Raw genomic sequence first — 167730 nt, 5'->3', positions numbered from 1 at the left:
CCGGGGGTGGGGGGCGCCCCCCCCGGGGGGGGGCCCCCCCCCCCGCGGGGGGGGGGGGGGGGGGTGGGGGGGGCCGGGGCCGCGAGGCGAGAACGGTCACAGCGAGACGCCCTATTCGACGATCGCCTCGAGGTTCGACTGCGCCGAATCGAGGATCGACTGCGGGTCCGCGGTCTTGAGCGTCTCGAGCTGCGCGTTGAAGTCGCTGATGACGTCCGCGGCACCGGCCATCGTGGGCGGGAACTGCGCGTACTCGGCGCCGCTCAGGAAGGCAGTGAGGTCGGGGTTCGCGCTCGTCCATGCATCCGCCGCCGATTCGATCGACGGCATCGGTCCGAACGCTTCCGAGAACGCGAGCTGCTGATCCGTGCCCGTGAGGTACTCGACGAGCGCGAGCGCGGACTCCTGGTTGCCGCTGTCTGCCGCCATGCCCCAGCAGTTCGTGAACTGCAGGGTGCCCTTGCCGCCCGGACCCGCCGGGAGCTCGGCGACCGTGTAGGCGACATCCGGGTAGTCGTTGGTCATGGCTCCGGTGATCCAGTTGCCCTCGATCACCATCGCGGCCTTGCCGGTTCCGAACGCCTCGCCGCCCCAGCCCGCCCCCACGTCGGCGGCGAAGGCGAAGCTGCCGTCGTTCAGGTGCGTCTTCACGTAGTCGAGCGCCTCGAGGTTCTCCGACCCGTTCGCAATGACCGCGCCGTCTCCGTCGACGAGTCCTCCCCCGGCCTGGGCCATGAAGGCGCCCACCCGCTGGTACTCGGCGCCGAACGCGAGCCCGACGTGGTCGGCCGTCGTCAGCGTCGCGGCGACGTCGGCAAGCTGATCCCAGTCGGTCGGGATGTCGGCATCCGTCAGTCCGGCGGCCGCCCAGAGATCCGTGTTGATGATGAGGCCCAGCGTCGAGAAGTCCTTGGGCGCGCAGAAGAAGTCGCCGTCGAGGCTGAAGTTGTCGACGAGCGACGGATAGAAGTCGTCCTTGTTCGCGAGCTGGTCGCCGTAGGACGCCAGGGACCCGTTGCCCGCGTACCCGGCCAGCGCCTCCGGGGCGAGGTAGAACAGGTCCGGCGGCGAACCGGCCGCGAACCCCTGGGAGAGCTGCTGCGGAAGGTCGTTCGCCACCTGGACGGTCGCGTCGACGCCGGACTCGGCCGACCAGGCGTCGACGGCGGCTTCCACGGCCGCGGTCTCGGCGTCGCCGGACGAGCCGATCAGGAGCGTCAGTGCTCCGCTGCCACCGGACGCGGTCTCGCCGGCGTCGTCGAACCCGGAGCCGCCGCAGCCCGTGAGGACGAGCGCTCCGATCGTGAATAGCGTGCCCGCTCCGAGCAGCGCGCGCGTGTTCCGTTCCATTTCTCTCTCCTTTGATGAGTGCGATCGTGCGGGCAACGGTGCCGTCGTCGATCATTCGAACAGAATTTGATCGTTCAAGTCTTGTCGGCGATGCTAAGCAGACGTCGTTCCGGTGTCAAGGTTCCCGCGCGGCTTAGGATGGCGATTTGATCCGATGACGGCCGAAGGAGGCATTGCGTGTCGAAGTCACCGACGGTGGAAGACGTGGCTCTGGCGGCGGGCGTATCTCGCCAAACGGTGTCGAACGTGCTCAACTCACCGCACATCGTGCGACCCAAAACGCGCGAACGCGTCGAAGACGCCATCCGCTCCCTGAACTACCGTCCGCACGCGGCCGCGCGGCAACTGCGCACCCGACGGAGCTCGACGATCGGCATCCACCTCGACCCGTATGCCGGCGGTGTCTCGGGCGTGGTGCTCGACCGCTTCGTGCACGCGCTCACCGAACATGCCGGCGAGCGCGGGATGCGAGTGATGCTGTACGCCGCACGGGACGCGGACGACGAGATCGAACGGATGGGCGAGCTGGTCGACCGGGGCGAGGTCGACGCGATCGTCATCACCGGTACGTTCCGCGGAGACCCGCGCACCGGATGGCTTGCCGCGCACGACGTGCCGTTCGTGTCGTTCGGCCGCCCATGGGGCGCGGATGATGTCGCCGATCCGGCGCATCTCTGGGTCGACGTGGATGGCGCGGCCGGAACCCGCGCGGCGACAACCCATGCGCTCGGCATCGGCGACGGGCCGGTGGCCTTCTTGGGTTGGCCGTCCGGGTCGGGCACCGGCGATGATCGCGAGCGGGGCTGGCGCGAGGCCCTGTCGGGCGTCGGCGAGGGCCCGCGCTGGGTCGCTGAGGAGTCCGTCGACGAAGCGCGCCGCGTCGTCGGCGAGGCGGTGGCGGCAGGAGAGGTGCCGCGGGCCGTCGTCTGCGCCAGCGACTCGCTCGCGATCGGTGCGCAACTGGCGTTCGTCGCCGCCGGCCGGGACGTACCGGTGATCGGGTTCGACAACACGCCTGCCGCCGAAGCGCTCGGCATCTCCAGCATCGAGCAACGCCCGGAGGACGTCGCCTCCGGCGCCCTGCAGCTCCTGATGGGATCGAGCGGCACGATCGTCGCTCCCCGCGTCGCGGCCGCCGGCACCGCGCACGTGCTGGTCGAACCACGTCTCGTGCTGCGCTGAGCGCCGTGAGACGCGCGGTCCGCGCGACTTCTCCGGGCCGGGTGGTTACCGCGAGACGACGGTGAGGGTCGTCGTCGATCGGTAGGTACCCGCGGGGACGTCACCGGGGACCTCGAGTCGAAGGAGCGCACTGAGAACGGCCCGACCGACTCCGGTTCCTTCCGCCGCCGATGCGAACGTCATCGCCCCGGTGCCCGCGGCGAAAGGCTCCGCCAGAACGACCCCTCGCGCCGTCGAGTCCGTCGGAACCCTCACGGGCGAGAACGTCAACGCGTTCGCTGGCATTCGGGCGCTGTCGGCGATGAAGTCCGTGGTGGTGACCTGGACCGTGTATCCCGGCCGCGAGAGAACGCGAGCATCCTCGACAGCGAACGCGGGCAGTACCCCGGTGGACACCCGGATCCCGTCGTGCCGGGTCTCGGGCATCAGGGTCACGCGGGCGCCGACGGGAACGGCGAGCGAGAGCGCGCCATCGTGACCGTCCACGACCGGCGCCTCGATGCCGATCTCGCCCGCCGTCGGATCGACCGCGGGTGCACTGCATCCGGATCCGGCTTTCGCCGCGCCCGGGATCCGCGCCACCTGCGCGATGCCGACCGCGACCAGAGCGGCCGGGAGCGGCGCGTATCCGAGCGACGCAACGCGCTGCTGCCCGGCGCAAAGGGCGTAGCGAGCGAACGCGGCGAGCGTCTCGCCCTTCGCCACCGTGAAGCGAGTGCTGGTCTCGGTGGGCACCATGAGCGCGGCGTAACCCGAGATGGGGTATGCGATCGGGTCGGCGCTGCGGTACACGCCGTCGAGGTTCGGCGTCTCGGCGGCGGACGACGAGTCGGGGTCGATGTCGACCCCCGCGAGTGCCGCGGTGACGTTGACGGCGCCCGGACCGACGAAGTCGCCGTGCGCATTCCGCACCGCTGCCACCGTCAGCCCCATGCTCTCCGCGTACGACGCCTCGACGTACGCGATGGCCCCCCTGCCGTAGCTCTGCGAAACGTATCCGGCGACCCCCAACGAGCCGCTCTGTGCACGGAACGCGGATGTCGGCGGCACAAAGAGCGACATTTCCCCCTGCGTCCAGATGTTTGGATGCTCAGATGCCATCCACGCGGTGAACTGCGAGGAGGAACCGGAGGCGTCGGCCCGGACGACCGGAACGACGGCGAGGTCGGGAAGGGCGATGCCCGGGTTGTCGGCGAGCAACTGCGGGTCGTTCCACCGCGTGATCGCTCCGCTGAAAATCCCCGCTATGGCCGCGCCCGACAATCGGAGATCGGCGAATCGTGCGCCGTCGATGGTGAGGTTGTAGGCCAGGGCAGTGCCACCTCCGAGGAGAGGCACAGAGGCGTAGGCGCGAGCGGGCAGCGCAGCACCGGAATTCCCCTCCGGGGACCGAGGGAAGGGCACCTCGCCGACCGCGAAGTCGACGTTCTCCCTCATGAAGTCCTCGCGCCCCGCAACGGAGCCGGTTCCGGCGTAGGAGACAGTCATCCCCTCGTCCGCCTCAGCATCCCTGGCCCACGCACTCATTGCGCTCTGCGCCCACACGGACCCGGAGCCGGAAACGGATGCACCGCTCGCCCCCTGCGCAGGAACGGCACCCAGCACGAGAACCGCGCTGACGACAACGAACACCGCCAGGCGAGCCGTCCGTCGCGCCGTCCGTTCTCGCGCTCCGGACACCGTGAACATTCTTCTCCCCCGCACGACTGAACGGTATCGAGGGGAGGACCCTCGACGCGCCGACCGCGCCCAGTGTGCGCATGCCGTTCACCCGTAGGTCACGGGCCGACGAATCCGCGATGCGCCCTTCGGCACTTGAGCGTGGCGACCCGACGATGCGAAGGATTCCCTCGAATCCGCCTTCGCGGTCGTCATCTGCCTCCGCCTGACGATGCTCGGCGGGTGCGGGCCGTCCGACGCGCGCAACTCCTCCAACTCCGCGCTTTCGGGCAGGAAAGTAGCGACGGCGATCGATTCTGGAGGAGTTAGCCGAGCGAACGCCGCCCCAAAGGAGCGAGCGACGGGGTCAGCTCTGTTCCGAAGGCGCGAGCGGTGAGTTCAACCCTGTTCGGGGTACGCAAAAACCCCCGGAAAACCGGGGGTTTTACATTGCTGGGGTACCTGGACTCGAACCAAGAACAAAGGTACCAGAAACCTCCGTGTTGCCAATTACACCATACCCCAAGGGCTACTACGAGAAGCAGCACCGAGTGTCTAGCTTAGACCACCCCGGGCGATGGTTCAAACCGGCCCGACGTGGAGCGAACTCATCGGCGCCGCATCCGAGACGCAACGACGCGCTTCGTAGTGTGCAGCGGTGACAACCGTGGACACCCCCCTCTCTCCGCCCGTATCCATCCGGAATCCGAAGCGACTCGCGTGGCCGATCGGGTTGCTCTCCCTGTCGGGCATCGCCGTCGTGCTGACGGCGTGGAACGTATCCGGCTCGATGAGCGAGTACTACGGCGCGATCGCGCTGTCGATGAGCCAGAGCTGGTCGAACTTCTTCTTCGGCGCCTTCGATCCGGCGGGCACGGTCACTCTCGACAAGATCCCCGGGTCGTTCTGGATCCCGGCCCTTTTCGTTCGCGCCTTCGGCTTCTCCCCCGCCATCGTGATCATCCCGAACGCGTTGGCGGCCAGCGCGGCGGCCGTCGTCACCGCGATCACCGCGCGGCGCCTGGCCGGCACGGGCGCGGGACTCTTCGCCGGCGCGATCGTCGCGACCACGCCGATCCTCGTCGCCGTCGCCCGTTCCAACCAGCCGCAGTCGTTCTTCGTTCTCGCCCTCGCGCTCGTCGCGTGGGCGTCGGTCCGGGCGATCCAGCGGGCGAGTCTTCGCTGGTATCTCGTCGCGGGGCTGTTGATCGCCGTCGCGTTCCAGACCTACATGCTGGAAGCGTGGGCGGTGTGGGCGGCCCTGGCCGCGGCGTATCTGTGCACCCGTCAATCGTGGTGGCGGCGCATCTGGCACACCGCGGTCGCCGGTTCGCTCAGCCTCGTCGCCTCGCTGACCTGGGTCGCGATCGTGTGGCTGATTCCCGCATCCGCGCGCCCCTACGTGGGCGGTACCAACTCAAACAACCCGTGGGAGATGGTGTTCGGATACAACGGGCTCGGACGATTCACCGCATCCGCCGACAGCACCGACTACCGATCGTTCACACCGCCCTTCTCGGGTGACCCCGGCGCCCTCCGGCTCGTCAACGAACAGCTCGCCGGACAGATCGCCTGGCTGCTGCCGGCGGCGTTGCTCGCGATCGTCGTGCTGGCCGTCTTGCGCTTCCGGTCGGCTCTCGTGGTCTTCCTCGGCGTGTGGTTCGTCACCTTCGCCGCCATGTTCTCGGTCGTCGCGGGAATGCACCAGTTCTACACGTCGGCGCTCGCGCTTCCGGTCGCTCTCCTCGTGGGGACGGCCTTCTTCGTCGCCCGCGCGCGGCGGGTGCTGTGGGCGCAGCTCGCGCTGCTCGCGACCGCCGCGGTGACCGCCGTCGCTGTCGCCGCGATGTACACCGACCCCACCCCGATCCTCGCCGGCGTGCAGGCGGCCATCGCGGTCGTCGCCCTGGTCGCGCTCCTCATCGAGCACCGGCGCCGAGTCGCGCGCACCGCGACGGTCGTGCTCGTGCTGATCGGGATGCTGTTCGCTCCGGCCGCGTGGTCGGCGCTGACCATCGCCGCGCCGAGTTCGATCAACCCGACGGCGGCCGGGGTGGCGGTCATGTCCGTGGGCGGCGGGGCCGGCAGCGGCGGATTCGGCGGCGGGGCCGGCAGCGGCGCGCCCGGTGCGGGCGGCAGCGGCCCCGGCGCCGCGCCCGGGGCAGGCTCCGGCGCCGGAGCCCCCGGCGGGTCGGCCCCCGGCGGATCTGCGCCGAACGGCGGCATGCGGGGCGGCTCGTCGGCCCGTGACGGCGGCTCGTCGACGACCGGCCGCACTCCCTTCTCCTCCGTCGAAGCGGGGTCCGATGGCGAACTCATCGACTACCTCGTCGCACATCAGGACGGGGCGAGCTACCTCGTCGCGACGTTCGGCGCACAGGCGGCCGCATCCCTCATCATCGATTCGGGAGGTCAGTCCGTCCTCCCGATCGGCGGATTCGGCGGTAGTGATTCCGTGCCGACGCTCGAGGAGTTCCAGCAGATGGTCGCGGCCGGCGAGGTCGTCTATGTACTCGGTTCGGCGACGGGAGGATTCGGCGGCGGGTCGTCGTCATCGACGACCGAGGCGATCAGCGCGTGGGTGCAGGAGAACTGCGCCGTCGTGAGCGACGCCCCGGGCACGGCGACCCTCTCATCGTGTGCCGCCGTGGATGCGGATCGACCCGCCTCATGACGCGTGCCTGCACCGGAGCGTGCGCGGTGGCAGGACGGGTCGGTAGGGTCGCGGAATGACCGAGCGCACCGTGCCGAACCTGCCCTCCCGCGACTTCGCCGCAACGGTCGCGTTCTACGGGGCCTTCGGCTTCACCGTCACACACCGGAGCGATGAGTGGCTGGTGCTGCGCCGAGGAACCCTCGAGCTGGAGTTCTTCCGATTCCCCGATCTCGCACCGGAGGACAGCTCCTTCATGTGCAGCATCCGCGTCGACGACGTCGACGAGCTGTATCGAGCGATCGCGGCGGCCGGGGTCGTCGAGGCATCGACGGGTCGCCCGCGCCTACTTCCGGTGCGCCCGCAGCCGTGGGGGCAGCGCGCCGGGTTCCTCGTCGACCCCGATGGATCGCAGTTGCACCTGATCCAGAACGGGCCGACGCCCGAGTCGGCTCCCGCGTGACCTCGGACCCCTGACCCGTCGCCCGGGTCAGCCGACGCGCTGCACGAGAGCCCCGAGACGACGGATGCTCTCGGACTTGCCGAGCAGCTCGAGGGACTCGAAGAGCGGGGGTGAGATGCGCCGTCCGCTCGCGGCCACGCGGAGCGGCCCGTACGCGACGCGCGGCTTCAGGCCGAGACCCGCGATGAGCGTTTCCTGCAGGTCCGCCTGGATGCGCTCGGTGACGAACTCCGCCTCGGGAATGAGCTCGAGGGCGCCCACCGATGCGACGAGAACCTCGCCGGCGTTAGCGGGCAGTCCCTTCAGCGCATCCTCGTCATAGACGACCTCGTCACGGAACAAGAACCCGAGCAGCCCCGGCACCTCGCCGAGCAACTGCACGCGCTCCTGCACGAGCGGGGCGGATGCGGTGATCAGCGCCTGCTGCTCCCCCGTCGGAGTGTCGCCGATGAGACCGGCCTCCCGCAGGTACGGCAGGATCCGCGTCTCGAAGTCTTCGGGCGACAGCATCCGGATGTGGTCACCGTTGATCGACTCCGCCTTCTTCTGATCGAAGCGAGCGGGGTTCGGGTTCACGTCCGCGATATCGAACGCCGCGACCATCTCGTCGAGTGAGAACACGTCGCGGTCGGGCGCCAGCGACCAGCCGAGAAGCGAGAGGTAGTTGAGCAGGCCCTCGTGGATGAAGCCCTTCTCGCGCTGCAGGAAGAGGTCGGCCTTCGGGTCGCGCTTGGAGAGCTTCTTGTTGCCCTCCTCGCCGAGCACGAGCGGCATGTGCCCGAAGCGCGGCACGAAGTCGGTGACTCCCGCCTCGACGAGCGCACGGTAGAGCGAGAGCTGACGCGCGGTCGAGGGCATCAGGTCTTCACCGCGGATGACGTGGGTGATGCCCATGAGCGCATCGTCGACCGGGTTCACGAACGTGTACAGGGGCACTCCCCCGGCGCGCACGATCACGAAGTCGGGGAAGGACCCGGCGGGGAAAGTGACCTCGCCCCGGATGAGGTCGACGTAGGTGAGATCTTCGTCCGGCACACGCAGGCGCCAGGCGGGTTCGCGCCCCTCGGCCCGGAAGGCGGCCTTCTGCTCGTCGGTGAGATCGCGGTCGTAGTTGTCGTAGCCGAGCTGCTTCGCGCGACCGTTCGCGACGTTGCGGGCGTCGATCTCTTCGGCGGTCGAGTAGCTCTCGTAGACGACGCCCGCCGCGACGAGCTTCTCGAGCACGCCACGGTAGAGGTCGTGCCGCTCCGACTGGCGGTAGGGCGCGTGCGGGCCGCCGACCTCGACGCCCTCGTCCCAGTCGATCTCGAGCCAGCGCAGGGCATCCAGCAGCTGCTGGTAGCTCTCTTCGCTGTCGCGGGCCGCATCCGTGTCTTCGATGCGGAAGATCAGCTTGCCGCCGTTGTGCCGGGCGTACGCCCAGTTGAACAGTGCCGTGCGGATCAGGCCGACGTGCGGCGTGCCGGTGGGCGAGGGGCAGAACCGCACGCGCACTTCGGCGCCGGTTGCGGTGGTGGTGCGGGGATCTGGTGCGGAAGCCATAGGCATCCAGCCTACCCGCGCGGGGTCGGCGCTCCCGGCGGGATCGGCGCCGGCCGGATGCGGCGTCAGCTGCGGTACGCGCGGTCGTCGCCGATCGCCGCGATCGCTCGGGTGAGGGCCGCGAGGCCCGCGCGGAGCGCCGGTACCCGCTCCGCGTCGTGCGCGGTGACGACGTGCAGCGTGCGTTCCTCACCGGGAAGCGCGATCGCTCGAACGCCCGGCAGGACGGGGAACGATTCGACGGCCAACCGCGGCAGGGTCGCGACGCCGGTACGGCGAGCGACCATGCTCTCGACCGCGACGATGTTGTCGGTCTCGAACGCGATCCGGGGCTCGAAACCGGCACGCGCGCAGGACTCGAGCAGATGCCCCCGGCAGCGCGGGCATCCGGCGATCCAGTCCTCCTTGGCGAGCTCCGCCAGATCCACGGTCGAGCGCGCGGCGAGGCGGTGGTCGGCGGGCACGACCACCAGCAGGTCGTCGGAGCCCACGGTGCGAACCGCCAGCCCGTGGGCGCTCGCCCCGTGCGGATCGTCGCGGTCGCCCGGGTAGCTGAACGTGAGCGCGATGTCGGCTCTCCCCTCGCGGACGGCGGCGACCGCCTCCGGGGGCTCCGCCTCGACGTAGGTCACGGTGAGCCCGGGCGAGCGTTCCGCGAGATCGGCGAGGATGCGCGGCACGATGGTCGGCGATGCCGAGGGGAATGCGACGAAACGCACCCGCCCCGACTGCAGCCCGCGCAGCTCCGAGAGCTCCCCCGACGCCGCCGTCAGGGCGCGGTCGACTTCCGCAGCGTGGCGCGCGAGGACGCGCCCGGCGTCGGTCAGTCGCACCGATCGCCCGACCCGCTCGACGACCGCGAGCCCGAGCCGCGACTCCGCTCGACGCACCTGCTGGCTGACGGCAGGCTGGCTGTAGCCGAGCGCCGCGGCCGCCGCGGTGATCGACCCGGCCTCGGCGATGGCCCGGATGACTCGGAGGTCGGCGAGTTCGAGGTCGGTGTCATCCGTCACGTCGAAACCATAACATCAGCGCATGTTTTCGATCACACACATGTTGTAGACGAATGCGAGACAGCCCGGGATGCTGGACGCATGATCCTCCCCGCCGTCCTCGCCCCGCTTCGCGGCGCGTTCACGGGCGGCGCCGGCTACCTCTCGGCCTGCACCTCGGGGCTCTGGATGCGGCCGACGCACGCTGCGATCGTGGCCGATCTGGAACGGGGTGCTCGCACGGGTGCCGACCCGGCGCGGTACGACGCCGCCGTCGTCGAGAGTCGTGCGGCCTTCGCCCGCCTGGTCGGTGTGGCCCCCGGCGCGGTCGCGATCGGATCGCAGACGTCGGTGCTCGCGGCGCTGATCGCCGCCAACCTTCCCGACGGCGCGCAGGTGCTGTGCGCCGAGGGCGACTTCTCCTCCGTTGTGCTCCCGTTCGTGCACGCGGGTCGAGGGATCCGCATCCGCACCGTGCCGCTCGCGCACCTCGCTGAGGCGATCGATGCCGAGACGACGCTCGTCGCCTTCTCGATCGTGCAGTCGGCGACCGGAGAGGTGGCGGATGCGGCCGAGATCATCGCCGCGGCGCGGCGTCACCGTGCGCTCACGTTCGCCGACGCGACGCAGGCGATCGGATGGCTGCCCGTCGACGCCACCCTGTTCGACGCGCTCGTCTGCCATTCGTACAAGTGGCTGTGCGCGCCGCGCGGGGTCGCCTTCCTCGCCCTGAGCGACGCGTTAGTCCGCACGCTCCGCCCCGTGCAGGCCGGATGGTTCGCGGGCGAAGACCCCTGGTCATCCTGTTACGGCGCCGACGTCGATCTCGCCGGCGACGCACGCCGGTTCGATGTCTCCCCCGCCTGGCAGGCCTTCGTCGGCGCGGCCCCCGCGCTGACACTGTTCGCGGATGCGGACCGCCACGCCCTGCACCGCTACACGACCGGGATGGCCGATGAGTTCCGTCGCCGCCTCGACCTGCCTCTCCCCGAACGCCCCAGCGCCATCGTCGCCTGGCACGACCCGAACGGGCAGTCGCTCGCGGATCTTCGCGCCGCCGGCATCGTCGCATCCGGTCGCGCCGGGCGGGCGCGCGTCGCCTTCCACATCTTCAACGACGAGGAAGACGTCACCCGCGCCGCACAGGCACTCGGCCGCTGACGCGCCCGAGCGGAGAACACACCGTCACCATCCCGACCAGCACGAGCGCCGTGAGGGCAAGACCGTCGTAGCCGATGTTCGTCAGCACCCATCCGGCGAGCACCGAACCGGCCGCCGCACTCAGGGTCATCGCGGTGTCGCTGAGTCCCTGCCGGCGCGGGCGCCGGAGAGTGGGCGTCGACTCCGTCAGAAGCGCCGCGCCCGCGACCGTCGCCGCGCTCCAGCCGAGCCCGAGCAGGAGAAGCGCGACGGCGACACCGACCTGCGAGTGCGGGAAGACCGCCGCGACCACGAGCGATGCGGCCAGCACCGCCTGACCGACCAGGATCACGGCGAGCCGGCCGATCCGGTCGGCCAGCCATCCGAACACGGGCGACAGTCCGTACATGCCGAAGACGTGCAGCGCGATCGTCACCCCCACGACGACCGTGACGTCGCCGCCGTGCACCATGTGCGACAGGTGCACCGGCGTCATCGCCATCACCGACGCCATCACGACGTGGCTTCCGGCGACCGCGAAGATCGCGTAGCGCGCCGCGCGCGGGCGATCGACATCGTTGACGCGTCCTGCTCTCGCCGCTCCCGAGGCCGCGATGCGCTGCGCCCAGAGCAGCGGGTCGGGGCGCAGCGCCACCAGATACAGCGCGAGCGCGAGCACCTGTGCGACGAAGGAGAAGAGATACGAGCCGGTCAGGTGCGGCATGCCGAGCGCTTGCCCGACGACCTCGCCGGGACCGACCAGCAGCGGTCCCGCGACCCCGCCGACGGTCGTCGCCCACACCACGACCGACAGATCGCGTGCGCGACGTCGGTCGGTCGCGAGATCGGTCGCGGCGAAGCGCGACTGAAGGTTGCCGGCGTTTCCCATGCCGATCAAGACGACCCCGACCAGCAGCAGGGGGAACGATCGGACCGCGGCGGCCGTAACGACGATCGCGATCCCGACGAGCGCGAGGCCGTTGCCGAGGGTCAGCGCGACGCGGCGACCGCGGCGCCCCGCGAGTCGGGCGAGCGGGATGGCGGCCAGGGCGGCGCCGAGGGTGACGGATGCGGTCGCGAACCCCGACAGTCCGTCCTGACCCGAGAGGTCCGCCGCGAGCAGGGCGCCGAGCGACACGGTCGCGCCGAAGGCGACCCCGCCGAGCACCTGCCCCGCCGCAAGGACTCGGACCGTGCGCCGCTGGGCGCCTTCGATCTCAGAACCGGATGGCGCCGCATCCGGCATCGCGCTCACGCGTCGCGGACGGTGTTGCGCAGAATGCCGAGCCTGGTGATCTCCACCTCGACGACATCGCCCGCGACGATCTCGCCGACGCCCGCGGGCGTCCCGGTCAGGATGACGTCGCCCGGAAGCAGCGTGAAGGCGGCCGAGGCGTAGGCGATCACGTCGGCGACGGAGTGCACCATGTCGGTGAGCGGGGCGTCCTGGCGGACGTCGCCGTTGACCCGGGTCACGACGCGCGCGTCGCCGGACGGATCGAACTCGGTTTCAATGGCCGGACCGATCGGGCAGAACGTGTCGAAACCCTTCGCGCGCGCCCACTGACCGTCGGAGCGTTGCAGGTCTCGGGCGGTGACATCGTTCGCGATGGTGTAGCCGAAGACGTACTCGTGCGCGCGTTCGGCAGGCACGTTCTTCGCGATGCGGCCGATGACGACCGCGAGCTCGCCCTCGAACTCGACCCGCGCGGACTGCTTCGGGCGCACGATCGAATCGTTCGGGCCGATGACCGAGGTGTTGGGTTTGAAGAACAGCATCGGCTCGGCCGGCACGTCGTTACCGAACTCGGCCGCGTGCGCGCGGTAGTTGCGTCCGACCGCGACCACCTTCGAACGAGGAATGACCGGCGCCAGCAGGGCGATGTCGGAGATGGGGACGCGAACGTCGGTGGTCTCGTACCCGACGAACATCGGGTCGCCGGCCAGAACGACCAGTTCTTTCCCGTCGACGATGCCGTAGGTGATGGCGTCCTGGTGACTGAAGCGCGCGATTCTCACCCGCTCAGCCTACCCAGGACGCCGATCTCCGGGACTCCCGCTCATGGTGCCGCCATACCCACCGCGCTCGGTGCGCCACATCCGGTGTGTCCCACATCCTGTGCCCCGTCGCCTTCTGTGTCCCACATCCGGTGCCCCCTCGCCTTCTGTGTCCCACTTTTTGCCGCTATGGGCGGGTCAGAGCGACAAATAGTGGGACATGGACTGCAAATAGTGGGACATGGATGCGGAGACGCCACCGCCCGAGGGCACCACCGCTCGAGGGCACCCTGCTCGAGGCCACCACCGCCCGAGGGCATCACTGCTCGAGGGCACCCTGCTCGAGGGCACCACCGTGCGAGGGGTCAGGCGTCGAGGCGCAGCAGCCAGCCGTGCGTGTCTTCGCGGCGGCCGTACTGGATGTCGGTGAGTTCCTCGCGGAGCGACAGGGCGAGCGAGCCGGTGGGCTGCTCGTCGAAGAAGCCTTTGCCCTTCAGCACGCCGATCGGAGTCACGACCGCGGCCGTACCGCACGCGAACACCTCGACGATGTCACCGGAGGCCACACCCTCGCGCCACTCGGCCAGCGACACGTCACGACCCTCGACCTTGTGGCCGCGGTCGCGGGCGAGCTGGAGGATCGAGTCACGGGTGATGCCCTCGAGGATCGACTCGGACTGCGGGGTGACCAGCGTGCCGTCCTTCTTCACGAAGACGATGTTCATTCCGCCGAGCTCTTCGACGTTGCCCTCCTGGTCGAGGAAGACGACCTGGTCGCACTCGTTCTCGTAGGCCTCGGACTGCGGCAGGAGGCTCGCGGCGTAGTTGCCGCCGGTCTTGGCCGCGCCCGTGCCACCCTTGCCTGCGCGCGCGTAGTCCTCGCTCAGCCAGATCGACACGGGCTGCACGCCGCCCGTGAAGTAGGCCCCGGCGGGGCTCGCGATCACGTAGTAGTTCACCTTGTTCGCCGGGCGCACCCCGAGGAACGCCTCCTTGGCGAACATGAACGGTCGCAGGTAGAGGCTCTGGTCGGCGCCGCTCGGCACCCAGGCGCCGTCGACCGCGACGAGCTCGCGGATCGACTGCACGAAGTACGACACGGGCAGTTCGGGCAGCGCGAGGCGGCGGGCCGAACGCTGCAGACGTCGTCCGTTCTGGTCGGGTCGGAACGTGTGCACCGAACCGTCCGCGTGCCGGTAGGCCTTGATGCCCTCGAAGATCTCCTGGCCGTAGTGCAGCACCGCGGCGGCGGGGTCGAGCGAGATCGGACCGTACGGCTGCACGCGCGGGCGGTGCCATCCGCCGCCGACCGACCAGCAGACGTCGACCATGTGGTCGGTGAAGTGCGTGCCGAAGCCCGGGTTCTGCAGGATCTGCTCGCGCTCGGCCGCGCTCTTCGCGTTCAGGTTCTTGCGGACCAGGAACGAAAGAGGGGCAAGGCCGGCGTCCGGATCGGTATCGAGAAGAGTCATGAGTGTCTCGCTTCATCTGCGCACGACGTGCGCGGTGGTCGGGGGCGGCGACGGATGCTGCGATCCAGGCTACGCCTGGACGCGCTGAGCGATCGCGTCGCCGATCTCTGCGGTGGGGCGCGCGTGGGCGCCGCGGGTCGCGATGTCCTCTTCCACGGCGCGGGTGACGCGAGCGGACTGGCTCTGCAGCCCGAGGTGATCGAGCAGCAGCGCAACGGACAGGATCGCGGCGGTGGGATCGGCCTTTTGCTGGCCGGCGATGTCGGGCGCCGAACCGTGCACGGGCTCGAACATCGACGGGAACGCGCCGTCCGGGTTGATGTTGCCGGATGCGGCGAGGCCGATGCCACCGGTGACGGCGCCAGCCAGGTCGGTCAGGATGTCACCGAAGAGGTTGTCGGTGACGATCACGTCGAAGCGGCCCGGGTTCGTGACCAGGAAGATCGTTGCCGCGTCGACGTGCAGGTAGTCTACGGCGACCTCCGGGTGCTCGGCGGCCACCTCGTCGACGATGCGCTTCCAGATCCCACCGGCGTGCACGAGCACGTTGGTCTTGTGCACGAGGGTCAGCTTCTTGCGCCGACGCTCGGCCTGCGCGAACGCGAAACGCACGACGCGCTCGACGCCGAAGGCGGTGTTCACCGAGGTCTCGTTCGCGATCTCGTGCGGGGTGCCGACGCGGATCGCGCCGCCGTTGCCGACGTAGGGGCCCTCGGTGCCCTCGCGGACGACCACGAAGTCGATCTCGCCGGGCGCGGCGAGCGGCCCGGGTGCACCCGCGTAGAGCTTCGACGGGCGCAGGTTCACGTAGTGATCAAGCGAGAACCGCAGCTTCAGCAGGAGTCCGCGTTCGATGTTCGCGTTCTTCAGTCGGGGATCGCCGGGCACGCCGCCGACCGCTCCGAGCAGGATCGCATCGTGGCCCGCGATCGCGGTGAGATCCTCGTCCGTCAGGGTGTCGCCGGTCTCGAGGTATCGCCCGACACCGAGCGAGAAGCGCGTCTTCTCGAACGAGACCTCGGATGCGGCGGTCACCGCGTCGAGAACCTTCTCGGCTTCGGCGACGACCTCCGGACCGATGCCGTCACCGGGGATGACGGCGAGCTTCACGACGCGCGACATGGCACTCCTTGATCACGATGCCGCCGGCGCGCAGACGCACCGCGCGGAGTTCAGCGGGTTCGTCCCAGCGTAGTGGCCGCGATGACGGCCGCCACGATCACGAGACCCGAGCCGATGAGCGACGTCGCGCCCACTCCCGTGTCGAAGGCGTGCGCCGCGGCGCTGCGCAGTGCCTCGCCCGTCGCCGGCTCGAGCCGATCGGCCGCGGCCATCGCGCCCGCGAGGGTCTCGCGGGCGGCGGTCGCCGCATCCGCCGGCATGCCCGCCGGCAGCTGCAGGTTCGACCGGTAGAGCGCGGTCAGGAGTCCGCCGAGCACGGATGTGCCGAGCACCGCACCGACCTCGTACGCCGTCTCCGACACTGCACTGGCCGCGCCGGCCTTCGCGGGCGGGGCGCTCGAGAGGATCAGCTCGTTCGACACGGTCTCGGCCATGCCGATACCGATGCCGAGAGAGACGAATGCGGCGGCGAGGACGCCCACGGCGTTCGGATCGGTCGAGAGGGCGATGATGATGTACCCCGCGAACGAGAACACCAGCGCCCCCGGGATGACCACCCGCGGCGAGAGGCGCTTCGAGATCGGAACCACCACGAGTCCCGCGACGATCATCGCCGCGAGTCCCGGCACGAGCGCGAGGCCCGCCTGGAGGGGCGACAGACCGATGATCAGCTGCAGATGCTGCGCGACGAAGTAAAGGAACCCGACGAGCGCCATGATGCTCAGGAGGTTGACCGCGAGCGCGCCGCTGAACGATCCGCGCTGGAACAGACGCATGTCGAGCATCGGGTTCGCGACGCGCAGCTGCCGGCGCACGAAGACCACACCGAACGCGACGCCCGCGGCGAACAGCACGCCGATGATCGGCGTCGGGCCGTGAACGGCGAGTTCCTTGATCGCGTAGACGATCGGCACCATCGTGGCCATCGAGAGCACGATGCTGATCGGGTCGATCCGGCCGGGCTTCGGATCGCGGCTCTCGGGCACGAGAAGCGGCGCGAAGATCAGCAGTGGCACGAGCACCGGCACCGCGAGAAGGAAGACGGATCCCCACGCGAAGTGCTCGAGCAGCAGTCCACCGACGATCGGACCGAGCGCGGAGCCCGCGGAGAACATGGACGCCCAGACGGCGATCGCCAGTCGGCGCTGATCACGGTCGGTGAAGATGCTCCGCAGCAGCGACAGGGTCGACGGCATGAGCATGGCGCCGAAGACACCCATGAGGGCGCGGCCCGCGATCAGCAGTTCTGCCGACGGAGCGAAGGCGGCGAGGGCCGAGACCGTGGCGAAGCCGGTCGCGCCGATGAGCAGCATCCGGCGCCGACCGAAGCGGTCGCCGAGCGTCCCCATGGTCACGAGGAGCCCCGCGAGCACGAGCGGATACGCGTCGATGATCCAGAGCTGCTGTGCGCTCGTCGGCTGCAGTTGCAACGCGATCTCGGGCAGGGCGAAGCTCAGCACCGTGTTGTCGACCGATACGAGCAGCACGGGCAGCATCAGCACCGCGAGCGCGGTCCAGCCGCGCCAGCCGACCCGTCGTCCGTGGGCCTGTGCGAGGTCGAGTTCTTCAGTGAGTGTCATCATTTGTATACCGTCCAGCTGGTATAGTAACAGACATCCGCCCTCCCCCGTCGTTACGATCGGATCCATGAGCAGACCACCCCGCGCCCGCGAACTGGTGCTCGACGCGTTCGAAGCGCTGCTTATCGACGAGGGCGAACGTGCCGCCACGATGGAGGCCACCGCACGCGCGGCGGGCGTCTCCAAAGGCGGCCTGCTCTACCACTTCGGCTCGAAGGACGCGCTCGAGGCAGGGCTCATCGAACGCCTCGACGCGCTCGCGCAAGACGACATCGAGCGGATGTCGGTGGCCCCGGACGGGCCGGTGGCATACTTCGTACGCACCTCGGTCATGTCGGACGACCCGCTCGACCGCGCACTCATCGCCGCATCGCGGCTCGCGCAGGGCGGCCACGCCGCCGCGGGAGCCGCGCTCCGCGCCATCCGGGGGCGCTGGGCGGACGCCCTGCGTCCGCACACGGCCGACGACACCGCGCTCGACCTGGTGATGCTCGTGAGCGACGGGCTGTACTACAACAACGCGCTCGAGACCGGCGGCCTCACCGGCCCCATCCCGACGGGCCCCGCGATGGACGCCCTGATCGCCTTGGTCGAGCGCTCGACCAAGGACTGACCGGCGCCCGCCGCCCGCAGCGCGCCGCTCCCAGAGCTCCGCTCTCAGAGCGCCGTGGTCAGGACTCCGTGATGGCGATCTGCCGGAACAGGTCGGCGCCCACGGCCGCCCCGATCTCGTCGAGCAGCGCGTCGGGCACGGGCGAGTCGACCGTCAGCACCGAGAGCGCGCGGCCCGTGGCATCCGGGTGAGCCACCTGCAGACCCGCGATGTTGATGTTCGCGTCACCGAGCAGACGCCCGTAGATCGCCACGATCCCGGGGCGATCCGCGTAGCGCATCACGACGTGGTGACGTTCGATCGGCACCTCGATCTCGTACCCGTTCACGTCGACGATCTTCGGCACCATCCGGGTGCCGGCGAGAGTGCCCGACACGGTGAGCACCGTGCCGTCGGAGAGCGTTCCGCGCAGGATCGTGATGTTGCGGTACAGCGGGCTGTCGGCCTCGACGATCAGGCGGGTCTCGATGCCGCGCTGCTCGGCGAACAGCGGGGCGTTCACGTACGAGACGCTCTCGCTGACGATGTTGGCGAGGATCCCCTTGAGCGCGGCGAGGCGGTAGACGCTGACGTCGTACCCAGCCAGCTCGCCGCGCACCTCGATGTCGAGGTTCGTGAGCGCACCCTGGGCGAGCCCGGAGAAGAACTGCCCGAGCATCTCGACGAGCGCGATGCCGGGCCGGACGAACGGGTCGATGAGACCACCGGCGACGTTGACCGCATCCGGAACCAGATCGCCCTCGAGAGCGAGCTTGACCGACTTCGCGACCGAGACACCGGCCTTCTCCTGCGCCTCTTCGGTCGACGCGCCGAGGTGCGGGGTGACGACGACGTTCGGGAGGTCGAGCAGCCTGGCCGCCGGGCCGCCCTGAGCGGGGGGCTCGCTCGTGAAGACGTCGAGGCCGGCGCCGGCGATCTCACCGGTGGTCAGCGCGGTGTACAGCGCCTCTTCGTCGATCAGTCCGCCGCGGGCGACGTTCACGATGACCGCGGTCGGCTTCATCCGCTGTAACTGCTCGGTGCTGATCATGCCGGTCGTCTCGGGCGTCTTCGGCATGTGGATGCTGATGAAGTCGCTTTGGGCGAGAAGTTCGTCGAGCGTCAGCAGCTCGACGCCGAGCTGCTGCGCGCGGGCGCTCGTGACGTAAGGGTCGTAGGCGACGACGCGCATGTCGAACGCCTGAAGACGCGCGGCGATGAGCGCGCCGATGCGGCCGAGCCCGATGATGCCGACCGTCTTCTCGAACAGCTCGGTTCCGGTGAACGAGCTGCGCTTCCACGCACCGGCGGCGAGCGAGGCGTGCGCGGCCGGGATACGGCGCGCGAGGCTCAGGATGTGCCCGATCGTGAGCTCGGCCGCCGACACGATGTTCGACGTCGGCGCGTTCACGACCATGACACCGGCCGTGGTCGCCGACTTGATATCGACGTTGTCGAGGCCGACACCCGCACGGGCGATGACCTTCAACGCGGGCGCCGCCGCGATGGCTTCGGCGTCCATCTTGGTCGCCGAGCGGATCAGCACCGCGCTGGCGTCAGCAAGAGCCGGCAGGAGCACTGAGCGATCTGCTCCGTCCACCTGACGGATCTCGAAGTCCGGACCGAGCGCGTCGATCGTGGCGGGAGAGAGCTCTTCGGCGATGAGGACGACGGGCTTGGTCACGGCGGTGTCCTTAGGCGTGCGGGACGTCGCGGCAGGCGCGACGAAGGGTGTGGATCGGGCCGCCGCACGCCACAGGGAGGCACGGCGGAAAGGCCAGCTTAACGGCCCGCACCCGAGGGTTCGGACCGTGTGACGCCCGTTAGCCGCCGTACAACGAGGTGTTGACGGATGCGTACGCCAGCACGTCGAGCCAGAAGACGGCGACGAGCGCGAGGCCCGTCAGCATCACCAGCACGAACGGGAGAACCCGCCGTCGCCACCCGAGCGCGAAGGCGCCCGCGAACGCGAGGATCGGGAACAGCACCGGCAGCACGAGAACGAACCACCCGTAGCCGGTGAGCCCTTCGACACCCGACGCCTGCTGGGCGAGGAACGACACCGCCGTCCACACCGCCCAGGCGTAGAACAGGCCGAAGCCGCCGGCGATGGTCGCGACGAGCCACACCGGCAAGGCGGAGCGGCGGGTCGGAGCGTCGGACGTCGTGTGCGCCATCAGGCACCCACTCCCACGAGAAGGAACGGCCAGGGCAGCAACACGATCGCGCCCACGATGAGAAGCAGCATCCGGACCCATGTGCGCCCGCCCCGGGTGAGGAAGAAGACCGTGCCGAACCAGATCACCGGCGCGAGCACAGCGAGACCCCAGGTCACGACGTACCCCGTGGAGTCCAGGAAGAGCTGCGCGACGAACTGAAGACGCGAGCCGCCGATGAACCAGCCGACCGCCAGCAGCAGGTAGATCCCGCCGAGCACACCGAGCGAGACGAGCGTCGCGTTGCCGGCCGGCGCTCCGGCGGCGGGCGAGGCGGCAGCGGCTGACACGGCAGGTGATCCTGCAGCGGTCGCGCCTGCCGAGGCCGCGCGTGCGGAGGCAGCGGCGGTTCCGGGCGTCGCGTCCGCATCCGGAGTCGCACCCGCGGGGGTCGAGACGGTGGCCTCACTCCCCCGTCCGACCGCCGTGTAGCCCTTCGGGAGTCCGGTGGGCGGCGGTGTCGCGGGCACACCGACGTCGAGCGTCGGGTCGTCGTCGCCGCCCCAGCTCAGGGCGTCATCGTCAAGTCGGGCCATGCCCCCCAGCGTACGCGGAGCAACCCCGCCCCGACCCACCCCTCATTGCGCGAGCCACCCCCTTCCGACCGCCCCGGAAAGGGGTCGGTCGCGCGGAAGGGGGTGGCTCGGCGGAAGAGCGGTCGGGATCAGCGCGCGGCGGAACCCTCGGTGTAGTCCTCGTCCTGCTGCTTCCACGCGAAGAGCGAACGCAGCTCCTTGCCGGTGGCCTCGATCGGGTGCCCGGCAGCCTTCTCGCGGAGGGCGAGGAACTCGGGGGCTCCCGCATCCTGGTCGTCGATGAAGCGCTTCGCGAACGCGCCCGACTGGATGTCGCCGAGCACGGCCTGCATGTTCTCCTTGACGCGCGGGTCGATGACGCGCGGGCCCGAGACGTAGTCGCCGTACTCTGCCGTGTCGGAGATCGACCAGCGCTGCTTGGCGATGCCGCCCTCCCACATGAGGTCGACGATGAGCTTCAGCTCGTGCAGCACCTCGAAGTAGGCGATCTGCGGCTGGTAGCCGGCCTCGGTCAGGGTCTCGAAGCCGTACTGGACGAGCTGCGAAACGCCACCGCACAGGACGGCCTGCTCGCCGAACAGGTCGGTCTCGGTCTCTTCGGTGAAGGTCGTCTTGATGACGCCGGCACGGGTTCCGCCGATCGCCTTCGCGTACGACTTCGCGAGGTCCCAGGCCTGGCCCGACGCATCGCGCTCGACGGCGATGATGTCGGGGATGCCGCGGCCGGCGACGAACTCGCGACGCACGGTGTGGCCCGGTGCCTTCGGGGCGATGAGGATGACGTCGACACCCTCGGGAGCGTCGATGTAACCGAAGCGGATGTTGAAGCCGTGCGCGAACGCGAGGGCCTTGCCCGGGGTCAGCTTGTCCTTGATCGAGTCAGTGAAGATCGAACGCTGGTACTGGTCGGGCGCGAGGATCATGATGACGTCGGCCCACTCGGTGGCGTCGGCGACCGACAGCACCTGGAACCCGTCGTCCTGCGCCTTCGCGGCGGACTTCGAGCCGTCCTTCAGCGCGATGGCGACCTCGACACCCGAATCGCGAAGGTTCTGCGCGTGCGCGTGACCCTGCGAGCCGTAGCCGACGATCGCGACCTTCTTGCTCTGGATGATCGACAGGTCGGCGTCGTGGTCGTAGAAGATCTCAGCCATGTTCGTCTTTCTCTTTCCTTCGTTTCCGAGTGTGTTTGTCCGGTGCGGATCAGCGGTGCGACCCGCATCCGGTGGACGGGAATGAATCAGCCGCGCAGCACGCGTTCGGTGATGCTCTTGCCGCCGCGGCCCATCGCGAGCAGGCCCGACTGCACGAGCTCCTTGATGCCGAAGGGCTCGAGGGCACGCAGGAGTGCGTCCACCTTGCCCTTGTCGCCCGTGACTTCGATGACGACCGCATCCGGGGCGTAGTCGACGACCGAGGCGCGGAAGAGGTTCACGACCTCGAGCACGTTCGATCGGGTCGAGTTGTCGGCCTTCACCTTCACCAGCACGTGTTCGCGCTGGACGGATGCGGAGAAGTCGAGCTCCACGATCTTGATGACGTTGATCAGCTTGTTGAGCTGCTTGGTCACCTGTTCGAGCGGAAGTTCGTCGACGTCGACGACGACCGTGATGCGAGACAGACCCGGCACCTCGGTGACGCCCACGGCGAGCGACTCGATGTTGAAGCCGCGCCGGGCGAAGAGCCCCGCGACACGGGTCAGGAGACCGGGCTTGTCCTCGACCAGGAGGCTCAGCACGTGACTGGTCATCTCAGGCCTCCTGATCGAACGTCGGCGCGTGCTCGCGGGCGTACTGGACGTAACTGTTGCTGACGCCCTGTGGCACCATCGGCCAGACCATCGAGTCCGCCGAGACGACGAAGTCGATGATGACCGGACGATCGTTGGTCGCCAGCGCGAGCTCGATCGCCGCGTCGATCTCGTCTTCGCGTTCGACCCGGATGGCGAGGCAGCCGTACGCCTCGGCGAGCTTCACGAAGTCCGGGATGCGGGCGGTGCCGTGGCCGGTGTTCAGGTCGGTGTTCGAGTGGCGGCCGTCGTAGAAGAGCGTCTGCCACTGGCGCACCATGCCGAGCGAGGAGTTGTTGATGATCGCGACCTTGATCGGGATCTCGTTGATGACGCAGGTCGCGAGCTCCTGGTTCGTCATCTGGAAGCAGCCGTCACCGTCGATCGCCCAGACCACGCGGTCGGGTTCGGCGACCTTCGCGCCCATCGCGGCCGGAACGGCATACCCCATGGTGCCGGCGCCGCCGGAGTTCAGCCACGAGTTCGGGCGCTCGTACTTGATGAACTGCGCCGCCCACATCTGATGCTGGCCGACGCCCGAGGCGTAGATCGCCTCCGGTCCGGTCAGTTCGCCGATGCGCTGGATGACGTGCTGCGGAGCGAGGAGCCCATCGGTCGTCGGAGCGTAGCCGAGGGGGAACTCCTCGCGGAGACCGTCGAGGTAGGACCACCACTCCGAGATGTCGGGCTGGGCGCCGTCGATGGCACCGCGGAAGGCGGCTTCGAGGTCGACGAGCACGTCGCGCACGTCTCCGACGATCGGCACGTCCGCGAACCGGATCTTCGAGATCTCGGCCGGGTCGATGTCGACGTGCACCACCTTGGCATTCGGGGCGAACAGCGCCGCCTTGCCGGTCACGCGGTCATCGAAGCGGGCGCCGAGCGCGATCAGCAGATCGGACTCCTGCAGTGCGAGGACGGCGGGGACGGTGCCGTGCATACCCGGCATGCCGAGGTGCTGCGCGTGCGAGTCGGGGAAGGCACCGCGCGCCATGAGGGTCGTGACGACGGGCGCGCCGGTCGCCTCGGCGAGCACCTTCAGCTCGTCGGACGCGTGCGCGCGGATCACTCCGCCGCCCACGTACAGAACGGGCTTCTTCGCCTCGGCAAGCAGCTGGGCTGCCGCCTGGATCTGCTTGCCGTGCGCCTTCGTGACCGGACGGTATCCGGGCAGGTCGATCTTCGGCGGCCAGACGAACGGCGACGACGCCTGCTGGGCGTCCTTCGTGATGTCCACAAGGACGGGACCGGGGCGCCCCGTGCCGGCGATCTCGAACGCCGCGGCGATCGCGCCCGGGATGTCTTCGGGACGCTTGACCAGGAAGGAGTGCTTCGTGATCGGCATCGTGATGCCGACGATGTCGGCCTCCTGGAACGCATCCGTTCCCATGAGGGTCGAGAAGACCTGGCCGGTGATGCAGACGAGCGGCACCGAGTCCATGTAGGCGTCGGCGATCGCCGTCACCAGGTTCGTGGCACCGGGACCGGACGTTGCGATCGCGACACCGATGCGACCGGATGCGGCGGCGTAGCCCTCGGCGGCATGACCGGCGCCCTGTTCGTGGCGCACGAGGATGTGGCGCACCGCGTCGTCATCCATGAGCGGGTCGTACACGGGCATGATCGCGCCGCCCGGCAGACCGAAGACGTCGGTGACGCCGAGCAGGTCGAGCGAACGGACGACGGCTTCGGCACCCGTCATGATGGGCGCCGAAGAGGAGCGGACAGGCGGCCGTGGAACGGCCGCGGTGGTGTCGGATGACATGGTGATCGACCTCATTGCAGGGAGGATGGGGGCTGAGGGCCCGGTCTATCCAGTGACCGCGCCCTCCGCGGCGGAGTGCACGAGCTTGGAGTACTTGGCCAGGACGCCACGGGTATAGCGCGGGGGAAGCGGCTCCCAGCCAGAGCGGCGGGAGACAAGCTCAGCCTCGTCGACGAGTAGGTCGAGAGTGCGAGCCGCGATATCGACCCGTATCAGATCACCATCGCGCACGAAGGCGATCGGACCAGCGTCGACCGCTTCGGGTGCTATGTGGCCGATGCACAGGCCGGTTGTGCCGCCTGAGAATCGTCCGTCCGTCAAGAGTAATACATCTTTTCCGAGGCCCGCGCCCTTGATGGCGGCGGTGATGGCGAGCATCTCGCGCATTCCCGGGCCGCCCTTGGGGCCCTCGTAACGGATGACGATGACATCTCCCGCGGAGATCTCGCCGTTGGTGAGCGCGTCCATGGCGCCGCGCTCGCGCTCGAACACCTTCGCCGGTCCTTCGAAGACGGATGCGTCGAACCCTGCGGTCTTCACGACGGCGCCTTCGGGGGCGAACGTGCCCTTCAGGATGGTGATTCCGCCGGTCGCGTGGATCGGGTTGTCGAGCGTCCGGATCACGGTGCCGTCGATCGGGTCGGGGTTCAGCGCTTCGAGGTTCTCGGCGACGGTCTTGCCGGTCACGGTGAGGGCGTCGCCGTGCAGGAGACCGGCGTCGAGGAGGGCCTTCATGAGAACGGGGATGCCGCCGTGGCGGTCGACGTCGGCCATCACGAATCGTCCGAAGGGCTTCATGTCGGCCAGGTGCGGCACGTTGTCGCCGATGCGGTTGAAGTCGTCGAGGGTGAGCTCGACCTCGGCCTCGTGAGCGATCGCCAGCAGGTGCAGCACGACGTTCGTCGAACCCCCCAGCGCCATCGCGACCGTGATCGCGTTCTCGAACGCCTTCTTGGTCATGATGTCCCGCGCGGTGATGCCCAGGCGCAGCATGTTCACGACGGCTTCGCCGGAGCGGTGTGCGAAGTAGTCGCGACGGCGGTCCGCCGAGGGCGGCGACGCGGAGCCGGGCAGGCTCATGCCGAGCGCCTCAGCGACGGAGGCCATCGTGTTGGCGGTGTACATGCCGCCACAGGCCCCCTCGCCGGGTGCGATGGCGCATTCGATCCGCTTCAGGTCTTCTTCGCTCATCGTGCCGGCCTTGCACGCGCCGACGGCCTCGAAGGAGTCGATGATCGTGACTTCCTTCTCCGTTCCGTCGGAGAGCTTGACCCAGCCGGGTGCGATCGAGCCGGCGTAGAGGAACACGCTCGACAGGTCGAGGCGGGCGGCCGCCATCAGCATGCCGGGGAGCGACTTGTCGCAGCCCGCCAGCAGCACACTGCCGTCGAGGCGCTCCGCCATCATGACGGTCTCGACCGAGTCGGCGATGACCTCGCGCGAGACGAGTGAGAAGTGCATGCCCTCGTGGCCCATCGAGATGCCGTCGGAGACGGAGATCGTGCCGAACTGCAGCGGGTAGCCGCCGCCCGAGTGCACGCCCTCTTTCGCCCCCTGCGCGAGCCGGTCGAGGCTCAGGTTGCAGGGCGTGATCTCGTTCCAGCTCGAGGCGATACCGATCTGAGGCTTATCCCAGTCCTCGTCGCCCATGCCGACCGCGCGGAGCATTCCGCGAGACGTGGTCGCTTCGATGCCGTCGGTGACGGCACGACTGCGGGGCTTGATATCGATGGCTTCGTCGCGGTGGCTCACCGTTGCAGTCTATTCCCGCGACCACACCGGGATCGCCGTCGTGACGGCACACAGAGGTGCACGTGGCGACGACTCAGTGCGTGCGCACGGCCGCGCGCCGCTCGGCCAGGTCGGCGAGCAGGACCGCGAGGGCTGCCGCATCCGGCACCTGCACCGACGCGGCGGTCGGACCCTCCCCGACGTGCACGCCCAGATCGCCGGGCGCGAGGCTCCGCAGGGCGTCTTCGTCGGTCACGTCATCGCCCGCGAACAGCACGGCCGTCGCGCCGACCCGCTCGCGCATCGTCGCGACGGCGCCGTCCTTGCCCTCGTGCCGGAAGGCGTACTCGAGGATGTCGTGCCCGTCGCGGCGTCGCCAGTCCGGGGCGCGGTCGGCGACGATCGCACCCACGGCCTCCGCCGCGGCGTCGGCGTCGGCGCGGGTCGCGAGTCGCGTGTGCAGCCCGAGTCCGAACGCCTTGGGCTCGATCCAGGCGCCGTCGATGCCGTCGACCGCAGCCCCCGTGGCCGCGATCAGGTCGTCGCGCAGGCGGGTCGCGTCGGCATCCGCTCCGACCGCGGGCTCATCATCGCCGAACTCGGCACCGTGCGACCCGGCGAGCAGGAACACGGATGCGGGCGTCTCCTCCGTCACGATCCGGAGATCGTGGAGCGTCCGCCCCGAGACGAACGCCACCGTCGTCTCGGGCAGCGCCGCGAGGGCGTTCAGCGCCGCGCGGGATTCGGGCAGCATCCGCGCCGCCATCGGCTCGTCCGCGAGCGGGGCGAGCGTGCCGTCGAAGTCGAGCGCGACCAGCAAGTGCCCGGTGCGGGCGAGGCGGTCCAGCTGCTCGGCGGTCGTCATGCGTTCATGCCCTGGTTGGTGCGCGTCGCCGCGAGCGCGGTCAGGAACTCCTGCGACCAGTCCTCCACGTCGTGCTCGCGCACGCGGCGGCGGAGGGCCCGCATCCGCCGCCCCTGCTCGGCCGGGGGCATGTCGATCGCGCGGCTGATCGAATCCTTCAGCCCCTGGATGTCGTGCGGGTTGATCAGCAGCGCACTACCGAGTTCATCGGCCGCCCCCGCGAACTCGCTCAGCACGAGCACGCCGCGATTGTCGACGCGGCTCGCGACGTACTCCTTGGCGACGAGGTTCATGCCGTCGCGAAGCGCCGTGACGAGCATGACGTCGGCGGCGAGGTACAGCGCGACCATCTCTTCGCGGGGAAAGGCCTGATGAAGGTACCGGATGGCGGTGTGGCCCATGGTGTCGTAGTCGCCGTTGATGCGCCCGACGGCGAGTTCGATCTCGTCACGCAACTGCACGTAGGCCTCGACGCGCTCGCGGCTGGGGCTCGCGACCTGCACGAGAGTGACGTCTTCGACACTGACCCGCTCGTCTTGCAGCAGCTCACCGAACGCCTTGATGCGGTGACGGATGCCCTTGGTGTAATCGAGGCGGTCGACGCCGAGCAGCACGCGCTTCGGATTGCCGAGCTCGGCGCGGATCTCCTTCGCGCGGGCCTGGATCTCGGGGCGCTGCGCGAGCTCGACGTACGACTCCGCGTCGATCGAGATCGGGAACGCACGGGCGAGGGCGACGCGCGTCGAGCCGTCTTCCTCGGGAACACGGATGCCGGACGCCTTCGTCTCGTACCGCAGCTGGCGGCGGACCGCGCGGGCGAAGTTGCCCGCGTCGGCGACCCGCTGGAAGCCGATCACGTCGGCGCCCAGCAGCCCCTCGAGTACCTGCCGGCGCCACGGCAGTTGCGAGAAGAGCCCATATGCCGGGAACGGGATGTGGTGGAAGTACCCGATCGTGAGGTCCGGTCGCGATTCGCGGAGGAACTTCGGCACCAGCTGCAGTTGGTAGTCCTGCACCCAGACGGTAGCGCCCTCAGCCGCCGCCGCAGCAGCCGCTTCGGCGAATCGCTTGTTGACCGCCACGTACGCGTTCCACCACTCGCGGCGATAGCGCGGAGCGGCGATCACGTCGTGATAAAGCGGCCAGATCGTGTCGTTCGAGAAGCCCTCGTAGTACAGCTCGACGTCTTCTGCCGACAGCGAGACGGGCACGAGGTGGGTTCCGCCGAAGTCGAACGGCTCGAGTTCCAGGTCAGCCTGACCGGGCCACCCGACCCAGGCGCCCTCGCTCTTTCGCATCACGGGGTCCAGCGCGGTGACCAGACCGCCCGGAGAGGTGCGCCATCCGCCATCCGCGTCTCGATCGACGGGAAGGCGGTTGGCGACGACGACGAAATCGGCCTGAGACACGCAGAAGCTCCTCGGTTCGCGGGGGTTCGTTCAGGCTAACAGCGGGCCGTGCCACGACTGGGTCGGTGGCGTCAAGCGCGGTCCGCAGCTACCCTCGCGCGGTAGCGTGGGCGCATGCGCAAGTACCTCTTCGGCTCGGGCCTCCTCAGTTCTGTGATGAGCGGAATGACCCTCCTCCGCAGCCTCCGAAGCGACGAGGGCTTCACCTGGCGGCAGGCGCTCGCCTGGCTCAGCTGGGGCATCACCCTCGCGCTCGCGATCGGTTCGATCGTCGACACCTTCCGCGCCGGCCGCGGTCACGTCATCCCCGATGACTCCCCGCTGACGCGGTCGGAAGAGAAGAAGCTGCTGAAGAAGCACCTGCGCGGCTGACCCTGGAGTCGCGTCGGCGCGCTGACGGGCGGGGCGTCTGCACGACGGTCCGCTACGGTTCCGAGAATGAGCATCGAAGAAGCCGCATCCCTGCGCGTAGACGAAGACGGGTTCTTCGTTCTCGTCGTCCCCGACGCATACAAGGGGTTCGTGGATGAGGACTGGCGGCTCGATGAACTCCTCGGACACTTCGCCGGCCAGATGAACGAAGGGGCGTTGTTCATCGCCTATCCCGGACCGGACGATGCCGACTCCGCGGTGGCGGTCACCGACCGACCGATCACGGCACCGGTGCTGCGCGAGGCCGTCGGCATCGTGAGAGTCACAGCCAGCGGGCTGTGGCTGACCGACTACACGCAGCTGACCATGGCGGCACAGTTCCACGATGAGTCACCGACCGGCCCCGCAGCCGTTCGTCTGACGACACCCGTGGGATGGCACCGCGTCCTTCTTCGGCAGATCGACGGCGATCCGCGGCTCAACCTGACGATCACCCCGATCGCAGCCGCGATCGAGAGGAAACGGCTCAGTTCCGTGCCCTGGTTCGAGTAGATCGCAGACTCGTCCGGCCCGCCCCTCCACGCCGCAGGATCAGCACACGAGGGTCAGCGGATGAGGATGAGCGCGTCGCCCTGCCCGCCGCCACCGCAGAGCGCGACGGCCGCGGTTCCGGTTCCCCGGCGCAGCAGTTCGTGCACCGCATGCACGACGAGGCGGTTGCCGGACGCCCCGATCGGGTGCCCGAGCGCGATGCCGCCGCCGTGGATGTTGACGATGTCATCGCCCACGCCGAGCTCACGCTGCGACCTGGCCACGACCGCGCCGAACGCTTCGTTGATCTCGATGAAGTCGAGATCCGACACGGCGAGACCTTGCCGATCGAGCGCTTTCTCGATCGCGCGCGCCGGCTGAGCGTGCAGCGAGTTGTCGGGGCCGGCGACCTGACCGCTGGATCCGAGCGCGGCCAGCACCGGCCATCCTTCGGCATCAGCGTGCGACCGCGTCGTGAGAATGACCGCCGACGCGCCGTCAGAGATGGGCGACGAGTTTCCCGCCGTGATCGTGCCGCCCTCTGCGAACGCGGGGCGCAGCCGTGCGAGAACGTCGACCGTCGTGTCGGGGCGGATGCCCTCGTCGGCCGAGACGACGAGAGGGTCGCCCTTGCGCTGCGGCACCTCGACCGACACGATCTCGGCGGCGAAGAGGCCGGCCCGGGCCGCGGCAGCAGCGCGCTGGTGCGAACGCGCCGCGACCTCATCCTGCTGCTCCCGCGTCACCTCGAACGCCGCGTTCAGCCGCTCGGTGGACGCACCCATGCTCACCTGGTCGAAGGCGTCGGTGAGGCCGTCGAATGCCATGTGGTCGAGCGCTTCGATCGAGCCGTACGACCACCCGTCGCGGGACCCCATCAGCAGGTGCGGCGCGCGGGTCATCGACTCCATGCCCGCCGCCACGACGACGCGCGCGTCGCCGGCACGCAGCATCCGCGCCGCATCGATCACGGCCGTGAGACCGGAGAGGCAGACCTTGTTGACGGATGCGGCGTGCACGTCCCATCCGAGTCCTGCGGCGATCGCCGCCTGGCGCGCCGGGTTCTGCCCGGAACCCGCCGAGAGCACCTGCCCGACGAGGACGGCATCGACGGCCTCGGCCGGGATGTCGCCCTGGGCGAGCGCACCACGGATGGCGAGTCCGCCCAACTGCGGGGCGGTGAAAGAGGAGAGCTGGCCCTTGAGCCGGCCTTGCGGGGTCCGTGCCGCAGCAACGATGACCACGTCGTCAGTGTTCATGCATCCACCTTACGTACGTCGGAAATGCGCAGCGGAGGCTGCGTCGCGGCGACGACCTCGTCGACCGTCACTCCGGGCGCGGTCTCGACCAGAACGAGGCCGTTCGGGGTGACGTCGATGACGGCGAGGTCGGTGATGATCCGGTCGACGACCGCGCGGCCGGTGAGAGGAAGGGTGCACGCGTCGACGATCTTCGGGGCACCGTCCTTCGCGACGTGCTCCATCAGCACGATCACCCGGCCCGCGCCGTGGACGAGATCCATCGCTCCACCCGGGCCTTTGACCATCTTCCCGGGGATCATCCAGTTGGCGAGGTCGCCGCTCGCCGACACCTGCATCGCACCGAGGATCGCCGCGTCGATCTTGCCCCCACGGATCATCCCGAAGCTCGTCGCCGAGTCGAAGTACGCCGCCCCCGGCAGGATCGTCACCGTCTCCTTGCCGGCATTGATGAGGTCGGGATCGACGTCTTGCTCGGCCGGGTACGGGCCGACCCCGAGGATCCCGTTCTCCGACTGCAGAACGACCGTCACGTCCGCGGGCACGTGGTTCGGAACGAGCGTCGGCAGCCCGATGCCGAGGTTTACATACGAACCGTCGGCGAGTTCGCGCGCGGCGCGCGCCGCCATCTGATCGCGGGTCAGCGCCATGGTCAGTTCCCTTCCGGAGCGGAGCGCACGGTGCGCCGTTCGATGCGTTTGTCGATGTCGGGCCCGACCTCGAGCACACGGTGCACGTAGACACCGGGGAGGTGCACCGCATCCGCCTCCAGGTCACCGGGTTCGACGAGGTGTTCGACCTGAGCGATGCAGACCCGACCGGCCATGGCCGCGAGCGGATTGAAGTTGCGGGCGGCCTTGCGGAACACGAGGTTGCCGTGCCGGTCGCCCTTCCAGGCATGGACGAGCGCGAAGTCGGTGACGATGGCCTCCTCGAGCACGTACTCCCCCGGGATGCCGCCGGGTGCGAACGAACGCACCTCCTTTTCGGGCGACGCGACTGCCACGCCGCCGGCGCCGTCGTAGCGGCGGGGCAACCCGCCCTCGGCGACCTGGGTGCCCACACCCGTCTGCGTGAAGAACGCCGCGATGCCCGACCCGCCGGCGCGCAGCTTCTCGGCCAGCGTTCCCTGCGGTGTGAGCTCGAGCTCGAGCTCGCCGGAAAGGAACTGCCGTTCGAACTCCTTGTTCTCGCCGACGTACGACGACGTCATCTTCCGGATGCGGTGCGCACCGAGCAGAATGCCGAGCCCCCAGTCGTCGACGCCGCAGTTGTTCGAGACGATCGACAGGTCACGGGTGCCCTGCGCATGCAGGGCTTCGATCAGCTGCATGGGGTTTCCGGAGAGCCCGAACCCGCCGACCGCGAGGCTCGCGCCATCCGGAATGTCGCGGATCGCATCCTCGGCCGTCTGCACTTCTTTGTCGATCACCGTGTCTCCTCCGCACCCCTCGTCGGGCTCATCTCAGCCTGCGCGACGGCCGCGTGTGCGTCTGCGCTCGTGCTTGCCATGTGGATATCGTCGCCCCTAGTGTCCATATCGTGGACAACGATGTCATCCCCGGAACACAGAGCGTCGCCCGCGCGGCCCGGTTGCTCCGGCTCGTCAGCTCCTCCGGAACCGATGGTCTGACGGTCCCGGATGCGGCCGAGCGCGCGGGTCTCACCCGCCCCACGGCGCACCGACTGCTGTCGGCGCTTCGACACGAGGGACTCGTCGACCTCGACGACCGGACGAGCCGATGGGTTGCCGGCCCCGAGCTCTACCTGATGGGCACGGTCGCCGCGGCTCGATACGACGTGACGGGCATCGGTCGTGACATCGTGCGCTCGCTCGCCGTCCGCACGGAGGAGAGTGCGTTCCTCTCGGTTCGCCGCGGCGACGAGACGGTGTGCATCCTTCGCGAGGAGGGCAGCTTCCCGATCCGCTCGTTCGTGCTGTCGGAGGGCGTCCGATTCCCGCTCGGCGTCGCGTCCGCCGGGCTCGCGATCCTGGCGTTCCTCCCTCCCCACGATGTGGACGCCTATCTGGAACGTCATCCGGACCTCGCCGACCGTTTCGGTAGCGCGCATGCCCCCGCCCGCCTCCGCACGCGCTTGCGGGAGACCGCCGAGCGCGGTTACGCGCTGAATCCCGGGCTGATCGTCGGGGGTAGCTGGGGTCTCGGCGCCGCCGTGTTCGACCGCGACGGGCACCCGCAGTGGGCGCTCAGCCTCACCGGCGTGGAGTTCCGTTTCGCCGGTGAGCGCCGCGCCGAACTGGGCCGCATCCTGCTCGCCCACGCGCACCAACTGTCGACGCGGATCGCCGCGGGCGCCCGCTGAGCGGCATCAGTCGGCCGACAGCCGGCATCAGTCGGCCGATAGCTCGGCGCGGACCGCCTCCGCGACGAGGCGGGCGCCCTGCGGCGACATGACCACCGTGTAGTGGTTGGGTTCGTCGATCCGGTCATGCCGGATCGACGAATGCTGCACGAGCACGCCCTCGAGATAGTCGCGCGCGTACAGTCCCGGCGGCTCGTTCTGGAGTCCGCGCCCGACCGTGATCAGCCGCGTCGGATGCTGCAGGGCGGCGAGCGCAGACGGCAGCGCCGTGCCGGCGATCATGTCGGCGGTGTCGGCCGCGGCGGTCTCGTACCGGGTCGCGGGCCGCAGCATCCCGGCACCGTCGTCGACGAGGTCCGCCACGAAGTACTGCGCGAGTCCGGCGGGCCACGGCGGCGGGAACGCCGGATGCTGCCGCCAGAAGCCGAGGTAGTCCTCGACGCTCGCGAAGCGCATCGACAGACGAGCCGCCGTCGGCCCGAGGACGCCCGCCATCACGGCATCCGGATCTCCCCCGAGGGGCACGTCGAGCGGGAGGCCGCCGTCGACGAGCAGCAGGCGCGCGACGCGGGCCGGGTGGCGGTGGGCGAGGACGACAGCCACGAACGCCCCCATCGAGTGCCCCACGACGAGCGCCCGTTCGACGCCGAGGGCATCGAGGACGGCCACGAGGTCGTCGGCGTGCGCGGAGAACCCCGCACCTTCCCCGACGTTCCGACTCTGCCCGCGCCCCCGAAGATCCGGCGCGACGAGCCGCATGTCGGCGAGCTCGGGCAACACGAAGTCCCACGCCCGGTGCGACGCGGTGATTCCGTGGACGAGGAGCACGGTGCCCGTCGGCGGCCCCTCGGGATCGTGGACGGCGACGGCGAGTTCGCCGCCGGGTACCGGCACGCGCACCATCCGCTCGCTCATCGCGCCGACCATCCGCCGTCCATCGTGTACGACGCGCCGGTCACCATGCCCGCGTGTTCGGACGCGAGCCACCCGACGAGCGACGCCACCTCAGCGGGCTCGACGAGGCGCTTGATCGCCGACTCGGTGAGCATGACCTTCTGCACCACCTCGCTCTCGGGAATGCCATGCACCCGGGCCTGGTCGGCGATCTGCTTCTCGACGAGCGGCGTCCGGACGTAGCCGGGGTCGACGCAGTTGCTCGTCACGCCGTGCGGACCGCCCTCGAGCGCTGCGGTCTTCGACAGTCCCTCGAGCGCGTGCTTGGCCGACACGTACGCCGACTTGAACGGGCTGGCCCGCAGCCCGTGGACGCTGGAGATGTTGATGATCCGCCCCCATCCGCGCGCGTACATGCCGGGCAGAACCGCGCGGACGAGAAGGAAGGGCGCCTCGACCATGAGGCGGTGGATGAGCCGGAAGTCGTCGGGCACGAAATCCTCGATGGGGGCGACGCGTTGGATGCCGGCGTTGTTGATCAGGATGTCGGCGTCCCGGGTCAGGTCATCGAGCGCACGGGTGTCGGAGAGGTCGACGACCCATGCCTCGCCGTCGACGGTTGCGGCCGCGCGTGCCGCCGCATCCGCATCCCGGTCGGCGATGACGACGTGTGCGCCGCGCGCCGCAAGCTCGTGCGCGCACGCGAGCCCGATGCCGCTGGCCCCGCCGGTGATGAGGGCTGTCCGTTCGGCGAGGTCTCTGGTGTGCACGTCGGCCAGCGTACGAGCAGTGGCCGCCCGCGACAACGCTCACATACATACCAAAGATATATACTTCGGGTATGACACGAGCAGAGGATATCGAGAGGATCGTCATCGCCGCGCACGCGCTCACCCGCGTGGCCGCCATCACGAACCACAATGAGGCGCCGGCCGCGCAGTGGCGCGCGCTGAGCATCCTCCAGAAGGAGGGCCCGCAGCGCATCGGTGAACTGGCTCGCGCGAGTCGCACCACGCAGCCGGGCGTCACCCGCCTCGTCGGCATCCTCGACGAGGCCGGGCTCGTGCGGCGCGAACGCGACAGCGAGGACTCCCGCGTGACGATCGTGGCGATCACGGATGCGGGCGCCGCCGCCATGGACGAGTGGCGCACTCAGCTCGGCCAAGCGCTCGCGCCGCTGTTCGATGACCTCGACGACGAGGAATGGCAGGCGCTCGAGCGCGCCTCGCACATCCTGATGTCCCGCACGGCGATCTCGGCAGGAGCAGCACGATGAGCGGCCACTCCGGTTCTTCGACGATCTGGCGGCAGCCCGCGCAGGTATGGGCGGTGGCGTTCGCCTCGGTGGTCGCGTTCATGGGAATCGGACTCGTCGACCCGATCCTCCCCGCGATCGCGGACTCACTGCAGGCGACCCCGGTCGAAACCGAGATGCTCTTCACGAGTTACCTACTCGTCACGGGCCTTGCGATGCTCGTCACGAGCTGGATCTCGAGTCGCATCGGCGCGAAGGCGACGCTGCTGATCGGTCTCGCACTGATCGTGGTGTTCGCACTGATGTGCGCGCTGAGCGGCAGCGTCGACGCCATCATCGGGTTCCGCGCCGGATGGGGACTCGGCAACGCGCTCTTCATCTCCACCGCGCTCGCGACCATCGTCGGTGCCGCGAGCGGCGGCAGCAGCGCCGCGATCGTGCTGTACGAGGCCGCCCTCGGTATCGGGATCGCGATCGGACCGCTCCTCGGCGGCCTGCTCGGCGAGGTCAGCTGGCGCGGCCCGTTCTTCGGTGTCGTCGCGCTCATGGCGATCGCCTTCGTCGCGGTGCTGGTGCTGCTGCGCGGCCCGCGCGAGGAACGCCGTCCGGTCGCGCTCTCCGCGCCGTTCCGAGCGCTTCGCCAGCCCGCGCTCGCGATCCTCGCGGTCACCGCGCTGTTCTACAACATCGGCTTCTTCACGCTGCTGGCGTTCTCCCCGTTCCCGCTCGGCTTCGGGGCGATGGGCATCGGGTTCACGTTCTTCGGATGGGGCGTGGCCCTCGCGATCACGAGCGTGTGGGTCGCCCCTCTGCTGCTGCGCTTCTTCCGTCGCACGACCGTGATGCTCGTCATCCTGCCGCTGCTCGCGGTCGACCTCGTGGTGGGCGGGCTCCTCGTGGCGACCCCCGCGGCCCTGGTCGCGTCGATCGTCGTCGGCGGATTGCTTCTCGGCGTCATGAACACCGTGCTCACCGAGGCGGTCATGGAGGCGACCGACCTGCCCCGCTCGGTCGCATCGTCGGCCTACTCGGCGGTGCGCTTCCTCGGCGGCGCCGTTGCTCCCCCGCTCGCGGCGCTCCTGTGGCACGCGTTCAACGCCACGGTGCCGTACTTCGTGGCGGCGGCCGCCGTGCTGATCGCGACCGCCACGATCGCCCTCGGTCGCGGTTCCCTCGGCCGCATCGACGTCCGGGAGGCGGATGCCGCCGAGGAGGCGGCCGCAGTCCTCGTCGGCGACGCGACCTGACACCCCGCTCCCGCCCCTCCCCGCCACCTCGCTCATGACCGCGAGACTGCATCCGGGCATCGAGACAGCGGCTTACGACAGCTGTCTGAACCCCCGGATGCGGTCTCGCGGTCTTCGGGCGGGTCGGCGGGCGACGTTCTAGAGTGAACGCGAAGGGCACCCGGACGAGAGGACGCCATGGCTGAGTTCACCCGCGGTTTCGGAGCACGCCGCCGCACGCCCGATCCGTCCCTTCCGCCCGGCCAGTACCTCACCGACGACTTCCCGGTCCTGTCTGCGGGCCCGACCCCGCGCGTGCCGCTCGACCAGTGGTCGTTCCGCATCCGCACCGAGAAAGGCCTCGACACCACCTGGTCGTGGTCGCAGCTGATGGATCTGCCCATCGAAGACGTGCACACCGACATCCACTGCGTCACGCGGTGGTCGAAGCTCGGCACCTCGTGGCGCGGGGTCTCTCTCGACACCCTCCTGGCCGCGGTCGACACCGACCTCGGATATGCCATGGTGCACTCGTACGGCGGGTACACAACGAACCTCTCGCTCGACGACCTGCGCGGCGGCAAAGCCTGGGTCGCGTTCGAGTTCGACGGTCAGCCCCTCGACCCGGAGCACGGCGGCCCCGCACGACTGCTCGTGCCGCACCTTTACTTCTGGAAGAGCGCGAAGTGGGTCACCGGACTCACGATGCAGAAGCACGACGACCCCGGATTCTGGGAGCAGAACGGCTATCACACGCACGGCGACCCGTGGCTCGAGGAGCGCTACTGGTGATCGTCGGCGGTTGGCTGCCCGGCCTGGTCGAAGCGGTCGTGCAGAGCACGTCGCACGCCCGCATCCTGCAGGTTCGCGTGCCGGATTGGCCGGGAAATCTGCCCGGCCAGCACCTCGACATCCGTTTGACGGCGGAGGACGGCTACCAGGCGGAGCGTTCGTACTCGATCGCCAGCTCCGGAGCGGGCACTCTCGTCGAGTTGGCCGTCGACCGTGTTCCCGACGGCGAGGTGTCACCGTATCTCGTCGATGATGTTCTGCCCGGCGATGCCCTGGAAGTGAAGGGGCCCCTCGGCAACTACTTCGTGTGGGACCCGACCGACCCCTCCCCCGTCCAGCTCGTCGCGGGCGGCTCGGGCATCGTGCCGCTCCTCGCGATGGCCCGTGCGCGCTCACGGCGACCGGAGGCGGCACCGTTCCGGCTGCTCTACTCGGTGCGATCCGCGGACGACGCGATGTATCGCGACGAGCTCGAGCAACTCCGGGCCGACGGGCTCGATCTCACCTGGGCCTACACGCGCAGGGCGCCGGATGCGTGGGCCGGAACGCCCGGGCGGTTGTCGGCATCCGTCCTCGCTGACGCCGTCTGGCCGGTCGATCGTCGAGCGCTCGCGTTCGTCTGCGGGCCGACCGGCTTCGTCGAAGCCGCGGCCGATCTTCTCGTGCAGCACGGATACGACCCCGCGCGGGTGCGCACCGAACGATTCGGAGGGCTGTCATGACGACCATCCATCCCGTACCGGAAGGCGCGGATGCCGGCGTCAGTCAGCTCGACGGCAACGCGGTCGTGGGGGTCTTCGCGGACGTGTTCTCGGTGGACCCCTCGGTCCTCGTGTTGACGTGCGGGCATTGCGGTGTCGCGGGTCCGCTCGGCGGCACCGTCGTCGAAGACGATGGCCGCTGCGCGATCGTGCGCTGCCGCGCGCGCACTCGTACCCTCCTGACGCTCGTTCGCGCCCCCGACGGCGTTTCGGTGCGTATCGCCGCACTCGCCCAGCTCGACACGCCACATCCATCCGTCCTTTCGCCGGAGGTCTCTCGATGACGACGTCACTTGCTCTCGATCTGACCGGTCGCACCGCCCTCGTCACGGGGTCGACGCAGGGCATCGGAAACGCCATCGCCCGCCGCCTCGCCGAGTCGGGTGCGGATGTGGTCGTCAACGGGCGTGGCGAGAGCCGCGTCGCCGCCGCGGTCGACCAGATCGACGCAGATCTCGGACTCCGCGTGCGCGGGATCGCGGCCGACGTCACCACCGAGCAGGGCGCGGCGCAGCTCATGAACGAAGCGGGCCGAGTCGACGTCCTGGTGAACAACCTCGGCATTTTCGAAGCGATCCCCGCACTCGAGATCGACGACGACACCTGGCGCCGCGCTTTCGAGGTGAATGTGCTGTCGGCGGCGCGACTCACGCGCCTCGCTCTGCCCGCCATGACCGCGCAGAGCTGGGGTCGGGTGATCACGATCGCGAGCGACTCGGCGATCGTGACGCCGAAGGAGATGATCCATTACGGCGTCACCAAAACGGCGCTCCTCGCCCTCACTCGCGGCTACGCGAAGGAGGCGGCCGGCACCGGGGTCACCGTCAACACCGTGATCGCGGGCCCCACGCACACGCCCGGAGTGGAGGACTTCGTGTACTCCCTCGTTGACCCCGATCTTCCGTGGGACGACGCACAGCGCGAGTTCATGCGCACGCAACGCCCCCAGTCGCTCATCGGGCGTCTGCTCGAGCCGATCGAGATCGCGAACATGGTGGCCTACCTCGCGTCGCCGTTGTCATCCGGCACCACGGGCGGTGCCCTGCGCGCCGACGGCGGCTACGTCGACGCCATCCTGCCCTGACCACCAAGACGACGGAGGGCGGATGCGGGCGCTCGCGCCGCATCCGCCCTCCGTCGCTTCAGAGGCCCTAGCGGGCAGCGACCACCGCGTCGTCCGCAGGGGTCGTATCCGCGTGCGCCGGGTGGGCGCGTTCGAGCGCGGCACCCTCGACGTCGACGTTGGGAAGGATGCGGTCGAGCCAGCGCGGCAGCCACCACGCGGAGCGGCCGAGCAGGTGCATGAGCGCGGGAACGAGCACCATCCGCACGATGAAGGCGTCGAAGAGCACGCCGATCGCGAGGCCGAACCCGAGCGGACGCACCATGCCGAGGTGGCTGAAGACGAATCCGCCGAACACCGAGATCATGATGATCGCCGCCGCGGTGACGACCGCGCGACCGTTGCGCACTCCGGCGACGACCGCCTCACGGGCCGGCAATCCGTGCACGTACGCCTCGCGCATGCCCGAGACGAGGAAGAGCTGGTAGTCCATCGCGAGACCGAAGAGCACGCCCATGATGATGATCGGCCCGAAGCTCAGCACCGGTCCGGGGTCGTGCACGCCGAAGATCCCGGACAGCCAGCCCCACTGGTAGATCGCCGTCACGGCGCCGAGCGCGGCGAAGAGCGAGAGAACGTACCCCGCCGTCGCGATCAGCGGCACGAGGATCGAGCGGAACACGACGAGCATGATGATCAGCGACAGCCCGACGACGACGAGTAGGTAGAACGGCAGGGCGTTCGCGAGCTTCTCGGAGACGTCGATGTTGCCGGATGCCTGGCCGGCGACGCCGAGAGCGATGTCGCCGGAGAGCGCGTCGCTGCCGACGGCCGATCCGTCGAGGGGCGACAGACCGCGGAGGTCGCGCACCAGGGTCTCCGTCGTCTCGCTCGTGGGGCCATCGGCGGGCACGACCTGGAAGGCGAAGAACGTGCCGTCATCCGATACCGCGGCCGGGGCGACAGCCACGACGCCGTCCTGGTTCATCAGCTCGGTGACGATGTCGGCCTGCACCGCGACCTGATCGTCTTCCGCGACCGCAGAAGGCGTCGTCGCGACGACCAGCAGCGGTCCGTTCTGGCCGGCCCCGAACTCCTCGGTGACGGCCGTGAACGCGCGGTACTGCGTCGTGTCGGTCGCCTCCGATGAGCCGTCGGGAAGACCCAGACGCATCGACAGCGCGGGGATGGCGATGACGAGCAGGGCGACGATCGCGAGCGCGGCCGCACCCAGCGCGCGGGGCGTGCGCATGGCACGCGGCGGGCGCGGCGCGTGATCGGCGTGGCCGATCTGCGAGCGCACGCCGCGGCGCAGCACCCGGTTCTTCATGAGTCCGAGAAGAGCCGGCGTCACGGTGATCGACACGAGCACGGCGACGGCCACGCACGCGGCGCCGACGACACCCATCACGCCGAGGAACGGGATGCCGGTCACGAGCAGCGCGACGAGCGCGACGATGACGGTCGTGCCGGCGAAGACGACCGCGTTACCCGCGGTGCCGTTCGCGAGCCCGATGGACTCCTGCACATCGAGGCCGGTCAGCAGCTGCTTCCGGTGCCGGTTCAGAATGAACAACGAGTAGTCGATGCCGACGGCGAGGCCGAGCATGATGCCGAGGATCGGTGTGACGGAGGCCATGTCGACGACGCCCGAGAAGGCGAGCGAGCCGGCGACACCGACGCCCACGCCGATGATGGAGCTGATCAGCGGTGTGACGGCCGGCAGGAGCGCGCGCATCATGATGAGCAGCACCAGCGCGGCGATGACGACGCCGATGATCTCGCCCGGACCGATCAGTCCGTCGGTCGAGGAGGCGATGGTCGAGGAGTAGTCGACGCTGACGCCGGGAATGTTCGCGGCGTCGAGTGCGGCGGCAACCTCGCTCTTCGTCTCCTGGGAGAGCGTGAACATGTCTTCGTCGAACGAGACCGTCGCGATCGCGGTCGATCCGTCTTCGGAGACGGTGCGGATGGCGGATGCAGCGTCGAGCAACGTCTGCCCGTCCTCCAGCTGCGGCGCCTGCGCGGCGAGCGTGGCCGCGCTCTCCTCGAGCTGCGCGCGTCCGGCGTCGAGCTGGGCCTGCTGCGCGGCGAACTGGGGTGCAGCGCTCTCGGCGAGCCCCGCGGCCTGCGCCTGGGCGATCGCGGCATCGAGCTGCTGCTGACCGGCGTCGAGCTGGGCACGTGCGGCGTCGAGCTGCGCCCGCCCGTCCTGCAGCTGCTGCTCGCCGGCCGCGAGCGTGTCGGCCTGCTCGGTGCGCTGCGCCTCGGTCGCGAACGGGTCGAGCGTCGCGGAGACGTCGTCGATCGTCGCGACGTCCTCGAGGAGCGCGGCGATGTCGGACTTCTGCGCATCCGTGAACGCGCCATCCTCTGCCTGGAAGACGACCGATGCGCTGGCGCCGGTCAGATCCGGCAGCTCGTCGCGCATGCTGTCGGTCACCCGCTCCGTTTCGGTGCCCGGGATGCTGAAGCTGGAGGCGAGCGAACCGCCGAAGGCGACGAATGCGCCGCCGGCGAGGCCGAGGACGAGCACCCACCCGACGAGAACGAACCACGCCCGGCGCGCAGAGAAGCGCCCTAGGCGGTAGAGAAGCTGTGCCACGACATGCCTTTCACGAGAATGAGCGGGCACGTCGTCGGGCCGGGCTCAGGATATCCGACAGATGTCGCTGATCCGACAGATGTCGGAGAACTCTCAGTGAACGCGCCACCCTGCGCGGTGGGTCACAGGCCGGGCTGAGCGACCAGTCGTCCGCTCCCGACGGCCGCCTCGAAGGCGGCGAAGTCGGCGTCGTTCTGGTCGGCGTAGTCCTTCGCGAAGGCGGCGATCGCACGATCGAACGTGTCGGATCTCCCGAGATAGGCGGCGATGGCTACGCGGTCTCCCGAGCGGGAGTGCGCGCGGGCCAGGGCTTCGCCGCACAGCTGCGCATAGAGGCGCGCGCCGGGTACTGCCATCCGGTCCACGTTCACCGATCCCTTCCAGTCGTGCAGCTGCCGCACGTAGAAGTCGCGGTTCTGCCCGTCGAGCCCCGTGACGCGCTGCCATCCGAGGAAGATGTCGCCGGCAGCCTGCATGAGCCGCTGACCGCGAACGACGCGCTCGCCGTGACTGTCGTACACGCTGTCACCGAGGAACCGTTCGAGCACGGATGCCTGGGCCTCTTTCGCCTGCAGCAGCAGGGGATCGTTCTGATCTCGCCCCTGGAGCAACACGATCCACGCGCGGGTTCCGACGCTGCCGACACCCACAACCTTCCGGGCCATGTGCAGGTACGTGAACTCGTCGAGCGGGTGGCGCGGGCTCGTCAGGGTGGCCTGGTAGGAACGCAGCAGGTCGCGCATGATCGATTCCTGCCGGTCGACCGTCGTGCGGTCGGCGAGGTCTTCGATCGGCACGAGGAGGGGAGGATCGGCACGGAACTTCAGCTCCGAGCCGTCGAACTCGACCAGCTTCGTGAAACCGCGCATGCTGTCGCGGGTACGCGCTTTGGCGATGAGGTTCTCGACCTGCGTCACCTCTTTCGACCGCGCACGCTTGGCTCGCTTCTCGCCGCGCAGCCAGCGCAGCATCTCTTCGACGTCGAGCTGGTCGTACCAGGCGTCGAGCACGGTGCCCGAAGCGGCGACCCGGATGTGCTCGCGGTACGCGCGCGCCGCCGTGAGAGCGATCGCGTGGCGGTCGGCATCCGAGAATCCGCGGTGTCGGCCGGCGACCTCGAAGCTCGCCACGAGCCGCTTGAGGTCCCACTCGAACGGACCCGGATGCGTTTCGTCGAAGTCGTTGATGTCGAACACCATGTTGCGTTCCGCGGTGCCGAAGACCCCGAAGTTCGTCAGGTGCGCGTCGCCGCAGAGCTGCACGGTCAGCCCGGAGTGCGGCTGGGAGGCGAGGTCCGACGCCATGATCAGCGCGGCGCCGCGGTAGAACGTGAACGGGGAGACCTGCATCCGTCCGTACCGGATCGGCACGAGCTCGGGCACGCGGGTCGACGCCTGTTCCTCCAGCAGCGCGATCGGGTCCGTCGCCCCCGGCGGCCGGCGCCAGGAGCCGTGCCCCGACCGCGGCAGGCGGCGGCGTGCGGCCGCGCCTCGTGCGCGACGTTCGTCGAATGACGTCATCGTTCTCCCCCGTCTCCGGCCCGCTCGCCCCAGCGGAATCTCACGGTGCGTCACGGATGCAGCGGCGCGAGGATGCCGGCACCTGCGAGCATCCTCCCACCTCGGCGGAACGCGCGCTGTGCGTGGTCAGCATCGCCTGTCGCCCCGATGAGGGCAGAATCATCACCATGGACCCTCGAGCATCCCGCACCCGCGCGAGTCTGGAGAGTGCGCTCCTGACCCTGGCTCGGGAACGAGCGCTCGACGATATCTCGGTCGCCGACATCGTCGAGCGTGCAGGCGTGAACCGCAGCAGTTTCTATCAGCACTACGCCGACAAAGAGATCCTGCTCGCCGACGCCCTCGAGTCAGAAGTCGACCACCTCTCCGAGACGCTGCGCGTGCGCCCGCCGACGGACGGCGCGACGATTCCGCACGAACTCTTCCTCTATCTCGCGCACATCGCGGAGAACGCGGCGGTCTACCGGTTGGTGCTCGGCGAACACGGCTCACCGCTCGTGGCCGCACGTCTGCGCGGGCAGATCGAGCAGATCGTGCTCGATACGGTGCCGCTCGCGAAGCCCGATGCGTTCCCCGGTCTTCCCCTCGACATCGTCGCGTCCGGCATCGCCGGCAGCGCGTTCGGCGTGCTGATCGCCTGGCTGGCACGTGATCCGCTGCCCGGCACCGATACCGCGGCGGAGTGGCTGTGGCGCGTGCTGATCGGACCCGGCGAAGGATGGGGCGCAACGGGTACCACCGCAGAGCAGAAATGAAAAAGCCCCGACGACTGGCGAGAGTCGACGAGGCTGATCCGTGCACCCCCTCGGACTTGAACCGAGAACCCACTGATTAAGAGTCAGTTGCTCTGCCGATTGAGCTAGAGGTGCGTGATTTCGGAGCGGATAATGAACTTCCGAACCGAGGGTCAACGTTAGCATCCCCGACGCCGCCTGCGCCAATCGAGGTCGCCGTCGCCCGCTATTCTTTCCTCATGAGCCTCGACTCCCCCGCCGATTCCGCTGTGAACGCGCGGGGAGCATTCGCCGCAGATCTCGACCTCGCGTTGCGGATGGCGGATGCGGCCGACCGCACGTCGATGGCACGCTTCGACGCCGCGGATCTCGACATCCGCACCAAGGCCGACTCGACCCACGTGACCGAAGCCGACCTCGCGACCGAACGCGCGATCCGCGACATCCTCGCCACCGAGCGCCCGGACGACGCGATCTTCGGTGAGGAGTTCGGACTGCAAGGAGAGAGCACCCGGCAGTGGATCATCGACCCGATCGACGGCACCGCGAACTACCTGAAGGGCGTCCCCATCTGGGCGACGCTCATCGCGCTCGTCGTCGACGGGGTTCCGCGGGTGGGCGTCGTCAGCCAGCCCTCCATCGCGCGGCGATGGTGGGCCGCCGAGGGCGACGGCGCGTGGACCGTGGTCGACGGCACGCCGAGACGCCTGCAGACCTCGAGCGTCGACACGATCGTCGCCTCCAGCGTCAGCTTCCAGAGCATCGCGCAGTGGGATGAAGTCGGCCGCGTCGACGACGTCGTCCGCCTGTCACGCGCCGTGTGGCGCGACCGCGGGTACGGCGACGCGTGGCCGTACATGCTGCTCGCCGAAGGACGCCTGGAGATGGTCGCCGAGTTCGGTGTCAAGGAGTACGACATCGCGGCGCTGCATCCGATCATCACCGAAGCCGGCGGCCGAATGACGGCGTTCAGCGGTTCGGACTCGCTGTCCGAGCTCTCCGTGCTCGCCACCAACCGCATCCTGCACGACCCCTTCCTCGACTTCTTCGAGCAGAGCCCCGCAACGGAGCCCACCCCATGACCCGTCGTCTTCCCCTCGCGCCGCTCGCCGCCCTCGTCGCGGCATCCGGTCTTCTGCTGGCCGGCTGCGCGGGCGGCGATACCGCGGCTCCTGCCGTCACCACGGCGGCACCCGTGCAGACCACGGCCCCGAGCCCGGTCGCGAGCGCCACCACCACACCGACCGCGGCAGCGACCGCGGTCACCTGTGAGAACCTCATCCCGACGTCGATCCAAGACGAGTTCGCCTCGCACAACTGGACGTACAAGCAGGACGTGTTCCGCGTGGGCGAGCGCACGATCAGCGACGGCATCTCGTGCGTGTGGGGCGACTACTCCGTCGCGTCCGACCACGTACAGATCTTCGCGTGGGCGCCCATTTCGGGATCGGATGCCGACGCAGCCCAGACCGAACTGCTCGCGGCAGGCTGGCTGCGGGTCGACGACCCGAACGGCACCTACCTGACCGAAGATCCGCAGACGGCGGTCTCGACGGATGAAGACGGGTACGGCCTGACCTACGAGTTCGGCGACGGGTGGGTGACGATGGCCGACACCAAGCAGAGCCTCGTCCTCATCGATCCCCCGGCCTGAGCCGGGAGGGCGCGGACCCTGCGGTACTGGGGTCAGTCCCGAGGATCGCTCGGGCGCACCGCGGCGTCTTCCGCGATGTCGATGCGCTTCACGCCGTCGTGCTCGCTGACGACGATCCGCGGCTTGGCGTCTTCTTCGGTGGCATTCGGTGCGGCGGTCAACTGGTCGTGGCGCTTCTCGTCATCCGTCATGTCGTTCGTGGTGTCCATTCCCCCACGCTACGGCGGGGAGGCGACCCGCGGTCGGGCCTTGACGACGGAGTGCGACCCGTCCGCGTCGCGCGGCTCGTCCCGACACCGTCATGACTCATCGATCCGAGAGAACGACCGTTTCCGTCGGCCATTCGCCACAGCGGATCACATGCTCCGCCGCGTCGATCGCAGAATCGATCGGCAGCGTGTCCGCATCCGGATAGCTATCCTCCTGACCGTTCTGCAGCCGGAATCCGCTGCTGACCGCGGGGCTCGCCGTCGGACTGACCGCATGTTCCCCGGGATCATCTGCGTCGGCCAAGAGCATCACGAGTGCCCGCGAGGTGTTCGTGAGAAACCCGAGCACGAGGCCGTCGTCTCGCTCGAACCAGAACTCGCAGCGGCCGGCGGGAATCGCTTTCGCGAAGAACGCGCCGACCTGATCGGCGCTGATGCTCGCGCGGTCGGGTTCGACGAACCAAGAGTGGGGCGACACGCTGCCGACTCTAGCTGCACGATCCCCGGAGGCCGGCGCTGCACGGATGGACCACGCAGCGCACCTGGAAGGTCAGCGAGTCCGCGCAGCACCTCATTCACTGCCCGTTCACGCCGCGCTGGTGTGCTGGAAGGATGCGGGAATCGACGCGAGAGGTGTGGGCCGCCTTCGGAAAGCTGGGGCTCACGTCTTTCGGCGGCCCCATCGCCCACCTCGGATTCTTCCGGACCGAGTTCGTCGAGCGACGTCGGTGGCTGAGCGACAACGACTACAGCGAGCTCGTGGCGCTCTGCCAGTTCCTGCCTGGCCCGGCATCGAGCCAGGTGGGATTCGCGCTCGGCTACTCGCGCGCGGGACTGCGGGGGGCGCTCGCGGCGTTCATCGCGTTCACGCTGCCCTCGGCGGTGTTGATGGTCGCCGTCGCCTCGGGTTCGTCGCTGATCGGTGGCCCGGTCGGCGACGGCGCCATCGCGGGACTGAAGGTGGCCGCGATCGCGATCGTCGCACAGGCCGTGTGGAGCATGACCCGCACCCTGACGCCAGACAAGGCACGAGCGGGAATCGCCGTGGGGGCGGCGTTTCTCGTCCTTCTCCTCGGCAGCACGATCGGCCAGATTCCCGCGATCATCCTGGGCGCGGCGGCCGGCGTCGTGCTCTGCCGACGAACCACCCAGGAGGTGCCCGCGACCGGCGCACGCCTCGGGATCTCGCGGCGCGCGGGCGCCGTGTGTCTGGGCGCATTCGTCGGTCTGTTGATCGCGCTCCCGCTGCTCGCGTCATGGACGGGCTCCGGCGCGATCGGACTGCTCGACGGATTCTTCCGCGCGGGCTCGCTCGTCTTCGGCGGAGGCCACGTCTTCCTGCCCCTCCTCGAATCCGAGGTCGTGCAGACCGGCTGGGTCAGCGTGGATCAGTTCCTCGCCGGGTACGGCGTCGCGCAGATCGTTCCCGGCCCGCTGTTCACCTTCTCCGCGTACCTCGGCGTTCTCGCCGACGTCGGCCCGGGCGGCATCGCGGGAGCGCTTCTCGCTCTCACCGGGGCATTCCTTCCCGGCTTCCTCGTGCTGCTCGGCGTGCTGCCGTTCTGGAGCCGACTGCGCACGCGGTCATGGGCTCCCCCGCTTCTCCGCGGCGCCAACGCGGCCGTGGTCGGAATCCTCGCGGCCGCCCTCTACGACCCGCTCTTCGTCACTTCGATCACCGGAGCCGCGCCCCTCGCGCTCGCTCTCGTCGGGTTCGTGCTGCTCACGCGGTGGAGTGCCGCACCGTGGATCGTCGTGCTGCTCAGCGCGATCGCCGGGATGCTCGGCGCGGTCGTCAGCGGCTGACCAAGGGTTGCTGACCGCGGGTCATCGACCGAGGGGTCATCGGCCGGGCGTCACTGGCCGTCGTTCTTTCCCGATTTGTCTTTGTCGGGCTTGTCGTTGCCGGGTGAAGTGCCCCCGTTGCCCGGGGCGTTGCCGCTGTTGCCGGGCGCATCATCGGAGTCGTCGGACTCTTCGCTGGGAGTGACCACGGGCGCCGGCGTGTCGACTGCGTCGTCGGGATCCGTCGTCTCTTCGGGCTCGGTCGTCTGCACGGGGGTAACGTCCGGGTCGGTGGTTCCGGCATCGTCCGACGTCAGGGCGGCCAGGTCGGCGCGGAGTACCGCGATCGCGGCACGGATGCGGTCGGCCTCCGCAGCGTCGATCTCGCCGGCCGCGAGGGCGCGGCTCACCTCGGCGTCCAGGGCGTCGAGCGTCGAGGCCGCCGCGGCCCTGTCGCCCGCCGCGATCTGGTCCGCGGTGTCGACGACGAACGTCTGCATGGGCGTCGTCGACGCGGCGGGCTGGCAGCCGGTCGAGACGGCCGTCCCGGCCGCGATCAGAAGGAGCGCGGTGTAACGCCGGTGAGCCCTCACGGCGACACCTCGTTCCAGAGTTCGTCGATGTGCGTGTTGATCGGGTCGGGCAGGGTCGGGAATGACGGCGCCGGAGCGGGAGCCGGGTTGGCCGAGGCGACCCAGGCGATTGCGATCCCCGCGGCGAGCAGCGCAGCGACGATCGTGAGGAGAACCGCGGTCCGGCGTGCGCGCCGAGGCTCACCCGCGCTCGAGACGTCGCCGGAGCTTCGGCGCGACAGGCTGTCGCGTCCGGCGGGTTGCGGCGCCGGGGTGACTGCGGTCGGGAGGTCGGGGCGCGTCGGCAGCTCCGGCGCCACACGCCCCGGTGTCGCGGAGAGCAGAGCGGTCGATGCGGTTCCGGGCGCGGCCGGCAAGACGCGCGTCGCCTGCGATTCGCTTGCGTCGTCGGGCCGGGCGGCGATCCGGCGCGCTTCGGCCGCGACCTCGTCCGCGGACGGGCGGCTGTCGGGAGCGATCGTCGTCATCGCGGTCAGCAACTGGCGCCACGCCGGCCCGATGCCGTCGGGGATGGGCGGAGGCTGGGTGAGTCGCGCCACGAGGGATTCGACCGGCGCACTCCCCGGGTAGGGCGCGCGACCGCTCAGCGTCTCGATCAGCACGAGTCCGAGCGAGTAGATGTCGGCGGATGTGGCGGGTGCCGCTCCCCGCACCTGTTCCGGGCTGAGGTAGGCCGCGGTTCCCACGACCGTCCCGGTCGCCGTCACGCGCGTGGCGTCGACGAGCGACGCGATACCGAAGTCGGCCAGGGTCGCGGTCGGGGTCTGGCCGTCCACGTGCGACGGGCGCATGAGCACGTTCGACGGCTTGAGGTCGCGGTGCACGATGTCGCGCGCGTGCACGACGCTGAGCGCGCCGGCGAGGTCGCTGGCGACGCGCGCCGCATCCGTCGACGAGAGTGCTCCGTGCGTCTCTAGGTGGGTGCGCAACGTCGGGCCGTCGATGTACTCCATAACGAGGTACGGCGGGTCGGCGTCGAGTTCGGCGTCGAAGAGCGTCACGAGCGACGAGTGCGTGAGCGAGGCCAGCAGCAGCGTCTCGGTACGCATCCGTCCGCGGTCGCGCGGTTCGATGCTCGTCGAGAACTGCTTGATCGCGACCGTCCGTCCGAGGATCAGGTCGTGCGCGCGGAACACGCGCGCGAAACCCCCTTGGCCGACCACCTCGCCGAGGCGATAGCGGCCCGCAAGGGCGCCGTCACGCGGATCCAGGGGCGCTGTTGCGGTGTCCTCCCCCACATCGATCCTCTCCTGCTCATCGAGCGTCCTGACCGGCACCCGGTCGCGTCGTCGTCGACGCGCGCGTGTGCGGCGTCCCTTCGAGACTTTCTCACATCGGCCGCGGGGTGCGGCGCGCCCTTGACACGCACGACCGCCGTGCCGCGCGGTTCGGCCGCCGCACGGCGCCGCGTAGGCTCGAGGGTTATGGCTGCCGGCGCAACGATCCACACGTTTACGGTCAACCTCGCCGATGTCGACCGCGGCGTCTACGAAGAACTCTCGCTGCGGGTCGCCCGGCATCCATCCGAGACCGCCGCATTCATGCTGACCCGCGTGCTCGCGTACTGCCTCGAGTTCGAGGAGGGCATCGCGTTCAGCGAGGGCATCTCCACGACCGAGGAACCCGCCGTCCTGGTGCGCGATCTGACCGGCACGATTCTCGCCTGGATCGAGATCGGAGCGCCGGATGCGGCACGCCTGCACTTCGGCAGCGCGCAGGCCGAGCGCACCGCTGTCTACACGCACCGCGATCCCGCGAAGGTGTCGGCGCCGTGGGCGGGCAAACGCATCCACCGCGCCGACGAGATCACGCTCTACAGCTTCGATCCCGGCTTTGTGGAGGATGCGGCGCGTGTGCTCGAGCGCCGCAACACCATGACGGTGTCGATCACCGAGCGCCACCTCTACCTCGATCTGAACGGCACCAGCGTCGAGTCCGACGTGCACGCGCAGCCCGTGGCCTGAGCGGGAGCTCGCGGGGGTTGCGGCGGTGAGGGGATTAGCCGCGACGGGCTCGGCGGTACCCCTTCCCGCTCGTAGACTTGCGGAGATGTCCCTCACCGCGGATCACCGACCTCGCCAGCGGGGCTACGGGGTGCGGATGACGATGAAACTCGTGACGGCTGCGCTTCTGCTCCTGGCGCTGAGCGCCGCCGCTCCCCTCGGGCACCACGATGTCGACCGCGCACCGACCGCTGCGACTGTCGCCGTGGCGGGTCAGCACGTCATCGCCGCGAGTGAGCACGTCGCCGCCGCGGGTGAGCACGTGATCGTCTCATCGAGTGACTCATCGGCGCTGTGGAGCGCGGGCTGCCTCGTCATCGCCGCGTGCTGCAGCATCCTGCTCCTCGCTCTGACGTTCGCGGGGCGAAGGGCCGCCCACCGCGCGCTCGTCTCGACGTCGCCGCGCGATGCGCCGCGTCGGTATCGACCGTCGTTCCCCGTCCTTCCCGCGCTGACTCTGACCCAGCTGTCGATCAGCCGTACCTGAGTGCCGGACCCCGCTCGCGGGGCGGTTCGGTGTCCTCGGTGCGAGGACGTTCAGGTGCGGTAGTGATCGAAAGTCGAGGAATGTTGTGCGGAATTATGTGAAGCCGTTATGGGTCACGGGTGCGGTCGTGGTGGTGCTGGTTCTGGTCGCGGTGATCTGGATGGCGGTGAACCGCTCGGCGCCGGCGGATAGCGGGGCGGGCCCGGCGAGTGTCGTGCGCGAGGACTCCCGCGTGCTCGATCGCGGCGGCGAAGAAGCGGTGACGGTTGTCGAGTTCCTCGACTTCGAGTGCGAGGCCTGCGGCGCCGCGTACCCGTACGTCGAGCAATTGCGCGCGGACTACGCCGGACGTATCACCTACGTCGTCAGGTACTTTCCGCTGCCCGGTCATGTGAACTCGACGAACGCGGCACTCGCGGCGGAGGCGGCGGGTCAGCAGGGCGCGTTCGAGGAGATGTACCACGCGCTGTTCCAGTCCCAGGCGGACTGGGGCGAGGCAGGAGAGTCGCGGGCGGACGTGTTCCGCACGTTCGCCGAAGACCTCGGGTTGGACATGACCGAGTACGACCGCGCCGTGGCCGATCCCGACACGCTCGCTCGCGTCCAGGCGGACTTCGCCGACGGTCGCGCCCTGGGAGTGTCGGGCACGCCCACCTTCTTCGTCAACGACAAGCAACTGACCGAGTTGACGCAATGGTCGGACGTGACCGACGCGATCGACGCGGAGCTCGCTCCGTGAGGGGCCACGCCCGCTCGTGAGCGCCTCGGCGCGTTCATCTCTGACGCGACGAAAAGGGCCTCGGATTCGCGTGATCGCGAGTCCGAGGCCCTTTCCTGTGACAGTGGCGTGGTGGAGATGGGGGGAATCGAACCCCCGTCCATCGCTGCAATACGGCGTTTTCTCCGGGCGCAGTCTGTGCAGACGTTCTGCTCGGCTCCGACCTTTGTCACAGACACCTAAGTCGACGAGCCCAGCCTGGGAAAAGTCCCGAACGACGTCCAGACGCCATCGTTCAGCAAGATCCCTAAATGACGCCAGGGTCCGTGGCGGGATCACACACGGTCTGACGGACTATCGGGCTCGCTTACGCAGCGAGGGCGAAGTCAGTGCGCTTGGTTTCGGCACTTATGGTTTTGCAGGGAGCGTTTACGAGATAACCCTGCATCCTCGGCCCGCTTCTCGCAGATTCACAAGCAATGTCGAAACCGATCATCCCCGTGATCCTTCTTCCGAAGGGGCCACTGTCACGCTGTGGAATTGTCATCTCGGCCACCGAAGAACCCGAGCGTTCTACCGTACAACGGATGCGGGTCCCCCGCCATTCCCGCCGTCGCGGTCTGATGGGCGCGCGTCGGCCTCGACGTTTCACCGTCCGCCCGCGGCGAGGTGATCTGCCCGAGCGAGGACGGATGCGGCTGATTCGGTCCTCGCTTCGGCAGATCTCCTCGCTCCGGGCCGGTCGGAACCGCCGGGTCCACCGTCCCCGCATCCGCCCCGGCAGCCGTCCGGGCCCTCGTCTCGAGAGCCGGGGCCAACCCCGTCCGCCCGCGGCGAGGTGATCTGCCCGAGCGAGGACGGATGCGGCCGATTCGGTCCTCGCTCCGGCAGATCTCCTCGCTCCGGGCCGGGCCCCACCGCATCCGCGATCAACCGGCCACCCCGCATCCGCCCGGCGATACGATCGATGCGATGATCCCCTCGCGCCGCACCCCGTCCGCACAGACCACCCTCGACGTTCTCGAGACGGCGTGGCTCACACCGGGACTCGTCCGGGTGACGCTCGGCGGCGAGCAGTTCTCCGCCTTCCCGGACCGGCCGGAGACCGACAAGTACGCGAAGCTCTACTTCCCGCCCGAGGGCAGCACGCTGAAACCGCCCTACGACCTCGCCGCTCTCCGCGAGCAGGTGCCGTTCGACCAGCTCCCCACCGTTCGCACATACACGATCCGCCAGGTCGACCACGACCGACGGACGATCGACATCGACTTCGTCGTGCACGGCGACACGGGGGTCGCGGGGCCCTGGGCCGCATCCGCCCAGCCCGGCGACCGGTTGACGATGTCGTCGCCCGGCGGCGGATACTCCCCCGACCTCGACGCCGATGAGCGCGTGCTGATCGGCGACGAATCCGCCATCCCCGCGATCGCCTCGGCGCTCGAGTCGCTGCCGTCCGGTGTCAGCGCGATCGCGCTCATCGAGACGCGCTCGACAGCTCATCGAGTCACGCTCGCCGGCAACGTGACCTGGGTCGACGAGCAGCACGATGCACCGGGCGCGAATCTCGTCACCGCGGTCGAGGCCCTCCCCTGGCCCGCCGGACGCGTGCAGGTCTTCGCGCACGGCGAACGCGGCGCCATGAAGGCCCTCCGCCCCCTCTTCACCGCTCGCGGCGTCGCGCGCACCGAGCTCTCGTTGTCCGCGTACTGGGCCGCCGGACGCACCGAAGACGCCTTCCAGGCCGAGAAGCGGCTGCCCGTGGGTCAGATCTTCCCGGCCTGAGGTCACGGTTCGATCCGCAGCGCGATCGACAGCGCGATTGGCAGCGCGATCGGCAGCGCCGCGTAGAGTCGCGGCATGAGCGACGTCACCATCACGGTCCGCGGCGAACACGAGGAACGACTCGCGGCGGAGGTCGGCATCGTCCGCGCCACGATCCGCGCGGAGGGTTCCGACCGGCCCCGAGTCATCGAGGAGCTCGCCGAGATCACCCGCCCCGTCCGTGCCGACCTTGACGCACGCCGCGAGAGCGGCGCACTCCTGCGATGGACCAGTTCTCGCGCGAACGTCTGGACGGAACGGCCCTGGGCGCCCGACGGCGCGAAGCTCGACCCGGTGCATCACGCGTCGGTCGAGATCACCGCGAACTTCGCTGACCCGGCGGCTCTTTCCGCCTGGGTCGACGAGGTATCCATCCTCGACGGCACGCAGATCGACGCCGTCACATGGGAGCTGAGCGAACTGACCGCGGGCGCGGCTCGCGACCGGGTGGCCGCATCCGCCGTGCTCGACGCGGTGAATCGCGCGGCCGCGTACGCGTCCGCCCTCGGGCTCAGCTCCGTGACGCCCGTCGCGATCGCCGACGTGGGCCTGCTCGGCGGAGACGGCACGACGCCGTCCCCGAAGCTGATGCGCGCCATGGCAGCGGATGCGGGCGGCATCGACCTGCGACCCGATGACGTGGTCGTGAGTGCTGCCGTCGACGCTCGCTTCATCGCGCACTGAGCGATTGACTCCTCCTCCACAGGCTTCGATCAGCGCCGACTTATCCACAACTTTTCATGCTTTGACCGGGAGATAACCCGTCGAGTGAATGTCTGACCCCCTCGTCATAATGGAGGAATGACGCTCCCCCTCCCGCTCACCGCGGTGAGCGGGTTGCTGAGCGAGTCGGTGGAGCCCCTCATCGATCCGCGGGCACTCGCCTCGATGAGCGACGATGCCCTCTTGTCGCTCGTGCAGGATGCGGAATGTCTGGGGCGAGCGGTCGACGGCCTCCGCGTCCTCGCCGCGGGAGAAGTCGTCGAGCGCTCGCGGGCCACGCTCGGACCTGAGCGGCTTTCCGCGAAACGCGGCTGCCGTACCCCGGCCGAGGTGCTGGAGCGCGCGGCGCTCGTCTCGGGCCAGACCGCTCGCGCCCGCATCCAGCTCGCGACCCGCGTCCAGTCAACCTTCACCCTGACCGGCGAGCTCCTCCCGGGCGCCTTTCCTTCCGTGCGCGAGTCGCTTGCATCCGGAGCGTTGTCGACGGATGCGGCCGCCGCAATCGTCAGTTACCTGGCACCGGTGCTCGAGCGCGGGCACGCGGTCGACGCGACGGCAGGCACCGACCCGGTTCGGACGGCCGAGTGCGAGCTCGTCGCGGCGGCGCTCGCGGGTGAGACCGCCGACGACGTGCGTCTGATGGCGCAGACCTGGGCACTGTTCCTCGATCAGGACGGTGCCCTGCCCGACGAGCGAGGCAACCGCGAGCGCCCTCTGTCGCTCGGTCGCGAGCGCAACGGCACGGTGCCGGTGCGCGGCGCTCTGCTCCCCGAGGTTGCGGCGCAGTTGCAGCGTCTGCTCGACGCGTTCCTCAATCCGAAGGTCGGCGACGGGCCGCGGTTCGTCGCCGGTGAGACGGATGCGTGCGGTGGCACGCGGGCGGGTGACGCCGACGCCTCTCCGCACGAGTCCGGTATCTTCCGCGACGATCCCGAGCCACGCACTCCCGCGCAGAAGCGGCACGACGCACTGGCCGGCATTCTGACGGTGTCGGCGGTCCACGACAGCATGCCGCGTCTCGGCGGAGCCGCGCCCACGCTCATCGTCGCGGCCACTCCCGATCAGCTGGCCGCCCCGCGCGGCCTCGCCTTCTTGCAGGGCGGCGCACAGACTGGCGCGCCGGTGTCTGCATCCGTCGCCCGACACATCGGTTGCCTGGGGGCCGTGCAGCGGCTCGTGCTGTCACCCGACGGCCGGATCATCGAGCTGGGCAACGCCCTCCGGGTCTTCTCCGCAGCGCAACGCCGGGCGATCACGGTACGCGACGGCGAGTGCGTCATTCCCGGATGCCACGTTCCCGGCGCATGGTGCGAGATCCATCACGTGCACGAGCACTCACGGGGCGGACCCACTCACACCGACAACGGCGTGCTGCTGTGCTGGCACCATCACCGCACGATCGAGACCGGCGGGTGGGAGATCGAGATGCGTCGAGGCGTGCCGTGGGTGCGACCACCCGGATGGATAGACGCCCACCGGGCATGGCGACCCGGAGGGCGGTCGGCGATCCGGGAGTGGGCCAGACTCAGAGCCAGCGGCGGTGCGCCACCGTGATCGGCGTTACCACTCAGAGCCAGCGGCGGTGCGCCACCGTGATCGGCGTTGCCGCTCGCCCCGTTCCTCTACTCGCCGAGTCGGTTCTTCGTGCGCATGGCACGTTCGGCCTCGCGCTTGTCCTGCCGCTCACGCAGGGTCTGACGCTTATCGAACTCGCGCTTGCCCTTCGCCACCGCGATCTCGACCTTCGCGCGGCCGTCGAGGAAGTACAGCTTCAGCGGAACGAGGGTGTAGCCGCCGGCCGACACGGCGTGGGAGATCTTGATGATCTCCTCCTTGTGCAGCAGCAGCTTGCGGGTGCGCTTGGCGGAGTGATTCGTCCAGTGCCCCTGCGAGTACTCAGGGATGTTGACCGCGTCGAGGAACGCCTGCCCGCCGTCGATGTAGGCGTAGCCGTCGCTTAGGTTCGCACGGCCCTGACGCAACGACTTCACTTCGGTGCCGGTCAGCACCAGCCCCGCCTCGTACGTCTTGTCGATCTCGTACTCGTGGCGTGCGCGGCGGTTGGTCGCGATGACCTTCTCTCCGCGTTCCCTGGGCATGACCGTCTCCTCATTCGCGCCGGGCAGTGCGCACGGCAGCCCATCAGTCTAGCAACCGGCGGATGCCGCGGCGCACGCACGTCCCACGCGTACCGCGAGACGGGTACTCGCTACGCGCGCAACCAACGCCTGATCGCGAAACCTGCCGAGAGCGCCGCGAGCACCACACCGATCACGATGAGCACCGGGATCACCACGGCGAGATCACCGTAGTCCACCCATGTCGTCACGAAGGTGATGCGCTCACGCAGATATCCGTTGACGCCGAACTCGACCGTCGCCCACACGCCGACGCTTGCGAGCGCCGATCCGATGAGGGCGGCGAACACGCCCTCGAGGATGAACGGTGTCTGGATGAATCTGTTCGACGCGCCGACCAATCGCATGATGCCGAGCTCCTTTCGACGCGCGAACGCCGACAGTCGGATGGTGGTCGCGATGAGCAGCACGGCGGCGATCAGCATCAGGCCGGCGATCCCGACCGCGATGTAGGTGGCCACGGTCAGCGCCGAGAACAGCGGTTCGAGGTACTGCAACTGGTCCTTCACCTCCTCGACACCGCTCGTCCCGCCGAAGGCTTCGGCGATCACATCGGACTTCGACTGGTCGTTGAGGTTGATGGAGAACGTCGCGTTGATCTGGTCGGGCGTGATGATGCTCTCGTACTCGGCGCCGAGCTGATCGATCGCCTTCTCGTACGCCTGTTCGCTCGTCTCGAACGTGTACTCACGGATGAGCGGCGACAACGTCGGGCCGGTGAGCTGAGCGGTCACGGCGTCGATCTGATCCTGCGTGGCGACGCCGCCGTCGCACGTGGGCGCGGTCGACACGCTCGCGCACATGTAGACGGCCACCTGGGCGCGGTCCGCCCAGAAGTCCTTCATCTTGCCGATCTGCATCTGCATGAGGATCGCGGCACCGACGAACGTCAGCGACACGAACGTCACCAGCACGACCGAGATGACCATCGAAGCGTTGCGGCGGAGCCCGCTGAGGGCCTCCCCCGTGATCAGTCCGAACCTCATCGGGTGGGCCCCACTTCGTCTTCCGATCCGCCGAGGCCGAGTCGGTCCGCGAGCCCGAGCTCGTTCACCTCGACCTCCGGAATGTCGGCCACGGGCACGGGGCGCGTGATGGGCTTCTGAGCGTCGGGCAGCTTCTCGGCGAGGGATGCCGCGGCATCCGCATCCGCCTGATGCTGAGCCTGCGCGACGGGCTCGACGATCGCCGCCTGCTCGGTCGCCGCGACCGCGGCATCGAGCGTGATCGGCTCGACCTGGCCGGTCTCGGCGATCTCGCGGTGCACCTCGAGCACGGCGGTGAGGGCGGCGACCGCCGCCGCACCCCGCTCGACCTGCGGCGCGAGGCGCGGGATACCGGACGTATCGCCATAGCCGCCGTGGCGCTCGTCGCGCACCATCTCGCCGTTCTTCAGCTCGATCACGCGTCGCTGCATCTGGTCGACGAATCCGGCCTCGTGGGTCGCCATCAGCACGGTCGTGCCGCCCGCGTTGATGCGGGCGAGCAACTGCATGATGTCGACGGATGTCGCGGGGTCGAGGTTTCCGGTCGGCTCGTCGGCGAGCAGCACCTGGGGGCGGTTCACCAGTGCGCGCGCGATCGCGACGCGCTGCTGTTCTCCGCCGGAGAGTTCGTGCGGCAGCCGCTTCTCTTTGCCGTCGAGGCCGACGAGCGCGAGCGCCTCGGGGACGGCCTGCTGGATGAACCCGCGCGAGGAGCCGATGACCTGCAGCGTGAACGCGACGTTCTGGAAGACGTTCTTCGTCGGCAGCAACCGGAAGTCCTGGAACACCGAACCGACGTGGCGACGGAAGTAGGGAACCTTTCGGTTCGGGACGCTGCGGAGGTCCCGTCCGAGCACGACGACACGCCCCTCGCTCGGGACGTCCTCGCGCAGGATGAGTCGCAGGCACGAGGATTTCCCCGACCCGGACGCCCCGACGAGGAAGACGAACTCTCCGCGTTGCACCTCGAAGTCGACGCTCTGCAGAGCAGGTCGAGAGGTGCCGCGATACCGCTTGGTGACGTTTTCGAACCGGATCATGGCTGTGTCAGCCTAAGCGCGGCTCTTCCGGATGCCGTCCGCGACACCCGGGGCCTCCGCATCCGAAAACCGTATGAATCAGTCTTCTTTGCGCTTGCGCCAGCGGATGCCGGCGGCGATGAAGCCGTCGAGGTCGCCGTCGAGAACGACCGCGGGGTTGCCGACTTCGTGTCCGGTGCGCAGGTCTTTCACGAGCTGCTGGCCGTAGAGGAAGTAGGAGCGCATCTGGTCGCCCCAGCTCGCGGTGATGGTGCCCGCCAGCTCCTTCTTCTTCGCCGCTTCCTCTTCGCGCTGCAGCAGCATGAGGCGCGTCTGGAGGACGCGCATCGCGGCCGCTCGGTTCTGGATCTGCGACTTCTCGTTCTGCATCGACACGACGATCCCGGTCGGAAGGTGCGTGATGCGCACCGCCGAGTCGGTCGTGTTGACGGACTGGCCGCCGGGACCCGAGGAACGGAAGACGTCGACGCGGATGTCGCCCTCGGGGACCTCCACCTCCTGTGCTTCTTCCATGACCGGGATGACCTCGACCGCGGCGAAGCTCGTCTGGCGCTTGTCAGCGCCGCCGAAGGGGCTGATGCGGGCGAGTCGGTGCGTACCGGCCTCGACGGACAGCGTGCCGTAGGCGTACGGGGCATCGATCTCGAACGTCGCCGACTTGATGCCGGCGCCTTCGGCGAACGACGTGTCCATCACCTTGACGGGGTACTTGTGGCGCTCGGCCCACCGCAGGTACATGCGCATGAGCATCTCGGCGAAGTCCGTGGCGTCATCGCCGCCGGCTCCGGAGCGGATCGTCACGACGGCCGAACGCGCGTCGTACTCTCCGTCGAGCAGGGTCTGCACTTCGAGCTGACCGATCACGTTCTGCAGATCGGCGACCTCTTTACGGGCCTCTTCCGCAGAATCCTCGTCTTCCATCTCGACCGCGAGCTCGATCAACACGTCGAGATCGTCGAGTCGGCGCTCGATCTCGACGATGCGCTTGAGCTCCGTCTGACGGTGGCTGAGCGCGCTCGTGACCTTCTGCGCCTTATCGACGTCGTCCCAGAGGTCGGGGGCGCCGGCCTCCTCGGAGAGACGAGCGATCTCGTTCTGCAACGCCTCGACATCGACCACGGCCTGGATATCGGCGAAGGTCGAACGCAGGGCTTGGATTTCGGGGGCGAGATCGAGTTCGAGCATGACACTCCAGACTAACCTGGATGGACATGTCCGATCACGTCGCTTCCGTCCTGTGGCGGTTCGCGCCGATGATCTACGGCCCCACCGTGCTCTTCTCGCTCGGCGAAGGCGCCGTCATCCCGCTGATCCCGGTGCTCGCCGCCGAACGCGGCGCCGACATCGCGCAAGCGGCGCTCATCACCTCGTTCCTCGTGATCGGACAACTGTTCGGCAACATCCCGGCGGGGTGGGCGGTCGCCCGGTTCGGGGAGCGCGCGACGATGGCCGCCGGCGGGGTGCTCGCGATCGTCGGCGCCCTGGCCATGCTGTACGGACCGTCGACCGCCGTGCTCGCGCTCTCCGTCTTCGTGATCGGATTCTGCGCGGCGATCTTCGGCCTGGCCCGCCACTCGTTCATGACGACACGGGTGCCGGTGGCATTCCGCGCGCGGTCGCTGTCACTTCTCGGCGGATCGTTCCGCCTCGGTACCTTCATCGGACCGTTCGTGGCCGCGGGGCTCCTGGTGACCATCGGCGACGAACTTTCCGCCGTCTGGTTCTTCCTCGGCTGCCTCGTCGCGACGATCCTGCTGGTGCTGCTCGGACCGGATCCCGAGCGCGCCGCCCCCGCGGGCGCGGCGTCGAACGCTCCCGCGGCCCGGTACGACGACACCGGAGAAGCGGTCTCGGGTTCGATCCCGACATCCGAGCGCGTCGGCGTCTTCCGCACCATGTGGCAGCACCGCGGCGTGTTGTCGCGGCTGGGACTCGCCGGCGCATCACTGTCGGCCATCCGCTCGGCCCGGCAAATGGTCCTGCCGCTGTGGGGTCTTTCGCTCGGTCTCGACGCGCAGACGATCGCGCTCGTCGTGGGCATCTCCGGCGCGGTCGACTTCGCCCTCTTCTATGCGAGCGGACAGGTGATGGACCGGTTCGGGCGCCTGTGGGCGGCGCTCCCGGCGACGCTCCTGATGGGGACGGGTTTCCTGGTGCTCTCGGTGACGCACGAGTTCGACAGCGCCGTCATCTGGTACGCCGTCCTCGGTGGAGTGCTGGGGCTCGGCAACGGCTTGTCGAGCGGGATACTGCTGACGCTCGGAGCGGATGCGGCGCCCCGCAGCGACCCGGCACCGTTCCTCGGGTCGTGGCGTACGCTGACCGACGCGGGCGGCGCTGTCGCCCCGCTGATCGTGTCGGCGCTGACCGCGGCGGTTTCACTGTCGGTTGCGACCGGCGCGATGGGGCTCCTGGGATTCGTCGGCGCTGCCGCGTTCATCCGCTGGGTGCCGCGGTTCGTTCCCCGACGCGGAGGAGAAGAAACGCCGTGACCGAGTTCAACTGGGCGGGAAACCTGGCCTACTCCGTCGACGCTGTCGCCGAGCCGTCGACGCGCGACGAGCTCCGCACGCTCGTCGCTTCCGCATCCGCCGTTCGGGCACTGGGTTCGCGTCACTCCTTCAACCGCATCGCCGACACCGCCGGGTTGCTCGTGTCGACCGCGGGCCTGCCCGCGCGCGTATCCATCGACGCCGCGCGTCGGATCGCCCGGGTCGCCGGAGGCATGCGGTACGGCGAGGTCGCCCGCGCTCTGCAGGCGAACGGCTGGGCTCTCGGCAACCTCGCCTCCCTCCCCCACATCTCGGTCGCGGGCGCCATCGCCACGGGCACCCACGGCTCAGGCGACCGCAACGGTTCACTGGCGACGGCCGTTGCGGGTGTCGAGATCCTCACCGCCGACGGCGACATCCGGATGCTGCGCCGCGGCGAGCCCGGATTCAACGGCGCCGTGGTCTCTCTGGGCGCGCTCGGGATCGTGCTCGACGTCGAGCTCGACATCGAGCCGGCCTACGAGATCGCCCAGACCGTGTATGAGCGGGTCGCGTGGGAGGACGCCCTCGTCGACCTCTCCGCCGTCACCTCGCTCGGGTACAGCGTCAGCATGTTCACGACCTGGCGCGACGCCGACACGGTCGACCAGGTGTGGGTGAAGGCGCGAACGGATGCGGGGCCCGCACCCGCGTCCGTGCTGGGCGCGTCGCCCGCGTCGGCTCAGCGCCATCCGCTGCCCGGGGAGGCCGCCGACAGCACGACCCCGCAGCGCGGCGTCGCGGGTGCGTGGCTCGACCGGCTTCCGCACTTCCGCCTCGAGTTCACTCCGTCGCGCGGCGCCGAACTGCAGACGGAGTACTTCGTCTCTCGCAGAGATGCGCCCGACGCGATCCGCGCGCTCAAGGTCTTCGCGCCGCGCCTCGGGGACCTGCTGCTCGTGAACGAGGTGCGCACGATCGCTGCCGACGAGCTGTGGCTGAGCGGCGCGTACGGCCGCGACACCGTCGGGCTGCACTTCACCTGGCGGCCGGATCAGCCCGCCGTCGAGGCGCTTCTCACCGAGATCGAGGCCGCACTCGCTCCGTTCGACCCGCGCCCGCACTGGGGCAAGGTGTTCACGATGCCGACCGACGTCATCCGCTCGCGCTACCCGCGGATCGACGACTTCGCCGCACTCCGAGCGGAGTTCGACCCGCGGGGTGTCTTCCGGAACGACTACGTCGCCGCACTCGGGCTCTGAGAAGTATGCATCCCCCGCGGGCCGCCGCTGCGGCGAACGCCGCGCCCGCCGTCACCCGCGCCGGGGATCAGCTCACTCGAAAGTGATGATCCCGGCGCGCGCGGCGCGGATGAGCACCTGAACGCGGTCTCGCACATCCCACTTCGCCATGATGTTGCTGAGGTGCGATTTCACGGTCGCTTCCGAGACGCTCTGCTGTCTGGCGATCTCCGCATTCGAGAGACCGCGCGCGAGAAGTGAGACGACGGCGCGCTCCCGCGGTGTGAGCCGTTCCGCATCGGACAGACGTACGAGCTGCCCAACGCCCACCGACGCGGACACCGACGCGACGAGCATGCTCGCGACGGCCGGCGAGAGGACCCGCAGCCCGCGTGCGATATCGCGGAGCGCGGCGACGATATCCTCCGGCTCGGAATCCTTCAGCAGATAACCGCCCGCCCCCGCTTGCAGCATCGGCAGGATCGCGTCGAGTGAACCGAACGTCGTCAGCGCGAGCACCTTGGTGGCGGGATGATCGCGGGTGATGATCCGCGTCGCTTCCGCCCCACCCATGACGGGCATCTGAGCGTCCATCAGCACGACGTCCGGGGCGAGCGACGCGACCGCTGCGAGCGCGTCGGCCCCGTTCGCAGCCTCTCCGACCACCTCGATGTCGTCGGCCTCGCTGACGAACACCGTGAGGGCGCGACGGATCAGCGATTCGTCGTCGACCACGAGCACCCGAAGTTCTTGCACGCCCCCCACGATAGGACCCCGCCCGCACCCCCGACGAAAGGGGGAGAGAGCGCTCGCCTTCCGACGGAAGCGGTGCCGCCTGACCTCCCGCGATGCTGACCAGATCACATCGAACAGGAGGTGAGCATGTACTCGACCAATGGACTTTGGACCGCACTGTGCCGACTCTTCGGTGTCTGCAACTGACGCTCGCGGAGTGCTGCACGCTCACATCGCGTGAGCGCACCTTTGCATAATGGAGCGATGACCGTTCCGCCGCACGACTCGCGCAGACGACAGGTGTCGTTGCGCGCGTTGTGGGCGTCGTTGCGCACCGATGCGGCGTTCACGCGCGTCGAGCGGTGGGCACTGTGGAGCCTCATCGGCGCGGGCTTTGTGGCCGGCCTGGTGCTGACCGCCTCGGCGGGGCTTCCGGGTGAGGATGCCGTCTTCCAGACGCTTCTCACCCTCGCCTTCGCACTGGTTCTCTGGCGACCGAAGGCGTTCGGGGCGGCACTGCTCATCCTGCTCGCGGTCTCCCCCGCCGTCGACGCTCAGCAGGAGGCGATCCTGGCGTTGGCGTTGGGCAGCGGGCTGATCGCACGCACGTGCACGATCGCCATCCAGGCCGCGTACGTCGTCGCCTTCTTCGGCGCGGCGATCCTGATCCACGCCTTCTTCCCGGCCTCCGAGCCCCTGTCCAGCTTCATCGCCGCCATCATCGTGGCGACCGGATCGAGCGGTGTCGGGTTGACCCTGCGTGCGGTCACGGAGCGTGAGATGCAAGCGCACCGCAAGCTTCTGGTGTCGGAGCAGGCGCGGGCGGAGGTCGCCGCCGGGGAGCGTCGGCGGATCGCCGATGATCTGCACGACGTGGTCGCCCACGATCTGACCATCATCGCGATGCACGCCCGCCTTCTCGAACGGGATCCCGACCCGGACGATCGCAGGACGTCCCAGCGCGCGATCCTCGATTCCGCGCGGCAGGCGCTCTCGGACGTGCGGCGCGTGGTGCTGCTGGCGAGCGAGGATGCGGATCCGGCGACCGGTGCCGACAACCAGCGCGGCGTCGGCGTCGCGGCGCGGGAACTCGCCCGGGAACTGACGGCAGCCGGGTACCGGGTCCAGCTGGACGACGAGGTGCCCGACGGCGCCGACGTCGACCGCCTCGTGAGCGCGACTCTCGCGCGCATCGTCCGCGAAGCCGGAACCAACATCCTGAAACACGCCGTCGGAGCGCAGCGCGTGCGCATCCACTTGCGGCAGTCGGACGGCGAACTCCGACTCTCCGTGTGGAACTCGCTTCCGCGCGACCCGAGCGCGTCCGACGCGGTCAGCGGGGGGTACGGAATCGTCCGGATGAACGAACGCACCGCGATTCTCGGCGGCTCGTTCGAGTCGGGGCCGGAATCCGGCGGCTGGCAGATGCGGGCGTCTTTCCCCGCTCGCTGACCGCGCGACGACCGGCCTACCCGCGGATCTGCCGGACCTCCTCCGAAAGTCGGAGTCCGGGCAGCACTTTCGGATGGATTGACGCGGGATCGCTTGTTCACCGCTCCTGCATCGGCAACCCTGAGGGCGTCCAGGTGGGCCGATGAAAGGGGAACAAGTGAACATGACGATGGAGTCCAGAGACGTCGCACTCGCACGGCGAGTGGACGCAGCCGTGCATGCGATTTACGACGGGACGGCGAGGGGATCCGTGTCCGCACCGGTCCTCGGCACACCGGCCACGGTGGCCGCGGCGCCGGCGGCGGTCGCGACATGGAAGCTCGCGGCAGCCGCGGTCGGCGGGGCGGCCAGCGTGGTCGGCGCCTATGTCGCGGGTCGAGCGGTCGGATCGTGGTGATTGACGGCGCGCTCGAGACGCGAGTGGGTAACGCCCTCGCGGAGCTCGGGGACGCCGGCGGCGTCTCGATCATCCGCATCGGGCGAGAGGCTCAGGGCCCCGTGCTGGCGACCCCGCTCATCGCTGCGGCGTTTGCGGGAGGCGCCGTGTACGGCGGAGGCCTCGTCGCGGCGTTCGAGGCCGGCCGAGCGGTTCGCGGAGGCTGAGTCGCGATGAGGAAGGTGTCGAAGAACGGAGGGCGCACGGCCGTGCGCGTGTACGGCCGTGTGGAGTCCGGGCTTCGGCGCGCGTCGGGGTCGCGGGAGAGGGCGCTGCGAGCGAGCGAATCGTTCGCCGCCATCACCGCGACCCTGGCGAGCATGGAAGCGGTCGCGACGCGCCGAGACACCGCCGAAGGCGAACTCAACGACTGGCGCGTGCTGCGTGGCGGCCTGGCCGCCGACGCTCCCTTCGTCTCCCGACTTCTCGACAAGCTGGATGGCCCGCGCGCAGACCGCGCCTTCCACCTGACCCGGTGCGCCCTCGGGATCGCCCTCCTCATCCCGGGTCGTGGCACGGCGCTCGACCGCCTGCGGCTCTCCGCGAACGCCGGTCTCAGCATCCTCGGCATGATCAATCAGACGCGTTCCCGCTACGGCGGAGACGGCTCCGACCAGGCGGCGCTCCAGGTGCACACCGCGGCGACGATCTCCCGTCTCGGCGGCGACGCCCGCTCCATCGACGCAGGCCTCTGGTACCTCTCGCTGCAGGGAGTCCTCTCCTACGCCGTGTCCGGATGGGTCAAACTGTTCGGTCGGCCGTGGCGCGAGGGAACGGCCGTATCCGGCGTCATGCGCACGCACACCTACGGGCACGAGGGAGTGTGGCGCTTCTTCCAAAAGCACCCGGCCCTGGAGAAGACGGCGACGCGGGCGATGCTCGTCTTCGAGTCCTCGTACCCCCTCGTCTACATCGGCGGACCTGTCGTCAACGCCGCCTACTCCGCGGTCGCCATGGGCTTCCATGTCGCGAACGGTGTCGTCATGGGGCTCGGTCGATTCGTGTGGGGTTTCGCCGCGTTCCATCCGGCGATCGCCTACACGACCGACGCCACCGCACGGAGGCGCGGGCGCAGCGACGCGCTTCCCGCCGTCGCGGGCGCCGCCATCGTGGCCGCGCTCGGGGCGACGGCACTCACCGCCACTCGGCGCCGGCTTCGCGTGCTCGACGGCCCGTCCTACCTCCAGCGCCTCGAGACATCGCGCGGCAGCACCCTCGCGTATGGCGGCAAGCAGCACGGGCACCCCGTCCTGCTGTTCCTGGTCAACGCCCTGTTCTCCACGCAGGACCACTTCGGGTGGGTGACCGGGCACCTCGATCGTGACGGCTCCGTCGACTTCATCACCTACGACCGCGCGGGGTACGGCGCATCCCGCGAAGCAGCCGATGACGCGTTCCGGATCGACGATGCCGTCTCCGACTTGATCGATCTGATCGAGAACGTCGCCGACGCGGACCAGCGCATCGTGCTCGCCGGACACTCCTACGGCGGCGAGCTGATCCGACGCGTGGCCGAACGTCTCGGTGACGATCGCGTAAAGGGTCTGGTGTTCATCGACGCCACGCATCCCGAGCAGTTCGCGCAGTCGGCCTCGCAGCGGGAGGGTCTGCGTCTCGTCCGTGACGCGCAGTCGCAGATGGGCCTCCTGGTGCGCGCCGGATTCGGCTCATTCCTCGATCGCCCGTCCTGGGTGACACGCCTTCCTCCCCCCTTCCGCGCCAATGCCGAGCTGCAGTACCGGGACGGCCGGATGTGGCGCGCCGGTCACCGCGAGCTGCGGGCGGTGGAACGCGAGCTCGACATCCCGCGCCCGCCGCGACTCGATGCCGGCTCCGGTATCGCCGGACTGGTGATCTCGGCATCCCGCACGATGTCGGACGCGGATGCCGCTCGGTTCCAGCGAGAGCTCGCCTCGACGTTCGTCGCGTCCGGAGAACCGATCGTGCTCGAAGCCACGCACGACACGCTTCTCACGGATCCGCTCGTCGCCGGCGAGGTCGCCGCGCGCATTCTCGCCTTCGCGCGACAGATGGGGGCACCGTCGTGATCTCGCCGCGAACGCTCCTGCGCGCCGGAACGCTGCCCCTGTTCGGCGCGGCACTCGCTGTGACGGCCGTCTCGCAGTTGCCGGGGCATTCCTTCGACCGTCTGCGGCGACGCGACCTCTTCGGTCTCATTCCGAACTGGAAGTTCTTCGCGCCGATCCCCGCCACCGATGACCACGAGGTCTTCCACCGCACGCGGACGGAGGACGGCGGATGGGATCAGTGGCAGCGGACCTCGCCGCCCGCACCGCGCAAGCTCGCCCACCTGGTCTGGTTCCCCGGACGCCGCGCCGACAAAGGCGTCTTCGATCATGCGACCGAGCTCGCCCAGCTGGCGGTGCTCGCGGATCCGGCCGAACTCGCACTCTCGTCGTCGTACCTCGTCGTCGCCGCGACCGTGCGCCGGACGGTCGCGGCCGCCGGCGGCCCCACTCCGCATCAGTTCGCCATCATCAAGCACGCCGGGTCCGACGATTCGGTCGCTCCCGAGGTCATCCTCCTGTCGCCCGTCATCGACCCTCCGAGTCCCGCACCTGTTCCGCCCATCGACGCTGTAGCCGTCGAGGCGACACCCCTCGTCTCCTCCCCCCCGCCCCCTGTAAGGAGTTCCGCACATGACCTCGATGATCATCCTCTTCCTCGTCGGCACCGGCTGCCTGGCCACGGCAGCCTGGGCTGTCTGGCGCGATCCCGCGAGTCGCGACAGTCTGCGTCGCGCCTTCGGGTCCCGCGGTCAAAGATGACGACGGTTGCCGCCGGGACGGCCAAATCCGTCTCCGAGCAGTACGGATCCGCCATCGCCGGCGTCTACGACGACATCTACGGCGAGCTCGACATCGAGTCGCCGGAAGCCGCGGCGCTCCGCGGACTGGCGCTCATGACGGAGGAGCCGCGCGTGATCGTCGAGCTCGGCGTCGGCACGGGGCGCGTCCTCGGCGCGCTCGGACGCGCTGTCGCCGGAACCGGTGCGGCACGCCTCATCGGCATCGACGGATCCGCTGACCTGCTGAGCCGCGCCGCGGAGCGATACTCGGACCTGGACCTGGAACTGGTGGAAGCCGACTTCAGCGACCCCGGGCTGACCGAGATCGTCGCACCGGGCACCGCGAGCCTGGTGCTGTGCGTGTGCGCGTCGTTCTCGATGCTCCCGGACCGTTCCGCACAAGCCGCGACGCTTCAGAACATCGCCGCCATGCTCGGCCGCTCCGGTGTCGCCGTGATCGAAACCCACTCCCCGGCATTCGTGCACGAGGTGATCGGAGCGGCACCGACGTCCATGTTCGTGCCCTACGCCCGTCACGAGAGCGGATTAGTGTGTTTCTCCTCCGTCGAGTCCGGGATCTGGACGATGCGTCAGGTGTGGATCGACGGCGCCGAGAGCACCACGGTGCTCGAGCAGAGCCTGCTCACGCCGCCTGAGGCGCTCACCGAACTTGCCGCCGCCGCGGGTCTGCGCGTCGTCGCTCTGACGGCCAGCTTCGCCGGTGGTGAATACCTCGGCTCCGCGTCGCCGCTGTTTGCGATGACGCTCGTCCCCGAGCTTTCGGACGTCGACGCGTGACATCCCTCGCTCTGGTCGGGGTCGTCAAACGTTACGGACCGACCACTGCTCTCTCCGACTACTCCATCACGGTCCCGTCCGGTCGCATCACGGCATTCGTCGGTGCGAACGGAGCGGGCAAGTCCACGGCGATGCGCCTCCTCGGGGGCCTTCGGGCGCCGGATGCCGGCCGAGCGACGATTGCGGGACGGCCGCTCGTGACGGCGGACCGAGCCCTCATCGGGCACTCCCCGGAGGACCGCGGTCTCTACGCGGACGAGTCGGTGCGCGCTCAGCTGCGCCACTTCGCGGAACTGATCGGGCTGCCGCGACGGAGCATCCGCACCCATGTCGATGTCGTCCTGGAGCGGACGGGAATCCTCCCGCTCGCGGAACGCCGCTTCGGGCTGCTCAGCCTCGGCAATCGCCAGCGAGCACAACTCGCCCTCGCCCTCCTCGGTTCGCCGAGCTATCTTCTGCTCGACGAGCCCTTCTCCGGACTCGACGTCGACGGGCTCGCGCAGGTCTCGGGCCTGGTGCGGTCCTTGGCGGCAGACGGGGTCGGCGTTCTCGTCTCGAGCCACCAGCTCGAGGTCGTCGCCGCGGTGTCCGATCGCGTCGCCGTCATCGCCGACGGCAGATCGGTGCTCGAGGGTGACATCTCGGATGTCCTCGGCGCTGCTGAACGCGCCCTTCGTCTCACGTTCCGCGCCGCCGAAGACACGGACCAAGAGCCCAACCTCCGCGGGTTCGCCGAGCGGGTAGCCGGACGTATCGAGCGGCGTGCGGGTTCTGTCGTCGTCGAGATCCCGATCGACCCCGGAGGCAGCATTGACCCCACGCTCGTCTCGGCGGCCGCGGCCGTCGGCACGCTCACCGCCGTGGATGTCACCCAGCCCTCCCTGCGCGAACTTCTCACGGCGGCGCCGCGATGACAGTCTCGTCTGCCTTGTCTTCGTTCCGAACAGTCCTCCTCCGAGACATCCGGCGGCAGCTCGCTGCCCCCGCGCAGCTCGTTCTGTTCGTATTGATGGCGGTGATCGCAGTCCTCGTGATCGTCGCGCCCGGCATCGTCGGTGCCGCTTCCGCATCCGCCCCGCGGGTATACGCCGTCGCGCCGTCCGACGTCGTCCGCATCGTCGCCTCCGAGCAGCCCGGATGGGAGGTGATCGGCGTCGACGCCGTGCCCGGAGACCTCGGCGGCGATGTGGCGGTCGTCGTCGCAGAGTCCGGTGTCGAGGTGCATGTCGAGAAGGCATCGCAGGTGGCGGAAGCAGCCGCCGTCGGCGACGTCTTCGCCGGCGCCGCCCTGTCCGCGGCATCCGGGATCGCGACGCCGCCGGTCGCCTTCCGGGCGGCGGTGGATGACGGCTCGGCCGTCGTGACACGTCTCATCACGCTCGTGTCGGCTCTGCTGGTGTTCTCGGTGATCACCGGGCGCGCGTCGTGGGCCTACGGCGCCCTGTCGCGGGACCTGTCCCTGGGCCTGTTCGACGCGGTGCTGGCCCGCGCATCCGCGGCCGGCCTCCTCGGCGGTCGGATCGTCGCCGCGGCCGTTTCGGGCATTGTGCAGTTGATCGCACTCGGCGCTATCGCCGCGGGCACGCTGACGGTCATCGGTGAATCCGAGGTTGCCGGACGGGTGGTGGAACTCGCCCTCCCGCTCTCCGTGTGGGCCGGCGCGGGCGTCGCCCTATTCACCTCGCTCGCCGTCGTGTTCGTGCTTCTCTTCCGTGGGAACGCGGCGTCGCTCGGAATTCTGATCCAGCTGGTCGGATTCGCCTCATTCGGCATCCTCATGGTCGCGCTGCTCGACCCGGGGGCCGGCTGGATCTCCGTCGCAAGCCTCATCCCGCCCGTGTCCGTGCTGCTGCTTCCGGTGCGGATGGCGGAGGGGCTCGCCGCCGCGACGGATGCGGCGGTCGCCGGCGGTGTGATGGCCGTCGCCATCATCGCGCTGTTCTGGCTCGCGCTGCGGGTGTGGCGTGCGGCGACGATGACGGACGGTCTCGGCCCGATGTGGCGCGCCGTCCTCGCACGTCGGTCGTCCGCGACGCGTCACGACCGACCCGACGCGCATGCGCTCACCGCCGCCGACGACCCGTCGGATCTGCGTCCGCGGACTCGGGTATGACGACCCCGGACGCGTTCGTCATAGGCGCCGGCCCGAACGGGTTGGCGGGCGCGGTGACCTTGGCGCGAGCGGGACTCGCGGTCACCGTGCTCGAGGCCGAGCCCACGGTCGGCGGGGGCCTGCAGTCCCACCGGCGAGGCGATGCCCTGTTCGATCGATACTCGGCCGTGCACCCTCTCGCCCTCGCGTCGCCCTTCTTCCGCGCGTGGGGACTGGAACAACGGGTGCCCTACATCGTTCCCGACATCGCCTACGCCCATCCGTTGGGAACCCGCGCGGCCATCGCCTACCGCGATCTCGACCGGACGGCGGACGAACTCGGGCGGGACGGTCGGGAATGGTCCCGACTGTTCGCTCCGCTCGTGCGGAACGCGGATGCGGTGACGGCGACCGCGTTCAGTTCCCTCCTCCAGGTGCCCCGGCATCCGGTCGCCGCGCTGGCGCTCGGCCGCACCGCGGTGCGGGGATCCTGGGCGCGAACGCGCTCTCTGCGCACTCCCGAGGCGCGCGCACTGTTGGCGGGTGTCTGGGCGCATGCCGGTGAGCCCCTCGGCTCGCTCGCGGCTGCCGCGGCCGGCTCGCTTCTGGCCACACATGCGCACGTGCGTGGCTGGGGCATCCCCGAGGGCGGCGCGCAGCGTGTCGCCGACGCTTTGGCCGCCGATCTCCTGGCGCACGGCGGTCGGATTGAGACCTCGACCGCCGTGGACGACATCACGGACCTGATGCACGCGCCGATCGTCCTGGCCGACGTCTCCCCCGCGGCTCTGCGTGCCATGCTCCCCGCGGCCCGGCGCGACGCCGCACCGCGTCCGCTTCGGCCCGGCAGCGGGGTCGCCCGCGTCGATCTGCGACTGCGCGGTTCGATCCCGTGGACCGACCCGCGTGTGGGGGGCGCATCGACCGTCCACCTCGGCGGCACCTGGCCGGAGATCGCTCACGCCGAGAACGCGGCGCGCTCGGGACGCCATCCCGAGCGTCCGTACATCCTCCTGTCGCAACCCACGGCGCACGATCCTCGCCGCTCGGCTCCCGGCTCTGAGATCGTGTGGGCCTATGTGCACGTGCCCTATGGATCGTCTCGCGACCCGCGCGACGCGGTGCTCGCCGAGCTCGAACGACACGCTCCGGGCACCCGGGACCTCGTCGCCGAGTCCTGGCGAACCCCGGCGTCGGCTCTGGCGGCGCACAACCGCAATCTGAGCGGAGGCGACATCACCGGGGGCGCGGCATCGCTCGCACGCCTGATCGCACGGCCCCGCCTGTCGCCGAATCCGTGGCGGACAGGGCTCCCCTCGGTGTATCTCTGCTCATCGTCGACGACGCCCGGACCGGGAGTGCACGGCATGTGCGGATGGTGGGCCGCGCGCACGGCGCTGCGCGATCGCTTCGCGATCGACGCACGCCTGTCAGACCTGTCGCCGACAACGATCCCGAGGGAAATTCCATGACGTCCTCCCCACCCATCGCACCGACGACCCCGGAGCTGCCGTTCCGGCACGGGCTCCGCCTCCTCGCCTCGTACGCCCGCCCATACCTCTCAATGCTCTCGGTGGGAGTGCTGCTCGGGCTGTTCGCCACGGGGGTGACCCTCGCGACGCCGATGGTCACCAAGTGGGTTCTGGACTCGCTCGGCGCGGACCTCGACCTGAGCACCCCGGTGATCGTCCTGATCCTCCTCCTCATCGTCGGGACGGTCGCCGGGCTCGTGCAGACCGTGCTGCTCGGCCGTCTCGCCGAGCACATCGTGCTCGACGCCCGGCGGTCGCTCATCCAGCGGTTCTTCCGCGCACGCCTCGAACAGGTGCAGCGGTTCAAGACCGGCGAGCTCGTGACGCGCATCACGAGCGATACGGTGCTGCTCCGCGCGGCGACGACCTCGAGCATCGTGCAACTCGTCAACGGCACGGTGTCTCTCGTCGGAACGATCGTCCTCATGGCGATCCTGGACGGGACGCTGCTCCTCACGACGCTCGCGGCGCTCGTCGTCATCGGCGGCCTGTTCGGTGTTCTGCTGCCGCAGATCGGCAAGACGTCGAAGCGGGCACAAGATGCGATCGGCGACCTCGGCGCGCAGCTCGAAGGCGGAATCCGCGCACTCCGCACGGTCAAGTCGAGCCGGGCGGAGACGCGCGAGATCGCGCGCGTCACTCACAGCGCGGAGGAGTCTGCGCGTCACTCGGTCCGGGCCGTCTGGTACTCCGCACTCATCTGGACCGTGGCCGGCGGCGGGATGCAGCTGTCGATCATCGTCATCCTCGGACTGGGCGCGTGGCGCGTGAGCCTGGGCGAGCTCGCCGTGTCGACGCTGGTCGCGTTCCTCCTCTACGCGTTCAACATCGTCGACCCGATCACCTCGCTCGCCGGCGCGTTCGCATCGGTGCAGGCGGGGCTGGCCGCGGCCGCCCGCATCCGCGAGACCGAGCACCTCGACCTCGAGGACACCACGCGCGGCAGCGGTGCACCGGCTACTCCGCCGGCGGATGATCGCGTTCCCGCCCTGGCTCTACGTTCCGTCTCGGCCGGCTACCTCGGCGAGGACGGCTCGGCTGTGGAGGATGTGACGATCGAGATCCCGCGCCGTGGCCACACCGCGTTCGTCGGGCCGTCCGGCGCTGGGAAGACCACCGTCTTCTCGCTCCTGTTGCGCTTCATCGACCCGAGGTCCGGACGACTCGAACTCGACGGCATCCCGTACGAGGATCTGAGCATCGATCATGTGCGTTCCCGGATCGCCTACGTCGAGCAGGAGACGCCCGTCATCCCCGGGACGGTCCGAGACAACGTGCTCTTCCGCGCGGACGATGCCGACGATGCCGAGGCCTGGGACGCGCTCGCGGCCGTCCGGCTCGATGAGAAAGTACGCTCGCTACCCTCCGGTCTCGATACGACCGTCGCGGAGACGAACCTCTCCGGGGGCGAACGCCAGCGCCTGGCCGTGGCGCGAGCCCTCATCCGGCGGCCCGGAGTCCTCCTGCTCGATGAAGCAACGGCGCAGCTGGACGGGGTGACGGAAGCCGCCATCCAACGGGTCATCACGGACGCGTCGAAGACCGGCGCCGTCGTCACGATCGCGCACCGACTGTCCACCATCCTCGACGCCGATCGGATCGTCGTGCTCGACGGTGGCCGCATCCGTGACACGGGCACACATCACGAACTCCTCGGCCGCGACGCGCTCTATCGCGAATTCATCGAGGCGTTGCGGATCGACACGTCCGTGGTGCCGGCGCTCGGGGTGTAGCGGGCCGGACGCCGCGCCCACCCGCGGCGGCTTTGTCACGGCGCGATCCTCGACGGGCCGACCCCGCCAGCGCGGAGGATGGTGCGCGGCGGTGGCGTGAGTGGCGCGTCGCGGCCGGAGAGGGCCGGGATGCGCGGCATCGAACGCACGCTGGAGCGGCAGGCGGACGCCGCGCGACACAAGGTCGACGGGATGCACCGCCCGGGGGCGTTCGTCGTCTCCGGCACGCTCGCGGGCGCCTACGTCGGGATCGCCGTCGTGCTGATGCTGAGCGCGGCCGGGCCGTTCGTCGCGGCGGGCGAGGCTCCCGCGAAACTCGTGAGCGGGCTCGTCTTCGGGGTCGCGCTCACGCTCGTGGTGTTCGCCGGCGCCGAGCTCGTGACGTCGTCGATGATGACGCTCACCCAGGGCGTGCTCATGCGCGCGGTCCGCGTCGGACCCGCCGCGCTGACCCTGGGCGTCACGTTCGTCGCGAATCTTCTCGGCGCTGTGGTCTTCGGCACGCTGGTGAGCCTGTCAGGCGTGATCCATGCGAATCTCGCGGCCCACACGATGCTGCGGGCGATGCTCGCGGCGAAGGCCGAGGAATCCGTCGGCGAGCTGTTCGTCCGCGGCATCCTCTGCAACGTGCTCGTGTGTCTCGCGATCTGGATGTGCGCGCGGCTGCGCGGTGACGTCGCGAAGCTCGCGGTCATCTTCTGGGCGCTGCTCGCGTTCATCACGTCGGGGTTCGAGCACGTCGTGGCGAACATGACGACCTTCACGCTCGGGATGCTCGCGGAGGCTCCCGGGGCGACCTGGCCGATCGCAGGCGCGAACATGCTGTGGGTCGGCCTCGGCAATCTGGTCGGCGGCGCCCTGATCGTCGGGCTCGCCTACTGGCACATCGGCGGCCGCCCGAGAGCGACGGATTCGGCTGCGGGCCGGGTCGTCAGCGCCTCCGTGGACAGCTCGCGCCCGTAGTCACCCTGGTGCTCGACGAATCCTTCGATCAGGATGGGACGAGCGCACAGCATCTGGCCCCGCCGCCCGCATCGAAGGAGCAGACCACCATGACCTCCGTGATCATCCTCGTTCTCGTCGGGAGCGGCTGCCTCGCGACCGCCGCCTGGGCCACCTGGCGAGATCCCGCCAGCCGGGAGACCCTGCGTCAGTGGTTCGGCGCGAGCGAGGAGCACTGAGCGGCCCCATCCGGTTGTGCGGCCGAACGGGTTCTCGCCGTCACCGCAGCGCGGTCCGGCTCGTCGCGGTCGCTTGTAGGTCCACCCCCTGCGGCACGAACACCGAGACGAGCGGCGGATGCCAGACGCTCGACACCGTGACCCGAGCAGACACCCCGTCCGGAGTATCCGCGGCAACCAGCGCGGCATCCACGGAGGCGGATGCGAGAAGCGCCGCTGCCTGCTCCCGCACCCCCTCCGAGGTGAGCTCGGCGCGGGGCTGGCCGTCCTGCACCTCGAGCGTGAACCCGTCGGCGGCGGCGAGCGCGGCCGCATCCGCCGTTCCGTCGAGCCGCTTCTGCGCGAGATAGAGGTCGGTCGCGCACACGCAGACGAACACCGCCGCCAACGCGAGCACGACGTAGCCGATCACGAGCGGCATGATCGTGCCGTCCTCGTCGGTCGTGAGCTCGCGCAGCCGAGTCACGGCGCCGTCCCCCAGAACCTCGACACCTTCTGCACGGCCGATGCCTCCACCGGCACCGCGGCGATCTGATCGAGCCCGAAGATCGGCGGCATGAACGGCAGCTCGGCCCGCGTGCGCACCGTGACGACCAGCGTCGCGCCCGCCGCCGGGCACTCCCCGGCGCTGTCCGTGCACTCCCACGAGACATCGAGCTCGCCGGGATCGACGCCGTACTCCGCCGCGATCGACGCGAGCACGAGTTCGGCGCGCTGGGCGGCATCCCCCGCATCCGTCGCCGTGGAAATCGCACGCGCCGTGTGACGCGCCGCGGCCTCGACGCCGAGAGTCTGACCCTGGATGGTGCCCAGCGCGAGCATGAGATAGATGATCGGCACGAGCAGCAGCACGCCGCCGACGATGAACTCGAGCGACGCCGAGCCCACGTCGTCGGCGAGCGCCGAACGCCATTCCTCGCGGGGCGAGTCAGTCGAAGGTCTCGATCGGGGCATGCGCCTGCACCTCCAACGCTCCGGGAAGACCGAACAGACCCGCGAGCGGCAGCGTCGCCGTCACTGTGACCCGAACGGCCGGGTAGCCCGCGGTGGCGTCCTCCGCCATCCGCACATCCGCCGCGTAACCTGCCCCGATCGCGCGCTCGATCACTTCACGCGTGCGATCCGCCCCCTCCGCTGCGCTCGTGTCGGCGAGGGCCGCGTGATAGGCACCCTCGACCGCCGCATCGTGCACGACGTTGCGCACATAGATGGCGAAGCCGAACTGCAAGATGGCGAGCGTCAGGACCGTGAGAAGCGCGCCGACCAACACGAACTCGACCGGGGCGGAACCCCGCTCGTCCGCGCCGAGACCGCGCTTCTCCTCGGGCATGAGTCGGTCAGAGTCCGGAGACCCGCGAGATGGCCTGCTCGAACAGGCCCGCAAGTGCCGGACCGGCGACGGCCCAGATGACGACGACGAGCCCCGCCGTCATGAGCGTGACTAGGTCGAAGTCTCCCCCGGGGGCATCAAGCACCATTCGTGAACGTGAGTGGTGCCTAATACCTACCTAGCTCGCACGCGTGCGCTGCTCCCGCTCGGCACGGCGCTCGTCGCGGATCCGCCGGAGTCGGTGAACGAGCATCGGGTCAAGTTCGAGCGCCTCTCTGGTGTCGATCGCCCGGCCGAGCAGCTGGTAGTACCGTGCCGGCGCGACGCGGAACCGGGCACGGATCGCCTCTTCCTTCCACCCGGTGTGCTTGCCCCACTGCGCCTCGAACGCGAGCAACTCACGCACGGGGATCTCGGCGGGAGTCACCAATCGGACTTACGCGCGGCCGCGCGCACGTGACGCTTGAACCCAGACATCGCGGCCGCCTGGGTCGCTCCCGAGCCGCGGCTGCCGCACTCGCACACCCAGGCCACGCGCGGACGGCCGTCACGGTCCTCTGTCAGATCCAGGTCGGAGATCGCATGCATGGCGACAGTGTCTCCCCGACCTCCGACATTCCCGTTACCCTGCGGGCATGACCGACCCGTTCGAGGACGCAGCGCAGCCACACTGCCCCGAGTGTGGCACCGTGCTGCGCGACGATCCCCGTGGTCTCGAGTGCGGCGGATGCGGCGTACTGATCCTCCGAGACGGAACCCGCGTCACGAGGTGAGGGCGTCGGACGCTCGGCATACGATCGACGCATGCTCATCGGACTCATCCGCCCTGTCGAAGTCCAGACCCGGGAAGTAACCGGCGAAGGCATCGCCGCGATCCACGAGCAGCTCACTGCCCCGCCCGGGTGGGAACTGACGCAGGCGCACATGGAGCCGCAGAAGGGGTCGACCGAGTTCCGGTCCGTCGGAATCTTCGCTCGCCGTGACGCCCTCACGGAGATCGAGGCCGACGACACCGCGGCGCTGCGCGCGAAGGTGCCCGACGGCTACGAGTTGCTCAGCATCATCCGCCGATGACCGTCCTGCACCCCGACGTGATGCTGAGCATCAGCATCACCGCCGCCATGAGCCGTGATCAGTACACCGGCCATCCCCAACCTGTCATCGACGAGCTCCGGCAGCTCGGCGGCGCGCGCACCGACATCCTGCTACCCGACGTGGGCCGTTGGATCGGCTACCACGGCATCGAAGAGAACAAGATCCTGACGTCGGCGCTGCTCGCCGCTTTCCCCGGCGCCGTGTCGTTCATTGCTGAGGGGCAAGAGCGTCGCGGGAAGCCGCCACACGGGACATACGAAAAACGCGCGTGACGTGTCCAGTGGCGGCGAGTCGGCGCACACCGCTACCCTGATCGCCACAACTGATTGGGAGGGATCGACCATGGCGAACAACGACGAGGACCGGTACGTCGTACCGAACCAGGAACGCGGTGGGTGGGACGTGAAGAAGGAGAACGCGGAGCGCGCGTCCGCCCATTTCGACACCCAGAAGGAAGCGATCGCCCGCGCCCGCGAGATCGTCGACAACAGTGGAGGCGGTCAGGGGGACGTCCGCATCCAGGGCCGAAACGGCAAGTTCCGAGACTCCGACTCCGGACGCAACAACGAGTCTCCGGCGAAGGACACCCGCTAGCGCGGTCCCCACAACGACGAAGAGCCCCCGGCTACCTCATCGCGAGGTAACCGGGGGCTCTTGCATGTGGAACGCGACGTGCACACTCTGAGGGAAATAGGGCCCGTTCGAAGACTCATGCGGCACCGGAGAGCGTGACCCTCTAGAGTCGGCGCATGACGATGACGGTGTACCTCGACGGGGGCAGCGGAAACCTGGCCGAGTACGAAGCCGACGAAGCGACTGAGTACCTCAGTGCTCGAGGCGTGTGGTGGAAGCGCAGCGCGACACCCGAGCCGAGCGGGCGCCTGATTTACGAGCCCTCTGCCGCGCCCCACGTGCAGCCATCGAAGCACGAGTGGACCGCGCAGCTCGCGGACGACGATTCGTGGAGCATGGGCCCGGGCGCGCGCCGCGAACTGCACGGCGACTGAAGCACGAGAGAACTTTGAGGCGAGACTGCTTCAGGTGCGGCTGACTGCACCGGCCGCTATGCTCACGAACCATGAGCCTCTTCGACGCTGGCTACGGCCCCATTGTCATTTTCGGTCTCGCCGTGTTCCTCGCGGGGAGTGTCTTCTTCATCAACCGCCGCGCGCGTCGCGCCGCAGACGAGCACTTCGATGACACGGCCACTCCGTCCGGCATCTCGGAAGCTGAGTGGTCGGACTCCATCAAGTAGCTCGTCTGGTGGGCCGGGATCAGCGCATGGCCGCCAAGGCATCTGCGAGAGACAGAACCGGCATGCCCAGCCCGGCGATGTAGTCGACCAGTGCTTCCAGATCGGCGGCCGTCCAGGTGTACTGATAGGCCGCCGCGACGGTGACGATCTCGTGGAACGTCAGGATCAGGACGCTCCCGCTCGCGTAGGCGGAATCAACCTTTCCCTTGATCGTGGCAAGAGTGTTGGCGTTGGTCACTGCGAGAGAACGGAGGGTGGTGAGTCGCGCCGGGGGGACGGTTTCGAACTGACCCGTGGTCGTTCTCCCCGCCTTGAAGTAACGCGAGACCGTCTGGTACGAATCGGTGTCGAAGTGTCCGCCGCCGTACGCGAAGCTTTCCGACCTGAACCCATTCTGGACCCCCCACAATCGCAGGGCACGGAGTTCGTCCGCCTTCTGCTGCGGGGTCATCCCCGGCAACGTCTGGTTGTGCGTTTCCATGCTGGTGGCGTGAGCACCGATCTCCCACCCGTCGCGATCGAGTGCACGGAGATGATCCATCGTGAGATACGTCGGCGTGTCGATGCGATTCGTGACCGGGAACACCGTTCCCAGATAGCGGTATTTGTTGAAGATCGGGCGCGCGAGATCCCACAGGCTTCGTGAGCTGTCATCGAAAGTGAACACGACGCACCCGTTGGGGAACGTACCCGGCTTCTGGTAGAGGCTCGTTCCTCCGAACTTGACCGTGATCGGGCCCGTGGCATCATCCGTTACGCGCCACCGGAATCGCGTCGCAGCGGTTCCCGCGCCCGTACCCACGACGGCGACGAGGCTGAATGTGACGAGCGCCCAGTCGTCGCTGGTGAACGGGAATCGGCCAGTCGTGATCGACGCGACTGAGTACGAGTTCGAGTTCGTGAACGTCGTCGTCGTTCCGATGTGCAGCAGCAGGGAAGAAAGCTTGGACGGGTCGCTCACCTTCATCAGAGCCACGATCGTCTTACCTGTGGGATCGATCGGCGTCGCAAGCGCGGGACTGAGGAAGAACGCCTGCCCTCCCGCCCCGTCCGTCACACCCGAGACGACCTGGTTCGCCCACCCGATGTCGCCAGTGTCGTTCAGGTTCACGGACGACCAGGCGCCGCTACTCGTCCACCCGTGTCCGCTGGCAAAAGTCGTAACGACCTTCTCCTGGGGGCGAGTCGGTCGCCCGGTGCTGGGAGCGTAAGCCTCGTCGGCAACCGCGCTGACGAGACCCCCGGCAACATCCACAATCTTGGGGAGAAGGGCCGCTTCGGCAGGCGAGCCCGGACGGGCGATCTCGGATCCGATGAAGTCCGCTGCGGGGATGGTGTTCGGGCCAGCGGGGCCGGGATCGCCCTTGACACTGTCACCCTTGTCCCCCTTGTCGCCCTTCGGCCCTTTCAGGTTCCCCAGGAGAATCTTGCTCATCGTTCGTACCTCCAGTAGTTGCCGGTTTCCGTGTCGTACCCGAAGTCGCCGTCGACGGCCGCGGGCGGGAAGTCGAGCCCGCCGGTGAGATCCCACCAGTAGGGGTTGGCGCCGCCCTCGCCGCCGCCGCGATTGAAGAGCAGCTCGCTGTACGACATCGACTGCACGTCCGGCACCGCGACCGAGAACTGGAGGCTCTGTTCGCCGTCGAGATCCTGCTCGAGCGTGAGTGTCACGCCGTCCGGCGTCGGGGGCAACGCCCAGGCGCCGCTGGTCAGGTACGGGATGCCGTCGCGGACGGTCGCCCACCCGACGGCCTGCGTGACGTGTCCGGCGCCGATGTCGAACGGCCGCGACGCGCGCACGCGCAGCAGGCCGTTCGCCGGGCGACCGGCGGAGTCGAGGATCGGACCTGTGATCGTAGGCATAGGCGCCTACCCCCTGTTCGTTTCGTCTATGCGGCTCTGGAGGTCGCGGAGCTGAACGGAAAGCCATCGGCGGTCGCTCGCGGGCACGGGGTATCCGCCGGCCACGCGTTCGGGTGCGCAATTGAGGGTGACGTCGCCTTCGGCGTCGAACGAGATGCGGACGATGCGGACGCGATACGTTCCGGCGGGAACTCGGGCGGTCTTGGCGACTTTGATCTTCGCCCAGTCCCCCGGCCAGTACGTGCCGAGCTTCGGATCCTGGTCGCGCTTCACCTTGATCGTGAAGGTCTCGGTGAATGCGGAGTACCGGACGACGGCCTCGTCAACGTAGGCCTGCAGCGTGTCGGCGCGGAGCACGCTGTTCCGGTTCTCGACGGTCTCCATCATCGGGAACCCGGTGTCGAGCAGCGCGCTTGAGGATGCCTTCACTTCGAGGCGGGTCTGCGTCTCGTCGTCGGTGGCGCCGACGCCGTACGCGTGCGTGGCGAGGTCGCGGCCGTCTCGATCGAGGTCGGTGATCGAGGCGAACGGTCCGGGCGCAGACACGTCCCAGTAGTGATCGGCGCCCGCCTGCGTGAGGTCGGGGTCGCCGGTGAGCAGATCCCAGCGGATATGGCGATCGCCGTCGAGCTTCGGACGGAACGTGATGTCGGGCCCGTTCTCGACTTCGGTGAGATTGGTCAGCGCCTCGGCGACACGCATCATGTCGACGCCGGGGTACTCCCGTTCGTTCGTGCCGGGGAAGTCCGGCTCGAAGTCGATCGGCAGGCCCGCCGCCGGCCACGAGCATGCCTGCTGCACGAGGCGCTTGGCGATGGTCCGCAGCGACAGGTTCGTCCACTTCGAGGTGACGGCCGACGGCAGCTGCGCGCCGCCGAGTACGGGTAGCACGAACCGCTTCGCGAAGTACTCCCATGCGCCGACGGCGTTCAGCGTCGAAGAGTATGGGAACCCGAACGGGTCGCCCTGGATCTGCCCGGCGGCGAGCAGCACGCCGTTCTCGACCCAACCGATCGCGTCGCGCTGCGGCAGCAGCCGGTTGGGGATGTCGAGGTCGGTGTCGGTGGCTGGATCGACCTGCGGCAGCGCGAGCTGCGCGCGGATCGTCTCGGGGGCGTTCAGCGTCAGCTCCACCCCGCACGATACGGGCGTGAGCTTGCGGATCACGAGCTCTCCGGAGAGGAAACGTGCGCCGACGAGGTATCCAGCCACCGACGCCTCCTCAGATGTTGTGCGCGCCCGGGTGGGTGAAGTTGCCCGGGTTGTGTGGGTCGACCACAGCTGCGATCTCCTCGGCCGTCGCGAGGGTGGTGATGTTCACGACGGTGCCTGGGGCGGCCTCTCCGGCGTCGATGGGGACGCGCGTGGGGTCGCCGGGCAACGTGGCGAGGATGAGGCGCACGAGCGACGTCAGCGCGGCGAGGAACGCCGCCTGCAGGACGAATGCCCAGTCGACGTCGGTGATGAGCGTCGCGCCGATGAAACCGGCCGCGAGGGACTGCGCGAACGTCTTCACGACGCGCTCGACGGCGGCCAGCCACCACGGCAGCTCGACGCCTTCGACCTCGGGCAGACCGGCGACGCTCGTGACGAGCGAGGCCAGGAAGCCGAGCGAGGCCGTGAGCGCGATCGTGAGCCACGGAACGTCGGCGACGAGGGCCGCGCCGAGGTAGGGCAGCGCGATCGCGAGTGCTGTGTAGAGGCCCCGCAGCGCGGCGTCCTTCCACCAGGCGGCGTTGGTGAGATTGGTGAGCATGATGACCTCCTCAGGTCGTTGGCACGCAGAGAGCTGCGGGCTGATTGATGGGGATACCCGTCGCCGGGTCGATGACGATGACGGTGAGAAGTTGCAGCGAGTAGCCGTCAGGGCAGCTCGGCCCGGACGGTCCGACGGGGCCGGGAGGCCCGGTCTCGCCCTGTGGCCCCTGCGCCCCTTGCGGACCCGGCTCGCCCTGCGGTCCAGCAGGCCCGGATGATCCCGACGCGCCGCTGTCCCCGTTGGCGCCGCTGCTGCCCGTTTCGCCGGTCGGACCGATCGGGCCCTGGGGTCCGGGAGCGCCGGGTTCTCCGGCGGGGCCGCGGGCACCGGTCTGACCCGCGGGTCCGGTGACGATGTCGTCTGGGTTGTCCCCCTCCGGCGCCTCGCCGAGCTCGAGTAGTTGGTCGTAGAGTCGCTGCGCGTTCTCCTGCGACGCGTGTAGGTCGGCGAGCAGACCGTCGATCTGCTGCGCCTGGGCGGCGTTGCGGTCATTCGCGGCCGTCACCCGCTGAGCGAGGTTGATGATCGTGAATGTCGCGAGTGCCGCCAGGGCGAGGGAGAGCAGCGCGCTGAGGATGACGAAGACGACGCGGGAGCGGTTGGCGCGTGTCATGGCATCACCCCCCGAACAACGGTCGGAATGCGATCGCGATCACGCCGAGGAAGGCCGCGACCGCGGACAGGATGATCGAGATCCCGACGTTGTACTTCCGGGCTTCCATGCGGTCCTCGACCACCTGGAGACGGCCGGCGACGGCCTTCCGTTCGGTTGCTTCCTTCTCGTCAGCGGCGATGCGTTCTGCCTTCTCGGCGTCGACGGCCGCGACGCGCTCGGCGCGCTCCCGTTCGAGCGCACCGGTGAGGTCTCGGATCCGCTCGTCGACGCGCGCCTGGTCACTGCGCGTGGCCATGTTGAGCTTGATCTCAGTGACGTCGTCGGCCGTGCCCTTCGTCCGCTCGTCGAGGCGCGCGAGCTTGATCTCGATGGATTCGGGTTCGCCCACCGTCACCCTCCGTTCAGCAGCGACAGCGCCCACGACAACTCCCAGACGAGCAGCGCGGAGAACGCGGCGAGCAGGATGCTCGGAGGCCAGGGGCCGCGCCACCACGAGGCGTGAGGACGCGGCCCCGCGTGGCGCGGACCCTGGCGGCGCATCAGAAGTTCCCGGCGTTCAGGCGCTGCTGGAGCGCGCGAACAGTGGCGGGACCGACGGCGCCGTCCTGAGCAACGCCGAGGTGGCGCTGCAGGGCACGCTTGGAGTTCGGGCCCCACACGCCGTCGGCGGTCGTGCCGATACGGGCCTGGAGGGCGCGGTACGTCTGCGGGCCGAGGACACCGTCCTGCGCTACGCCGAGCGCCCGCTGGAGCGCCTTCGTGGTCGCCGCGCCCCACGAGCCATCAACCGCGATCTGCGCGGCGCGCTGCGCCGCGTAGCGCTCGTGGGTGGCCTGGGTGATCGCCCCCCACTTGCCGTCCTGGCCGATGCCGAGGAACGCCTGGTAGCGGCGGTACGCGTCGCGCGTCGCCGGTCCCTCGATGCCGTCGACAGCGAGCCGCTCGCCGCGGGCCACATTGAGCCAGTTCTGGCGGTCCTTCGTCACCTGGTTCGCGGCCGGAGCGGATCCACCGCGCCCGACGGCCGCGAGCACCCGCTGGATGAACGGCCACGGGTCGATGAACGTGCCGGTACGGCGCCGGAAGACCTCGACGTGCACGCAGGATCCGGACGTCGCGCCCGAGTTGCCCTCGTGCAGAAGAATCGTGCCCTGCGCGATGCCGCCGCTGTTCTGCGATGCCCACGGACCGTGGGAGTAGGAGATGTCGTACTCCTCACCCTCGAAGCTGGCGCGCTCGGTGACGCCGTACCCGAAGCCGTGCGAGGGGCTCGGGGAGGTCTTCGAGACGATCGTGCCGCCGAGCAGCGCCGGGACGCCGACGGCGCCGGGCGTGCGGGAGTGCGAGAAGTCCTGGCCGCGGTGCTTGCGGCCGTTGCCACGGGCGGCGCCGAAGTGGCCGCCGCTTGAGCGTGCGCCCTGCGTGTAGAACCCTGCGATGGTGCTCACGGCTGAACCTCCTGGTCGTTGCGGTGCGGGTCGTCGGCATCGCCGACGCTGTCGTCGCCCTCCAGCTCCCACGCGGTGTCGGTCGGGTCGACCTCTTCCGGGATCTCGGGGGTGGTGTTCGGGTCGCTCATGGCGGGTGTCCTTCCTGGTTGCATGGCGAAGCCCCCGGCGGGTGCCGAGGGCTGAGGTGGTGCTAGTGGGTCAGCGGACGGTGCGGAACGATCCGCTCTGCTTGAGCGACGGGCGAGCGCGGCGCCAGACGCCGTTGACCTTGATCCAGGGGCTCGCGTTGCGCCACTGGCCGCCGACTTTGATGCGGCCGCCGGCGTCCGTGGTGAGGGCGATCGAGGCGCTCGGGCTGTTCCCGACGTTGCTGCGGGCGTAGATGTACACGTGGTACGTCGTGCCCGGCTTCAGTAGGTCGGTGAGACCGGCGCCCGCGGGGTTGGTGTACCCGTTCGAGTTCACGTCCGACCAGATGCGCGGGTTGTTTGAGCCGTTGATCTCGTACCAGTCGGCCGTGTAGCCCAACGGGGTCGAGCCTCGCCAGTCGGCGGGGCCGGAGTAGTTCACTCCGGCGCTGATAGGCGTGACGTCCGCGACGCGCAGATCACGAGGCGCGGTCGGGGGCTTCGGGATGCGGCCAGGCGCGCCGATGCTGCCGTAGTGCGACTCGTTGAAGTTGCCGTACGTGAGGCGCATGCCGAAGTCGACGCCGCCGAGGAATCCGTTTCCGTCGTGGTAGAACCGGTGCTCCCAGTAGTCGTGCCATCTGGTCGCGCCGTTCCCGAGCCCGCCGGGGAGGAAGGGCTGCCCGGCATGGCGGCCGAGCTCGCCGCCGCCCCACCATGTGACCTGCTCGCCGTAGTTGTTGAAGAACGACGAGGTGTTGCCCGTGTTGCGTGCGCGGAGCCAGACGCCGAGGACCGAGAAGTTCTGGCCCCAGTCCTGACGGACCCAGTCGGCCTCCATGAAGAACTCTGTCGATGGGCCCGACTTACCGACCCCGATGCGTACGGTACCCACGGGAACCCCCTACTTAGATCGGCTGGAAGTACACGTCGCCGTCTCGGCCGAGCGTGTTCGCGGGCGCGCCTGAGCCGCTGTAGATGGTCGGCATCCCGAGCGCTGCGCGGGCGTCCGCGGGGTTGGTGGATCCCGTGCCGCCCTGCGCGACGGTGATGACGCCGACATTGAGACCCGACAGCCCGAGGATGTTCGTGAACGCCTTCCCCGACTGCGTGTTTGTCGCGCCCGCGCCGATCTCCTTGCGCGCGAGCTCGATGCCGCCTGCGGGCAGGTCCGGGGGTAGCGGCGATGCTGCCGCCGCTCCGGAGACGACGTCGATGATGAACTCGGTGTTCACCGCGGATCCATCCAAGGGCGGATCCGGTTGCTTGGCGTAGATCCGGTCGATGCGAGGGTTCACGCCGTCGGCGGGGTCCGTCTCGCACGTCACGCTCGAGGGCATGCCGATCAGGTACGCTCCGCCGGATGCGGTGCGCACGATGACGAGGCCTCCCCCGCTGACGGTGTACTCCATCGCCGCGGGCGCGCCGCTGACGACGAAGTGGTCGGCGCCCATGCGTCCGGGCGTCGCGACGCCGGGCGAGGACTGCCGGAGCAGGATGGCGAGGGCGCGGCGGAAGCCGACGCTCGTCGTCCCTTCGTCATCGTCGTTCAGGTCGATCGCGAGTCCAGCGGTTACGGTCACCATTTAGAGCCACGCCCCTTCGGAGTAGTCGACCGCGAGCTGCGAGCCGGGTTGCGGGTCTTCGGGGCTGAACAGGTATCCACGGGTCTCTGCTGGCCCGATCGGCACCCAGTCAGCACGAATGAGGTTCTGGGAGACGTCTGCCCCGTCGAGGTTCGCGCGGCCTCCCGCGAACGGGGTGATGGTCAGCTCCTGGCCGCGGCCGACGGGTGCGTCGTACTCGATGACGCTCGTCTCGGAGCTGATCGCGAAGCGCGGCACGGGCCCGCGCACGGTGAACTTCTCGGGGAAGAGGTCAGCCGTGCCGGGGTTGTGGATGATGAACACGCCGGGGAAAAGCACGCCGCCCGATGTGCCGAACGACACTGCGCCGTCGACCATCGGGAAGCGGAGACCGCCCGACGGCTCGATCGCCGCGTCCATCTCGATTCGCCGCCTGGGGCCGTACTTCCGAGAGTCGTGAGTCCAGATGGGGATCTCGAACTCGGTGAAGGTCTCGTCGATGTCGCGGACCTTGACCTGGCCGCGGATCTTCGCGCGTCGGAGCGACAGCCACTGGCCGCCGACGAATGCTCGGAAGTTGAGGTCGCGCTTCTTGGCCAGTGACGCGAGCCACGGCCGCGCAACGCGATCAGCCCACCCGGGAGTGGCCGACTCGCAGGTTCCGCGGACCACGATGCGGCGCGGTCCGACGAGCACCTCATCGGGGTCGAAGGCGCCGTCCTCCCCGGGGACGAGGTTCTCATCGAACCGCGTCTCCGGGGAGTCGTAGAGCCCCTCGATCTCTTCCAGCCACCACATACCCGCACCGGGTTCGGTGTAGATGCGGCGGCCGTCGATCTCGATCATCAGCGCGTCCATCGGAACTCCCTCGCGACCAGCTCGGCCTGTTCCTGCGGACTCATGCCCGGGAGCGCCTGCACGGTGATGTGGGTGTCACCGCCGCCGCGTCCGGCGACGTAAGCCGCGGACTGATCGGGGGTGAGCACGGCCTCGGGGCGGCCGGACAGGTTCACTGCCATGCCGCCGTGGGGGATCCATCCGCCCTGGTCGTAGAGCTTCGGGATCACACCGCCGTTAGCCATCGCCCAGTGGACGTGGTTGAAGTGCTGCGACCGCACCGGCTCGGGCCAGTACGTCTCGCGCCCGTTCCGCAGCTGCCGGCCACCCGCCGGGGAGTAGATCAGCTCGCTGCTGTCGGGGAACGCGCCCTTCAACCAGTTGAAGACGTCCATCCGCGGCGTGAGGTCGACCGCTCGCCCCTTGCCGTGGTAGCCGGGGCTACCGGGCCGGTAGGCGGAGTTGAGGCGCACGTCCGGGAACCGGGCGTGCACGGCGTTCCACATCGCCTCCCAGCCCATGCCCTTCCCGCCGGACACGGCGGGCGCAGCGCTGGCGAACAGTCCCGCCATGCTCTTGACGGTGTTCGTCGCGAGCGCGCCGACGGTCTGTCCGAAGATGTTCTGGTCGCCCATGAGGGGCCGGATGATGCCGTCGATGACGTGCTTCTGGATCGCTCCGCCCGGGTTGGACAGGAACTCCCACGCCACACCAGCAGCGCCCTGGACGTTCTTCCACACGTCGCCCGCGAAGTCGAGTACTCCGCCGTTGGCGAAGGCGCGACCCTCTCGGGCGGCCTTGTTCAGCGCCGCGACGCCAGCGGGACCGCCGACGGCACGCGTGAACTCGGGACGCATGATGGCCTCGCCGCCGGAGAGCGCGAGCCCTCCTGCGGTCGGCGACCAGAACTGGTGCACGTCGCGGCCCGGCGTGTAGCCGGGCAGCACGCCGCCGGATGCGAACTTCACGAGGTCTGCCTTCGGCAGTTTCATGTCGTTCAGTCCGAGGGTGCCGACGAGGTCGTTCCAGAACGAGCGGAGACCGTTGTTCCAGACCGTGTCGAGCACGAAGTTGATCGGAGCGGCCGCGGCCTGCTTGATCCCCTCCCAGGCCGTCGCGATGCCCTTGGCGACGCCCTCGAACGCCTGCCCGATCAGGCTGATGCCGACCTTGAACGGGGTGAAGACGTTCTGGTCGATCCAGTTCCAGACGGTCGCGATGGTGCTCGAGATCCCGTCCCAGACCGGCTTGATGACGTTCGCGTAGAGCCACTGGAAGACGATCCCGAGGCCCTGCAACGCGAGCCCGATGAACCCGACGATCGGCTCGATGATCGTCGTCCAAATCCACGAGAACACCTGCCCGATCGCCGCGAAGACGGGCGACAGCACGTTCTCCCAGAGCCATACGGCGATCGCGCCCCAGAACCGGAAGTAGTTCACGATCAGCGTCCCGATGGGGCTGATGATGTTCTCCCAGATCCAGGTGAAGACGGCCCCGATGCCTGCGAACACGGGCTGCAGGATCGTCTCCCACAGCCACGTCGCCGCGGCGCCGATCGCGCCCATCACGGTCGACCAGATCTGCTGGCCGAGCTCGGTCTGCGTGAAGAACCAGACCAGCCCGGCGACGAGCGCCGCGATCGCAGCGATGACGAGACCGATCGGGTTCGCCGACAGGGCTGCGTTGAGCACCCACTGCGCCGCGGCCGCGACCCGAGTGGCCGCGCTCGTGGCGAGGGTCGCCGTCTTCTGCGCGATGGTCGCCAGCACCCCGCGAGAGCGGGCGGCGGTCTGCGTGTTCTCCGCCGACGTCGACGCCACCGTGCTGGCCATGCTCATCCGGTTCGACGCGGCGAGCGACCGGTTCGCCCCGGCGAGCGCGAAGGTCGAGGTGATCTGCAGGCCCATGCCGATCACGGATTCGCGGCCGATGACGTTGTTGAGCGCCTGAGCGCCCTTCCAGGCCAGGATCAGCCCGATGACGGCGGGCATCGCCGCGGCCAGCAGGTCGACGTTGTCGGCGAGGAACCCGAAGGCGCCCTCGGCGACGTGCACGACGTCGGTGAGGCCGGGCAGCTGGCTCGTGGCGTCGGTGACGACGGGCAGGATGGTGCCGAGCGAGTCGCCGATCGACGCGAATGCGCCGCCGAGATCGCCGGACGTGAGGTCGGTCCAGAGGGACTTGACGCCGTCGCGCAGGTCGAGGATGAAGCCGACCATCGGCGAGTCTTCCTGCCAGCCGAACGCGTTGCGCAGCTTGCCGGAAAAGTCGCCGCCGACGATGAGATCCCAGAGGCCCTGAACGCCGTCGCGGACGTCGAGGATGAAGTCGACGGGCGCCGAGTCTTCGGCCCAGCCGAATGCGTCGGTGAGCTTGCCGGTGAAGTCGCCCTGGACGATGAGGGCGTAGAGGCCCTGCGCTCCGGTCCACAGGTTGCCGAAGAACGCGGCGATGCCGGGCGCTGCGTCGACGAGCCATTGCACGCCGCCGCGGACGTAGGGCAGCGCGTCGCCGACGAGGGTGATCGCTCCGGCCAGGCCGTCCTTCAGCATCGGGATGAGCGGCTGGATCGCCTCGGCCATGCCGACCGAGAACGTGTCCTGCAGCGTCGCCCACAGGCCCGAGAGGGACTGCGACTGCTGCTCCATCATGCCGTTGAAGCGTTCGAGGCCCTTGCCGGTTTCGAGCGCGGCCATGAGCTGCTCGAGCTCCTGGCGGCCGAGCTTGCCGGCGCCCGCCATCGCGGCGATTTCTTCCTTCGTCTTGCCCGTCGCGGCGGTGAGCAGGTCGAACACGGGGATACCTGCGTCGCGGAGCTGGTTGAGATCCTCGGCGCCGATGCGCCCGGCGGCGTTCATCTGCTGGATCGCGACCGTGGCGCGCTGGATGCCCTCAGCTCCGGTGCCCATGCCCGAGGTGACGTTGCCGAGCGTGGTCATGATCGGGATGACCTTGTTCGCGTCGATGCCGATCGAGATGAGGGACTGCGCAGAGCGTTGCAGCCCCGGCAGGTCGAACGGGGTCTTCGCGGCGAACGAGGACAGCTCGGAGAGGAAGGCCTGTGCCTTCTCCCCCGATTGCAGCATGGTGGTGAAGGCGATCTCGGCCGTCTCCATGCCTGCGGCAGTGCGGATGCCGACGCCCGCCGAGGCGAGGCCGATTCCGGCGATCGCCGCGATCCCGGCCTTGGCGACGTTGGTGAAGAACGATCCCATCCGGGATCCGGAGCGCTCGACGCCGTCGGCGTACGCGTTGCCCGCGTCGCGCCCGGCGGCCGCGACCTCCGGCTCGGCCTTGCGCAGCTCGTTGGCGACGTCCTTCTTGACGCCAGGCATCCGGACGCCCAGGGCGACGTACGCGTTCGCGATCTCCACGCCAGTCGCCATGAGCACCCCCGTCTACCTCGTCGCGTCGCGCCTCGCCTGGCGTTCTGCGTGCTTGCGCGCCTTCGCGTCGTTCTTCGCGGTCTCGGCGCGTACCTCGTGGGCAGGCCGAGGCAGCTCGATGCGCTTCGGGGCGGTGCCCTTGGATCCGGCGTTGTGCCAGTCGATGACTTCGAGCCGGTAGATCGCCTCGCGCAGCAGGTGCGCCTCGTCGGTGAGCGCGATCGGCCCGCCGGTGGCGATCCAGAGCGCGGACCCGTGGGGCAGGTGCGCCACGTAGTCGCCGAGCTCGCGCAGACTGCGCTCAGGGTCGGTGCGGCCGCCGGGCAGCAGTCGCAGACCGTATTCGGCTTGGAGCGATGCCCGCAGGGCGCCCTCGTGGTTGTCGAGGGCGCCCGCGAGCGTCAGGAGTTTGGGTTGAGCGCCTTGAACACGTCGAAGACGAACTCGGCGCCGTCGGACGCCGAGACGCGGCCGTTCGGACCGCGCAGCGCGTCGAGAATCGACCGGTAGGCGTCGTCGCCGACGAGGCGGCGCAGCAGGGACGGGAAGCGCGACATGTCGTGCTCGTCCTGCGTGGCGCGGATGTCGTCGAGCAGCTCAAAGTCGTCGAGCGCTTCCTTAGGGACGGTGACCTCGATCTCGCGCACGACGACGCGGCTCGCGGGCACCTTCCGGAACTTGGGGTCGCCGTCGTCGTCGAAGCCGTCGGGGAGGTCGATCTCGACACTCTCGACCTTCGGCTTCTCGGTCTTCGGCTGGCGGTCCTGCGGCGCGCGTGCGCCGGCGGGCTTGGTGGGCATGGGCAGTCTCCTCCGACTTATATCTCCGACTTATAAGCAAGGTGGCGGTGGGCGGAGCCGTCGGAGGAAACTCCGCCCACCGGTCTGTGGCGCCTACTCGGGCGGCAGCGCGGGCAGCTTCGCTGCCTGGTGCGCGCCGATCTTCGTGAGGCGGTCGGTCTTGTTCTTCGATCCGGCGAGCTCGATCCCCTCGCGCTCGGCGTAGGCGTCCAGCTGCGCGTTCGTCCAGACGTCCGTGGGCGAACCCTCGGGAATCGACACGGCGCCGGATGCGGTCGGCACGACGAGCGGGTGGCGGTAGCCGAACCGATCCTGGGTGTACGGCTCGCCGGGCTGCGGCTCGACCGTGGGGCGCTTGCCAGCCATCACGCGCCCGCCTCTTCGAGGTCGGTGGCGAGGTGGATGTAGTCGCCGATGATCTCGCCGAGGAAGGGGTACGCGGCGATGTCGGACCCGACGAACGTGCGATCGCCGTTCGGGGCGATCTCGAAGCGCGGGATCAGGAACCGCTCCTTGACGTCCTCGTCGTCCGCGTCGAACAGCTCGATGACGGCGGTGCGCACCTGGATGCGCTGGCCGGGGCCCCGGGTGGCCTTGCGGACGCCGGAGACCGAGGTGTCGACCGACTTCTCGTGGTAGCGCAGGGAGTTGGTCTGCGACTTGGATTCGAGGCCGACGAACGCGATCTGCGTGCCGGGCTCGTTCATCCGGGTGCGGACGACGCCGCGGCCCTGGTGTCCGCGCTTGCGCTCGACGGATCCGGTGAGGGTCTCGGTGAAGCCGTCTTCGGACAGCCAGCCGACGTCCTCGAACGCGGGATCGAGTGCCGTTTCGAGGCCCGCCGGCAGGGTGGTGCCGAACGGGGCGAGGTGGATCGCGTCGAAGTCCGACCCGTAGATACGGGCCAGATCAGCGTTCACGGTCATGTGTGTCTCTCTTTCGTGTGGAGCCGGGCATGACCGGCGATTAGCCTCCCGCGGGCGCGGGAGTGGTCTGGCGGCGGGTGGCGCGGACGCGGGCCCGCACGGTGAAGCGGTAGACGGGGGTCTCGGTCTCGGGATCGGGCGCGAAGTACGGCGAGGTCGCCTCGACGCGTCGCCACAGCGGCAGCTCGCCTCGGCGGTCGAGGAACGCCATCCGGGCGTCGTCGGCCATTCGGCGGGCGACCTCGTCGTCCTCGGCCCATGCGTCGACGGTGAGCTGCGGGGCGTCGAGCGCCCGGTTCATGGTGTCGCCGCCGGTGCCGTAAAGGCGGTAGAACTCCGGCGGCCGCGGCGATGGGACGCGCAGCGACGCGGGGAGCTCGAACCGGGCGACGAGGAACCCGATCGCGTCACCCTCGACGTCGGAGAACCTCACTTCCGCACCGCCCCGAGGGCGCGCTCGAGCACTGCGTCGCGTGCCTGCCGACGTCGTGCGCGGGCGCTTATGGTCTGGACGTAGCCACGGGCCATCCACCGGTGCGGCCGGGCGACGTACTCGAAGCCGTCTCCGGCGTTCGCGGCCATCTGCCGGCCGACGGAGTCGACGATCGCCTGCGCCTGGGCGGAGGTCATGAGCTGATTGATCGTGCCGAGGTTGAGCTTGACGTCGTTCGGGTTCACGTCGCCTCCCTATCCGTCGGTGCGGCCCGCTTCGCTCGGTCGGTTCCAGCGCGTCGGCGCCTGGATGTACTCGTGCGGGTCGCCGATGATGGTCACCGGTTCGCCGCCGCGGATGCGCACACGGCATCCGGCGAGGCTCTTCGTGTAGGTCTTCGGCCAGTAGAGGGACCACTCGACGCGCACGCCCGTCGGGCGGGCGGCGTCGGGGACGTCGGCGAGCGGTCCGGGGAACACGAGCACGTTCTCGACGGTCTCGGGTGTCCACTCGTAGCGAGGCTCGTTCCGCGAGTTGCGTGCGACCTCCGTCGAGCGCTCGACGACGACGGTCTCGCCGCGGATCATCCGCGCTTCTCCGGCCACAGGCGACCGATCCACCCGGGCTCGGGGAAGGAGCCCTGCGGGAGGCCGGGTGCAGATGACAGGTCGCAGAGGGAGCGCAGAGAACTCTCGTCCTCTTTCGAGAAACACGACGCGACGTCGCGGTAGGTCTCGCGGATCGGCCCGACGCCGGTCGACACGAGGTTGCGCGGCGGGAGGGTCGCGGCCTCTGCGGCGACGCCGCGGAGGATCGCGATCGCGTCCTCGCGCAGGTCGTCCGAGAGGGATTGCAGGCAGGGGGCGATGAGCCGGGCACGCACGAGGATCCGGCGAGCCAGGTCGGGGTCTCCCCCGAGGTTCTCAGGCGTGATCGACATCATCGCCCCCTTTCTGGTCAGGCCTACTTGGCGGCCGGCGCCTTCGGAGCGGGCGTGCTCTTCTTGGCTTCGGCCTGGGCGGTCTCGAACGCGGCGCGCGCGGTCTCGAGGTCGGTCTTCGCCTGCGCGACGGCGCGGGCTTCCTCCTCGACGACCCGCCGGCCCTCGGCGAGCTCGTCGTCCTTGGCGTCTTCCGCGGCCTTCACCGCGGCGGCGACGTCGTCGGCCGAGAACGCGACCGGCTCGGGGTCGGGCTCGGGCTCGTCGAGCTCGGCGATGAAGCCCTGCTTGACGAGCCGGGTCAGCTGCGCCTTGTCGACGCCCTCGGGCACGATCTCGCCGCGCCGGACGAAGCTGGCCACGCTGTTGCCGGACGGGGAGCCGATCGACACCTTGACGACGGCGGCGGTTGCGACGTGCAGCTTGCTCATCACGGGGCCTCCGTTCCGGTGAGGTAGAACGCGGCGAGCGGATCGGTCACGATCGGCACGTGCACGTTGCGGGCCTGCAGGCGGGTCTTGTCCGCCTTCGGCTCGCGGATGCTCGCGATCTCGACGCCCGTGTCCCCGCCGATGGCGCGGTACTCGGGCGAGGCGATCTGCTCACGGGCGATGCCGCCGAAGCGGCGCCGGTCCAGGAACAGGGGGTCGGGCAGGTCGTCGCCGTCGTCGGACACCCAGAGGATGCCGCCGATGTTCGGGAAGCCGTCGGTGAGGGCCTGACCGCTGTCCTTCGGCAGGATGTCGAGCAGCTCCGGGATGACCTCGGCGTACTGCTCGCCCGGGAGGACGACGGTGTTGATGTCGTAGCCGAGCTTCTGCTTCCGGACCCGCGCCTTGATGCGGAGGGCGTCCTTGTAGATCTGCTTGCCGTTCGTCCACGTCCCGCCGGCGGCGAGGGTGTTCGTGACGGACGACATGACTGCGCCGAGCGCGGCGTCGTTGGCCGAGAACACCAGCTCCGTCTGGAGGAAGGTGAACGCGTCGTCGACCGGGGCCTGGAGCAGACGGGTGATCTGCTCGTCGGTGATCTCGGTCGCGAGGCCCTCCTTCATGGCCTGGTAGAACTCGTATTCCTCGGCCGACATGGGCGTGAGCTTGTACTCGGCGCCGGGGGCGACGATCTCGGCACCGCGCTGCGCGCGGATGACCTCGTTCTTGGGGACGCCGATCGCGCCTCCCGTGATCGTGAAGCGCTTCTGCAGCAGGAACAGTCCGAGGAACTGCTGTGCCGAGAGGATCTCCGCGAGTCGACGGGCGACGAGGGTGGGCGACTTCAGGAACGCGACGAGGTCAGCGGCCGAGACGTTGGCGAACTGGCTCGGGGTGAGCGGGTAATTCTGCATGTCCGTCTCTCCTTTCTCAGAGCTGGATGGCGCGGACGGCGGCGCCGTCGACGGCGGACGTGAGGGCGACGTAGAACGCGGTGCCCGCAGCGAGGGTGCGGACCTTGCCCGCGCCCGCGGCTTCGAGGCGCTGGCCGCGGGTGATGGCACCCGAGGCGGTCAGCTCGTGGATGACCTTGCCGACCTCGACGGTCACCTTGTCGCCGACGGCCGCGTCGTGCCCGGCGACGCCGACCACCTTCGCGGATGCGGCGGCGGCGGGTGCGACCGTCATGTCGGCGGTGCCGACCTCGACGGGGCTTCCGGCCGTCACGGCGGTCGTCACGCCGAACGTGACGGTGTCGCCGGGGCGGAACAGCGGCAGGTAGGACTTCGCAGCCATGATCAGGCCTCGACCTTCTGCGTGGGGTACACGCGGTTGTAGAGCGAGGACTCGGCGTCGGTGACGTCGTCGGAGTGCCCCAGCTCGGCCACCGGCAGCGCGGTGTTCTTCGGGAACTTGTTGAGCAGGGCGGTGATGCCCTCCTCGTCCTTGTCGAGCTGCTCGCGCCACGAGTCGCGGGACTCGGCGGTGATGCGGCCCTCGCCGAGCGCCTTCGCGACGATGCCGTCGCGTCGGTCGCTGATCTGCTCGTTGCGTGCCTGGACGCCGAGCGCTGCCTGCGCGCGTAGCTCCTCCAGAGCGGTGCCGTCCATGACGACCGCGCCCTTCGGGATCGGCGGTGCGGCGTCGGTCGCCGCGGGTGCGGGCTGCTCGTCGAGCTTCCCGTCGAGCGCGCTCAGGAGCACGTCGTCGGAGGCAGCAGCATCGGTCACGCCGAGCCGCTTCGCGAGTCCAGCCTTGAGGTCGTCATAAGCCATGACGTGTTCCTTTCGGTGGGGTTCACCCGGCTCGGTCGAGACCGGGAGCTGTGAGGCCGAGGCGCGTGCCTCGGCTGCGATGACGACGAGGCGAGCTGCGGAGTCTTCCGGCTCGTCCTCGTCGGGGATGAGGAGTGCCTCGTCGTCGTCGCCGACTGTCGTCGGCTCGCCTGCGTCGGGGACGACGCCCATGCGGTCGGCGAGGCCCTCCTCGACCGCTTCGGCGGCGGTGAGCCAGGTCTCGTCGGCGAGCAGCGTCGCCCAGTCCTTCTCACCGGCCTTGGCGGTGTAGATCTCGACGATCGACTTCTCGATGCCGTCGAGGATCGTGGCCTGCTTGCGGAGGTGCGTGGCGTTACCCCAGGCGATGACGGATGGCGAGTGGATCATCATCTGCGTGCCGGGCGACATCACGACCTCGTCGCATCCGGCGGCGATGACCGACGCGGCGGATGCGGCACGGCCGTCGACGACGGCGGTGACCGTCGCCTTGTGGGCGCGCAGCATGTTGAGGATCGAGACGCCCTCGAACACCTCGCCGCCCGGCGAGTTGATGCGCAGCACGATCTGGTTGACGGACGACGGCAGCGCGTCGAGCACGGCGCTCACATCCTTGGCGGAGACGCCCCAGTAGCCGCCCCACGAGTCGATCGGGCCGTAGAGGCGGATGGTCGCGACCGTGCCGTCTCCGGCCGGCGCCGGGGTGGTCACGGCGTTGAAGAACTCCGCCTTCGACTCGGGGACCGGGAGCTTGCCCCAGTACCGGCTGTCGCGCTTGGTCATGCTGCCTCCTCGGCTTGCGGTGCGGTTCGCCTGGGCGGCGGGGTGAGGTCGGTCTCGTCCATGACGGGGAGGCCGTAGAGCTCGCGCAGGTGCGCCTCGAGCGCGGGGTTCCAGCGGATCGCGCCGGAGTCGAGCAGCGCCTTGATGGCCTCGGCGGTAGCTGCGTGCTCGGCGCCGATCTTCGGCGGGACGAGCCGCGGCGCAGGTTCGCTCGGTCCCCAGTTCGCGTCGACGAGATCCTCGATGACGTGCTGCTGCACGGTCGTCGCGATGTGCCGCGTGAGCGCGTTGAGCGATCGCACGAAGAAGTTCGCGAACGTGTCGCCCAGCGCGTACGACCCGGTGGAGTTGTCGCCGCCGAGGTTCAGGAAGTTGGCGAGGACGGCCCGCGCGATCTGCTCGTCGTAGTAGCGGATCTGCTTGTCCAGGTCGGGCAGCTTCCCGGTGACGCCCTTGAACTCGAGAGTGGCGCTGTTCGGAAGCGAGGCGCCGGCCGCGTCTCCGGCACGCGCGCTCTTGGCGATGTCGAGGCCGCGTGCGATCTCGGCGTCGAGCCACTTCACCTGATCGTCGTACGGGGCGTCCGCGGGCGGCGGTGCGCTCGTGTAGACGGGCAGGCCGAGGCCGTTTCGTTCGGCGGCGAGCGCCTGCACGCGCAGGGTGCGGTCCTTGAGCAGCCACATCTTGTACGCCGCGCGCAGCAGCGAGATGCCGACCCAGTTCCCGCCCTCGCGTTCGTGGACGAACACGACGAGTCGATCGATGGGGATCTTCACGCCGCCGAGGGGGGCGGCGTGGAGGACTGCGCGGCCGTCGGCGCCGGTTGGCGCGTGCGTGGCCCCGGCGGCGTGCTGCACGATCGCGGAGAGCCCGCCGTCGCGCTCGGTCTTGAACTCGGCGATCGTGCGGGGCGGCCGCCAGGCGAGCTTGGACAGGTGGGCGAGGCCCGAGGCGTCTGGCTTGTAAACCTGCTCGAAGACGGAGTGTCCGAAGACCAGCTCGAGCAGCGCGAGCCGGAGGAACTCGTCCCATGAGAAGCGGCCCTTGGTGCGCAGCGGCGCCTTTCGCGCCTTCCCCTTGATGCCGAGCCCGAGATCGTCGGCGATGAGCTGCGCGACGTCGGGGCGGACTCCGGTCGCGTCGAGCTGCCACTCGGTCTCCTGGATGGGAAGAGTGACGGCGCGCAGCACCGACATCACCTGCGGGTCTTCGCGGCGCATCCGGTCGAACACGTCGATCGACAGCGGCCAGACGAGGTCGGGGTTCGTCTCGGCGACCTCGGCGCTCATCCCGGCCCATCCGGCGAGGGCCCCTGTCTGGTATCCGATCTCTGCCAAGGCGGGCCTCCTCTCAGAACCGAGCGATCGCGAGGTTCGTCTCGGGACCGTGCCCGCCGGTGTCGCGGGTGATGACTTGCGCCGCGGGCGGCGGCGGGGTCGGCGTCTTGACGGTGGCTTCGGACTTGAGCACGCCCCAGAGCGCCCAGGTGACGGCCTGCGCCATCGTCACGGGCTTCTGCGGGTCGGACTGCTCCCAGGTGACTCCGGCGCGGCCGATGTTGCGCGTGGTCGCGAATTCGAGCGACTTCGTCACTTCGTCCTGTGGACGGTGCGGGACGAGTCCGGCGTTGACGTGCTCGATGAACAGGGTGTGCGCCGCGGCGATCTCGTCGATGTTCATGCCGAGGTACTTCACGCCTGCGCGGTCGAGGGAGGAGAGGACGGCGGCTGCGTTCTTCGGGTCGAGGACCACGAGCACGGCGCCGAGCTCGTCGCGGAGTTGCTTGATCTCGTCGGCGATCCACATGGTGCCGCGGTCGGTGCGGTGGTGCTCGACGGCGATGGTCTCGTCGTCGACCCGCACGGCCTTGCCGATGGTGGCGTATCCGCCGCCGCGTCCGAGCGCGAGAGACAGCACGACGCCGTCGCCGATCACTCCGGCGTCGTCGTGGGCGAGGTGCTTCCACACCTCGAGGTCGAGCTCTGACAGCTTCACGGCCGCTTCGGCGCGGCGAGAGGGCCAGATGGAGAGGCGCTGGCGGGCGAAGGCGTCGGGGTTGGTCTGCCCCATGCGGTCCCAGTCGTCCTCGACGGTCTTCCACGCGAGGCGGATGCCGAGTCCGGGGTTGGCTTCGCGCCACACCTGGGGGCTGCCGAAGTCGATCGCCGCGGCGGTGTCCGGGTCATCGGATCCGACGGGCGTGTGTTCGATCCAGCCGGTGCGCTCGAATCCGCCCTTGCGGCCGCGGTCGCGGAGGCCCTCGAAGTACTCGCCGTCCTGGTCTTCCTTCGGCACGGTGCCGGTGAAGAGCACCTGCTTGTTGGGGCTGGCGTCGGTGGCGGGTAGCAGCGCCTCGAGGATGGTGAGCGGCGAGTGCTGCGCCTCGTCGACGATGAGCACGTCGAACGAGACGCCGACGCCGGCCGAGCCGGTGCGGGTGAAGAACACCAGCCGGTTGCCGTTTTTCAGCTCGATGGCCCAGTTGCCGTTGCCCGTCGAGATGCCGGTGACGCCCTGCGCGGTCTGCTTGCCGCCGCCGACGAGCTCGGCGCGGAGGACGGGGGACGCGAGGATGACGCGGCGAGCGCGGCGGAACGCCTCGCGGGCGGTGGCGCCCTCGTGGGCGGTGTGGCCGATGAGCTTCGGTGCGCCATCCTCGCGTGCCCACAGGAACAGGTGCGCGAGCTCGTAGGGCAGCAGGATGTTGCCCTTGCCCTGCTGGCGTGAGACGAGGATCCCTAACTCGGTCGCGGCCCACTGGCCGTCGGCGTCGATCGAGGCGACGGCTTCGAGGCCGCCCTCCTGCCACGGGTCGCAGCGGATATTCGCGAGGTCGCAGATGTCGAGGACATCGTCGATGAGCGAGTCGACTCGGCTAAGAGGCAGCGCCCTGACTCTGGGCTCTTGCAGCCCGAGCAGCTCGGGCCTGGGCGAGTTGCTCGGCAAGGGTCAGCTCCTTCGGCGGCTCGACCGGACCGCGCTTCGACTCGACGGCCGTCCGGAACTCGCGCGCGATCGGCGCGAGCTTCGTCGGGTCGTCGGCGGCGATCTTCACGAACGCCTTCCGCAGCGTCTTGACGATCAGTTCGAGGTCGTCGGCGTCGCCGTCGTCGGCGGTCTCAGCATCGGGCGGCTCGGGTGCGGTCGGCGTGGTCGGCGTGGTCGGGGCGGCCGGCGAGCGGCGGGACGCGCGACGGGTCGCAGCGTGCGCGTCGCGGCAGGCGTCGTCGACGGGGTCGCCGTTGCGGAGGTGTCGGCGGTAGGCGGCATCGGTGCCGCAGCGGGCCTTGGGCTTACCCATCTCCCCACCCCCTCTGAATCACCCACATTTCTGTTCTTCACCCACGGAGAGAAGCGCCAGACCTCCGCAGGGAGTTGGCAGCGAAGGCCCGATCGTGGATTTTCTGACGAGATGGGGTGTGGGTGAATGAATCGTCAGCGGATGAGCTCGCCGACGGTGCTCGTCGCCAAGCACGGCACGAGGTCGGCGCGCAGCTCGGGAGTCTCGGTCACATCGTCGAGGTAGACGACGTCGACGCTCATGCCTCGGCCACGGTCAGAGCGGGGCGTGGTGAAGTACACGGCGCCTGCACCCTCGACGTGCACGGTCTCGCTGCCCTTGGCTCGGCGGACCATCGCACCAGGCGTCCGAGCTGCGATGGCGTCGAGTGCGGTGCGCGTCCCTCGGCCATCGGGTGACACGACGAGCACGCGGCGTCCGCGCTGTGCGTCCTGAGCGATACCGGCTGCGGCGTATCGGTTCAAGGTGACTCCCTTCAGCTTGCGGCCCAGATCTCGACCGGCGCGGCGTCGCCCTTTGACGAGTTGCAGTGCTTGTGCATCGGCACGAGCTCCTGGTGCACAAGGTGTCCCCCGTTGCCCACAGCGTGCGGATGGTCAGCGGTGAAGCTCATGCGGTTCGTCGCGGGCAGCGTCGTGTCGATCGGTTGTCCGCATCCCCACCCGTCCGGCGAGCCGTAGCCGCAGGGCAGGTTCTCGCGGGCGGTGCGTCGCTTCAGCGCGGCCTGCTTACGGCGGTACGCGCGGTGTCCCTTGCCGTCCCGGATGCTGGCGTGCGCCACGGTGCTCGCCTTCCCACTGAGACTCGGACGCGTGGGGTTCCTGTGGCGGGCCTCCGCAGGTCGTGAGACCCCGGCTCGTCCATGCAATCTCCGCGCATCCGAGCAGCTTGCGGCAGAGGCGCGCGACGCGGTCATCGCAGCCGAGCGCCCCGCCTTTCACGTCTGCGCCTCACAACGCCCGGCGAGCGCTCCCGAGGCAAGATGATCGGCGCACCTCGACTCCACCGCTGAGGGGTGGCCGGGCGCCGTCTGCTGAGAAGTGCGAGCGTCGTGGACGGTGAGGCGAGATCCCGGCCTGGGCACAGACCGGAAGCCGGTAGCGGGTAGGCGTCACATGATGACCACCTCCCGAGGTAGCCCAGGAACGACGAAAGCCCCACCCGTCGGGGTGAGGCTTCGGTCATAGTTCTTGTGCAGGGCACAGCCTATCAGCGAAAGCGCCACGTTTTCTCGCGCACCGGTACGGCGTGTCACTCGTCGCAGTAGGCGTGCGAGTCGTAGAAGTCGTCGACCATGCGATCGCGCGAGTCCCGAGAGAACGCCCGCGCGCCGCACGAGCACATCGCGCACGACCTCGCCGAGGCCGGGAAAGTGCCCCGCGAGAAGAACAGCGCGTCCTCCCGGCGGTGCGTGAGCACGCGCTTGCGGCGGTCATGGCGGCGACGGCGGCGCATCTTGTCGCTCACCAGGGCCACCCCATCGAGCGGCGCACGTCGTCGAGACCGGTGAGGCGGTCGAACTCGTCACGGCTGATGTACCGCCACGCCAGCACCTCGGCATGCTGCGACCGGTCGCCGACGTGCTCGCCCAGCTCGACGTAGACCATCGCCGGCCGGTCATCCATGCGGACGAACGCGCCGTCGACGAGGGCTCGGGCGACGGTTCCGGTGTAGTCCATGCGGTTGCGGGTGAAGCCGACGACGGTGCCGCGGAGGTCATCGCTCGGGGCAGGCCAACCGCAGCCGGTGACCTCGATGTACATCCGGCGGGACTCGCGCTCGTGCTGCGTGTCGCGCGCCCGGCGCAGCGTGATGTCGCCCGCCAGGACGGCGGCGCTCAGGTCATCGTCCAGCTGCCCGAGCGTCTGCGGGTAGCGGTTGTCCGTGGCCGCCTCGTCGATCGCGACGCGGTGCGGCTGCACCGCCGCGGCGGTCACTTGGCCACCCCCGCGAGGAACGCGTACGACGTGCGGCCCTCGTAGCCCCCGAACGCATCTGACAGCACCCAGTCGGTGTGGGCGTCGCGGCAGTCGAGGCGCTCGAGCAGCTCCTCCTCGACCCAGTCGACCATGCGGCACCACTCGCGCATCTGCGGGTCGGCCGGTTCCGGGGCGATCTGTTCGAGGTTGGCGAGGGAGTCGAGGAGCGCCTTGGTGCTCTGCGCCTTGACCAGCGCGACGGCCTTGGCGGTCAGTTCTTCGGTGCGGTTCGTCATGCAACTATAGTTGCAGGTTTGACCGGGGATTGCAACTACAGTTACAGTCATCACATGGCCGAACCGGACGACACCCTCGAGACCCTCAGCGCCTTCCAGGCACGCATGGACGCCATGCCCGCGCGCCGCGCCGAGCTCATCGCGGCCGCCCGCGCCGCCGGTCACAGCTGGCCGAAGATCGGGGCCGCGCTCGGCATGAGCCACCAGGGCGCGATGAAGGCCGCCGCGGTCGAGCACTGACGTCACGCCCACGCTGTCACCAGCCCCCAGACCACGGCGAGCGCAGCCACCAGGACGAGCAGCAGCATCGAGCCGAACAGCCCGCGAGCCATCGCGACGAGCGAGCCCGAGGTGATCTGCCGGGGCGCGGCGTAGGCGGCCACCGCGACGACGGCGAGCGCAGCGAACACGATCCCGGCGCCGGCCACGATCAGCAACGCGAGCGGCGCGCTCATCGGTTCGTCTCGCGCATCAGCGGCTGCACCATCGACCGGAGCGGTGAGGCTTGCATCGCGTTCACTGCGTCGATCGCCGAGACGACGCCACCCGCGAACGCGTCGCTCCGCTTGCCCCAGCCCTCTCGGATCAGGTACGCCGCGAGCGAATCCGGATCGGTGGTGCCCGCCTTGTGGATGGCGCGTGCGAGGGCCTCGCGCTGCGAGCTCATTCGCTCGCTCCCGCCTGCTTCGAGAAGGCCGCGTGCACCATCTGCTCCGCGCCTCGGTCTGTCCACCCGGCCTCGACGAACTGCCGCTTGATGTCGGTCATCGCGGCCACGAACCGGCCCATCTCGTGAAGAGCGAGGATCGTGTCACCTGCGCTCGGCTGCTCCGTCTGCGGTTTGCTGTGCGCGCTCATCGGTCCTCCGGCCAGTTGCAGTTGAAGTGATCGTCGAGGGTCCATCCCTCGGGCACGACGTCACGGCAGCTCGGGCATGTGCGGGACTCGATGCATCCGCAGGCGCAGTCGATCGGGGTGTCGTCAGCTTCGAGGTCGGCAACGCGGGTACAGATCCGGTGCTTCCCGTCGCGGCACTCGGGGCAGCGCTTCCGTTCGCTGGCGACGTGGATCGGGATCCCGAAGACCGTCTCGGGGCGCACGCTCGTCTGCGGTGTCGTGCTTCGCAGCGCTTCGACCTCGTGCTCGGTGAGAGTCACGCCGCCGCGCTCGTTGATCTCGACGGGACGCCCCACCCGCACGCTCAGGTCGGCGAGGGTCCGTTCACGCTCGGCAGCCGCAGCGACAGCTACCGGCGCCACGAGGGCCGCGAGCGCTCCGACGTAGGTGCCGGGGCCCGCCGCGTCAGGTCCGCGTACGGCGAAGTGCGACGACAGCACCACGGGCTCGAGGTGCTTGTAGCGCGGCGCGCCGAGTCGGGCTTCCGGGTCCACTGCGATCAGTTCGCCACAGATCATGCATGGCCAACGCTTCGCGCCTGCCTCGACGGCCGCGGCTCGGGCGCGCATGGCTTCGGTCTCCGCCGGGTGCTCGGCGTTCGCGGGCTCGTTCTCGAATTCGGTGGGCACGGGTGTCTCCTTCGTCATGTGTCGGTCTTGCAGGTGTGCGGCGAGCGCTCGATCGGCCTCGGCCGGCGTGGGGAAGTTGATCCAGGTGCGGCAGGCCGGAGCGTGCGGGCAGCGGATCAGCGTCATGCCTTCGCCTTCCGCGGGCGGCCGACGCGGGCGTCCATCTCGGCGCGCAGGGCGAGCAGCTCGGACTCGCGGAACCACGTCACCTTGCCCATCGGGCCGTATGTCACCGCGCGCGGGGCGATCAGCTCCTTGGCCACCCAGCGCCGCAGCGTCGCGCCGGATGCGGCGTACCGCTCGCGCTCGGCCTCGGAGCGGGTGATCAGGCGATCGCGCCACTCGGGGACGCTCGAGGTCATCTCTTCGCCGTCCTCGTCCTCCCGCGCGTCGATGACGATCGCGGCGTCCGGGCGTTCGAGGCGATAGCGGGAGACGGCGTCGACGATCGACCAGAACGAGCGGATCCCCTCGGCGTCGGACGGGTGACGATCGAGCACCGCCTCGGCCAGCTGCAGGATGTCGTCTCGTCGGTTCGCCAGCCGCTCGAAGTCGCCGAGGATGACGTTCGCGCAGCGTCGGGCGTAGTCGTACGCCCCGAGCGCCCCGGCGCCGGCAGGCATCCCGCCGATGATCCCGGACCGCGGGTCGACGTACACCGCCCAGGTGCGCAGCGTCCGCATGACGTCGTCGCTCGCGTCGATCAGATCCGGGGGCGTCGGCGCGGGCGCCTCGGATCCCCCACCTGACACACGCACACGGTCGTACACCGCGGCTGCCATCGGGTCCGACAGCGAGCGCAGGCGGCCGACGAGATCCGGGGCGTTGTCGAGGTGACGGCGGATGCGGCGGAAGCAGCGATCGCAGATCAGCGCGCCGTCGCGGGCGAGCTCGGGCGCGCAGCCCGGGCACGTTCCGCCCTCTTTGCCGTAGTCCTCGCATGTCGCGAAGTGCACGCCTCTGGTCGTGCAACCGCGTACGCATGCCCGCTCAGACATGGCGCTCCCTTCCGCGCTGGGCGCGAGTGAAGTCGTCGTGCGCTCGCCCGATCGCGGCGCTCGTATCGGCATCCGGCACGAACAGGACGATCACCTTGCGATTGGTCGCGAAGAGGGCGCGGTGCCGCTGCTCCACATCCGTGCGCTGGAAGCCGCCGTCGGTCGACTGCCACTCTTTCCGGGGCGATCCGAACTGCCACTCGCGAGTGCCGCCGTGCTTCTCCCAGACCCGCTGCTCGTACAGGCCGAAGTGCTCGGGGTCCGTCACCGTCATCACGACCGAACCGATGGGCAGCGCGTCGATCTCCTCGACCGTCATCCACCGGGCTTCAGAAGGGGGTGTCGTCGCCATAGCTTCCACCTCCCGACCACTCCTGGGTGTCGCCCGGCTGTGCCGTCGGCCACTGCTCCTCGCTCTGAGTCGTCGGCTGCGCCGCGGTCCCCTTGCCCGCTGCGCGAGTGACCTGCGCCGTCGCGTAGCGGAGGCTCGGGCCGATCTCGTCGACTTCCAGCTCGAGCGCGGTGCGGTTCTGTCCCTCGCGGTCCTGGTAGGTGCGCTGCTTGAGACGCCCGGTCGCGATGACGCGGGATCCCTTCGTGAGCGATCCGGCGACGTGCTCGGCAAACTCGCGCCAGCACGAAGCACGCAGGAACAGCGCGTCGCCGTCCTTCCACTCGTTTGACTGGCGATCGAGGGTTCGGGGCGTGCTGGCGATCGTGAAGTTCACGACCGGGAGTCCGTTCTGGGTGTAGCGCAGCTCGGGGTCGGCGGTGAGGTTGCCGACGACGGTGATCACGGTTTCGCCGGCCATCAGAGCGCCTCCCCGTTCGCGTCTTCGGCCTCGACCGTCACCGGGTGCGGCGTCGTGAGCGTCTCGGGGATCACGACGATCGCCTCGGGCCGCAGCGGGAGGAACGCACCCTTGGGCAGCTCGATGACGACCTTCACCTCGACGGTGCCGGGCTTCGGCTTCTGCGACTTGTTCTGCGTCGAGCCGACGACCTTCGCGCCGTCGATGGCGCTCGGCTCGTCGTACTTCCCGCTCTGGCGCGCGCGCCACGAGTAATCGGGCTGCACCTGCAGGTAGACGGTGGCTCGTACTGAATCGGTCATGCTGACTTCCTCTCTGCCGCCGGGGCGGACTTGCGGTATCTCGGGTTGGCCGGGAGGCCGAGGCCCCGGCGGGTCTGCGCGATGTATCCGGGTGGGCGCTTCAGTTCTTCGGCGATGTCGGCGTCGCACATTCCGGCGAGGACGCGTGAGCGGACCCGGTTGCGGAATTCGAGGACGCTGCGTCGCGCTGCGAGCTCTTCGCGGAGCACCACGCCCGGGTCGACGTGACGGCGCTCGGCTTGGTCCTGAATGCGCCAGACGTCGCGGGGATCGAGGTCGACCATCACTCGCATTGGGACTCCTCAGAACGGCTCATCGTCGGCCCCTTGCCGCATTTCCCAGCGCCGTACGTCGAGGAAGTGCTTGTTGCGAAGGCGGGCGTTCTGGCAGGCGATGCAGGGTTCCATGACGCCGCCAGGGTGATCGGGGCAGAACGGATCCGGGGGAAGCACCTCTCGAGAGATCCGGGCGGACTGAGCCTCGCGCTCTCGCTCGCTCTCGCCCGCGCTCGCTCTCGCGCTCTCCCCCGCGCCCTCTCTCTCCCCCGCCGCGAAGGTCTCGCGAGAGTCTCGCGAGGCTCTCGCGAATGGTGGGGGTTGCGGGACGCGGGTGTCCCCCGGCCTGTCCACACGGCCCCAGAGGGTGAACTGGTAGCAGGATCGGTCGCCGTGCTCGTAGAGGGTGATCACCTCGGCTTCGGCGAGCATCAGCAGGTGGTCGACCAGTACCGACTCGGTCACCTCGGAGGTCTCGGGGTAGACGTCGGCGAGGATCTGCCGCAGCTCGACGTACCCGCGGCCGTGGTCGTCGGCGTGCATCCGCAGTCCCTCGGCGGTCGCCCTCACCAGTGGGGGCAGCTTCCTGGTCTGCTCGAACGCCTCGACGGTTATCGTTCGCGCTCTGCTCAGCGTCATGCCGGATCGTGCCTCTCAGAATTGCGTCTACTGCTGCGGGGAGCTCGGCGAGCGTCACCCGGAAGCACTCGGTGAATCCGCGCCCGCGGCGCAGGATGATCTCGGATGCGTCGGCGCCGGCCTTGCCGTCGGCGAATGCGCGGCGCCAGGTCTTCGCCACCTCGGCGAGCGCGTAGCGCTCCCATGCGGCGGGGCTGTCGCGCATCATCATCAGCACCTCGCCTCCCGTCGCGACGAGGTCACGGATCCGGGAGTCGCGCCACATGATGCCGACCTTGAGCACCTGCTCGCGGGGCCAGTACACGGCGTAGACCGTGCCCGTCGTCGGTCGCGCGCTCACCGCTGCACCTCGATCTCGTGCACGGTGAACTGCTCGCGGCGGCCGACAGCTCGGGTCTGTGCGCGCTCCCGCTCGGCGACTGCCTCGGCCTCGTCCTCGGTCCAGTGGAGGTCGTCACCGACGATGCGGGGCTGCCCAGACGCCTGGTTCCACTCGACGACGATCCAGTACGTCATGCGATCGCCTCCCACACTCGCGACGCGGTGGCGTCGTCGAGGCGCCGGAGGCCCAGCGCGCCTGTGAAGGCGATCGGCTCGGCGAGCGCGCGCGGGTTCGTCAGTTCGAGGTGCCAGTTGTCCGGCAGCGCCCACGGCGTGCACAGACCACGCTCGTCGAGTGCTTCCCAGCAGTAGTCGGCGTGATGCGTCGCGCGCAGGTCGACGACGCCGATGATCGCGCCGCGGGGCGCCTCCGCGCCGTCGTGCAGCGCGCGCAGCTCGGACGGCGGGACGATTCCAGGGACGTGGCCGAGTCCGGCGTGGATCGCGATCGGGCCGCGATACTGCCCGGCGATGTTCCGCACGCGGTTCTCGACGTTCTTCCCGCCGAGGATGATCTGCGATGCGTACGGCTGCTTCACGGTGATGATCCGGATTCCCTGGGCCCTCATACGGGCACCTCCCACATGTCGAGCACGGGCTGCGTGAATCGGGTACGCAGCGAAAGGTCGAGGTAGTCGCGGTTGACGTCGACGCCGATGTACTGACGTCCTTCCTGACGCGCGACCATTCCGGTCGTGCCGGATCCGCTGAACGGGTCAAGCACGGTGTCGCCGATCGAGCTGCCGGCCCGGATGCAGGGTCGGATGAGCTCGGGCGGGTAGGTGGCGAAGTGCGCGCCGGCGAACGGCTGCGTGTTGACGTGCCAGACGGTCCCTGGGTTGCGCCCTCGCTCGTCGTCGGGCGCCCACTCCGACTGGACACTGTTCTCCTTGTTCGCCCCAGTGCGTGCGCGTCGGGATGCGGCCCGGTCGCCCTCATACTGCTTCCGGATGGAGTCGAGGTCGAAGTAGTACCGAGGCTGCTTCGTCAGCAGGAATAGGTGCTCGTGGGTGCGGGACAGGCGGTCGGCTGCCGTCTCGGGGATGGCGTTCCCCTTCTCCCAGATCACCTCGGACCGCAGGAACCAGCCGTCAGCCTGCAAGGCGAGCGCGACCCGCCACGGCACGCCGAGCAGGTTCTTCTCGGGGATTTCGTGAGCGATCCGCCCGGAGCGGCCGCGCTCGGCGTCGTGGTTGAAGCCTCGGCGCCCCTCGCGGCGAGTGGATCCCCAGCGCACGGAGTAGCTGTCGCCGAGGTTTAGCCAGAGGGTGCCGTCGTCTGCGAGCACGCGGCGAAGGGATGCGAAGACCGCGACCAGTCGGTCGACGTACTCGGTGACTGTCTCCTCGGCCCCGATCTGTCCGGCCTCGTCGTAGTCGCGCAGCCCGAAGTATGGCGGGGAGGTGACGATCGTTCTCACGGCGCCGTCGGAGATGCCCGAGACGGTTTCCGGCTGCGACGCGTCACCGTGAACGAGTCGTACTCCGGCCGCGTTGTGGATCTCGGTCATGCGGCGACGTCCGTCCCGTTGAGGAACGCGGCGACGGCGTGCCCGAGGTCTCGCGCTGCGGGCGGCGTCACCGCGTTGCCTGCCTGCTTCACCTGCTCGCGCTTCGACCCGAGGAGGACGTAGTCACGCGCGAAGCCCATCCCCAGCTGGATCTCGTGGGGTTCGAGCATCCGGAACCCGGCGTCGTCGACGTCGAGACTGACCGGCTCGGACGGTTCGAGCACCGACTGGTGCCCTCCGGTTGTGAGAGTGCGCAGCGGTTCGGTGACCGGTGTCGTCATTTCGGCGCCGCCGAGGTTATTGCGCATCACCAGCGCGTGGTGGTTGCCCTCGGCGCTGACAGTGTCGATTGGGTGCGTGATCGGCTTCGCGACGCCGTGGTTGCGCAGCGGAACGACGAGCCCAGCGCTATCGACCGTCGTGACCGTGCCCATCGGCTCGCTAGTGGCTCGCGCGGCCCCCTTCGAGTAGTACGGCACCAGCAATGCGGTCTCGGCGCGTGTCGACTGAGTGCGCATCGGGTCGGTCGTGGGCGCGGCGTTCTTCCCCTCGCGACCCTCGACCGGGACGAGCAGCGCTGCGTGGTTGCCGCCCGCGACGATCGAGGGCAGGGCGTCGGACACGCGGGTCGACCGCGACGCGTCCGCTCCGCTCAGGTTGTTCACGATCAGCGGCGTGGCGAGGAACATCGATCCGGAGGCGGTGACGGATCCCAGTGCTTCGGTGACCGGCTTGGATGGCACCGTGTTGCCCTCGCCGCGCACGATGAGCGGCGGGACTGCGAGTCCCTTCGAGGCCGTGGTGTGGAGGGTGCGGAGCGCCTCGTCGGTGGGCCACGCGCGGATGTAGCCGTCGTCGTCGCCGTGCTGGCGGTGCTTGGGGTCGGTCGAGTCGTAAGCGTTCCCAGCGGCCTCGACCACGAGATCCGTCCAGTGCCGCTGGATGCCCTTGCGGATACGCTCGCGCGTCTTATCTGCGAGCGGCTTCGCCCGGTCGCCGATGCGCGGCGCGGGGATCGACCAGTCGATGATCGACGCGGCCGGAAGCCAGCCGGGCTCGATCGCCACGCCGCACTTCGGGCACCGGTAGACGTACTGCGCGCGGTACCGACCCCAGCGCTCCGCCTTCTTGAACGCCTGCACCGCGCGGACCTCGCCGTGCTCCGCGCAGAGGGCGAGCGGCCGCGTCCACTGCGACAGCTCGGGGCGGCGCTTCGCGTCCTTCCGCCAGAACACGATGTACATGCGATCGCGGGACTGCGGGGCCGGGAGACCGCCGGCCTGCGCATGCATGCTGTTGAGGTAGACGATCTCGTGCCGGTAGCCGAGCAGCTCCATCGCCTGCAGCCATGCCGGGAACATGATCCAGCGGTAGGCGTCGACGACGTTCTCGATGATGATGGCGCGGTACTTGTGCACCTCGGCGAATCGCGGAACGTCCCACATCGTCGCCCGCGAGCGGTTCGCGGCCGCGTCTTCGAGCGGGCGGGTGCCGTCGAGCTCGAAGAGCGCCTCGTTCATCGCCTGCTGGCGCTTGACGCCCTTCGCGATCGAGTGGTTCGTGCACTCGGGCGATGCCCACAGGACGTCGGTGCGGGGGAAGTAGCGCGGGTCGACCTGCGAGATGTCGGCCTGCGAGTGATCAGTCTCGGGGTGGTTGATCTGGTGCGACTCGATGGCGCGGGCCCAGTGGTTCGCGGCGATCACGACGCGGTAGCCAGCTGCGACGAGCCCGGAGGACGAGCCTCCGGCGCCGCAGAAGAGGTCGGTGACGGTGAGGCCGTTCCAGTCGACGCGGGGGTGCTTGTATCCGACCGTCGGGCGTTCGAGCAGTGCGGGGGTCATCGGGGTCTCCTGGTTCCGGCGAGGCTGTGGGTCTGGCAGGGCGGCGCGGTGGCGTTGCCCTCGTCGTCGAGGCGCACGGGGCCGTAGAGGCCGTGCTGCAGCAGGACGGTGCGGGGATCGACGGATCCCGAGACGATGAACCCGGCGGCCGCGGCGTCCTTCGGGTTCTGGTGCGCCCACTCATGGCACTCGCGGCAGAGGTCGACGAGGTTCGCGGGCTTGTGGTCACCGTGGCGTCGCAGCTGCCGGTGATGCACGTCGGTCGCGCGGCGAGCGCAGCAGCGTTCGCACATGCCCCTCGAGCGGGTGTGCACGACAGGCCGGGCCTCGGCCATCGGGTCGGCGGGACGCTTCGCCATCACGCGATCGCCTCCCAGTCGCCGAACATCGCGGGCTGCAGCGGCTTGCGCACGCGGGCGAGGATGAGGGGCAGGTGGGACGCTTCGAGCTCGATGAGGTCGACTTCCATGCCTTCGAGCAGCGCAGCCTCACCGGTGGTGCCGGATCCGGCGTACAGGTCGAGGACGCGGCCGCCGGGCTTGGTGATGAGGCGGGCGCACCACTGCATGAGGCCGAGCGGCTTCACGGTGGCGTGCTCGACGCCGTCTACCTCGGGGCGCTCGGCGCCGCCAGCCTTCGGCTCGTACCGGAACGTCGGGAAGAACCGGGAGGCGCCCACGGTCTGCGCGTCGAGGTCGGCGACGGTGCAGCCGGGCACGCATCCGTCGACGCAGGCGTCACCGACGACGCGGCCGAGCTCGTCAACGTCGGGCGCGTGCGTGAGCAGCACGTTCGTCGGCCAGCGGCCCTTCGAGCCGTCGTAGTCCTTCATCTCGGTCTGCGAGTAGTCGCCGTAAACCTTGTTGCCACCGGGGATCGTGCCGAACTTCGCGTGCTGGTTCTTCTCGGTCGACTCGCGACGGTCAGCCTCGGAGGCGAACGGGATGCGGCAGGCGTCGACGTTGATCGCCCCGGTGCCGTGCGCGACGACGTTCGCGGCGACGGTGCCCTTGTGGGGCTTGCGGGCGACGATGATCGGCTCGAAGGCGGGCTTCAGCGCGGTGCCCCATCCCTCCCACTGCTGCGCGGTCTCGGTGAACGCGCGATCGCGGCGCTCGCGCGGGCCCTTGACCTGGCCGCCGATGACGCCAGCGCGCCAGACCTGCGCGGCCGCGGGCTTCTCGTGCCGCCCGGTGACCTCGCGGTTCTTCCAGTTCTCTGACTCGACAGTGCGCTCGAGGACGAGCTGCTCGATCTCGGCGGGCACCTCGGGCAGGTGCGGGCGCAGCTGATCGAAGAGATCCGCCGTGGCGACGCTCGGCTGCTCCTTGTCGGTGACGTAGTGCGATCCCATCGCCGTGCCGGTGATCTCGTTGATCCGCTGGGCGGTGAGGTGCTGCCGCATCCAGGCGGTGAAGGTGAGGGCTCGTGTGCGGCGCTCGGCGGCGGCGTCGAGCTTGTCGACGGCCGTGGCGACGTCCATCGACTTCGGGAAGCCCTGCGAGTACAGCCAGGCGATGTTGTCGCGGATCTCGAATCCGGCGTCCTCGATCGCCACGGCGATGCGGTGGTAGGTGCGGGATCCGCCGAACGACAGCAGGTAGCCGCCGGGCTTGAGAACGCGCAGTACTTCGCGCCACACGTCGACGCTGTACGCGATGCCGGACGAGTCCCACGCCTTCCCCATGAATCCCAGCTCGTAGGGCGGGTCGGTGATGACCGAGTCGTAGGTGCCGTCGGGGATGAGGCGATCGGGGTGGTAGCCGAGCGCGTACGGGTAGCCGAGGGCATCGGCGCTGAGGATGTCGAGGTTCGGGCCGTGCCAGAGGCGCAGGCCGCCGTCCTCGTAGTGGGGTGCCAGGACGTCGCTCATGCCGACTCGCTCCGCAGGTTCTTGTTGATCGAGCGGAGGATCTCGATGTCCTCGCCGATCATCGCGGCGAAGTCCTTCGCGTACTCGAACATGAGCCAGGCGTCGTCGCGGGCGTCGACGGCGGCTCGCACCCGGTCGTCGCCGTACGCGAGGTCGCGCAGTTCGGTGAGGGTCGCTCGGGGGAAGTCCTCGCGGAGCAGCTTCACGGCGAGACCGAGCTGGATCTTGAGGGTCGTCTCGGCCCTTTTCAGCTTCCCGCGGTACTTCGACAGCACCGACGGCGCCTTCGCGTTCTTGCCGCGCGCGATGATGAGGGCCGCGTGGATCTGCCCCGGCGTCGGCAGCAGGTGGGCGATCGCGTCTTCGTCCAGTGCCGCGAGGTTCAGCGGCACCAGCTCCATGTTCTCGGGCGCCTCGATGACCTCCCCGGTAACCGGGTCGACGTCGGCGTCCGACACGACGATGTCGGTCATCGGCGGCGTCCCTTCTTCCGAGCGGCTGAGCGGCGCGCGGCGCGGTTTCCCGCGGCGGGCAGACGGTCCTGGGGGCGGGGACGCTCCGGCTCGACGGGCGTGACCGTCTCGCGGGGATCCCAGGCCGCCTCGACGAGTTGCCTGCGCTTCGTGCGCAGCCGGCGGTGCAGCGCGGTGCCCGCCGCATCCGGGGTGAAGACGCGCGCCTGGCGCGCCTCGCCGTCCAACTTGTCGATCGCCTCGACGGTGGCCGCCGCCTCGATCTCCGCGGACCAGCCACGTGCGGGCGCGGCATACGGCTCGACGGCCGGAGCGGTCGGCGCCGACGCGCGCTCCTCGTCCTCGATGACGGTGTCGCCGAGGAGATCACGGAACGTCTGCCGGAAAGCGACCATGCGGGCCGTGCGGCCGAAGTGGCGCATCGGCGACCGGTCCCATTTGCCCGCCCACTCTTCCGACGCGGCCGGGTACTGCTCGTCCCAGCGGATCGTGACGACCGTCGGCATCCGGACGTCCTTGCGATACACGCTCACCCGGGCGAACTCGGGGTGCGCGTGGTCGTCCGAAGGCGCCCATGCCTGCGTCCACGTTTCGCCGTCGTTGGAGAACTCGACCGGCCCGGTTCCGTCCCAGAGGCCGGAGGCGTGGACGGTGCGCTCGACCTCTCCGATGGTCTTCACTTCGATGAGCTCGGACATGCTCAGGCCTCCTGGTAGCGCAGCGCGCTGCGCCGCGTGATCTTCGGGTGGGTGCGCTTCGCGGTCGCCTCAGCGATCGCCAGCTCGACGCGCAGCGCCTCGATGCGGGCGTGCTCTTCGGGGTTGGCCTCGGCCCATGCCGATTCGTCGATCGACACGGTCTCGGAGACGGTGAGCTGGTAGCCGCCGTCTTCGCCGGTGCCGACGGAGCCGAACCGCTGCGCGTGGGGCTGCTTCACGAGCACCTTCTTGAGCGCGTCGTTCGCGGTCTTCTCGGCCTTCGCTGCCTCGTCGAGCGTCCGCTTCAGCGGCGCCCAGGCGGCGAGCGCCTCGGCGACGTCGTCGGGGAGGTCGTCGACGTCGGGGCATCCGTCCTCGCGCCAGGCGATGAACGCGTCGGCACGGTCGACGAGCCAGGCGATCATCTCCTCGTCGCGGTCGACTTCGATCCAGGTCGCGCCATCGCGCGGGGGCTGGTCGTCCTCGTCGCGGACCTCGAAGCCGTACAGCGCGCGGGAGGCGCCGAGGACGTGCATCTGCCACTGCAGCTGGCCGCGGTGGTCGAGCGGGATGTCGTCGTGCTCCCAGCCGAACTCGTGCGACTTCACCTCGACGACGACGAGGCATCCGTCGGAGTCCCATCCGATGCCGTCGGGGGTAGCGCGGTGGAGGTCGTTCGAGGCGGCGCCCCAGAGCGCGCGGTTCGGTTCGACGTGGGCGAGCTGCTCCGCTGCCTCGTCGAGTAGCGCGTCCTCGCGGGAGCTGCCGGCGCGGGTGGCGGCGTTCCCGCGGAAGCGGGAGCCGTTCATCTTCTCCTCGACGATCGTGCGCCGGGCCTTGATGCCGCCGCGGGCGATGCGCCACGCCTGCGAGGCGGTCACGCCCTCGCCGCGCTCGGCCATCCACTCCTCGCGGCCCGCATCGGCGTCGACGACGATGCGGGCCTCGATGGGGGCGGTCATCGCAGCACCGCCGACTCGGTCAGCTCGCCGAACATCGACAGGTACTCCGCCTTCGCGCGGGCGGGATCCCAGGCCTCGATCGTTACGCCGAGGGGCTCGAGGTCATCGACCGTCCAGGCGCCGGGCGGCGGCACGAGCAGCTCCGCGCGCTCGTCGAGCAGGATTCGGGTGTCGGCCGCCTTGACGACGTCAGGGATAGCCGGGAACTGCAGCCCGAATCGGGTCGCGATCGCCGCGGTGAGGGCGTCGTCGGCGGCGCAGAAGTCGGGCATGTGCAGCTTCAGCGGGCGCACCATGTCGCCGATGTAGGCCTCGGCGGCGTCGTGCAGCAGTGCCCAAAGTGCGAGGATGTGCGCCTGGCGGGCCGGGAGGCCTTCGGCGGTCTGGCTGAGGAACCATCCGGCGAGCAGCACGCAGTGCTCGGCCACGGAGTAGTACCGGTCGACGTGGCCGTTGTAGCGGCACTGCATCGACAGGGAGTGGGCGATGTCGATGATGTCGATGTCTTCGGGGTTGGGGTCGAGGGGGTAGAAGGCGCGACCGGTGTAGGTCTGCATCCAGTGGCCTCGCTGCCAGTTCTCGGTGCTCATTGGGCTGCCTTTCGCGGGAGCTTGTCGACGGTGGTGTTCCACCAGATGTCGGCGTTCGGGACGTTCATGGACGAGAGGACGACGCGGCCGGATCCGGCGTTGAGGGCGCGGATCTTCCATCGGGTGCCGTCGGGGGTGGTGACGATTTCGTCGACCTCCCAGGCTGCGGGTTTCGGGCGAGTCGGGATGGTCGGCGGGGCGACGTCGGTGAGGGTCATCGGTGTCTTTCGGGATCGACGAATAGGGGCGCGGCGCGCGTGGGGGTTGGGGCGCGCGCCGCGCCCGGTCTCGGGGTGGGTTACGGCTTGCCGTAGAAGATCGGGACGTCGCCGATGCCCGGGTGACCGGGCTTGCCGTCCTTCTCCTCGATGCCGTCGCGGATCTCGGTCACGATGTCGGCGAACGCGGCCTCGAGGATGTTCTCGGGGCGCTGCAAGGCGACGCCGAGCACCAGTCCCTCGGAACGCATGCGGTAGCGCAGCGACGCGAAGACGTAGTAGATCGGGCCGCCGATGTACGGGCGGAGGCCGAGCTTCAGCTCCTTCGGCAGGTCGATGCCGCCCTTGTTGCCCTTTCGGGGGCCGACGGTCTCGGTGTACTCGAACTTCACCTCGCCGTTGTCGAGTCGCACGGCGGACCCGAACTCGACCTTCGTCGTCGCCTCGAACTTCGTCGCGAGCTCGATGAGGCGCGCGTGGTCGGGATCATGGACGTCGAGGGCCCGGTCCTCAATGAACTCGGCGAACTCCTGCTGGCTCATCCAGGCGCGTTCGTTCGTGCCGAGGTCGCGAGCGACCCACGCGAGCCATGCCTTCGTGTGTTCGAGGCCGAGGGTGAGCTTGTGCTTCTGCCAGCCGGGGAGGCTGTCGGTGCCCTCGTGCGAGTCGATGACCGCAACGACGCTCGAGGCCGACGTGTGCGCGTAGACCTCGGTGCCGGGGAGGCAGTGGCGGTTGACGTAGGTCACGAACGAGATCGCGTCCGTGACGGTGCGGTTCGCGGCCTTGTGGCGGGGCGAGAGGTCATAGCCGTCGGTGTCGACGACGCGGATCCCTCCGGAGCCGTCGGCCACGGCGTAGACGGTGCCGACCTCGACCTTGCGCGGCTCGACGGCCTGCTGGGCGATGCTGGTGACGGATTCAGCTTCGGTGCTCATGCGTTCGGTGCCTCCTTGATTTCGCCGGTACGCGGGTCGGCGCCGGCATCGCGAATGTCCTCGTCCCAGAGCGGCATCGAGTTGGGGTCGGTGCGGGTGAGGTAGTTGTCTCCGTCGACGTACGCGATCGACGTGGCGCGGTCCTTCTCGGGCCGCTTCGGCGCGATCTTGTCGCCGATGATCACGGCGGATCCCGAGCCGTCGGCGAGCTTCACGCTGATCGTGTAGGTGAGCGTCCCGGCCTTGCCGGTGTCCTTCACCGCGTCGATGAGCTTCGACATCTCCTCGCCGAGCTCGACGTCTGCGCCGGGTCGGATGCTGGCGAGGATCTCGGAGAGGCCCTGCGGCCGCTTCCGTTCCTCCGTGTTCTCTGCCACCGTGTGTCCTTTCGTCGGGGTGGTCATGCCCGCGGCGCGGTTGCGCCGCCGGGTCTCGGAATCCGGCGGCCGTCTTCGAGGTCGAGCCGCGACAGCGCCTCGTCGACGTCGACGGGCTCTTCGCCGATCAGGAACGTCGCGACCCAGTCGCGGAAGGAACGGCGGAGCGCGCGGCGCTTCTCACGGCGTGCGCGCTTGCGGAGCGCGGCGGCGTCGGCGACGTGGCGGCCGGCGGCGACCGGTGCGTGCGGCAGCAGCGCGGTCACGAGACCCACCCGGCCATCCGCATCGGCGAGATCACGAACTGGGCGCGCATCCGCGTGCCGTCGCTGTGAAGGTGGCCGACGTTGAGGACGAGCATCTCGTCCTCGGGCATCCAGGTGACGCGGTTGCAGTCGTCTCCGGCCTCGACCCGGCGATCGCCCCAGGTCTCGCGAGCGATGCGGAGGATCACGTCCTCGCGGAGGTAGAGCGCGGCGCTGGCAAACACTGCGGCCTGCATGTCGAGCGGCATCGACGGGCAGGCAGCGTCGCTGGCGAACGCCTCCCACACGGCGAGCGCGAAGTCGTGCTGGTCGTCGCGGGTGAGCGATCGCGCGTGGTGGCCGAGGCTCTCGAGCAGCACCTTGCCGACGCCAGCGCGAGCGCGGGCCTCCGCGAGGTGGAGGGAGGCCAGCGCGATGACGCGCTGTCCCGGGTCTACTTCGTGATCCGTCATGATGTGCCCTTCGGTCTGGATCGGGTTCGGTGGTGTGGGGAAGTTGTGGGGGGTTCTCAGCCCGTGGCGGCAACCGCGCTCAGCACGCCGAGGCGCACGCGGAGTCGCTCTGTGCCGCGAAGCGTCACGCGCACCTGCGGCGCGTCGACGACCCGCTCGCGGGTGCGGGGGTGCTCGTGCGACTGCGGCCGCTCGGTGAGGTATCCGGCGTCGACGCTGTCGGCGTAGGCGCGCCACTTGCCGTCGCGGGCGCGAAAGATCCAGCGGAGCGCGGCGAGCTGCTCGAAGAGGCGCTGGGGTCCGGTGTCGACTCCGGCGCGGGCGAGGATCTTCGCGGCGTCGGCGACTGAGTAGTCGCCTTCGGCCGATGCCAGCTCGTCCCACGCTTCGGCGCGCGGCGTCAGCGCTGCAATGTGCTCGTCCTTCTCGGCGATCGCCGTGGTGGCTTCGATGACGGCGCGGGCGAGCAGCTGCTCGCGGGTTTCGGGCGTCGTGAAGCTGCCGGTACGGCGGATGCTGGGGAGCACCTCGTGGGTGAGCCAGCGGCGGAAGGGGCGAGCGCTGGGCGCGTCGGAGCGGATGACGACCTCGTAGACTCCGGCCTCGCTGACGACCGTCGCGCGCTGCTCGCGGCCGAGGCGGTCGCGGATGGGGTACGTCTGGCGTACCCCATCGTCGAGACGATCGACGACGGCGGATGCTGCGCGAGCGAGACCGAGCGCCTCGACGACATCGGCGAGCACGAACCACGGCTCGCCGTCGATCGTTACCGTGCGGACGCTCCGCCCGTCGAACTCGAACACCGCGAGGGCGCTCATGCTGCCCGCTCCCGAAGGTCGGCGTCATCCTGCGCCACGGCGTCGCGCTCAGCGAGGCGGGCGAGTGCGGATGCTGCCAGCTGTCCGAAGCGGCGCCAGGCGGCGTCGCTCGGCTCGCGGGTGGAGGTGATCTGCGGGCCGGTCATGATGCCATCGCCTTCGCCCCGGTCGACGCGCGACCGACGAACTCGGTGAGGTCGATGCCGAGCCAGCGGCACGCCGTGGCCAGCTCGATCATGTTGAACGGCACGTCTCCGTTGAGGCGCCGGCCGACGGTGTGGGGGGTGATTCCGAGAGCCGCAGCGAGGTCGCTCGCCGTGCGCTTCTGCCGCGCAAGCTCGGCGCGCATCTCCCCCGCCAACCGCTGCGACGCGAGCTGGTTTGCCGCTTCGTCGCTTGCATGAAGTTCCATGCAGGAAGGCTCGCATGGAGATTCATGCGGTGTCAACTTTGCCATGCATCTTGACGAGAATTCATGCAGTGGTGCAGACTCTCCACCTGTGGATGATGATTACGCGCAGCGGCTCTCCGACGCCCTTGTCTCAGAGATCAAGGCGGAGATGGGTCGACGCGACCTCTCTTCCCGGGGGCTCGGCCGCCTGATCGGGAAGTCCTCGCAGTACATGTCCGACCGTCTCGACGGCGGCAACTCGAAGACGGGCAAGCGGGTCATCATCAACGTCGCTGACCTCTTCGCGATCGCGAGCGCGCTCGGGCTCGATCCCACGACCCTCACGCTGCGCGCCCAGACCGAAGCGGCAGAGCCGAACAACGTCGTGCGCGGCCGCTTCGGTGTCGCACCCCTCGTCGAAGATGACCTGGACGCCGTAGCCCGCCTCACCGACCCGGAGCCCACCGACGAGCAATGACGACCACGATCGACGAGTACCTCGAGGATCTCGCTGCACAGGCTGGCATCCGCATCGAGTACGCACATCTCCGCCACAGCCGCGACGGCGAGTCGTACACCGACCGCAAGCTGATCCGGCTTCGCCCGGGGATGGCCGCACGACTACACCGCTGCGTTCTCGCGCACGAGCTCGCCCACCACGCCTTCGGCGACGTGCCATCCCACTTTGGCCCCGTGCACTCGAAGCAAGAGCGGCGAGCCGATGAATGGGCGGCGCTGCGCCTCATCTCCCCCGCTGACTACCGGCACGTCGAGGAACTGCACTCCGGTCACCTCGGGGCGATGGCGCTCGAGCTGGGCGTGATGCGTTCGATCGTCGAGGCGTTCCAGGCTGTCCTGCTCCGCCTCGGCGACACGGTCTACGTGCGACCGAAGATGGGCGCCGGTAACTGGGCGCACCGCGAGGACGTGGCCTGATGGGTGCCGCGCAGCTGCCCCGCCTCGCTGCGCAGCCAGCCCCCCGTCGCGGTCTCGCGCTCGTCCGCGTCTCCAAGGAACGCGACGGGATGACCTCGCCCGAGGTGCAGCGGCACGCGATCGATTCGTTCGCCGCTTCGCAGGGCATCACGATCGTCGACACCGTCGAAGGGCTCGACGAGTCCGGGTCGCGCGCGAAGTCGGCCTGGTGGCCGCGACTTGACCAGGCGATCGCCCGCATGGAGTCCGGCGAGATCAACACCATCGTCGTCTGGAAGTTCTCGCGCACAGCGCGCAACCGACTCAAGTGGGCGATCGCGCTCGACCGCGTCGACACCCTCGGCGGCGTTATCCTCTCCGCGACCGAGCCGATCGAATCGTCGACGGCATCCGGAAAGTTCGCCCGCGGCATGCTCGGCGAGATGAATGCCTACCAGGCCGACCTCATCGGCGAGACCTGGCGAGAGACTCACGCGCGCCGGGTCCGTGCCGGGATGCCCGCAAACGGCAAGCCCCGATTCGGCTACACCTACACGCGCGAAATCGGCTTCACCCCCGACGCCATCACAGCGCCCGTGCTGCAAGAGGCGTATCGCCGGTACATCGCTGGCGAATCGGTCTACTCCCTCGTTGCCTGGATGAACGACGGCCCCACGCGCCCCGTCTCGGGATACGGGCGACAGGTCGACGGCCTTTGGTCCGACCGCACGCTGCGCCGCGTCATGGACTCCGGCTTCGCAGCCGGATTCATCTCGTCCCGGGGCGAGCTCCACCCGGGCGTGCACGAGCCGCTCATCGGTCCCGACGAGTGGGAGGCCTACCTCGAGGCCCGCGGCCGCCGTCGCAATTACCGACGCACAGAGCGCTCCGAGTACCTGCTGTCAGGGCTCGTCTGGTGCGCCTGCGGCTCGAAGATGCACGCCGGCCAGTTCGGTCACGCGCGCAAGCCGAAGTACCGGTGCAAGGACGCCCACGAGAAGCGCACCCACGAAGGCGGCTACGTCTCGGAGTCCGTGCTGGAGGATGCCGTACGGGCGTGGCTGGTCGAGCGCGAGAAGCGTCTCCGCGCCGAGGTCGAGCGAGGGATCCGGGAGCTGCCGAAGCGCATCACGACCGACCCCCGTGCAGAGCTCGAACAGCGCCTGCGTCGTATCGAGGGGAAGCAGGATCAGCTCGCCGAGCAGCGGCTCGAGGCGGGGATCCCGCAAGCGACCTACGAACGTCTGCGGGACCGGTACGTCGCCGAGCACACGGCGATCGTGAACGACCTCCGTGCGCTGCGAGTGCGGGAGGGGGCACCCATCCGGGTGCTGCCAATCCTCCTCGAACGATGGGAAGACCTCGAAATCCCTGAGAAGCGCGAGATGCTGCGCGCCGTCATCGAGCGGATCACCGCCACCCCTGAGCGCCCGATATCGAGAGTCGAGATCCGCGGCCGCGACGACGGGTGAGATCAGGCACCATTCATGAGCGTGATCAGTACCCAACCGGGCACGTCACCACGCTCGTCGTCGTAGAGCGCACCCCATGCCGAACGCCGCAGCTCACGGCGGGGCGCCATCGCCTCCTTCAGTCGTTTCCACATTGCGGTCTCCTTCTCTCTCAGTCGTTCACGAATGTCCCGATTGCGCACGGGGATCACAGTCCGAGCCGCAGCATGAAGACGCCCGGGAAGACGGCGATCAGCACGCTGAGCGGAAGGATCAGGAAGACGAGGGGAATGAGCATGTAGATCTCCTTCCGCCCCGCCTTCTCGATCAGCAGTCGCTTCGCGTCCTCGCGCGCATCGGTCGCCTGCGCCTGCAGAACGTGGGCCAACGGCGCTCCACGATCGATCGCGGCCACGATCTGGTCGATGCTGCGGGTCACCGGCGGACTGTCGAGGTGCCGTGACACCTGGGACAGCGAATCGGTGAGCGACGCACCCGTGCCGACCGCGACCACGGCAGCGCGGAACTCCGCGACGATTTCGCCCGACCCGATCGCCGCGACTCGGCGGATCGCGTCGTACGCTCCCTCGCCCGCCGCGAGACACAGCGCGAGGAACTCGAGGATCGTCGGCAACTCCTCGGCGGCCCGCGCCGCGCGCGCTTTCGCCGCGCGACTGAGCCGGAGATCGTATCCCACGACCCCCGCGGCGGCCGCGATCGGTGGGATGAGCGCCACCGCGGGTGTCGCGGTGCGCGTCGCGATCAAGACCACGACGAGCGCCGCCCCGGCGATCAACGCCGCCACACCCCACCCGAGTTGGCGCGCGCGGAACATCGCCGCATCCATCGTCCACCCTGCACGGCGAAGTCGCGCGGTCACCGCATCCGCCCCGCCGAACCGTCCCGTCAGACGAGTGATCATCTCGCCGCTCGACGCACGGCCCGGTGCCGCGAGCGGCGTGAGCCCGCGCGGGTCGGCGATATCGCGCAGGTACGGACCGACGCGTCGCGCCAGCGACGGCGCGCTCCAGCGAGGCGTCGCCCAGAGGATCAGCGCGATCCCGACACCGAATGCGCCGCCGAGAACGATCGCCAGAGCGGCCTGCGTGGTCACCAGCGTCATCATCCGAACCACCTCCGCGGCTCGGGCAGGCGGCCCACCCGCAGCATGAGCTGGAACGCGGCAGCGGACACGGCCGCGCCGACGACGATCAGCACCACACCCTCAGGGCTGCTGTACGCGCGGGAACCCTCCGGCCGAAGCGCCAGCAGCACGAGGATCACCCACGGTGCGATGACACCGAGCACCGCGGCACCGCGCACCCACGACTGACGCGCCTCCACCTCGGCGCGCACGGCCGCATCGGCGCGAACGGCGCTGGAGAGCGAGCGCAGCACGGGCACGAGCTCGCTTCCGCCGACCTGGCGCGCCATCCGGAGCGTCTCGAGGATCCGGTCGGCGACCGCATCCGACAGCGTCGCCTTCAGCCGATCGAGACTCGCGTCGAAGTGGCCGGATGCGGCAATGTCTCGCGCGAACGCGGCGAACGCCGGGCGGAGCGCCGCCGGGGCCGAACTCTGCAGCGACGCGACCGCATCCGGCAACGCGAGCCCCGCCCGCACCGATGCGACGAGCAGATCGCACACGTCGGGCCACAGCGCCCGGTGGGCCTTCCTGAGCCTACGGTTGCGCCCGCGGAGCCAGAGCGACGGAGCGACCGCGCCCAGCAGAGCGGCGAGCGCAGCGAACGCCGGAACCTGCGTCGGCAGCCACGCGACCGCCGCAGCGAAGAGCGCCGCGGCGACGGATGCGGCCGCCAGCGCACCAGAACTCAGGTGCGCGAATCCGGCCTCCGCCAGAAGCCGCGCGGCTCTCCCCTCTCGCGCACCGGGCGCCGGCGCGGTGCGCACCGGCCAGAACCTCGGCGCGAGCATCAGCAGGATGCCGGCGCCGAGGAGCGCTCCGAGCAGAACCGTCATCGATCCCACCGGTACACGAGGCGACTCTCGACGACCCCGTCGATCACCCGCCCGGTCACTTCCGCGACCTCCACGACGCGGCGTCGCCCCGTCGCATCCTGTGCGCAATGCACGACGAGGTGGACGCTCGAGGCGATCGCGGGCACGACGAAACCGCTGTCGATGTTGCGGCCTGCGAGGAGAGGTAGAGCGGCGAGCTTCACAAGCGCGTCACGGGCAGAGTTGGCGTGGATCGTTGCGGCACCCGGCACACCGGTGTTGAGCGCGAGCACCAGATCCAGCGCTTCCGCGTCGCGCACCTCGCCGATGATGAGGCGGTCGGGCCGCATCCGCAGTGCTTCTTTCACGAGGCGGCGGAGGGTGACCTCACCCGTTCCCTCGAGGCTCGGCTGACGCCCCTGCAACGCGACGATGTCGTGGGCGTCGACGGCGAGCTCGAACGTCTCCTCGACCGTGATGATGCGCTGTTGCGGCGCGCACTCCGCGATGAGTGCGGCCAGCATGGTCGTCTTACCCGCGTGCGTCGCACCGGATACCAGGATGCTGCGTCCCGCCCGCATCGCCTCGCTGAGCCGCTGCGCGATCGCCGGCGGAAGCGTGCCGACCTCGACCAGCTGGCGCAGGCGCCGGTAGGTCGGCAGGAACTTGCGGATGTTCACCGCCCACGAGCGCCTCGTGATCCCGCCGATCACGACGTGCAGACGGCTGCCGTCGGGCAACGACGCGTCCACGAAGGGCTGGCTCAGGTCGACGCGGCGCCCGGTCGCGTGCAGCATCCGCTCGACGAGGTCGTGGACGGCGGACTCGGTCAGCACCAGCGGCACCTGCTCGGAACGCCCTCCCCGCGCGATGAAGATGCGGTCGGGCGCGTTGATCCAGACTTCCTCGACGGTCGGGTCGTCGAGATAGGGCTGCAGCGGACCATAGCCCGCGACCGTCGCGAGCACCTCGCGGACGCACGCGTCCTCGTCGTCGATCGTCTCGACTCCCCGCGCCAGTGCCGCATCGTTGTGTCGACGTACCTCGGCCCGCGCGAATCGCTCTCCCGCCTCACGATCACGGGTCGGATCGATCCCGTCGGCGCGGAGACGCTCCCGCACCCGCTCGGCCACCTGGGCGGGCGGGGCCACGCGAGCGGCGGCGACGGTCGAAGACATGCCCAGAATCCTTGCAAGATCCCCCGATGAGCACCGAAGTTATCCACAGCCCAAGCGTCGAGGGCTCGCGAGTCGTCGGATTCGACGCCCCGGCGCCGCCACATCAGCCACAGCCGTGCACAACAACCCCACCGGTCCGACGACTGCGGAGTCGCTCGCCGCCGCCGGCGCCTCGAGGGCACACCCCCGCTCACCGAACGCCCTGCCGGGTCGACCGCGAGTCGCCTGCCCGATCAGCCGCGGAGTCGTCGGATTCGACGCTCCGGCGCCGCCTCATCAGCCACAGCCGTGCACAACAACCCCACCGGTCCGACGACTCCGGATCCACCCCGCCTCCGCCCGCCACATTTCCGCCCGCCACACCTCCGGCCGCCCCAGCTCCGCCCGCCCCAGCTCCGTCCGTCCGTCCGCCCGCTCGCCCGCCCGCCACGGCACCGCTCCCAGGAAACCCCAAGCGACCCGGGCGTCTGCTCAGCGGCAGCGTCATCCGCGCTGGCTAGACTGATCGCACCCGCGGGAGTGGTGAAATTGGCAGACACGCAGGATTTAGGTTCCTGTGCCTTCGGGCGTGTGGGTTCAAGTCCCACCTTCCGCACGGGGATGCCGCGTCAGCGCCGCACCCTGCTCCGCCGACCACCCATCTGACGGGAACGCAGTGCACTCCATCGGTCTCATCCCCTGGCTCGACCCGACGACCCTCATCGAGGCCGCCGGCCCCTGGGCGCTCGTGGCCGTCGGGTTCATCGTGTTCGCCGAGACGGGCCTGCTCGTCGGATTCCTCCTTCCGGGCGACACCCTGCTGATCATCTCGGGCCTTTTGTCGCACTCCACCGCCACCGCCCCGAACGGCATCTTCGGCGTGAACGTCTGGGTCGTGGCGCTCGTCATCGGGCTCGCAGCGTTCGTCGGAGGAGAGGTCGGATACCTCATCGGGCACAAAGCGGGCCCGGCGATCTTCGAACGCAAGCAGTCGGGGCTTTTCAGCACCAAGAACGTCGAACGCACCAACGCCTTCTTCGAGCGGTTCGGCGGCGTCACGGTCATCCTCGCCCGGTTCGTGCCCGTCGTCCGCACCTTCGCGCCCGTCGCCGCCGGTGTCGGCCACATGCCCTGGCGCAAGTACTCGCTGTACAACCTGATCGGCGCGCTCATTTGGGGCGTCGGACTCACCCTCATCGGCTACCTCATCGGCTACATCCCCTGGGTCGCCGATATCGTCACCAACTACATCGATGTCATTCTCCTGGGCGTCGTCGCAATCACGGCCGCCGTCACGATCTGGCACTACTTCCGCGAGCGCTCGAAGGTCAAGAAGGAGATCGCCGAGGGCCAGGCCCCGGTCACCGAGGGCGAGACTCCCGTCGTCTGACGGGTATCGCTCACGACGCCTTCGCGTCCGCCTTCTTCTTCGCCGCGGGCTTCTTCTTCGACGCGGATGCGGCGGACGAGGCGGATGCGGCAGACTCGTCGTCGTCGCCCTTCGCCGCGCGGCTGCGCTCGACGCTCGCGCGCAGCGCCTCCATCAGGTCGATGACCTCGCCGCTCGACTCTTCGGCATCCGACTCACCGAAGGTCTCGGCCGTGTCGAGGCTCTCGCCCTTCTCGAGCTTCGCGTCGATGAGCGTACGCAGCTCCTCCTGGTAATCGTCGCGGAACGCCGCCGGATCGAAGTCGGCCGAGAAGCTGTCGACTAGAGCGGCCGAAAGCTGCATCTCCTTGTCGGAGATCTTGACCGACTCGTCCAGCGACGGGAACGCTGCCTCGCGCACCTCGTCAGCCCACAGCAGCGTCTGCAGCACAAGTACCTCTCCGCGCACGCGCAGGGCAGCGAGTCGGGTCTTCTGCCGCAGTGAGAACTGCACGATCGCGGTGCGATCGGTCTGCTCCAGCGTCTGCCGCAGCAGCACGTAGGCCTTCGGTGACGTCGAGTCCGGCTCGAGGTAGTACGCCTTGTCGAACGTGATCGGGTCGACCTGGTCGCTCGGCACGAACTCGACGACCGTGATCTCGCGCGACTTCTCCGACGGCAGCGACGCGAGGTCGTCCTTCGTCAGCACGACCGTGCGCTCGCCGTCGTCGTATGCGCGATCGATGTCGCTGTAGGCCACCACCTCGCCGCAGATCTCGCACGTGCGCTGGTACCGGATGCGGCCGCCATCCTTGTGGTGCACCTGATGCAGCGACACGTCATGATCCTCGGTCGCCGAGTACACCTTGATCGGCACGTTCACCAGTCCGAACGTGACCGCGCCCTTCCAGATCGACCTCATACCCGTAGTTAAGCGGGGATCCGCACCCCACCGGTAGGGCTTGCGAGTGCGGATGCGGGTGGCGCCGGCATCCGCATCCGCACCCTCCCGACCGCGAGACGGGATCTTCGCGCCGAGACCGTGGGGTAACCCCGCTGTCTCGGCGCCCCGATCCCGTCTCGCGGAACAAGGCAGGCCGCGGCAAGCGGCGGGGGAATCCGAGAGCGCGCGGCACAATGGGCGCATGGCGACGCAGGAGCAGACCGTGACGATCGAGGGTCGCCGTCTGCGCCTCAGCCGGCTCGACAAGGTGCTCTACCCCGCGACCGGCACAACCAAAGCCGAGGTCATCGACTACTACGCGCGCATCGCGCCGCTCATCCTCCCGCATCTCGACGGTCGGCCGGTCACCCGAAAGCGCTGGCCGGACGGCGTCGGCGACGCGGATGCTGCCGAGCCGATCTCGTTCTTCGCGAAAGACCTCGAGCGCGGCACCCCGGACTGGATCCCGCGCACCGGCATCACTCACTCAACCGGGCTGAAGCACTATCCGCTGGTGAGCGATGTACCCACGCTCGTCTGGCTGGCTCAGACGGCGAGCCTCGAACTGCACACGCCGCAGTGGCGGTTCACGGCCGACGATGAACCCGGCGCCCCCGATCGGCTGGTGCTCGATCTCGATCCCGGGCCTGGGGTCGGCCTTCGCGAGTGCGCCGAGGTCGCCCGGCTGGCGCGCCGCATCCTCGACGACATCGGCCTCGCACCGCTCCCCGTCACGAGCGGGAGCAAGGGCATCCACCTCTACGCCGCACTCCCCCCGGGCCACACGAGCGAGCAGGCGTCCGCGCTGGCGAAGGAGCTCGGGCGATCGCTCGAGGCCGATCATCCCGACCTCGTCGTCAGCACCATGTCGAAGTCCGCCCGTCCCGGACGGGTGTTCGTGGACTGGAGCCAGAACAACGGCAAGAAGACCACGGTCGCGCCGTACTCGCTGCGCGGACGCGCCCGACCGATGGTCGCCGTTCCCCGCACGTGGGACGAACTCGACGACCCCGACCTCGCGCACCTCGACATGGCCGCGGTGCTCGAGCGCGCTGGCACCCTCGGTGACCCGCTCGCCGCCCTCGGGTTCCGTGACGGCCAGCGCGCCGGCGAACGCGCTCCGCTGCGCACCTACCTCGCGAAGCGTTCCGCCGATCGCACGCCGGAACCCGTGCCGGACCACCCGCGGGCCGAGGGCAGCCTGCCGATCGGAGATCCGCGCTTCGTCATCCAGGAGCATCACGCCCGCCGACTGCACTACGACCTGCGCCTCGAACGCGACGGCGTGTTCGTCAGCTGGGCCGTGCCGAAGGGCGTTCCCGAGGCGACCGACCGCAATCACCTCGCCGTCATGACCGAAGATCATCCGCTGTCGTACGGCACGTTCGAGGGCACGATCCCCGCCGGTGAGTACGGCGCGGGCACCGTCGAGATCTGGGACGCCGGCACCTACGAGCTCGAGAAGTGGCGCGACGACGAGGTCATCTTCACGCTCATCGGCCGCGAGTCCGGCCCCCTCGGCCGCGCTCGCCTCGCCCTGATCCGCACCGACGGCAGCGGCGAGAAGTCCACGTGGTTGCTGCACCGGATGAAAACGGACGCGGCCGCCGCCGCCCCTCTCGTTCCCACCCGCGAGGCTCCCGCATCCACCACGCCCGCATCCGTCGCTCCCCCCTGGCCGGACGCGCTCTCCCCCGGTCGCCTGCGGCCGATGCTCGCCGAGAACGGTTCCCCGGCGGCAGCCCGCAGCAGTGCCGGCCGATGGTCGTCCGAGTGGGCCGAGATCAAGTGGGACGGTATCCGGGCGCTCGCGTTCTGGGATGGCACGCGGATGCGGATGCGCGCGCGGAGCGGCACCGACATCACCGATCGCTACCCCGAGATCACCGGAGCCGCCGCGATCCTCGGGCCGCATCCCGTGGTCCTGGACGGCGAGGTCGTCGCGTTCGATGCCGGCGGCCGCCCGAGCTTCACCCTGCTGCAGAACCGAATGCACCTGACGAAAGCGGCGGAGATCCGCGCGCAGGTTGCCGCGACCCCGGTGCGCTTCCACGTCTTCGATCTGCTCGCCGAGGGCGGCGAGGACCTAACCGGACGCCCCCTGAGGGAGCGCCGCGGACGCCTCGACGCGCTCCTCGCGGAGGGCGACCCTGTCCTCACCGCGCCGCCCGCGTTCGACGATGTGGATGCCGCGCTCGCAGCGAGCGCGGCGTTTCATCTCGAGGGAATCGTCGTCAAGAACCCCGACGGACGTTATCGACCGGGTGAGCGCAGCGCGGACTGGATCAAGGTCAAGCACGTCCGCACGCAGGAGGTCGTGATCGGTGGCGTGCGTCCGGGCCACGGCGGCCGGAGCGGCAGCATCGGGTCGCTGCTGATGGGCATTCCGACGCCGGAGGGTCTGCACTACGTAGGCCGGGTCGGCTCCGGCTTCAGCGAGCGCCTACTCGCCACACTCGCCGAACGGTTGGCGGCGCTTCGCACCGACGACACGTCCTTCATCGACGTTCCGGATGCGGACGCCGCCGACGCGTGGTGGGTGCGTCCGGAACTCGTGGGCGAAGTGGCCTACGCCGAAGTCACTCCCGACGGCCGGCTGCGCCACGCGCGCTGGCGCGGGGTGCGATCGGACAAGTCAGCGAACGACGTGCACGACGAATCCTGAGCGATCCGCTCAGGCGTGCGCGTCGTGCTCGACGTGCCCCGCCGGCTCGAGCTGGAACGTCGAATGCTCGACGTCGAAGTGCGACGCCAGGCAGCCCTGCAGCTCTGTCAGGATGCCGTCCGCGCGCCCCGACGCGTAGCATCCGGCGTCCACCTCGACGTGCGCGGAGAAGACAGGGGCGCCTCGGGTCAACTGCCAGACGTGCACGTCGTGCACACCGACGACCCCCGTGGTGCCCAGGATGTGCTCGCGGATCTCGCGCACCTGCATCCCCGCGGGCGTCGCCTCGCTCAGGACGGACGCCACCTCGCGCAACAGCCCGATCGCGCGCGGAACGATCATCGCGGCGATGAGCAGCGACGCGATCGCATCCGCCGGCAGCCATCCCGTCACCAGGATGATGACGGCGGCAATGATGACGGCGACCGACCCGAGCAGGTCGCCGAGCACCTCCAGGTACGCGCCGCGCACATTGATGCTCGTGCGCTGCGCGGCGCTCAGAAGCCACATTGCGATCGCGTTCGCGATGAGCCCGATGGCGGCGACCGCGAGCATGAGGCCTCCGGCCACCTCCGCCTCCCCGGGGTTCAGAAGGCGGGTGATCGCCTCGAATGCGACCCAGAGCGACAGACCGATCAGGATGATGCCGTTGATGAGCGCACCGAAGACTTCGGCCCGCTGATACCCGAACGTGCGCCGATCGTTCGCCGGACGGGCAGCGACGGTACTCGCGATCAGTGCCACGATCAGCGCCGCCACATCCGTGAACATGTGGGCGGCGTCGGCGAGCAACGCGAGCGAACCCGACAGCACCGCCCCGACCACCTGCACGACGAATACGACCGAGGTGATGCCCAGAGAGATCGCGAGCAGCCGGCGATTGCCGGCGCCGCGAACCCCGCCAGGAACCGGTGCGTGATCGTGCATACGACCAGGCTACGGTCGCGGGCCCGCCCCACGGGGAACCTCCCGCAATCGGGAACGATGCTGAGAACCACTCTCTCCCGCGCACCGTCCGAGCGCCGGGTCACGACGGGGCGCGAACCTCGCGTCAGCCGCCCGCCTCGCGATCCGCCCGCGCACGCCGCACGATGGCGCGGATGACGTCGGTCTTCGCTTCGGCGTAGTCGTTCATGTCGTCCCACGGCCTCGCGAGCAGCTCTCGCTTCGTGCGCTCGTAGAGCGCCCGTTCGCCCGCATCCGAACGCAGACGATCGCGGAGGAGCAGGTAGTCGTCGATGGCGAGCGCCCCTCGCGGGTAGATGTGCACGTGCACGTCGCGCCCCGGGGTGCGGACGAGACGATGCCCCGGTTCGCGCACGCGCAGCTCGTAGCCCGCGGCGAGAAGCGGGAGAAGGAAGGAGCCCTCATCGGTGATGTCGGGCACCGCGACGACGATGTCGACGATCGGCTTCGCCGATAGTCCTGGCACGGAGGTGGAACCGATGTGCTCGATGTCGACGTCGGATGCGGCGAGCGCCTCGCTGATCCGATCGTGATGCGTCCGGAAATACGCGGCCCACGCCGGATCATACGGATGCAGAGCGACGGTGATCGCTTCCGGCCCGCCCACGAGCTCCACGCCGGTGACGTCGGGTCGGGCCGGGCGGCCATGATCGTTCACCGGCTCATTCTCTCAGGGCCACCCGCCGCGCACGCCTCGGGCTCAGAGCTGCGCGAGCAGCGGGCCCAGTGCCTCGAATGCGCGGGCGCGATGCGAAGCCGCGTTCTTCTCCGCCGCCGACCACTCACCGACGGTGCGCTCCGCATCCGTCGGCTGACCATCGGGGATGAAGATCGGGTCGTAGCCGAAGCCACCGGGCCCGGCGGACGACAGCGCGAGTCGTCCGGGCCAAACCCCCTCGACGACGTGCTCGTCCGCGCCGGGAACGACGAGCGCGATCGTCGACACGAACTGCGCCGAGCGATGCGGGTCGGCGACATCCGACAGCTGATCGAGCAGCAGGTCGAGGTTCGCGGCCGCATCCTTCTTGTGTCCCGCCCAGTAGGCCGAGAAGACCCCGGGAGAACCACCCAGCACGTCGACGCAGATACCCGAATCGTCGGCGAGGGCCGGGAGCCCGGTGTGCGCGGCTGCCGCGCGGGCCTTGATGAGTGCATTCGCCGCGAACGTGACGCCGTCCTCGACCGGCTCGGGGCCGTCGTATCCGACGACCTCGAGGTCGGGGCGCGTCGCCCGCACGATCGCCTGGAACTCCTCGACCTTGTGCGGGTTGTGCGTCGCGAGCACGATCCGCGCGCTCATCAGTCGGACTCGGCGAGCGCGGCGGTCTGCAGGTCGCGGAGGTCGGCGCAGCCGTTGACACCGAGTTCCAGCAACGCATCGAGCTCGCGCTTGTCGAACGGCGCGCCCTCGGCCGTGCCCTGCACCTCGACGAACAGACCGCGGCCGGTGACGACGACGTTCATGTCGGTCTCTGCGCGCACGTCCTCGACGTAGGCGAGGTCGAGCATGGGCTCGCCGTCGATGATGCCCACGGAAACCGCCGCGACCGAGTCGAGCAGCACGTTCGACTTCTGGCCGATGAACTTCTTCTTGCGACCCCATTCGATGGCGTCGGCGAGGGCCACGTACGCCCCGGTGATCGCGGCGGTGCGAGTGCCCCCATCCGCCTGCAGCACGTCGCAGTCGATGACGATCGTGTTCTCGCCCAGCGCCTTCGTGTCGACGACCGCCCGCAGCGCCCGCCCGATGAGGCGCGAGATCTCGTGCGTCCGGCCGCCGATCTTGCCCTTCACGCTCTCGCGGTCGTTGCGGCTGTTGGTCGCGCGCGGCAGCATCGCGTACTCCGCCGTCACCCACCCCTTGCCCTTACCGGTGAGCCAGCGCGGCACGCCGTTCGTGAACGAGGCGGTGCACAGCACCTTCGTGCCGCCGAACGAGATCAGCGCCGACCCCTCCGCCTGGGCGCTCCATCCGCGCTCGATCGTGATCGGGCGAAGCTGGTCGACGGTGCGGCCGTCGGTGCGGATGATGTCGGTCATTTCTCTCCTCCAGGAGCGAGCGTGTCCCACTTTTGGTCGGTATGCGGTGGCCGAAGCGGCAAAAAGTGGGACATGAAGCGGAATTTTTGGGACATGGTTCGGCCGGGGATTCGGTCGGGTGCGGGGTGGGGCATCAGCAGGGCCATCGGCAGCGTGCGGCGGGCCGTCAGCGGGGCAGATCGATCGCGCCGGTCTGCACCAGCTGAACGGCGCTGACCTCGCGCCCCATCAGTCGGTGCGCGAGACGGATGAAGTCATCCGCCGACGAGCCGGTGGCCTCGTAGACGTGGCGGGCGACCGCATCCGGGCGCGCCAGCAAGTCGCGCGACACGAGCTGCCGGTAGACGTCCTTCGCGGTCTCGGAATCGCTCGAAACGAGACTGACGCCCTGGCCCATCACGTAGCTGATCGCTCCCTCGAGGAACGGGTAGTGGGTGCACCCGAGCACGAGCGTGTCGACGCCGGCGTGCCGGAGCGGCGCGAGGTACTCCTCCGCGACGCCCAGGACCTCCGGGGTATCAGTCACTCCCGCTTCGACGAAATCGACGAACCGCGGGCAGGCCTCGGCAAACACCGTCAGGTTCGGGTTCACCTCGAGCATGTCCTGATACGCCCGGGACCCGATCGTTCCGGATGTGCCGATCACACCGATCCGGCCGTTTCGCGTCGTCGAGATCGCGGTACGCACCGCGGGACCGATCACCTCGACCACCGGCACGTCGTAGCGCTCGCGCGCGTCGCGCAACATGGCGGCGGATGCGGTGTTGCACGCGATCACGAGCATCTTCACGCCCTGTTCGACCAGGGTGTCGAGGATCTCGAGCGAGTAGCGGCGCACGTCCGCGATCGGCTTCGGACCGTACGGAGATCGCGCGGTATCGCCGATGTAGACCAGCGATTCGCGGGGCAGCAACTGAGAGATGGCCCGGGCGACCGTGAGCCCGCCGACCCCGGAGTCGAAGATCCCGATCGGCGCGTCGTCCACGAGAACCCACCCTACCCGCGCTCGGTAGAGTGACCGGCATGCCCGCCTCTACGGCTCTGCTGACAGACCGCTACGAACTGACCATGCTCGAGGCCGCTCTCCGTGACGGCACCGCGACCCGGAGATGCGTGTTCGAACTCTTCGGGCGCCGCCTGCCCGGCGGCCGCCGGTTCGGCGTCCTCGCCGGCACCGGCCGCCTGCTCGGAATGCTCGAGGACTTCCGGTTCGGCGACGACGAACTGCGCTACCTCCGTGACCACGGGATCGTGGATGCGGCCAGCCTCGCGTACCTCGAGTCCTTCCGGTTCACCGGCTCGATCACCGGCTACCGAGAGGGCGAGCTGTACTTCCCGGGGTCGCCGGTGCTCACCGTCGAGGGCACGTTCATCGAGGCGGTCGTCCTCGAGACCCTCGCCCTCAGCGTGCTGAACCACGACTCCGCCGTCGCGACCGCGGCCGCGCGAATGTCGATCGCCGCGGGTGATCGCCCGCTCGCCGAGATGGGATCGCGGCGAGCCTCGGAGCACTCGGCCGTCGCTGCGGCCCGCGCCGCCTACATCGCCGGCTTCGATGCGACCAGCAACCTGGAGGCCGGTCGCGTGTGGGACGTCCCGACGATGGGCACCGCTGCGCACGCGTGGACGCTCCTGCACGACAGCGAGGAAGAAGCGTTCCGATCGCAGATCGCCGCCCAGGGCCTCGGCACGACGCTGCTGGTCGACACCTACGACATCCGCCGCGGCGTCGAGACGGCGATCCGCGTCGCCGGCCCGGGGCTCGGCGGCGTGCGGATCGACTCCGGCGACCTTCCCGTCGTCGCCGCGGAGGTGCGCGCACTCCTCGACGGACTGGGCGCGACGGGCACCCGCATCACCGTCACGAGCGATCTCGACGAGTACGCGATCGCCGCGCTGGCGGCCTCACCGGTCGACGCGTACGGCGTCGGCACGTCGGTCGTCACCGGATCCGGCTCACCGACCGCCGGGATGGTCTACAAGCTCGTGGCACGTCAGGGCGCCGACGGCGGGTGGGTTGCGGTCGCGAAAGCGTCTGCCGAGAAGGCCTCCACCGGGGGGCGCAAAGCCGCTTTCCGCCGCCTCGTCGGTGGCGTCGCGACGGAGGAGACCATCGTCGTGGCCGACGGTTTCGAGCCCATGGAGACTGCGGCGCAGCATCCGGATGCCCGGCCACTGCAGGTGACGTTCGTGCAGGGCGGCGAGATCGACACGGAGTTCACGGGGCCGGCCGGAGTTCGCGCAGCTCGGACGCATCATCGCGTCGCACGGGCCGAATTACCGGTCCAGGCGCAGGGGCTCAGCCGCTCGGACCCCGCGATCCCCACCGTCTTCGTGTGAGAACCGGTCAGAACTGCAGGGACTCGTAGATCTCTTTGCACTCCGGGCAGATCGGGAACTTCTCCGGATCGCGGCCCGGGGTCCACTTCTTGCCGCAGAGGGCGCGCACGGGCTTGCCGCTCAGCGCCGACTCGAGGATCTTCTCTTTCTTCACGTAATGCGAGAAGCGCTCGTGATCGCCGGGTTCGATACTCTCCTCGCGGATGAGCTCTTCGAGCTCGCGGTCGAGAGTGGCGATTCCGCCCTGGTCGGGGCTGTCGAGAGGCGTGCTCATGGTCTGCCAGTGTAGCCCGAGCCGAGTACCGATGGCCCGGATGCGGTGATCAGTAGGCCGCTTCGACGAACTCCATGAGGGCGCCCGAACGGCGCTCGAACAGCACGGCACCGATCGCCAAGCCCACCGCGAAGACGACGACGCCGGTGACGATTCCGGAGACGAGGGCCACCCCCGCGTAGCTCGGATCGCCGGTGACGGCGAGCCACGCCCACCAGAGGGTCGGGATGCTGACGACGAGGGCACCGAGCATGACCAGCGCCTGCCCGGCGAGACCGGCGGAGCCGGTGCGCTGCGGCTGCTGGAACGGGCTGTCTCCCGGTCGCGATACGGCATAGGGCGCGGCCACCGACGAAATCGAAGACAGGCCCAGGGCGGCGAGGAAGAGGCTCGCCGTCACCCCGATCAGAGCCGGGAGGTGCGCCCAGCGCCCGTTGACGGCGATCGCGAGCGGGATGACGATGGCGAACGCCGGGATGCCGATCACCAGGATCGGCACGAGCCGGCCGACGCGGTCGGAGATGCCACGCACTCCAGAGGCGATGTGCAGCCAGACGGCGGTGGAGTCGTACGCGAGGTCGTTGTGCGGCAGCCAACCGAAGAACAGCGCGATGATCGGCACCGGAACGAGCGCGACGATCTCCGGCGGCACTCCGGCGATGATCAGCGGAACCGTGGCGAGCAGAGCGGCGACGGGCACGACGAGGATGTTCACGCCGTATCGCCGATCGCGCAGCCAGTAGGTGAGGCTCCGGGCCGCGATAGCGCCGGTCGGCGTGCCCGGGGTGACCGAGAACCATCCCATCGTGCCGCGCACACGACCTGCGGTCGGACGATCGATCGTGCGCAGGCTCCGCGCGACGAGTGCGAACCACGCGGCGGTGAGCAGAGCGATCGTGGCGAGTGCGACGGCGACAGCGGTCGCGACCTCCCCGGTCTGCCCGGCGATGGCCGCGCCCGGGAGCCCCCACGCGGCGCCCACCGGGGTGAAGGTGAGTATCCACGCGGCGGCCGCGAGCTGCGACGGCACCCGGTCGCCCCAGTCGAGGGAGGCGAAGAACACGCCGACCGGCAGCACCACGACCAGGAGCGCGAGGATGAACAGCCCGGTCAGTTCGCGCGATCGACGCTCTCCGCCCAGTGCGGCAGCGACCGCCGCACCGACTCGCGCCAGCAGCAGGCAGATCAGAAAACCGAGCAGCGGACCCACGACCGCCCACGCCCCCGCTCCGCGCTCCGCCCACATGACGCCGATGGAGACCGAAATCGCGGCGAGGGCCAGCATGGGAACACTCACGACACTCGCAAGCAGGATGCTGCCGGCCAGCGGGCGGGGTGAGAGGCCGAACGTTACGAACCGCCGCGGATCGAGCGGATCGGAGGCGCCTGAGATCGGCGCCGCGAGGGCGTAGCCGACGGCGATCGCCGAGCCGCCCAGCACCGTCACCACGAACGCCGCGATGGCCGACACCGCGCCGAGCGCGGTGATGCCCCAGCAGACGACCCCGACACCGACGACGATCGCCAGGAAACCGGCGATGGCACGGAACCGTTCTCCGGGCTCGCCGCGGAGCGCACCGAGCAGCAGCGCGAACCTCAGTCGGAGAACGTGTGCAGCCACTCCAGGCCCTCCACCTCGTTCGATCCGCCGGTCAGCTGCAGGAAGCGCTCCTCGAGCGTGCGCTCACCACGGACCTCGTCGACCGTGCCCTCGGCGAGCACCTGGCCCGAGACGATCACCGCCACGCGGGTGCAGACGCGCTCGACAAGTTCCATTCCGTGGCTGGAGAGGAGCACGGTGCCGCCGTGATCGACGTAGGTGGAGAGGATGTCGAGGATGACGCCGCTCGAAACCGGATCGACGGCTTCGAAGGGCTCATCGAGCACGAGCAGGCGCGGCGAATGGATCATGGCTCCCGCCAGCATGACCTTCTTCGTCATGCCGGCCGAGTAATCCGACACCGGTCGCCCGAGCGCAGTCGTCAGGTCGAACGCCCGACCAAGATCGGCCACGCGGCGATCCACCGTCGACGAATCCAGACCGCGCAGCAAGCCGCTGTACGAGAGCAGCTGACGGCCGGTCAGCCGGTCGAACGTGCGGAGCCGGTCGGGAAGCACACCGATCAACCGCTTCGCCTGCCGCGGCTTCGCTCGGGCATCGAGGCCCGCGATCCGTACGCTCCCCGCATCCGGGCGCAGCAGGCCCGCGATCATCGACAGCGTGGTCGTCTTTCCCGCGCCGTTCGGCCCCACCAGTCCGTAGAACGACCCGGCGGGTACGACGAGGTCGATACCGGCGACCGCCATCGTCGCCCCGAAGGACTTGCGCAGCCCCGACACTCGAAGCGCCGGCTCGCCGGCGGCGTCGGCCTCCGCGTCGCGTTCTCTCGCGGCCGGCAATTCGGTCACCTCGGCGGCAGCCACGAAGGTGTCGTCGGATGCGGACTCCTCCGGTTCGGGGAGCGGCACGGGCTCGGGCTCGGGCTCGACGACGGGCTCGGGCTCGGCGACGGGCTCGGGCTCCGCGACGAGCTCTGGCTCAGGCTCAGGCTTAGGCTCCACGACGAGCTCAGGCTCCACGACGAGCTCAGGCTCCACGACGAGCTCAGGCTCCACGACGAGCTCTGGCTGTGGCTCGGGCTCAACGACAGGGTCCGGCTCCACGATCGGCTCGAGCTCCGGCTCGACGAGCGTTTCGGACTCGACCGCCGGTACCGCCTCGGCCGGGTTTTCCTCGGCTGGGCCCGGAACGGTGACGCGATCGAGGCGTTGAATCTCGACCGTGTCGTCCGGCTCGAGCTCGGGCTCGGGCTCGGGCTCACGCTCCGCCTCCACCAGCGCCGGCGTCGCGACGGCCGCGACGACTGCCGCAGGCAAGGGAGGAAGCGGCGGACGCGGGGGAAGCGGCGGACGCGGTGGGATCACGAAGGCATCGACGGGTGTCGACGGCGCATCCGCATCCGCATCCGACGGTGCGACTGTCACCGCATCGCCCGGCCCGTCAACGCTCTCCGCCGGCGCGTCTGCGGCCACGGGGGCGGGCGCGGCAACAGGAGCGGAGTCGTTCGCAACGACCGGCTCATCGACGACCGCGTCGACGTTCGCCACGGATGCTGCGGCCGCAGGACGAGTCGCGGGCGTGCGCGGAGCGGCGGGCTTCTTCGTGGCGGCAGCGGGGCGCTTCGTTGCCGCGGGACGCTTGGGCGCGGGCTTCTTGGCACTCGCGGCGGCCGCGCCGGTGCGCGGGGTGCGAGCCGGAGCCCGACCGCCCGCGGCGGGGGTTCGCGGAGCACGCGGGGCGGCTTTCTTCCTCGGCTCCGGGGCGGCCGGAGCCGCCTCGGATTCGACACCCGGAACGCTCGGCGAAGCGGCCGAATCATCGGTCGTTGGCACGTCGGGGCCGGGAGTGGAATCGCTCACCGGTCCACGGTACCAACCTCGTCTGACACGTCCGTGTGCCGCCGCGACGATCGTCGTCCATTGTCACGAAACGGCAACGATAGCCACAGTTTCCACAGATTGCGGGGGTGCCCCGGTCGTTTACCAGGGCCTCTCGCTACCATGACAGAGGCACAAGGGGGTGTCTCGTCGGTGAACCGACCATGAACTTCCAGACTCCAGGAGCATCACATGCGACTTCAAACCGTCATTCTCGCCGCAGGAATGGGCTCGAGACTCGGCCGCAGCCTGCCCAAGCCTCTCACCGAGCTGAGCGACGGACGCAGCATCATGCGCCAGCAGCACGACAACATCCGCGCCGCGTTCGGTGACGACGCACGCATCACAACCGTCGTCGGCTACCGCGCCGAGACCATCGTCGACGCCTTCCCCGACGCCGACTACGTCTACAACGAGCGCTACGACCAGACGAACACGTCCAAGAGCCTGCTGCGCGCGCTTTCGGCCACGGGCCGTGCCGGTGTTCTGTGGATGAACGGCGATGTCGTCTTCGACCCGCGCGTGCTGGGACGTGCCACCGAGCTCATCGAGCGCGAGCAGTCGTTCGTGACCGTCAACACCTCCAAGGTGAGCGACGAAGAGGTCAAGTACACGGTCACCGCCGAGGGCTTCATCAACGAACTCTCCAAGACCGTCCGCGGCGGCATCGGCGAGGCCGTCGGCATCAACTACATCTCACGCCGCGACAAGCGCGCGTTCATGCACCACCTCACGCGGGTCGGTGACCAGGATTACTTCGAGCGCGGCCTCGAACTGGCGATCCAGCACGACGGCCTCCTGCTGGAGCCGCTCGATATCTCCGACCTCTACGCGGTCGAGGTCGATTTCGCAGAAGACCTCGAGCGGGCCAACTTCTACGTCTGAGTCGCGTTCGGCGCAAGCCCGGCGCTCCCCCAGGACCGGTGCCTAGGATCACTCGGGTGACCCGCAAAGTTCATCGGATCCATTCGCTTCCCGAAGACGCCCCGTGGACCGGCGGCCTCCCGCCGCAGGGTTCCGCCGAGCATCCCCTGACGGTGCGCGCACTCGACCGGGTACTCGCGGTGCAGCGGCCCGTCGTGCTGGCGCACCTCCGAAGCCTGCGGCTGCGGCATCCGGATGCCGCGACGGTCGACATCGTTCGGATGCTGGAACGCCGGTACCTCGCCGCGGTGACGACCGGCGGCGCCGCCGTCGGCGCGACCGCGGTCGTTCCGGTGATCGGGACGGGGGTGACGCTGGCGCTCAGCGGCGCCGAGACGCTCGGCTTCCTCGAGGCGACCACGCTCTTCGCGCAATCGGTCGCCGAGGTGCACGGCATCGCGGTGGAGAACCCCGATCGCGCTCGAGCACTGGTGCTGACACTGCTGCTCGGCAAAGAGGGCATCGACCTCGTCTCCCAGCTCGCCCGGCAGGCGAGCGGCCATGGCCCCGGTCGTGACGCGTACTGGGGTGAACTGATCACCAAGACGCTCCCCCGCGCCGCGATGGGGCCGCTGGTCGACCGCCTGAAGACATCGTTCGTGCACCGCTTCGCCGCGAAGGGCGGCGCCTCCTTCCTCGGTAAAGCGCTGCCGTTCGGGGTGGGCGCCGCGGTCGGCGGCGCCGGCAACCACATCCTCGGCCGTCGCGTGATCACGACGGCGCGACAGGCGTTCGGGATGCCGCCGCTGACCCTCCCCGCAGAACTCGAACCGCTGCCGGGAGCATCGCCGATCGAGCGCATCGCCGGGACCGGGATCGTTCGGGCCGGCGGCGCGGTCGTGGGTGCGGTGGGCGCCGTCGCACGCGGGGCGGGCAGGGCGGCACGCGGTGTCGGTTCCGCGCTGGGACGCGGGCACGAGAACGGCGACGACGACACGGATGCCGATCCCGACGCGGACTCCGCCGCATCCGGAACGTCCGCGCCCTAAGCGTCGGCGTCGAGCTCCGCCTCGTCCTCGCCCTCATCGGGTACACGCGCGTTCCACGTCTCCCACTCGTCCATGAGGCCGTGGATAGCGGCGTGGAAGCGTGCGGTCGGCGCGCCCGGCGAGGTGTCGCCGAAGTAGTGCTCGACCCAGTACGCGAGGCGCGATATGGCCTCCGGGTCGTCCAGAACGCGATCGGTCTGCGCGATGACGTCCGCGGCGGCATCCGCATCCAACCAGTCGCACGCGGACAGGTAGCCGTGCGTGTCGACGAGCGCCGCCGGATGTGCGGGGCGCGTGATCATCAGCGGACGATCCGCCGCCAGACGGTCGTAGACCATTGCGGAGATGTCGACGATCGCGACATCCGCCGACGCGAGTTGCCACCCGAGATCCGGGCCGTCGTCGAACACGTGCTGCGCGGCGGGGTCTGCGGCGTTCGCCGCCGCGATCGCCGCGATGATCCGTGCGTTCGCCGCACCGTATTGTGCGTCGACGACACCGCTCCGCGGATGGGGGCGATAGATCAGACGATGCCGGGGGGAGGCGAGGAGCGTCGCCGCGAGCGCTTCACCGTGTGACACGATCGAGCCGTAGAGCGCGGACGGCCGGTCGCCCTCCCAGGTCGGGGCGTACAGCACCACCGTGCGATCGTCGGGCGTGTAGGGCAGCGCGCCCGAGTAGTGGTCCGCCTGCGGACGCCCGATGGGGATGGCCCGCGTGTCGAGGTCATAGTCCCAGAGCACTCGCGACAGGCGCTCGCGCGCCGCATCTCCGGCGATCAAGGCGTAGTCGTACGCCTTGAACTGGTTCGTGGTCATGTACATCTTGTCGGACTCGCCGTGGTTGATGAACACGTGCCAGCGACGCCCGTATCGGAACATCTGGAAGTTGCGGGTGTTCTGATTCACGTACAGGACCACCCGGATGTCTTGGGTGGCGACGTAGCGCTCGAGGTCGCGAACGGTCGGCACGAAGGCCACCGGCAGGCCCGATTCTTCGACCAGCGCGCGCGCGCCCGTGGCCACGCGGCTCAGCACGACGACCGGCCAAGTCTCGGCGAGTTCGGCGAGCGGTTTGTACCACTGACGCATCTGGTACATGTTCACCGCGCCGTCGGCGAAGTACACGGCGACCTGGTAGCGACCGGTCGGATGCGGGTTCGCCGCGAGCCGCCGACGAACCTGCTGCACCGCCCGACGATTGTCGAGGGCCTTCCGGAGGAGTCCTGAGGCGGCGCGAAGATCCGATGCCCATCCCATGCCTCCAGCCTAACTTCCGGGGTCGCATGGGATGATCGAGGGATGCATGCGAACGCCGGTGGAGCCGCGGACGCGCCCGTCCCCGACTCCGCGGCCGGCGTGTCGTTCGTCATGCCGGTGCTCAACGAGATCGCCTATCTCGAACGCGCCGTACGCACTGTTCTCGAGCAGGATGTTCCCGGGCCCATGGAACTGATCCTCGCCCTGGGCCCGTCGTCCGACGGCACGACCGGGCTCGCGCGGCGTCTCGCCGCCGACGACGACCGCATCGTGATCGTCGAGAACCCCGAGGCCGACATCCCGACCGGGTTGAATCTCGCGATCGCGCGCAGCACCCTGCCGACGATCGTTCGGGTGGATGCGCATTCCGAACTGGCTCCCGGCTACACGGTGCGCGCGCTGCAGACGCTCGCGCGGGTCCGCGCCGCGAACGTCGGTGGCGTCATGCGGGCCGACGGACGCGCGCCGTTCCAGCGCGCCGTCGCGCGCGCCTACAACTCCCGGTTCGGTCTCGGAGGCGGGGCGTATCACGGTGGCACGCGCGAGGGCGAGGCCGAGTCGGCCTACCTCGGGGTGATGCGCCGCGTGGTGCTCGACGAGGTCGGCGGCTTCGACGAGTCGCTCCGTCGGGGCGAGGACTGGGAGCTCAACCTCCGCATCCGCCGTGCCGGCTACCGGGTCTGGTTCGATCCGGAACTCGCCGTCACGTACTGGCCGCGCGAGAGCTGGCTGCGGCTCGCCCGTCAGTTCCGCGCGACCGGCGCCTGGCGCGGAGAACTCGTGCGCCGGTACGGACGCCGCAACTCGCTGCGATTCTTCGCGCCTCCCGTGCTCGTGCTCGCGGTCGCTGCGAGCATCCTCGTCGGTGTGTTGCAGGCCACCGGGGTGGTGTCCGGTGTGGGCGCGGTCGCCGCATCCGTCGTCTACCTGCCGGTCGCCGCCTATCTGGTGCTGATCGTGGCGGTCGCCGCGGGTCCCGGCGGAGGCCGCGGATGGCGCGACAAGCTGTGGACCCTCGCGGTCCTGCCCACGATGCACCTGGCGTGGGGCGCGGGCTTTCTCGTCGGAGCGCTCTCCGGCGCGCACGACACCGTCGACACGTCCCGGCTCGGCACGCGCAACACCCCGCTTCCGTGAGCAGGCGGGCCCGGATCAGCGGTCGAGGAACCCCTGATCCAGGATGCGGTCGACGACGCGCTCCGCTGCCCGGCCGTCCTCGCGCGCGTTGAACCGCTCCTGCCAGCGACGGTAGCGCGCCGCCACCCCCGCATCCGGCTCCGCGGCGAGCGCCGCCGTCAGCTCCGCCTGGGTCCGCACGAGCGGACCGGGAGCATAAGTCTCGAGGTCGAAGTAGAAGCCGCGGAGCTCTCCGCGATAGTGCTCGAGGTCCGGCACCAGCAGGTACACGGGCTTACCCGTGACGGTGAAATCGAACATGACGGACGAGTAGTCGGTGATGAGCGCGTCCGCCGCGAGCAGCAGTTGGGACGTGTCGGGGAAGCCCGTCACGTCGATCACGCGCGCACCCGTCGCGTCTTCGCCCGGCAGCAGCGTGCGCGAATGGCCCCGAACGAGCACCATCGCGCCGGTGTCGGCGGCTAGACGCGCGGCATCGACGAAGTCGACGATCTGCTCACGGTCGTCGCGCCAGGTGGGTGCGTACAGGAGCACGCGTTCGCCCGGGTCGATGCCGAGCCGGCGCCGCGCATCACTGCCGTCTTCCGTCGACAGCACGTCGTTGCGCGGATAACCCTCGACCCAGATGGGGCGTCCGAGGAACGCGTACGCCTTCTTCAGGATGCCCGCCGCGTACGGGTTCTGGGCGAGCAGCACGTTCCACCGCCGCGCTTCGCGGATGACGGCGACGGCGCGGCGCGGGTCGAAGCCCGGGCGGTGCAGTGCGAGCCGCTTGAGCGGAGTGCCGTGCCAGGTCTGCAGCACGATCTGCCCGGGCCGGCGCACGAAGCGTCGGCGGAGCCAGTCGTTGACGACGAGCAGTCGCGCCGCTCCCCGCGCACGCCACCACTCGGGGCTGCCCTCGACCACCGGGATCGCCCCTTCCGGAACGGCGACCGAGTGATCGACGACGCTCCAGTAGCGCACCAGCCCCGGTATGCGGCGGCTCAGCTCGCGGTCGATCGCCAGCGGGTTGCAGCTCGCGTTGCGACCGTAGAAGCTCTCGAAGAAGACGGCGTTCTCGCGCGGCTCGTGCGCCGTCGCGTAACGCCGCTCGAGCGCCGCCTGCCCTTCGCCGGAGTCGTAGGCCGGATCGACCGGCGGCCCGATGCGCAGCGACCATCCGTCGAGCGACGCACGGACGTCCGGCATCAGCGCGACCGGCAATGCATCCGGCACCCGCACGTCACTCGCCTCGCCCCGCTCGATCTCGAGACGGTACGTTCCCGTCGGCAGCGGAAGCACCTCGCCGCCCCAGCGGGAGGCGGCGAGCGGCAACGTCGCCGTCCAGCCGGCGTCGGTCGGTGCGACCCGGCCGGCCACCCGGGCACGCGGGCCGATGAGCGAAACCGCGGCCGGCGCCGGCCCCGTCCCGAGGAGTTCGAGAGCGGACGCGCCGCTCGTGGACCATCGGGCGCTCGTCATTCGGTGTCCTCCCCGGACCGCTCTCGGCCCGCCTTCGGGTCGATGCTGTCGACGATCGCACGATACACGCGCTGCGCATTGCGCCCGTCGCGGTATGCGTGCACCCGCGCATCGAGCGTCCGCGACCGCGTCAGGCGTTCGGTCGGGTCGAGCAGCGTCGCCTCGATTTGAGCGAGGGTCTCGGTCCAGGTCGTCGCCCAGTCGTCGCCGGCGACGTCGCGATACGTCCCGTAGAAGCCGCGCTGCTCGGCGTACGTGTCGACATCCGGAGCGAAGAAGACCACCGGAAGCGGCACCAGCGATGCATCGAACGCGAGCGACGAGTAGTCGGTGACGAGCAGGTCGAGCCCCGGGAGCAGCGGGGTCACGTCGTTCACGACGTCGCTTCCGAGCATCCGGATGCGGCCGCTCGGCGCCGACGGCCGGTACTCCCCCGCACCCAGCGGGTGCGAACGCACGAGCAGCACCGCGTCGCGCGCCGCCAGCGTCTGCTCGATCGCCGTCCACTCCGTCGCCGACGGGATCGCCGGGTCGAGGTCGCCGTCACGCCACGTGGGTGCGTACAGGATCAGCGCGGCGTCCGCATCCGCGCCGGTGAGGTCGACGATGCGCGCACGCGCACGGGTCCGACGCTCGTCGGCGGTGCCCCTCGAGAGCACATCGACGCGCGGCTCGCCGAGCACCCGCACGCGGGAATCGGGAAGGGAGAACGCGGACTCCAGCCGGCCCCGCACGAGGTGCGACGCAGCCGGCAGCAGCGTGATGCGCCGCGTCGCGGAGCGGTACATCGCCGCCAGCCCCGCACGCACCAGGCGTGACGACGGGAGGATGCTGCTGCGCACCGTCGCCGGCGAGTCGATACCGATGCGCTTGAGCGGGATGCCATGCCACAGCTGGGCGATGAACGCACCGGAGACGGCGTACCGGTTCACATCGCCGAAACCGTGCGTGACGATCACGACGCGCGCGCGGGCCGTTCGCCAGAAGCCGCGGAGCGAGGTCTTCCGAACCGCGGGAATGCCGCGCCTGGCTGCCTCGCGCGCCTGATCGGGGCCGTCGACGAGCCACACCGCGCGAGCTCCGGCCGCGTGCGCTTCATCCCACACGGCGAGCGCCCCGTCGGCGATGCCGACTGCGCATCCGAAGACCCATTCGTCCGCCGACCGCGGCACGACCGCGGTGATGACGCGGGCCGCGGCGTACAGCGGGATCGCGAGGAGCTTCCTCGCGTTCCCGTCACCGAACGAGAAGGACGCCACCTCGCGAGCCTATCGCGAGGTGGCGTCCTGCCTTCCGGATGCGTCGTGCGCCTCCGGAGGCGTCCTGCCCGTCCGGGTGCTTACTGAAGCGTGCCGAGGGTGACGTCGGCCGTGCGGGTCTCACCGTCGCGCACGTACGTGAGCGTGATGTCGGACCCGCCGGCGGCGGCGCGCACCTGCGCCGTCAGATCGATCGCGTCACCGATCGGCACGTCGCCGACCCGCGTGACGATGTCGCCGGATTGCAGCCCGGCCGCGGCGGCAGCGCCGTCCGGGCTGACCTCCGAGATCGACGCGCCCTCGATCGTGGCACCGCGCATGCTGGCGGCATCCTGAACCGTCGCCCCGAGCAGGCCATGCGTGGCCGACCCGGAATCGATGATCTCGTTCGCGACGCGCTCGGCGATGTTCGAGGGGATGGAGAAGCCGACGCCGATGTTGCCGGACTGGCCCGAGCTCGTGCCCCCCGACGAGGCGATGGCCACGTTGATACCGATCAGCTTTCCTTCGTCGTCGACCAACGCCCCACCGGAGTTACCGGGGTTGATGGCGGCATCCGTCTGGATGACCGAGATCTTGATGGTCGTCGAGGACTGCGTGGTCTGCCCCTGGCCCTGACCGAAGTCGAACTGGAACGGGCTCTCGCTCTGTCCGTTCTCGTTGCTGTCGCCCTGGCCGCTGTCGCCTTCGGATGCGTCGTCCGGCGCCGCCGAAGACGCGATCTCGATCGAGCGGTTGAGCGCGCTCACGATTCCCGTGGTCACGGTGTTGTCGAGGCCGAGCGGAGCACCGATGGCGATCGCGTTGTCGCCGACGTTCAGGTTGCTCGAGTCGGCGAACTCGATCGGCGTGAGGCCGGAGGCATCCGTGAGCTTGATCACCGCGAGATCGTAGGTGGGGTCGGTGCCGACGACCGTCGCGCTGTAGACCTTGCCGTCCGACGTGCTCACCGAGAGCGTCGGGTTGGAGGTCTGCCCGTCGAGGGTCACGACGTGGGTGTTCGTCAGTACGTAGCCGTCGTCGGAGAGGATGACACCGGAACCCGTTCCGGCACCGCTCGTCGACGTCGCACTGATCGTGACGACGCTCGGCACGACCTTCGCGGCGACGCCGGTGACGGCGTTCACGTTGGTGGTGTCGTTCACCGTGACGACGGACGGGCTGCTGGCGGCCGATTCGGTCGTTCCGCCCCAGAGGCTCGTGCCGGCGTAGGTTCCGCCGAGCCCGGCGGCACCGCCGACGATGGCCGCAGCGAGCAGCAGGCCGACCGTGCGACCGGCCGTGCTCTTCTTACGCGCGGCAGGCGCCGCGGGCGTGGAGTCGGCGATCGGAAGGGTGGGGCCGGTCTGGGCGGCAGGACCGAAGGACTGACCCGCCTGGCCGGGCGTCTGACCGGCGTACTGCTGCGGACCCTTCGGGGTCGGGGCAGGGAAGGCGGCCGGATACGGGGGGCGCGGCGGCACAGGCTGCGCAGCGCCGGACGGCGACGCCACCGACTGCGGCGCGACGGGCGCCTCGGGGCGCGGCGGCACGGGCGGCTGGGCGGCGGCCGGGGTCGAAGCCGGAACATCGGTCCCGGCGGCGGGAGCGGTCGGGCTCGCGTTCTGGGCGGAGGAGTCGGCGGCGGCGTCGACGGATTCGGGGCGTTCGCCCTCGGTGTCACTCATGATTGCTCCTTCTGGCAGGCAAGATCCACTGTGGCGGGGGTGTCTGTGCGTTGCCTATGCCGAGAATGGGACGACCCTATGCGACTAACCTGTGTCGAATGCGAACCCCGAGCGGTACGTGGCGACGCGTCGCCGCGGGTGCGGGCCTCGTCGGCCCCGACGGAAAGACAGCCCCCACCATCTTCGCCGAGATGAGTGCCCTGGCGGCCGAAACCGGCGCGGTGAACCTCGGGCAGGGCTTTCCTGACGAAGACGGACCGGCGGCCGTGCGGGAAGCCGCCCGCGACGCGATCTCGGCGGGCGCGAACCAGTACCCGCCGGGCCGGGGCATCCCCGATCTGCGCCTCGCGATCTCCGAGCATCAGCAGCGGTTCTACGGGTTGACAGCCGACCCCGACCGAGAAGTTCTCGTCACCGCTGGAGCGACCGAGGCACTGGCCGCGACGATCCTCGCTCTGATCGACGGCCCTGACGACGAGGTCGTCGTCTTCGAGCCCTTCTACGACGAGTACGCGGCCGTCGTGGCCCTCGCGGGCGCACGGCTGGTCGCCATCCCGCTGCGCTGGCCCGATTTCCAGCCCGACCTCGATGAGTTGCGCGCGGCGGTCACCGATCGCACCCGGCTCATCATCGTCAACGATCCGCACAATCCCACCGGCACGGTCTTCGCCGACGAGGTGCGCCACGAGATCGCTCGTCTCGCCGATCGGCACGACGCGATCATCGTGACCGATGAGGTCTACGAGCACCTCGTGTTCGACGGTCGCACGCACGTTCCGATCGCCACGATCCCCGAGGCCGCGCCGCGCACCGTGACCATTTCGTCCGCCGGCAAGACGTTCGCCGCCACGGGCTGGAAGATCGGCTGGGCGACGGGTCCGGCGGAACTCATCGACGCCATCCTCACGGTCAAGCAGTTCCTGACCTACGTGAACGGCGCCCCGTTCCAGCCCGCGATCGCGGTCGGTCTGCGACTCGGCGACGACTTCTTCGCCGGCATCGCCACGACCCTGCAGCGCAAGCGCGATCTGCTTCTGTCGGGGCTCACGGAGGCGGGCTTCGGCGTTTCCCGGCCCGGTGGCTCGTACTTCGCGGTGGCGGATGCGGCGCCCCTCGGTGCGACCGATGCGCACGAGTTCTGCCGCGCGCTGCCCGCGCGGGCCGGGGTGGTCGCCATCCCGCTCACCGCGTTCGTGCTGCCCGCGCACCGCGCGGAATACGCGACACTCGTCCGTTTCGCCGCGTGCAAACGAGAAGACGTCCTGGCCGAAGCCGCTCGCCGCCTCGCCACCCTGCGCTGACCTCGCCCGCCGCCGCGCGCCGTTCGGTTCTCGCCTCGCGCGCTACTTTTCTGCTCCCGCGCTTCAGATCTGTGGCGCGGGAGCAGAATAATGGCGCGCGCCGAACTGGCCCCATGAGCGGCGCACCTCGAGCGGCTCACGGGTGAGCGCTGAGCGCGGGGTCGTGGGTCACGACTTGGGGCGCACCTCGTAGCGCCGCAGCGCCAACGCGGGATTGAGGCGACGGATGCGGTCGAGCTCGCCCGCATCCAGCACCGCCACCGCGACACCGGTCGCCGTGCCGATCGTGGCGAGCGCGACGCCCTGCGGATCGATGATGGTCGACCCGCCCACCCCGAGGGGCGGCGGATGATCGGCCGCGGCGACGTAGGCGGTGTTCTCGATGGCCCGAGCATGGAGCAGTGTCGTCCACTGCGCTTCCTTCAACGGGCCGCGCACCCACTCCGCCGGCACCAGGAAGGCCTGGGCACCCGCGTCGACCAACCGTCGGGCCGCCTCGGGGAACCGTAGGTCGTAGCAGGTCATGATCCCGAGGGCGATGCCGTCGACGGTGAACACCTCGGGCTCATCGAGCGCCCCGGGAGCGATCCACTCCGACTCCCGCTGCCCGAAGGCGTCGTACAGGTGCTGTTTGCGGTACCGCGCGAGCACCCCGGATCCGTCGACCGCGACGACGGTGTTGTGCACGCGCCGCCCATCATCGGCCGCCTCGACGAGTCCCGCGACGACGGTGATGTCATCACGGGCAGCGATGCGCGCGAGGCGACGTGTGAAGGGACCGTCGACGGCCTCCGCGTGAGCACGCAGGTCGTGGTCGAAGGGATCGGTGAAGTAGCTCGCATACTCGGGGAAGACGACGACCCGCGCCCCCCGCTGTGCAGCGTCGGATGCGAGCGCGTCGATCGCCTCGAGGTTCGCTGCGCGGTCCGCCGTGGGAGCGAACTGGGCGACCGCAAGAACGAGAGTCATCCGCACATCCTCCCGCGTCGGCGGATGCGGCGGCAACCGCGGAATAACACCGATCCCGGTCTCGATTGGACGAGTCCCGAAACCCATGCTAGGTTTATCTCTTGTGCCGCGGGGTGGAGCAGTTCGGTAGCTCGCTGGGCTCATAACCCAGAGGTCGCAGGTTCAAATCCTGTCCCCGCAACAAAAGAAAGGCCCCGGATCCTCGTGATCCGGGGCCTTTCGCATGCGCGAGGTCCGCGACATCCGACTTCTCCGACGACGTCTCGCCTAGCGAACGCCTGGCCTGCCGGACCGTGATCGTCTTGCGGCGGGATGCCGGTGTGCACGCGGTGAGATGTCCAAAGGCTCGCACTCCAGCACGCCATACGACGTCCCCCAAACGTCCCACAGACGACGCAGCAGGAAGTTCTTAAGGTGGCTCGAGGTACGGGGCCGCACAAGACAGGGGGGCGACATTGGTCGTGTATTCGGTTGATCCGGAGGCGCTGCGCGCTGCGGCGGGTCAGGTGCAGGCGACATCCGATCGGACGGACTCTCCGCAGTGGGCCGTAGACGGGAATCTGGGGCACCCGGGGCTCGCTGAGGCGGCGAGTGCTTTCGCGGCGAAGTCGTCAGACGCCTGGGCGGCGCATTCGGAGGAGCTGGAAAGCATTGCTCAGCGGCTTCGGTCGAGTGCGGAGATCTACGAACGCGCGGATATCGACGCTGTTCCTGAGGGCGATGTCCTCGATGACTGAACTGGGTCAGACCACAGATCCCGTGGCCCTCATTCCCGGATCGGCGGATGCGGCGAACCAGACCGCGGCAACGTGGTGGGCCGCTGCGGACACCGCTAGCACCGTGGCGGAGGAGATCCTGGGGGTGGCGACGCCCGAGTCGTGGACGGGTGACTCGGCAGACGGATTCGGGCAACGACGCACCGTCACCGGAAACGCATGGGGCGACTTGTCGACCGCCCTTACGGCCGCCGCCGACGCCATGTCCGGGTACGCGCAGGCGCTCGCCTGGGCGCAGCAGCAAGCACAGGAAGCCATCTCTCTGTGGGAGAACCTCAGCAAGCGACGGCGGAGTTCTTCAGCGCTCGGAAGACCCAGGAGCGCCTGGCCGGCCCCACTGTCGTCCTCCCCATAGGGTCGACGGCGGAGCCTCTCTTCGCACCCAGGCACACCAACTGCTGGTCGATGCTCGCGAACAGATTCGCGACGCCGGCGACCGCGCCGCAGACGCCATCCGTTCTGCCAGCACCAACATCGGCGTTCCCGCGGTGGATTGGACGACACTCGGGGTCCTCGGCACGCTCGCGACGAACCTCGCGAACAGCGCTGTGCAACGGGCGACGCTGACCGCGCTCGCGGACCTCGCCTCACGCGACCCCGCAGAACTCAGAGCCTTCCTTGATGAACATCCGGCGCTGGCATCCCAGTTCAGCAAATACCCGCCGGCCCCGGAGTCCGTGAGTGAGTGGTGGGCGTCCGTCAACGACCCCGCAGCCCAGCAGGCATTGGTCTCCGCCGCACCCGTCATCCTCGGCTCGCTAGGCGGCTTGCCCCCTCTCGTGCGTGTCGCGGCGAATCGCGAGAACGCAATGGCCCGACTGTCTGATCTCGAGGAAGAAATCACGAAGCGTGAAAGGGCCATGGAACGTGGCGGCCGCTTTTCGACACCGAGCGACGGACTCGCACTGGAGGCCCTGCGCGAGAAGCTGCGCATGGAAGGCCCGCACCTCGAGCGCGCGGCTGAGGGCCAGGTGCAGCTCTACCTGTACGAGCCTGATGCCGACCGCATCATCGAGATGGTTGGCACCCCGACCGAGACAACCACCGACACCATCACATATATCCCGGGCACCTTCACAAGCGAACACAGTTTTTACGACGACTCAGCAGGTTCCGTGCGCGAAGTAGTTTCCTACCTCAACCACACGGACCCCGACATCGTCGGTTTCGTGTGGAAGGACGGCATTTTCCCTGGGGAAGCGGAGGACGGCAGCGTGGACATGCTTCGCATCACAGAGGCAAACGATCCCGCACTCTCAGAAACTGCCGGGAACCGTGTAGCCGCGTTCCAGAGGGAGATCATCGCTTCCAGTTCTTCGATCGCCGAGAGCACCAAAATCGGGATGGGACACTCGTGGGGGATCACGCCCGTCCTATTTGCGGAAGAGGCGGGAGCGCACTTTGACCAAGTCCACTCGCTCGCCGGCGCAGGCATCCCAAACGGTTGGGAGGAAGCCTCCGGCACCACCTACGACAACTGGGGCTACCGCGACGCGCTGACGATGGCCCAACAAACCGGCCTCGTGTGGGACGGAAACGTCCCGGGCAACAACCCTGCATTCGAGTCCCACGTAGGCTGACGCGATGAGTTCACGGAGAGCAGTGGTCGCCGTGATCGCAGTGGCGAGTGCGCTGTTGCTGTCTGCTTGCACCGGCGGAAAGGACAACGTGGACGACGCATACGACGTAGACGAAGCACTTTCGGTTGTTGACGCAAAGCAGACGACACAAGCCATGGAACTTGAGCTCGCGGCTCTCGTTCCCCAAGACGCGATTGCATCCATCGATCAGAACGACGTCGGCGTTTTCCTGGGCTGTGGACCTGATCGAGCAGCTCAGTGGGCCGGTCACACGATGGTGTTCCTTCAGGGTGAGGCGGATACGGCAGCGATCGTCGACTACGCGGTCGCAAAGTACGCGAGCAACGACCCGTACACCGCAGTTCTAGAGACCGCAGTGGACGGCTCACCGTCTGCTCACGTGCTCGGACCCCACGGATCAGGCTGGCTGATGACGCCCAGCACAGACCTCACACAAATCGAGATCCTCTCGTTTTCGCCGTGCTTCCGATTGCCTGATGACATTCACCCGAGCGACAAGTACTGACGGAAACCCCGGAACACCGCGGAAGAGTGACGCATGACCATCTCATTCGACGACGGGCGGCACGAAGCGTTTGTCCATGCACTCGGAGCTGCCGTCGCTGCCATGCAGACGTACCTCGAAGAACTCGAACAGGAAGTGACCGGGCTTCGTGCCGACTGGGACGGGGCTGCGTCTGCCGCCTACGGCGAGGCCCAGGGCAAGTGGTCGGCGGCCATGAAGGAACTCAGCGCCGCCATCAAACGTGCGCGAGATGGTGCGTCGTCAGCCGGAGCCTTGCTCGTGTCCGCAGAGACCACCGTCCGCGACCTCTGGAGCGAATGATCACTCTCGCACGTCAGGGCCAGTATCAGTCATAACCTGATCGCCAGCAGCCGGGCCGAGAATCAGTCGGCACTGTGTGACTTAACCCCAGAGGTCGCAGGTTCAAATCCTGTCCCCGCAACAAAAGAAAGGCCCCGGATCCTCGTGATCCGGGGCCTTTTGCGTGGGCCCTGCGCGCTCTTCGCGGCCCGTCGCCCGCGGCGAGTCACGCAACCACGCAACCTCAGAGATCGGGGTCGATCGCGGCCGAGAGACGCTCGAGAAACCCGGAAACGATGGCGAGGTCGGATGCGGAGAACTCCTCCGCCACCCCCCGCATGGCTCCGACGCTGTCGCGGAAGTGAAGGCGGAACTCGCTCCGCGACTTCTCGGTGAGCGCGATCAGGCGCGCACGACCATCGCGAGGATGCGGCTGCCGCACCACGTGCCCCGTCTCGGCCAGCCGGTCGATCAGCTTCGTGGTCGATGCGGTCGAGATCCGCAAGTGGCGAGCGATGTCGTGGGGGCTCACGGCTTGATCCCGCTGCTCACGGATGATCAGCATCCGGAGGGCGGCGAGGTCGGTCGCGTTCATGTCCATGTCGCCCTTCATGCCGCTGTACATGCGTTCCATCGCATCGCTGAAGGCACGGACGGCGTAGAGCACGCGCAGCGTTTCGGCATCCTGAGACAGCACCTCGCCGGGGGATCCGGTCATGTGGACACCTCCTAGCGCCGTGGGTAATATCGTTCAGAGCAGGATAGCTAGCTAAGCTAGCAAAGGGAGGTCCGATGCTCGAGAACGAATATGTTGTTCTCCTCGATGACGAGGCACACGCGATCGGAACCGCTCCGAAGATTAGCGTGCACGACTCCGACACGCCTCTGCACCTCGCATTCTCGTGCCACATGCGCAACGACGCGGGGCAGGTTCTCGTGACCCGCCGGGCGCTGCACAAGCGCACCTGGCCCGGCGTCTGGACCAACAGCTTCTGCGGACACCCGCAGCCGGGTGAATCGATGACGGATGCGGTCCACCGCCGCGCCGAGTTCGAACTCGGTCTCTCTCTGCACGGCCTTGAGCTCGCCCTCCCCGACTTCCGGTACCGGGCCGTCGACGCCAGCGGCATCGTCGAGAACGAGGTGTGCCCCGTCTACGTCGCACAGATGAACGCCGATCCGACACCCAACCCCGACGAGGTGGTCGACTTCCGCTGGGTTGATCCCGCCGAGCTGGCCGCCGCGCTCCGCGCGACGCCCTGGGCCTTCAGCCCGTGGCTCGTACTGCAGGCCGCGCAGCTCGACTTCTTCGCGGCCGGCCACACAACCGCGCGGGTGGGCTCGTGATCCGCAACGTCTCCCCCGAAGCGCACGCCGGCATCGACGCGGCGATCGACGAGGCCGTCGGCCGCATCCGTCTGCGCGCGCCCGAACTGGGCGACGCGTACGGAGCATTGGCGGATGCGGTCAGCCGCGCCGCGAGCGGCGGCAAGCGGTTCCGCCCGGCGCTGGTGATCGCGAGCTTCCACGCGTTCGGCGGACGACTCGAGGACACACCCGCCGTCTTTCCCGTTGCCGCGTCGTTCGAACTGCTGCACACGGCGTTCGTCGTGCACGACGACGTGATCGACCACGACGTGGAGCGCCGCGGCGTGCCGAACATCGCCGGAGAGTTCCGCGCCCGCGGAGCCCGCGGAGGCGCCGACGCGTCGGCTGCTGCCGACCTCGGCGCGGCCGCCGCGATCCTCGGCGGCGACCTGTTGCTCTACGAAGCGACCCGTCTGGTCGCCCTCGCCGACGTGCGCGCCGATCGGCGCGCCGCACTCATGGCCCTCTTCGATGACGCCGTCGTCGTGTCGGCCGCGGGCGAGCTCGCCGATGTCGAGAACGCGATCACCCGCCACGACTCCCCAGCCGACTCGCTGATGGCTGCCGCGCACGACAAGACGGCCGTGTACTCGTTCGCCGCCCCGCTTCGGGCGGGCGCACTGCTGGCCGGCGCAAGCGACGACGAACTCGAGGCGCTCCGCGCGAGCGGCGGCCGCCTCGGACTCGCATATCAACTCGTCGACGACCTGATCGGCGCGTTCGGAACGTCGGATCAGGCCGGTCGCGATGCCGGCGGCGACCTGCGCGAGGCCAAGCGCACGCCGCTCATCGCGCTCGCCGAGCAGAGCCCGTCGTGGCAGACGGTCAGCGACGCCCTCGCGCTCGCGCGGACGGGCCCGGTGGCCGTGCTCGAGGCACAGCGCGTGCTGCACGAGAGCGGCGCGCGCGAGCGCCTGTTGCAGCTCATCGACGATACGCTCGACGAAGCGCGCGCCCGCGCGGACGGCCTGCCCCCCGCGGCCTCAGCCCTCGTGCGCGACATCGCCGACCGAATCGGAGAACGCATCCCGTGAGCCCCCGACGCGACGCCGAACCGACGGGGCTGTCGCTGTACGACCGCACCGCGGTGACCGCGGCAGCATCCGTCATCCGCGCGTACTCGACCTCGTTCTCGCTCGCTACCCGCCTGCTCGGACCGCGGCCTCGGCCGCACGTCCGCAACGTCTACGCGCTCGTCCGCATCGCCGACGAGATCGTCGACGGTCCGGCGCGGGAGGCGGGCCTCGACGAAACGCAGCAACGGCACGCTCTCGACATGCTGGAGCAGGAGACGGCGGACGCGGTGCGCACCGGTTTCAGCACGAACCTCGTGGTGCACGCCTTCGCGGCAACGGCACGGGAGTGCGGCATCGGCGCCGACCTCACGGCCCCGTTCTTCGCGTCGATGCGCACCGACATCTCCACGCTGAGCCACGACGACGCCTCACACGATGCCTACGTCTACGGCTCGGCGGAGGTCGTCGGGCTCATGTGCCTCGCCGTCTTCCACAACGCCGGAGCGGCGCACCCGGTCCCGCCCCCCGCACACGTCGTCACCGGGGCGCGCGCCCTCGGCCGCGCGTTCCAGGACGTCAACTTCCTCCGCGACCTCGACCACGACGCGAGTGCGCTCGGTCGCGACTACCTTGCCGTGGATGATCAGGAAAGGACGCGAACGGATGTGCTCGATCGGATCGATGCCGACCTCGCGGCGGCCGCAGCGGTGATTCCCGAACTGCCTGCGGACTGCCGACGCGCCGTGACCGCGGCGCACGACCTCTTCGCCGCCCTGTCGGAACGCCTGCGCCGCGCGACCCCCGGTGCACCGCGCGTGCGGGTGTCGTCGTCGCAGAAGGCCCAGCTCGCCGCACACGCCTGGCTCGGCGGCGCACCGCGCGGAGCCCGCTCGTGACCGCCCGGGGCCGCGACGCCCTCGTCGTCGGAGGCGGAATCGCCGGTCTCTCGACCGCGGCACTCCTCGCCGAAGAGGGCTACCGGGTCACCGTGCTCGAGGGACAGAGTCAGATCGGCGGACGCGCGGGCAGCTGGGAACAGGATGGCTTCCGGTTCGATACCGGGCCGAGCTGGTACCTGATGCCCGAGGTCTTCGACCACTTCTTCCGCCTGCTCGGCACCACGGCCGAGGCGGAACTCGATCTCGTCCCGCTCGATCCCGCGTACCGCGTCTACGGAGAGCCGGATGCGGCGACCTCCGTCGCCCCGCCCGCGATCGACGTCGTCTCCGGGCGCGATGAGGCCGTCGCCCTCTTCGAGGGCATCGAGCCCGGGGCCGGTGCACGCCTGGAGAAGTACCTCGATTCGGCCGGCGACGCGTACGACCTGGCCGTTTCGCGCTTTCTCTACGACACGTACGAGTCGTACACGAACCTCGTCGATCCGGCGGTGCTCCGTCGGGGAGCGCGGCTCGCGTCGATGCTGACCGTTCCGCTCGCCACGCGCATCGAGAAGCAGTTCACCGACACGCGCCTGCGCCAGATCCTCGGCTACGCCGGAGTGTTCCTCGGTGGGTCCCCGTACGACCTGCCGAGCCTGTACCACCTGATGAGCCACCTCGATCTCGACGACGGCGTGCTCTACCCGCGCGGCGGGTTCACGACGCTGATCGCGGCGATCGCCCGCCTCGCCGAGGCCCGCGGCGTTCGCATCGAGACCGGAGCGGAGGTCTCCGCGATCGAGGTCGTCGACGGCCGAGCAACCGGGGCGACGACCACCGACGGCCGCCGGTTCACGGCAGACCTGGTCGTCTCGACCGCCGACCTGCACCACACCGAGAACGCGCTGCTGCCGGCAGAGGCGCGCACCTACCCGGAGAAGTGGTGGACGTCGAAGACACCGAGTTTCGGCGCGCTGCTCGTGCTGCTCGGTGTCCGCGGCGAGCTTCCCGCCCTCAGCCATCACACGCTGCTGTTCACCGAGGACTGGCGGGCGAACTTCGCCGACATCTTCGGCGCCGACAGCCGCATCCCCGACCCGGCGTCCCTCTACGTCTGCCGCCCGAGCGCGACCGACGACGACGTCGCACCGGAGGGACACGAGAACCTCTTCGTCCTGGTGCCGATCCCGGCGGATCCGTCGCTCGGGCGCGGTGGCATCGACGGTGCGGGCGACGACGTCATCGAGCGCGCCGCGGATGCGGCGATAGATCAGATCGCGGCATGGTGCGAGATCCCGGACCTCCGCGATCGGATCGTCGTCCGGCGCACCATCGCCCCGGGCGATTTCAGCGCCGACCTGCACGCCTGGCGCGGCAACTCACTCGGGCTCGCGCACACGCTCGGCCAGAGCGCGCTGTTCCGCCCGAAGAACGTCTCCTCGCGTGTCCCGAACCTGTACTACGCGGGGGCGTCCGTCCTGCCCGGCATCGGGTTGCCGATGTGCCTCATCTCCGCCGAACTCGTGATCAAGCGGCTGCGCGGGGACCGCTCGGCGGGCCCACTGCCGGAACAGTCCCCGAGCGCCTCCTGATGCCGGGCGCCTATCTGCTCGCCATCCTTCTGAGTACGGCCGGGGTCGCCGCTCTCGACGCACGATTCCGTCTCGCGCTCTGGCGCGACCGCCGGCGCACGCTTGTCGCCGTGCTGATCGGCACGGCGTTCTTCCTCGTCTGGGATGCGTTCGGGATCGCCACCGGCGTGTTCGTGAAGGGCGACAGCCCGCTCCTGATCGGCGTTCAGCTCGCGCCCGAGTTGCCGCTGGAAGAACCCTTCTTCCTCGCGTTCCTCTGCTACCTCGCCCTCGTCGTCTCCGGAGCCGCGCTCCGTCCGGCGCGCCACGAAAGCGACGCGGCTGCTCGCGCGGAGGACGCCCGGTGACCTACCCGCTCCTCGTCATCCCCTTCGTGCTCGTGACCGCCATCGTCACCGCGTGGAGCGCCCGCCGGCCGGGCTTCGGGCGACGGATGCGGGCATCGCTCATCGCGGCCGTCGTGCTCCTTCTGCTCACCGCGGTGTTCGACAACCTCATGATCGCGCTCGACCTGTTCACCTACCCGGAACAGCACCTGAGCGGCATCCGGATCGGCCTGGCACCGATCGAAGACTTCTCGTACCCGCTGTGCGCAGCGTTCGGCGTACCCGCCGTCGCCGCGCTCCTGCCCGCCCGGAGGAATTCTTGACCACGCTGTCCGCGGGCACGGTGGCCCGCACCCTCTTCGTCTCGTCCCGCCCGGTGAGCTGGATCAACACCGCCTTCCCGTTCGCCGCCGCCTATCTGCTCACGGTGCGCGAGATCGACGTCACGCTGATCGTCGGCACGATGTTCTTCCTGATCCCCTACAACCTGGCGATGTACGGGATCAACGACGTCTTCGACTACGAATCCGACCTTCGTAACCCGCGTAAGGGCGGAGCGCACGGCGCCGTGCTCGACCGCCGCCTGCACACCATCACGCTGTGGGCAGCGGGGCTCTCGTGCCTGCCGTTCCTCGTCTATCTCGTGGTCGTGGGGTCGCCGCTCTCCTGGGCGGTGCTCGCCGCGAGCATGTTCTTCGTGGTGTTCTACTCGGCTCCGCCGCTGCGCCTCAAAGAGGTGCCGTTCGCCGACTCCGCGACCAGCAGCATCCACTTCTTCTCCCCCGCCGTGTACGGGCTCGTGCTCGCCGGGGCGACCTGGACACCGCAGCTCGGCGCGATCGTCGGCGCCTTCGCGCTGTGGGGAGTCGCCTCGCACGCCTTCGGCGCGGTGCAGGACGTCGTCGCCGACCGCGATGCCGACATCGCCTCGATCGCCACGGTGCGGGGCGCCCGGTGGACGGTGCGCTTCGCGCTCGTCTGCTACACGCTGGCCGGTCTGGTGATGCTCCTCACGAGCTGGCCCGGTCCGCTCGCGGGATTGCTCGCACTGCTCTACCTCGGCACCGTCTGGCCCTACCGGAACGTCGCCGACGCCGACGCGGAGCGCGCGACCGCGGGGTGGCGCCGATTCCTGTGGCTCAACCAGATCGCGGGCTTCGGGGTCACGCTTCTGCTCATCTGGTGGTGGCTGCAGACCTCCTGAGCCGCCGCTACGCTCGGGGGCGACGTGCCACGAGGCGCGCGGACGGAGGATCGGATGCCGGATCAACCCGTGGCCGTAGTGGCGGGGGCGAGCGGTTTCGTGGGTCGCGCCGTCGTCGAAGCGTTGACGAGCGACGGCTACGACGTCCGCCGCATCGGCCGCACCGAGAGCATCCGCTGGAGTGATCCGGATGCCATCGCTCGCGCCGTCGATGGCAGCGACGTTCTCGTGGACCTCGCCGGGAAGTCGGTCGATTGCCGCTACCGCGACGCGAATCGCGAGGAGATCCTGCGCTCGCGCGTCGACACGACCCGGATGCTGCATCGCGCGGTCACCGCAGCCGAGCACCCGCCGAGAGTCTGGCTGAACGCGTCGACCGCGACGATCTACCGGCACGAGGTGCATCGCGCGAACACCGAGTCGGACGGCGTCATCGGCGACGGATTCTCGGTCGACGTCGCCCGCGCCTGGGAGAAGGAGTTCTTCGCCGGCGACCTGCCAGGAACCCGTCGGGTCGCACTCCGGATGGCGATCGTCCTCGGCGACGGACCCGCCACCGCCATACTCGTGCGCCTCGCCCGCATCGGTCTCGGCGGGCCGCAGATCGACTCGTGGTGGTTCTCCCACCGCCGCTATCGCGGCATCGGCCCGGATGCGAGCGGATCCGAGCGAAGCGGCTGGCACCGCACGCGCGGACGACAGAAGTTCAGCTGGATCCACCTCGACGACGTCGTCGGCGCGATGCGCTTCCTCCGGGACCACGATCAGATCGCCGGCCCGGTGAACCTGGCGAGTCCGCATCCGTCCGACAACAGAACCCTCATGCGCACCCTGCGTCGGGCGGTCGGCGCGCGGGTGGGGCTGCCGGCGTGGCGATGGATGCTGGAGCCCGCGATGTGGGTGCTCCGCACCGAGCCGGAGCTCGTTCTGAAGAGCCGCTGGGTGACGCCGGAGGTGCTCACCGACGCGGGGTTCGTGTTCCGATGGCCGGAGCTCGATCCGGCCATCCGCGACGTCGCGAAGAGCTGACGCACCGCGGCACGGTCTGCTCGCCACAACCAGAACGGCGCCCCTCCCGAAGGAGAGGCGCCGTTGCTGCGGGCGGGACTACTCGCCGAGTTCCAGCAGCTGCTGCACGGCTGCCGTGAGGCGGTCGTCGGCTTCGCCGTAGGCGGTCCAGTTGCCGTCGCGCATCGCCGTGTCGCGATCGAGCATGGCCTGCTGCGCGGCCTGCAGAGCCGCCTGGTAGGCGCCCGCGGCCGGCGGCGCGGTGGTGCCGCCATCCGTCGATCCGTCGGTCGGTGTCGGCGTCGGCGTGGCCGAGTCGGTCGGCACCACTTCCTCGTCACCGGCGTTGGCCCCCGAGTCGCCGCCGAACAGCGCGTTGAGCGCGTCGTTCAGGGTGTCCTCGAACGCGATCTCGGTACCGAACGCCACCAGGACCTTCTGGAGCTGCGGCAGCTGAGTGCCACTGGAGGCCTGCACGAACACGGGCTGCACGTAAAGCAGACCGCCACCGACCGGCAGGGTCAGCAGGTTTCCGTTGATGACCTCGGACTGCCCCTGTTTCAGGATGTTGATCTGCGCGGAGACGGTCGGATCAGAGTTGAACGTGTTCTGCACCTGACCCGGGCCGGGCACCGTGGTGTCCGCGGTGATCTCCAGCAATCGGAGCTTGCCGAAGTCCTCGTTCTTCACTCCGGCTTCGCTTCCCGCGTCCGAGTCGACGGCCAAATACCCCATGAGCACGTTTCTCGAATCCGCGCCCGTGGACTGCGGAATGAAGCTGGTGAACATCGAGTAGGTCGGCGATGTCTGACCGGGCATCTGCATGGTCAGGTAGTACGGCGGCTGGTTCACATCCGCCGCCTGCGGGTCGGCCGGGGTCGACCAGGCGTTGTCGCGCTCGTAGAGCGAGAGCGGCGTGTCGACGTGGTACTCACCGAGCATCGCCCGCTGCACCTTGAACAGGTCGGTCGGGTACCGCACGTGGCTCATGAGGTCCCCCGACATGTCGGAGATCGGCTTGAGCGTGGAGGGGAAGACGTTCTGCCAGGCCTGCAGCAGCGGGTCCGTCTCATCCCACGCGTAGAGCGTGACCGAACCGTCGTAGGCGTCGACCGTGGCCTTCACCGAGTTGCGGATGTAGTTGACGTTGTCGAGCGCGATACGCGGTGACGGGTTGTTCGCGTCCTCGATCGCCTGCGACATGCTCGTCGCGGTCGAGTACGGGTACTGATCGCTCGTGGTGTACCCGTCGACGATCCAGACGACGCGGCCGTCGACGACGCTCGGGTACGGGTCGGAGTCGAGCGTCAGGTACGGCGCTGCCTTCTGCACGCGCGTCGCCGGGTCGCGATCGTAGAGGATCTGGGAGTCCTCGTTGATGGCGTCGGAGAACACGATCTGCTCGGACTGGAACTTCAGCGCGTAGATGAGCCGGTTGAAGACGTTGCCGATCGAGGGTCCACCGTCGCCGTCGAAGGTCGTGCGAGTGTCGTTGCCGCCATCCGTGCCCGACGGGTAATCGAGCTCGATCGGGTCGGTGTCGGCGGGGGCACCGACGATCGAGTAGGTCGGCGAGTTCTCACCGAAGTACACGCGCGGCTGGTACTCCTGGTCGCTCAGGAACCCGGCCGACGGGATCCCGCTTTCGATGAAGACGGGGTCACCATCGGTCGTCCGCTCGTTGCCCTTGGCGACGACGAGTCCGTAACCGTGGGTGTAGACGAGGGTCGAGTTCTGCCACGATGCCGCGTCGCCGAGGCCCGAGGTGTTGACCTCGCGCACCGACACGACCGTGTCCTGCGCCTTGCCGTCGACTTGGTAACGGTCGACGTCGAGCGGGTCCTGGAAGTAGTAGTACTGGCGGTACTGCTGCAGCTGGCGAACCGTCGGCTGGATGATGGCGGGGTCCATGATGCGGATGGATGCGGTGGTGCCGGCATCCGAACGCAGCTGGCCGGGCTCGGCGTCGGTCACCGCGTCGTAGTCGGTCGTCTCGAGACCGTCGATCCCGTAGGCCGACTTCGTGGCGTCGAGGTTGCGCTCGAAGTACGGCATCTCGAGGGCACGCTGGTTCGGACGCACCTGAACGGTGTTCACGATCCACGGGTAGGCGACGCCGACGACGAGAGAGGTGACGACGAGGAGCGCCGTCGCGATGAGCGGGTAGCGCCAGCGACCGATGACGGCCGTGACGAAGAACAGGATCGCGACGATGATCGCGACGATCGAGAGGATCGCGAGGCCCGGGATGGTCGCGTTGACCCCCGTGTAGCTGGCTCCCGTGATGCGCTCGCCGGGCGTTGTCAGTGTGCGATAGCGGTCGAGGAAGAAGCTCGTGCCCTGCAGCAGCAGGTAGATGCCCGCGATGATCGCGAGCTGGATGCGGGCGGGCTTGGAGATGCGGAGCTCGCGCTGGCCGATGCGCACCGAACCGTAGAGGTACGACACGAGGCCCGTGACGAGCAGGCTCACCAGCACGACGGCGGAGGCGAAGCCGACCAGTCCGCTGTAGAACGGCAGACCGAACAGGTAGAAGCCGATGTCCATGTTGAACTGCGGGTCGGCGGCGTCGGTGTGCACACCGTTCAGCCAGAGCGCCGTGGTCTCCCACTGCGCAGACGCGGCGAAGCCCGCGAAGAAGCCGAAGAACACCGGGATGCCCCACATGGCCAGGCGCCGGAGCGGCTCGACGACCTCCTGGTAGCGGTCGAGCTGAGAGCTCAGCCGCACGTAGACCGGCCGGAGCCGGTACGCGAGCTGGATCGCCAGCCAAACCGGGATCGCCATCCCGAGGAACCCGATCGCGAACATCGCGACCTGCGCGACCCACTCGGTGACGAGGACGGAGCTGAATCCGAGCTGGTCGTACCAGAGCCAATCCGCGTAGAGGCTCGCGAACAAGAAGAATGCGACAGCGAGCGCGGCGATCACCACGAGCGAGATAGCGATCACGCGGCGGGGTCGATTCGGGGCGGCGGGCGTCGGCGCTGGGGTCGAGGTCACTCGTCCATCCTAAGAGCGCCCCTCTGGGGGAACGCCGAGCGGATGCTGCGGAAATTGCCAGCCGGTCACGAAGCGGTGCACGTGGGCAGCGCGTCGAGGTCGGATCCCGACGAGATCGCGTCCAGAACGCCGACCGCGTCATCGAGCGTGGAGACCGAGAAGACGCGGAGTCCGTCGGGAATGTGCCCCACGACCTCGTCGCAGTTCGTGCTCGGGGCGAGGAAGTATTCCGCGCCCGCGCCCTCGGCGCCCCACAGCTTCTGCCGGATGCCGCCGATCGGCCCCACGGTGCCGTCGGCGACGATCGTGCCCGTCCCCGCCACCGCGGCGCCGCCGTTGAGTTCTCCCGGGGTGAGCGTGTCGATCATCCCGAGAGCGAACATCATGCCGGCCGACGGCCCGCCCACGTTGTCCAGTTGAATCGTGACGTCGAACGGGAACTGGTAGTCGACCTGCAGCGAGACACCGACCTGCCAGACGCCCGCCGCCTCCCCGGTGCCCTCCTTCGGGGTGACGTCGATGCTCTGCGGAGCCCCATCTCGCTCGATCTGCAGCGACACCGGCGCTCCGGCGTCCGCGTTGATGATCTCGCGCAGCTGCTGCGGATCGGAGAGGGCCGTGCCGCCGGCCGACACGATGATGTCGCCGATCTCGAGCGTGCCGTCCGCCGCGCTTCCGGCCTGCACATCGGCGACCTCGAGCCGCGCGCCCACGTCGTAGCCGAGGTGGGTGAGGGCCGCCGCGGTGGCGTCCTCCTGCGAATCGACCATGAGTGTCGCGTTCTCGACGCTCCGCTCCTTCGTTGTCTGCCCGGTCGGATAGATCTGCTCGATCGGCACGACCGCTTTCGTCGGGTCGAACCACGCCAAACCGACGTCGAGCCAGGAGAGCCGCTGCTCGGGCGTGCCGACGACCTGCACGGTGAGCAGATCGAGCGATCCCTCCGTGGGATAGGTCTCGGCATCCGGGATCGAGATCAGCGGCACATCGGCGCCGTCCGCATCCTGCACGTCGCCGAGCGTGTTGTAGACCGGGCCCGGGCGTTCGATGACGTAGGGGCTCGGCAGGAACGACATTCCGAGCAGCGCGAGGAGCGCTACCACGAGCGCCCAGATCCCCGCGATCGCGCCCCGCGACATGGGGCGCCGAGGCGCCTCGGGCACGGCGGTGCCGTGCTGTTCGAACAAGCTCACGCGTTCGCCTTTCCGTCCCGACCGTTCGCGGCCGGCGTACGGCGACTTCGTGCTCGCCCGGCGGTGCGATGTTTCTCTGCGACTAGCGTAGATCGCAACGACATCCCCCGGCTGAAAGGCGCCTGACGTGGCTGACGACGACGACCGGAGCCCCGAGGAACAGTTCCAAGAACTGCTCCGGCAGTTGTTCGGCGCGGAGGGGATCGACCCCGCGCAGCTGCAGCAGCTCTCCAGCATGGGCATCGACCCGGCGATGATGCAGCAGATGATGCGGCAGATGCAGTCCGCGTTCGTGTCCGGCGACGGCTCGATCTCGTGGGACGAAGCCCAGCGGCAGGCCCTGCACATCGCGAACCAGAGCGACCTCGGCGTCGGCTCGGGCGCGCGGGCCGATCTCGACCAGGCATTCACCCTGGCGACCCTGTGGCTCAGCGAAGCGACCACGATCTCCGACCTCGGCGAACCCGCCCGCGCGATCACACGCGGGGCGTGGGTCGAGGCGACGATGCCGGTCTGGCGCGAACTCGCCGAGCCCGTCGCGTCCAGCATCGCCGATGCGCTGACCGCGACCCTCTCCGACCAGCTGCCCGAAGACATGCAGGGCATGTTGCAGGGCGCCGGGCGGATGATGCGGACGATCGGCGGGTCGCTCTTCGCCAGCCAGCTCGGGCAGGTCGTCGGACGCCTGTCGACCGAGGTCGTCAGCGGCGGCGACGTCGGCATTCCGCTCATGCCGTCCGGCTCGGCCGCGATCCTGCCGCAGAACTTCGCCGACTTCGGGGCGGGGCTCGAGATCCCGGACGATCAGCTCGCCCTCTACGTCGCCGCCCGCGAACTCGCGCACGCCCGGCTGTTCCGCCACGCCAAGTGGCTGCGCCTGGACGTCATCGCACAGGTGACCGAGTTCGCCCGCGGGATCCGCGTCGACACGAGCGCGCTCGAAGACCTCGCCGCCCGCTTCGATCCGTCGCAGCCCGAAGAGCTGCAGCGGGCGCTCGAGAGCGGCGCACTGCTGCCCGAACGCTCCGAGCAGCAGACTCAGGCGCTGACGCGTCTGGAGAACCTGCTGGCCCTTATCGAGGGCTGGGTCGACGTGGTCACCGCCGACGCCACGTCGCGACTGCCGAGTGCCGACAAGGTCGCCGAGGTCGTCCGTCGCCGTCGCGCGGTCGGCGGACCCGCCGAGAAGGCGCTGGGTTCGCTCGTCGGTCTCGAGCTGCGTCCGCGCCGGATGCGGGAAGCCGCGGCCATGTGGCGGGCTGTCACCGACGCGGTCGGCGTCTCCGCTCGCGACGCGCTCTGGGACTACCCCGACCTGATGCCGAGTTCCTCGGACATCGACGACCCGGCGGCCCTCATCGCCCTCCTGGGCGCGCGGGCACGCGGCGAGCAGCCGGAGCCCGACGAGTTCGACCAGGCCCTGGAACAACTCCTGGCCGACGAGGGGCGCAGCAACGGCGACCCGGACTCCGCACCGGACGACCGTCCGGACGACGGCCGGAACGGACCCGCACCGGTCTGACTTGTCCTCCCCCGGGCGCGGAGGCGACCACATCCTGTGGACAACGGTCGCCTCCTCCCGGGACCGCACAGAATCGGGTCATGCTCCGACTCGACCCCGCGCATCCGCCCGCCTGGCGTGACGAGACCGCCCTGCAGTTCGGGATCGACGGTGTCCTCGTGCTCGAACACGTCGAGGCCTGGCACGAGATCCTGTTGCATTCACTCGAGTCGGGGATGACCGCATCCGATGCAATATCCATCGCCGGCGGCTACGGGGTTCCGCCCGCGGACGTGACGGCCTTCCTCCACCGGCTGCGACCGGTGCTCGTGACGCGGCACGACGCTCCGCGAATCTACCTCGACGTCGCCGAGACCTTCCCGCATCCGGTCGGAGCCGATGCCGCGCAGATCCTGGCCGCCGATTTCGAGCTCGCGCGAGAACCCGCATCCGATGTGACGACCGTGTTCGTCGCCGCACATCTCGTGCACCCGCAGCGCGCCCTGTCGGTCGCCCGCAGCGGGGCGCCGCACCTGCCCGTCGTCTTCACGGGCGATCGCGCCACGATCGGGCCGCTCCTGCAGGCCGGGTCCGGTCCCTGCCTAGGCTGCTCGGTCGCGCACCGACGGGCCGCCGACCCGGCGTGGCCGAGCGTCGCCGCTCAGCTGCTGGGCAGACCCGCCGCTCCCGTCGCGCCCGGCTTCCTCGCCGAAGCGCTGGGCTTCGCCGCGCGCGTGCTCAGCGGGCGGGGCGGGCCCCGTAGCCGCTCGCACGCGGTGACGATCGACGCGCGGACCCTCCGCCGGACGTGGGCCGCGCAGTCTGTTCATCCAGAATGCGGTTGCCGATCTCTTGAAGGAACCGCGACCGTTGCCGCATCCCCCGTGCGGACGCTTCCGCCCACGAGAGCGACAGCGTACGCGCGGCCCGCGTGATCCCCACGTACGCCAGCCGGCGTTCTTCATCGATCTGCTCGAACCCCTGCGCGTAGGAGATCGGCAGCAAGCCCTCCGCGAGGCCGACCAGGTGCACGTGGTCCCACTCCAGCCCCTTCGCCGCGTGCAACGTCGCGAGGGTCACCGTGGCGAGCGACGGTTCGTGCTGATCCTTCGCGCGAGCCATCAGTTTGTCGGTGAAAGAGCGCAGCGTCGCGTCGGGGCCCTCGTCATCGGCGAGCCGCAGGATCGCGGATCGCGCCTCCCACGCGTCGCGCAACGCCCCGCCCGCGGGCGGTGGTTCGTTCGTGAGCCCGAGCGAGCGCAGCACATCGCGGACGCTGTCGCGGAAGCCGCTCTCCAGAGGTGCGACCGACGCCGCGCGGAGCGCCATCACGGCCTGCCGCACCTCGGGCTGGTCGAAGAACCGTCGACCGCCGAGCACCGTGGTGGGCACGCCCTGATCGGCGAGCGCCGTCAGCAGCTCCGCGGACTGCGCGTGCGCACGGTAGAGGATGGCGATCTGACGCGCATCGACCCCGGAATCGAGCTGGGCGCGGATGCGGCGCGCCACGCCCGCGGCCTCGTGTGCGTCGTCGTCGTAACGCACCAGCACGGGCGCCGGCGCGTCGAGCCCGCGGTCGGTGTCCAGATGCAGCGCACCGGGTCGTCCGCGCATCAGCGCGTTCGCCGTGCGGAGCACCGGCTCATCGCTGCGGTAGTTGCGCTCGAGGCGGAACGTGCGGGCATCCGGGTACTGGCGGGCGAACCCGAGTAGATGGGAGGCGTCCGCGCCGGCGAAGGAGTAGATGGTCTGGCTCGCATCCCCCACGACGCAGAGGTCGCGGCGATCGCCGAGCCATAGTTCCAGGAGACGGTTCTGCAGGGGCGACACGTCCTGGAACTCGTCGACCGTGAAGTGCCGGTACTGCTCACGCACCGCCTGCGAGACGCGGGGTTCCGCCTCGATCATGCCGGCGCAGGCGAGCAGGACGTCTTCGAAGTCGAGCTGATGCCGCTCGTCCTTGACCTTCTCGTACGAGCGGTGGAGGTCCCGGATGGCGCCGAGATCGAGCGACCCGACGCCGGTCCCCCGATCGGAGACGTACTGGTCGATGCTGCGCATCGTGACCTTGCGCCATTCGATTCCGGAGGCCACGTCGCGGAGCGTGGCGGTGTCGGGATGGAGCCCGATGACCTCCGCCGCCTGCGCGAGCAGCCGCACCTTGTTGTCGACGATCGCGGGAGCCGACGATCCGGCGACGACCGGCCAGAAGAAGTTCAACTGGGCGAGAGCCGCGGCGTGGAACGTGCGCGCGGCGACCCCTTCGATGCCGAGGGCGCGCAGACGCCCGCGCATCTCGCCGGCCGCCTTCGCGGTGAAGGTCACCGCCATCACGCGGCCCGGCGAGTACGTGCCGCTTTCCACGCCGTAGGCGATCCGGCGCGTGATGACTCGGGTCTTTCCGGTACCCGCGCCGGCGAGCACGCACACCGGTCCGCGGACGGCGAGCACGGCCTCGCGCTGGTGGTCGTCGAGGCCGGCGAGAGTGGTCTCGCTCACGCCGCGGACTCCGCCCAGTCGAGGATCAGCCGGTACGCGATCGAGGCCGTCCCGGGCAGGGTGAACTCGCCGCGTCCCGCGAACGCCTCGAGGATCTCGGCGCGGGTGAACCAACGGATCTCGAGGATCTCCTCGCCGTCGGCACGGGCCACGTCGTCGTCGTGTGCCGCGGCGTGAAATCCGAGCATGAGCGAGCGCGGGTACGGCCACGCCTGCGAGCCGCGGTAGCGCACGTCCACGACGTCGATGCCCGCTTCCTCCACGAGTTCTCGAGCGACCGCGGCCTCCAGCGACTCCCCTGCCTCCACGAACCCGGCGAAGCACGAGTAGCGTCCGGCCGGCCAAGCCGCGTTCGATCCGAGGAGAAGCCGGTCGGGGTCGATCGCGCTGGTCACCGCGACGATCACCGCGGGGTCCGTCCGCGGGAAGTGCTGACGCCCGCAATGCGGGCAGCGACGCACCCAGCCCGCCTGTTCGAGATGCGTCCGCGTGCCGCACGCGGGGCAGAAGGGAGCGTCGAGCAACCATCGCCCGAGACTCAGTGCCTCGATCGCGAACGCCGCATCTGTCGTGTCGAGCTCGCCCCCGACGACTCGCACCGCCGCCCAGTCGGACACGTCCAGCGCGGGCTCGGGCGCGTCGGCTCCGAACACCGCGGCCAGCACGCCCGCGCCGTCGCGTCGACCGAGCAACGCCCACTCGGGTTCGCCCGGGACGTCCTCCGGCCGGACGAACGCCAGACGCGCGGGCGCGGCCAGGGGAACGCGGTCTCCGTGCACCACGAGCACGAGCGTCGACGGGTTCGCGCGGAGTTCGGCGAGGATCTGCGGACGAACGCGTTCCTCGGCTGCCCGGTCGATACCGGCGCCGGCGAATGCCGGTGGGGTGGTTCCGGATGCGGTCACCGTTACCTCCTCGACGGGCGTGGCTCCCGGATCCGCCCGGGCGTTCGACCTACCCTGAAGGCATGCCACGCTCTCCTCTCACTCTAGCCGCGTCGGTGACGGCGGCTCTGCCGGGAGCCAACGTCGTGAGCGCTCGTGGCCTCGGCTCGAGCGACGGGCGGATCGCCTCCGCGGTCGCCGACCTCGACGACGGCAGCCGCGTCGTCGTGCGCGTCGGCGGCGACGACGAACCCGGCCGCGCGCTCGTCGCGGAGGCACGGGTGCTGGGCGCCCTGTCGGCCGG

The 167730-nt window shown here is 69.4% G+C and carries 191 protein-coding genes, 4 tRNA genes and 1 other RNA gene (1 of these 196 running past the window's edge); 69 read left to right on the top strand and 127 right to left on the bottom strand.

Annotated features, from left to right (window positions below; all coding sequences use genetic code 11):
• Nucleotides 1–111 precede the first annotated feature (111 nt).
• Nucleotides 112–1350 carry an extracellular solute-binding protein gene (locus LMI96_RS01955; RefSeq protein ID WP_223720913.1) on the bottom strand — a complete coding sequence of 413 codons (1239 nt, stop codon included), beginning with the start codon at nucleotides 1348–1350 and terminating at the stop codon, nucleotides 112–114.
• A gap of 177 nt (nucleotides 1351–1527) precedes the next feature.
• On the opposite strand from LMI96_RS01955, the gene LMI96_RS01950 reads away from it, so the two are divergent.
• A complete protein-coding gene (locus tag LMI96_RS01950) occupies nucleotides 1528–2532 on the top strand; it encodes a LacI family DNA-binding transcriptional regulator (RefSeq protein WP_228360305.1) in 1005 nt (334 codons plus the stop codon).
• 45 nt (nucleotides 2533–2577) lie between these two features.
• On the opposite strand, the gene LMI96_RS01945 is transcribed toward LMI96_RS01950, so the two are convergent.
• Nucleotides 2578–4221, bottom strand: coding sequence for a substrate-binding domain-containing protein (locus tag LMI96_RS01945; protein ID WP_228360304.1), 1644 nt, complete (start codon nucleotides 4219–4221; stop codon nucleotides 2578–2580).
• 423 nt (nucleotides 4222–4644) lie between these two features.
• A tRNA-Gln gene (locus LMI96_RS01940) sits at nucleotides 4645–4716 on the bottom strand.
• Nucleotides 4717–4849: 133 nt separating this feature from the next.
• On the opposite strand from LMI96_RS01940, the gene LMI96_RS01935 reads away from it, so the two are divergent.
• Nucleotides 4850–6865 carry a glycosyltransferase family 39 protein gene (locus tag LMI96_RS01935; RefSeq protein WP_228360303.1) on the top strand — a complete coding sequence of 672 codons (2016 nt, stop codon included), beginning with the start codon at nucleotides 4850–4852 and terminating at the stop codon, nucleotides 6863–6865.
• Nucleotides 6866–6920: 55 nt separating this feature from the next.
• A complete protein-coding gene (locus tag LMI96_RS01930) occupies nucleotides 6921–7307 on the top strand; it encodes a bleomycin resistance protein (RefSeq protein ID WP_223720909.1) in 387 nt (128 codons plus the stop codon).
• Between the two features lie 27 nt (nucleotides 7308–7334).
• Here LMI96_RS01930 and gltX read toward each other — a convergent pair whose 3' ends face one another.
• Nucleotides 7335–8849, bottom strand: a complete 1515-nt coding sequence (gltX, locus tag LMI96_RS01925) for a glutamate--tRNA ligase (RefSeq protein ID WP_223720908.1) — start codon at nucleotides 8847–8849, stop codon at nucleotides 7335–7337.
• Nucleotides 8850–8914: 65 nt separating this feature from the next.
• Complete coding sequence (locus tag LMI96_RS01920; RefSeq protein ID WP_228360302.1) at nucleotides 8915–9862, bottom strand: LysR family transcriptional regulator; 948 nt, start codon at nucleotides 9860–9862, stop codon at nucleotides 8915–8917.
• A gap of 81 nt (nucleotides 9863–9943) precedes the next feature.
• Here LMI96_RS01920 and LMI96_RS01915 point away from each other — a divergent pair, with 81 nt between their 5' ends.
• Nucleotides 9944–11002 carry an aminotransferase class V-fold PLP-dependent enzyme gene (locus tag LMI96_RS01915; protein ID WP_228360301.1) on the top strand — a complete coding sequence of 353 codons (1059 nt, stop codon included), beginning with the start codon at nucleotides 9944–9946 and terminating at the stop codon, nucleotides 11000–11002.
• Here LMI96_RS01915 and LMI96_RS01910 read toward each other — a convergent pair.
• The 5 genes from LMI96_RS01910 to LMI96_RS01890 form a co-directional block, all read right to left on the bottom strand.
• Entirely contained in the window at nucleotides 10971–12227 is a 1257-nt protein-coding gene (locus tag LMI96_RS01910) for an MFS transporter (RefSeq protein ID WP_228360311.1), read from the bottom strand. The two genes, LMI96_RS01915 and LMI96_RS01910, sit on opposite strands and share 32 nt — an antisense overlap.
• Nucleotides 12228–12232: 5 nt before the next feature.
• Nucleotides 12233–13000, bottom strand: coding sequence for a fumarylacetoacetate hydrolase family protein (locus tag LMI96_RS01905; protein WP_228360300.1), 768 nt, complete (start codon nucleotides 12998–13000; stop codon nucleotides 12233–12235).
• 344 nt (nucleotides 13001–13344) lie between these two features.
• On the bottom strand, nucleotides 13345–14451 hold the full coding sequence (locus tag LMI96_RS01900; RefSeq protein WP_223720904.1) for a branched-chain amino acid aminotransferase: 1107 nt from the start codon (nucleotides 14449–14451) through the stop codon (nucleotides 13345–13347).
• Between the two features lie 69 nt (nucleotides 14452–14520).
• Nucleotides 14521–15573, bottom strand: coding sequence for a 3-isopropylmalate dehydrogenase (locus LMI96_RS01895; protein WP_228360299.1), 1053 nt, complete (start codon nucleotides 15571–15573; stop codon nucleotides 14521–14523).
• A 50-nt stretch (nucleotides 15574–15623) separates the two neighbouring features.
• The gene (locus tag LMI96_RS01890; RefSeq protein ID WP_228360298.1) at nucleotides 15624–17156 is read right to left on the bottom strand and encodes an MFS transporter; all 1533 of its coding nucleotides are present in this window, start codon (nucleotides 17154–17156) and stop codon (nucleotides 15624–15626) included.
• A gap of 64 nt (nucleotides 17157–17220) precedes the next feature.
• On the opposite strand from LMI96_RS01890, the gene LMI96_RS01885 reads away from it, so the two are divergent.
• Nucleotides 17221–17766 carry a TetR/AcrR family transcriptional regulator gene (locus LMI96_RS01885; protein ID WP_228360297.1) on the top strand — a complete coding sequence of 182 codons (546 nt, stop codon included), beginning with the start codon at nucleotides 17221–17223 and terminating at the stop codon, nucleotides 17764–17766.
• 58 nt (nucleotides 17767–17824) lie between these two features.
• Here LMI96_RS01885 and serA read toward each other — a convergent pair whose 3' ends face one another.
• The 9 genes from serA to otsA all read right to left on the bottom strand — a co-directional run bounded on the left by serA (nucleotide 17825) and on the right by otsA (nucleotide 28056).
• Nucleotides 17825–19429, bottom strand: coding sequence for a phosphoglycerate dehydrogenase (serA, locus tag LMI96_RS01880; protein ID WP_223720900.1), 1605 nt, complete (start codon nucleotides 19427–19429; stop codon nucleotides 17825–17827).
• Between the two features lie 139 nt (nucleotides 19430–19568).
• Nucleotides 19569–19922 carry a bacitracin resistance protein gene (locus LMI96_RS01875; protein ID WP_228360296.1) on the bottom strand — a complete coding sequence of 118 codons (354 nt, stop codon included), beginning with the start codon at nucleotides 19920–19922 and terminating at the stop codon, nucleotides 19569–19571.
• Entirely contained in the window at nucleotides 19922–20497 is a 576-nt protein-coding gene (locus LMI96_RS01870; RefSeq protein WP_228360295.1) for a DNA polymerase III subunit gamma/tau, read from the bottom strand. Before LMI96_RS01870 ends, LMI96_RS01875 begins: the two co-directional genes overlap by 1 nt.
• Nucleotides 20498–20625: 128 nt before the next feature.
• Complete coding sequence (gene ilvC / locus LMI96_RS01865; protein WP_223720897.1) at nucleotides 20626–21651, bottom strand: ketol-acid reductoisomerase; 1026 nt, start codon at nucleotides 21649–21651, stop codon at nucleotides 20626–20628.
• Nucleotides 21652–21737: 86 nt separating this feature from the next.
• Nucleotides 21738–22247 (bottom strand): acetolactate synthase small subunit, encoded by a 510-nt coding sequence (ilvN, locus tag LMI96_RS01860; RefSeq protein ID WP_223720896.1) that lies wholly within the window; start codon nucleotides 22245–22247, stop codon nucleotides 21738–21740.
• 1 nt (nucleotide 22248) lies between these two features.
• Entirely contained in the window at nucleotides 22249–24051 is a 1803-nt protein-coding gene (locus LMI96_RS01855) for an acetolactate synthase large subunit (RefSeq protein WP_223720895.1), read from the bottom strand.
• A gap of 45 nt (nucleotides 24052–24096) precedes the next feature.
• Nucleotides 24097–25803: a dihydroxy-acid dehydratase gene (gene ilvD, locus LMI96_RS01850; RefSeq protein ID WP_228360294.1), complete on the bottom strand. Its 1707-nt coding sequence runs from the start codon at nucleotides 25801–25803 to the stop codon at nucleotides 24097–24099.
• A gap of 73 nt (nucleotides 25804–25876) precedes the next feature.
• The gene (gene otsB / locus LMI96_RS01845) at nucleotides 25877–26647 is read right to left on the bottom strand and encodes a trehalose-phosphatase (protein WP_228360293.1); all 771 of its coding nucleotides are present in this window, start codon (nucleotides 26645–26647) and stop codon (nucleotides 25877–25879) included.
• On the bottom strand, nucleotides 26644–28056 hold the full coding sequence (gene otsA, locus LMI96_RS01840) for an alpha,alpha-trehalose-phosphate synthase (UDP-forming) (protein WP_223720892.1): 1413 nt from the start codon (nucleotides 28054–28056) through the stop codon (nucleotides 26644–26646). The genes otsB and otsA overlap by 4 nt, the downstream gene beginning before the upstream one ends.
• A gap of 114 nt (nucleotides 28057–28170) precedes the next feature.
• Here otsA and LMI96_RS01835 point away from each other — a divergent pair, with 114 nt between their 5' ends.
• Nucleotides 28171–28428, top strand: a complete 258-nt coding sequence (locus tag LMI96_RS01835; protein ID WP_223720891.1) for a hypothetical protein — start codon at nucleotides 28171–28173, stop codon at nucleotides 28426–28428.
• Between the two features lie 66 nt (nucleotides 28429–28494).
• Entirely contained in the window at nucleotides 28495–28980 is a 486-nt protein-coding gene (locus tag LMI96_RS01830; RefSeq protein WP_223720890.1) for a hypothetical protein, read from the top strand.
• Nucleotides 28981–29033: 53 nt separating this feature from the next.
• Here the strand turns inward: LMI96_RS01830 and LMI96_RS01825 are convergent, their stop codons facing one another.
• Genes LMI96_RS01825 through LMI96_RS01815 form a run of 3 tightly spaced genes read right to left on the bottom strand, consistent with a single transcriptional unit; the run spans nucleotide 29034 to nucleotide 31650 of the window.
• Nucleotides 29034–30218 (bottom strand): acetyl-CoA C-acetyltransferase, encoded by a 1185-nt coding sequence (locus LMI96_RS01825; RefSeq protein WP_228360292.1) that lies wholly within the window; start codon nucleotides 30216–30218, stop codon nucleotides 29034–29036.
• Nucleotides 30215–30868 carry a CoA transferase subunit B gene (locus LMI96_RS01820; protein ID WP_223720888.1) on the bottom strand — a complete coding sequence of 218 codons (654 nt, stop codon included), beginning with the start codon at nucleotides 30866–30868 and terminating at the stop codon, nucleotides 30215–30217. The genes LMI96_RS01825 and LMI96_RS01820 overlap by 4 nt, the downstream gene beginning before the upstream one ends.
• 2 nt (nucleotides 30869–30870) lie before the next feature.
• Nucleotides 30871–31650: a CoA transferase subunit A gene (locus tag LMI96_RS01815; RefSeq protein ID WP_223720887.1), complete on the bottom strand. Its 780-nt coding sequence runs from the start codon at nucleotides 31648–31650 to the stop codon at nucleotides 30871–30873.
• A 110-nt stretch (nucleotides 31651–31760) separates the two neighbouring features.
• On the opposite strand from LMI96_RS01815, the gene LMI96_RS01810 reads away from it, so the two are divergent.
• A complete protein-coding gene (locus LMI96_RS01810; RefSeq protein WP_228360291.1) occupies nucleotides 31761–32543 on the top strand; it encodes an IclR family transcriptional regulator in 783 nt (260 codons plus the stop codon).
• Nucleotides 32544–32570: 27 nt separating this feature from the next.
• Here LMI96_RS01810 and LMI96_RS01805 read toward each other — a convergent pair whose 3' ends face one another.
• Nucleotides 32571–33458: an alpha/beta fold hydrolase gene (locus LMI96_RS01805; protein ID WP_228360290.1), complete on the bottom strand. Its 888-nt coding sequence runs from the start codon at nucleotides 33456–33458 to the stop codon at nucleotides 32571–32573.
• A complete protein-coding gene (locus LMI96_RS01800) occupies nucleotides 33455–34207 on the bottom strand; it encodes a 3-hydroxybutyrate dehydrogenase (protein WP_228360289.1) in 753 nt (250 codons plus the stop codon). The genes LMI96_RS01805 and LMI96_RS01800 overlap by 4 nt, the downstream gene beginning before the upstream one ends.
• Nucleotides 34208–34278: 71 nt before the next feature.
• On the opposite strand from LMI96_RS01800, the gene LMI96_RS01795 reads away from it, so the two are divergent.
• The 6 genes from LMI96_RS01795 (at nucleotide 34279) to LMI96_RS01770 (ending at nucleotide 38555) form a co-directional block, all read left to right on the top strand.
• Complete coding sequence (locus tag LMI96_RS01795; protein WP_223720883.1) at nucleotides 34279–34713, top strand: MarR family winged helix-turn-helix transcriptional regulator; 435 nt, start codon at nucleotides 34279–34281, stop codon at nucleotides 34711–34713.
• Nucleotides 34710–35939 carry an MFS transporter gene (locus tag LMI96_RS01790; RefSeq protein ID WP_228360288.1) on the top strand — a complete coding sequence of 410 codons (1230 nt, stop codon included), beginning with the start codon at nucleotides 34710–34712 and terminating at the stop codon, nucleotides 35937–35939. The genes LMI96_RS01795 and LMI96_RS01790 overlap by 4 nt, the downstream gene beginning before the upstream one ends.
• A 177-nt stretch (nucleotides 35940–36116) precedes the next feature.
• Nucleotides 36117–36710 (top strand): molybdopterin-dependent oxidoreductase, encoded by a 594-nt coding sequence (locus LMI96_RS01785; protein WP_228360287.1) that lies wholly within the window; start codon nucleotides 36117–36119, stop codon nucleotides 36708–36710.
• Nucleotides 36707–37432, top strand: coding sequence for a ferredoxin reductase (locus tag LMI96_RS01780; RefSeq protein WP_228360286.1), 726 nt, complete (start codon nucleotides 36707–36709; stop codon nucleotides 37430–37432). The genes LMI96_RS01785 and LMI96_RS01780 overlap by 4 nt, the downstream gene beginning before the upstream one ends.
• Entirely contained in the window at nucleotides 37429–37755 is a 327-nt protein-coding gene (locus LMI96_RS01775; RefSeq protein WP_228360285.1) for a DUF6510 family protein, read from the top strand. The genes LMI96_RS01780 and LMI96_RS01775 overlap by 4 nt, the downstream gene beginning before the upstream one ends.
• Complete coding sequence (locus LMI96_RS01770) at nucleotides 37752–38555, top strand: SDR family NAD(P)-dependent oxidoreductase (protein ID WP_223720878.1); 804 nt, start codon at nucleotides 37752–37754, stop codon at nucleotides 38553–38555. Before LMI96_RS01775 ends, LMI96_RS01770 begins: the two co-directional genes overlap by 4 nt.
• 67 nt (nucleotides 38556–38622) lie before the next feature.
• Here the strand turns inward: LMI96_RS01770 and LMI96_RS01765 are convergent, their stop codons facing one another.
• Both LMI96_RS01765 and LMI96_RS01760 read right to left on the bottom strand, forming a co-directional pair.
• The gene (locus tag LMI96_RS01765; RefSeq protein WP_228360284.1) at nucleotides 38623–41139 is read right to left on the bottom strand and encodes an MMPL family transporter; all 2517 of its coding nucleotides are present in this window, start codon (nucleotides 41137–41139) and stop codon (nucleotides 38623–38625) included.
• 122 nt (nucleotides 41140–41261) lie between these two features.
• Nucleotides 41262–42659, bottom strand: a complete 1398-nt coding sequence (locus LMI96_RS01760) for a DUF2252 domain-containing protein (protein WP_228360283.1) — start codon at nucleotides 42657–42659, stop codon at nucleotides 41262–41264.
• A 167-nt stretch (nucleotides 42660–42826) separates the two neighbouring features.
• On the opposite strand from LMI96_RS01760, the gene LMI96_RS01755 reads away from it, so the two are divergent.
• Entirely contained in the window at nucleotides 42827–43414 is a 588-nt protein-coding gene (locus LMI96_RS01755; protein WP_228360282.1) for a TetR/AcrR family transcriptional regulator, read from the top strand.
• A 41-nt stretch (nucleotides 43415–43455) separates the two neighbouring features.
• Here the strand turns inward: LMI96_RS01755 and LMI96_RS01750 are convergent.
• Nucleotides 43456–43528: transfer RNA gene (locus LMI96_RS01750), tRNA-Lys, on the bottom strand.
• 104 nt (nucleotides 43529–43632) lie between these two features.
• Between LMI96_RS01750 and LMI96_RS01745 the strand changes: the two genes are divergently transcribed.
• Together LMI96_RS01745 and LMI96_RS01740 are read left to right on the top strand one after the other, a co-directional pair.
• Complete coding sequence (locus LMI96_RS01745; RefSeq protein ID WP_228360281.1) at nucleotides 43633–44475, top strand: inositol monophosphatase family protein; 843 nt, start codon at nucleotides 43633–43635, stop codon at nucleotides 44473–44475.
• Nucleotides 44472–45047, top strand: coding sequence for a hypothetical protein (locus LMI96_RS01740; RefSeq protein WP_228360280.1), 576 nt, complete (start codon nucleotides 44472–44474; stop codon nucleotides 45045–45047). Before LMI96_RS01745 ends, LMI96_RS01740 begins: the two co-directional genes overlap by 4 nt.
• Before the next feature lie 32 nt (nucleotides 45048–45079).
• Here LMI96_RS01740 and LMI96_RS01735 read toward each other — a convergent pair whose 3' ends face one another.
• Complete coding sequence (locus LMI96_RS01735) at nucleotides 45080–45256, bottom strand: multidrug transporter (protein WP_223720860.1); 177 nt, start codon at nucleotides 45254–45256, stop codon at nucleotides 45080–45082.
• 97 nt (nucleotides 45257–45353) lie between these two features.
• A complete protein-coding gene (locus tag LMI96_RS01730) occupies nucleotides 45354–45734 on the bottom strand; it encodes a hypothetical protein (protein WP_223720859.1) in 381 nt (126 codons plus the stop codon).
• Between the two features lie 134 nt (nucleotides 45735–45868).
• On the opposite strand from LMI96_RS01730, the gene chrA reads away from it, so the two are divergent.
• On the top strand, nucleotides 45869–47062 hold the full coding sequence (chrA, locus tag LMI96_RS01725; RefSeq protein ID WP_228360279.1) for a chromate efflux transporter: 1194 nt from the start codon (nucleotides 45869–45871) through the stop codon (nucleotides 47060–47062).
• A 50-nt stretch (nucleotides 47063–47112) separates the two neighbouring features.
• Here chrA and LMI96_RS01720 read toward each other — a convergent pair whose 3' ends face one another.
• Together LMI96_RS01720 and LMI96_RS01715 are read right to left on the bottom strand one after the other, a co-directional pair.
• Nucleotides 47113–47634, bottom strand: a complete 522-nt coding sequence (locus LMI96_RS01720; protein ID WP_228360278.1) for a hypothetical protein — start codon at nucleotides 47632–47634, stop codon at nucleotides 47113–47115.
• A complete protein-coding gene (locus LMI96_RS01715; protein WP_228360277.1) occupies nucleotides 47631–48872 on the bottom strand; it encodes a serine/threonine-protein kinase in 1242 nt (413 codons plus the stop codon). Before LMI96_RS01715 ends, LMI96_RS01720 begins: the two co-directional genes overlap by 4 nt.
• Before the next feature lie 186 nt (nucleotides 48873–49058).
• Between LMI96_RS01715 and LMI96_RS01710 the strand changes: the two genes are divergently transcribed.
• The 3 genes from LMI96_RS01710 (at nucleotide 49059) to LMI96_RS01700 (ending at nucleotide 50863) form a co-directional block, all read left to right on the top strand.
• Complete coding sequence (locus LMI96_RS01710; protein ID WP_228360276.1) at nucleotides 49059–49598, top strand: YaeQ family protein; 540 nt, start codon at nucleotides 49059–49061, stop codon at nucleotides 49596–49598.
• 85 nt (nucleotides 49599–49683) lie between these two features.
• On the top strand, nucleotides 49684–50124 hold the full coding sequence (locus tag LMI96_RS01705; protein ID WP_228360275.1) for a hypothetical protein: 441 nt from the start codon (nucleotides 49684–49686) through the stop codon (nucleotides 50122–50124).
• An 85-nt stretch (nucleotides 50125–50209) separates the two neighbouring features.
• On the top strand, nucleotides 50210–50863 hold the full coding sequence (locus LMI96_RS01700; protein ID WP_228360274.1) for a thioredoxin domain-containing protein: 654 nt from the start codon (nucleotides 50210–50212) through the stop codon (nucleotides 50861–50863).
• A gap of 109 nt (nucleotides 50864–50972) precedes the next feature.
• Here LMI96_RS01700 and ssrA read toward each other — a convergent pair.
• Nucleotides 50973–51342: a transfer-messenger RNA gene (gene ssrA, locus LMI96_RS01695) on the bottom strand.
• Nucleotides 51343–51814: 472 nt separating this feature from the next.
• Here ssrA and LMI96_RS01690 point away from each other — a divergent pair.
• The 3 genes from LMI96_RS01690 to LMI96_RS01680 all read left to right on the top strand — a co-directional run bounded on the left by LMI96_RS01690 (nucleotide 51815) and on the right by LMI96_RS01680 (nucleotide 54940).
• On the top strand, nucleotides 51815–52624 hold the full coding sequence (locus LMI96_RS01690; protein WP_228360273.1) for a siderophore-interacting protein: 810 nt from the start codon (nucleotides 51815–51817) through the stop codon (nucleotides 52622–52624).
• 75 nt (nucleotides 52625–52699) lie between these two features.
• A complete protein-coding gene (locus tag LMI96_RS01685; protein WP_228360272.1) occupies nucleotides 52700–53347 on the top strand; it encodes an SIMPL domain-containing protein in 648 nt (215 codons plus the stop codon).
• Between the two features lie 117 nt (nucleotides 53348–53464).
• Nucleotides 53465–54940: an HNH endonuclease signature motif containing protein gene (locus LMI96_RS01680; RefSeq protein ID WP_228360271.1), complete on the top strand. Its 1476-nt coding sequence runs from the start codon at nucleotides 53465–53467 to the stop codon at nucleotides 54938–54940.
• Nucleotides 54941–55008: 68 nt separating this feature from the next.
• On the opposite strand, the gene smpB is transcribed toward LMI96_RS01680, so the two are convergent.
• The 4 genes from smpB to prfB form a co-directional block, all read right to left on the bottom strand.
• Nucleotides 55009–55485 carry an SsrA-binding protein SmpB gene (gene smpB / locus LMI96_RS01675; RefSeq protein WP_223720849.1) on the bottom strand — a complete coding sequence of 159 codons (477 nt, stop codon included), beginning with the start codon at nucleotides 55483–55485 and terminating at the stop codon, nucleotides 55009–55011.
• 110 nt (nucleotides 55486–55595) lie between these two features.
• The gene (ftsX, locus tag LMI96_RS01670; protein ID WP_228360270.1) at nucleotides 55596–56510 is read right to left on the bottom strand and encodes a permease-like cell division protein FtsX; all 915 of its coding nucleotides are present in this window, start codon (nucleotides 56508–56510) and stop codon (nucleotides 55596–55598) included.
• Nucleotides 56507–57550 (bottom strand): cell division ATP-binding protein FtsE, encoded by a 1044-nt coding sequence (gene ftsE, locus LMI96_RS01665; protein ID WP_228360269.1) that lies wholly within the window; start codon nucleotides 57548–57550, stop codon nucleotides 56507–56509. The genes ftsX and ftsE overlap by 4 nt, the downstream gene beginning before the upstream one ends.
• 78 nt (nucleotides 57551–57628) lie before the next feature.
• On the bottom strand, nucleotides 57629–58735 hold the full coding sequence (prfB, locus tag LMI96_RS01660; RefSeq protein WP_228360268.1) for a peptide chain release factor 2: 1107 nt from the start codon (nucleotides 58733–58735) through the stop codon (nucleotides 57629–57631).
• Nucleotides 58736–58761: 26 nt separating this feature from the next.
• On the opposite strand from prfB, the gene LMI96_RS01655 reads away from it, so the two are divergent.
• Both LMI96_RS01655 and LMI96_RS01650 read left to right on the top strand, forming a co-directional pair.
• On the top strand, nucleotides 58762–60042 hold the full coding sequence (locus LMI96_RS01655; protein ID WP_374197900.1) for an MFS transporter: 1281 nt from the start codon (nucleotides 58762–58764) through the stop codon (nucleotides 60040–60042).
• The gene (locus LMI96_RS01650) at nucleotides 60039–61283 is read left to right on the top strand and encodes an FAD-binding protein (RefSeq protein ID WP_228360266.1); all 1245 of its coding nucleotides are present in this window, start codon (nucleotides 60039–60041) and stop codon (nucleotides 61281–61283) included. The genes LMI96_RS01655 and LMI96_RS01650 overlap by 4 nt, the downstream gene beginning before the upstream one ends.
• A 72-nt stretch (nucleotides 61284–61355) precedes the next feature.
• On the opposite strand, the gene LMI96_RS01645 is transcribed toward LMI96_RS01650, so the two are convergent.
• Nucleotides 61356–62018, bottom strand: a complete 663-nt coding sequence (locus tag LMI96_RS01645) for a response regulator transcription factor (RefSeq protein ID WP_223720843.1) — start codon at nucleotides 62016–62018, stop codon at nucleotides 61356–61358.
• A gap of 243 nt (nucleotides 62019–62261) precedes the next feature.
• Between LMI96_RS01645 and LMI96_RS01640 the strand changes: the two genes are divergently transcribed.
• The 11 genes from LMI96_RS01640 (at nucleotide 62262) to LMI96_RS16015 (ending at nucleotide 74030) form a co-directional block, all read left to right on the top strand.
• Nucleotides 62262–63449, top strand: coding sequence for a sensor histidine kinase (locus LMI96_RS01640; protein ID WP_228360265.1), 1188 nt, complete (start codon nucleotides 62262–62264; stop codon nucleotides 63447–63449).
• A gap of 250 nt (nucleotides 63450–63699) precedes the next feature.
• Complete coding sequence (locus LMI96_RS01635; protein WP_223720841.1) at nucleotides 63700–63846, top strand: hypothetical protein; 147 nt, start codon at nucleotides 63700–63702, stop codon at nucleotides 63844–63846.
• A complete protein-coding gene (locus LMI96_RS01630) occupies nucleotides 63840–64052 on the top strand; it encodes a hypothetical protein (RefSeq protein WP_223720840.1) in 213 nt (70 codons plus the stop codon). Before LMI96_RS01635 ends, LMI96_RS01630 begins: the two co-directional genes overlap by 7 nt.
• A 15-nt stretch (nucleotides 64053–64067) precedes the next feature.
• Nucleotides 64068–65933, top strand: coding sequence for an alpha/beta fold hydrolase (locus LMI96_RS16265; protein WP_228360264.1), 1866 nt, complete (start codon nucleotides 64068–64070; stop codon nucleotides 65931–65933).
• Nucleotides 65930–67492 (top strand): class I SAM-dependent methyltransferase, encoded by a 1563-nt coding sequence (locus LMI96_RS16260; protein ID WP_228360263.1) that lies wholly within the window; start codon nucleotides 65930–65932, stop codon nucleotides 67490–67492. Before LMI96_RS16265 ends, LMI96_RS16260 begins: the two co-directional genes overlap by 4 nt.
• Nucleotides 67489–68406, top strand: a complete 918-nt coding sequence (locus tag LMI96_RS01615) for an ABC transporter ATP-binding protein (protein ID WP_223720836.1) — start codon at nucleotides 67489–67491, stop codon at nucleotides 68404–68406. The genes LMI96_RS16260 and LMI96_RS01615 overlap by 4 nt, the downstream gene beginning before the upstream one ends.
• A gap of 14 nt (nucleotides 68407–68420) precedes the next feature.
• Nucleotides 68421–69605, top strand: coding sequence for an ABC transporter permease (locus LMI96_RS01610; protein WP_228360262.1), 1185 nt, complete (start codon nucleotides 68421–68423; stop codon nucleotides 69603–69605).
• The gene (locus LMI96_RS01605; protein ID WP_228360261.1) at nucleotides 69602–71056 is read left to right on the top strand and encodes an NAD(P)/FAD-dependent oxidoreductase; all 1455 of its coding nucleotides are present in this window, start codon (nucleotides 69602–69604) and stop codon (nucleotides 71054–71056) included. Before LMI96_RS01610 ends, LMI96_RS01605 begins: the two co-directional genes overlap by 4 nt.
• Nucleotides 71053–72849 (top strand): ABC transporter ATP-binding protein, encoded by a 1797-nt coding sequence (locus LMI96_RS01600; protein WP_223720833.1) that lies wholly within the window; start codon nucleotides 71053–71055, stop codon nucleotides 72847–72849. Before LMI96_RS01605 ends, LMI96_RS01600 begins: the two co-directional genes overlap by 4 nt.
• Before the next feature lie 129 nt (nucleotides 72850–72978).
• Entirely contained in the window at nucleotides 72979–73812 is an 834-nt protein-coding gene (locus LMI96_RS01595) for a formate/nitrite transporter family protein (RefSeq protein ID WP_223720832.1), read from the top strand.
• A gap of 89 nt (nucleotides 73813–73901) precedes the next feature.
• A complete protein-coding gene (locus LMI96_RS16015) occupies nucleotides 73902–74030 on the top strand; it encodes a hypothetical protein (protein WP_267059111.1) in 129 nt (42 codons plus the stop codon).
• A gap of 40 nt (nucleotides 74031–74070) precedes the next feature.
• Here the strand turns inward: LMI96_RS16015 and LMI96_RS01590 are convergent, their stop codons facing one another.
• The 6 genes from LMI96_RS01590 to LMI96_RS01565 are packed head-to-tail and all read right to left on the bottom strand — an operon-like array spanning nucleotide 74071 to nucleotide 75948.
• On the bottom strand, nucleotides 74071–74451 hold the full coding sequence (locus LMI96_RS01590; protein WP_223720877.1) for a pilus assembly protein TadG-related protein: 381 nt from the start codon (nucleotides 74449–74451) through the stop codon (nucleotides 74071–74073).
• Nucleotides 74452–74492: 41 nt separating this feature from the next.
• Entirely contained in the window at nucleotides 74493–74984 is a 492-nt protein-coding gene (locus LMI96_RS01585; protein WP_228360260.1) for a TadE family protein, read from the bottom strand.
• Nucleotides 74959–75360 (bottom strand): TadE/TadG family type IV pilus assembly protein, encoded by a 402-nt coding sequence (locus tag LMI96_RS01580; protein WP_228360259.1) that lies wholly within the window; start codon nucleotides 75358–75360, stop codon nucleotides 74959–74961. The genes LMI96_RS01585 and LMI96_RS01580 overlap by 26 nt, the downstream gene beginning before the upstream one ends.
• 7 nt (nucleotides 75361–75367) lie before the next feature.
• Nucleotides 75368–75508, bottom strand: coding sequence for a hypothetical protein (locus LMI96_RS01575; RefSeq protein WP_228360258.1), 141 nt, complete (start codon nucleotides 75506–75508; stop codon nucleotides 75368–75370).
• Between the two features lie 30 nt (nucleotides 75509–75538).
• Complete coding sequence (locus LMI96_RS01570) at nucleotides 75539–75787, bottom strand: DUF3263 domain-containing protein (RefSeq protein ID WP_228360257.1); 249 nt, start codon at nucleotides 75785–75787, stop codon at nucleotides 75539–75541.
• Complete coding sequence (locus LMI96_RS01565; protein ID WP_228360256.1) at nucleotides 75784–75948, bottom strand: hypothetical protein; 165 nt, start codon at nucleotides 75946–75948, stop codon at nucleotides 75784–75786. The genes LMI96_RS01570 and LMI96_RS01565 overlap by 4 nt, the downstream gene beginning before the upstream one ends.
• A 216-nt stretch (nucleotides 75949–76164) precedes the next feature.
• On the opposite strand from LMI96_RS01565, the gene LMI96_RS01560 reads away from it, so the two are divergent.
• The 5 genes from LMI96_RS01560 (at nucleotide 76165) to LMI96_RS01540 (ending at nucleotide 77710) form a co-directional block, all read left to right on the top strand.
• Entirely contained in the window at nucleotides 76165–76434 is a 270-nt protein-coding gene (locus LMI96_RS01560; RefSeq protein ID WP_228360255.1) for a hypothetical protein, read from the top strand.
• Nucleotides 76431–76727 (top strand): hypothetical protein, encoded by a 297-nt coding sequence (locus LMI96_RS01555; RefSeq protein WP_228360254.1) that lies wholly within the window; start codon nucleotides 76431–76433, stop codon nucleotides 76725–76727. The genes LMI96_RS01560 and LMI96_RS01555 overlap by 4 nt, the downstream gene beginning before the upstream one ends.
• 70 nt (nucleotides 76728–76797) lie before the next feature.
• Nucleotides 76798–77049: a DUF2188 domain-containing protein gene (locus tag LMI96_RS01550; protein WP_228360253.1), complete on the top strand. Its 252-nt coding sequence runs from the start codon at nucleotides 76798–76800 to the stop codon at nucleotides 77047–77049.
• Between the two features lie 155 nt (nucleotides 77050–77204).
• Nucleotides 77205–77462, top strand: coding sequence for a hypothetical protein (locus tag LMI96_RS01545; protein ID WP_228360252.1), 258 nt, complete (start codon nucleotides 77205–77207; stop codon nucleotides 77460–77462).
• Between the two features lie 71 nt (nucleotides 77463–77533).
• Entirely contained in the window at nucleotides 77534–77710 is a 177-nt protein-coding gene (locus LMI96_RS01540; RefSeq protein WP_228360251.1) for a hypothetical protein, read from the top strand.
• A gap of 19 nt (nucleotides 77711–77729) precedes the next feature.
• On the opposite strand, the gene LMI96_RS01535 is transcribed toward LMI96_RS01540, so the two are convergent.
• From LMI96_RS01535 to LMI96_RS01380, 33 genes are all read right to left on the bottom strand, one after another.
• On the bottom strand, nucleotides 77730–79145 hold the full coding sequence (locus LMI96_RS01535; RefSeq protein WP_228360250.1) for a polysaccharide deacetylase family protein: 1416 nt from the start codon (nucleotides 79143–79145) through the stop codon (nucleotides 77730–77732).
• A complete protein-coding gene (locus LMI96_RS01530; protein WP_228360249.1) occupies nucleotides 79142–79573 on the bottom strand; it encodes a hypothetical protein in 432 nt (143 codons plus the stop codon). The genes LMI96_RS01535 and LMI96_RS01530 overlap by 4 nt, the downstream gene beginning before the upstream one ends.
• A gap of 6 nt (nucleotides 79574–79579) precedes the next feature.
• The gene (locus LMI96_RS01525; protein ID WP_228360248.1) at nucleotides 79580–80785 is read right to left on the bottom strand and encodes a hypothetical protein; all 1206 of its coding nucleotides are present in this window, start codon (nucleotides 80783–80785) and stop codon (nucleotides 79580–79582) included.
• Between the two features lie 10 nt (nucleotides 80786–80795).
• Complete coding sequence (locus tag LMI96_RS01520; protein ID WP_228360247.1) at nucleotides 80796–81329, bottom strand: holin; 534 nt, start codon at nucleotides 81327–81329, stop codon at nucleotides 80796–80798.
• Nucleotides 81330–81339: 10 nt separating this feature from the next.
• Nucleotides 81340–81945, bottom strand: a complete 606-nt coding sequence (locus LMI96_RS01515; RefSeq protein ID WP_228360246.1) for a collagen-like protein — start codon at nucleotides 81943–81945, stop codon at nucleotides 81340–81342.
• 4 nt (nucleotides 81946–81949) lie between these two features.
• Nucleotides 81950–82336, bottom strand: coding sequence for a hypothetical protein (locus tag LMI96_RS01510; protein ID WP_228360245.1), 387 nt, complete (start codon nucleotides 82334–82336; stop codon nucleotides 81950–81952).
• Nucleotides 82337–82338: 2 nt separating this feature from the next.
• Nucleotides 82339–82488 carry a hypothetical protein gene (locus LMI96_RS01505; protein ID WP_228360244.1) on the bottom strand — a complete coding sequence of 50 codons (150 nt, stop codon included), beginning with the start codon at nucleotides 82486–82488 and terminating at the stop codon, nucleotides 82339–82341.
• On the bottom strand, nucleotides 82488–83396 hold the full coding sequence (locus LMI96_RS01500) for a peptidoglycan-binding protein (protein ID WP_228360243.1): 909 nt from the start codon (nucleotides 83394–83396) through the stop codon (nucleotides 82488–82490). The genes LMI96_RS01505 and LMI96_RS01500 overlap by 1 nt, the downstream gene beginning before the upstream one ends.
• A complete protein-coding gene (locus LMI96_RS16010; protein WP_267059108.1) occupies nucleotides 83393–83527 on the bottom strand; it encodes a hypothetical protein in 135 nt (44 codons plus the stop codon). The genes LMI96_RS01500 and LMI96_RS16010 overlap by 4 nt, the downstream gene beginning before the upstream one ends.
• Nucleotides 83528–83597: 70 nt before the next feature.
• The gene (locus tag LMI96_RS16255; protein WP_228360242.1) at nucleotides 83598–84422 is read right to left on the bottom strand and encodes a fibronectin type III domain-containing protein; all 825 of its coding nucleotides are present in this window, start codon (nucleotides 84420–84422) and stop codon (nucleotides 83598–83600) included.
• Nucleotides 84423–84435: 13 nt separating this feature from the next.
• Nucleotides 84436–85113, bottom strand: a complete 678-nt coding sequence (locus tag LMI96_RS01490; protein ID WP_228360241.1) for a hypothetical protein — start codon at nucleotides 85111–85113, stop codon at nucleotides 84436–84438.
• Nucleotides 85114–85971 (bottom strand): hypothetical protein, encoded by an 858-nt coding sequence (locus tag LMI96_RS01485; protein WP_228360240.1) that lies wholly within the window; start codon nucleotides 85969–85971, stop codon nucleotides 85114–85116.
• Nucleotides 85959–89339: a tape measure protein gene (locus tag LMI96_RS01480; RefSeq protein WP_228360239.1), complete on the bottom strand. Its 3381-nt coding sequence runs from the start codon at nucleotides 89337–89339 to the stop codon at nucleotides 85959–85961. The genes LMI96_RS01485 and LMI96_RS01480 overlap by 13 nt, the downstream gene beginning before the upstream one ends.
• 12 nt (nucleotides 89340–89351) lie before the next feature.
• The gene (locus tag LMI96_RS01475; RefSeq protein WP_228360238.1) at nucleotides 89352–89612 is read right to left on the bottom strand and encodes a hypothetical protein; all 261 of its coding nucleotides are present in this window, start codon (nucleotides 89610–89612) and stop codon (nucleotides 89352–89354) included.
• A gap of 128 nt (nucleotides 89613–89740) precedes the next feature.
• On the bottom strand, nucleotides 89741–90139 hold the full coding sequence (locus tag LMI96_RS01470) for a hypothetical protein (RefSeq protein WP_228360237.1): 399 nt from the start codon (nucleotides 90137–90139) through the stop codon (nucleotides 89741–89743).
• Nucleotides 90140–90232: 93 nt separating this feature from the next.
• The gene (locus LMI96_RS01465; RefSeq protein WP_228360236.1) at nucleotides 90233–90505 is read right to left on the bottom strand and encodes a hypothetical protein; all 273 of its coding nucleotides are present in this window, start codon (nucleotides 90503–90505) and stop codon (nucleotides 90233–90235) included.
• Nucleotides 90505–91065, bottom strand: a complete 561-nt coding sequence (locus LMI96_RS01460; protein WP_228360235.1) for a hypothetical protein — start codon at nucleotides 91063–91065, stop codon at nucleotides 90505–90507. Before LMI96_RS01460 ends, LMI96_RS01465 begins: the two co-directional genes overlap by 1 nt.
• 40 nt (nucleotides 91066–91105) lie before the next feature.
• Nucleotides 91106–91498, bottom strand: coding sequence for a hypothetical protein (locus LMI96_RS01455; RefSeq protein ID WP_228360234.1), 393 nt, complete (start codon nucleotides 91496–91498; stop codon nucleotides 91106–91108).
• A complete protein-coding gene (locus LMI96_RS01450) occupies nucleotides 91495–91743 on the bottom strand; it encodes a hypothetical protein (protein WP_228360233.1) in 249 nt (82 codons plus the stop codon). Before LMI96_RS01450 ends, LMI96_RS01455 begins: the two co-directional genes overlap by 4 nt.
• 9 nt (nucleotides 91744–91752) lie before the next feature.
• Nucleotides 91753–92085: a hypothetical protein gene (locus LMI96_RS01445; RefSeq protein WP_228360232.1), complete on the bottom strand. Its 333-nt coding sequence runs from the start codon at nucleotides 92083–92085 to the stop codon at nucleotides 91753–91755.
• Nucleotides 92082–92438, bottom strand: a complete 357-nt coding sequence (locus tag LMI96_RS01440) for a hypothetical protein (RefSeq protein ID WP_228360231.1) — start codon at nucleotides 92436–92438, stop codon at nucleotides 92082–92084. Before LMI96_RS01440 ends, LMI96_RS01445 begins: the two co-directional genes overlap by 4 nt.
• 23 nt (nucleotides 92439–92461) lie before the next feature.
• Nucleotides 92462–92869 carry a hypothetical protein gene (locus tag LMI96_RS01435; protein ID WP_228360230.1) on the bottom strand — a complete coding sequence of 136 codons (408 nt, stop codon included), beginning with the start codon at nucleotides 92867–92869 and terminating at the stop codon, nucleotides 92462–92464.
• Nucleotides 92869–93783: a hypothetical protein gene (locus LMI96_RS01430; RefSeq protein WP_228360229.1), complete on the bottom strand. Its 915-nt coding sequence runs from the start codon at nucleotides 93781–93783 to the stop codon at nucleotides 92869–92871. The genes LMI96_RS01435 and LMI96_RS01430 overlap by 1 nt, the downstream gene beginning before the upstream one ends.
• Before the next feature lie 16 nt (nucleotides 93784–93799).
• Nucleotides 93800–94165: a capsid cement protein gene (locus tag LMI96_RS01425; RefSeq protein WP_228360228.1), complete on the bottom strand. Its 366-nt coding sequence runs from the start codon at nucleotides 94163–94165 to the stop codon at nucleotides 93800–93802.
• Nucleotides 94166–94167: 2 nt separating this feature from the next.
• On the bottom strand, nucleotides 94168–95427 hold the full coding sequence (locus LMI96_RS01420; RefSeq protein WP_228360227.1) for a head maturation protease, ClpP-related: 1260 nt from the start codon (nucleotides 95425–95427) through the stop codon (nucleotides 94168–94170).
• Nucleotides 95424–96764, bottom strand: coding sequence for a DUF935 family protein (locus LMI96_RS01415; RefSeq protein WP_228360226.1), 1341 nt, complete (start codon nucleotides 96762–96764; stop codon nucleotides 95424–95426). Before LMI96_RS01415 ends, LMI96_RS01420 begins: the two co-directional genes overlap by 4 nt.
• 13 nt (nucleotides 96765–96777) lie before the next feature.
• A complete protein-coding gene (locus tag LMI96_RS01410; RefSeq protein WP_228360225.1) occupies nucleotides 96778–98373 on the bottom strand; it encodes a hypothetical protein in 1596 nt (531 codons plus the stop codon).
• Nucleotides 98303–98728 (bottom strand): hypothetical protein, encoded by a 426-nt coding sequence (locus LMI96_RS01405; RefSeq protein ID WP_228360224.1) that lies wholly within the window; start codon nucleotides 98726–98728, stop codon nucleotides 98303–98305. The genes LMI96_RS01410 and LMI96_RS01405 overlap by 71 nt, the downstream gene beginning before the upstream one ends.
• A 134-nt stretch (nucleotides 98729–98862) precedes the next feature.
• Nucleotides 98863–99192: a hypothetical protein gene (locus tag LMI96_RS01400; protein ID WP_228360223.1), complete on the bottom strand. Its 330-nt coding sequence runs from the start codon at nucleotides 99190–99192 to the stop codon at nucleotides 98863–98865.
• An 11-nt stretch (nucleotides 99193–99203) separates the two neighbouring features.
• Nucleotides 99204–99509: an HNH endonuclease gene (locus LMI96_RS01395; RefSeq protein WP_228360222.1), complete on the bottom strand. Its 306-nt coding sequence runs from the start codon at nucleotides 99507–99509 to the stop codon at nucleotides 99204–99206.
• 470 nt (nucleotides 99510–99979) lie between these two features.
• Nucleotides 99980–100195 carry a hypothetical protein gene (locus tag LMI96_RS01390; RefSeq protein WP_228360221.1) on the bottom strand — a complete coding sequence of 72 codons (216 nt, stop codon included), beginning with the start codon at nucleotides 100193–100195 and terminating at the stop codon, nucleotides 99980–99982.
• Nucleotides 100192–100665, bottom strand: coding sequence for a hypothetical protein (locus LMI96_RS01385; protein ID WP_228360220.1), 474 nt, complete (start codon nucleotides 100663–100665; stop codon nucleotides 100192–100194). Before LMI96_RS01385 ends, LMI96_RS01390 begins: the two co-directional genes overlap by 4 nt.
• On the bottom strand, nucleotides 100662–100943 hold the full coding sequence (locus tag LMI96_RS01380) for a hypothetical protein (RefSeq protein ID WP_228360219.1): 282 nt from the start codon (nucleotides 100941–100943) through the stop codon (nucleotides 100662–100664). Before LMI96_RS01380 ends, LMI96_RS01385 begins: the two co-directional genes overlap by 4 nt.
• A gap of 54 nt (nucleotides 100944–100997) precedes the next feature.
• On the opposite strand from LMI96_RS01380, the gene LMI96_RS01375 reads away from it, so the two are divergent.
• A complete protein-coding gene (locus LMI96_RS01375) occupies nucleotides 100998–101183 on the top strand; it encodes a hypothetical protein (RefSeq protein WP_228360218.1) in 186 nt (61 codons plus the stop codon).
• Between the two features lie 2 nt (nucleotides 101184–101185).
• Here the strand turns inward: LMI96_RS01375 and LMI96_RS01370 are convergent, their stop codons facing one another.
• The 28 genes from LMI96_RS01370 to LMI96_RS01235 form a co-directional block, all read right to left on the bottom strand.
• A complete protein-coding gene (locus LMI96_RS01370) occupies nucleotides 101186–101398 on the bottom strand; it encodes a hypothetical protein (protein ID WP_228360217.1) in 213 nt (70 codons plus the stop codon).
• On the bottom strand, nucleotides 101395–101610 hold the full coding sequence (locus LMI96_RS01365) for a hypothetical protein (RefSeq protein WP_228360215.1): 216 nt from the start codon (nucleotides 101608–101610) through the stop codon (nucleotides 101395–101397). The genes LMI96_RS01370 and LMI96_RS01365 overlap by 4 nt, the downstream gene beginning before the upstream one ends.
• Nucleotides 101607–101801, bottom strand: a complete 195-nt coding sequence (locus LMI96_RS01360; RefSeq protein WP_228360214.1) for a hypothetical protein — start codon at nucleotides 101799–101801, stop codon at nucleotides 101607–101609. The genes LMI96_RS01365 and LMI96_RS01360 overlap by 4 nt, the downstream gene beginning before the upstream one ends.
• Entirely contained in the window at nucleotides 101798–102595 is a 798-nt protein-coding gene (locus tag LMI96_RS01355; RefSeq protein ID WP_228360213.1) for a hypothetical protein, read from the bottom strand. The genes LMI96_RS01360 and LMI96_RS01355 overlap by 4 nt, the downstream gene beginning before the upstream one ends.
• Nucleotides 102592–103425, bottom strand: a complete 834-nt coding sequence (locus tag LMI96_RS01350; protein WP_228360211.1) for a hypothetical protein — start codon at nucleotides 103423–103425, stop codon at nucleotides 102592–102594. Before LMI96_RS01350 ends, LMI96_RS01355 begins: the two co-directional genes overlap by 4 nt.
• Nucleotides 103426–103459: 34 nt before the next feature.
• Nucleotides 103460–103819, bottom strand: a complete 360-nt coding sequence (locus LMI96_RS01345) for a hypothetical protein (RefSeq protein WP_228360210.1) — start codon at nucleotides 103817–103819, stop codon at nucleotides 103460–103462.
• Entirely contained in the window at nucleotides 103797–104279 is a 483-nt protein-coding gene (locus LMI96_RS01340) for a single-stranded DNA-binding protein (RefSeq protein ID WP_228360209.1), read from the bottom strand. The genes LMI96_RS01345 and LMI96_RS01340 overlap by 23 nt, the downstream gene beginning before the upstream one ends.
• On the bottom strand, nucleotides 104279–104581 hold the full coding sequence (locus tag LMI96_RS01335; protein ID WP_228360208.1) for a hypothetical protein: 303 nt from the start codon (nucleotides 104579–104581) through the stop codon (nucleotides 104279–104281). Before LMI96_RS01335 ends, LMI96_RS01340 begins: the two co-directional genes overlap by 1 nt.
• Nucleotides 104578–104874 carry a hypothetical protein gene (locus LMI96_RS01330; RefSeq protein ID WP_228360207.1) on the bottom strand — a complete coding sequence of 99 codons (297 nt, stop codon included), beginning with the start codon at nucleotides 104872–104874 and terminating at the stop codon, nucleotides 104578–104580. The genes LMI96_RS01335 and LMI96_RS01330 overlap by 4 nt, the downstream gene beginning before the upstream one ends.
• A 9-nt stretch (nucleotides 104875–104883) precedes the next feature.
• A complete protein-coding gene (locus LMI96_RS01325; RefSeq protein ID WP_228360205.1) occupies nucleotides 104884–105495 on the bottom strand; it encodes a hypothetical protein in 612 nt (203 codons plus the stop codon).
• A gap of 336 nt (nucleotides 105496–105831) precedes the next feature.
• Nucleotides 105832–106011 carry a hypothetical protein gene (locus tag LMI96_RS01320; RefSeq protein ID WP_228360204.1) on the bottom strand — a complete coding sequence of 60 codons (180 nt, stop codon included), beginning with the start codon at nucleotides 106009–106011 and terminating at the stop codon, nucleotides 105832–105834.
• Nucleotides 106008–106445, bottom strand: a complete 438-nt coding sequence (locus tag LMI96_RS01315) for a hypothetical protein (RefSeq protein ID WP_228360203.1) — start codon at nucleotides 106443–106445, stop codon at nucleotides 106008–106010. The genes LMI96_RS01320 and LMI96_RS01315 overlap by 4 nt, the downstream gene beginning before the upstream one ends.
• On the bottom strand, nucleotides 106442–107386 hold the full coding sequence (locus LMI96_RS01310; protein ID WP_228360202.1) for a site-specific DNA-methyltransferase: 945 nt from the start codon (nucleotides 107384–107386) through the stop codon (nucleotides 106442–106444). Before LMI96_RS01310 ends, LMI96_RS01315 begins: the two co-directional genes overlap by 4 nt.
• Entirely contained in the window at nucleotides 107383–109230 is a 1848-nt protein-coding gene (locus LMI96_RS01305; protein WP_228360201.1) for a DNA cytosine methyltransferase, read from the bottom strand. The genes LMI96_RS01310 and LMI96_RS01305 overlap by 4 nt, the downstream gene beginning before the upstream one ends.
• On the bottom strand, nucleotides 109227–109589 hold the full coding sequence (locus tag LMI96_RS01300; RefSeq protein WP_228360200.1) for an HNH endonuclease: 363 nt from the start codon (nucleotides 109587–109589) through the stop codon (nucleotides 109227–109229). Before LMI96_RS01300 ends, LMI96_RS01305 begins: the two co-directional genes overlap by 4 nt.
• Entirely contained in the window at nucleotides 109589–111103 is a 1515-nt protein-coding gene (locus tag LMI96_RS01295) for a DNA methyltransferase (RefSeq protein ID WP_228360199.1), read from the bottom strand. The genes LMI96_RS01300 and LMI96_RS01295 overlap by 1 nt, the downstream gene beginning before the upstream one ends.
• Complete coding sequence (locus LMI96_RS01290) at nucleotides 111100–111576, bottom strand: hypothetical protein (RefSeq protein ID WP_228360198.1); 477 nt, start codon at nucleotides 111574–111576, stop codon at nucleotides 111100–111102. Before LMI96_RS01290 ends, LMI96_RS01295 begins: the two co-directional genes overlap by 4 nt.
• Nucleotides 111573–112274 carry a hypothetical protein gene (locus tag LMI96_RS01285; RefSeq protein WP_228360197.1) on the bottom strand — a complete coding sequence of 234 codons (702 nt, stop codon included), beginning with the start codon at nucleotides 112272–112274 and terminating at the stop codon, nucleotides 111573–111575. Before LMI96_RS01285 ends, LMI96_RS01290 begins: the two co-directional genes overlap by 4 nt.
• A gap of 2 nt (nucleotides 112275–112276) precedes the next feature.
• Nucleotides 112277–113236 carry a hypothetical protein gene (locus tag LMI96_RS01280; protein WP_228360196.1) on the bottom strand — a complete coding sequence of 320 codons (960 nt, stop codon included), beginning with the start codon at nucleotides 113234–113236 and terminating at the stop codon, nucleotides 112277–112279.
• A complete protein-coding gene (locus LMI96_RS01275) occupies nucleotides 113233–113826 on the bottom strand; it encodes a hypothetical protein (RefSeq protein ID WP_228360195.1) in 594 nt (197 codons plus the stop codon). Before LMI96_RS01275 ends, LMI96_RS01280 begins: the two co-directional genes overlap by 4 nt.
• Nucleotides 113823–114044, bottom strand: coding sequence for a hypothetical protein (locus LMI96_RS01270; RefSeq protein ID WP_228360194.1), 222 nt, complete (start codon nucleotides 114042–114044; stop codon nucleotides 113823–113825). Before LMI96_RS01270 ends, LMI96_RS01275 begins: the two co-directional genes overlap by 4 nt.
• Before the next feature lie 80 nt (nucleotides 114045–114124).
• Nucleotides 114125–114982 carry a DUF2303 family protein gene (locus LMI96_RS01265; RefSeq protein ID WP_228360193.1) on the bottom strand — a complete coding sequence of 286 codons (858 nt, stop codon included), beginning with the start codon at nucleotides 114980–114982 and terminating at the stop codon, nucleotides 114125–114127.
• Entirely contained in the window at nucleotides 114979–115359 is a 381-nt protein-coding gene (locus LMI96_RS01260; protein ID WP_228360192.1) for a hypothetical protein, read from the bottom strand. The genes LMI96_RS01265 and LMI96_RS01260 overlap by 4 nt, the downstream gene beginning before the upstream one ends.
• A gap of 23 nt (nucleotides 115360–115382) precedes the next feature.
• Entirely contained in the window at nucleotides 115383–115634 is a 252-nt protein-coding gene (locus tag LMI96_RS01255; RefSeq protein ID WP_228360191.1) for a hypothetical protein, read from the bottom strand.
• On the bottom strand, nucleotides 115622–116077 hold the full coding sequence (locus LMI96_RS01250) for a hypothetical protein (protein ID WP_228360190.1): 456 nt from the start codon (nucleotides 116075–116077) through the stop codon (nucleotides 115622–115624). The genes LMI96_RS01255 and LMI96_RS01250 overlap by 13 nt, the downstream gene beginning before the upstream one ends.
• Before the next feature lie 56 nt (nucleotides 116078–116133).
• A complete protein-coding gene (locus LMI96_RS01245) occupies nucleotides 116134–116895 on the bottom strand; it encodes a phage antirepressor (protein WP_228360189.1) in 762 nt (253 codons plus the stop codon).
• Nucleotides 116892–117041, bottom strand: a complete 150-nt coding sequence (locus tag LMI96_RS01240) for a hypothetical protein (RefSeq protein WP_228360187.1) — start codon at nucleotides 117039–117041, stop codon at nucleotides 116892–116894. Before LMI96_RS01240 ends, LMI96_RS01245 begins: the two co-directional genes overlap by 4 nt.
• The gene (locus tag LMI96_RS01235) at nucleotides 117038–117307 is read right to left on the bottom strand and encodes a helix-turn-helix transcriptional regulator (RefSeq protein ID WP_228360186.1); all 270 of its coding nucleotides are present in this window, start codon (nucleotides 117305–117307) and stop codon (nucleotides 117038–117040) included. Before LMI96_RS01235 ends, LMI96_RS01240 begins: the two co-directional genes overlap by 4 nt.
• Nucleotides 117308–117395: 88 nt before the next feature.
• On the opposite strand from LMI96_RS01235, the gene LMI96_RS01230 reads away from it, so the two are divergent.
• From LMI96_RS01230 to LMI96_RS01220, 3 genes are read left to right on the top strand one after another with little or no spacing between them, the layout of a single operon-like run.
• Entirely contained in the window at nucleotides 117396–117764 is a 369-nt protein-coding gene (locus LMI96_RS01230; protein WP_228360185.1) for a hypothetical protein, read from the top strand.
• Nucleotides 117761–118222, top strand: a complete 462-nt coding sequence (locus tag LMI96_RS01225) for an ImmA/IrrE family metallo-endopeptidase (protein WP_228360184.1) — start codon at nucleotides 117761–117763, stop codon at nucleotides 118220–118222. Before LMI96_RS01230 ends, LMI96_RS01225 begins: the two co-directional genes overlap by 4 nt.
• Entirely contained in the window at nucleotides 118222–119673 is a 1452-nt protein-coding gene (locus LMI96_RS01220) for a recombinase family protein (RefSeq protein WP_228360183.1), read from the top strand. Before LMI96_RS01225 ends, LMI96_RS01220 begins: the two co-directional genes overlap by 1 nt.
• A gap of 2 nt (nucleotides 119674–119675) precedes the next feature.
• On the opposite strand, the gene LMI96_RS16000 is transcribed toward LMI96_RS01220, so the two are convergent.
• From LMI96_RS16000 to LMI96_RS01205, 4 genes are read right to left on the bottom strand one after another with little or no spacing between them, the layout of a single operon-like run.
• Entirely contained in the window at nucleotides 119676–119807 is a 132-nt protein-coding gene (locus LMI96_RS16000; RefSeq protein ID WP_267059100.1) for a hypothetical protein, read from the bottom strand.
• A 53-nt stretch (nucleotides 119808–119860) separates the two neighbouring features.
• Nucleotides 119861–120778 (bottom strand): type II secretion system F family protein, encoded by a 918-nt coding sequence (locus LMI96_RS01215; protein ID WP_228360182.1) that lies wholly within the window; start codon nucleotides 120776–120778, stop codon nucleotides 119861–119863.
• Nucleotides 120775–121632 carry a type II secretion system F family protein gene (locus tag LMI96_RS01210; RefSeq protein ID WP_228360181.1) on the bottom strand — a complete coding sequence of 286 codons (858 nt, stop codon included), beginning with the start codon at nucleotides 121630–121632 and terminating at the stop codon, nucleotides 120775–120777. Before LMI96_RS01210 ends, LMI96_RS01215 begins: the two co-directional genes overlap by 4 nt.
• Nucleotides 121629–122789 (bottom strand): CpaF family protein, encoded by a 1161-nt coding sequence (locus LMI96_RS01205; protein WP_223720809.1) that lies wholly within the window; start codon nucleotides 122787–122789, stop codon nucleotides 121629–121631. Before LMI96_RS01205 ends, LMI96_RS01210 begins: the two co-directional genes overlap by 4 nt.
• Nucleotides 122790–123302: 513 nt before the next feature.
• On the opposite strand from LMI96_RS01205, the gene LMI96_RS01200 reads away from it, so the two are divergent.
• Both LMI96_RS01200 and LMI96_RS01195 read left to right on the top strand, forming a co-directional pair.
• Nucleotides 123303–123384 (top strand) — tRNA-Leu (locus LMI96_RS01200).
• Nucleotides 123385–123444: 60 nt separating this feature from the next.
• Nucleotides 123445–124158, top strand: a complete 714-nt coding sequence (locus LMI96_RS01195) for a DedA family protein (RefSeq protein ID WP_228360180.1) — start codon at nucleotides 123445–123447, stop codon at nucleotides 124156–124158.
• 10 nt (nucleotides 124159–124168) lie between these two features.
• Here the strand turns inward: LMI96_RS01195 and LMI96_RS01190 are convergent, their stop codons facing one another.
• On the bottom strand, nucleotides 124169–125059 hold the full coding sequence (locus LMI96_RS01190) for a Ku protein (RefSeq protein WP_228360179.1): 891 nt from the start codon (nucleotides 125057–125059) through the stop codon (nucleotides 124169–124171).
• Between the two features lie 223 nt (nucleotides 125060–125282).
• On the opposite strand from LMI96_RS01190, the gene LMI96_RS01185 reads away from it, so the two are divergent.
• On the top strand, nucleotides 125283–127745 hold the full coding sequence (locus LMI96_RS01185; protein ID WP_228360178.1) for an ATP-dependent DNA ligase: 2463 nt from the start codon (nucleotides 125283–125285) through the stop codon (nucleotides 127743–127745).
• A 9-nt stretch (nucleotides 127746–127754) separates the two neighbouring features.
• On the opposite strand, the gene LMI96_RS01180 is transcribed toward LMI96_RS01185, so the two are convergent.
• From LMI96_RS01180 to murI, 5 genes are all read right to left on the bottom strand, one after another.
• Nucleotides 127755–128672 (bottom strand): cation diffusion facilitator family transporter, encoded by a 918-nt coding sequence (locus LMI96_RS01180; protein WP_228360177.1) that lies wholly within the window; start codon nucleotides 128670–128672, stop codon nucleotides 127755–127757.
• A gap of 124 nt (nucleotides 128673–128796) precedes the next feature.
• A complete protein-coding gene (locus tag LMI96_RS01175; protein WP_228360176.1) occupies nucleotides 128797–129369 on the bottom strand; it encodes a GrpB family protein in 573 nt (190 codons plus the stop codon).
• Between the two features lie 42 nt (nucleotides 129370–129411).
• On the bottom strand, nucleotides 129412–130011 hold the full coding sequence (gene rdgB / locus LMI96_RS01170) for an RdgB/HAM1 family non-canonical purine NTP pyrophosphatase (protein ID WP_223720779.1): 600 nt from the start codon (nucleotides 130009–130011) through the stop codon (nucleotides 129412–129414).
• A complete protein-coding gene (gene rph, locus LMI96_RS01165) occupies nucleotides 130011–130751 on the bottom strand; it encodes a ribonuclease PH (protein WP_263317276.1) in 741 nt (246 codons plus the stop codon). The genes rdgB and rph overlap by 1 nt, the downstream gene beginning before the upstream one ends.
• 166 nt (nucleotides 130752–130917) lie before the next feature.
• Nucleotides 130918–131736 (bottom strand): glutamate racemase, encoded by an 819-nt coding sequence (gene murI / locus LMI96_RS01160; protein WP_223720778.1) that lies wholly within the window; start codon nucleotides 131734–131736, stop codon nucleotides 130918–130920.
• Nucleotides 131737–131774: 38 nt separating this feature from the next.
• On the opposite strand from murI, the gene LMI96_RS01155 reads away from it, so the two are divergent.
• Nucleotides 131775–133091, top strand: a complete 1317-nt coding sequence (locus LMI96_RS01155; protein WP_223720777.1) for a nicotinate phosphoribosyltransferase — start codon at nucleotides 131775–131777, stop codon at nucleotides 133089–133091.
• A 7-nt stretch (nucleotides 133092–133098) separates the two neighbouring features.
• Here LMI96_RS01155 and LMI96_RS01150 read toward each other — a convergent pair whose 3' ends face one another.
• Genes LMI96_RS01150 through LMI96_RS16250 form a run of 3 tightly spaced genes read right to left on the bottom strand, consistent with a single transcriptional unit; the run spans nucleotide 133099 to nucleotide 136785 of the window.
• Nucleotides 133099–133365 (bottom strand): DUF3039 domain-containing protein, encoded by a 267-nt coding sequence (locus tag LMI96_RS01150; RefSeq protein ID WP_223720776.1) that lies wholly within the window; start codon nucleotides 133363–133365, stop codon nucleotides 133099–133101.
• Between the two features lie 49 nt (nucleotides 133366–133414).
• Nucleotides 133415–134986 (bottom strand): hypothetical protein, encoded by a 1572-nt coding sequence (locus LMI96_RS01145; RefSeq protein ID WP_228360175.1) that lies wholly within the window; start codon nucleotides 134984–134986, stop codon nucleotides 133415–133417.
• Nucleotides 134962–136785 (bottom strand): ATP-binding cassette domain-containing protein, encoded by a 1824-nt coding sequence (locus tag LMI96_RS16250; RefSeq protein WP_308015739.1) that lies wholly within the window; start codon nucleotides 136783–136785, stop codon nucleotides 134962–134964. Before LMI96_RS16250 ends, LMI96_RS01145 begins: the two co-directional genes overlap by 25 nt.
• 210 nt (nucleotides 136786–136995) lie before the next feature.
• Here LMI96_RS16250 and LMI96_RS01135 point away from each other — a divergent pair, with 210 nt between their 5' ends.
• Nucleotides 136996–137688 carry an NTP transferase domain-containing protein gene (locus LMI96_RS01135; protein WP_228360174.1) on the top strand — a complete coding sequence of 231 codons (693 nt, stop codon included), beginning with the start codon at nucleotides 136996–136998 and terminating at the stop codon, nucleotides 137686–137688.
• Between the two features lie 56 nt (nucleotides 137689–137744).
• Nucleotides 137745–138716: a hypothetical protein gene (locus LMI96_RS01130; protein ID WP_228360173.1), complete on the top strand. Its 972-nt coding sequence runs from the start codon at nucleotides 137745–137747 to the stop codon at nucleotides 138714–138716.
• On the opposite strand, the gene LMI96_RS01125 is transcribed toward LMI96_RS01130, so the two are convergent.
• A complete protein-coding gene (locus LMI96_RS01125; RefSeq protein WP_228360172.1) occupies nucleotides 138713–139975 on the bottom strand; it encodes a CDP-glycerol glycerophosphotransferase family protein in 1263 nt (420 codons plus the stop codon). The two genes, LMI96_RS01130 and LMI96_RS01125, sit on opposite strands and share 4 nt — an antisense overlap.
• 42 nt (nucleotides 139976–140017) lie before the next feature.
• On the opposite strand from LMI96_RS01125, the gene LMI96_RS01120 reads away from it, so the two are divergent.
• Nucleotides 140018–141112 carry a glycosyltransferase family 2 protein gene (locus LMI96_RS01120; protein ID WP_228360171.1) on the top strand — a complete coding sequence of 365 codons (1095 nt, stop codon included), beginning with the start codon at nucleotides 140018–140020 and terminating at the stop codon, nucleotides 141110–141112.
• 15 nt (nucleotides 141113–141127) lie between these two features.
• Here LMI96_RS01120 and LMI96_RS01115 read toward each other — a convergent pair whose 3' ends face one another.
• From LMI96_RS01115 to LMI96_RS01105, 3 genes are all read right to left on the bottom strand, one after another.
• On the bottom strand, nucleotides 141128–142576 hold the full coding sequence (locus LMI96_RS01115) for a CDP-glycerol glycerophosphotransferase family protein (RefSeq protein WP_228360170.1): 1449 nt from the start codon (nucleotides 142574–142576) through the stop codon (nucleotides 141128–141130).
• The gene (locus LMI96_RS01110; RefSeq protein WP_228360169.1) at nucleotides 142573–143835 is read right to left on the bottom strand and encodes a CDP-glycerol glycerophosphotransferase family protein; all 1263 of its coding nucleotides are present in this window, start codon (nucleotides 143833–143835) and stop codon (nucleotides 142573–142575) included. Before LMI96_RS01110 ends, LMI96_RS01115 begins: the two co-directional genes overlap by 4 nt.
• 80 nt (nucleotides 143836–143915) lie before the next feature.
• Complete coding sequence (locus LMI96_RS01105) at nucleotides 143916–145502, bottom strand: trypsin-like peptidase domain-containing protein (RefSeq protein ID WP_228360168.1); 1587 nt, start codon at nucleotides 145500–145502, stop codon at nucleotides 143916–143918.
• Nucleotides 145503–145600: 98 nt separating this feature from the next.
• On the opposite strand from LMI96_RS01105, the gene LMI96_RS01100 reads away from it, so the two are divergent.
• Entirely contained in the window at nucleotides 145601–146803 is a 1203-nt protein-coding gene (locus LMI96_RS01100) for a pyridoxal phosphate-dependent aminotransferase (protein ID WP_228360167.1), read from the top strand.
• Between the two features lie 168 nt (nucleotides 146804–146971).
• Here LMI96_RS01100 and LMI96_RS01095 read toward each other — a convergent pair whose 3' ends face one another.
• A complete protein-coding gene (locus LMI96_RS01095; RefSeq protein ID WP_228360166.1) occupies nucleotides 146972–147772 on the bottom strand; it encodes a carbon-nitrogen hydrolase family protein in 801 nt (266 codons plus the stop codon).
• Nucleotides 147773–147879: 107 nt separating this feature from the next.
• Between LMI96_RS01095 and LMI96_RS01090 the strand changes: the two genes are divergently transcribed.
• From LMI96_RS01090 to LMI96_RS01070, 5 genes are all read left to right on the top strand, one after another.
• Nucleotides 147880–147953, top strand: a tRNA-Met gene (locus LMI96_RS01090).
• A 548-nt stretch (nucleotides 147954–148501) separates the two neighbouring features.
• The gene (locus LMI96_RS01085; protein ID WP_228360165.1) at nucleotides 148502–148903 is read left to right on the top strand and encodes a putative T7SS-secreted protein; all 402 of its coding nucleotides are present in this window, start codon (nucleotides 148502–148504) and stop codon (nucleotides 148901–148903) included.
• A 133-nt stretch (nucleotides 148904–149036) separates the two neighbouring features.
• A complete protein-coding gene (locus LMI96_RS01080) occupies nucleotides 149037–150128 on the top strand; it encodes a hypothetical protein (RefSeq protein WP_228360164.1) in 1092 nt (363 codons plus the stop codon).
• Nucleotides 150129–150132: 4 nt separating this feature from the next.
• The gene (locus LMI96_RS01075) at nucleotides 150133–150654 is read left to right on the top strand and encodes a hypothetical protein (protein ID WP_228360163.1); all 522 of its coding nucleotides are present in this window, start codon (nucleotides 150133–150135) and stop codon (nucleotides 150652–150654) included.
• A 33-nt stretch (nucleotides 150655–150687) separates the two neighbouring features.
• Nucleotides 150688–150975, top strand: coding sequence for a WXG100 family type VII secretion target (locus LMI96_RS01070; RefSeq protein ID WP_223720763.1), 288 nt, complete (start codon nucleotides 150688–150690; stop codon nucleotides 150973–150975).
• 223 nt (nucleotides 150976–151198) lie between these two features.
• Here the strand turns inward: LMI96_RS01070 and LMI96_RS01065 are convergent, their stop codons facing one another.
• Nucleotides 151199–151672, bottom strand: a complete 474-nt coding sequence (locus tag LMI96_RS01065; RefSeq protein ID WP_228360162.1) for a MarR family winged helix-turn-helix transcriptional regulator — start codon at nucleotides 151670–151672, stop codon at nucleotides 151199–151201.
• A 74-nt stretch (nucleotides 151673–151746) separates the two neighbouring features.
• Here LMI96_RS01065 and idi point away from each other — a divergent pair, with 74 nt between their 5' ends.
• From idi to LMI96_RS01025, 8 genes are read left to right on the top strand one after another with little or no spacing between them, the layout of a single operon-like run.
• Nucleotides 151747–152301, top strand: a complete 555-nt coding sequence (idi, locus tag LMI96_RS01060) for an isopentenyl-diphosphate Delta-isomerase (protein ID WP_228360161.1) — start codon at nucleotides 151747–151749, stop codon at nucleotides 152299–152301.
• The gene (locus LMI96_RS01055; RefSeq protein WP_223720760.1) at nucleotides 152298–153356 is read left to right on the top strand and encodes a polyprenyl synthetase family protein; all 1059 of its coding nucleotides are present in this window, start codon (nucleotides 152298–152300) and stop codon (nucleotides 153354–153356) included. Before idi ends, LMI96_RS01055 begins: the two co-directional genes overlap by 4 nt.
• Nucleotides 153353–154234: a squalene/phytoene synthase family protein gene (locus LMI96_RS01050; protein WP_228360160.1), complete on the top strand. Its 882-nt coding sequence runs from the start codon at nucleotides 153353–153355 to the stop codon at nucleotides 154232–154234. The genes LMI96_RS01055 and LMI96_RS01050 overlap by 4 nt, the downstream gene beginning before the upstream one ends.
• Entirely contained in the window at nucleotides 154231–155808 is a 1578-nt protein-coding gene (gene crtI, locus LMI96_RS01045; RefSeq protein WP_228360159.1) for a phytoene desaturase family protein, read from the top strand. The genes LMI96_RS01050 and crtI overlap by 4 nt, the downstream gene beginning before the upstream one ends.
• A complete protein-coding gene (locus LMI96_RS01040; protein ID WP_223720757.1) occupies nucleotides 155808–156155 on the top strand; it encodes a lycopene cyclase domain-containing protein in 348 nt (115 codons plus the stop codon). The genes crtI and LMI96_RS01040 overlap by 1 nt, the downstream gene beginning before the upstream one ends.
• On the top strand, nucleotides 156152–156457 hold the full coding sequence (locus LMI96_RS01035; protein WP_228360158.1) for a lycopene cyclase domain-containing protein: 306 nt from the start codon (nucleotides 156152–156154) through the stop codon (nucleotides 156455–156457). Before LMI96_RS01040 ends, LMI96_RS01035 begins: the two co-directional genes overlap by 4 nt.
• Nucleotides 156454–157338 (top strand): prenyltransferase, encoded by an 885-nt coding sequence (locus LMI96_RS01030; RefSeq protein WP_374197896.1) that lies wholly within the window; start codon nucleotides 156454–156456, stop codon nucleotides 157336–157338. Before LMI96_RS01035 ends, LMI96_RS01030 begins: the two co-directional genes overlap by 4 nt.
• 54 nt (nucleotides 157339–157392) lie before the next feature.
• On the top strand, nucleotides 157393–158367 hold the full coding sequence (locus tag LMI96_RS01025) for an epimerase (RefSeq protein ID WP_228360157.1): 975 nt from the start codon (nucleotides 157393–157395) through the stop codon (nucleotides 158365–158367).
• Between the two features lie 78 nt (nucleotides 158368–158445).
• Here LMI96_RS01025 and LMI96_RS01020 read toward each other — a convergent pair whose 3' ends face one another.
• A complete protein-coding gene (locus LMI96_RS01020; RefSeq protein ID WP_223720754.1) occupies nucleotides 158446–161349 on the bottom strand; it encodes a UPF0182 family protein in 2904 nt (967 codons plus the stop codon).
• A gap of 65 nt (nucleotides 161350–161414) precedes the next feature.
• Nucleotides 161415–162542: a PDZ domain-containing protein gene (locus LMI96_RS01015; protein WP_228360156.1), complete on the bottom strand. Its 1128-nt coding sequence runs from the start codon at nucleotides 162540–162542 to the stop codon at nucleotides 161415–161417.
• A 127-nt stretch (nucleotides 162543–162669) separates the two neighbouring features.
• Between LMI96_RS01015 and LMI96_RS01010 the strand changes: the two genes are divergently transcribed.
• Nucleotides 162670–164064 carry a zinc-dependent metalloprotease gene (locus LMI96_RS01010; protein ID WP_223720752.1) on the top strand — a complete coding sequence of 465 codons (1395 nt, stop codon included), beginning with the start codon at nucleotides 162670–162672 and terminating at the stop codon, nucleotides 164062–164064.
• A 717-nt stretch (nucleotides 164065–164781) separates the two neighbouring features.
• Here LMI96_RS01010 and LMI96_RS01005 read toward each other — a convergent pair.
• Nucleotides 164782–166542: an ATP-dependent helicase gene (locus LMI96_RS01005; protein ID WP_223720751.1), complete on the bottom strand. Its 1761-nt coding sequence runs from the start codon at nucleotides 166540–166542 to the stop codon at nucleotides 164782–164784.
• Nucleotides 166539–167447 carry an NAD(+) diphosphatase gene (gene nudC, locus LMI96_RS01000; RefSeq protein ID WP_223720750.1) on the bottom strand — a complete coding sequence of 303 codons (909 nt, stop codon included), beginning with the start codon at nucleotides 167445–167447 and terminating at the stop codon, nucleotides 166539–166541. Before nudC ends, LMI96_RS01005 begins: the two co-directional genes overlap by 4 nt.
• Before the next feature lie 62 nt (nucleotides 167448–167509).
• On the opposite strand from nudC, the gene LMI96_RS00995 reads away from it, so the two are divergent.
• On the top strand, nucleotides 167510–167730 hold the beginning of the coding sequence (locus LMI96_RS00995) for a phosphotransferase (protein ID WP_223720749.1). It continues 1090 nt past the right edge of the window; 221 of the gene's 1311 nt are visible here — the first part of the coding sequence; its start codon is at nucleotides 167510–167512; its stop codon lies beyond the right edge, outside the window.

This window comes from Microbacterium sp. cx-59 (assembly GCF_020805625.1).
In the GTDB taxonomy this organism is placed as follows: domain Bacteria; phylum Actinomycetota; class Actinomycetes; order Actinomycetales; family Microbacteriaceae; genus Microbacterium.
Note: the sequence above shows the minus strand (reverse complement) of the source record. Positions and strands in the feature narration are given on the sequence as shown.

Bases quoted from the DNA above. Each gene is read 5' to 3' on its own strand.
- LMI96_RS01530 (WP_228360249.1), bottom strand. From the start codon at position 79,573: ATGCCTACGATCACAGGTCCGATCCTCGACTCCGCCGGTCGCCCGGCG.
- LMI96_RS01275 (WP_228360195.1), bottom strand. From the start codon at position 113,826: ATGAGCACCGAGAACTGGCAGCGAGGCCACTGGATGCAGACCTACACC.
- LMI96_RS01040 (WP_223720757.1), top strand. From the start codon at position 155,808: ATGCCGGGCGCCTATCTGCTCGCCATCCTTCTGAGTACGGCCGGGGTC.
- LMI96_RS01735 (WP_223720860.1), bottom strand. From the start codon at position 45,256: ATGGACACCACGAACGACATGACGGATGACGAGAAGCGCCACGACCAG.
- LMI96_RS01365 (WP_228360215.1), bottom strand. From the start codon at position 101,610: ATGAGCTCGCAGCGCGAGGCCCTCGCACGCGCCATCCACAAGGCGGGC.
- LMI96_RS01125 (WP_228360172.1), bottom strand. From the start codon at position 139,975: ATGGGATGGGCATCGGATCTTCGCGCCGCCTCAGGACTCCTCCGGAAG.
- rdgB (WP_223720779.1), bottom strand. From the start codon at position 130,011: ATGAGCGCGCGGATCGTGCTCGCGACGCACAACCCGCACAAGGTCGAG.
- LMI96_RS01265 (WP_228360193.1), bottom strand. From the start codon at position 114,982: ATGAGCACCGAAGCTGAATCCGTCACCAGCATCGCCCAGCAGGCCGTC.
- LMI96_RS01295 (WP_228360199.1), bottom strand. From the start codon at position 111,103: ATGAGCGACGTCCTGGCACCCCACTACGAGGACGGCGGCCTGCGCCTC.
- LMI96_RS01805 (WP_228360290.1), bottom strand. From the start codon at position 33,458: ATGAGCGAGCGGATGGTGCGCGTGCCGGTACCCGGCGGCGAACTCGCC.
- ftsE (WP_228360269.1), bottom strand. From the start codon at position 57,550: ATGATCCGGTTCGAAAACGTCACCAAGCGGTATCGCGGCACCTCTCGA.
- LMI96_RS01240 (WP_228360187.1), bottom strand. From the start codon at position 117,041: ATGACCGGCCCGCAGATCACCTCCACCCGCGAGCCGAGCGACGCCGCC.
- LMI96_RS01185 (WP_228360178.1), top strand. From the start codon at position 125,283: ATGGCGACGCAGGAGCAGACCGTGACGATCGAGGGTCGCCGTCTGCGC.
- LMI96_RS01915 (WP_228360301.1), top strand. From the start codon at position 9,944: ATGATCCTCCCCGCCGTCCTCGCCCCGCTTCGCGGCGCGTTCACGGGC.
- LMI96_RS01435 (WP_228360230.1), bottom strand. From the start codon at position 92,869: ATGAGCAAGCTGCACGTCGCAACCGCCGCCGTCGTCAAGGTGTCGATC.
- smpB (WP_223720849.1), bottom strand. From the start codon at position 55,485: ATGCCCAGGGAACGCGGAGAGAAGGTCATCGCGACCAACCGCCGCGCA.
- LMI96_RS01825 (WP_228360292.1), bottom strand. From the start codon at position 30,218: ATGAACACTGACGACGTGGTCATCGTTGCTGCGGCACGGACCCCGCAA.
- LMI96_RS01220 (WP_228360183.1), top strand. From the start codon at position 118,222: ATGGGTGCCGCGCAGCTGCCCCGCCTCGCTGCGCAGCCAGCCCCCCGT.
- LMI96_RS01155 (WP_223720777.1), top strand. From the start codon at position 131,775: ATGCCCGCCTCTACGGCTCTGCTGACAGACCGCTACGAACTGACCATG.
- LMI96_RS01345 (WP_228360210.1), bottom strand. From the start codon at position 103,819: ATGGCGACGACACCCCCTTCTGAAGCCCGGTGGATGACGGTCGAGGAG.
- LMI96_RS01945 (WP_228360304.1), bottom strand. From the start codon at position 4,221: ATGTTCACGGTGTCCGGAGCGCGAGAACGGACGGCGCGACGGACGGCT.
- LMI96_RS01605 (WP_228360261.1), top strand. From the start codon at position 69,602: ATGACGACCCCGGACGCGTTCGTCATAGGCGCCGGCCCGAACGGGTTG.
- LMI96_RS01355 (WP_228360213.1), bottom strand. From the start codon at position 102,595: ATGACGCTGATCCGCTGCCCGCACGCTCCGGCCTGCCGCACCTGGATC.
- LMI96_RS01890 (WP_228360298.1), bottom strand. From the start codon at position 17,156: ATGATGACACTCACTGAAGAACTCGACCTCGCACAGGCCCACGGACGA.
- idi (WP_228360161.1), top strand. From the start codon at position 151,747: ATGCTCGAGAACGAATATGTTGTTCTCCTCGATGACGAGGCACACGCG.
- LMI96_RS01795 (WP_223720883.1), top strand. From the start codon at position 34,279: ATGACACGAGCAGAGGATATCGAGAGGATCGTCATCGCCGCGCACGCG.
- LMI96_RS01520 (WP_228360247.1), bottom strand. From the start codon at position 81,329: ATGCTCACCAATCTCACCAACGCCGCCTGGTGGAAGGACGCCGCGCTG.
- LMI96_RS01310 (WP_228360202.1), bottom strand. From the start codon at position 107,386: ATGACCGAGATCCACAACGCGGCCGGAGTACGACTCGTTCACGGTGAC.
- LMI96_RS01075 (WP_228360163.1), top strand. From the start codon at position 150,133: ATGAGTTCACGGAGAGCAGTGGTCGCCGTGATCGCAGTGGCGAGTGCG.
- LMI96_RS01590 (WP_223720877.1), bottom strand. From the start codon at position 74,451: ATGCCGCTCGTGATCGGCTACGTCGTGCTCGCGTTGGCGGCGGTGTTC.
- LMI96_RS01440 (WP_228360231.1), bottom strand. From the start codon at position 92,438: ATGTCGATCACGCCTGAGAACCTCGGGGGAGACCCCGACCTGGCTCGC.
- LMI96_RS01910 (WP_228360311.1), bottom strand. From the start codon at position 12,227: ATGCCGGATGCGGCGCCATCCGGTTCTGAGATCGAAGGCGCCCAGCGG.
- LMI96_RS01460 (WP_228360235.1), bottom strand. From the start codon at position 91,065: ATGACCGTGAACGCTGATCTGGCCCGTATCTACGGGTCGGACTTCGAC.
- LMI96_RS01370 (WP_228360217.1), bottom strand. From the start codon at position 101,398: ATGAGCGCGCCGCTCGCGTTGCTGATCGTGGCCGGCGCCGGGATCGTG.
- LMI96_RS01280 (WP_228360196.1), bottom strand. From the start codon at position 113,236: ATGACCGCCCCCATCGAGGCCCGCATCGTCGTCGACGCCGATGCGGGC.
- gltX (WP_223720908.1), bottom strand. From the start codon at position 8,849: ATGGCTTCCGCACCAGATCCCCGCACCACCACCGCAACCGGCGCCGAA.
- LMI96_RS01445 (WP_228360232.1), bottom strand. From the start codon at position 92,085: ATGATCCGCGGCGAGACCGTCGTCGTCGAGCGCTCGACGGAGGTCGCA.
- LMI96_RS01290 (WP_228360198.1), bottom strand. From the start codon at position 111,576: ATGACCGACATCGTCGTGTCGGACGCCGACGTCGACCCGGTTACCGGG.
- LMI96_RS01895 (WP_228360299.1), bottom strand. From the start codon at position 15,573: ATGTCGCGCGTCGTGAAGCTCGCCGTCATCCCCGGTGACGGCATCGGT.
- LMI96_RS01515 (WP_228360246.1), bottom strand. From the start codon at position 81,945: ATGACACGCGCCAACCGCTCCCGCGTCGTCTTCGTCATCCTCAGCGCG.
- LMI96_RS01430 (WP_228360229.1), bottom strand. From the start codon at position 93,783: ATGCAGAATTACCCGCTCACCCCGAGCCAGTTCGCCAACGTCTCGGCC.
- LMI96_RS01285 (WP_228360197.1), bottom strand. From the start codon at position 112,274: ATGTCCGAGCTCATCGAAGTGAAGACCATCGGAGAGGTCGAGCGCACC.
- chrA (WP_228360279.1), top strand. From the start codon at position 45,869: ATGCGGGAATCGACGCGAGAGGTGTGGGCCGCCTTCGGAAAGCTGGGG.
- LMI96_RS01955 (WP_223720913.1), bottom strand. From the start codon at position 1,350: ATGGAACGGAACACGCGCGCGCTGCTCGGAGCGGGCACGCTATTCACG.
- ilvC (WP_223720897.1), bottom strand. From the start codon at position 21,651: ATGGCTGAGATCTTCTACGACCACGACGCCGACCTGTCGATCATCCAG.
- LMI96_RS01485 (WP_228360240.1), bottom strand. From the start codon at position 85,971: ATGGACGCGCTGATGATCGAGATCGACGGCCGCCGCATCTACACCGAA.
- LMI96_RS01830 (WP_223720890.1), top strand. From the start codon at position 28,495: ATGAGCATCGAAGAAGCCGCATCCCTGCGCGTAGACGAAGACGGGTTC.
- LMI96_RS01250 (WP_228360190.1), bottom strand. From the start codon at position 116,077: ATGACGGATCACGAAGTAGACCCGGGACAGCGCGTCATCGCGCTGGCC.
- LMI96_RS01755 (WP_228360282.1), top strand. From the start codon at position 42,827: ATGGACCCTCGAGCATCCCGCACCCGCGCGAGTCTGGAGAGTGCGCTC.
- LMI96_RS01120 (WP_228360171.1), top strand. From the start codon at position 140,018: ATGCATGCGAACGCCGGTGGAGCCGCGGACGCGCCCGTCCCCGACTCC.
- LMI96_RS01085 (WP_228360165.1), top strand. From the start codon at position 148,502: ATGACTGAACTGGGTCAGACCACAGATCCCGTGGCCCTCATTCCCGGA.
- LMI96_RS01740 (WP_228360280.1), top strand. From the start codon at position 44,472: ATGACCCGTCGTCTTCCCCTCGCGCCGCTCGCCGCCCTCGTCGCGGCA.
- LMI96_RS01775 (WP_228360285.1), top strand. From the start codon at position 37,429: ATGACGACCATCCATCCCGTACCGGAAGGCGCGGATGCCGGCGTCAGT.
- LMI96_RS01585 (WP_228360260.1), bottom strand. From the start codon at position 74,984: ATGCCCCGATCGAGACCTTCGACTGACTCGCCCCGCGAGGAATGGCGT.
- LMI96_RS01600 (WP_223720833.1), top strand. From the start codon at position 71,053: ATGACGTCCTCCCCACCCATCGCACCGACGACCCCGGAGCTGCCGTTC.
- LMI96_RS01820 (WP_223720888.1), bottom strand. From the start codon at position 30,868: ATGGCGCTGACCCGCGATCAGATGGCGGCGCGCGCCGCGCGCGAACTC.
- LMI96_RS01480 (WP_228360239.1), bottom strand. From the start codon at position 89,339: ATGGCGACTGGCGTGGAGATCGCGAACGCGTACGTCGCCCTGGGCGTC.
- ftsX (WP_228360270.1), bottom strand. From the start codon at position 56,510: ATGAGGTTCGGACTGATCACGGGGGAGGCCCTCAGCGGGCTCCGCCGC.
- LMI96_RS01300 (WP_228360200.1), bottom strand. From the start codon at position 109,589: ATGGCGAAGCGTCCCGCCGACCCGATGGCCGAGGCCCGGCCTGTCGTG.
- LMI96_RS01180 (WP_228360177.1), bottom strand. From the start codon at position 128,672: ATGCACGATCACGCACCGGTTCCTGGCGGGGTTCGCGGCGCCGGCAAT.
- LMI96_RS01360 (WP_228360214.1), bottom strand. From the start codon at position 101,801: ATGAGCGCGCACAGCAAACCGCAGACGGAGCAGCCGAGCGCAGGTGAC.
- LMI96_RS01135 (WP_228360174.1), top strand. From the start codon at position 136,996: ATGCGACTTCAAACCGTCATTCTCGCCGCAGGAATGGGCTCGAGACTC.
- LMI96_RS01465 (WP_228360236.1), bottom strand. From the start codon at position 90,505: ATGGCTGGCAAGCGCCCCACGGTCGAGCCGCAGCCCGGCGAGCCGTAC.
- LMI96_RS16000 (WP_267059100.1), bottom strand. From the start codon at position 119,807: ATGTGGAAACGACTGAAGGAGGCGATGGCGCCCCGCCGTGAGCTGCGG.
- LMI96_RS01885 (WP_228360297.1), top strand. From the start codon at position 17,221: ATGAGCAGACCACCCCGCGCCCGCGAACTGGTGCTCGACGCGTTCGAA.
- LMI96_RS01305 (WP_228360201.1), bottom strand. From the start codon at position 109,230: ATGACCCCCGCACTGCTCGAACGCCCGACGGTCGGATACAAGCACCCC.
- LMI96_RS01425 (WP_228360228.1), bottom strand. From the start codon at position 94,165: ATGGCTGCGAAGTCCTACCTGCCGCTGTTCCGCCCCGGCGACACCGTC.
- otsB (WP_228360293.1), bottom strand. From the start codon at position 26,647: ATGACGACCGCCGAGCAGCTGGACCGCCTCGCCCGCACCGGGCACTTG.
- LMI96_RS01555 (WP_228360254.1), top strand. From the start codon at position 76,431: ATGACCGTCCTGCACCCCGACGTGATGCTGAGCATCAGCATCACCGCC.
- LMI96_RS01870 (WP_228360295.1), bottom strand. From the start codon at position 20,497: ATGGCCCGACTTGACGATGACGCCCTGAGCTGGGGCGGCGACGACGAC.
- LMI96_RS01225 (WP_228360184.1), top strand. From the start codon at position 117,761: ATGACGACCACGATCGACGAGTACCTCGAGGATCTCGCTGCACAGGCT.
- LMI96_RS01580 (WP_228360259.1), bottom strand. From the start codon at position 75,360: ATGCCCGAGGAGAAGCGCGGTCTCGGCGCGGACGAGCGGGGTTCCGCC.
- LMI96_RS01575 (WP_228360258.1), bottom strand. From the start codon at position 75,508: ATGGTGCTTGATGCCCCCGGGGGAGACTTCGACCTAGTCACGCTCATG.
- LMI96_RS01875 (WP_228360296.1), bottom strand. From the start codon at position 19,922: ATGGCGCACACGACGTCCGACGCTCCGACCCGCCGCTCCGCCTTGCCG.
- LMI96_RS01855 (WP_223720895.1), bottom strand. From the start codon at position 24,051: ATGTCATCCGACACCACCGCGGCCGTTCCACGGCCGCCTGTCCGCTCC.
- LMI96_RS01770 (WP_223720878.1), top strand. From the start codon at position 37,752: ATGACGACGTCACTTGCTCTCGATCTGACCGGTCGCACCGCCCTCGTC.
- LMI96_RS01690 (WP_228360273.1), top strand. From the start codon at position 51,815: ATGATCCCCTCGCGCCGCACCCCGTCCGCACAGACCACCCTCGACGTT.
- LMI96_RS01190 (WP_228360179.1), bottom strand. From the start codon at position 125,059: ATGAGGTCGATCTGGAAGGGCGCGGTCACGTTCGGACTGGTGAACGTG.
- LMI96_RS01025 (WP_228360157.1), top strand. From the start codon at position 157,393: ATGCCGGATCAACCCGTGGCCGTAGTGGCGGGGGCGAGCGGTTTCGTG.
- LMI96_RS16010 (WP_267059108.1), bottom strand. From the start codon at position 83,527: ATGAGCGACCCGAACACCACCCCCGAGATCCCGGAAGAGGTCGACCCG.
- LMI96_RS01405 (WP_228360224.1), bottom strand. From the start codon at position 98,728: ATGGGTAAGCCCAAGGCCCGCTGCGGCACCGATGCCGCCTACCGCCGA.
- LMI96_RS01760 (WP_228360283.1), bottom strand. From the start codon at position 42,659: ATGACGTCATTCGACGAACGTCGCGCACGAGGCGCGGCCGCACGCCGC.
- LMI96_RS01115 (WP_228360170.1), bottom strand. From the start codon at position 142,576: ATGACGAGCGCCCGATGGTCCACGAGCGGCGCGTCCGCTCTCGAACTC.
- LMI96_RS01235 (WP_228360186.1), bottom strand. From the start codon at position 117,307: ATGGAACTTCATGCAAGCGACGAAGCGGCAAACCAGCTCGCGTCGCAG.
- LMI96_RS01640 (WP_228360265.1), top strand. From the start codon at position 62,262: ATGACCGTTCCGCCGCACGACTCGCGCAGACGACAGGTGTCGTTGCGC.
- LMI96_RS01535 (WP_228360250.1), bottom strand. From the start codon at position 79,145: ATGAGCAAGATTCTCCTGGGGAACCTGAAAGGGCCGAAGGGCGACAAG.
- LMI96_RS01325 (WP_228360205.1), bottom strand. From the start codon at position 105,495: ATGACGCTGAGCAGAGCGCGAACGATAACCGTCGAGGCGTTCGAGCAG.
- LMI96_RS01565 (WP_228360256.1), bottom strand. From the start codon at position 75,948: ATGCATGCGATCTCCGACCTGGATCTGACAGAGGACCGTGACGGCCGT.
- LMI96_RS01070 (WP_223720763.1), top strand. From the start codon at position 150,688: ATGACCATCTCATTCGACGACGGGCGGCACGAAGCGTTTGTCCATGCA.
- LMI96_RS01705 (WP_228360275.1), top strand. From the start codon at position 49,684: ATGTCCCTCACCGCGGATCACCGACCTCGCCAGCGGGGCTACGGGGTG.
- LMI96_RS01270 (WP_228360194.1), bottom strand. From the start codon at position 114,044: ATGACCCTCACCGACGTCGCCCCGCCGACCATCCCGACTCGCCCGAAA.
- rph (WP_263317276.1), bottom strand. From the start codon at position 130,751: ATGACCGACATCATCCGCACCGACGGCCGCACCGTCGACCAGCTTCGC.
- LMI96_RS01150 (WP_223720776.1), bottom strand. From the start codon at position 133,365: ATGAGCACGCCTCTCGACAGCCCCGACCAGGGCGGAATCGCCACTCTC.
- LMI96_RS01745 (WP_228360281.1), top strand. From the start codon at position 43,633: ATGAGCCTCGACTCCCCCGCCGATTCCGCTGTGAACGCGCGGGGAGCA.
- LMI96_RS01710 (WP_228360276.1), top strand. From the start codon at position 49,059: ATGGCTGCCGGCGCAACGATCCACACGTTTACGGTCAACCTCGCCGAT.
- LMI96_RS01540 (WP_228360251.1), top strand. From the start codon at position 77,534: ATGAGCCTCTTCGACGCTGGCTACGGCCCCATTGTCATTTTCGGTCTC.
- LMI96_RS01245 (WP_228360189.1), bottom strand. From the start codon at position 116,895: ATGAGCGCCCTCGCGGTGTTCGAGTTCGACGGGCGGAGCGTCCGCACG.
- LMI96_RS01505 (WP_228360244.1), bottom strand. From the start codon at position 82,488: ATGCGCCGCCAGGGTCCGCGCCACGCGGGGCCGCGTCCTCACGCCTCG.
- LMI96_RS01100 (WP_228360167.1), top strand. From the start codon at position 145,601: ATGCGAACCCCGAGCGGTACGTGGCGACGCGTCGCCGCGGGTGCGGGC.
- LMI96_RS01340 (WP_228360209.1), bottom strand. From the start codon at position 104,279: ATGGCCGGCGAAACCGTGATCACCGTCGTCGGCAACCTCACCGCCGAC.
- LMI96_RS01095 (WP_228360166.1), bottom strand. From the start codon at position 147,772: ATGACTCTCGTTCTTGCGGTCGCCCAGTTCGCTCCCACGGCGGACCGC.
- prfB (WP_228360268.1), bottom strand. From the start codon at position 58,735: ATGCTCGAACTCGATCTCGCCCCCGAAATCCAAGCCCTGCGTTCGACC.
- LMI96_RS01490 (WP_228360241.1), bottom strand. From the start codon at position 85,113: ATGGTGACCGTAACCGCTGGACTCGCGATCGACCTGAACGACGATGAC.
- LMI96_RS01550 (WP_228360253.1), top strand. From the start codon at position 76,798: ATGGCGAACAACGACGAGGACCGGTACGTCGTACCGAACCAGGAACGC.
- LMI96_RS01595 (WP_223720832.1), top strand. From the start codon at position 72,979: ATGCGCGGCATCGAACGCACGCTGGAGCGGCAGGCGGACGCCGCGCGA.
- LMI96_RS01065 (WP_228360162.1), bottom strand. From the start codon at position 151,672: ATGACCGGATCCCCCGGCGAGGTGCTGTCTCAGGATGCCGAAACGCTG.
- ilvN (WP_223720896.1), bottom strand. From the start codon at position 22,247: ATGACCAGTCACGTGCTGAGCCTCCTGGTCGAGGACAAGCCCGGTCTC.
- LMI96_RS01420 (WP_228360227.1), bottom strand. From the start codon at position 95,427: ATGACCAAGCGCGACAGCCGGTACTGGGGCAAGCTCCCGGTCCCCGAG.
- LMI96_RS01315 (WP_228360203.1), bottom strand. From the start codon at position 106,445: ATGAGGGCCCAGGGAATCCGGATCATCACCGTGAAGCAGCCGTACGCA.
- LMI96_RS01685 (WP_228360272.1), top strand. From the start codon at position 52,700: ATGAGCGACGTCACCATCACGGTCCGCGGCGAACACGAGGAACGACTC.
- LMI96_RS01320 (WP_228360204.1), bottom strand. From the start codon at position 106,011: ATGACGTACTGGATCGTCGTCGAGTGGAACCAGGCGTCTGGGCAGCCC.
- LMI96_RS01380 (WP_228360219.1), bottom strand. From the start codon at position 100,943: ATGACGAACCGCACCGAAGAACTGACCGCCAAGGCCGTCGCGCTGGTC.
- LMI96_RS01105 (WP_228360168.1), bottom strand. From the start codon at position 145,502: ATGAGTGACACCGAGGGCGAACGCCCCGAATCCGTCGACGCCGCCGCC.
- LMI96_RS01210 (WP_228360181.1), bottom strand. From the start codon at position 121,632: ATGACGGTTCTGCTCGGAGCGCTCCTCGGCGCCGGCATCCTGCTGATG.
- LMI96_RS01335 (WP_228360208.1), bottom strand. From the start codon at position 104,581: ATGACCGATTCAGTACGAGCCACCGTCTACCTGCAGGTGCAGCCCGAT.
- LMI96_RS01205 (WP_223720809.1), bottom strand. From the start codon at position 122,789: ATGTCTTCGACCGTCGCCGCCGCTCGCGTGGCCCCGCCCGCCCAGGTG.
- LMI96_RS01930 (WP_223720909.1), top strand. From the start codon at position 6,921: ATGACCGAGCGCACCGTGCCGAACCTGCCCTCCCGCGACTTCGCCGCA.
- LMI96_RS01470 (WP_228360237.1), bottom strand. From the start codon at position 90,139: ATGCCCACCAAGCCCGCCGGCGCACGCGCGCCGCAGGACCGCCAGCCG.
- LMI96_RS01545 (WP_228360252.1), top strand. From the start codon at position 77,205: ATGACGATGACGGTGTACCTCGACGGGGGCAGCGGAAACCTGGCCGAG.
- LMI96_RS01900 (WP_223720904.1), bottom strand. From the start codon at position 14,451: ATGACTCTTCTCGATACCGATCCGGACGCCGGCCTTGCCCCTCTTTCG.
- LMI96_RS16015 (WP_267059111.1), top strand. From the start codon at position 73,902: ATGACCTCCGTGATCATCCTCGTTCTCGTCGGGAGCGGCTGCCTCGCG.
- LMI96_RS01215 (WP_228360182.1), bottom strand. From the start codon at position 120,778: ATGATGACGCTGGTGACCACGCAGGCCGCTCTGGCGATCGTTCTCGGC.
- LMI96_RS01560 (WP_228360255.1), top strand. From the start codon at position 76,165: ATGCTCATCGGACTCATCCGCCCTGTCGAAGTCCAGACCCGGGAAGTA.
- LMI96_RS01680 (WP_228360271.1), top strand. From the start codon at position 53,465: ATGACGCTCCCCCTCCCGCTCACCGCGGTGAGCGGGTTGCTGAGCGAG.
- LMI96_RS01785 (WP_228360287.1), top strand. From the start codon at position 36,117: ATGGCTGAGTTCACCCGCGGTTTCGGAGCACGCCGCCGCACGCCCGAT.
- LMI96_RS01655 (WP_374197900.1), top strand. From the start codon at position 58,762: ATGTCCGATCACGTCGCTTCCGTCCTGTGGCGGTTCGCGCCGATGATC.
- LMI96_RS01330 (WP_228360207.1), bottom strand. From the start codon at position 104,874: ATGCGAGTGATGGTCGACCTCGATCCCCGCGACGTCTGGCGCATTCAG.
- LMI96_RS01375 (WP_228360218.1), top strand. From the start codon at position 100,998: ATGGCCGAACCGGACGACACCCTCGAGACCCTCAGCGCCTTCCAGGCA.
- LMI96_RS01790 (WP_228360288.1), top strand. From the start codon at position 34,710: ATGAGCGGCCACTCCGGTTCTTCGACGATCTGGCGGCAGCCCGCGCAG.
- LMI96_RS01835 (WP_223720891.1), top strand. From the start codon at position 28,171: ATGCGCAAGTACCTCTTCGGCTCGGGCCTCCTCAGTTCTGTGATGAGC.